General features: G+C 56.9%; 200 protein-coding genes and 3 tRNA genes (2 of these 203 running past the window's edge). 109 read left to right on the top strand and 94 right to left on the bottom strand.

What is annotated here, in order from left to right; genetic code table 11:
• From HMJ29_RS05970 to HMJ29_RS05960, 3 genes are all read right to left on the bottom strand, one after another.
• Positions 1–254, bottom strand: partial view of a glycosyltransferase family protein gene (locus HMJ29_RS05970; protein ID WP_171590614.1) — the 5' end (the start) only. It extends 961 nt beyond the left edge of the window; 254 of the gene's 1215 nt are visible here — the first part of the coding sequence; the start codon lies at positions 252–254; its stop codon lies off the left edge, out of view.
• A gap of 143 nt (positions 255–397) precedes the next feature.
• Positions 398–1357 carry a cation diffusion facilitator family transporter gene (locus tag HMJ29_RS05965; RefSeq protein ID WP_171590613.1) on the bottom strand — a complete coding sequence of 320 codons (960 nt, stop codon included), beginning with the start codon at positions 1355–1357 and terminating at the stop codon, positions 398–400.
• A 59-nt stretch (positions 1358–1416) separates the two neighbouring features.
• Positions 1417–2337 (bottom strand): cation diffusion facilitator family transporter, encoded by a 921-nt coding sequence (locus HMJ29_RS05960; protein WP_171590612.1) that lies wholly within the window; start codon positions 2335–2337, stop codon positions 1417–1419.
• A 159-nt stretch (positions 2338–2496) separates the two neighbouring features.
• Between HMJ29_RS05960 and HMJ29_RS05955 the strand changes: the two genes are divergently transcribed.
• On the top strand, positions 2497–3870 hold the full coding sequence (locus HMJ29_RS05955) for an APC family permease (protein WP_171590611.1): 1374 nt from the start codon (positions 2497–2499) through the stop codon (positions 3868–3870).
• Between the two features lie 39 nt (positions 3871–3909).
• On the top strand, positions 3910–4497 hold the full coding sequence (locus HMJ29_RS05950; protein ID WP_171590610.1) for a hypothetical protein: 588 nt from the start codon (positions 3910–3912) through the stop codon (positions 4495–4497).
• Here the strand turns inward: HMJ29_RS05950 and HMJ29_RS05945 are convergent.
• From HMJ29_RS05945 to rocD, 6 genes are all read right to left on the bottom strand, one after another.
• Positions 4494–5006 carry a GNAT family N-acetyltransferase gene (locus tag HMJ29_RS05945; protein WP_171590609.1) on the bottom strand — a complete coding sequence of 171 codons (513 nt, stop codon included), beginning with the start codon at positions 5004–5006 and terminating at the stop codon, positions 4494–4496. The two genes, HMJ29_RS05950 and HMJ29_RS05945, sit on opposite strands and share 4 nt — an antisense overlap.
• Before the next feature lie 138 nt (positions 5007–5144).
• Positions 5145–6137, bottom strand: a complete 993-nt coding sequence (gene hemB / locus HMJ29_RS05940; protein WP_171590608.1) for a porphobilinogen synthase — start codon at positions 6135–6137, stop codon at positions 5145–5147.
• A gap of 184 nt (positions 6138–6321) precedes the next feature.
• The gene (locus HMJ29_RS05935; protein WP_171590607.1) at positions 6322–6537 is read right to left on the bottom strand and encodes a hypothetical protein; all 216 of its coding nucleotides are present in this window, start codon (positions 6535–6537) and stop codon (positions 6322–6324) included.
• Positions 6538–6707: 170 nt separating this feature from the next.
• A complete protein-coding gene (locus HMJ29_RS05930; RefSeq protein ID WP_171590606.1) occupies positions 6708–7115 on the bottom strand; it encodes a hypothetical protein in 408 nt (135 codons plus the stop codon).
• Between the two features lie 189 nt (positions 7116–7304).
• The gene (locus HMJ29_RS05925; protein WP_171590605.1) at positions 7305–7658 is read right to left on the bottom strand and encodes a hypothetical protein; all 354 of its coding nucleotides are present in this window, start codon (positions 7656–7658) and stop codon (positions 7305–7307) included.
• A gap of 230 nt (positions 7659–7888) precedes the next feature.
• The gene (rocD, locus tag HMJ29_RS05920; RefSeq protein ID WP_171590604.1) at positions 7889–9130 is read right to left on the bottom strand and encodes an ornithine--oxo-acid transaminase; all 1242 of its coding nucleotides are present in this window, start codon (positions 9128–9130) and stop codon (positions 7889–7891) included.
• 208 nt (positions 9131–9338) lie between these two features.
• On the opposite strand from rocD, the gene HMJ29_RS05915 reads away from it, so the two are divergent.
• Entirely contained in the window at positions 9339–10253 is a 915-nt protein-coding gene (locus tag HMJ29_RS05915; protein ID WP_171590603.1) for an LEA/WHy family protein, read from the top strand.
• Between the two features lie 27 nt (positions 10254–10280).
• On the opposite strand, the gene HMJ29_RS05910 is transcribed toward HMJ29_RS05915, so the two are convergent.
• Entirely contained in the window at positions 10281–10754 is a 474-nt protein-coding gene (locus HMJ29_RS05910) for a hypothetical protein (RefSeq protein ID WP_171590602.1), read from the bottom strand.
• Between the two features lie 207 nt (positions 10755–10961).
• On the opposite strand from HMJ29_RS05910, the gene HMJ29_RS05905 reads away from it, so the two are divergent.
• The 11 genes from HMJ29_RS05905 to HMJ29_RS05855 all read left to right on the top strand — a co-directional run bounded on the left by HMJ29_RS05905 (position 10962) and on the right by HMJ29_RS05855 (position 20846).
• A complete protein-coding gene (locus HMJ29_RS05905) occupies positions 10962–11084 on the top strand; it encodes a DUF5522 domain-containing protein (RefSeq protein ID WP_366671504.1) in 123 nt (40 codons plus the stop codon).
• 96 nt (positions 11085–11180) lie between these two features.
• Positions 11181–11420 carry a 50S ribosomal protein L28 gene (gene rpmB, locus HMJ29_RS05900; protein ID WP_045689230.1) on the top strand — a complete coding sequence of 80 codons (240 nt, stop codon included), beginning with the start codon at positions 11181–11183 and terminating at the stop codon, positions 11418–11420.
• A 239-nt stretch (positions 11421–11659) separates the two neighbouring features.
• Positions 11660–13324, top strand: a complete 1665-nt coding sequence (locus tag HMJ29_RS05895) for an aminopeptidase P family protein (RefSeq protein ID WP_171590600.1) — start codon at positions 11660–11662, stop codon at positions 13322–13324.
• Between the two features lie 222 nt (positions 13325–13546).
• On the top strand, positions 13547–14398 hold the full coding sequence (locus HMJ29_RS05890) for a DUF5602 domain-containing protein (protein WP_171590599.1): 852 nt from the start codon (positions 13547–13549) through the stop codon (positions 14396–14398).
• Positions 14399–14612: 214 nt separating this feature from the next.
• The gene (rpmG, locus tag HMJ29_RS05885) at positions 14613–14795 is read left to right on the top strand and encodes a 50S ribosomal protein L33 (RefSeq protein WP_045689232.1); all 183 of its coding nucleotides are present in this window, start codon (positions 14613–14615) and stop codon (positions 14793–14795) included.
• A gap of 7 nt (positions 14796–14802) precedes the next feature.
• Positions 14803–14964 (top strand): DUF4295 domain-containing protein, encoded by a 162-nt coding sequence (locus HMJ29_RS05880; RefSeq protein ID WP_110976337.1) that lies wholly within the window; start codon positions 14803–14805, stop codon positions 14962–14964.
• Positions 14965–15159: 195 nt separating this feature from the next.
• Positions 15160–16137: a signal recognition particle-docking protein FtsY gene (gene ftsY / locus HMJ29_RS05875; protein ID WP_171590598.1), complete on the top strand. Its 978-nt coding sequence runs from the start codon at positions 15160–15162 to the stop codon at positions 16135–16137.
• Between the two features lie 234 nt (positions 16138–16371).
• On the top strand, positions 16372–17685 hold the full coding sequence (rimO, locus tag HMJ29_RS05870; protein WP_171590597.1) for a 30S ribosomal protein S12 methylthiotransferase RimO: 1314 nt from the start codon (positions 16372–16374) through the stop codon (positions 17683–17685).
• 324 nt (positions 17686–18009) lie between these two features.
• Positions 18010–19602: a bacillithiol biosynthesis cysteine-adding enzyme BshC gene (gene bshC / locus HMJ29_RS05865; RefSeq protein WP_171590596.1), complete on the top strand. Its 1593-nt coding sequence runs from the start codon at positions 18010–18012 to the stop codon at positions 19600–19602.
• A gap of 71 nt (positions 19603–19673) precedes the next feature.
• The gene (locus HMJ29_RS05860; protein WP_171590595.1) at positions 19674–20252 is read left to right on the top strand and encodes a 5-formyltetrahydrofolate cyclo-ligase; all 579 of its coding nucleotides are present in this window, start codon (positions 19674–19676) and stop codon (positions 20250–20252) included.
• A 165-nt stretch (positions 20253–20417) separates the two neighbouring features.
• On the top strand, positions 20418–20846 hold the full coding sequence (locus HMJ29_RS05855; protein WP_262922289.1) for an ExbD/TolR family protein: 429 nt from the start codon (positions 20418–20420) through the stop codon (positions 20844–20846).
• A gap of 278 nt (positions 20847–21124) precedes the next feature.
• On the opposite strand, the gene HMJ29_RS05850 is transcribed toward HMJ29_RS05855, so the two are convergent.
• Genes HMJ29_RS05850 through mnmC2 form a run of 5 tightly spaced genes read right to left on the bottom strand, consistent with a single transcriptional unit; the run spans position 21125 to position 24592 of the window.
• Positions 21125–21361 (bottom strand): hypothetical protein, encoded by a 237-nt coding sequence (locus HMJ29_RS05850; RefSeq protein WP_171590593.1) that lies wholly within the window; start codon positions 21359–21361, stop codon positions 21125–21127.
• A gap of 4 nt (positions 21362–21365) precedes the next feature.
• Complete coding sequence (locus HMJ29_RS05845) at positions 21366–21941, bottom strand: GDYXXLXY domain-containing protein (protein WP_171590592.1); 576 nt, start codon at positions 21939–21941, stop codon at positions 21366–21368.
• Positions 21938–23158, bottom strand: a complete 1221-nt coding sequence (locus HMJ29_RS05840) for a DUF2157 domain-containing protein (RefSeq protein WP_171590591.1) — start codon at positions 23156–23158, stop codon at positions 21938–21940. Before HMJ29_RS05840 ends, HMJ29_RS05845 begins: the two co-directional genes overlap by 4 nt.
• A gap of 48 nt (positions 23159–23206) precedes the next feature.
• The gene (locus HMJ29_RS05835) at positions 23207–23878 is read right to left on the bottom strand and encodes a hypothetical protein (RefSeq protein WP_244678810.1); all 672 of its coding nucleotides are present in this window, start codon (positions 23876–23878) and stop codon (positions 23207–23209) included.
• A gap of 9 nt (positions 23879–23887) precedes the next feature.
• The gene (gene mnmC2 / locus HMJ29_RS05830) at positions 23888–24592 is read right to left on the bottom strand and encodes a tRNA (5-methylaminomethyl-2-thiouridine)(34)-methyltransferase MnmC2 (protein WP_171590590.1); all 705 of its coding nucleotides are present in this window, start codon (positions 24590–24592) and stop codon (positions 23888–23890) included.
• 132 nt (positions 24593–24724) lie between these two features.
• Here mnmC2 and HMJ29_RS05825 point away from each other — a divergent pair, with 132 nt between their 5' ends.
• Both HMJ29_RS05825 and rlmN read left to right on the top strand, forming a co-directional pair.
• Entirely contained in the window at positions 24725–25153 is a 429-nt protein-coding gene (locus HMJ29_RS05825; protein WP_171590589.1) for a thioesterase family protein, read from the top strand.
• Positions 25154–25373: 220 nt separating this feature from the next.
• Positions 25374–26441, top strand: a complete 1068-nt coding sequence (gene rlmN, locus HMJ29_RS05820) for a dual-specificity RNA methyltransferase RlmN (protein ID WP_171590588.1) — start codon at positions 25374–25376, stop codon at positions 26439–26441.
• 64 nt (positions 26442–26505) lie between these two features.
• Here rlmN and HMJ29_RS05815 read toward each other — a convergent pair whose 3' ends face one another.
• Positions 26506–27723: a hypothetical protein gene (locus HMJ29_RS05815; RefSeq protein ID WP_171590587.1), complete on the bottom strand. Its 1218-nt coding sequence runs from the start codon at positions 27721–27723 to the stop codon at positions 26506–26508.
• A gap of 232 nt (positions 27724–27955) precedes the next feature.
• A complete protein-coding gene (locus HMJ29_RS05810) occupies positions 27956–28924 on the bottom strand; it encodes a YihY/virulence factor BrkB family protein (RefSeq protein ID WP_171590586.1) in 969 nt (322 codons plus the stop codon).
• 142 nt (positions 28925–29066) lie between these two features.
• On the opposite strand from HMJ29_RS05810, the gene HMJ29_RS05805 reads away from it, so the two are divergent.
• On the top strand, positions 29067–29909 hold the full coding sequence (locus HMJ29_RS05805) for a hypothetical protein (protein ID WP_171590585.1): 843 nt from the start codon (positions 29067–29069) through the stop codon (positions 29907–29909).
• 161 nt (positions 29910–30070) lie between these two features.
• Here HMJ29_RS05805 and HMJ29_RS05800 read toward each other — a convergent pair whose 3' ends face one another.
• Both HMJ29_RS05800 and HMJ29_RS05795 read right to left on the bottom strand, forming a co-directional pair.
• A complete protein-coding gene (locus HMJ29_RS05800; protein ID WP_171590584.1) occupies positions 30071–30799 on the bottom strand; it encodes a DUF3891 family protein in 729 nt (242 codons plus the stop codon).
• 618 nt (positions 30800–31417) lie between these two features.
• The gene (locus HMJ29_RS05795) at positions 31418–32389 is read right to left on the bottom strand and encodes an NAD-dependent epimerase/dehydratase family protein (RefSeq protein WP_171590583.1); all 972 of its coding nucleotides are present in this window, start codon (positions 32387–32389) and stop codon (positions 31418–31420) included.
• Between the two features lie 202 nt (positions 32390–32591).
• On the opposite strand from HMJ29_RS05795, the gene HMJ29_RS05790 reads away from it, so the two are divergent.
• Positions 32592–33674, top strand: coding sequence for a patatin-like phospholipase family protein (locus HMJ29_RS05790; protein WP_171590582.1), 1083 nt, complete (start codon positions 32592–32594; stop codon positions 33672–33674).
• A gap of 55 nt (positions 33675–33729) precedes the next feature.
• Here the strand turns inward: HMJ29_RS05790 and HMJ29_RS05785 are convergent, their stop codons facing one another.
• Positions 33730–34620 carry a hypothetical protein gene (locus HMJ29_RS05785; protein WP_171590581.1) on the bottom strand — a complete coding sequence of 297 codons (891 nt, stop codon included), beginning with the start codon at positions 34618–34620 and terminating at the stop codon, positions 33730–33732.
• Between the two features lie 218 nt (positions 34621–34838).
• Between HMJ29_RS05785 and HMJ29_RS05780 the strand changes: the two genes are divergently transcribed.
• From HMJ29_RS05780 to kbl, 3 genes are all read left to right on the top strand, one after another.
• Positions 34839–35813, top strand: a complete 975-nt coding sequence (locus tag HMJ29_RS05780) for a fasciclin domain-containing protein (protein WP_171590580.1) — start codon at positions 34839–34841, stop codon at positions 35811–35813.
• Between the two features lie 128 nt (positions 35814–35941).
• Complete coding sequence (locus HMJ29_RS05775; RefSeq protein ID WP_171590579.1) at positions 35942–37147, top strand: alpha/beta hydrolase; 1206 nt, start codon at positions 35942–35944, stop codon at positions 37145–37147.
• Positions 37148–37347: 200 nt separating this feature from the next.
• On the top strand, positions 37348–38595 hold the full coding sequence (kbl, locus tag HMJ29_RS05770) for a glycine C-acetyltransferase (protein ID WP_171590578.1): 1248 nt from the start codon (positions 37348–37350) through the stop codon (positions 38593–38595).
• Positions 38596–38702: 107 nt separating this feature from the next.
• Here the strand turns inward: kbl and cdaA are convergent, their stop codons facing one another.
• Positions 38703–39542 carry a diadenylate cyclase CdaA gene (gene cdaA, locus HMJ29_RS05765; RefSeq protein WP_171590577.1) on the bottom strand — a complete coding sequence of 280 codons (840 nt, stop codon included), beginning with the start codon at positions 39540–39542 and terminating at the stop codon, positions 38703–38705.
• Positions 39539–40375, bottom strand: coding sequence for a dihydropteroate synthase (folP, locus tag HMJ29_RS05760; protein WP_317241006.1), 837 nt, complete (start codon positions 40373–40375; stop codon positions 39539–39541). Before folP ends, cdaA begins: the two co-directional genes overlap by 4 nt.
• Before the next feature lie 238 nt (positions 40376–40613).
• Here folP and HMJ29_RS05755 point away from each other — a divergent pair, with 238 nt between their 5' ends.
• The 5 genes from HMJ29_RS05755 (at position 40614) to HMJ29_RS05735 (ending at position 44974) form a co-directional block, all read left to right on the top strand.
• Complete coding sequence (locus HMJ29_RS05755) at positions 40614–41168, top strand: DUF1599 domain-containing protein (protein ID WP_171590575.1); 555 nt, start codon at positions 40614–40616, stop codon at positions 41166–41168.
• 180 nt (positions 41169–41348) lie between these two features.
• Positions 41349–42455 (top strand): BT_3928 family protein, encoded by a 1107-nt coding sequence (locus HMJ29_RS05750; RefSeq protein ID WP_171590574.1) that lies wholly within the window; start codon positions 41349–41351, stop codon positions 42453–42455.
• A complete protein-coding gene (locus HMJ29_RS05745; RefSeq protein WP_317241005.1) occupies positions 42452–43516 on the top strand; it encodes an ABC transporter permease in 1065 nt (354 codons plus the stop codon). The genes HMJ29_RS05750 and HMJ29_RS05745 overlap by 4 nt, the downstream gene beginning before the upstream one ends.
• A 189-nt stretch (positions 43517–43705) precedes the next feature.
• The gene (locus tag HMJ29_RS05740; protein WP_171590573.1) at positions 43706–44227 is read left to right on the top strand and encodes a shikimate kinase; all 522 of its coding nucleotides are present in this window, start codon (positions 43706–43708) and stop codon (positions 44225–44227) included.
• A 72-nt stretch (positions 44228–44299) separates the two neighbouring features.
• Positions 44300–44974 carry a sterol desaturase family protein gene (locus HMJ29_RS05735; RefSeq protein WP_171590572.1) on the top strand — a complete coding sequence of 225 codons (675 nt, stop codon included), beginning with the start codon at positions 44300–44302 and terminating at the stop codon, positions 44972–44974.
• A 69-nt stretch (positions 44975–45043) separates the two neighbouring features.
• Here the strand turns inward: HMJ29_RS05735 and HMJ29_RS05730 are convergent, their stop codons facing one another.
• Complete coding sequence (locus tag HMJ29_RS05730; protein WP_171590571.1) at positions 45044–45220, bottom strand: hypothetical protein; 177 nt, start codon at positions 45218–45220, stop codon at positions 45044–45046.
• Positions 45221–45745: 525 nt separating this feature from the next.
• Between HMJ29_RS05730 and HMJ29_RS05725 the strand changes: the two genes are divergently transcribed.
• Entirely contained in the window at positions 45746–48187 is a 2442-nt protein-coding gene (locus tag HMJ29_RS05725) for a T9SS type A sorting domain-containing protein (protein ID WP_171590570.1), read from the top strand.
• Between the two features lie 182 nt (positions 48188–48369).
• On the opposite strand, the gene HMJ29_RS05720 is transcribed toward HMJ29_RS05725, so the two are convergent.
• The 8 genes from HMJ29_RS05720 to pheS form a co-directional block, all read right to left on the bottom strand.
• Entirely contained in the window at positions 48370–48780 is a 411-nt protein-coding gene (locus HMJ29_RS05720; RefSeq protein ID WP_171590569.1) for a response regulator, read from the bottom strand.
• 53 nt (positions 48781–48833) lie between these two features.
• On the bottom strand, positions 48834–50357 hold the full coding sequence (locus HMJ29_RS05715) for a PAS domain-containing sensor histidine kinase (protein ID WP_171590568.1): 1524 nt from the start codon (positions 50355–50357) through the stop codon (positions 48834–48836).
• Positions 50357–51511, bottom strand: a complete 1155-nt coding sequence (locus tag HMJ29_RS05710; protein ID WP_171590567.1) for an acyl-CoA dehydrogenase family protein — start codon at positions 51509–51511, stop codon at positions 50357–50359. Before HMJ29_RS05710 ends, HMJ29_RS05715 begins: the two co-directional genes overlap by 1 nt.
• A 224-nt stretch (positions 51512–51735) precedes the next feature.
• Positions 51736–51996: a site-specific integrase gene (locus tag HMJ29_RS05705; protein WP_171590566.1), complete on the bottom strand. Its 261-nt coding sequence runs from the start codon at positions 51994–51996 to the stop codon at positions 51736–51738.
• Between the two features lie 350 nt (positions 51997–52346).
• Positions 52347–52499, bottom strand: coding sequence for a hypothetical protein (locus tag HMJ29_RS05700; protein ID WP_171590565.1), 153 nt, complete (start codon positions 52497–52499; stop codon positions 52347–52349).
• Between the two features lie 415 nt (positions 52500–52914).
• Positions 52915–52988, bottom strand: a tRNA-Asn gene (locus tag HMJ29_RS05695).
• A gap of 95 nt (positions 52989–53083) precedes the next feature.
• A complete protein-coding gene (locus HMJ29_RS05690; protein ID WP_253805665.1) occupies positions 53084–53530 on the bottom strand; it encodes a Rieske (2Fe-2S) protein in 447 nt (148 codons plus the stop codon).
• 210 nt (positions 53531–53740) lie between these two features.
• Positions 53741–54778 carry a phenylalanine--tRNA ligase subunit alpha gene (pheS, locus tag HMJ29_RS05685; RefSeq protein ID WP_171590564.1) on the bottom strand — a complete coding sequence of 346 codons (1038 nt, stop codon included), beginning with the start codon at positions 54776–54778 and terminating at the stop codon, positions 53741–53743.
• A 203-nt stretch (positions 54779–54981) separates the two neighbouring features.
• On the opposite strand from pheS, the gene HMJ29_RS05680 reads away from it, so the two are divergent.
• The 4 genes from HMJ29_RS05680 (at position 54982) to HMJ29_RS05665 (ending at position 57237) form a co-directional block, all read left to right on the top strand.
• Positions 54982–55509, top strand: a complete 528-nt coding sequence (locus HMJ29_RS05680; RefSeq protein ID WP_171590563.1) for a hypothetical protein — start codon at positions 54982–54984, stop codon at positions 55507–55509.
• A 117-nt stretch (positions 55510–55626) separates the two neighbouring features.
• Entirely contained in the window at positions 55627–55965 is a 339-nt protein-coding gene (locus HMJ29_RS05675; protein ID WP_171590562.1) for a hypothetical protein, read from the top strand.
• An 80-nt stretch (positions 55966–56045) separates the two neighbouring features.
• Complete coding sequence (locus HMJ29_RS05670; protein ID WP_171590561.1) at positions 56046–56348, top strand: hypothetical protein; 303 nt, start codon at positions 56046–56048, stop codon at positions 56346–56348.
• A gap of 244 nt (positions 56349–56592) precedes the next feature.
• Positions 56593–57237: a hypothetical protein gene (locus tag HMJ29_RS05665; protein ID WP_171590560.1), complete on the top strand. Its 645-nt coding sequence runs from the start codon at positions 56593–56595 to the stop codon at positions 57235–57237.
• Positions 57238–57348: 111 nt separating this feature from the next.
• Here HMJ29_RS05665 and HMJ29_RS05660 read toward each other — a convergent pair whose 3' ends face one another.
• Positions 57349–58638: a M16 family metallopeptidase gene (locus HMJ29_RS05660; RefSeq protein WP_171590559.1), complete on the bottom strand. Its 1290-nt coding sequence runs from the start codon at positions 58636–58638 to the stop codon at positions 57349–57351.
• Positions 58639–59175: 537 nt separating this feature from the next.
• Between HMJ29_RS05660 and HMJ29_RS05655 the strand changes: the two genes are divergently transcribed.
• From HMJ29_RS05655 to ytxJ, 4 genes are all read left to right on the top strand, one after another.
• A complete protein-coding gene (locus HMJ29_RS05655) occupies positions 59176–61227 on the top strand; it encodes an alpha-ketoacid dehydrogenase subunit alpha/beta (protein WP_171590558.1) in 2052 nt (683 codons plus the stop codon).
• Positions 61228–61430: 203 nt separating this feature from the next.
• Positions 61431–61745 carry a hypothetical protein gene (locus HMJ29_RS05650; RefSeq protein WP_171590557.1) on the top strand — a complete coding sequence of 105 codons (315 nt, stop codon included), beginning with the start codon at positions 61431–61433 and terminating at the stop codon, positions 61743–61745.
• Positions 61746–61801: 56 nt separating this feature from the next.
• Positions 61802–62134 (top strand): hypothetical protein, encoded by a 333-nt coding sequence (locus HMJ29_RS05645; RefSeq protein WP_171590556.1) that lies wholly within the window; start codon positions 61802–61804, stop codon positions 62132–62134.
• A gap of 17 nt (positions 62135–62151) precedes the next feature.
• Positions 62152–62499: a bacillithiol system redox-active protein YtxJ gene (gene ytxJ / locus HMJ29_RS05640; RefSeq protein WP_171590555.1), complete on the top strand. Its 348-nt coding sequence runs from the start codon at positions 62152–62154 to the stop codon at positions 62497–62499.
• Between the two features lie 88 nt (positions 62500–62587).
• On the opposite strand, the gene HMJ29_RS05635 is transcribed toward ytxJ, so the two are convergent.
• Positions 62588–62992 carry an OsmC family protein gene (locus HMJ29_RS05635; protein WP_171590554.1) on the bottom strand — a complete coding sequence of 135 codons (405 nt, stop codon included), beginning with the start codon at positions 62990–62992 and terminating at the stop codon, positions 62588–62590.
• 113 nt (positions 62993–63105) lie between these two features.
• On the opposite strand from HMJ29_RS05635, the gene HMJ29_RS05630 reads away from it, so the two are divergent.
• From HMJ29_RS05630 to HMJ29_RS05620, 3 genes are all read left to right on the top strand, one after another.
• Complete coding sequence (locus HMJ29_RS05630; protein ID WP_171590553.1) at positions 63106–63909, top strand: hypothetical protein; 804 nt, start codon at positions 63106–63108, stop codon at positions 63907–63909.
• A gap of 196 nt (positions 63910–64105) precedes the next feature.
• The gene (gene lipA, locus HMJ29_RS05625; protein WP_171593267.1) at positions 64106–65008 is read left to right on the top strand and encodes a lipoyl synthase; all 903 of its coding nucleotides are present in this window, start codon (positions 64106–64108) and stop codon (positions 65006–65008) included.
• Positions 65009–65161: 153 nt separating this feature from the next.
• Entirely contained in the window at positions 65162–65548 is a 387-nt protein-coding gene (locus HMJ29_RS05620; RefSeq protein ID WP_171590552.1) for a DUF805 domain-containing protein, read from the top strand.
• Positions 65549–65605: 57 nt separating this feature from the next.
• On the opposite strand, the gene HMJ29_RS05615 is transcribed toward HMJ29_RS05620, so the two are convergent.
• A complete protein-coding gene (locus HMJ29_RS05615; RefSeq protein WP_171590551.1) occupies positions 65606–66211 on the bottom strand; it encodes a DUF4136 domain-containing protein in 606 nt (201 codons plus the stop codon).
• A 232-nt stretch (positions 66212–66443) separates the two neighbouring features.
• Between HMJ29_RS05615 and HMJ29_RS05610 the strand changes: the two genes are divergently transcribed.
• Positions 66444–66740: a hypothetical protein gene (locus tag HMJ29_RS05610; RefSeq protein ID WP_171590550.1), complete on the top strand. Its 297-nt coding sequence runs from the start codon at positions 66444–66446 to the stop codon at positions 66738–66740.
• 139 nt (positions 66741–66879) lie between these two features.
• On the opposite strand, the gene gcvP is transcribed toward HMJ29_RS05610, so the two are convergent.
• Positions 66880–69807: an aminomethyl-transferring glycine dehydrogenase gene (gene gcvP / locus HMJ29_RS05605; RefSeq protein WP_171590549.1), complete on the bottom strand. Its 2928-nt coding sequence runs from the start codon at positions 69805–69807 to the stop codon at positions 66880–66882.
• 297 nt (positions 69808–70104) lie between these two features.
• On the opposite strand from gcvP, the gene HMJ29_RS05600 reads away from it, so the two are divergent.
• Positions 70105–71322: an NAD(P)-dependent oxidoreductase gene (locus HMJ29_RS05600; protein ID WP_171590548.1), complete on the top strand. Its 1218-nt coding sequence runs from the start codon at positions 70105–70107 to the stop codon at positions 71320–71322.
• Positions 71323–71401: 79 nt separating this feature from the next.
• Here the strand turns inward: HMJ29_RS05600 and HMJ29_RS05595 are convergent, their stop codons facing one another.
• From HMJ29_RS05595 to HMJ29_RS05585, 3 genes are all read right to left on the bottom strand, one after another.
• The gene (locus HMJ29_RS05595; protein ID WP_171590547.1) at positions 71402–72235 is read right to left on the bottom strand and encodes a DUF1206 domain-containing protein; all 834 of its coding nucleotides are present in this window, start codon (positions 72233–72235) and stop codon (positions 71402–71404) included.
• A gap of 65 nt (positions 72236–72300) precedes the next feature.
• Positions 72301–72894: a DNA-binding protein gene (locus HMJ29_RS05590; RefSeq protein WP_171590546.1), complete on the bottom strand. Its 594-nt coding sequence runs from the start codon at positions 72892–72894 to the stop codon at positions 72301–72303.
• A 139-nt stretch (positions 72895–73033) separates the two neighbouring features.
• Complete coding sequence (locus tag HMJ29_RS05585; RefSeq protein ID WP_171590545.1) at positions 73034–73252, bottom strand: CsbD family protein; 219 nt, start codon at positions 73250–73252, stop codon at positions 73034–73036.
• Positions 73253–73926: 674 nt separating this feature from the next.
• On the opposite strand from HMJ29_RS05585, the gene HMJ29_RS05580 reads away from it, so the two are divergent.
• Positions 73927–75462 (top strand): hypothetical protein, encoded by a 1536-nt coding sequence (locus tag HMJ29_RS05580; RefSeq protein WP_171590544.1) that lies wholly within the window; start codon positions 73927–73929, stop codon positions 75460–75462.
• Positions 75463–75534: 72 nt separating this feature from the next.
• Here HMJ29_RS05580 and HMJ29_RS05575 read toward each other — a convergent pair whose 3' ends face one another.
• Positions 75535–75852: a hypothetical protein gene (locus HMJ29_RS05575; protein WP_171590543.1), complete on the bottom strand. Its 318-nt coding sequence runs from the start codon at positions 75850–75852 to the stop codon at positions 75535–75537.
• Between the two features lie 261 nt (positions 75853–76113).
• Between HMJ29_RS05575 and HMJ29_RS05570 the strand changes: the two genes are divergently transcribed.
• Entirely contained in the window at positions 76114–76524 is a 411-nt protein-coding gene (locus HMJ29_RS05570; RefSeq protein WP_171590542.1) for a DUF6799 domain-containing protein, read from the top strand.
• A gap of 74 nt (positions 76525–76598) precedes the next feature.
• Here HMJ29_RS05570 and HMJ29_RS05565 read toward each other — a convergent pair whose 3' ends face one another.
• The gene (locus HMJ29_RS05565) at positions 76599–78548 is read right to left on the bottom strand and encodes a WG repeat-containing protein (protein WP_171590541.1); all 1950 of its coding nucleotides are present in this window, start codon (positions 78546–78548) and stop codon (positions 76599–76601) included.
• Between the two features lie 141 nt (positions 78549–78689).
• On the opposite strand from HMJ29_RS05565, the gene HMJ29_RS05560 reads away from it, so the two are divergent.
• Positions 78690–79091: a hypothetical protein gene (locus HMJ29_RS05560; RefSeq protein WP_171590540.1), complete on the top strand. Its 402-nt coding sequence runs from the start codon at positions 78690–78692 to the stop codon at positions 79089–79091.
• Positions 79092–79256: 165 nt separating this feature from the next.
• On the top strand, positions 79257–80285 hold the full coding sequence (locus HMJ29_RS05555) for a hypothetical protein (protein ID WP_244678800.1): 1029 nt from the start codon (positions 79257–79259) through the stop codon (positions 80283–80285).
• Positions 80286–80300: 15 nt separating this feature from the next.
• Here HMJ29_RS05555 and HMJ29_RS05550 read toward each other — a convergent pair whose 3' ends face one another.
• Positions 80301–80702 (bottom strand): RlpA-like double-psi beta-barrel domain-containing protein, encoded by a 402-nt coding sequence (locus HMJ29_RS05550; protein WP_171590539.1) that lies wholly within the window; start codon positions 80700–80702, stop codon positions 80301–80303.
• 585 nt (positions 80703–81287) lie between these two features.
• Here HMJ29_RS05550 and HMJ29_RS05545 point away from each other — a divergent pair.
• From HMJ29_RS05545 to odhB, 3 genes are all read left to right on the top strand, one after another.
• Positions 81288–82481, top strand: a complete 1194-nt coding sequence (locus HMJ29_RS05545; RefSeq protein WP_171590538.1) for an L-dopachrome tautomerase-related protein — start codon at positions 81288–81290, stop codon at positions 82479–82481.
• Between the two features lie 208 nt (positions 82482–82689).
• A complete protein-coding gene (locus HMJ29_RS05540) occupies positions 82690–85539 on the top strand; it encodes a 2-oxoglutarate dehydrogenase E1 component (RefSeq protein WP_171590537.1) in 2850 nt (949 codons plus the stop codon).
• A gap of 126 nt (positions 85540–85665) precedes the next feature.
• Positions 85666–87366 carry a 2-oxoglutarate dehydrogenase complex dihydrolipoyllysine-residue succinyltransferase gene (odhB, locus tag HMJ29_RS05535; protein WP_171590536.1) on the top strand — a complete coding sequence of 567 codons (1701 nt, stop codon included), beginning with the start codon at positions 85666–85668 and terminating at the stop codon, positions 87364–87366.
• A gap of 665 nt (positions 87367–88031) precedes the next feature.
• Here odhB and HMJ29_RS05530 read toward each other — a convergent pair.
• From HMJ29_RS05530 to yedA, 3 genes are all read right to left on the bottom strand, one after another.
• Entirely contained in the window at positions 88032–88421 is a 390-nt protein-coding gene (locus tag HMJ29_RS05530; protein ID WP_171590535.1) for a group III truncated hemoglobin, read from the bottom strand.
• A gap of 229 nt (positions 88422–88650) precedes the next feature.
• Positions 88651–91386, bottom strand: coding sequence for an alpha-L-rhamnosidase-related protein (locus tag HMJ29_RS05525; RefSeq protein WP_171590534.1), 2736 nt, complete (start codon positions 91384–91386; stop codon positions 88651–88653).
• Positions 91387–91494: 108 nt separating this feature from the next.
• Positions 91495–92421 carry a drug/metabolite exporter YedA gene (yedA, locus tag HMJ29_RS05520; protein ID WP_171590533.1) on the bottom strand — a complete coding sequence of 309 codons (927 nt, stop codon included), beginning with the start codon at positions 92419–92421 and terminating at the stop codon, positions 91495–91497.
• A gap of 302 nt (positions 92422–92723) precedes the next feature.
• Between yedA and HMJ29_RS05515 the strand changes: the two genes are divergently transcribed.
• Positions 92724–94385 carry a M1 family metallopeptidase gene (locus HMJ29_RS05515; RefSeq protein ID WP_244678799.1) on the top strand — a complete coding sequence of 554 codons (1662 nt, stop codon included), beginning with the start codon at positions 92724–92726 and terminating at the stop codon, positions 94383–94385.
• 339 nt (positions 94386–94724) lie between these two features.
• Positions 94725–96131 carry a dihydrolipoyl dehydrogenase gene (gene lpdA / locus HMJ29_RS05510; protein ID WP_171590531.1) on the top strand — a complete coding sequence of 469 codons (1407 nt, stop codon included), beginning with the start codon at positions 94725–94727 and terminating at the stop codon, positions 96129–96131.
• Between the two features lie 78 nt (positions 96132–96209).
• Here the strand turns inward: lpdA and HMJ29_RS05505 are convergent, their stop codons facing one another.
• Positions 96210–96590 (bottom strand): DUF805 domain-containing protein, encoded by a 381-nt coding sequence (locus HMJ29_RS05505; RefSeq protein WP_171590530.1) that lies wholly within the window; start codon positions 96588–96590, stop codon positions 96210–96212.
• A gap of 1014 nt (positions 96591–97604) precedes the next feature.
• Here HMJ29_RS05505 and lepB point away from each other — a divergent pair.
• The 5 genes from lepB (at position 97605) to HMJ29_RS05480 (ending at position 101930) form a co-directional block, all read left to right on the top strand.
• The gene (lepB, locus tag HMJ29_RS05500; RefSeq protein ID WP_171590529.1) at positions 97605–98765 is read left to right on the top strand and encodes a signal peptidase I; all 1161 of its coding nucleotides are present in this window, start codon (positions 97605–97607) and stop codon (positions 98763–98765) included.
• A 328-nt stretch (positions 98766–99093) separates the two neighbouring features.
• A complete protein-coding gene (locus tag HMJ29_RS05495) occupies positions 99094–99993 on the top strand; it encodes a glycoside hydrolase family 53 protein (RefSeq protein ID WP_216634095.1) in 900 nt (299 codons plus the stop codon).
• A 252-nt stretch (positions 99994–100245) separates the two neighbouring features.
• A complete protein-coding gene (locus tag HMJ29_RS05490; RefSeq protein WP_171590527.1) occupies positions 100246–100665 on the top strand; it encodes a hypothetical protein in 420 nt (139 codons plus the stop codon).
• Between the two features lie 262 nt (positions 100666–100927).
• A complete protein-coding gene (locus tag HMJ29_RS05485; protein ID WP_171590526.1) occupies positions 100928–101212 on the top strand; it encodes a hypothetical protein in 285 nt (94 codons plus the stop codon).
• 247 nt (positions 101213–101459) lie between these two features.
• Positions 101460–101930: a hypothetical protein gene (locus HMJ29_RS05480; RefSeq protein ID WP_171590525.1), complete on the top strand. Its 471-nt coding sequence runs from the start codon at positions 101460–101462 to the stop codon at positions 101928–101930.
• Positions 101931–102384: 454 nt separating this feature from the next.
• Here the strand turns inward: HMJ29_RS05480 and HMJ29_RS05475 are convergent, their stop codons facing one another.
• On the bottom strand, positions 102385–102843 hold the full coding sequence (locus HMJ29_RS05475) for a cold-shock protein (RefSeq protein WP_171590524.1): 459 nt from the start codon (positions 102841–102843) through the stop codon (positions 102385–102387).
• Between the two features lie 426 nt (positions 102844–103269).
• On the opposite strand from HMJ29_RS05475, the gene HMJ29_RS05470 reads away from it, so the two are divergent.
• Positions 103270–104403, top strand: a complete 1134-nt coding sequence (locus tag HMJ29_RS05470; RefSeq protein WP_171590523.1) for a putative sensor domain DACNV-containing protein — start codon at positions 103270–103272, stop codon at positions 104401–104403.
• A 44-nt stretch (positions 104404–104447) separates the two neighbouring features.
• Here the strand turns inward: HMJ29_RS05470 and HMJ29_RS05465 are convergent, their stop codons facing one another.
• The 5 genes from HMJ29_RS05465 to HMJ29_RS05445 all read right to left on the bottom strand — a co-directional run bounded on the left by HMJ29_RS05465 (position 104448) and on the right by HMJ29_RS05445 (position 108974).
• Positions 104448–105038: a pseudouridine synthase gene (locus tag HMJ29_RS05465; RefSeq protein ID WP_171590522.1), complete on the bottom strand. Its 591-nt coding sequence runs from the start codon at positions 105036–105038 to the stop codon at positions 104448–104450.
• 140 nt (positions 105039–105178) lie between these two features.
• Positions 105179–105697 carry a DinB family protein gene (locus HMJ29_RS05460; RefSeq protein WP_171590521.1) on the bottom strand — a complete coding sequence of 173 codons (519 nt, stop codon included), beginning with the start codon at positions 105695–105697 and terminating at the stop codon, positions 105179–105181.
• 58 nt (positions 105698–105755) lie between these two features.
• Positions 105756–106730: a helix-turn-helix transcriptional regulator gene (locus HMJ29_RS05455; RefSeq protein WP_171590520.1), complete on the bottom strand. Its 975-nt coding sequence runs from the start codon at positions 106728–106730 to the stop codon at positions 105756–105758.
• 83 nt (positions 106731–106813) lie between these two features.
• Complete coding sequence (locus tag HMJ29_RS05450; RefSeq protein WP_171590519.1) at positions 106814–107659, bottom strand: hypothetical protein; 846 nt, start codon at positions 107657–107659, stop codon at positions 106814–106816.
• A gap of 163 nt (positions 107660–107822) precedes the next feature.
• Positions 107823–108974, bottom strand: a complete 1152-nt coding sequence (locus HMJ29_RS05445) for an MFS transporter (RefSeq protein WP_216634094.1) — start codon at positions 108972–108974, stop codon at positions 107823–107825.
• 298 nt (positions 108975–109272) lie between these two features.
• Between HMJ29_RS05445 and HMJ29_RS05440 the strand changes: the two genes are divergently transcribed.
• Entirely contained in the window at positions 109273–110766 is a 1494-nt protein-coding gene (locus tag HMJ29_RS05440) for a pectate lyase family protein (RefSeq protein WP_171590518.1), read from the top strand.
• 237 nt (positions 110767–111003) lie between these two features.
• On the opposite strand, the gene HMJ29_RS05435 is transcribed toward HMJ29_RS05440, so the two are convergent.
• A complete protein-coding gene (locus tag HMJ29_RS05435; RefSeq protein WP_171590517.1) occupies positions 111004–112356 on the bottom strand; it encodes a dicarboxylate/amino acid:cation symporter in 1353 nt (450 codons plus the stop codon).
• A gap of 163 nt (positions 112357–112519) precedes the next feature.
• Positions 112520–114133 (bottom strand): phosphoenolpyruvate carboxykinase (ATP), encoded by a 1614-nt coding sequence (pckA, locus tag HMJ29_RS05430; protein WP_171590516.1) that lies wholly within the window; start codon positions 114131–114133, stop codon positions 112520–112522.
• A 371-nt stretch (positions 114134–114504) separates the two neighbouring features.
• On the opposite strand from pckA, the gene HMJ29_RS05425 reads away from it, so the two are divergent.
• Positions 114505–115422, top strand: coding sequence for a helix-turn-helix domain-containing protein (locus HMJ29_RS05425; RefSeq protein WP_171590515.1), 918 nt, complete (start codon positions 114505–114507; stop codon positions 115420–115422).
• 31 nt (positions 115423–115453) lie between these two features.
• Here HMJ29_RS05425 and HMJ29_RS05420 read toward each other — a convergent pair whose 3' ends face one another.
• Entirely contained in the window at positions 115454–116131 is a 678-nt protein-coding gene (locus HMJ29_RS05420) for a head GIN domain-containing protein (RefSeq protein WP_171590514.1), read from the bottom strand.
• 263 nt (positions 116132–116394) lie between these two features.
• On the opposite strand from HMJ29_RS05420, the gene HMJ29_RS05415 reads away from it, so the two are divergent.
• Positions 116395–117072 (top strand): T-complex 10 C-terminal domain-containing protein, encoded by a 678-nt coding sequence (locus HMJ29_RS05415; RefSeq protein ID WP_171590513.1) that lies wholly within the window; start codon positions 116395–116397, stop codon positions 117070–117072.
• An 85-nt stretch (positions 117073–117157) separates the two neighbouring features.
• Here HMJ29_RS05415 and HMJ29_RS05410 read toward each other — a convergent pair whose 3' ends face one another.
• Positions 117158–118291, bottom strand: a complete 1134-nt coding sequence (locus tag HMJ29_RS05410) for a hypothetical protein (protein WP_171590512.1) — start codon at positions 118289–118291, stop codon at positions 117158–117160.
• A gap of 123 nt (positions 118292–118414) precedes the next feature.
• Entirely contained in the window at positions 118415–119281 is an 867-nt protein-coding gene (locus HMJ29_RS05405; RefSeq protein WP_171590511.1) for an AraC family transcriptional regulator, read from the bottom strand.
• 486 nt (positions 119282–119767) lie between these two features.
• Between HMJ29_RS05405 and HMJ29_RS05400 the strand changes: the two genes are divergently transcribed.
• Positions 119768–121015: a tetratricopeptide repeat protein gene (locus tag HMJ29_RS05400; protein WP_171590510.1), complete on the top strand. Its 1248-nt coding sequence runs from the start codon at positions 119768–119770 to the stop codon at positions 121013–121015.
• A 102-nt stretch (positions 121016–121117) separates the two neighbouring features.
• Here the strand turns inward: HMJ29_RS05400 and bla are convergent, their stop codons facing one another.
• Positions 121118–121927, bottom strand: coding sequence for a subclass B1 metallo-beta-lactamase (gene bla, locus HMJ29_RS05395; RefSeq protein ID WP_171590509.1), 810 nt, complete (start codon positions 121925–121927; stop codon positions 121118–121120).
• A gap of 100 nt (positions 121928–122027) precedes the next feature.
• Entirely contained in the window at positions 122028–122483 is a 456-nt protein-coding gene (locus HMJ29_RS05390) for a DinB family protein (RefSeq protein ID WP_171590508.1), read from the bottom strand.
• A 166-nt stretch (positions 122484–122649) separates the two neighbouring features.
• Here HMJ29_RS05390 and HMJ29_RS05385 point away from each other — a divergent pair, with 166 nt between their 5' ends.
• The 3 genes from HMJ29_RS05385 to HMJ29_RS05375 all read left to right on the top strand — a co-directional run bounded on the left by HMJ29_RS05385 (position 122650) and on the right by HMJ29_RS05375 (position 126869).
• On the top strand, positions 122650–124095 hold the full coding sequence (locus tag HMJ29_RS05385; protein ID WP_244678797.1) for an aldehyde dehydrogenase family protein: 1446 nt from the start codon (positions 122650–122652) through the stop codon (positions 124093–124095).
• A gap of 232 nt (positions 124096–124327) precedes the next feature.
• Positions 124328–126373, top strand: coding sequence for an FAD-dependent oxidoreductase (locus HMJ29_RS05380; protein ID WP_171590506.1), 2046 nt, complete (start codon positions 124328–124330; stop codon positions 126371–126373).
• A gap of 79 nt (positions 126374–126452) precedes the next feature.
• Positions 126453–126869: a DUF4890 domain-containing protein gene (locus tag HMJ29_RS05375; RefSeq protein WP_171590505.1), complete on the top strand. Its 417-nt coding sequence runs from the start codon at positions 126453–126455 to the stop codon at positions 126867–126869.
• A gap of 15 nt (positions 126870–126884) precedes the next feature.
• Here HMJ29_RS05375 and HMJ29_RS05370 read toward each other — a convergent pair whose 3' ends face one another.
• Positions 126885–127673 carry an SDR family oxidoreductase gene (locus HMJ29_RS05370; protein ID WP_171590504.1) on the bottom strand — a complete coding sequence of 263 codons (789 nt, stop codon included), beginning with the start codon at positions 127671–127673 and terminating at the stop codon, positions 126885–126887.
• Positions 127674–127821: 148 nt separating this feature from the next.
• Between HMJ29_RS05370 and HMJ29_RS05365 the strand changes: the two genes are divergently transcribed.
• The 4 genes from HMJ29_RS05365 (at position 127822) to HMJ29_RS05350 (ending at position 130903) form a co-directional block, all read left to right on the top strand.
• Positions 127822–128328: a hypothetical protein gene (locus HMJ29_RS05365; RefSeq protein ID WP_171590503.1), complete on the top strand. Its 507-nt coding sequence runs from the start codon at positions 127822–127824 to the stop codon at positions 128326–128328.
• Between the two features lie 159 nt (positions 128329–128487).
• Positions 128488–129597 (top strand): DUF3616 domain-containing protein, encoded by a 1110-nt coding sequence (locus HMJ29_RS05360; protein WP_171590502.1) that lies wholly within the window; start codon positions 128488–128490, stop codon positions 129595–129597.
• Between the two features lie 66 nt (positions 129598–129663).
• Entirely contained in the window at positions 129664–130179 is a 516-nt protein-coding gene (locus HMJ29_RS05355) for an acyl-CoA thioesterase (RefSeq protein ID WP_171590501.1), read from the top strand.
• A gap of 157 nt (positions 130180–130336) precedes the next feature.
• Complete coding sequence (locus tag HMJ29_RS05350; RefSeq protein WP_171590500.1) at positions 130337–130903, top strand: type 1 glutamine amidotransferase domain-containing protein; 567 nt, start codon at positions 130337–130339, stop codon at positions 130901–130903.
• A gap of 79 nt (positions 130904–130982) precedes the next feature.
• Here HMJ29_RS05350 and HMJ29_RS05345 read toward each other — a convergent pair whose 3' ends face one another.
• Together HMJ29_RS05345 and HMJ29_RS05340 are read right to left on the bottom strand one after the other, a co-directional pair.
• Entirely contained in the window at positions 130983–131492 is a 510-nt protein-coding gene (locus HMJ29_RS05345) for a DUF6992 family protein (RefSeq protein ID WP_171590499.1), read from the bottom strand.
• Positions 131493–131596: 104 nt separating this feature from the next.
• Positions 131597–132307: a porin family protein gene (locus HMJ29_RS05340; RefSeq protein WP_171590498.1), complete on the bottom strand. Its 711-nt coding sequence runs from the start codon at positions 132305–132307 to the stop codon at positions 131597–131599.
• 212 nt (positions 132308–132519) lie between these two features.
• Here HMJ29_RS05340 and HMJ29_RS05335 point away from each other — a divergent pair.
• The 4 genes from HMJ29_RS05335 (at position 132520) to HMJ29_RS05320 (ending at position 139034) form a co-directional block, all read left to right on the top strand.
• Positions 132520–132594: transfer RNA gene (locus tag HMJ29_RS05335), tRNA-Val, on the top strand.
• 616 nt (positions 132595–133210) lie between these two features.
• Positions 133211–136414, top strand: a complete 3204-nt coding sequence (locus tag HMJ29_RS05330; protein ID WP_171590497.1) for a SusC/RagA family TonB-linked outer membrane protein — start codon at positions 133211–133213, stop codon at positions 136412–136414.
• Between the two features lie 71 nt (positions 136415–136485).
• Entirely contained in the window at positions 136486–137949 is a 1464-nt protein-coding gene (locus HMJ29_RS05325; protein WP_244678796.1) for a RagB/SusD family nutrient uptake outer membrane protein, read from the top strand.
• Positions 137950–138125: 176 nt separating this feature from the next.
• Positions 138126–139034, top strand: coding sequence for a histone deacetylase family protein (locus tag HMJ29_RS05320; protein WP_171590495.1), 909 nt, complete (start codon positions 138126–138128; stop codon positions 139032–139034).
• 90 nt (positions 139035–139124) lie between these two features.
• Here HMJ29_RS05320 and HMJ29_RS05315 read toward each other — a convergent pair whose 3' ends face one another.
• From HMJ29_RS05315 to HMJ29_RS05305, 3 genes are all read right to left on the bottom strand, one after another.
• Positions 139125–139838 carry a methyltransferase domain-containing protein gene (locus HMJ29_RS05315; RefSeq protein ID WP_244678795.1) on the bottom strand — a complete coding sequence of 238 codons (714 nt, stop codon included), beginning with the start codon at positions 139836–139838 and terminating at the stop codon, positions 139125–139127.
• Between the two features lie 33 nt (positions 139839–139871).
• Positions 139872–141062 carry a type III polyketide synthase gene (locus tag HMJ29_RS05310; protein ID WP_171590494.1) on the bottom strand — a complete coding sequence of 397 codons (1191 nt, stop codon included), beginning with the start codon at positions 141060–141062 and terminating at the stop codon, positions 139872–139874.
• A 195-nt stretch (positions 141063–141257) separates the two neighbouring features.
• Positions 141258–142379, bottom strand: coding sequence for an NAD(P)/FAD-dependent oxidoreductase (locus HMJ29_RS05305; protein ID WP_171590493.1), 1122 nt, complete (start codon positions 142377–142379; stop codon positions 141258–141260).
• 224 nt (positions 142380–142603) lie between these two features.
• On the opposite strand from HMJ29_RS05305, the gene HMJ29_RS05300 reads away from it, so the two are divergent.
• Positions 142604–142936 carry a T9SS type A sorting domain-containing protein gene (locus HMJ29_RS05300; protein ID WP_171590492.1) on the top strand — a complete coding sequence of 111 codons (333 nt, stop codon included), beginning with the start codon at positions 142604–142606 and terminating at the stop codon, positions 142934–142936.
• Positions 142937–143317: 381 nt separating this feature from the next.
• On the opposite strand, the gene HMJ29_RS05295 is transcribed toward HMJ29_RS05300, so the two are convergent.
• Genes HMJ29_RS05295 through HMJ29_RS05285 form a run of 3 tightly spaced genes read right to left on the bottom strand, consistent with a single transcriptional unit; the run spans position 143318 to position 149366 of the window.
• Positions 143318–144376 (bottom strand): flavin-containing monooxygenase, encoded by a 1059-nt coding sequence (locus HMJ29_RS05295; RefSeq protein ID WP_171590491.1) that lies wholly within the window; start codon positions 144374–144376, stop codon positions 143318–143320.
• Between the two features lie 16 nt (positions 144377–144392).
• Positions 144393–147974, bottom strand: coding sequence for a PAS domain S-box protein (locus tag HMJ29_RS05290; RefSeq protein ID WP_171590490.1), 3582 nt, complete (start codon positions 147972–147974; stop codon positions 144393–144395).
• Between the two features lie 24 nt (positions 147975–147998).
• Positions 147999–149366: a sigma-54-dependent transcriptional regulator gene (locus HMJ29_RS05285; RefSeq protein ID WP_171590489.1), complete on the bottom strand. Its 1368-nt coding sequence runs from the start codon at positions 149364–149366 to the stop codon at positions 147999–148001.
• A gap of 350 nt (positions 149367–149716) precedes the next feature.
• Here HMJ29_RS05285 and HMJ29_RS05280 point away from each other — a divergent pair, with 350 nt between their 5' ends.
• The 3 genes from HMJ29_RS05280 (at position 149717) to HMJ29_RS05270 (ending at position 155319) form a co-directional block, all read left to right on the top strand.
• Positions 149717–151906 (top strand): T9SS type A sorting domain-containing protein, encoded by a 2190-nt coding sequence (locus HMJ29_RS05280; RefSeq protein WP_171590488.1) that lies wholly within the window; start codon positions 149717–149719, stop codon positions 151904–151906.
• Positions 151907–152286: 380 nt separating this feature from the next.
• Positions 152287–153174, top strand: a complete 888-nt coding sequence (locus HMJ29_RS05275; protein WP_171590487.1) for a DNA/RNA non-specific endonuclease — start codon at positions 152287–152289, stop codon at positions 153172–153174.
• Positions 153175–153573: 399 nt separating this feature from the next.
• Positions 153574–155319 carry a bifunctional lysophospholipid acyltransferase family protein/GNAT family N-acetyltransferase gene (locus HMJ29_RS05270; protein WP_171590486.1) on the top strand — a complete coding sequence of 582 codons (1746 nt, stop codon included), beginning with the start codon at positions 153574–153576 and terminating at the stop codon, positions 155317–155319.
• Between the two features lie 77 nt (positions 155320–155396).
• Here HMJ29_RS05270 and HMJ29_RS05265 read toward each other — a convergent pair whose 3' ends face one another.
• The gene (locus tag HMJ29_RS05265; protein WP_171590485.1) at positions 155397–155963 is read right to left on the bottom strand and encodes a DUF4468 domain-containing protein; all 567 of its coding nucleotides are present in this window, start codon (positions 155961–155963) and stop codon (positions 155397–155399) included.
• Between the two features lie 723 nt (positions 155964–156686).
• On the opposite strand from HMJ29_RS05265, the gene HMJ29_RS05260 reads away from it, so the two are divergent.
• The 15 genes from HMJ29_RS05260 (at position 156687) to HMJ29_RS05190 (ending at position 173607) form a co-directional block, all read left to right on the top strand.
• Positions 156687–156845, top strand: coding sequence for a hypothetical protein (locus HMJ29_RS05260; RefSeq protein WP_171590484.1), 159 nt, complete (start codon positions 156687–156689; stop codon positions 156843–156845).
• 343 nt (positions 156846–157188) lie between these two features.
• Positions 157189–158046: a dihydroorotate dehydrogenase gene (locus HMJ29_RS05255; RefSeq protein WP_171590483.1), complete on the top strand. Its 858-nt coding sequence runs from the start codon at positions 157189–157191 to the stop codon at positions 158044–158046.
• Between the two features lie 66 nt (positions 158047–158112).
• Complete coding sequence (gene pyrF / locus HMJ29_RS05250) at positions 158113–158874, top strand: orotidine-5'-phosphate decarboxylase (RefSeq protein WP_171590482.1); 762 nt, start codon at positions 158113–158115, stop codon at positions 158872–158874.
• 14 nt (positions 158875–158888) lie between these two features.
• The gene (locus HMJ29_RS05245) at positions 158889–159206 is read left to right on the top strand and encodes a hypothetical protein (RefSeq protein WP_171590481.1); all 318 of its coding nucleotides are present in this window, start codon (positions 158889–158891) and stop codon (positions 159204–159206) included.
• A gap of 7 nt (positions 159207–159213) precedes the next feature.
• Entirely contained in the window at positions 159214–159828 is a 615-nt protein-coding gene (pyrE, locus tag HMJ29_RS05240; protein WP_171590480.1) for an orotate phosphoribosyltransferase, read from the top strand.
• A gap of 124 nt (positions 159829–159952) precedes the next feature.
• Positions 159953–162985 carry a phosphoribosylformylglycinamidine synthase subunit PurL gene (locus tag HMJ29_RS05235; protein WP_171590479.1) on the top strand — a complete coding sequence of 1011 codons (3033 nt, stop codon included), beginning with the start codon at positions 159953–159955 and terminating at the stop codon, positions 162983–162985.
• A complete protein-coding gene (locus tag HMJ29_RS05230) occupies positions 162985–164025 on the top strand; it encodes a phosphoribosylformylglycinamidine synthase subunit PurQ (protein ID WP_216634093.1) in 1041 nt (346 codons plus the stop codon). Before HMJ29_RS05235 ends, HMJ29_RS05230 begins: the two co-directional genes overlap by 1 nt.
• A gap of 46 nt (positions 164026–164071) precedes the next feature.
• Positions 164072–165001: a phosphoribosylaminoimidazolesuccinocarboxamide synthase gene (locus tag HMJ29_RS05225; RefSeq protein WP_171590478.1), complete on the top strand. Its 930-nt coding sequence runs from the start codon at positions 164072–164074 to the stop codon at positions 164999–165001.
• 26 nt (positions 165002–165027) lie between these two features.
• Positions 165028–165411 (top strand): nuclear transport factor 2 family protein, encoded by a 384-nt coding sequence (locus HMJ29_RS05220; RefSeq protein ID WP_171590477.1) that lies wholly within the window; start codon positions 165028–165030, stop codon positions 165409–165411.
• Between the two features lie 29 nt (positions 165412–165440).
• Positions 165441–166724 (top strand): phosphoribosylamine--glycine ligase, encoded by a 1284-nt coding sequence (gene purD, locus HMJ29_RS05215; RefSeq protein WP_216634092.1) that lies wholly within the window; start codon positions 165441–165443, stop codon positions 166722–166724.
• Positions 166708–167385, top strand: coding sequence for a phosphoribosylglycinamide formyltransferase (gene purN, locus HMJ29_RS05210; protein ID WP_244678792.1), 678 nt, complete (start codon positions 166708–166710; stop codon positions 167383–167385). The genes purD and purN overlap by 17 nt, the downstream gene beginning before the upstream one ends.
• 105 nt (positions 167386–167490) lie before the next feature.
• Positions 167491–168999, top strand: coding sequence for an amidophosphoribosyltransferase (purF, locus tag HMJ29_RS05205; RefSeq protein ID WP_171590475.1), 1509 nt, complete (start codon positions 167491–167493; stop codon positions 168997–168999).
• A 151-nt stretch (positions 169000–169150) separates the two neighbouring features.
• Positions 169151–170257, top strand: coding sequence for an AIR synthase-related protein (locus HMJ29_RS05200; RefSeq protein WP_171590474.1), 1107 nt, complete (start codon positions 169151–169153; stop codon positions 170255–170257).
• An 808-nt stretch (positions 170258–171065) separates the two neighbouring features.
• Complete coding sequence (locus HMJ29_RS05195) at positions 171066–172118, top strand: porin (RefSeq protein WP_171590473.1); 1053 nt, start codon at positions 171066–171068, stop codon at positions 172116–172118.
• Between the two features lie 112 nt (positions 172119–172230).
• Positions 172231–173607, top strand: coding sequence for an ammonium transporter (locus HMJ29_RS05190; RefSeq protein WP_171590472.1), 1377 nt, complete (start codon positions 172231–172233; stop codon positions 173605–173607).
• A gap of 162 nt (positions 173608–173769) precedes the next feature.
• On the opposite strand, the gene HMJ29_RS05185 is transcribed toward HMJ29_RS05190, so the two are convergent.
• Together HMJ29_RS05185 and HMJ29_RS05180 are read right to left on the bottom strand one after the other, a co-directional pair.
• Positions 173770–174321 (bottom strand): DUF4468 domain-containing protein, encoded by a 552-nt coding sequence (locus HMJ29_RS05185; protein ID WP_171590471.1) that lies wholly within the window; start codon positions 174319–174321, stop codon positions 173770–173772.
• Between the two features lie 237 nt (positions 174322–174558).
• The gene (locus HMJ29_RS05180; protein WP_171590470.1) at positions 174559–174771 is read right to left on the bottom strand and encodes a heavy-metal-associated domain-containing protein; all 213 of its coding nucleotides are present in this window, start codon (positions 174769–174771) and stop codon (positions 174559–174561) included.
• Between the two features lie 174 nt (positions 174772–174945).
• On the opposite strand from HMJ29_RS05180, the gene HMJ29_RS05175 reads away from it, so the two are divergent.
• The gene (locus tag HMJ29_RS05175; protein WP_171590469.1) at positions 174946–175473 is read left to right on the top strand and encodes a DUF4240 domain-containing protein; all 528 of its coding nucleotides are present in this window, start codon (positions 174946–174948) and stop codon (positions 175471–175473) included.
• 152 nt (positions 175474–175625) lie between these two features.
• Here the strand turns inward: HMJ29_RS05175 and HMJ29_RS05170 are convergent, their stop codons facing one another.
• Both HMJ29_RS05170 and HMJ29_RS05165 read right to left on the bottom strand, forming a co-directional pair.
• Positions 175626–175898, bottom strand: a complete 273-nt coding sequence (locus HMJ29_RS05170; RefSeq protein ID WP_171590468.1) for a hypothetical protein — start codon at positions 175896–175898, stop codon at positions 175626–175628.
• A gap of 195 nt (positions 175899–176093) precedes the next feature.
• A complete protein-coding gene (locus HMJ29_RS05165; protein ID WP_171590467.1) occupies positions 176094–177581 on the bottom strand; it encodes a nicotinate phosphoribosyltransferase in 1488 nt (495 codons plus the stop codon).
• A gap of 56 nt (positions 177582–177637) precedes the next feature.
• Here HMJ29_RS05165 and HMJ29_RS05160 point away from each other — a divergent pair, with 56 nt between their 5' ends.
• Positions 177638–178330: a DUF1345 domain-containing protein gene (locus HMJ29_RS05160; RefSeq protein ID WP_171590466.1), complete on the top strand. Its 693-nt coding sequence runs from the start codon at positions 177638–177640 to the stop codon at positions 178328–178330.
• Positions 178331–178343: 13 nt separating this feature from the next.
• Here the strand turns inward: HMJ29_RS05160 and HMJ29_RS05155 are convergent, their stop codons facing one another.
• Complete coding sequence (locus HMJ29_RS05155) at positions 178344–178715, bottom strand: STAS domain-containing protein (protein ID WP_171590465.1); 372 nt, start codon at positions 178713–178715, stop codon at positions 178344–178346.
• 346 nt (positions 178716–179061) lie between these two features.
• On the opposite strand from HMJ29_RS05155, the gene HMJ29_RS05150 reads away from it, so the two are divergent.
• Positions 179062–179715 (top strand): response regulator transcription factor, encoded by a 654-nt coding sequence (locus HMJ29_RS05150; RefSeq protein WP_171590464.1) that lies wholly within the window; start codon positions 179062–179064, stop codon positions 179713–179715.
• Between the two features lie 105 nt (positions 179716–179820).
• Here HMJ29_RS05150 and HMJ29_RS05145 read toward each other — a convergent pair.
• A tRNA-Arg gene (locus tag HMJ29_RS05145) sits at positions 179821–179892 on the bottom strand.
• Positions 179893–180033: 141 nt separating this feature from the next.
• On the opposite strand from HMJ29_RS05145, the gene HMJ29_RS05140 reads away from it, so the two are divergent.
• Positions 180034–181197 (top strand): DUF2652 domain-containing protein, encoded by a 1164-nt coding sequence (locus tag HMJ29_RS05140; RefSeq protein WP_171590463.1) that lies wholly within the window; start codon positions 180034–180036, stop codon positions 181195–181197.
• A 261-nt stretch (positions 181198–181458) separates the two neighbouring features.
• Here HMJ29_RS05140 and HMJ29_RS05135 read toward each other — a convergent pair whose 3' ends face one another.
• Positions 181459–182700 carry a Pycsar system effector family protein gene (locus HMJ29_RS05135; protein WP_171590462.1) on the bottom strand — a complete coding sequence of 414 codons (1242 nt, stop codon included), beginning with the start codon at positions 182698–182700 and terminating at the stop codon, positions 181459–181461.
• Positions 182701–182969: 269 nt separating this feature from the next.
• Between HMJ29_RS05135 and HMJ29_RS05130 the strand changes: the two genes are divergently transcribed.
• Positions 182970–186884 carry a BamA/TamA family outer membrane protein gene (locus HMJ29_RS05130; protein WP_244678791.1) on the top strand — a complete coding sequence of 1305 codons (3915 nt, stop codon included), beginning with the start codon at positions 182970–182972 and terminating at the stop codon, positions 186882–186884.
• A gap of 183 nt (positions 186885–187067) precedes the next feature.
• Positions 187068–188219, top strand: a complete 1152-nt coding sequence (locus HMJ29_RS05125; RefSeq protein ID WP_171590461.1) for a DUF6268 family outer membrane beta-barrel protein — start codon at positions 187068–187070, stop codon at positions 188217–188219.
• Between the two features lie 76 nt (positions 188220–188295).
• Here HMJ29_RS05125 and ppk1 read toward each other — a convergent pair whose 3' ends face one another.
• Positions 188296–190383 (bottom strand): polyphosphate kinase 1, encoded by a 2088-nt coding sequence (ppk1, locus tag HMJ29_RS05120; protein WP_171590460.1) that lies wholly within the window; start codon positions 190381–190383, stop codon positions 188296–188298.
• Positions 190384–190458: 75 nt separating this feature from the next.
• Positions 190459–190953 (bottom strand): SixA phosphatase family protein, encoded by a 495-nt coding sequence (locus HMJ29_RS05115; RefSeq protein WP_171590459.1) that lies wholly within the window; start codon positions 190951–190953, stop codon positions 190459–190461.
• A gap of 321 nt (positions 190954–191274) precedes the next feature.
• Here HMJ29_RS05115 and HMJ29_RS05110 point away from each other — a divergent pair, with 321 nt between their 5' ends.
• Positions 191275–193365: a T9SS type A sorting domain-containing protein gene (locus tag HMJ29_RS05110; RefSeq protein ID WP_171590458.1), complete on the top strand. Its 2091-nt coding sequence runs from the start codon at positions 191275–191277 to the stop codon at positions 193363–193365.
• A gap of 167 nt (positions 193366–193532) precedes the next feature.
• On the opposite strand, the gene HMJ29_RS05105 is transcribed toward HMJ29_RS05110, so the two are convergent.
• From HMJ29_RS05105 to HMJ29_RS05090, 4 genes are all read right to left on the bottom strand, one after another.
• On the bottom strand, positions 193533–195239 hold the full coding sequence (locus tag HMJ29_RS05105; protein WP_171590457.1) for a GEVED domain-containing protein: 1707 nt from the start codon (positions 195237–195239) through the stop codon (positions 193533–193535).
• Between the two features lie 151 nt (positions 195240–195390).
• On the bottom strand, positions 195391–196683 hold the full coding sequence (locus HMJ29_RS20600; protein ID WP_171590456.1) for a M43 family zinc metalloprotease: 1293 nt from the start codon (positions 196681–196683) through the stop codon (positions 195391–195393).
• Positions 196684–196964: 281 nt separating this feature from the next.
• Entirely contained in the window at positions 196965–198311 is a 1347-nt protein-coding gene (gene hflX / locus HMJ29_RS05095; protein WP_171590455.1) for a GTPase HflX, read from the bottom strand.
• Positions 198312–198409: 98 nt separating this feature from the next.
• Entirely contained in the window at positions 198410–199177 is a 768-nt protein-coding gene (locus HMJ29_RS05090; RefSeq protein WP_171590454.1) for a c-type cytochrome, read from the bottom strand.
• Positions 199178–199329: 152 nt separating this feature from the next.
• On the opposite strand from HMJ29_RS05090, the gene HMJ29_RS05085 reads away from it, so the two are divergent.
• Both HMJ29_RS05085 and rfbC read left to right on the top strand, forming a co-directional pair.
• On the top strand, positions 199330–200469 hold the full coding sequence (locus HMJ29_RS05085) for a glycosyltransferase family 4 protein (RefSeq protein WP_171590453.1): 1140 nt from the start codon (positions 199330–199332) through the stop codon (positions 200467–200469).
• Positions 200470–200502: 33 nt separating this feature from the next.
• Positions 200503–201045 carry a dTDP-4-dehydrorhamnose 3,5-epimerase gene (gene rfbC, locus HMJ29_RS05080; RefSeq protein ID WP_171590452.1) on the top strand — a complete coding sequence of 181 codons (543 nt, stop codon included), beginning with the start codon at positions 200503–200505 and terminating at the stop codon, positions 201043–201045.
• 216 nt (positions 201046–201261) lie between these two features.
• On the opposite strand, the gene HMJ29_RS05075 is transcribed toward rfbC, so the two are convergent.
• A complete protein-coding gene (locus HMJ29_RS05075; RefSeq protein WP_171590451.1) occupies positions 201262–202557 on the bottom strand; it encodes a UDP-N-acetylmuramoyl-tripeptide--D-alanyl-D-alanine ligase in 1296 nt (431 codons plus the stop codon).
• A gap of 58 nt (positions 202558–202615) precedes the next feature.
• On the opposite strand from HMJ29_RS05075, the gene HMJ29_RS05070 reads away from it, so the two are divergent.
• Complete coding sequence (locus tag HMJ29_RS05070; RefSeq protein ID WP_171590450.1) at positions 202616–204925, top strand: T9SS type A sorting domain-containing protein; 2310 nt, start codon at positions 202616–202618, stop codon at positions 204923–204925.
• A gap of 92 nt (positions 204926–205017) precedes the next feature.
• Here the strand turns inward: HMJ29_RS05070 and HMJ29_RS05065 are convergent, their stop codons facing one another.
• The 5 genes from HMJ29_RS05065 to msrA form a co-directional block, all read right to left on the bottom strand.
• Positions 205018–205797, bottom strand: coding sequence for an amidohydrolase (locus tag HMJ29_RS05065; protein ID WP_171590449.1), 780 nt, complete (start codon positions 205795–205797; stop codon positions 205018–205020).
• Positions 205798–205952: 155 nt separating this feature from the next.
• Positions 205953–207128, bottom strand: a complete 1176-nt coding sequence (locus tag HMJ29_RS05060; protein ID WP_171590448.1) for a methionine aminotransferase — start codon at positions 207126–207128, stop codon at positions 205953–205955.
• An 82-nt stretch (positions 207129–207210) separates the two neighbouring features.
• Complete coding sequence (locus HMJ29_RS05055; RefSeq protein ID WP_171590447.1) at positions 207211–208020, bottom strand: PAS domain-containing protein; 810 nt, start codon at positions 208018–208020, stop codon at positions 207211–207213.
• 45 nt (positions 208021–208065) lie between these two features.
• A complete protein-coding gene (locus tag HMJ29_RS05050) occupies positions 208066–211155 on the bottom strand; it encodes a PAS domain-containing protein (protein WP_171590446.1) in 3090 nt (1029 codons plus the stop codon).
• Between the two features lie 225 nt (positions 211156–211380).
• Positions 211381–212049, bottom strand: coding sequence for a peptide-methionine (S)-S-oxide reductase MsrA (msrA, locus tag HMJ29_RS05045; protein ID WP_171590445.1), 669 nt, complete (start codon positions 212047–212049; stop codon positions 211381–211383).
• A gap of 253 nt (positions 212050–212302) precedes the next feature.
• On the opposite strand from msrA, the gene HMJ29_RS05040 reads away from it, so the two are divergent.
• Together HMJ29_RS05040 and HMJ29_RS05035 are read left to right on the top strand one after the other, a co-directional pair.
• Positions 212303–212698, top strand: a complete 396-nt coding sequence (locus HMJ29_RS05040; protein WP_171590444.1) for a hypothetical protein — start codon at positions 212303–212305, stop codon at positions 212696–212698.
• A 94-nt stretch (positions 212699–212792) separates the two neighbouring features.
• Positions 212793–215696 carry a TolB-like translocation protein gene (locus HMJ29_RS05035; RefSeq protein ID WP_244678786.1) on the top strand — a complete coding sequence of 968 codons (2904 nt, stop codon included), beginning with the start codon at positions 212793–212795 and terminating at the stop codon, positions 215694–215696.
• An 85-nt stretch (positions 215697–215781) separates the two neighbouring features.
• On the opposite strand, the gene HMJ29_RS05030 is transcribed toward HMJ29_RS05035, so the two are convergent.
• Positions 215782–216213, bottom strand: a complete 432-nt coding sequence (locus tag HMJ29_RS05030; RefSeq protein WP_171590443.1) for an META domain-containing protein — start codon at positions 216211–216213, stop codon at positions 215782–215784.
• A 195-nt stretch (positions 216214–216408) separates the two neighbouring features.
• Between HMJ29_RS05030 and HMJ29_RS05025 the strand changes: the two genes are divergently transcribed.
• The 5 genes from HMJ29_RS05025 to HMJ29_RS05005 all read left to right on the top strand — a co-directional run bounded on the left by HMJ29_RS05025 (position 216409) and on the right by HMJ29_RS05005 (position 221730).
• A complete protein-coding gene (locus tag HMJ29_RS05025) occupies positions 216409–218958 on the top strand; it encodes a TonB-dependent receptor plug domain-containing protein (RefSeq protein ID WP_171590442.1) in 2550 nt (849 codons plus the stop codon).
• Positions 218959–219021: 63 nt separating this feature from the next.
• Complete coding sequence (locus HMJ29_RS05020) at positions 219022–219831, top strand: alpha/beta fold hydrolase (RefSeq protein ID WP_171590441.1); 810 nt, start codon at positions 219022–219024, stop codon at positions 219829–219831.
• A gap of 153 nt (positions 219832–219984) precedes the next feature.
• Positions 219985–220458, top strand: a complete 474-nt coding sequence (locus tag HMJ29_RS05015; RefSeq protein ID WP_171590440.1) for a Clp protease N-terminal domain-containing protein — start codon at positions 219985–219987, stop codon at positions 220456–220458.
• A 223-nt stretch (positions 220459–220681) separates the two neighbouring features.
• Positions 220682–221107 (top strand): hypothetical protein, encoded by a 426-nt coding sequence (locus HMJ29_RS05010; protein ID WP_171590439.1) that lies wholly within the window; start codon positions 220682–220684, stop codon positions 221105–221107.
• A gap of 164 nt (positions 221108–221271) precedes the next feature.
• Complete coding sequence (locus tag HMJ29_RS05005) at positions 221272–221730, top strand: DUF2141 domain-containing protein (protein WP_171590438.1); 459 nt, start codon at positions 221272–221274, stop codon at positions 221728–221730.
• A gap of 22 nt (positions 221731–221752) precedes the next feature.
• Here the strand turns inward: HMJ29_RS05005 and HMJ29_RS05000 are convergent, their stop codons facing one another.
• Positions 221753–222235 carry a YdeI/OmpD-associated family protein gene (locus tag HMJ29_RS05000; protein WP_171590437.1) on the bottom strand — a complete coding sequence of 161 codons (483 nt, stop codon included), beginning with the start codon at positions 222233–222235 and terminating at the stop codon, positions 221753–221755.
• A 212-nt stretch (positions 222236–222447) separates the two neighbouring features.
• Between HMJ29_RS05000 and HMJ29_RS04995 the strand changes: the two genes are divergently transcribed.
• A complete protein-coding gene (locus tag HMJ29_RS04995) occupies positions 222448–223149 on the top strand; it encodes a DsbA family oxidoreductase (RefSeq protein ID WP_171590436.1) in 702 nt (233 codons plus the stop codon).
• Between the two features lie 75 nt (positions 223150–223224).
• On the opposite strand, the gene HMJ29_RS04990 is transcribed toward HMJ29_RS04995, so the two are convergent.
• The 4 genes from HMJ29_RS04990 to HMJ29_RS04975 form a co-directional block, all read right to left on the bottom strand.
• Positions 223225–223671, bottom strand: coding sequence for an META domain-containing protein (locus HMJ29_RS04990; protein ID WP_171590435.1), 447 nt, complete (start codon positions 223669–223671; stop codon positions 223225–223227).
• 93 nt (positions 223672–223764) lie between these two features.
• A complete protein-coding gene (locus tag HMJ29_RS04985) occupies positions 223765–225045 on the bottom strand; it encodes a gliding motility protein GldB-related protein (RefSeq protein ID WP_171590434.1) in 1281 nt (426 codons plus the stop codon).
• A 139-nt stretch (positions 225046–225184) separates the two neighbouring features.
• Positions 225185–226183 carry an aldo/keto reductase gene (locus HMJ29_RS04980; RefSeq protein ID WP_171590433.1) on the bottom strand — a complete coding sequence of 333 codons (999 nt, stop codon included), beginning with the start codon at positions 226181–226183 and terminating at the stop codon, positions 225185–225187.
• A gap of 165 nt (positions 226184–226348) precedes the next feature.
• Positions 226349–226813 carry a hypothetical protein gene (locus HMJ29_RS04975; RefSeq protein ID WP_171590432.1) on the bottom strand — a complete coding sequence of 155 codons (465 nt, stop codon included), beginning with the start codon at positions 226811–226813 and terminating at the stop codon, positions 226349–226351.
• Positions 226814–227368: 555 nt separating this feature from the next.
• On the opposite strand from HMJ29_RS04975, the gene HMJ29_RS04970 reads away from it, so the two are divergent.
• Both HMJ29_RS04970 and HMJ29_RS04965 read left to right on the top strand, forming a co-directional pair.
• Positions 227369–228688, top strand: coding sequence for a family 1 glycosylhydrolase (locus tag HMJ29_RS04970; RefSeq protein WP_171590431.1), 1320 nt, complete (start codon positions 227369–227371; stop codon positions 228686–228688).
• Positions 228689–228718: 30 nt separating this feature from the next.
• Complete coding sequence (locus HMJ29_RS04965) at positions 228719–229456, top strand: SDR family NAD(P)-dependent oxidoreductase (RefSeq protein WP_171590430.1); 738 nt, start codon at positions 228719–228721, stop codon at positions 229454–229456.
• A 128-nt stretch (positions 229457–229584) separates the two neighbouring features.
• On the opposite strand, the gene HMJ29_RS04960 is transcribed toward HMJ29_RS04965, so the two are convergent.
• A protein-coding gene (locus tag HMJ29_RS04960) for an HAD family hydrolase (protein ID WP_171590429.1) crosses the window boundary here: on the bottom strand, positions 229585–229919 show its 3' portion. It continues 286 nt past the right edge of the window; 335 of the gene's 621 nt are visible here — the last part of the coding sequence; its start codon lies beyond the right edge, outside the window — the gene reads right to left on this strand; the stop codon is at positions 229585–229587.

The following is a 229919-nucleotide window of genomic DNA, read 5'->3' as shown; positions in this document are numbered from 1 at the left end:
TCCAGCATTACCTGCACGGTGCTCCAGTCATAATGGTAAGGCGTTTTCTCCACCTGGCTCCACCGGATGCCTTCGCGCACGGTGCCAATGGTAAAATTCTGCAGCAGCGTGTAGTCCTCGTCCAGTAGCGGAAGATGCCCGGTCAGAGGCAGGAAATCTACGCGGTGTCCAAAAGCATTCAGCTGATCTGTGCATTCGAAACCGCCCATCCAGAAGCTCTTAAAAGGCGAAGTTGTGGTAAGGTTCTGTTGCATAGAACGAGGGGTAAAGTGAATTGGGAAGTAATGCGTGTACAACGCCCCTGGTAATCAGAATAACCAGTCCTACCTTCCAGTAAAGTGTGTAAGCCTCTGATTATTAGTGTAAAAGACGAATGGCAGAGCTTGAAGGTTACGCGCTAGATCTGTGGTGACACCGGCAGATCAGATGCAAAGGAGCCCCGCTGCTTACCAGATAACCCTTTGGCTTCAATGAAGATACGCTTAAACTCGGGGTGCTTGGCCCGGATGGCATCCTGCAAGGCATCTACACTGCGCTCTACCTCCACGGCCGAGAGATGGTCGTGAAATTCTACATCGAGAGCCAGTACCACATCGTGGGGGCCCATATACATAGTAAGTGGGCGGCGTACCTGCTCCACACCGCGCTGCTGCCGGGCAATGGCCTCCAGACTGTCAAGAGTTTCGTCGTCGGAGCCCTCGCCTACCAGTAGGCCTTTTGTTTTATAAATCAGGAAAATGGCCACTGACACCAGCAAAATGCCAATGCAAATAGAGGCGCCCCCATCAAAATACGGGTTGTTGAGCAGGTGCCCGAAGTATACGCCCGCCAACGCAATGACCAGGCCCAGCAATGCGGCCATATCCTCCATCAGAATGGCAAAGATGGAGGGGTCCTTGCTGCGGCCCAGCGTAGCCCAGAAGCCCATGTCGCCGCGCTCCTTATTGAATTCGCGCAGCGCCAGAAAGCAGGAAATACCCTCAAACAGCATAGACAGGCCTAGCACCCAGTAATTCCAGGTGGGGTCAGTAATGGGAGAGGGGTGCTTGAGATGTTCTACGCCCTCATAAAACGACATGCCGCCGCCCACTGAAAACACCAGAATGGCCACAATCAGCGACCAGAAGTAGAGTTCTTTACTGCGCCCGAAAGGGTGGCGGGCATCAGCGGGCTTCTCCGCCTGCTTCACCCCAAACAAAATAAGCAACCCATTACCACTGTCTACCAGGGAGTGAATACCCTCTGAAAGCATAGCAGAGCTGCCAGTGAAGAAAGCCGCTACAAACTTGGAAATGGCAATAGCCACGTTGGCCCCAATGGCTCCGTAAATGGCAGTTTTAGAAGAACCCGCAGACATGCAAGAGTAAATTGGGTGATTCCGCCGAAGGCAGCGGGGTGTCCGTCCTACGCAACTCTTTAAAGTGGGGTTGGCGGAGCCGCAGCCTCAATGAAGATGCGCCTGAACAGTGGATGCTTGGCCTGAATGCTGTTTTGCAGCCGGTGAATGGCTTGTTCAACCTCCACGGCCGAGAGGTGGTCGTGGAATTCTATATCGAGGGCCAGCACGGCATCTTGGGGGCCAAGGTACATGGTAAGTGGGTCGCGCATGGAAAGCACGGCGGGGTCTTGGTGCGCCAGAGTTGCCAGATCTTGCAGTACGGCGGCATCGGCTCCTTCCCCAATGAGGAGGCCTTTAGCCTCACGGAGCATGAATACGGCCATGCCTACCAGCAGTGCCCCAATAGCCATGGAGGCGGCCCCATCTAGGTAGAGGTTATTGAGCAAGTGGCCGAAGAAAATGCCGGCCACCGCGATTAACAGGCCTACCAAGGCTGCTAGGTCTTCGAGTAGAATAGCGAATACCGCGGGGTCTTTGCTGAGGCGCAGGGCCTGCCAGAAGCCGTAGTTGCCCTGGGTTTTGCGAAACTCCCGGTAGGCCAGGGAGCAGGCTATGCCCTCAAACAGCATGGCCAGCCCTAGCACCCAGTAGTTCCAGGTGGGGTCGGTGAGGGGCACTGGGTGCTGCAGGTATTGGTAGCCCTTGTAGAGCGACATGCCGCCGCCCACCGCAAAAATCAGGACCGCCACAATTACCGTCCAGAAATAGATTTCTTTGCTGTACCCGAAGGGGTGCTGCGCATCGGCGGGCCGCTCGCTCCGCTTCATGCCAAACAGAATCAGCAGGCCGTTGCCACTGTCAACCAGCGAGTGAATGCCTTCCGACATCATGGCGGCGCTACCGGTGAAAAAAGCCGCTACAAATTTAGAAATGGCAATAGCCACGTTAGCCCCGATGGCTCCGTAGACTACTAGTTTTGAGGAAGAGCTGCCAGCCATAGGTACAGGAACAGGATAAGAGTTGCTTTAGGTACGCTGCCTCCAGAAATGGGTTGGATTAAGCGGGTACTGAGCTTAGTAGGCCACTGCCGTCGCAAAATTGCGGGGTATACAGGCCGGTGTGCTGAACAATCTGCTTTTATCCGACTTTTACGACCCATGACGCAGACTTCTACTACTTCTACCGAAGCAGCGGCGCCCCTCCGCCGCCGCCTCGGGCTGGTGCAGGCCACCGCCCTCAATATGATTGACATGGTCGGTATCGGCCCCTTCGTGACCCTGCCGCTGGTAATGGGGTTTATGGGGCCTTACTTCCTGCTGGCCTGGCTGGTGGGGGCGGGCCTAAGCGTGGTAGATGGCCTGATCTGGAGTGAGCTGGGCGCTGCCTACCCTGAGGCCGGCGGCTCCTACCGCTTCCTGAAACTGGCCTACGGGGAGCACAAGTGGGGCCGACTAATGTCGTTTCTCTACGTGTGGCAGACCCTGATTCAGGCGCCACTGGTGCTGGCGTCGGGTGCCATTGGCTTTGCCCAATATTTCGGTTACCTCGTGCCATTTGATGCCACGGAGCCCTGGCAGCCCAAGCTAGTATCGGGGGCGGTAGTATTATTGCTGATTGCCTTGCTCTACCGCCGCATCGAAGATATTGGCAAGCTGGGCGTAATGCTGTGGGTGGGCGTGCTGGGTCTCATGGCCTGGCTGATTTTTGGGGGCATCACGCACGCTACTCATGAAGTGGCCTGGCTGCCGGCTGGTGGCGTAACGGCCCTGCCCGGCATCCTCATATCGGCGGCTATGGGGCAGGCCGCTGTAAAAACCATCTACAGCTACCTGGGCTACTACAATGTGTGCCATTTGGGCGGGGAGGTGAAGGAGCCGCACAAGCTCATTCCGCGCAGCATTTTTTTGAGCATTCTGGGCATTGCGGCGCTGTACCTGCTGCTCAACTGGAGCGTGGGCACCGTTATACCCTGGCAGGAGGCTAGCAAGTCGGAGTTTATTGTGAGCACGTTTGTAGAGCGCCTCTACGGCGTAGCTGCCGCCAAAGCTGCTACGGCGCTGGTGCTGTGGGTGGCATTTGCCTCCCTGTTTGCCGTGCTGCTGGGGTACTCCCGCATCCCATACGCCGCGGCGGCCGATGGGGAGTTTTTGCCCATTTTCGGGCGCCTGCACCCTACCAAACAGTTTCCGCACGTTTCGCTCCTGATTCTGGGCGGAGTAGGCTTTGTGTTTAGCCTGTTATTCCGGCTGGGAGAGGTAATCAGTGCCATTCTGGCCATGCGCATCCTCATTCAGTTCGTAGGCCAGGCAGTAGGCCTAGTGTTGTTGCGTCGCCGAAGGGGCACCGAAGGGCTGCCGTTTCGGATGCCGTTGTACCCGTTGCCGGTGGTGCTGGCCATTGCCGTGTGGCTCTTCATCCTATACAGCACCGGCCCGACCCTCATTCTATCTGCGTTGGGCGTTACGGCTGCCGGCGTAGTAGCTTTCTTGGTGTGGAGCCGGAGCTTAGGTCGTTGGCCATTTGAGCGGTAAGCGATACTTTTAGGTAATGCTAGTTACCCCACGTCTTTGATGCGTTTACTGTTCTGTATTTCGTTACTACTGCTGTTTACTGGCGTCACTTACGCGCAAAAGTCAAAAGCAATTGACCCTGATTATTTAGACTGTAGTGCTACCCGACGGTTGGTCGCCAGCGATTTTGCATTGCAGCCAAAGCCAAACTCAAATTTGCAGGGAAGCCGAGGCTCTTTCCTGCTAGGGTGCAAAGGTGGTAACGCGGTTGAGTTGCTGAGCAAAAATGCCAACAGTGCTGTCTACAACCGATTCTTTCATCTGACCTCTTGGTTGGACACTAGCAACCCAGATAATGTAGCGCAACAGATCGAGTTTCAGCAGACTCAATTTGATATCCAAGAGATATATGCTCGCCGGCTACGAAAGCAAATACGGGCTTCTGCTACTCGTATGTTTTTAATAGGGAAACCTACTTTAGATGAGCTAGCTAAAGGGTTACTTAAGGAAGCCGAATTGCGGCAAGTGCAGTATGCTGATGAAACGGCTTATGCTAGTTTGCCGGAAAAGCAAGCCGAGTGGAGCCGGCAGATTCAGCAGGAATTACAAGAGCTACAGGCATACCAAGTCCTGGATAATGAGTTCTAGGCCAGTTGCTTCTCATAGCAGAAAAACCGCAGACCCGGGCGGAACCCTAGCGTGATTTCACCAGCGTAACGGTAGCCCAGCTTTGGGAAAAGGCGCTGCGTAGCCAAATTCTCAGAGTTGGTATCAACCCGCAGGGTTTTTAGGCCCAGTTGAGTTGCTAACGTTTCAGCGTGTTGCAGTAGCGCTACGGCTAGGCCACTGCCCTGAGCGGCGGGGTCAACGGCCAGGCGGTGGGTAACCAGGGCTGGCTCAGCGGGGTCCCAGTCGGCTTGCGCGTACTCGGGGTCTTGGTCGTTGTTGGTGAGGGCCGCCACGGCGGCTACTTGGCCATCCAGCTCTGCCAGCCACAGGTGCTGCCGCTCAATATCGCGCTGAAACACCTCTTCATTCGGGTACTCAGCCGACCACTGTTGGTTGCCGCTAGCTTGCATAAGCGGCACTACGCGGCGTACCAAGCCCAGAATAGCAGGAATATCAGTAGAGGTGGCGAGGCGGATGTGAACGGGCATATGGCAAAGTGATTAATGAGGCTGCCACAAAAGTGGCCTACTCGGTTAGCTTCTGCAATAGCGGTGGCGGTGAGTAATAACAGAAAAGCCCACGCAGCTGCGTGGGCTTTTGAGTTAAAGCAAAGTCAATGATGAAAACTAGCCGCGGCGCAGTACCTCGGCAGCTTCTTTGGCGAAGTACGTCAGGATGGCATCGGCGCCGGCGCGCTTAATGCTCATGAGTACTTCCATCATGGTTTTCTCGCCATCGAGCCAGCCTTGCTGAGCAGCGGCTTTTACCATAGCGTATTCCCCCGATACGTTGTAGGCCGTAACCGGCAGGTTGGTGTGGTTACGCACCTCATGAATCACGTCGAGGTAGCTCAGGGCGGGCTTAATCATAACCATGTCGGCGCCTTCCTGCTCATCTAACGCCAACTCCCGCAGCGCTTCGCGGCGGTTGGCATAGTTCATCTGATAGGTTTTCTTGTCGCCACGTTTGGGAGCCGAGTCTAGGGCGTCGCGGAAGGGACCATAGAAGGCCGAGGCGTACTTAGCCGTGTAGCTCATGATGCTCACGTGCGAGAAGCCATTCTGATCGAGCACGTCGCGGATCCAGGCTACGCGGCCGTCCATCATATCTGAAGGGCCTATAATGTCGGCGCCGGCGCGGGCTTGGGCCAGGGCCATCTGGCCTAGCACCTCCAGAGAGGCATCGTTTAAGATTTCTCCTGAGTCAGCGTCTACAATACCGTCGTGGCCGTCGCTGGAGTAGGGGTCCATAGCTACGTCGGTCATCAGTACAACGTCAGGAAATTGGCGCTTAATGTCGGCTACCGTCTTGAGGTAAAGGCCCTCGGGGTTAGTGCTTTCTTTGGCAAGCCGGTCCTTCAGAGCATCATTGATGCTGGGAAAAGGGGCAAAGCTCTTGATGCCAAGCTCCACGCAGCGGCCAATCTCGTCGATGAGACGGTCGGCGGAGAAGCGGTGGATGCCGGGCATGGAATGGATTTCGAGCTGCTGATTCTGCCCTTCAATCAGAAAGACGGGATAAATAAAATCGTGCACCGATAGCGTCGTTTCCTGCACCATGTTGCGGATAACTTCAGACTTGCGGTTGCGCCGCGGACGATGCGTGGGGATAATAGCCATGCGTTGTTTTCAGAAATGAGACGAACTAGAACAACTGCCACAAAGGTAAGGTTGCGCCGGCGCTAAATTGCCCTTACACCAAAACGCCGCGCTGCTCCCAAAAACAGGGGCGGCACGGCGAGCGGCGGTGTGTGAAAATCAGAGCGAAACCAGCGCGGGCAAAACCGGCACCGGAAAAAGAGGCCTACTGCTGGCTGAACTCAGCAGCCTGGGCGGCCGTGAGAGCCACGCGGGTACCTTGGGGCCCTTGTGAATCGTGGAGGATTACCACAGTGCGAGTCGTATCGGAGGGCAAATCTACTATATTCTTAAAAGGACGCGCTACAAACGTCAAACGGCTGGTCTGGCAGCTGGCCAGCATCGATACTCCACAAAGCAAAAGTAGAAGACGAGCGCGCATAACGGTAGAGCTTGAAGTAGTTATGCAGCAAAACTACTGGGGTCTGGGGTGCCATGCCGGGCAACTCGGTCAATGGGAGGCCAGGCGCTGCCAGGTGGGGCGTTTTGTCGGTTAGCGCTGTACTGCCTGGAATGAAGTGTAGCTTTTGCCCGGTAAAGTGGCCTAGAAGCCTACATATTGAAAAACTCCTGAAACACCTCCAGCCACGCATGCTCGCCGCCAAAAGCCATGCCCAGGAAGTAATACCCCAGAATTACTAGTAAGGCTCCCACCCCTAGGCCTAGCCACCCACCCAGCAACAGGCCCGCTACCACGCCCACCGCTACTACTGCTATGCCCAGCAGCAAGTGGCGCGTTTCATGAATGGCCGCGCTTGTAGGCCTGCTGGCCGCGGCTGGCTTAGAGAGCAGATAGCGGGGAGTAACAAGCAAACGGCGGTGCGCCAGCCGGGGCCGGGAGGGAAGAGCGGCCTTTATCTTCGGTTGGCTAGGGGCAGCACTAGGCTGGGCAACCATAACGGGAGCCGCGTAGGCCACCTCTGGTGCCGAGCCAGCTTCGGCAACCTGAGCGTTAGGCAATATGGGCAGTGAGGTAGGTTTAGCAACAGCCAGTGCGGGCCGAAAGTGGAACGCTACTTGCTCGCTACGGCAGCCACTTAGCAGGCTACCAAGGGCAATGCCAAGAACAAGAAAAGTCTGATGGGAGCAGGAAAGGCGTAGGAGTAGCCGAAGCGGCATTGAGAGGGGGGTAAGAGGTGAAGCAGAAGACTATTCGTAGCGCCAATGGAAATAAATAACGCCACCCAATACAATAAGCAGTGCCCCAATCAGAGGAATAAACGACGAGCTGGCCCCCGCCGCAGCTCCAATGAGCAGCAACGTACCAAGGGCAGCTATTATCACGCTTAATGCCAGCGGCAAATAGTTGCGGGTAGGATGAGCCGGCCGGCGGAGCGCTTTACCGTACGACACCGCTTGCTGGCTGGTTGTGGAGCGCCTGACCTGAGCAGGTAAAACGGCCGCCAGCGCCAGCGTTGGGCGAAGGCTTATTGGTTGCCTAGGCCTCTTGCGGCGTTGGCTAGACAGGGGCTGAGTTGGGGTCGGCAGCTGGGCTAAAGCCATTGTGGGTGGCTTGCACGGCACAATACTTAGAACCGCTGGCTCCGGGGGCCTGGGCCCAGTTGGCGGCCGGAAGTAGAAAGCGACTTTCTCGCTTCGGCAGCCGCTAGCCAGCAGCAAAAGCAACAGCAGGTAACAGGGATAATACCAACGCATAGCGTAGCGCTAAATAATAACGGACTGCCTAAAGTAAGACAGTCCGTTATAGGAAGTATAAAAAGCCTTTAAGTGGCCTAGAACTCCAGAATTACCTGCTCAATTATGTCGCAGGCTTCATGGAGCTGCTCCTCATTAATTACCAGCGGGGGCGCAAACCGGATGATGTCGCCGTGGGTGGGCTTGGCCAGCACGCCGCGCTCCATGAGGGTTACGCACACATCCCAGGCCGTACGGCCATCAGCGTGGGGCTTAATCACTACGGCGTTTAGCAGCCCTTTGCCCCGTACCAGCTCCACCACTTCGGGGCGCTTGGCCTGCACGCGGCGCATCCGCTCCCGGAACACTTCGCCCAGCACGCGGGCATTTTCCGTGAGCTTCTCTTCCAGCAGCACATCCAGGGCCGCGCGTAGTACTACGCTGGCCAGTGGGTTGCCGCCAAAGGTGGAGCCGTGCTGACCCGGCTGAATGGTCAGCATGATTTCGTTGCGCGCCAGCACCGCCGATACGGGTAGCACCCCGCCCGAAAGAGCTTTGCCCAGCACCAGAATATCGGCGTGTACGCCCTCATAGCACACGGCCAGCAGCTCGCCGGTGCGGCCTAGGCCAGTCTGAATTTCATCGGCAATGAACAGCACCTTGTGGGCTTTACATAGCGCTGCTGCCTTAGCCAGATAGCCATCTGAGGGCACCATTACGCCGGCTTCTCCCTGAATAGGCTCAACCAGGAAACCACACACGTGGGGGTTGTGCAAGGCTTCTTCCAGGGCCTCCAGGTCGTCGTAGGGCACTACCTGGTAGCCGGGGGTATAAGGGCCAAAGCCGCCCGTAGAGTCGGGGTCGGTGCTGAAGGAGATGATACCGGTAGTGCGGCCGTGAAAGTTGTGCTCAGCTACAATAATGAGGGCCTGGTTGGGGGCAATGCCCTTCTCCTGGTAGCCCCACTTGCGGGCCAGCTTCAGGGCCGTTTCTACGGCCTCGGCCCCGGAGTTCATCAAGAGCGCTTTGTCGTAGTTAAATAGCTCACACAGCTGCTTTTCGGCGGCACCTAGCTGGTCGTTGAAAAAGGCCCGGGAGGTGAGCGTGAGCTTCTGAGCCTGCTCCGTAAGGGCCCCAATAATGCGCGGGTGGCAGTGGCCTTGGTTTACAGCCGAGTACGCCGATAGAAAGTCATAATACTGCTTGCCGTTAACGTCCCACAGGTGCACGCCTTCGCCCCGGCTTAGTACCACGGGCAGGGGGTGGTAGTTGTGGGCGCCGTATTGATCCTCGAGAGCCATTAGCTCCTGGCTGCGGGTGGTGGCAGATGTAGAGTGCATATGCGTGGGTGGGATTGTGATGAACAGGTAGGCGAAGAACTCAAAACTACGCAAAAGAGTGCGTGAGGATTGGGCGCTTCTGTTTCGAAGCCCGACAATAACAACAAACGAGTGACTACTCGTAAGGAAGTATAAGTAAGTGTAACAGAGTGTACTGAATTGTTGGGCTGTGAGTTGATAGTTACGGTTCTGCTTATACGTGAAGAATATGGCTACGCAAGATTTTTTCGGCCGGCACCGGGTGGCCGCTGTCCTGGTGTTGGTGCTACTATTGCTGCTGACGGGCGGAGCTTACGTGTACTTCAAAACCGATAAAGGCGAAGAGTTCCTGCCTACGCTGGAAAACGCGTCTCTCAATATTAATAACGTTACCTCCGAGTTGCTTCAGGCGCAGATGAAGGTAGACTTGCGCAACCAAATGCCGGTTACGCTCCAGATTGACAGCCTCAGCTACGTAACCCGCGTAGATGGGGCACTGCTCACGCAAGGCGCGAAAGATGAGCCTTCCGTGCTCCTCGGTGACTCCGTTTCGCACCTCACCCTGCCGGTATCCGTGCAGATGGATAACCTCAAGCGCAAAGTGCGCACCAGTCAGCAAGACTGCGTGGAGGTAGAAATGGTAATGAAGCTATTCACCCGGCTACCCGTAGCTGGTCCCCAAATTATTCCGGTGCGCGTCACTAAGCGGGTATACATCCCGAAGCTCCCGAAAATTGAGGTTGCCGATGTAGATATTAAAGACTTGGGCCTCAAAAACGGGGAGGCCATTGTGAGCCTGCGTATAACCAACTACAACCCCTTCCCAGTAACGGTGCGCAGCGTGCACTACAAGTTCAGCGTGAGCGATGATATGGAGGTGGAAGGCACAGAAACCAAAGACGTCACCTTCCGGAAAAAAGGGGCGGAGCTTGTGCCCATTCACGTGCGCTTCGAGCCCAAGGCCATGCCAAAGGTGGCCTTTAAGGGCTTGTTTAAAGCCGAAAAAACTCCCTATAAGCTCACGGGCTCGGCCGTAATTGCCACGGGTGAGGGCAACCCCAAGGATATGACCATGAAGTTTAATAGCTCAGGTTCCCTTAAAGATCTTAAGGAACTGGCGAAGCCGGAAAAGAACAAAGACTAGCGCTGGTGGTAGTGGCCTAGGCCAGTATTATTTGCTGGATAAAGCGGCTAAGCGTTCTTCCAGATCGAAGAACTTGCCCAGGTAATTACCCTCCTCACTGCCATCGGGCCGCAGGAGCAGCCAATCGACAACGGCTGCTTCTGCAAAGTCGGTGGGAGCATTGGCCACGGTCTGGCCGTTGGGCCCTACCCGCACAATGCGGCCCGCAACCTGCCCAGCTTGCCAGGAGGATACCAGCACTACCACCGGCTCTGGCGTGGCTCCCTCATTGAGCACTACAGCGGTAAGGTAACACGTGGCACCAGCAGGCAGCCCCCGCTGGTAGCGTTGCCGCAGCTGCGGCAGGGTACGACGGGCCTCTTTGCAGGGCAGCTCTGGCAGCGCGCCATCCTGCTCTTGTAATTGCGTAACCAGCGAAACCAGAGTGGGCGAGGCAGGCTGCTGGCCTAGCGCCGCTCCCGTGAGCAGCAAAGTCAGCAGAAGGGCGAAAGAGGTTCGCATACGCAAGTAGCTAAGGAGGCCAGGCAAGAGAAAGCAGCCACCAAATGGCCACCTGATTAGATACAAAAGTAAGCCCGTTAGAGTTTTACCAAGGCTAGTCCGGCGCAGAGGTTGTATCTTGCGGGCTCAATCGGTTTTTTCGGCGTGCCTTCTTCAGCTCCTCAGCCTCTTCAACCCGGCGACTTCTACTACACTCCCGAAGGCTACATGGTTTTTACGGAGCAGTACCATCTGCGGCGGGGTACCTGCTGCGGAAATGGGTGTCGGCACTGCCCCTGGCAGTTGGCTAAGGAAAAAAAGAAGGCCTCTGGAAGCACCAGGCAGGGCTAACCCGCTATTTTTCAGCCCTCCGGTTTGTTTCTGTCAAAGAAATGCCGATATTTGCGTCCCTTTTTCCAGCATTGAAACCTCTAAGCTCCTGATATCATGGCCCGTGTTTGTGATCTGACCGGCAAGCGTACCCGCGTAGGTAATAACGTTTCGCACGCCAACAACAAAACCAAGCGCAAGTTCTACCCGAACCTGCAGAAAAAGCGTTTCTACATCCCCGAAGAGGATGCTTGGGTAACGCTGAAAGTTGCTGCCAGCACCATCCGCACCATCAACAAGAACGGCATTATGTCGGTCCTGAAGAAGGCCAAAGAGCAGGGCTTCATCGTTTACTAGTCTAAGCAAAGGCTAGAAAAAGTTAAGCGCAACGCTTTTATTCTGAGTTATTGTCGGGTCTCTTTGCGAAGAAACCTACGCGGCTGCTCAGAGTGAAAGCGTTGCGCTGCTTTTTTGCTGGGCCAGTAGTTATTGCGTCCTGCGGTTTTTTCCGGAAGTTAGCGTTGCCTCAGGACCGCTACAGCTCCAGCTGCCCGCTAACACAACGTTAGCGGGAAATACAGGTCATTGCGGTTGCTATGCTCCATACTGTACTGAAGCCCTTGGCCTGGCCGGCGCTACCTGCGTTGATCCTTACTGGCCTACTCGCCTTGGTGGCGCCCCACCAGGGCCAGGCCCAACGTGCCGCCGGCCCCGACCGTCCCGCTGATTTCCTGGACCCCGCGTTTCATAAGCAGCGCCGGGAGCTGGTGCGCCAGGCGCTGCCAGCCGGCTCGGTAGCGGTGCTTTTTGCTGCCCCCGTCCGTAACCGCGCCAACGATGTGGACTACGTGTACCACCAGAACGCTGACTTCTACTACCTCACGGGGTATGAAGAGCCGGAGGCCATGTTGGTGCTATTTAAGGAGCCCCAAACTCTTAATGGGCAGGCGGGCGTAACGGAAGCCATTTTTGTGCAACCCCGCAACCCCGAGCGGGAGCAGTGGACTGGTCACCGCCTTGGCACCGAGGGTACCAAGCAGCAGCTCAAGGTGCAGTACGTAGCCGATAATAAGGACTTTGCCGCGGCCGGTATCAAGTGGGCCAGCTTCCAGCAGGTACACTTCCTGGAGCTCCCCGAGGATGTTCGCAACGACCCCCGTGACCCCGCCGACCTCTACGACCTGGTGGCTACCTTCCGGCAGCAGGCCGCGCTGCCCGCCAACTTCGATGCTTCGGCCTCCGAGGTGCATAAGCTGATTGAGCAGTACGGCCTCAGGGGGGCTGATCGGCTGCGGCCGTACCTGCAAAATCTGGTGCAGGATCAGCCCACGCTAGGCCAGGACGCCTATGTGCAAGGCTACCTGGCGGCCAAGAACGATGTCGAGCGGCAGAAAGCAGTAGCTAACAAACCCAATGGCCGCTTCAGTACCAGTATCCTGAACGAGGCCCTGGACCGACTGCGGGAGGTGAAGACGCCCGAAGAAGTTGCCCTGCTCCGCCGTGCCGTGCGCATCAGCGCCATAGGCCAGCAGGAGGTAATGAAAGCTACCCGCCCCGACCTGGGTGAGCGGGAGCTACAGGGCCTGCACGAATACGTGTACCGGAAATACGGCGCTGAGTTTGAGGGCTACCCCAGCATAGTGGGGGCCGGCAACAACGCCTGCGTGCTGCACTATATTGAAAACAGCAAGCCCCAGGTTAAAAACGACCTGCTGCTGATGGACTGCGGCGCTGAGTACCACGGCTACTCCGCCGACGTAACCCGCACTATCCCGCCCTCCGGCAAGTTCAGCCCGGCTCAGCGCCAGGTGTATGAGCTGGTACTGGCGGCTCAGGATGCGGCTTTCAAGGAGTGCAAGCCCGGCAAAGATTTTCAGGCCCCGCACGCGGCAGCCCAAAAAGTTATTGAGCAGGGCCTCATGAAGCTGGGTATCATAAAAACCGCTGAAGAAACGCGCAAGTATTTTCCGCACGGCACCAGCCACTACCTAGGCCTTGATGTGCACGACCGGGGCAGCAACGGCCCCTTGCAGGCCGGCAATGTAATTACCGTGGAGCCCGGTATCTACATCCCGGAGGGCAGCCCCTGTGACCAGAAGTGGTGGAACATCGGCGTCCGGATTGAGGATGATGTGCTGATAACGGAAAAGGGCTACGACAACTTGTCTAAAGAGGCACCACGCACTATTGCAGACATTGAAGTCATGATGGACAGGCCTAGCGCCTTCGACAATTTCAAATTGCCGGTGTTGGAAAACTAACTGGCAGCAGCCCAATTCATTTCAACTCCTATAAGAATAGCTTGCTATCCTCGTAGGGATTTTTTATATTATACTATATTTATAAATAATTGACTGTTTGCTGGTTGCTTCAAGCAGCCCCTGGTCCCCTTTTGCCCTAGTGTGAGACGTTGAAGAGTTCTTGCCGTGGGCCGATGACTTGCTTCGTCAGTTCACCCGTACTCCACCATTCACATTCTTGCAATGAAAAACACTCCTCTAAAAAGGTGGGTTGCTCTCGTGTGCCTTAGCACAATAGCCCTGTCTACTGCCTGTAACCGCACAGAAGACATACCCCAGCCAACCAGCCAGATAGGCTCCAGTGATGCAATGCAGTCGGGTAATGGCTCGCCAAACGGAAATTCTAATTATACCACCACCTACGGAACCGCAGTAGAGCTAGGTGAGGGAAGCGCCCGCAGCTTCGTGACGCTAAATAAGAAAGGCATTCCAATGGAAATAGGAGTGCGCATAACGGAAACAGCATTACAGGGCTTGCCTATGGAAGAGCCCATGAATCCAACTGATTTATGGTATTTGCTGCCCTTGCCCTCACAGGCTGCCTTAACCCCCTTTAACCATCTTTCACTTGACTGGAACCCTCATGGCCATGAGCCCACCACTATCTACACGCTGCCGCACTTCGACCTGCATTTCTATATGATCAGTCCGGAAGAGCGGCAAACCATTGCGCCCAATGATCCGCGTGGTGAATTTAATCTGCCAGCTCCGCAATATCTACCCGCTAACTATGTGCCCGGCCCCGGAACGGTTCCCAGCATGGGTAAGCACTGGCTCGATCCATCAGGTCCTGAGTTTCAAGGGCAAACCTTCACTCAAACCTTTATTTACGGAACATTTGATGGGCAAGTAAGCTTTCTGGAGCCCATGTTTACCCTGGACTTCCTAAAGCAAACGCAACATGATAAGTATAGGCTGCCGCAACCACAGGCAGTTTCACGTACCGGGCTTTACTATCCTACCCGTTACACGTACCGCCTCGATCATAGCAACCATGAATATGTAATAGTACTCTATGATATGGTGCTGCGCTAAAGCCGAAGAATAACTTAAAACCCATATGGTAGTACGCACCAAAGTGCAGCGCCACATGGGTTTTAAGCAACTTTAGGCCACTATTTGCGATTAAGGCAGCATAGCAAGCAGGCATTGCGATAATATCTTTACAAAGGTTTCTATGCCTGACTGTTTGTCTATTACACAAAGCTTTGTACCTTTGCAGTCCTTAATCCTAAAAACCTAAGTCGAGATGGCTAAAAAAGGAAACCGGGTGCAGGTAATCCTGGAGTGCACCGAGCACAAAAACTCGGGCCAGCCGGGCACCTCGCGCTACATTACCACCAAGAACCGCAAGAATACCCCTGAGCGCATTGAGCTGAAGAAGTTCAACCCCGTGCTCAAGAAGATGACCGTTCACAAGGAAATCAAGTAATTGAGCAATGGCTAAGAAAGTAGTAGCAACCCTGAAAACCGCTACCGGCAAAGACTGGGCTAAGGTTATCCGCGCGGTGAAATCGGAAAAGACTGGTGCTTACACCTTCAAGGAGGAAATGGTACCCGTTGACAAAGTACAGGATTACATCGCCACTGGCGTTAAGTAATTGGGCGCCTTCGTGGCTTTCCAACGTAAGTGAAGAAGTCCCGCCTTTGTGGGACTTTTTTGCGTGTTAGGGTTTTGCAACTCACAGTCTTGGGGCTTTGAGTGTTCCGGCGCGCTAGTATGAGCTGTATTTCCTGATCAGGAAGCACGGCTTCTCTTAACCATGGTCCCAAGACCTTAAGCCCCCGACCCCCTTATGGGCCTCTTCGATTTCTTCAAGAAAGACAAGGAAAGCAAGGAGCAGCAACAGGCCCTCGATGAGGGTCTGCAGAAAACTAAAACCAGCTTCTTCGATCAGCTCAGCAAAGCCGTTGTTGGCAAAAACACGGTTGATGAAGCGGTGCTCGATGACCTGGAAACGCTGCTCGTGCACGCCGACGTGGGCATTGATACCACCGTGAAGGTCATTGACCGGATTGAGAAGCGCGTGGCCCGCGACAAGTACGTCAACACCTCGGAGCTTGACCGCATCCTGCGGGAAGAAATAGCAGATCTGCTGGACCGCAACAGCGGAGCTACCGGTTCCCGGGCCATCCTTGACCGCCCCGACAATACCGGGCAGCCCTTCGTAATTATGGTGGTAGGGGTGAACGGCGTAGGTAAAACCACCACCATTGGTAAGCTCGCGCACCGCTTCCACTCGGCTGGTAAGAAGGTGGTGCTGGGCGCCGCCGATACCTTCCGGGCTGCTGCTGTGGATCAGCTTATTATCTGGGGGCAGCGGGTAGGCGTGCCCGTCATTTCACACGGTATGAATACTGACCCTGCCTCTGTGGCCTACGACGCCGTACAGAAGGGGGTGGAAATGGGTGCTGATGTGGTGATTATTGACACTGCGGGCCGCCTGCACAACAAGGTGAACCTGATGAATGAGCTCAGCAAAATCAAGCGGGTGATGCAGAAGGTTATTCCCGATGCGCCCCACGAGGTGCTGCTGGTCCTCGATGGCAGCACGGGCCAGAATGCCTTCCTGCAAGCCAAGGAGTTCACCAAAGCCACCGAGGTATCGGCCCTGGCCATTACCAAGCTCGATGGCACAGCCAAGGGCGGTGTGGTTATTGGCATTTCTGACCAACTGCAGGTGCCAGTGCGCTACATTGGGGTAGGGGAGAAAATGACTGATCTGCAGCTCTTCGACCGCCATACGTTCGTAAACTCCCTGTTCAAGAAATAGGCCCAGGCCATTGGTTGTAGTTCTAACACAGACGCCCCACCCAGATTTATTCCGGTGGGGCGTCTGTGTTTAGTGTACGACTGCTTTAAGGAATGAACTCCGGAAAGGGAACATTCGCAGTAGGAAAAGGCGTTGCCGAGTTCGTACCTTTGCGGTCCAAAATTCGCCGCGGGCTGTAGCGGGCAACTTTCTCACTCCTAAGAAATTGCCCGGCCGCCCGTTTACCTACCCAGCATGAAAGTTAGAAGCCAGCAGGCCAATAAAGTCAACGTTATTACTCTTGGTTGCTCCAAAAACATCGTCGATTCGGAGGTGCTGATGGGGCAGTTGCGCGCCAACCAGTTTGAGGTGACGCACGAAGCAGAGCAGAGCGACGCCAACATCGTCATTATTAATACCTGCGGTTTTATTGATAACGCCAAGCAGGAAAGCATCGATACCATTCTGCGCTATGCCGATGAGAAGGAAGCCGGCCGCTTGGAGAAGCTTTACGTAACGGGCTGCCTCTCTCAGCGCTATAAGGACGACCTGGAGCAGGAGATTCCGCAGGTAGATGCCTACTTCGGTACGCTGGAGCTGCCCCAGCTGATGAAAAAGCTGGAGGCTGATTATAAGCATGAGCTAATTGGGGAGCGCCTCCTGACTACTCCTTCGCACTACGCTTACTTCAAGATTGCAGAGGGCTGTAACCGTCCTTGCTCGTTCTGCGCCATCCCGCTCATGCGCGGTAAGCACCAAGATCGGCCCATTGAGGATCTGGTAAAGGAAGCAAAGCGCCTAGCCAGTATGGGCACCAAAGAGCTCATCCTGATTGCCCAGGACCTGACCTACTATGGCCTGCAGCACTACGGCGAGCGAAAACTGGCCGACCTGCTGCGCAACCTCTCCGACGTAAACGGCATCGACTGGATCCGGATGCAGTACGCTTATCCCTCGCAGTTCCCACTGGATGCGCTGGACGTGATGAACGAGCGCGACAACATCTGCAAGTACCTGGATATGCCCCTGCAGCATATTTCTGATAACATGCTGAAAACCATGCGCCGCGGCATCAGCAAGCGCCGCACCGTGGAGCTGGTGGATACCATCCGCCAGCGCGTGCCCAGCATTGCGCTTCGCACTACACTCATTGCCGGCCACCCCGGCGAGACCCAGCAGGACTTCGAAGACCTCTACAACTTTGTGGATGAAACCCGCTTCGACCGCCTCGGCATCTTCACTTACTCGCACGAGGACAACACGCACTCTTACACGCTCGAGGATAATGTGCCCGCCGAAGTAAAGCAAGACCGCGCCGACCAGATCATGGAGCTGCAGCAGGGCATTTCTATGGAGCTGAATGAGCAGAAGGTAGGCATGACCTATAAAGTGCTCTTTGACCGTAAGGAAAGCGGTTATTTTGTGGGCCGCACTGAGTTCGACTCACCGGAGGTAGACAACGAAGTGCTGGTGCCCGCTACTAAAGACACGTTTGTGCGCCTCGGCGACTTCGCCCAGGTGCAAATCACGGAGGCTTCGGACTTCGATTTGTATGGCAAGCTGATTTAACTGGCCTAGGCCGTTGCTGGAAACCCTGCTTTGGCTGCGCGCTGAGGCAGGGTTTTCTTTTTTCTTGTCATTCCGAGCGTAGCGAGGAATCGGAGGTAAGGTTTCGCTGGTTGTCCTGGGTTCCTCGCTACGCTCGGAATGACAAGTAAAATTTACGTTAATCACCTTAAGTGGCCTAACACATTGAAAACCGCTTTTGCACGATATCCGGCGGTATCCTGGCTGGAAACGCAGGTGGTCTAGAAGCCTGCGGAAGTGGGTTCTGACAAATACCCAGTTACTTTATGGCGTCTGGCCGGTTATAGCCGAATTACATTTCAATCCATGTCTGTCACGACCCTTCGCTACGCCGATACCGGCTCCTTTTCGCCCCTGATTGCCGATTACCTCGGCCGGCGTCCGGAACTCAGCCAATACTACCACCGCTTTCCTACCCTGGAGGAATTTGCGGCTCAGATAGAAGAAAAGAAGGCTGCCTATACCCCCGAGGCTCGGCAGCGGCTGGTAGCTGCCCTGCGCGAACAATACGCGGCGGTGCCAGAAGTAAATCCGGCGGTGCAGGCCAACCTGGAGCTGCTGGAGAAGGAAACCACCTTCACCATCACTACCGGCCATCAGCTTAATTTGCTCACGGGGCCGCTGTATTTCGTGTACAAGATTGTAACGGCCCTCAAGCTTTGCCGCCAGCTCAAGGAGCAGTATCCCCAGTACGATTTCGTGCCGGTGTATTGGATGGCCACCGAAGACCACGACTTCGCCGAAATCAACCACCTTCACCTCTTCGGGAAGAAATACGAGTGGAACGCCGCCAATACGGGTGGACCCGTAGGCCGGCTGGCGCTTGACGGGCTGGAAGAAGAACTCCTGCAGCAGTTGCCCGCCGATATGCCGGCTGCCTTCCGGGAGGCCTACGCTACCTCGGGCACGCTGGCGGAGGCCATGCGTAAGCTCACGCACTCTCTGTTCGGGCAGTATGGCTTGGTGGCGCTAGATGGCGACTCCGCTATCCTAAAGCAGGCCCTGGTGCCGGTGCTGGAAAAAGAAATTCAACAGCAGGCATCAAACCAAGCGGTACAGGCAACCAACCAACAGCTTGAGGCCGCGGGCTATAAAGCACAAGTATACTCGCGCCCCCTGAACCTGTTCTTCCTCACTGATGGCGGCAAGCGGGAGCGGCTGGAGTACGATGCGGCCGCCGACTGCGTGCAAATCACGGTGCGCAACACCAACCGCTGCCATAGCCAAGAAGAGCTGCTGGAGCTGGCCCGCCAGCACCCCGAGCAGTTCAGCCCGAACGTAGTGCTGCGGCCTTTGTATCAGGAACTGTTGTTGCCTAACCTCTGCTACATTGGCGGCGGGGCGGAAGTGGCCTACTGGTTCCAGCTGAAGCAGATCTTCACCGATAACCAAGTACCCTTCCCCATTCTGCTGCTCCGCAACTCGGGGCTATACATTGGCAAGGCCAACGCCGGTAAGCTGCGCAAGCTGGGCCTTACGGCCACCGATATTTTTCGGCCGCTGCCAGACCTGAAAAAGCAGGTAGGCGCCGCGCTAGGCCAGGAAGAGGTAAGCCTCAGCGCCCAGCAGCAGGCTTTAGCCGCCGTATTCAAAGAAGTGTCTGACTTGGCCCAGCGCCTCGACCCCACGCTGGTGAAGACCGTAGCCGCTGAGCAGCAGAAAGCCGCCGCTAGCCTGGCCGGCCTGGAGAAGCGCCTCAGCAAAGCTGCCGAAGCCAAGCACGAAGTGGCCTACGGCCAGCTCACAGCCCTCAAGGAAAAGCTCTTCCCCGGCGGCTCTCTGCAAGAGCGTGTTGACAACGTGCTGAGCATTCTGATCAACAATCCAGCATTCATCGACCAACTCCTGGAGGCCTTCGATCCGTTGGCTCTGGAGTTTACGGTGCTGGAAGAGGAGTAATAGTTACTTAATGATTCAGCAGAAACGGCTCGTCTCAACCGGAGGCGGGCCGTGCTTGTGTCTAAAAGGGTATGATGAAAGCTTACATTCGGCGAGAGTTTTTGGCTCGGCGTCGCGCCTTATCGGAGAATGAGGTAGCGCAACGCAGTGATAGGTTGCGCAAGCATTTGATCCAGCGTTTTCCTACTGACGATTGGCAATGGCTGCACGTATTTCTACCTATTCTGCAGCAAAAGGAGCCTGACACGTGGGGTATTATAAGGGAGTTTCTACACGCGGGATCAAGCGTTAAGTTGGCGGTGCCGGTAGTGCAGGCTGATGGCCGAACCTTGCGCCATTATCACCTTGCTCCCGATACACAATTGGTTGACAGCCGCTGGGGTATCCCGGAGCCTGTGGGCGCTGCTGAAGTGCAGCCCGTACAGCTGGATGCCGTGTTGGTGCCCCTGCTGGCCTTCGACGAAAACGGCCACCGCGTGGGCTATGGCAAGGGTTTCTATGATGAATTTCTAGGCCAGTGCCGCCCTGATGCTCTGCGCATTGGGCTAAGCTTAGAGCCACCTGTATCGCGCATTACAGACTCTTGGCCTGGCGATATACGCCTGCATGCCTGCATTACACCAGAGAAAGTGTGGCGGTTTGAGGTCTGACGCCACTTGTAAATCAGAATATTATTAGTTCTGCATACTTCGGGCCTGAGAGTCGCCGTTGGCTATAAACTACCTTCTATATCTCTCTATATAGTCTTTGCCCACCCCCTCGATTTATCTACCAAGCGCCCCCACCGGGGCTTGCGCCCGATTGTGGCGCCCGACATGACGCCTATGGTGGGCATAGGATTCTTGTTAGCCTTTTTTTGTACGTTGATTGCTGCACCCCGTGAAATTCCAGTGCTATCTATAGGCATAAGCAGGCCGTTTCAATCCATATTTGGTGCTTCTGAGCACTGGTATACTATGACCATTGTATTGGGCAAGAATAGGCAAGTGTATTATTACGACGGACAGTTAAATGCAGATAGTAAACCCCAAATACATAGTGGTATCCTAGATTTGGCTGAGCTACGGAAGGCAGTACAAAAACACGACCCCACAACAATATTTCTCATTAAACCCAGCGACGAAGCCAAATATCAGGACATGATAGATGTGCTGGATGAGATGGTTATTGCCGACCGCAAGAAGTTCAGCCTAGCTGACATAATCGTAGCAGACTATGAGCTCTTGAAAAGCAATAAGTACTAACTGTTCTGCTACAGCAACGATTAGCGCTGAGAAGAGGCTGAGGAGGTGTCGGAGCTGCTGGAGTTACGGCTCTTTTGCGCGGGTTTTGGGGTGCTATGAGAAAGCATTGAAGTATCACGCCGCTGGGCGGCTAATACTTGGGCTAGCTTGCACAAACCATTTTTCATAGAACAGCAAGTATTAATAAAGTATAGAATAGCCCCTTACTGAGTGGGGAAAGAATTAAAAAGGCAATATATAGTAGATAGATTCATGTAGCAACTGCAATAGCGTGACCGCTATCGTAGCCAGCGAAATACACCCCGTACTAGCTGTACCAACAGCCACTGTGGTAGAGACAGTAGCGCAACTATTTCCCAAGGGCGCACCACGAAATAGGTGTTGTGCATTTGAAGGTCGAGTGGGGCCAGTTGAAAGAAGGCGGTGCCTAGTACGCAGCCTAGGCCTACCGTAGTAGGAACCAGAATGCCCAGTGCTATCAGTACTTCCCGGCGCAACCAAGTCAGAAGCGGCATAGGCCTAGGGGGCTACTTCTACTTTGGTAATGCGGGCCTGGCCCCAGGGAGCAATGCTCACCTGCACCCGCAGCGACTGCCGTTTCTCGATTTCGCGGCCCATGTCTTCGGGTACGTAGTAGCGCTCCAGGCCGTAACGAAGGCGTAAACCGCGTCGCCATACATCCTGCACTGAACCGCGCAGTACGGCTTGATTGGGCTGGGCCTCCGGTTTTTCAGCGTATACGCCAATGGCCTCATAAGAACCATTGCGCGGCTCAAGCAGCACGTACGCGGCCTGCTGCCGGCGCGGGAGTTCAGCACCATGCCACAAGTGGCCCGGCAGTTGACTGATGGAGTAGTTTAGGCGCACGTAGTCGCCGTACAGTAAGTCGCGCGGATCTACGGGAGCCGTACGGAGCCAGACAGATTTGCCCAATGCACTCGTAGCGTAGCCCGCAACGGCAACACCCAGCACAAAGAGCACTTGGGCGGCTACCAGCAACTGCAGCCACCGCCGATGTTGAGCAGGAGCAAGCTCAGGAAGTGGGTTGAGCTGAACGGGTGCCGCTGCTGGAAGGATAGTAGGCTGCTCGCTCATGATTTCGCGGGAGTTTTTTCGGCGAAGGTATGCGTGGCCCGGCGCCGCAGGTACCAGCTCAACCCTAATAGCAGAATACCCCCCAACAGGAAAAACAACGACTTATCCATGAAGCCCCACGTGAGCTTGAAGTAGGCCACCGCCGTGGTAACAATGAACAGCACCGTGCCCAGTGTCACCCGGTCGGGGTTTTGCTCTTGGTGGGCCCGAAACAGCACCGAACCCGAATACGCGTACAGCACCACCAGGGTGGCTACGGCGAGCGGTAGGCCACCCGTGAAGTAAAAACCTGGCAAGAGCAGCAGCCAATCGGTAGCGCTGCTGAGGCGGCCGCGCTGCCGCTTACCAAGCAAGGATACGGCTAGTACCCCGCCCATAGCCCCAAGGTAGGCCAGCAGCGGCGGCCGGAGCTGCCCAGTATACATATCAGACTCGCCGAATAAGGCCAGCCCCAGCGTAAACAGAAATGCGGCTACCAAGGGCGGCCCTTGCATAGCACGGCCCGCGGGGCGGTCGGGCTGCCAGTCGCCGAAGGCGTAAATGAGCATGGCGGGCACAAAAAACCACGTGATTTTGATGTGCAAGTGGTTGATCAGCAACGCCGCCTGCCAGAGTAACCCCGCTGCCAGCACGCCGCCAGCCAGGGCGTCGGGCCGGCGCCACCAGTAGTAGCCGAGGCCTAGGGCCGTGAAGGCAGCCGTGAGGTAGCTGAAGGCACCCAGTTGCCCGGTGTTGTAGCCCTGCACAATGCCCCCAATTACCACCGTCATGATGAACAGCAGGTTGCTGCGGTAGAGCCACGTAAGGCCCATGCCCGCCACGGCCCAGGCTAGTAGGCCCGTGAGGTCGTAGCCAATGAGCTGGTAGAGCTGGCTGGTGAGCACAATGCTGGCCCCGAACAAAATCAGGCCCAGCGCAATCAGGCCCATGCCCAAGTTGGTGTTGCCGCGTCGCCGGAAGTATTCCCCGGCTGCATAGGCGCCACACAACGAGCCCAACAGCAGGGCCAGGCGCACCAGTTCTGGCAAGCCCTGCCAGTTAGCCGCCACCAGACTCAGTGCGCTCAGGCCTACCAAGAGGCTGCCCAAGAGGGGCAACAAGCCTATGGCTGTGGCATCGGTAGGGTAAAGGGCTAATAGTTGTTCCCGCTGCTGCTCCGTGATGATGCCTTTCTGCACCCACTGAGGACCGTCGGTTTCCAGGAATTTTCGACTCATAGCAAGTCCAACTTACGCAGGATGCGGGGAACAGTGAGGTAGAGTGGTTTATAAGCTTCGTGCCGTAAAGCCGTACATGTCGATTATTTTGGCTCGTGGATAATTTGTTGTTGTCTCTAAACCAGATACAAAATCAATTGTAAAAGTTTCTAATGCCAACTTATCAATAGCAAGCTTATTCGATTCATAAAATTCTCTTATGTATTCTAATGAATCTGCGTTTAGCTTTCTAAATGCACATCTTTTTCTGTACATTTTCTTAAAAGTGGCGCAAAAATAGGTGTCGAAGGCTGGGATGAAACCGAACACACCTAATAAGATTTTAGTTACTAGAGTCAAGTCTGCATTGCTGCCAGAGATAATACACTTTTTAACTTCTCTGTATATATGTAATATTTCCTGAATGTTTTTTGTGTCATAATTGATGACATCTATATTCCAAGCACTTTTATCGATACTTGCGATTAGTTGAATAGTAGCTTGATAATGCTTGATACTTTTATTTAAAAGGAAGCTTGAACCTCTGAGCATGCCCCAACTGGCTAAGTAAAAAGCTAATACTAAGCAGCTCTTTTCTATATCCTCGAGAGGGTTTTCAGTATTCAAAAAATAGTTGTAGCAATAGTCAAATGATGCGTAGCGCTGATTAGGAGATAGGTTGATTTTGAATTGTTTGACAATTTTTTCTAAACCAATTATATACATGTCTTCGTGTATCAAGCTAATTTATTAAGCATATACAATTTCCTTCCTCGCCCGCGTCATTTCGCGCTTGCCGGGAGGGCCGGGGATTTTCTCTACCAGCCAGCCGGCGGCTTTCAGGCTGCGGCGGAAGCTGCCTTTGGCGCAGTAGCTCACCAGCACGCCACCGGGCGCAGTTGCGGCGTAGAGTTGGGCAAAAACCTCATCGGTCCACATATCGGGTTGCTTCTCGGGTGCGAAGGCATCAAAGTAGATAACCTGATAGGTGTTTTCGGCCAGTGGGGTTTCCTGAAGCTGGCCGGCTAATTTGAGCAGTACAAACTGCGGAGTGAGGACTACTGGCCGGTTCCAGGCGGCAGCATGAAGTTGCTGCTGGTAATCGAGGAGCTCTTCATCATACGTTTCGGTGCTGAGCTGGCCGATGACGTCGGCGGGCAAGGGAAACTTCTCGATGGTATCGTAAAAAATGACCTGAGAGCTGGGCAGTGCCAGGCTACGCTCCAGGGTAAGCAACGCATTCAGGCCCGTACCAAAGCCAATTTCCAATACCCAAACTGGCGTGGGGGCTTCCGCAGCCGGAGTAAGCGCGGGCTCTAGGCCAGCAGCCAGGTACACGTGGCGGGCTTCTTGCAGCGCGCCGTGGGTGGAGTGGTAGTGCTCATCGAGCGCCGGCACGTAAAGTGTGCTGGAGCCGTCGGCGGTAGTACGTACTTCGAGAAAGGGCGTAGACATGCAGGGTTGTGTGGTGCAAGGATAAGCGGGGCGGGGGAGAAGGGCAGAGCAGAGCGGAAAATACGAATTGAACAGCAACTTTACCGTGAGTACGTAGTCCTAGTATTCCCTTACCGCCTATTCCACTGCTCTATGGCCCGCATTAAAGTACAGCTGCCAGATACGTTTCTCTTTACCACGCAGCTTCCCATCCGGATTACGGACCTCAACTATGGAGCGCATTTAGGCAACGACGCCCTGCTCAGTCTGCTCCACGAGGCTCGCGTACAGTTCCTGCAGTTTGTGGGCCGCCCCGAGGTTGACCGCGCCACGGGCCTAGGCCACATCATGGCCGATGTAGCCATTGAGTACAAGGGCGAAGGGTTTCACGGCGACGTGCTGCACATTCAGATGGCTGCCACCGACCTGCATACCTTTGGCTTCGACATTGTGTATTGGGTGAAAAACCAAGACGGCCGCGAAATTGCCCGCGCCAAAACCGGCATGCTCGGTTTCGACTACAATACGCGCAAGCTGTTGCCATTGGGCGAAGAGGCCACCCGCCGCCTGCGCGGCGAGTAGTGGCCTAGGGCAGATGAACTCACTGAACAAGGTAAAGACGCGATACTTCACGTCTTCTCGTTGCTGATGTTGTTTACCTCGCATCGGCTTCAGGCCAGTCGTTCAACGAGGAGACGCGAAGTGTCGCGACTCTACCTTGTTCAGTACTCCTCCCTGGTTATGGGCTGAAACAACAAATTTCTGGGAACCCAACTGCCTCTGGTGTTGTATCTTTGCAGCTATGATTGACTTGCCCGTACTCACCAAGCGCGACATCCGCAAACTCACTCCCGATGAGCTCAAAGCCTTTATGGTGGAGCACGGCGAAAAGCCGTTCCGGGCTAAGCAGGTGAGCGAGTGGCTATGGAAAAACACTGCCTCGTCGTTTGAGGAGATGAATAATATCTCCCTGGCTACCCGGCAGTTGCTTGATCAGTATTTCACCATCAATGGGGTGAAGGTGCAGAACCAGCAGCTCTCCAACGATGGTACCATCAAGTCGGCGTTTCGGCTCTATGATGGCAACATTGTGGAAGGCGTGCTCATTCCGCACGACACCCGCATGACGGCCTGCATCAGCTCGCAGGTGGGTTGCTCGCTTACGTGTAAGTTCTGCGCCACCGGCTACATGGACCGCAAGCGCAACCTCGATGCCGCCGAAATCTACGACCAGGTAGTGCGCATTCGGGAGCAGTGCGAGGCTCAGTACGGCACGCCGCTCACCAACATTGTGTACATGGGCATGGGCGAGCCGCTGCTCAACTACGCTAACGTAGTGGAAAGCGTGCGCCGCATCACGGCCCCCGATGGCCTGAATATGGCTCCGCGCCGTATCACCATCAGTACTGCCGGTATTGCCAAAATGATCAAGAAGCTGGCCGACGACGATGTGAAGGCCAATCTGGCCCTCTCGCTGCACGCCCCTAATGATGCCAAGCGCAACGAAATCATGCCCATCAACGAAGCCAACTCCCTGGCCTCGCTGAAGGAAGCCCTCAAATACTACCATCAGGCCACCGGCCGCAAGGTAACCTACGAGTACATCGTATTCGAGAGCTTCAACGACACGTTGCAGGATGCCGAGGAACTGTACCAGATTTCAAAGTGGATTCCCTGCAAGGTGAACCTCATCGAGTACAATCCCATCGAAAACGCCTCCTACGTCAATACTGCCGACGATAAGCTCACGGCCTTCCACAAGTACCTCGCCGACCGTGGCGTGCAGACCAACATCCGCCGCTCGCGGGGCAAGGATATTGACGCCGCCTGCGGGCAGCTAGCCGTGAAAGAGAAAGCAGAAGTGGCCTAGCCGTCCGTATTCCACAAAAAAGCCTGATTTAATCAGGCTTTTTTTGTGGAGTTTATAGCAAGGGCTATTTCTGAGCAGTTTTCCCAAACCGGAGAGAAAGGTCGATATAGGCAGGATAGATGTAGCCGAAGACACCATCTCCTTCAAAAGGCGCAACGTAGAAGGAGCCGATGCCTAACGTAGTTCGAGGCCAGTTCAGGCGCATGCCATAGAGGCCAGCCAGGCCACCACTGCCCGAGGTAATAAGGTAGTTTTCCGACATCAGGGATATGCGCTTACTAACTCGGGTGGCGCCGCTTATTACCGCCACCGGCGACTTCCCGAAGCCTTGCTCGCCGCGGCCGCCGGAGAAACCATACCCTAGGCCCACTGTGAAGTTGTTATCGGCGCTGCCAGTAGTTAGTAAGCCATAGGCCACGCCAGCACCGTAACCGGAGCTAGAGCCATAAGAGTCAAACGTGGGAATGCGAGCATACAACACTCCAGCTCCCACACTCAGTTTGTTACTAATGGGGTAGCTAACCTTAGGTGTGAGAGCCACTAGCTGGTTGTCTAGCCCGGCCCCTGGCACAGCAGAAGCCAGTATTCCAACAGAAACATTATCCGTAATGCCGTAGTTGAGGCCCAGCATAAATAAGTCGATGATCTGAAAATAGCCCTCGCCGGCTCGCAAGCCCCGAGCGGTTGGGGCAAAGAATACGCGCGTGCCATTGCCTACATAGCCCCAGGTAGGGTGGCGCATGGCGTCGTCCAGCTCTACCTTTGGTATCAACTCCATCCGGATAATCTGGCTACGTGGTATAATGACGGCCTCAGGCTCCTGCGTGCTGAATTCCAGCTCTTGTGGGCGGGTGGCGCGCAAAACCCCGGCGAAAGTAGAGCCGGAGCGGAGCGTAACGCGGTAGGAGCCGCCTACTGAATCAGGGGAGGCGCCAGCTGCCGGCCGCAACGCCTGTGCCTGCTCCTCAATTTGCCGGCGGGTGTTCAGATACTCGTAGTGCGGTATGGGACGTAGTAAAATGCGCCCATCCACCAGCGTGGTGCGCAGCGTGATGGTGCTGTCTGGCGTGAGGCTCTGCTCGAAGGCCGCTTCCTTGAACTCTTTGCTGGAATAGAAAGGGAAAAGGTTGTATCGAGCCTTTTCAGAGCCATCAATAATCGGCCCCACAACTGGGCTGATAATCAGCGGTCGGGTAGACTGCTGTTGGGCGTGCAACGTGCTGCTAAACAAGAGTGTTAGCAGCAGCAGGAGTAACCGGGACGAGAGTAGTGAAGCAGGCATAGAGTGGGGCGAATAGGAGTGTGGGTCAAACCTATCATTCCGGTGCTTCACTTCAATATGGCTAGCCTTATATAATGTGTGGTGATCTGACTTTAGGCTTCAAAAGCAGGTATGTCAAAAAACCGCTCTATGGGTGTATAGAATGGATTTGTTGAATATATTTCTGACTTTTTAATTGTGTTTATAAAGGGCAGAATGCCGCCTGCACATACCCGCTTTTAGCCCCTGAGTGCTACACACGCCAGCGCCCTTCGGAGCGGGGGCGGCCCGTGCTGATTTCTTCCTTCGATTCGCCCTCCGGCACCTCACGGGTTTCAATGCGAACGGCGTGGGCTTTGGGCTGTACTTTTTGCCCGAAGGTATCGGCAAACTCCTGAGTGAACTCAGCCCCGAAGAATATGATGAGCGAAGAGTAGTTAACCCACAGCAGCAGTACAATGGCCGAGCCAGCAGCACCAAACGCCGAGCCAGGGTCGGATTTAGCAATGTAAAAGGCAATCAGATACTTGCCTACTAAAAAGAGTAAAGCCGTAATCACCGCTCCAACCCCTACATCGCGCCACCGGATGATGGCATCAGGCAGGAAGCGGTAGATGAGAGCAAACAACAGAGAGGTAATGAACAACGACAGTACGAAGTCAACAATATGAATGAAAATCACGGCTATTTCCGGGAACCACTGTTGTAGCTGATCCGTGAATACGCTCAGTAGGGCACTGATTACAAAGGAAATAAGCAGCAGCAAGGCCACGCTCAGAATCAAACCAAAAGAAAGGAGCCGGTCGCGGATGAACAGCCAGATACCATTGCGCGGCTTCACCTTCAGGTTCCAGATATCGTTGATACTCTCCTGCAGCGTTACGAAGAACGTGGTGGCGGCAAATATGAGTGTGCCTATCCCGATGACGGAAGCTAAGCCCGATTTCTGCTGCTTGGTAAACTCGGCAATAGAGTCTTGCAGGAACTTGGAAGAATCGGGACCGAGGAAGCCGCGCATTTGGCCGTAAATCTGGCCAGTCACTGCCTCAGTGCCGTAAATGGCACTGGCCGTGGTGATAACAATAATTAGCAGAGGCGGCAGCGAGAAGATGGTGTAGTAAGACAGGGCCGCCGCGTGGCGAAACGAGTTATTCACCATGAACTCACTGGCCGTCGTTTTCAAAATACCAAGGACGTCGGATAAGCGGTAGTGCGCGGGCATAAGGCAAAAAAACGGAAGGGTATGGTGGTAAGTACGGCGGCTATCAGAACTACGTTGGATAAAGACGGCCAGCATTCGTAGCTTTAGCGTACAAGCTGAACCGAAACCACGTGGTTATCGGGTACAGTTTCTCCCCGTCAACATGCGAGTACGTAGCCTCTCCAAAGTAGCCCTAAGTGTGTGCATCACCGGGCTAACCATTAGTGTTGCCGCCTGTCAGCAAAATTCTCCCTCGGGTAAAAAGAAGGCGGGTAAGGCCACTGCCATGGCCACCGATACGGCCTCTTTCCCCGCCGCTCCCGATTTTGACCGCGCCGGCTCCGACGCCAAAGCCCTGGCCCTGGCCGACAAGGTAATGCGCCAGATGGGTGGCTACCCGGCCTGGCAGCAAACCCGCCTCGTGGGCTGGGACTTTCTGGACGGCTCTTATCAGCTCTGGGACAAGCACACCGGCGACTTTCGGTGGCAAAAGGACAGCACCGTGGCCGTGTATAACATCAACACCAAGCAGGGGCAGGCCTACCGCAGCGGCAAAGACATCTCGGCTACCCCCGACGGGCAAAAGCTACTCAGCCGGATGTATCCTATTTGGGTAAACAACTCGTGGTGGCTGGTAATGCCTTTCAAGCTGAAAGACTCTGGCGTAACGCTCACTTACAAAGGCACCGGCACTATGATGGATGGCAAGCCCGCCGAAGTGCTGAACATGACCTTCAAGAACGTGGGCGTGACACCCGACAACAAGTATGAAGTGCTCATCAACCCCGCTACTAACCTGGTAGAGGAGTGGGCTTACTTCCCGAAAGCCACTGATGCGCAGCCCGCCTTCCGCCGCCGCTGGGCCGACTACCGCCGCTACGGCCGCATTATGCTGGCCACTGACCGCACCGATGGCAAAGATGGCCGCAAACTCGACCACGTATACGCCTCGGATACAGTGCCGGCGGGCGTCATGACCAGCAAAACCCCCATCACCAAACTCTAAGTTGCCCACGTTGTAATAATAAAGCACGCCATGCGGAGCCCATAGCTCCACATGGCGTGCTTTATTACTATGGCATAGTAAGTAGTGGCCTAACACCTCACGCTGATGCGAGCGGCCTTGTTGCCTTAGCACGAAGGGCTACTGAAGCTGTTCTAGGCCACTTATTTTTTAAACTCCCAGGTTAGTAGCTCAATGGGAGCTGCGCGCAAGGAAGCGGCCAGCTCGTTGTCGTCCTTGAATTGCAGCTGGCTTAGCACGGAAGCTTCTACGCTCACAGTGAAGTGGGGCTCCCGGAAGGGCCAGGGCTGTACGGTAGCGGCCCCGCCGGCTTCTGGCACTACCACATCATAGCGCTGCTTGTCTGAGCCGGTGTAAATTTCTAGGCTGCGCCCCATTTCAGGCAGCTCCTGCCGGCACAGAATCAGACTGAGCCGGTCGCACCAGTGCAGTAGGTCGTAGTAGCGCTGGGCTTCCTTGCGCGACAGGTGGAGCTCTTTCAGCCACTGTTTTTGCTTGGCTTGCTGCTCATCCAAGAAAGCATCGGTCTGCTTGTTTTGGCCGCGCAGGCTTTCGTAGAGCGTACTCAGGTGCAGGCTGGTGAGCAAACTGCGCCACCGCCCCTGGAAGCGCGCCGCGTGCATTACGCCGGTGGCCTGCTCCAGCGAGAATTCCTTCATGGTGAAGTTAGCTGGGGCTCCTGCCGGCGTGAGGCCGTAGTGGCCCGTCCACTCGGGCTGCTCATCGTCGTGCTGGGCAATGGCGGCCAGCAGGCCTACCCACTTATCTGACTCACCGAAGGGCTGCCAGTGCCAGGCTAGTTGCGTGGCCAGCAGGCCGTGCGCTTGTTGGTAGATAATCTGCCAGCCGGCGGGGGTATGATTGACGATCATAAGGTGCGCAGTATCGGGTTCCTGCACAGGAACGTAGAGAAAACGCAGATGTTTGCGAGACGAAGCGCAAAAAAGCCTCGCCGGTTTGGGCGAGGCTTTTCATTTAGGCAACGTTTAGGTGGTCTAGGCCACTGGCGCGGCGGCCATGTGCCGTAGCAGTTGGTCGGCCCAGTAAGCGGGAAGTTCTATTCTGACGTCCCCAACCTGAAATATCCCAGGCGTATATTCCGTTTCGCTGAAACTTGAAATCTGGAAGGAAGTCGGCGTTTGTAATGCTGCTATGTCAGCATACGGAATCCGAACTACTAAACCCGATATGTCCATGTTCTGAAGCACCCAATGTTGGGTCTCAAACCTGAACTTAAGCCCGTTGTCATACTTGACTGCCCCTATTGTACCCGACATCCATTCGGTTGGACGAATTATTTGTGCCGTTCCGTATTGCTGGTGTAACTGTGTCCAGCCCGGTTGAAATGGGTTATGCAACTGCAAGCCGCCTCGACGTGCGAGAGTACGGAAGATAAACCGAAACAACAGGAATATCAAGCCGAGCCATACTCCGTCCCAGATAAGTGACAGTAAGGTGCCTACAATGCTTAGCAACAGTAACACACTCTATTAACTCAACACTATAGCCTCTTTCAAGTGCAGCAGCATGTCGTCGGTCATCTTATCCAAGGTGAACTGTGGCTGCCAGCCCCAGTCCTGGCGAGCCTTGGAGTCGTCAATGCTGGCGGGCCAGGAGTTGGCAATCTGCTGGCGCGAGTCAGGCTGATACGTAACCCGGAAATCGGGGTAGTGGCGCTGGATGCTGCGCGTAATTTCTTCCGGCGAGAAGCTCATGGCGCCCAGGTTGTAACTGCTGCGCACCTGAATGTTGTCGGCGGGGGCGTGCATTAGGTCCAGGGTGGCTTTCAGGGCATCGGGCATGTACATCATGGGCAAGTAGGTGTCCTGCTCCAGGAAGCACTCGTAGGCCTGTCCGGCCACGGCCTTGTGATAGATATCTACGGCGTAGTCGGTGGTGCCGCCGCCGGGCAGGCTCTTGTAGCCGATAAGGCCAGGGTAGCGCAGGCTGCGCACATCCAAGCCGTGCTTGCGGAAATACCACTCGCACCACTGCTCACCGGCCAGCTTGCTGATGCCATACACCGTATTCGGGTTCATGACGGTGAGCTGAGGCGTATTCTCGCGGGGCGTATCGGGGCCGAACACGGCAATGCTGCTCGGCCAGTACACCTGCTGCACACCCAGATCCACGGCCGCATCCAGCACATGAAACAGGCCGTCCATGTTCAGCTGCCACCCAAACTTGGGGTTCTTCTCGGCCGTGGCCGAGAGCAGCGCCGCCAGGTGGTACACTTGCTTGGGCTTGTACTGGCGCATCACTTCCTCCAGCCGAGGCTTATCCAGTACGTCCAGCAGCTCAAACGGGCCAGCTTCCTGGGCGTCGGCGTTTTGAGGCGCCCGCACGTCGGCGGCTACTACGTTGGAGGCGCCATAGATCTGGCGAAGCTCATGGGTAAGTTCCAGGCCAAGTTGGCCGCCGGCTCCGATTACCAGAATGGTGTCGCTGGGGGTGGATTGCATGCTGCTGAAGTAGGGGAAGTGGGTGGATGGGGGCTACAAAGATAACGGGGTGAAATGGTTTGGCGCGGAGATTCTCCCGTGGGCCATCATCTCTACCAAACGGAACTGCTATAGGCATACAACCTCTTCCGGCCTGTCGGTATCTAGCCTCTACAGCCATGGGTCACTTTCTGTATCTGCTCACCTGTTTTGCCCGCCTCCTATGCCCGATCTGCCCCCGATCCGTTGCCTGCTAGGCCTGTGGCTGCTCCTGTACCTGCCCGCTGCTGGGTATGGGCAGGCACCCGCGCCCATCTACCGGAACCTGGTGATGGAGGGTGGCGGCATCCGGGGTATAGCCTACGGCGGGGCGCTGGCCGAGCTGGAGAAACAGGGGGTGCTCACTGGCCTACGCCGCGTGGGCGGCACCTCGGCCGGCGCTATTCAGGCGGCGCTGCTGGCGGTAGGATACTCTCCCCAGGAAATAGTGGAGGTAGTTAATCACACCCCTATTCAGCGGCTGAATGATGGGCGCCTGATGTTTTTTTGGGGCGGCACCCGCCTTGTGAAGCAATACGGCTGGTACCGCGGCAACGAGCTGGCCCGCTACCTCAACCAGCTGGCAGCCCGCAAAACGCAGCGCCCCAATCTTACGCTAGGCCAGTTGCATACTCTCGCTCAACAGGAGCCCTCCCGCTACCGTGACCTGTATACCACTGGCACCAACCTCACCACTCAACGCACCCAGATTTTCAGCTACGAAACTCATCCCGACCTGCGCGTAGCCGATGCCGTGCGCATCAGCATGAGCATTCCGCTATACTTTCGGGCCGTTTTGCTCGATAGCCAGGGCCACATTGTGCAGCGCCCCGCGAAAGGGCAGGCCGTAGAGGTGCTGGTTGACGGAGGCCTGTTGGCTAACTACCCCATCTGGCTGTTTGATGAGGCGCGGTACGTACCAGTTGGGAGTGTAGCCACAGAAGCACCCGCCACCGGCCCGCTCTTTAACCCCGAAACACTGGGCCTGCGCCTCGACCGGCCCGCTCAGCTCGCTCTCGATACCTTGCCCAACGGCCGTCAGCAACTCGCGCCTTACCAGGTCCGCGACTTTGGCTCGTATGTGGGAGCTCTCTACACGGTAGCCATTGAGAACCTCAACCCTACCCAACCCCGCGACTGGGAGCGGACCGTCAGTATCAGTACCCGCGGCTTTAATCCCAAGATCAAGCGCTTATCCGATACCCAGAAGCAAGACTTGATGGACAGCGGCCGGGAAGGGGTGCAGGCGTTTTTCAGAAGGGAGTAAACGCAGGCCAGGATGCCGCATGACGGGCTAGGGCCATGTGGCCTAGTCTCAACACCTAGAAATTATACGACAAGCCGCCCGAAACACCCGTTGACTGGCCTACGTTGCGGCCGGCTACATAAGTGCTGACGCCCACGGAGGCACCCAGGCCTTTGGTAAGCGGGCGGAACAGGTTCACCCCCACGCGCACAAAATCTACCCGAGTGGCTGTGAAGTTGCCATCAAAGCCCGGCTGCAGAATATCGGTACCGCTTTTGGCTGATTTCTGGAAGGAGGCCAGGGCTTCGGCGTAGAGCTTAGTACTGGCAACGCCTACCTTGGTCTCGGCTAGAAAAGCGTTGGGCACGAGGCCGCTGCGTAAGCTATAGCCGGCCTGCCCCGTTGCAAACACCCCCGAGGCCGTTTTCACGTGTACCACGCCCAGCGTAGTAACCTTGGTGGCGCGGTTGCCGATGGCAATAATATAGTCTAGGCCAGTATTCGATTTGTAGCCGCTGAACGGAGTGCTCACGGCCACTACTCCCAGCAGGTCAACGAGGTAGTTGCCAATGGTACCAGAGTACGACTTGAACTTCAGCACGCCGGTGATATCCTGAAAATCCTGACGAGTATTCCGGAAGCCCAGGTCCTGCACTACCTGCTCATCGGCCCGGCCTTCTGACTTGATGTAGGGTAAGCTCAGAATGGCATCAATCTTATCCGTCAGGCCATAGCTGGCGTAGAGGTTTACCGAGGTCACGTAGACTTGGCGGTAGAGGGGCACCATATCTACTTTTTCGGGTACCAGATACACCTGCTTGTAGTGCTCGGCGGTGGTAGAAACGGCCACAGAGCCGTGGTGCTTTCCCGACATGAAACCGCTCACCAGACTTTGGGCGGAAGCAGAAGCCCCGGCGGCTACAAGTAAGCCGGCCGTCAGACCAAAAAAGGAGGAAACGTGTTTCATAAAAAAAGGGGCGCAAATGGTGTGTTAGTGCAGTAAATGTTGCCGGAGAAAGGAGCCTGTTTCTAGGCCTCTCTGTGAATCGTCGCATTTACGCGGCCAACGCGACATTCGGATTGGTAGACGATAAATCCAATTCGAAAAGCACTCCGTTAATTGCGTATCAGTTTAAAACGACTGCGCAAGTCTCTTACTACCACACCTTCTGCTTTGCTTTTTTCATGAAACACGCCTTCTCGTTAGTGCTTATTGGTTTGGCCTTAAGCTCCACAGTAGTCACCAGCTGCACTCCTGAGGAAGTAACTCCTTCTATTGCCAATATTGCCGTAGCTGGTCAAGAGTTTAGCGTGCTGGAAGATGCTGCTATTCGTGGGGGCGTGGCCATTACCCTCACCAATAAAGCCAAGAGCGGAGCCGAATACACGGTTTTTGCGCCTACTAACGCCGCCTTCGCCCGCCTGGGCCTGAATAGCGCCTTAGATCTGCTGACGCTACAAAAGTCCTTCCTCACTACTACCCTCCTGTATCACACGGCCGCTGGCCGCCTAGAAGGCAGCACCCTCAAAGTTGGGAGCAGCACTGCTTCGCTGGCCGGGCCTAGCCGCCGCATCATTGGCCGCAACGGCAAGCTGTATGTGAACGGCTCCCTCATTTTGGCTCAAGACGTGAAAGCCGCTAACGGAATGGTACATCCCATTGATAAAGTGCTGTTAGCTACCGGAGTAGATATAGTACAATCGGCGCTGGCGCTCAAGAACGGTCAGGTATTTATAAAACCCGAACTAACTTTTCTGGTAGAAGCCCTAGTGTACTGCAACCTCACTGAGGCCCTTACTGCCAAGCCCGGCAGCCCTGCCTTCACAGTGTTTGCGCCCACCGATGCAGCGTTCAAAGACCTGGGCCGTAAGCTTGGAGTAGCCCTTGAGCAGCCCAGTGATATTCGTAAGCTGCCCCAGGCTACTGTTACGGCAGTGCTGCTAAACCACGTGGCCAGCAACGGCGGCACCTTCACCCCCGAGTTTGAGGACAACACCAGCCTAAAGACATTGGGGGGAGAAGTAAAGCTAGGGGCTTTTGCTGGGGGAGTAGTACCGGTGCAAGGCCAGGGCAACACCACGCCTGCAGCCATGGTTATTCCCGACGTGCAATGCACCAACGGGGTAGTGCACGTTATAGACCAGGTGTTGCTGCCCTAGGTTAATTGTCAGAGACTGGCCTAGTTCTGAGCGCATGAGTAGAAGTTCTTCCCGCAGGGTAGAAATTATACTTTACCTTTGTCTCCGAATTCTGTCTCTGGCTTTTACCCACCTGTTTTCTATAATTTATGTCGTTTTTTCGTTCTGCTTTGCTGGGCGGCTGGCTGATGCTGGCTGCCATGATGCAGGCTCACGCTGGATCTGGGGCCGCGCCAGTAGAACAGAGTGCCCTATATGGCACCGAGGAAGTAACTTTTCCGAATGCAATTGATAAGCTGCAGCTGGCTGGTACGCTAACCGTTCCGCAAGGTACCGGCCCATTCCCCGCAGTTGTACTTATCTCTGATATGGGTGCACAGAACCGCGACGGTAACGTGCGCGGTTTTCAGCCACTGCGGCTACTGGCTGAGCACTTAAGTGAGCAGGGCATTGCGGTGCTGCGGTTTGATGACCGGGGCGTAGGGAAGTCAGAGGGCGACAATAATGCCACTACTACCCTCGACCGCGTGAAGGATGTGCAAGCTGCTATGCTTTACCTTCGTACACGGCCCGAAATCTCCGCCGCGCGCGTTGGCCTGATTGGCCATGGTGAAGGGGGCAACGTGGGCCTGCTGGCCGCGGCCCAGCCAATGTCTCCGGCATACGTAGTAACGCTGGCGGCCTCAGGGCAGCTAGGGCGTGAGCTCCTGACGCAGCAGCAGGCCGCTCAGCGTATGCTTTCCTCCGCTGATACATCTCAAACCCTGGGGAAACGCCGCCTGCTGGCTCAGCAGGCGCTTGAGCAGCAAGTAGCTAGTATGCGGGCCTCGGGTGCCAATGCCGCTCAGGTAGAAACTGCTCTGGCTAAGTACCAGCTAAACCAAAAAACGGAAGCCCAGAATGCCTTGGCTAAAGCCTTAGCGCGCGAGCATGCCATGTTGGAAATTGTGCGCCAGAACCCCGATAACGCCCAGGTGCAGGCTATTTTAGCTAATATGATGCGCCAGGATAATGACCAGCTCGATCCAGGGCAGGCCCGGGCCCTGGCCGCCCGCCGGACCACTGCCTGGTACCGCAACTATCTGAACTTCGATCCGCAGCAGTACCTGAGCAATGTAAAATGCCCCGTGCTCTTGCTGCAGGGTCTCGACGATGAAGAGGTAGCTCCTGCCAACCTCACGCTGCTAGAGAAAGGGCTGAAAGCCAACCACGCAGTTACGGTGCAGAAGTTTGAAGGCGTAAACCACTTGTTTCAGGCGCCCGAAGCACACTGGCCCGTAGTGGAAAACACGCCTCAACCCATTTTTTCCTACATCGCGCTGTCTACTATCCGCGAGTGGGTGCGGCAGCGGTAAGCCGGCTGCGCGGCTGAACCAGGGTGCTACCCGTGCCTGGGAGAGGAGCCTCCGGAAACTCTGCCGCGCCATAAGTAGTTTAACCCGCAAAAAAGAACGGACTTTATCCCAACAGGATAAAGTCCGTTCTTTTTTGCGGGATGCCGTACTTTTACTTTCCCATCCCACTCACGCGTTTACTACTTTACCACCTCACCTCTATGTACGCCACCCTCCAGCCCGATCTTGAGCAGCAGCTCCAGGAAATTAAGGAAGCCGGTCTTTATAAAAAGGAGCGCATCATTACCTCGCCCCAGGGCGCGGAAATTGAAACCACCGAGGCCGGTGAGGTGCTGAACTTCTGCGCCAACAACTACCTAGGCCTCTCCTCGCACCCCGAGGTGGTAAAAGCTGCCAAAGAAGCCATTGATACTCACGGTTATGGCATGTCGTCGGTGCGCTTCATCTGCGGCACCCAGGATATTCACAAAGAGCTGGAAGCTAAGCTGGCCGAGTTCCTAGGCACCGAGGATACTATTCTGTACGCGGCAGCCTTCGACGCCAACGGCGGCGTGTTTGAGCCCTTGTTCAGTGAGCAGGACGCTATTATTAGTGATGCGCTTAACCACGCTTCCATCATTGATGGCGTGCGCCTCTGCAAAGCCCAGCGCTACCGCTACGCCCACAACGACATGGCCGATCTGGAAAAGCAGCTCCAGGATGCCCAGGCCAAAGGCACACGCCACCGCATCATCGTCACCGATGGCTCGTTTTCCATGGACGGCACCATCGCGCAGCTTGACAAAATCTGTGACCTGGCCGATAAGTACCAAGCTTTGGTAATGATTGATGAGTGCCACTCCATGGGCTTCCTGGGCAAGACCGGCCGCGGTACCCACGAGTACCGCAACGTACTGGGCCGGGTGGATATCATCACCGGCACGCTGGGCAAAGCCCTGGGCGGCGCTATGGGTGGTTTCACCTCGGGCCGCAAGGAAATCATTGACATGCTGCGTCAGCGCAGCCGCCCGTATCTGTTCTCCAACACGCTGGCCCCGGCCATTGTGGGCGCCAGCCTGCGGGTGCTGGAGCTGCTCACGGAAAGTACCGAGCTGCGCGACCGGTTGGAGGAAAATACTAAGTACTTCCGCGAGAAAATGACCGCCGCCGGCTTCGACATCAAGCCCGGTGAGCACCCCATTGTGCCGGTAATGCTCTACGATGCCAAGCTGGCCCAGGAGTTTGCCGCCAAAATGCTCGACAAAGGCATCTATGTAGTAGGGTTCTACTACCCCGTGGTGCCCAAAGGCCAGGCCCGCATCCGGGTGCAGCTCTCCGCCGCCCACACCCGCGAGCACCTCGACAAGGCCATCAACGCCTTTATCGAAGTAGGCCGCGAGCTAGGCACGCTCAAAGACCGCAGCGCCCAACAGCCCGAAGCTGGCCAGGTGGTAATAAACACCCCATGAGGCAATAAAAAGTGGCCTAGAACACATAAGCTCCAACTATAAAAAGCGCGTCATCCTTCGTCAGGATGACGCGCTTTTTGCAGTTATAAAATGATAGGTTGTACCTATTACGCTGCTACTTCCGCTGCCGTAGAACCCGTTGAGGCGGTCGGCTTGGGGGCTACGTCGAAGAGGAACTCGTTGAGGCGGGCGCGTAGGTCGGCGGAGGCCAGGTTGCGGAAGACTTCGCCGCCGCGCACCAGCGAAATCTGGCCGGTTTCTTCGCTTACTACCAGTACAATGGCATCCGTTACTTCGGTGAGGCCGATGGCGGCGCGGTGGCGCAGGCCCATGGAAGCGGGCACATCGGGGTTTTCGCTGACGGGCAAAATGCAGCGGGCGGCTTGAATGCGGCCGCGGGTGATGATAACGGCGCCGTCGTGGAGGGGGCTGGTTTTGTTGAAGATGCTCATGAGCAGGCGCTTGCTCACGGTGGCATCAATCAGGTCGCCGGAGTCGGCGAAGAACTTCAGGTCGGAGGCCATGGCGAAGGCGATAAGCGCCCCAGTTTGCTTGCCCGCCAAGCTCTTAGCGGCTTCCACGAATGGGGTGATGTTCATGCGCTCCGAAGCCGCCTCGCGCCGCCACGGAAATACCCGAACTCGGTCCAGAGCCGTGGCCTTACCGATGGTGAGCAGAAACCGCCTGATTTCCTGCTGAAACAGGATAATGCCCGCTAGCACCCCCACGCTCATGAACTGGCCTAGAATGCTGGTCAGCAACTCCATACCGGTGGCTTTCACCACCAGATAGAGCAGGTAAATAGACATGAAGCCCAGGAAAATCTTCAGCGCCACGCTTCCCGTCAGCAGCTTGTAGAGCTGATAAAACAGCACCGTGACCAGCAGCACGTCGATGACGTCTACCCAGCCAATGCGCAGGAAGCCGACGGTGAAGGAGCCAATCACGGGGAGAAGGGGGGGTAAGTGTTGGAGACGAGCTGCACAGTTTGCACAGCCTCCGCTACATCATGTACGCGCAAAATACGCGCCCCGTTGACCAGCGCCAGTGTATTGACGGCAATGGTGCCCGCCAGTGCGGCATCAGCCGAGAGACCTAGCGGCTTGTATACCATGCTTTTTCTTGATAGCCCCGCCAGCACCGGCAGGCCTAATACCTGCAGCTCCTGCAGGCGGCGTAGCAGCTCGTGGCCCTGTTGGGGCGTTTTGGCAAACCCGAAGCCGGGGTCCAGCACCACATCGGTTACGCCATGGCGCCGCAGCTCCGTCAGCTTGTCGCGGAAGTAGCGCACCAGCTCCAGAACCAAGTCATCGTCGTAGTGCGTGAGCTGGGTCATGGTTTGGGGCGTGCCCCGCATGTGCATCAGAATGTAGGGCACCTGCAGGCGGCCCACGGTGGGCAGCAGCTCCGCGTCGAGCTGGCCGCCACTGATATCGTTAAGAATGTCGGCGCCGGCGGCTACGGCTTCTTCGGCTACACTGGCCCGGAAGGTATCCACGGAGATAAACGCCTCAGGGAAGGCACGGCGCACGGCGGCCACGGCGGGCAGCAGGCGGCGCTTCTCCTCGTCAACAGAGATGTCTTCGGCGCCGGGTCGCGAGGAGTAGCCGCCCAAATCAAGGATGGCCGCCCCCTGGCCTAGCATCTGCTCGGCGCGGCGTAGCAGCTCCTCTTCAGCCCCAATCCGGTTGCCGGCAAAGAACGAATCGGGGGTCAGGTTGAGGATGCCCATCACCTGCGGACGGCGCAAATCCAGCACGCGCCCGCCAGGGCAACGCAAGGTTTGCCTGGGGGAAAAACACGTATCTTGCGGGGCCTGGAGCATGGTTTCTATGCAAATTGAAGCTGTTCTCTCTGTCATCCTGAGCCTTCTCTGCCTGAAGCGGCGATGCCGGATCTTCCCATCTAGGAACGGCTACCGTAGCAACGACTCGGGCTGACCAGATTGGATGCGTCCGGTGTCAGGAGGAGGCAGAAAAATAGTAAATGCCGTTTCCCAACAAATTAGGCTGAAAAACTTGGAGAATCAAACCCAGCACGAGTACGACCGGGTAATCGAGCAGTGCCGCCGGCTGTTTCTGGCCAAAACCCACGACTACGGCACGGCGTGGCGCATCCTGCGGCTGCCCTCCGTTACCGACCAGATTTACATTAAGGCTCAGCGCATCCGTAGCATTCAGGAGAAGGGCACCCAGTTGGTGGCCGATGGGGTAGAGGAGGAGTTCGTGGCCATTATCAACTACTGCATCATTGCCCTCATGCAGCTAGGCCTGCCCCCCGACGCTCCCCTTGAGCTGGAGCCCGAAGCGGTAGCGCAAGCATATGACGCGCAGGTAGAGGAAAACCGCCGCTTGCTGTTCGCCAAAAACCACGATTATGGCGAAGCGTGGCGGCAGATGCGCGTGGAGAGCATCACGGATATCATTCTGATGAAGCTGCACCGCACCAAGCAAATTGAGGACCTGCACGGCCTCACGCGCGTGTCGGAAGGCGTGGACGCCAACTACCGCGACATGCTTAACTACGCCGTATTTGTCTTGATTAAGAAGGGATTCGCGGAGGTGAAAGCCTAGTGGCCTAGCGCACGCCGAGGTATAAATATTTGTCTTCCTCAAGGCGGCAACTCACCTTGCCTCGTAACAAGGCGTGTCGTGTGGGTGGGCGGCAGTTCTGCGCTGCACAGAAGCTACCCAGCCGGATGCCGTTACCTTTATGGAATCAAGCCGTTAAGCTCCTCAAGAAGTACGTTCTATATGAAACAGATTACCCGTATTTGCTGGCTACTGCTGGGGGTTGTATTTATCTTCTCGGGGCTGGTAAAGCTGAATGACCCGGTAGGAACCGCCCTCAAGCTGGAAGAATATTTTGAGGTGTTCAGCAAAGACATTGGCTCGTTCTTCCACGTCTTTATTCCGCACTCCCGCACCCTGAGCATTATACTTAGCTCCCTGGAAGTGGTGCTGGGGGTGGCCCTGCTGCTGCGCTGGATGCTGCGCCAGGTGCTCTGGACGCTGCTAGGCCTGTTGGTTTTCTTCGGCTTCCTTACCTTTTACTCCGCCTACTTCAATAAAGTGACGGACTGCGGCTGCTTCGGCGACTTTATCAAGCTCACCCCCTGGACCTCCTTCACCAAGGACTTGTTCCTGCTGATGTTGTGGGCTGTGGTGTTCCTCAATCAGCGCTATTTGCGCCGGGTGTTTGCGAAGGGCACGCTGGGGGTCATGTACATTACCATTGCCTCGGCAGTAGCCATTGGTATTGGCGTGCGGGCCCTAGGTCACCTGCCGTACTTTGATTTCCTGCCTTACAAGGTAGGTAACGACATTGGCAAGCTCATGAAGCCCCAGGAGCCGGCCAAGTACCAGTACGTGATGGAGCGCAACGGCGAAACCAAGACGTTCTCAGAGTACCCCACTGACTCAACCTGGAAGTACAAGAGCATGGAAGTGCTGAACCCCCTCACGTCTAAGCCCGTCATTACAGACTTCTCGGTATTTGATGATGAAGGCACGGACCACACCCAGGAGGTACTGCAGGGTAATAAGCTGGTGCTGATAGTGCAGGATGTGACTTCCGCCGACCGTGACCGGTTCAAAGACATCAACAAGTTGCTGGAGTCGGCGGCCAAGTCGAAGAAGCCTCTTACCCCGCTGGTAATTACCAGCAGCAGCCCCGCCGCCTTCGACTCTTACCGCCACGATGTAAACTTGGCGGCACCCTACTACTTCGCCGATGCCACCGTACTCAAGTCAATGATTCGCTCTAACCCCGGGCTGATCTTGCTGCAAAATGGCGTAGTGAAAGGTAAATACCACTACCACGATATTCCCGCGCTGGGAGATTTGGAAGAGAAGCTGTGAGCCGGATACTAGGGTTTGTGCTGCGCCGCCTTTGGCAGGGGGCATTGGTACTGGTGGGGGTGGCCCTCACGGTCTTCTTCCTGTTCAACGTGCTGCCCGGCGACCCGGTAGCCCTGCTGGCCGGTCAGCGCTCCGACGCCGCCACCCGCGCTGCCATTGCCGCCGACCTCGGTCTCGATCAGCCCCTGCCCGCGCAGTTGGCTGGCTACCTCAACGATGTGTCGCCGCTAGGCCTGCACCCCCGCGACTCGGCAGGTGTGGCTAAGTATGGCGGCGTTACGCTGCTGCCGCTGGGCCAGAAAGCGCTAGTACTCAAAACGCCTTACCTGCGCCGGTCTTTCCAAAGCAATAAAGAGGTGCTCAGCATTTTGCTTGATCACTTTACCGGTACGCTCTGGCTGGCCTTGGCGGCTATGTTTATTGCGGCTGTACTAGGCATTGCGCTAGGTATTGTGGCCGCCCTGAAGCCTCATTCCTGGCTTGATCGGCTGCTGGTATCTACCTCAGTACTGGGTATTTCGGTACCTTCTTTCGTGGCGGGCATCCTCATTGCCATCACCTTCGGGTTCTACTGGAGTTCCTGGACTGGCCTCAATCTCACGGGCCAACTCTACGAAACCGATCCGTTTACCGGGCGCCACTTAGTGCTGCGCAATCTGCTGCTGCCGGCCTTTGCGCTGGGCATTAGGCCGCTGGCGGTTATTGTGCAGCTCACCCGCTCCTCGATGCTTGATGTAATGAGCCAAGACTACATCCGGACGGCGCGGGCCAAGGGCCTATCGGGCTACCGCACAGTGGTAGGCCATGCTTTGAAGAACGCCCTGAATCCGGTAATTACGGCGGTGTCGGGGTGGCTGGCTTCGCTGATGGCGGGCGCGTTCTTTATTGAATATATCTTCAACTGGAAGGGCCTAGGCACCGTTACCCTGCGCGCCGTGGAGAACCTCGATTTCCCCGTGGTGATGGGCGCTACTATCTTTATTGCCGCCCTCTTTGTGCTGGTGAACATTGTGGTAGACGTGCTATACGCCTTTATTGACCCCCGCGTGAAGCTGGGATAAATTAGGGGATGAAGTAATGAGGTGAAGGGTGATGAGGTAACAGGTTAGCAGAAGCAAAAAGACCTGTGAGGCGCCGCCTAGCGGTGCGTGAACCGCTCAGCATGAATACCCCACCCTGCTACGAACCTCTAAGCCTGTCACCTCCTCACCTGTTACCTCATTGCTTATCACCTCCTCACCCTTTCACCAATGCGCCTTTACCTGATTGGCATGCCCGGCGCGGGTAAAACTACTCTGGGCCGGGGCCTGGCAACGGCTTACGAAGTGCCGTTCCGCGACTTGGATCAGGAAATTGTTCGCCGCGAGCAGCGTAGCATTCCGGATATTTTCTTGCAGGATGGAGAGGCCTACTTCCGGGAGCGGGAGGCCGCCGTGCTGCGCGACCTGGTTGCTGAGTTGCCCAACTTGGTGCTAGCAACCGGGGGCGGTACTCCCTGCTTCCATCAGAACCTGGAATTGCTCCTCGAAACTGGCCTGGCCTTATACCTGGCGGTGCCCATTCCGGAGCTGGTGCGGCGGGTGCAACAGCAGGCCGCAAGCCGCCCGTTGTTGGCGGCGCTACCCGATGCAACAGCCCTAGAAACACGATTAACTGAAACCTTGGCCGCCCGCCAACAGTTCTACGACCGCGCGCCGCTTCGTTGCGCGGCCTCAGCCTGCTCGGTAGAGGCTGTGCAGCAGTTAATAGAGCGTTTCAACGCCGCCGTCTAGTTCTTCTAGGGTTCTGGACCGGCGTTTGCGCAAGCATGACTATTTTTGCGTACTCATCATTTCTGCCTTGGTATGAACTCCACTTCCGAAGCTTCTGAACCTGAAGTAAAAGTAACACCGGTTAAAACGCCTGATGCCATCAAGCCCAAGCACAAGGGCTCGGCGCAGCTGTTTAAAAACCCAGTGTTGGAGCGGTTGTCTCACACGCATATTGCGCTGCCGACTTCTATCTTTATAATTACTGCCTTCGTGAGCTTGTATTATGGCATCACGCGAGGTTTTATAACGGGTATTTCGGCGTTTGGCTTGTTTCTGTTGGGCTGGTTTATGTTCACGTTTGTGGAGTATGTAATGCACCGCTACCTGTACCATATTCCGGCTACTTCGCCCGGCCGTATCAAGTTTCAGTACACCATGCACGGCGTGCACCACGAGTTTCCCAAGGACAAGACACGCCTGGCCATGCCACCCATTGTCACGGTATTTGTAGCTTCGCTGCTGTTCTTCATTTTCCGGTTCACATTTGGTAACGCTGTATTCGGTATTCTGGCGGGCTTTGTATTCGGGTACGCGCTGTATCTGTTTGTGCACTATGCCATTCACGTGTACGCGCCACCAAAGAACTTTTTGAAAGTGTGGTGGACGCACCACGCCCAGCACCATTACCGCCAAGATGAAATTGCCTTCGGCGTATCCAGCACCCTCTGGGACCACATCATCGGTACCATGCCTAATAAGGCTAAATAGCGTAGGCCTCTCGGCACAAAAAAGCCCCCTCAACCGAGGGGGCTTTTTTTGTGCCTAAAACAAAGGGAATTACCGGCGCCGGAGCTTGCTCACAATAAACCAAAGGAGCAGCACAATCAGGAATATACCAATGATGCCCGTCCAGGCACCGGCCTTGAAAATGGTGCCGATAGCGTCGCAGCTGCTCAGTGAAAAGGTAAGTAGGACCAGCAGGGTAGCAGTGAAGAAAAACGGGAGCGACTTCATAGTGGAGGAGAGAGAAACGGTGGCTGATTAATACTAAGCACTGGTTGGTGTGTACTGTCTAAACTCCCAAAAAGTTGACTTACTGCTATAAGCCCAGTTGTGCTACACTCACGTGCAGGCTTTGCTGTTCACCAAAAAGAGATAAATCCTCTTGCTAGGCCACCCACAACAAGCACTCCGTGCAGAAAAGAGGGTAATGTATCGCCGAAAAGTAGTCAGATATCAATGTCGGTTCGAGGAGGTACAATTTTGGGATATGTATTATTCTTATTTTGGTTAAATATGTTAATACATGGATTTTTGACTTTTTATTGATTTAGCACTTATATATAGGACTTTTTTATCCAAATAATACTAATTTTAACATGTAAAAATATAAATATTTAAAGTATAATGATATTTTGTATAATGAATATAACTTTATACATAAGATTAAACATATCTTTGTTGCGCCCGTAATTCTCAATCTGACACGATGGGAATATTCGGATTCTCACGCTCTTCCTCCACTATTCACCTATTTGTATGCCCTCACTCTTTACTCGCATCTGTGCTTTAACAATGGGTCTGTTTGGCCTACTCAATGTAGCCCAGGCCCAGTATGTATTTAAAAGCACTCCCGACGCAAGCATCGGCTCTAAAGGATTAGCACCTTATGAGCAGAACTTTGACGCATTAAGTGGCACGAACGCGCAGTTTGTTAACAATCAGACGTTGCGGGGTGTGTATGCCACCTTTACGCTTAACAGCTACCCCAATTACGAAATCCCCAGCAACTATAGCGGCAAAACCATACCAGCCGATAACGGCTCAAAAGGCGCTAGTCTGAATTCTGCAGGCCAGCCTAATGGTGCGGGGTGGTACCATTTTGGTTCTAACACAATTAATCCCACTGACCGGGCACTAGGCGGTATTGCTGCTACTACTACTGATAAAGGGGTTGGCTATCTAGGTATTCGGTTGCGGAACAACTCCGGGGTTCTGATTAAGAACCTGGACATCAGCTATGCCATGGAGCAATGGTACAACTCGGGCAAGCTGGATAAGGCCGAAGTGAAAGTGGCCTTCCGCAAACTTACGGCTAACGACAATGGTAGTCTGATTGCCGGCGAATGGAAAGACATCTCAGAGTTAGCCGTAAAAGCGCCTTCAACGGAGGCTACTATCACAAACAGTGATGGTAATTCTTCTACCAACCGTCGGGTAAAACGGGCCAAGCTATTCGGTGATAAAACGGATAAGTTTGGTGCTGGCCTAGCAGATGGTGAGGATATTATGATTCGTTGGTCGTACATATTTGATACGGACACCAACGGCAATGGCCTGAGCCTAGACGACGTTGTTATTTCGCCGGAGACCAAGATTTTCTATTCCAAAGAAAAAGGTAGCCTCTCTGACCTGGCTACCTGGGGAATTAACGCGGATGGAACGGGCACTGCACCCACCAGCTTCACCTCCGACAATACCACATACTATGTGCGAGGCAATGCGTTGTTAATCGACCGCTTGCCTACCGGTGCTACGCTGCAAATTACAGGCAGCAATTCACGGTTGGTAGTAGGCACCCCAGACAAAGAAGCCGCGCTGTATGTGTCAACCAACGACAATATAAAGGCCATAGTAAACGTAGAGAAGAAGTCTACTCTTCAAATAGAGAATAATAACAGTGCCATTACGCTTGGGTCGTTAGATAACGAAAGCTTGGTGGAATATATAACTCCAAACGGTGGAGCCACGCAGTACATTAAGGGTGGCCACTATGGGAAAATCAAGTTTACTAGAGGCGGAGATAAGGTGCTGGCTGGCTCAGTGATTGTAAGCAATAAAGCCGAGTTTGATGACCATTTCTTTGTGCCACTGCGCCTGCAGGAGTTTGACTTCACACTTCTTAAAGAAGCGGAGTTGCAGATGGACAAAGTAAAGGCGCTGTTTGTGACAGATGGTAAGGGTGGACTGCGGCAGACCGTAGATAGCAAAGGGCATGAGGTGACATTCCAGGTGGCAGCTACGGCCGATCAGAATGACCAAACCCGGGTGATTCTCTCACAAGATGCCCCCAACTCAGAGGATACGTATAAAGTACGCGTCATAAACGGCGCCTACGCTAGCTACGATGCCAATGAGGTTCCCTATAATCCAATTAGTAAAGGGGTGGTAACCAAAACTTGGTTCATCAGCGAAGAAGTTGTCGGCGGGTCTGATATTGCAGTGCAGACCTTCTGGAACAAGAAGGACGAAGCTCCTGGCTTTGATGTAGCAAAGGCCTACGTGGATCACTATTCCAAAAGCAAAAACTCATGGGACAACAAGAAGGATAGCAACGATGAGGATGTTGTTTTAGAGCCAAAAGCCAAGAAGAAAAAAGGGGTAAAAAACTTCTCCCCGTTTGGAGTTACCTCGGCTACTCCCGTTCCTCTGCCTGTACAATTAGTGCGGTTTGATGCTCAGCGCAAAGGCACAGCAGTAGTATGTAATTGGGCCACAGCAGTGGAATTAAACAATGCCTATTTCGAGGTAGAGCGCAAGCTAGAAGGACAGACCAGCTTCCGAAGCATTGGCCGGGTGATTGGGGCTGGTACCAGCAGCCAAGGTCGAACCTATACCTTCTCAGATGAACAGCCATCAGTCGGAGTAGCTTATTATCGCCTACGGCAGGTAGACACCGATGGTACTCTTGCCTTCTCCCCAGTAGTAATGGTGGCCAGCAACAGTAAAGCCGCTGTAGTATCGGTGGTGCCTAACCCGAGTGCTGGGCGTTTTGAGTTGCTGACTAATTTAGCCCAGCCTACTCGTCTTCAGGGAAGCATATTTAATGCAATGGGCCGGCAAATAATAGCACTGGATAAATCAGTAACGGCGGGTCCATCTTCTACTCAACTGGACTTGAGCAACCAGCCAGCCGGAATCTATATTCTTCAACTCCGTACTCCACAGGCCCTCACTACTATCCGCATGGTGAAGCAATAGTAGTACAGCCTTACTTAAACAGCAAGGACCGATCTTACTAAGATCGGTCCTTGCTGTTTAAGTAAGGCTGTAACATACTGTGAAGATCAAGCTCATAAATATTGAGCTGGTCTAGCTAAGCCGGACAGAGTTGGGACTTTGGTTGAAGGTAGGTTTCGAAGTGGCCCGTGACCCCGAGGTGCTCACAGAGTCGGTTGGCCAAAGTGCTGCTCCAATACCTGCTGCATCGCCTCCCGGGTCAGCGGTTTTTGCAAAAAATCGGCCACAGACAAGTTTTCCAGGCGCGTCAGGTCGCGGTCCAGCCGCGATGTAGTCAGCATCACCACTACGGCCGTGTCAGTTGCCTTTGGTCGCAGCGCCAGAGCTTCGAGAAACTCGAAGCCATTCATCACGGGCATGTTCACATCCAGCAAAATCAAGGCCGGACACCGGGTCGGCTCCGCCCCGCATTCTTCTAGCACTGCCAGCGCTTCCAGGCCGTTGCCGGCCACCAGCACTTCCTGGCTGACCTGCATCCGGCGCAGCAGCCGCTGGTTGATAAAGTTGGTCGTAGAGTCGTCATCAACTAATAAAATAGCGGGCAGCAAAGACATAATAACGAACGTAAGTTGGGCAGGTGCCTAGGCAAAAGCAAGGCCCTAAATACCTAATACGGTTCGCGGGGAAAATAGACGCGAAACGTGGACCCTTTGCCTACCCGGCTTGCTACTTCAATGCGCCCGCCGGCGTTTTCCATGATTTTGCGCACCATATACAAGCCCACGCCGGAGCCCTCCACGTGGTCATGCAGTCGCTGAAACAGCCCAAACAGCTTAGCCTGCTGCCCCGCGTCCAGCCCCAGGCCGTTGTCCTGCACTTCCAGCACGTGGTAGGCATCGGCCGGGTAGCTTCGCAGCCACACGTGCGGCGCGCGGTCGGGGTGGCGGTATTTAAGGGCGTTGCTGAGCAGATTGTACACTATCGAGCGCAGGTTTTTGGGCGAGAACAACAGCGTGGGCGCCTGCGCCAAATCCACGTCCAGCCGGGCCGCAGTGGCCTGCAACTGCGCCAGCAAATCCAGCCGCACATCTTCCACCACGGCAGCCAGGTCCACGGCGTCGGCGGGCTGCAGGTGCACTTTCTGCAGCTTGGTTAGGTCCGTCAGGTGGTCGATGGTGCGCTTGAATCGCTCTACCGCGCCCTGCATCAAATCTAACAGGGGCGGCACCTCGGCGGCGGCCGTCGCTGGCGCGGCCAGCTCTTCACGCAGCGCCGTCAGCAGGCCCTCGATGTTGCTGATAGGCGCTTTGAGGTCGTGCGAGGCCGAATAAATAAAGTTGTCCAGGTCCGCGTTAGCGCGTTGCAGGGCTTGCACGTCAGCCTGCGCCTGTTGCTGCGCCAGCACCGTGGCCGTGGTGTCGTTTAGCATCACCAAGTGGTACTCGCCTGCCACGGGCGTGTCAATGGCCGTTACCGACACTTCCAGGTACAACGTGCCCGCCGGCCAGGGCACGGCAAACAGCTGCTTGGGCACCCCTAGGTAGCCGTCGTGCAAAAATGCTTCCAGCGCGGGGCGTACGGCCGCCGGAAACAGCTGGCTGAGGACCGTGCCGAGCACCTGCGTTTCGGGGCGGCCAAATAGCTCCAGCGCATAGCGGTTGATGCTGGCAACCGTGCCGGTCCCGGACACCAGCACCGCCCCCATCGGGGCCTCTTCCAGCACCTTGGTTGAAAAGTCGGCCCGCACCTTGGCCACAACCTGCGGCTCAAACTGCAGACCCGAGAGCGAGATACTTTTGAGCTTGGCAAAGCTACGGCGCTGCATCGTGCGCTGCACGGCGTCTTCCACTATGGGCACCAGCCGCGCGCCCACCGCCACCGATGCGCTCTGCACGGTGGGCCCCACAAACGGCGAAAACAGCAGCGCCTGCTTCAGCTTCTCGTGCAAGCTGGCCTCGGCCAGCAGCAGCACCGACAGGAGCTTGTCCACCGCATACGCTTCCTGTGCCACGCGAATGGGCGTTTCTATTGCCGGGCCAATCAGCAGCAGGTCGTATTGTCGTAGCAGCGGCCCGTCGCCCGCCGACTGCCCGGGCGCCAGCGGCTCCAGCATTGCGTCGGCCAGTTGCTGGTGCAGCAGCGCCAGGGTATCGTCACGCAGGCCCGCGTACAGGATGCGTCCTGCCGGCATTACTCTTCCAGTAGGGGTTGGCCCAGCAGGGCCCGGCCCAGCCACGTGTACAGAATGTCGGTGGTAGGCGCCATCACATGCGCGGCACGCGAGTCGCGCAACAGCACTTCCAGCCGCGAACTTTGCCCATAGGAACTTCCCCCCATCAGGGTCATGGCCTCGTTTACCACCTCCACGCAGCAATGCCCCATTTCCGCCTTGGCCGAGAGGATGGGCAGCACCGCTCCCGGGTCACCGGCATCGCCTAGGCGGGTGGCGTGGTAGAGCAGCTGGCGCGTGCGCTCGATGTTCGACCACATCATGCCCAGCCGGTGCTGCAGCAGCCCATTCTGGCTCAGCGTGGCCCCGCTGTGGCGGTAGGCGCGCTCCACCAGGTACTGCCGCGCCTCGTTGAACGCCGCCTGTGCAATGCCCAGGTAAGTGCCGGCCATCGCTGTCAGAAAATACGGTGCCACCACCTGAAAAATGTACCAGAGCTGGTCGCCGTGCTCCCCCAGCAAGTACTGCGCCGGCACCGGCACGTCCTTGAGCAGCAACGAGCGCGACGAATTGCCGCGCATGCCGATGCCCTTCCACTCCGGGCCCCACTCCAGCCCCGCAGTGTTATTAGGCACTACCAGGCAGGAAAATCCGTCGCGGGCCGCCTCGGGGTCCACGCCTACTGTCGACAGCACGTAGGAATCGGCGCGCCCGCCGTTGGTCACGAAGCTTTTGCTGCCGTTCACCAGGTATTCGTCTTCCGACAACGCCAGCAGCTGCGTCTGCGGAAAATAAAAATGCGCGCCCGTGCCCGGCTCGCTCAAGGCCAGCGTGGTCAGATGCTCGCCGGCCGCAATGGGCCGCAAAAACTCCTGTTGCTGCCGCGGCGTGGCCTTCGAGCCGATAACGGCCGTGCCCACACAGTGCATGCCGTAGCACAGTGCCGCCGAGGCCGACACCTCGCCCAGCAGCTCGCAGGCCCGCGAAAGGGCAAACAAGCCCTGCCCGTGCCCACCGAACTCCGGGGTCACTACCAGCCCGCCCAGCCCGGCGTGTTGCAGCGCCCGAATGCTGTGTTCGGGCCATTGCCCTTGGCCATCAATACTCGGGGCTTCTTCGGTTACGGTAGTGGCCGCAATGTGCCCGACAGTGGCAAGCAGGTGTTCCAGGGGCATTGCAGGGGGAATGGGAGTGTGAGGACTATACGGGCCCGGGAAGGAAAAAGCTAGCGCGGCCCGATGCTTTTGCTGCCAAGAGCTGTTCTCGAACGCAATCCTTGCACTAAAAGTAATTAATTGAAACGGAAAGCAGCAGGCTTCTGGCAAATCAAGGGAATGTGATGCATGGTGGCGCTTGAGCCTTCCGCTGTGCCGTCTTAACGCGGCGACTCAGCATTATATCACTCGCCCAGAATCTTCCGCCACGCATCGAGTACCGGCGCCGCCAGTAGCCGGGCGTTGTCCTTGGCATACCGGTCCGTCACGTCCTCATCGGCGTGCCCCAGCACTAGCTTCGCCAGCGCCTTGGTGCCGTTGCTCACCTGCTTGAGCAGCGCGCCGGCTGTATGCCGCGCCGTGTGGGTGCTGATGACCTGCCAGATGGGTCGCCAGTTGCACACCATCTTGCCACCCATAATCAGCCGGTCGTCACACTCGTGCACTAGGCCCGCACTCTTGGCAATTTCCTTAATCCAGTCGCCGCATCGCTCCCCACTCCAATGGGTGGCAGCGGTACCGCCGCGTTGTTGCCCGTCTTGTCTTACGCGTGCAGCAGCGCCGGCACCTTGCTGTCATCTTCCAACGTCAGGCTGATTCGCTCGCGCTTATCGAACTTCTACAACTCCTCGTGCCGGCGCCCGCTAATGAGTTGAAATAGCCACCGGTCCAGCTCTTCTGCCAAATGCTTCGCCGTCGACCACCAGCTGATGCCATGTCTGCTTTCAGATTCAGCTGCTCTAGGTACTTGCGGATACCCGCGAAATACACCTTGATAGTCGCATCCTAGTAGGTGCTACTGATACTCCTTGGCTATCTTTTGCGTCACCTTGCTCAACTTTTCAAGCAGAGCCGCATCATAAAGCCGGTTGAAAGTATCCGCCACCGACTTCACTACATTAACTAGTTGGGCATTGATGTTGGTAAGCAAATCAGGGTGAGTAGACATCGTTCCTTCTTCCTTCACCGTCAGCATGCGCTCACCCAACACCATCTGCGAATCGCTCTGTCATAGCTTTTCTACCTCCCCGTCACTCCATACCTATTGCGGCAGGATGGTTTCGCCCGTATGTACCTGCAATTCTCCCCCACGCCACCGCGCTGTGAGTCGTATAGGGCACAATCCACTATGGTTGGTGGCCGCCAGCCGCGAGTACAGCCGCACGCTGATTTTCTTCTTGTAGGGTATAGAACGGAGCATTACAATCGACTGGTTTTCATTTATGTCCCGGATTATACCTAAAATAACCGAACATATGACCGAATTTCAAGCGGCCAATCTCTCCCCCAAGTGCCCTGGCGTCACCAAAAAGGCATAAACGCAAAAACACCCGCCAAGTATCGGCGGGTGTTTTCAATTGTAGCGCTCCCTCCTGGGCTCGAACCAGGGACCCTCTGATTAACAGTCAGATGCTCTAACCGGCTGAGCTAAGGAAGCGGTTATGGCGGCGTATTTTGCCGTTGCTGGTGCAATATTAGAGCAAAGTTTTTGAAGCTCCAAACATGCGTTTAGAAAATTTTTAATCGCTTTTTTTAATTAGTGATAGTCAGAAGGTTGCCGGAGAGGGCCGTGTTGTATTGTCGTAAATTTCTGGTAGCTGGCCCCCCCTGCACCTGTCCTTGGAAGCTAAACTGCGAGGTGCAGCACGGGTCGTAGAGCCGGATAAACGGATCAATTTTAACTCGGGCACATGTATCCAGCGGCTGGTAGGGGCAATTACGCTCGAAAGCTAGGTAGCTGGAAGCGTTTTGGCGCACTACAATAATGCCTCTTACACCGCCATTGATGTACACGGCCCCATTATCAAAGCGCAGGTTGCTGTTCTTCTGGTCAGTGAGCACAACCAGCTCATTAACGGTGGCCAGCGGAATTTGGGGCTGAGCATCATTGGAATTGCTGCAGGCGGCCAGCACGACAGAAGTAGCCAGAATAGCCGCAAGAGCAACTGAGCGAAAAGAAGATGAAAGCAAGGAAGGCATACGGATACAGGTAAGGCGTACTAGCTGAAACGAAGTAAAGACCACTTAGGTATGAACACGCCAAGCCACGGAGTAAGTACAATTGGCTGACCAAGTACAGACAGACAAGCCCGAAGGCAGCGGCATAGTTTAGTAAGACAAAAAAGCTCTCCTCCGGTAATGGAAGAGAGCTTCTCAGGAGCCAGGTAAACCACGTAGAGTGGCCTAGGCCTACTGCACGCCTTCAAACTGGCGCAGGAAGCGTAGGTCGTTCTCCGTAAAGAGACGTAAGTCTTTGATCTGGTACTTAAGCATGGTGATGCGCTCAATGCCCATGCCCCAGGCGTAGCCGCTGTAGCGCTCCGGGTCGATGCCGGACTGCTCCAGCACAGCGGGGTCAACCATACCGCAGCCGCCAATTTCTACCCAGCCGGTATGCTTGCAGATGTTGCAGCCCTTGCCTTTGCAGATCAGGCAGGTAATGTCAATCTCGGCACTGGGCTCGGTGAAGGGGAAAAAAGAAGGGCGGAAGCGCACCTCCATATCATCTCCGAACAGCTCCTGCACGAAGTGGTATACGGTCTGCTTCAGGTCGGCGAAGCTCACGTTCTCATCCACGAACAAAGCCTCTACCTGGTGGAACATCATGTGGGCCCGGGCCGAGATGGCTTCGTTGCGGTACACGCGGCCGGGCATAATGCTGCGGATGGGCGGCTTCTGGGTTTGCATCACGCGCACCTGCACGGGGCTGGTGTGCGTACGCAGTACCCACTCCTGCTCGCCGGGCGTGCGGCGCACAAAGAAGGTGTCCTGCATATCACGGGCCGGGTGGTTCTCGGGGAAGTTAAGGGCCGTGAAGTTGTGCCAGTCATCCTCAATCTCGGGGCCTTCAGCTACGTTGAAACCAATGCGGGCCAGGATACGCACAATCTCTTCGCGCACCAGGCTCAGGGGGTGGCGGGTGCCCAGGGCATTAGGGACCGTAGGTAGGGTATAGTCGAAAGTAGGATCGGCGGGAGCATTGGCCGTGGCGGCTTCCAGCTCCTGCTGGCGCTGCTCAAACTTTGCTACTGCCTGCTGCTTGAGTTGGTTAAGCTCCTGGCCTACGGCTCGGCGCTGGTCTTGGGGTACTGTTTTTAGCTGATCAAACAGATCCGCTAACTGGCCTTTGCGGCCCGTGAAAGCAATCCGGAACTGATCCAGCTGTTCCGGGGTGGTTACGTCGTACGCTTCGATTTCGGCCCGCAGCCGCGCGATGTTGTCCTGCATAATGCTGCAAAGGTAGGCGTTGCGAAGATGAATTGCCGGGGCCTTTTCACGGAGTGGCCTAGACTACAAAAAATTGGTACGGTTGCTGCCTAGAAGCTAAGTACAAGCGGCAACTGAGGCTGAACGTGGGGCGCCACCCGTCGGCCGGCCAATTCCAGGCCCGGATGTGCCGGGTGAAGTGTTTCTTTTTCTGCTTCTTCCCAATGAAACGTTTTCTGCTTTCCGCCGTCGTAGTGGCGGCCTTCTTCAGCGCGCCCACTGCCCGGGCACAAACTAGCTCCACCCCACGCAAGCCCGCCAACTCCAGCGTAGCCCCTGCCGCCCGCCCCGCAGCCGAGGCGGAGTGGCCTACGCTTGAAACCTGGAACACGCCTACCACCTCAAGCGGGTGGGAAACCGCCGCTACAGCCCCCGACGCCGACCCTATGATGCATTCCTCGGGGGTACTAGTGGCGCCGGGCATGAGCTCCTCGCCTTACCGTGGCACCAGCACCGACTATAATGGGCGCCCCGTGGCCAAAGCTAAATCTATGCGGCCCCGCTCGGTGGTGGTAGAATCTGATGACCCCATGATGCATTCATCAGGCGTGCAGATTGCGCCCGGCATGAACACAGCTCCTTACCGGGGCGTGAGCACTGATTATAACGGCCGCCCATTGCGCAAAGCCAGCGCTAATAACTCTATGGCCGCCGAAGTAACTACTGCGGGCTCGGTGGCGGCGCAATGGTAGGCTAAGCATCTTTAAGCAAGTGGCCTAGCACGGCCCGGTCATTCATCCGTGGCCGGGCCGTTGCCGTATGTAGAGGCTCCAGCCATAGTGCGCCACTCACACTTCATCTCGCCGCTTATGAAAATGCACGTACTCTCCCTAGTAGGCGCCCTTGCGCTGCTCGCTTTTCTTGGTACTCCCGCTCAGGCGCAACAGACCAAAAAGAAGACTACTTATAACCGAGCCCGGTCGGGGGCTTATGCCCGTTATGACCGCTCAGGGCGCCGTGATGAGGAAAACCTAAAACTGGCCCCGGGTATGCGCCTGAATATGCCCAGCCCACCCACTACCGATTATATGGGCCGCCCCCTGAAAAAGAAGCCAGCCAGGCCAAGCACCAGCACAACTACGTTATCGGCAGGTACTACTCCGGCAACGCCCGTAAAAGCGGCTGCTCCGGCTAAAAAGCGGCGGTAGTGAAATATCATGAGGGTAAGTGGTTTTTGACATCAGAAATAAGTAACTTATTAGATGTCAAACCATTTAAGCTCATGGTTATGAAAAACTCCCTGTTTATGACGGTGCTGGTAGGCGCAGTCAGCACCTGTAGCTGGGCGCAAGCTCAAACGGCTGCTAAAGCCAGCCGCAAACCAGCAGTGGCAGTGGCCAAAGTAAAGCCAGCAGCCACTCCACTAACGCCCTTTCAGCCAGTAGCAGCCGATGCGGCATCTGGTATTGATGAGTTGGAGTTGAGGGCTGCCCCAGCTGCTCAGCCTGCTGCTACTCCCTCTGAAAAGGCAACTCTGCCTAGTGAGGCAGCCCCTGCGAGCCAGCCGGCAACTTCAGGCAAGCCACGCTAAGTATCTTCGGGAGAGCAAAAATAAAGCGTAAATTCTCAGCGCAGAAAAAACATTGCAAAGAAAGCTCAGGGCAGAATACTGAACCGCAGTACGAGTCGTTGAGGCTTTTGGCTCTTCATCATAACGTAACACCCAGGAACTTCTGCTAATTCTCAGCGTTTAGGAGAAAAATCTGGGAGGCATAATTTCCTGACCTGCCTGGGCTACCGTAACTTGCAGCTTCATTTCCTCAACTGGCTATTCGATGACTCGTTTCTTCTTTCCCATACTTCTGGTAGGCGGGGTGCTGGTGGCTTCTTCAGCCCAGGCTCAGTCTAAAAAGTCCTCCGATGGGTGGGGCTCTTCTGATGGCTGGGGCGCACCCGCTCCCGCCAAGAAAACCACTACTACCACGAAGGCCGTAGCGCCGGCAGCACAAGCTGCTCCCGCAACGCCCGCACCCGCATCAGCCGCTCCTGCAGGGGCTGAGGCCGCTGGTGGCTGGGGTGGGGCTTCAGGGGCTGCCGCTGGTGGCGGCGCGGCAATGTCGGGGGCTGATGCTCCGCAGCCAATTGGGGCGAGCATTGCACCTGGTTTTACCGCGGCTCCTTCCCGGCGCCCAACCACTGATTATCGGGGGCGCCCACGGGCACCTTACGTGCGCCGCACTATCCGGACTGAAGATCCTATTCCGCCAGCACCAGCTCCCATTCCTGTGGCAGCACCTGAGCCAGAGCCAGCTCCCGTAGCAACTCAGCCCGCAGCTTCCAAGGCTGCTGCAGCCTCGGCTGGTACCAAAAATGCTGGTAACGCTACTACCACCAAGCAGTCTGTAGCTCCCGCTAAGAAAGCCGCTCCGGCCAAGAAAAAAGCCGATGATGGTTGGGGAAGCGGTGGTAGCGGCTGGTAAGTCACTCGCTACTGGTGCCTACCATACTTAAACAAACAGAGCCCGACTGTTACTGTAACAGTCGGGCTCTGTTTGTTTAAGTATGGTAGGCACCAGTTGTGCTAGGCCACTTTATTCTGCGGCCTCAATTAGCAAGGGCGTAGCTTCAGAAGCAGTAGCCAATTGCGGCTGGGCACGGTAGTAAAGGGTGCTGCAGTTGTCGGGCCGGAGTACTTCCTGGGCTGCGGCGAGTACCCGCTCGGGAGTTACGGCTTGCACTTTGGCGCTTTCCTGATTTACCAGGTCGGCGTCGCCGAGGAGCTTGCTGTAGGCCAAGTTCATGGCCCGGTGCAGAAGTTCAATCTCGCTGAACACAATGCTGGCCTCAGCCTGGTTCTTTACTTTCTCCAGTTCCTGTTCTGCCACTAGCTCCTCACGCAAACGAGCTACTACTTGCTCTACGGCGGCATCTGCTTCTTCCAAGGAAACTCCCGCATTTAGCTTGCCGCTCACCACTAAGAGGCCGGGCTCCAGTGAGCCCATGACGGAGGCTGAAATAGAGTTGAACAACGGCTGCTCTTTCACTAGCTCCTGATACAAACGGCTCGACTTGCCCCGGCCCAGCACGTCGCTGAGTAGGTCCACATCGTAATAATGAGCATCACCGCGGCCGGGCATGTGGTATACTTTATACAGCGCTGAAACCGGTACTTCAGCCCTTACTTCCAAGAAGCGGGCTTCGGTTTGGCGAGGCTCCTGGGGCAGCTGGCGCTCGTAGCGGGTGCCAGCCGGAATAGGCCCGAACCACTTCTCGGCCAGGCGCTCTGCTTCAGCCCGCGTGACAGCGCCAGCTACTACCAGCACGGCGTTTGAGGGAGAATAATGTTTGGCGAAGAAGTCACGCACCTGCTGCATGGTAGCGTCTTCGATGTGGCTGACCTCTTTACCAATGGTAGCCCACTGGTAGGGGTGGTGCTGGTAGGCCAGGGGCCGTAGCTTCAGCCACACGTCGCCGTAGGGCTGGTTCAGGTAATTCTGTTTGAACTCTTCCACCACCACTTTGCGCTGCACCTCTAGGCCATTCTCCGAAAAAGCTAAGCTCAGCATCCGGTCCGACTCCAGCCAGAAGCCGGTTTCCAGGTTCGCGGCGGGCAGGGTGAGGTAATAGTTAGTAATGTCGGGGGAGGTGAAAGCGTTGTTCTCGCCGCCCACCATCTGCAGGGGCTCGTCGTAGCTGGGAATGTTCACGGAGCCCGAGAACATCAGATGCTCAAACAGGTGGGCAAAGCCGGTGTGCGCCGGGTCCTCGTCGCGGGAGCCTACGTTGTACAGGATGTTAAGCACGGCCATGGGCGTGCTGTGGTCTTCGTGCACTAGGCAGCGTAGGCCATTGGAGAGCGTGAATTCTTCGAATTGAATCATAGGTAGAGGCAGGGGAGGGGCCAAGAGGCCAACAATATACCTAACCAGCCGCCAGAAAGAGAAGTTTCGGGCGGCTGGAGCAGGGAAGTTGCCAGATGTACGTACGCGGCTACCGGGTAGGTTTACAACGTTGCGCGCAGGCCTGGCAGTATGGCACGGGCCGCTCGCTCGGTGCTGGCAATGAGATACGAAGCGGCTGATGAACCGGCAAAACCGACAACTGAGTAAAAGCCACAATACTGACTGAAGGTGAAGATGTGCTGATTTCTTTCCGCTGATATGTTACATGAATTGCCCTCCTACACTTTAATGCAGGCCAGGAAAGCTGCATTGTGTGTGCTTGCTGCCTTTGGAGCTTATAAGTTGTTCCGCCAATAGCTCTAAGCTTTGCCGACCTGTACAGATGGTGAAAACAGAGAAACTAGCCCCGGAAGTAGATGCCTAGGCTACTGCTTTTCACAAAGCCAGCTTCATGATTTTCCTTCCAACCCAAACCCGTACTTTTGGCGCCACCCACTACTCAGTTCGCTTTCCGTTATGCACTTCGACCGCAAGGACTACTCCAACGAAACCCTTCTGCATCTGTACCAGGGCCTGCTAAAGCCCCGTCTGATTGAGGAGAAGATGCTTATTCTGCTGCGGCAGGGAAAAGTGAGCAAATGGTTCTCTGGTATTGGGCAGGAGGCCATTTCGGTGGGCAGCACTCTGGCTCTGGAGCCCGACGAGTACATCCTGCCCCTGCACCGCAACTTAGGCGTGTTTACGGGCCGCAATATTCCGCTAGACCGCCTTTTTGCGCAGTGGCAGGGTAAAAATACTGGCTTCACTAAGGGCCGCGACCGGTCGTTTCACTTCGGCACCAACGAGCACCACATTGTGGGCATGATTTCCCACCTGGGCCCCCAACTGGCCGTGGCCGATGGCATTGCCCTGGCCGATAAGCTGGAGGAACGGCCCAAAGTAACGCTCACCTATAGCGGCGACGGCGGCGCCTCCGAGGGGGACTTCCATGAGGCCCTGAATGTGGCTGCCGTGTGGCAGCTGCCCGTCATTTTCATGATTGAAAACAACGGTTACGGCCTGAGTACGCCCTCTAACGAGCAATTCCGCTTCAAGCAGTTCATTGATAAAGGACCGGCCTACGGTATGCAGGCCATTCAGGTTGATGGCAACAATGTGCTGGAGGTGTATGACACAGTGCGCCGCCTCGCCGAGGGGCTGCGCCGTAACCCGCGCCCCGTATTAATAGAAGCCCTCACCTTCCGGATGCGCGGACATGAGGAAGCCAGCGGCACTAAGTACGTGCCTCAGGAGATGTTCACGGAGTGGGCCCAAAGGGACCCCGTAGAGAACTACGAAAAGTGGCTGATGCAGGAAGGGGTTCTGGACGAAGAAGCCCGCCTACGCTTTCGCGAGACTATTAAGCGTGAGATTGAGGAAGGTCTGCGCATTGCTGATGCCACCCCCATGCCCACTGCTGATGTTGCTCTAGAGCTAGCGGATATGTACGCGCCAGTTGGAGAGCTAAGGGGGGAGAGCATAGAGCCGAGAGCCCAGGAAACAGATGCGGTAGCAGTTTCGCCTCTCAACTCTCAGTTCGCAATTCTAAATTCTTCCCTAAGCACAACCACCGACAAACGCTACGTAGATGCCATTTCTGACGGCCTGCGCCAGAGCATGGAGCGCTACCCTGAGCTGGTGCTCATGGGCCAGGATATTGCTGACTATGGTGGCGTGTTTAAAGTGACCGATGGCTTCGTAGGCCAGTTTGGCAAAGGGCGAGTCCGCAATACGCCGCTCTGCGAATCTGCCATTGTGGGGGCGGGCCTGGGCCTGAGCATTAAGGGCAAGAAGAGCATGGTGGAAATGCAGTTTGCTGACTTCGTGACCTGCGGCTTCAATCAAATTGTAAACAACCTGGCCAAGAGCCATTACCGCTGGGGCCAGAACGCCGATGTGGTAGTGCGCATGCCCACCGGGGCTGGCTCGGCTGCGGGCCCTTTTCACTCCCAGAGCAACGAGGCGTGGTTTACCCATACCCCCGGCCTGAAAGTGGTATTCCCCAGCAACCCCGTAGATGCCAAAGGCTTGATCTGCGCGGCCATCGAGGACCCTAACCCCGTGATGTTCTTTGAGCACAAGCTGCTGTATCGCAGCCTCACGGCCCCCGTGCCCGATGCCTACTATACCACGCCCATTGGCAAAGCGGCGCTGGTGCGCGAAGGCGACGAAATGAGCATCATTACTTACGGAGCCGGTGTGCACTGGGCCACCGCCCTGGCCGATGAGCTAGGCCTGTCGGCTGATATTCTGGACCTGCGCACCTTGCTGCCCTGGGATGAGGAGGCCGTGCGCAAAACCGTGGAGAAGAATGGCCGCGTTATCATTCTGCACGAAGACACGCTAGTGGGTGGCCTAGGTGGTGAAATTGCCGCCTGGATTGCCGAGCACTGCTTTGAGCACCTTGATGCGCCTGTGCAGCGCGTGGCCTCCCTGGATACTGCTGTGCCCTTTGCGCCACCGCTGGAAAAAGTATTCCTGCCCCAGCAGCGCCTCCGCCAAACCGTAGAAAAGCTGCGCAATTATTAAGCGCTAGGCCACCTTTACTGTCGTTCCGACGCGCACGGAAGCCGTGTTACTGGCCTAGCGTCTAAGCCAGCTTCCGGATGCGTCGGAATGATAGTTATAGGTTTCGCTAGGCCACTCATGCTGCAAATTTCAAAAGTGTACCTATAGCTATTTGTGTATTTTGCGGAGCTTATGCTCTTGGTAAGGGCCGAATGTATACTAGAATGAACCTCTCCGGAGCTTTCCGCCGTCTGTGCCTGCTTGTTATTGCCGGGCTTTTATTGTTTACTGCGCCCGCCTGCCACAGCTATCGGATTCCGAACCCGAAGGGACCACCCCAGCCCAAGATAAAAAAGGCAGCCAGTGCCGATAACCAGGCCGCTAATGGACAAGCTTTATCGGTAGAGAAAGAAGACGTAAAAACGCAGAAAAACAGCTACGATAAACAGGGGCTGCTGAAAAAGCCCAAGTATGAGCGGCGGCGTGTAAAGCGCAAGGTAGGCCAGCGTAAGTTTCTGGGAATTGTGTTACCCTTTTAGCCGGCTCCTCGTTAAGGAAAAGGTATACCGTCAAGTTATCATCTTACTGCCCTTCTATGCGTTACGTATTGCTCGTCACCACGCTGCTGCTAGGCCTGTGCACCGTGCAGGCCCAGGCCCAGCTAGCCCCCACCAGCCGCGGCAAGCAGCGGACGGAAAGCCGGCGGGCCCTCCGTGATGCGCGCCGCTACCCCGCCGAGTATAAAGACTCGCACCTGGTGGTAACCAAGCCCGAGCTGAAGGAAGGCAACGGTGGCCGATTAGCGGCTCTCGAACCCAAAGACGACCGGAAGAGTTATAAGTTTGACCGTTCCGGCGCGCCTCGCGTTAGTGAACCGTCCCGCGTTTCGCTCCGTCTGCGGAAAAAAGACAAAGAGCCTACCCCCTAAATCACCCGCACTAAGTTATGACGCCCTGGCAGCCCCTTACCCAAGCAGAGCAGCTCACTGATATCGTACGCGAGTCGTATGAGCAGCCCATCATTATCTTCAAGCACAGCACCAGTTGCTCTATTAGCGCGGCCGCCAAAGCCAAAATAGAGCGGCAGTGGTCCGAGGCCAACCTCGACAGCACGAAGCTGTACTACCTCGATCTACTGCGGTTCCGGCCTATTTCCAATGAAATAGCGGAGAAGTTCAGCGTCCGGCACGAGTCGCCCCAGTTGTTGGTAATTCAGAACGGGGAGTGTCGTTTTGATGCCTCGCACATGAGCATCCGCCTCAGTGATGTGAAGGAGGCGGTAGCCGTAAAATAGCAAAAGATGAATAGGGAGCCGAGCCTGCGCAACTAGCGGAGGCGGGCTCCCTATTCATCTTTTCTACACGTTGGTGCGCTAGTTTTCGCTAGGCGTAAATAAACCGAACCTCTTGCTGAATTTCCGGGTTCAGGCTGAGAGCTACCGGGCAGGTGCGGGCTGCATTTTCAAGAATAGTTCGCTCTTTCTCGGGTAATACGGCAGGCATCCGGAACGTTACATCAATCTGACGGATCCGGCGCGGCTCCGCTGCCATATGCTTGGTCACATCATACGTAACGCCCGTCAGGTCTACCTCGTGGCGCTCCGCAACAATGCCCATTATGGTCATCATGCACGAGCCCAGCGCGGCACTCACTAGGTCGGTAGGAGAGAAGGCCTCTCCCCGGCCGTGGTTATCCACGGGCGCGTCGGTGAGGATGGTATTGCCGGAGGCTACATGCGTAGCCTCAGTGCGTAGATGGCCGGCGTAGCGGGCGGTGGCAGTGCTCATAATACAGGATGAAAATTGGCAGACTGATGCTCGTAAATTTACGTACTTTCGGTAGTGTTGGCAGATTTTGCACTAAGTGCGAAGCTGCGCTTGACTTTTTTTCCCTCAAACCCGTGCATACACGTCTAATCTTCGGCGGCAGCTTGCTGCTTACTATCCTGGGGGCGGGCTTGTCTGCGCGGGCCCAGCAGCGCCGCACCACGTTGCTGCCATCCAGCAACGAAGACCCCTCTTACCGGAAGGAATTCGTGTACGGGGTTAACTTTAATACGCGCGGCGGACTGATTGGAGGCGTGTCGGTGCGTTCCATGAAACCGCTTAACCAAGATTGGTCCCGGTTCTGGAGCGTGGAGGGGGTAGAGGTAAAACACCCTAAGGAGTACAAGCTGCCCACTCCATTCGGAGGGCTTTACGTTGATGGCAAGGCCAACTACATGTTTGTGGTGCGCCCTTCGGTTGGCCTCCAACGCGTGATTTTCCGCAAAGCACCCGAATCAGGCGTGCAGGTGAATGCCCTGGTGGGTGCAGGCCCTTCGGTAGCGCTGCTCATGCCCTACTATATCACCTACGACTATACCTTACGCGACAGTCGCAACAACCCTATTGGGGCCACCGACTACCGCAACGAGCAGTACGACCCCCAGATTCATACGCAGCAGCGCATTGTGGATCGGGCCCCCCTCTTCTCCGGAATTGGAGAAACCACGCCTACTATCGGAGCGCACGTGCGTGGAGCACTGAGCTTTGAGTACGGCCGCTACCGCGATGCGGTGGCCGGTGTTGAAACGGGCTTTCTGTTTGAGGCCTACACCAAGCGTCTCACTATCTTGCGGGCACTAGGCATGCCTGATGATAAGCTGAATACGCTGTTTTATCCCTCAGTATATCTGACAATTTACTTAGGGCACCGGAGTTAATAACTACTAGGCTGTTCAGTCATGATGAGAAGGCCTTTCCCAGCGGAAAGGCCTTTTTGTATGCAGGGGCCTGCTGGCTGCTAAGCCAGCCCTACTACCTAGGCCACCACTTCGGGAACATTTTCAGCGCTACCGTGTCTGAGTAATACGCATTCCATACTTCAATACCCACTACCTTTGCTGCATGAATGACCTGTTGCTGACTTTGCCCATCATTCAGCCGGAGGCGGCTGCTCCCGTAGCGCCCGCCAAGCCGCGTAAGCCCGACTGGCTACGCGTGAAGCTGCCCGTGGGACCCGCTTACGCCAATGTCCGCCGCTTGGTGGATGAACATAAACTGCATACCATCTGCGAAAGCGGCAACTGCCCCAATATGGGTGAGTGCTGGGGCGCAGGCACCGCTACGTTCATGATTCTAGGGAACGTGTGCACGCGTTCCTGCTCGTTCTGTGCCGTGGCCACTGGCCGCCCCACTGAGTTTGATACCGACGAGCCCCGCCGCGTAGCCGAAGCCATTCAGCTAATGGGCGTGAAGCATGCCGTAATTACCAGCGTGAACCGCGACGAGCTGAAAGACCGTGGCGCTAGCATCTGGTACGAGACGGTAGTGCGTGTAAAGGAGCTAAGCCCCTCCACTACCATTGAGACCCTGATTCCGGACGTGAAGGCCAACTGGGCCGCCCTCGATACCATGATTGCTGGCGGCCAGGAAGTGGTGTCGCACAACGTGGAAACGGTGGGTAGCCTCTACCGTCTCGTACGCCCACAAGCTAAGTACGACCGTAGCCTGGAGCAAATCCGCCGCACCAAGGAAGCTGGTAAGCGCACCAAGTCGGGGATTATGCTGGGGTTGGGTGAAACCAAGGAAGAGATGTACCGCGCCATGGACGACCTTGTTGCTAATGGCCTCGACATTTTGACCCTAGGCCAGTACCTCCAGCCCACTAAGCGCCACTTAGAGGTAGCCGAGTTTATCCACCCCGACCTCTTTGCTCACTACCGCGAAGAAGGCTTGGCTCGTGGCCTTAAGTATGTAGAAAGCGGCCCGCTGGTACGCTCCAGCTACCACGCTGAGCGCCACGTGAACGTGCCGATCTAATCCTAGAAATCTAGTATCAACAAAAAAGCCGTTTCTATAACAGAAAGCGGCTTTTTTGTTGCCTATAGACTGGTCATGACTATTGTCATTACGAAAGAGAAAGTGAATTAGTACCTTTCTCCTGAACAGGGTTTATTCTGATTAGACAATTTCGTGCAAGAGTTATTTTCTATTCGGGGGCGGCTCCGGCGGCAAACGTACTGGTTTCGTACACTCGCTATTTATGGGTTGGTTATGCTGGCCTACGCTCTGGCTAGTCAGGTGCAATACGCCTCCCCCAAGAGCGAAATGCTGGCCGCGGCAGGAGTAGGTCTGGTAATTTTTCTGGGAATAATAGTGGCTAATATTCAGGTAATCAAACGGCTGCACGATACCAACCTGAGCGGCTGGTGGTGGTTGCTGTTTCTGCTACCCATAGTCAGTTATGGCCTGAGCATCGGGATGAGCTTTGTAGAAGGTACGCGTGGGCAAAACCGTTTCGGCCCCGACCCCAAACGCCCACGAGCGTACGAAGATGAACTTACTGCTGAAACCGCATAAAAAAACAGCCTCGCTACCGTAGCAAGGCTGTTTTCTGGGCCACTATGTGGCAAGTGCTTAACGGCTGGCTTGCTGATCCTGGGGCGGATAAGTGCCCAGAATGCTGCCTACGATGCGGTAAACCTCCTCCTCAGAAATTGTCTGGTTGTCTACCTGCGCCTGGCCTTGGCCGCGCCAAGCAAGCTCCTTACGGTTTGCATCAACAAAGTCGATGATAACGGTGCCAGCTTTATAGTCGGTTACTAAGTTGCGGTTGTAGAAGCCTCCGTAACCATAGCCGTAGTAAGGGTAACCGTACGGACTGTACAGGCCATTGTTAGTAGCGCGCTGCTTCTCCTCTACTTTAGCCGAGTAGGCAACGTACAGGTCAGGCGCTTTGTCGACGCGGGTAAGGCCCTTGGCCGTCATCTCGCGCTCCACGGCAGTACGAATACGCTTGTCTAGAAACGACTGGTAGCCTTGAGCCGGGCCACCCTCTGAGTCGGTGGGCTGCTCGGGGTACCACGCCCAGGTTTTGTAGGTGCGGAAGTTAATGGAATGGTCGAAATCGTTGGTAACCCCAACGCGCGCCGTGCTGGCGCAACTGCTAACGCCCAGTAATAAGGCCAGGCTCATGGCCGCCAGCGACATCCGGCGGGACAGAAAACGGGTGATGAGATTCATGTTCAGACGGAAAAGACAGTGAAATTCAAACGAGTTTCCGAGGCCTTCTAGTATACTCCAAATGAATGAGAGCAGGCTAAGCAAAAACTACAATATTCTAACAACTGAGCCAGGGCGGTCGTTCCCGAATAGTAGGCTTGCCGACTATGTATCAAAAGTTTATTTCGGGAAACTGTTCAGTGGTCTTGAAATATATCTATCTTCCGGAGGCTGAAATAACTTCCTTTACTCTATGAATAAAATTGTACTTCTCTTTGGTAGCTATTTGCTGCTTACATCCTGCAGTGCCTCCCGCGACGACTCACGTGGTAACCGCACCTCCGCAGGCCCGGTTGCTCACAATACTGTAGTAGAATGCGTATTGTACGATGGCATGAACAAGGAGTCTAAGCAGCTGACCACCATCGGCTCAGACACTGAAGTACAAGTAATGGATACTGTAGACGCGTATTTCCTGAAAGTACGGGTAACCGTCAGCGGAAAAACTGAAAATGGGTATATGTATCGCAACTGCTTTAGCAACAAGTAAGTAGCTGGTTTAGCTGGGCAGTAGTCAACTCTTACTGCTAGGCCACCTCTCCAGCAATAACCAATAGCAAACAAAAGCCCCACCTGCCAGCAGGTGGGGCTTTTGTTTAGCCAATACAGGCTGCCTAGGCCACTAAGAACTAGTAAGAAGGACCCTTATCAGTAGCTACCAGCTTCTCTTCCTGATCAGCGTACTCCTCAATGGAAGTGCACGAGCAGATGAGGTTACGGTCGCCGTACGCGGAGTCGATACGGGACACGGCGGGCCAGAACTTAAACATGCGGGCGTACTCAGTGGGGTACACGGCCTGCTCACGGGTGTAGGGGCGGGTCCACTCGTGGGTGAGGGCCGTGGCCGCCGTGTGCGGGGCGTGCTTCAGCAGGTTGTCCTTGGCGTCGGCGCGGCCGGCTTCTACCTCCGCAATTTCCTTGCGGATGCCAATCATAGCCTCAATGAAGCGGTCCAGCTCCTCCTTGCTCTCCGACTCCGTAGGCTCCACCATCAGCGTGCCCGCAACCGGGAACGATACGGTGGGGGCATGGAAGCCGTAGTCCATGAGGCGCTTGGCAATGTCCTCTACCTCAATGCCGGCCTTCTTGAACTGGCGGCAGTCGAGGATCATTTCGTGGGCACAGCGGCCGTTAGAACCAGTGTACAACACGGGGTAGTGCTCCTCCAGGCGGGCCTTAATATAGTTGGCATTCAGGATAGCAATGCGCGTTGCCTGCGTCAGACCCTCGCCGCCCATCATAGAGATGTAAGCGTAACTGATGGGCAGGATGCTGGCCGAACCCCAGGGAGCCGACGAAACAGCCCCTTCCGTACGGCCGTCAGCATCAACCACTACGTGGCCGGGCAGGTAGGGAGCCAGATCAGCAACAACACCGATAGGTCCTACGCCAGGTCCGCCGCCACCGTGGGGGATGCAAAACGTCTTGTGCAGGTTCAGGTGGCACACATCGGCACCGATGGTGGCGGGCGAGGTGAGGCCTACTTGGGCATTCATGTTGGCGCCATCCATGTACACGCGGCCGCCATGCTGGTGAATGGTCTCGCAGATATCGATGATGGTTTCCTCGTACACGCCGTGCGTGCTGGGGTAGGTCACCATCAGGCAGCTCAGCTTATCGGCGTACTGCGCGGCTTTGGCTTTCAGGTCAGCCACATCAATGTTGCCTTCCTCAGTGCTCTTCACCACAACCACCTGCATGCCAGCCATAACAGCCGAAGCGGGGTTAGTACCGTGAGCCGAAGCCGGAATCAGGGCCACATTGCGGTGCTGGTCGCCGCGGGCATCGTGGTAGCCTTTAATGGCCAGCAGGCCGGCGTACTCACCCTGAGCACCGGAGTTAGGCTGCAGGCTCACGGCCGCAAAGCCGGTTACCTCGCACAGCCACGCCTCCAGATCCTTGAAAATCTCGGCGTAGCCCTGCGCCTGCTCGCGCGGGGCGAAGGGGTGTAGGCCACCAATCTCGGGCCAGGTCACCGGAATCATCTCGGCGGTGGCGTTCAGCTTCATGGTGCATGAACCCAGTGCAATCATGGAGTGAGCCAGGCTCAGGTCCTTGTTTTCCAGCTGCTTCATGTAGCGCAGCATCTCGTGCTCACTGTGGTGTGAGTTGAAGATGGGGTGCGTGAGGTAGCTGCTCTTCCGGATCAGGCTATCGGCCCAGTTCACCGAAATTTCCTCGGGCAGGCTCAGGGTTTTGCTCTCACCTTTACCGAGCACCTTACTGAACACAGCCACAATAGCGGCTACGTCCTGAATCTCGGTGTTTTGGTGCAGCGAAATGCCCACGCGGGGCGAGCCGTGCTCCTCAAAGTAGCGGAAGTTAATGCCGGCATTCTCTGCTTCCTGCTTGATAGCGTTCTGCAGCTCTTGGCTTTCCAGCTTAATGTCGAGGGTGTCGAAGTAGAACTGATTGCGCTGATCCAGGCCCAGGGCTTTCAGCTCCGTTTCCAGCACCTGAGTGAGGGCGTGGATGTTGGTAGCGAATTGCTTGAGGCGCTGCGGACCGTGGTACACCGCGTACATACCAGCCAGCACCGACAGCAGCACCTGGGCGGTGCAGATGTTAGAGGTAGCTTTTTCGCGGCGGATGTGCTGCTCGCGGGTCTGCAGGGCCATGCGGTAGGCCTTGTTGCCCGCGGCGTCAATGCTCTGCCCAATGATACGGCCCGGAATTACACGCTTGAACGCGTCTTTGGTAGCCAGGAAGCCAGCGTGGGGTCCGCCATAGCCCATGGGTACACCAAAGCGCTGGGAGTTACCCACAACCGCATCGGCACCCATTTCGCCGGGAGGCGTGAGCAGCGTCAAGGACAGTAAGTCGGCGGCCACGGTCACAAACAGGTTGTTGTCGTGCGCCTTCGAGATGAAGTCGGTGTAATCGTACACGGCACCATCGGCGGCGGGATACTGCAGAATGGCGCCAAACAGGCTCTCATCCGTCAGGTCGGCGGTGCGGTGGTCACCTATTACCAGCTCAATGCCCAGCGGCGTGGCGCGGGTGCGCAGCACGTCAATGGTCTGGGGCAGTACCTGCTCCGAAACGAAGTAGCGCGTGGCGTTCTTCTTCTTTGAGAGGGAGTGGAACATGTGCAGGGTCTCGGCGGCAGCGGTGCCCTCGTCGAGCAAGCTGGCGTTGGCAATTTCAAGGCCCGTCAGTTCCATCACCATTGTCTGGTAATTGATGAGGGCTTCGAGGCGGCCCTGAGCAATTTCAGCCTGGTAGGGCGTGTAGGCCGTGTACCAACCTGGGTTCTCCAGGATGTTGCGCTGAATTACGGGGGGCAGCTGGGTGTCGTGGTAGCCCAGGCCGATGTAGTTTTTGAACAGACGGTTCTTGCCGGCGATGCCTTTGAACTTCGCCAAAAAAGCCCGCTCCGTGAGGGCAGCGGGCAGGTTCAGCGGCTGTTTCAGGCGGATGGCCGCCGGCACGGTTTCGTCGATGAGCTGGTCAAGCGACTCCACACCGATGGTGCGCAGCATCTCAGCCACCGCCGCGTCGTCGGGTCCGTTGTGGCGGTCCACGAATACATCAGCGGGCTTGGGTTGAAGCAACATAAAAGAAGGGTAGAGGTGGCGGGAAAAACCGGCCGCCGAAGCAGCCGAACCTGTAACAAAGGTAAGGCGAAAACTTCTCCCAGTACCACACAGAAAGTAGGAGAAATCAGGGCTTTTAGGTCAGGCCCCATCCCCAGCGCCCCCTCCGGAAGAAGGAGTGTTTTAGGACAGCAAGCGTTTGGTGCCCCGCTCCCGAGAGGAAGAGGCTGGGGCTGGGGTCTGCCCCTATCACTTAAATAATTTAACCAGATTTAAGGCCGCATTCCCTGACTTCCCCTTCCACCCACCTTACCCCCTATGCGTTCTATTTCCCTTGGCCTTATCTGTGAAGGCAAAACGCCGCCCGATAAACGGGTGCCCCTCACTCCCAAGAAATGCGCCGAAGCGCAGAGCCAATACCCCGGCTTAAACATAATAGTGCAGGAAAGCCCCATCCGTTGCTTCTCCGATCAGGAGTACCGTGACATGGGGATTGAGGTCCGCCCTGATGTTTCAGACTGCGACATCCTGCTGGGAGTGAAAGAAGTGCCCGTAGGCCAGCTCATCCCCAACAAAACGTATATGTTCTTTTCGCACACCGTGAAGAAGCAGCCCGCCAACCGGGAACTGCTGCGTCAGGTGCTGGCCAAGAACATTACCCTCATTGATTATGAGTTGCTGACCGACCGGGATGGTGGCGACAGAATTGTGGCCTTCGGACGCTGGGCCGGCATTGTAGGGGCCTATAATGGGCTGCTGACTTACGGCCGTAAGCATAGCCTATATACCCTGAAGCCAGCTTATGAGTGCCTCGATATGGAGGACATGCAGGAAGAGTTCTTCAAGGTGAAGCGCCTACCGCCTATTAAAATGGTTGTGACGGGCTCGGGCAGAGTAGCTCAGGGGGCCGTGGAAGTACTGGACAAAATGCGCATCCGGCGCGTAAGTGTGTACGACTACCTCTATCACGACTTCAACGAGCCAGTGTATACCCAGCTCCGCAGCTCGGACTACAACCGCCGCCGCGACGGGCGGGTATGGGATACGCCCGATTTCCACCGTAACCCGCAGGAGTACGAATCTACGTTTCAGAATTTCGTGCCCGTAACTGACTTGCTGATTGCATGCGCCTACTGGCACCCGGCCGCGCCGCGCCTGTTCGAGGAAAAGGATACCCGACTGCCCAACTTCCGCATTAATACTATTGCTGATGTAACCTGCGACGTGAACGGCTCTATTCCTACAACTAAGCGCGCCACCAGCATTACAGAGCCCGCCTTCGACTACAACCCGCAGACTGGTGAGCTAGAAGCCGCCTACTCACGGCCATCCAACATCACCGTGATGGCCGTGGATAACCTGCCCTGCGAGCTGCCTCGTAACGCCAGCCGCGATTTCGGCCGCCAACTGCTCGATAACGTGTTTCCGCACCTGCTAAGCACTGGCCCAGATGATGACGTTGTGGAGCGTGCTACCATTACACGTGATGGCCAGCTATTGCCGCGCTACGAGTACTTACGTGATTACGTAAGTTAATTGCTGATTTTAACTTTTTGCTTACTTGTTACTTGCTGGTTTGTAGTTAGCAGCCAGCAAGTAACAAGTAAGCAGTGGACTAAATATTCCGAAGCACGGGGTAACGCGCCTGTATCAGCATATAAAGGCCGTAAGCCATCAGGCCTAGCGCTACAATGCCCAGCACAAGCGGCCCCATAGTAGCCAAAAAATCAAAAGCTTCGTCGGTGGTGCCCACGGCTTCGGCCCGCGACTGGCGTCCGGCCTGCACGAAAAAATACCCGATTATACTCAGCACAATACCGCGGGCCGTGTAGCCAATTTGGCCGGTGCGGTACACCAGGTTTTGCTGGTTGGCGGGCAGGTCGCTGGAGCTTACGTGCTTGTGAAAAGAGCCTGAGTACGCCCGGTAAATCTGGTAGAGGCCGCTGCCAATAGTTATCAGGCCAACGGCAATAATAATCCACTCGCCGGCGGGCCAGTTAAGTACTTTGGCGGTGAGAGTTTGTTTGGTGCTGTTACCGCTGCTATCAGCGCTGCCGCTAAAGGCCAACTGAGCCGCGTACCACGCTACCCCGGCATACAGCAGGCCACTACCGGCATAGGCTATGCGCCGCCCAATGCCTTTAGCACCTGAGCCTTTGTTTTCAGTATCGAGCACAGCCTGGGTGAAGCGCCAGATAATGTAGCCGAGCAGGCCTAGCGCCACCAGTCCTAGCAATACTTGGCCGCCGGGCAAATCTTGGAGGGTATGCACAGCCTGTTTTTTAGTGGCCGTTTGGCCACCACGCTGCCCGGTAGCCGCTAGCAGCGCAAGTAGCCCCATTAGTACATACACTACCCCTTTGGCCGCGAAGCCAAAGCGGGCCATGGCCTTGATACCGGCCGATGGAGAATGGGGAACGTTTGAGAGTAGGGTGTTAGAAAGGGTCATAGGGCAAATTCAAAAGGAGGTAGAGAGTCTTTTGTACGGGCCTACGAGAAAAGCGTACCGGCTAGCTAATAGCGAGGCCGGGGAGAAGACCATTGCCGCCCTAAGTGGCCTACCAACTGCTTAGGCCGATAAATGCGGGCACCTCGCTGAATGAGAGCTTTATTAGCCGGCAAATCGAGGGTCAGCACAGACTTGGAGCGCGCCATGGGGCTGGTTAGCAACCGTTCCAGACTACCGCCGGGCCGCACGTAAGGGATAAATAAGTCGTCGGCCATATCTACCATCAGTAGGTTGCGCAGGTACGCCGACTCAGGCGTAACAGTAGTAACCTCTTCGCTGAACCGGCTCAGGAACAGCAAGTGGCCTAGCTCAATTTCGCGGCTATATTCCATGGAAAGACTTGTCTGGATACCTCGGCCCAAGACATATAGAATAGGCTGCTTAGGATCTTGACGCAGGTAGCGGAACACCGACTGCTCTAACTGGGAGTGGAAGCTTGACAGTACGCAACGCCGATGCATGCGCTGCTCTAGGGCCCACAGACAGGTAATGCGCTCAATACTGGCAGGGTATTTCCGCGAACAAAAAAATGCCGTCCGAGGCAATTCTAGCAATGACTTGTTCCCCAACAAACACAGCTCTTCAACAGGAAAGATCATTGAAAGTAGTTAATATACAGAGTGTTATACTGTTAACATCAGAACCGGTAATATGTTCCTCTGCCTGCGCACCCCAGACAAGGTCAGATACAAAAAGCCCTGCGTTTTCAGGGCAGGGCTTTTTGAGAGTTACTAACGTTTAAAAGGTGCGGTGAAACCAGGACTTGATATCGTCAATGGCGTCGCCGGTTTTGTGTTGCAGGCGGCCAAACCACTCGTCTTGCTCACCTTCGTTGTAGGTCAGGTCATCGTCGGTGAGGTTGCCCCACTTCTGCTTAGCCTGGCCTTTAATTTCGTTCCAGTTACCGCGAGCACGTAGCTCGGTTTGGTCGTTGATGTTGTTGTTATTCGCGTCCATGGTTAAAAGGAATGGTGGGAGAGATGGGATGTGAAAGATACTCCTTCTTACGGACGAGCTTATCCCTAAGTTTAACTTGGCCACGAGATTGAATAGAAAGCCCGAATTCTGTTTGGAGTGTTGATTTTCAGTAAACTATAAATATACAGTGTGCGCAATATTGACTGCGCCTACTGCCGTTTGCGCCGGACGGGCATTACCACTTCCTTAGGGTGCTTTGCTCCGTTGCTTGAACCAGGCGCTAGCTTGCGTTGAGCGGCACGTCTGAGCTCTGGTTCTTCTTTAGGCAATGAATGCTCAGCTGATAAGGCTGCCAGCAGTTCTGCAGGGGCTATTGGAGTGCCCACCGAGGCCGTTTGCTCAGTCCAAAACTCGTTAGGGCGGGTTTGAGCATTAGCAGAGGTGCTGGCAACACTCAATAAACCTACAATGATCGGAGCGTATAGGATGTAGCGCATAATAAATTGTATGAATGGGTTATTGTGCTGGTACGGAAGCTGAGGAATTTAGTGCAACCTGCTGTGCTGCTTTTAGACTTCGCCTGGGCACTCCATGAATTGATAAATGGTTGTTTATGAGTGAGTAGTAAATTCTTTACGGGATAAATTAAAATACTCTAAATCTGTCGGATATTGAGCCATTATCTACTATCGCATTATCCGCACATACGCCTAATGGATGATTTAAGAACTACTCTCGCTACGTTCTCGCCCGACGACCGCAAGGACTTCGCACGCTTTATCCAGCGCCAGCGCCGTAAGCAGAAAGGCCGTATGGACTCGCGCCTGTATGAGCTGCTATTGCACCAGAAGGAGTACTCAACGGAGGAGCTGTTAGAGCGCCTCTACCCCGAGGAGCCTAACGCCACGGCCTATTATGCCCTGCGCAAGCGCCTCATGCGCCACCTCACCGATTTCCTGTTGCTGCGCCAGCGCCAGCAAGACCCTACTGCGGCCTCCTCGGTGCGGGGGCTGCTAACTATGGCCCAATACTTATTTGAAGTAGGCGTACCCCGCTTGGCCTGGAGCACCCTGCGCAAGGCCGAAAAGCTGGCTGGTTCCCATGAGCAATATGAGCTGCTGAATACCGTATATAACCACCAGATTGCCCAGGCCGGCAGCAAGCATGCCGATGAGCTGGAGGATATCATCCGGAAACGCCACCTCAACAAGAAATACGCCGATGAAGAGGAGCGCGCCAACATTGCCGACAGCCTGATTCGGCAGCGGCTCCGGGCGGCGCGGGTGAAGGGCCGGGCCGGCGAGTCGTTTGATGCCATTTTGCAGGAGGTACTGCGCGAGTATGATTTGCAGGAAGCCTTTGCCCGGCGGCCCTCGCTGCTGTTCCGGCTGATGTCGATTGCGCGCTCAGCCATGCTCGTGCGCCGCGACTTTCTATCTTTTGCGCCCTTCGTGATGCGCTGCTACCACATCATGGAAAAGCGGCATGGCTTTCAGCCGGCACACCGCGATGCGCAAATGGGCTTGCTCTATATGATTGCGCACGCCCTCTACCGCACGCGGCGCTTTCGGGAATCGGTGGAGTACCTGGAGCGGCTGCGGGAACTGATGGATGGTGGGGCCCGGGGCCGCCCTATGGGACTGGTTCCAAAGTACACCTTCCTGCTGGCCGCCAACTACGCCTTCTTGCGCCGCAATGCCGAGAGCATTAAGCTGATGGAAGAGGTGCTGCGGACGCCGCTGGCCCCTAGGGAGCAGCTTACCGCGCGCCTAGGGTTAGGTTTTCACTACTTCGCCGAAGGCCAATACCATAAAACCAACCAGGTGCTGCAGGCCATTGGCCGCTCTGACCACTGGTGCGAGCAGGAGATGGGGGTGGAGTGGGTAGTGAATCGTAACATGGGCGAGATGCTGGTGCAGCTGGAAATGGGCAACCCCGATCTGGCTCTGAACCGGCTGCGGGCCATTGAGCGGCTCATGCGGGAACGGTTTGGGCCGGATGGTGGCCCTTATGCTACTGTGCTGGTGTACCTGAGCCTGGTGCGCGAAATAATTGATGATCCGGCAGCAGCCCGGCGGCCGGGCTTTGCGGAGCGGGTAACGAACGTGCCCGCCTTTGCACCCCTGGAGCAGGAAGATTTGCAGGCAGTGAGCTTCTACTGCTGGCTGCGCGCCCGCTCTATGGGGCGCCCGTACTACGAGGTGCTTTTAGAAATTGCTAATGCCCCTGATCTGGCAACCATAAGCTAAAACACAACGGCCGCTTCTGCTAGCAGAAGCGGCCGTTGTGGGTCTGTGGTGCTGGCCTAGGCCAGTACGTAACTAGTTATTGCGAACTTCAGCCTTCGTTTCGGCGGCAGCTTCGTTGGCAGCGGCTTCCGTTTTGGCAGCCGCCTCTTTGGTTTCGGCAGCCGCTTTATCGGCGGTGTTTTCTATGGCCTGGCCAGCATTCTCGGCGGCATTCTCAGTGGTAGCGGCGGCATTATTGGCTTCGGCAGCGGCAGCATCGCCGGCGTTTTCGGCGGCAGCCTCGGTGTTGGCAGCAGCGGCGTCAGCATTTTCTTTGCCTTCCTGGGTGCACGAAGCAGCGGCGAAAGCAACAGCAGAAGCGAGGAACAGAGATTTGAAGGAGAATTTCATGGTACTTGCGTATGATAGGTGGTTGTGTAAAGCACAACAGGGAGTGCTTTCTAACCCTTAATCACTTACTCGATAAAAAGTAACCCATGCGCCAGTGAGTAGTAGTTGGCTGGCTTGCCCATAACGCCACGGGGCCTGGCTCCGTAGCCCTGCTAGTGGCCTAGCCCTCTTTATTTCACCAACTCTCCCCCTTCTTTGCTTGACTTTGCCTTTATCCGTTCTGGGCGTGCCCGCCGTTATGGGTTGGTAGCAGCGTGTCTCATGCTTGCCACTGGCCTGGCCAAGGCACAAATCCGCAATGGTTTCCAGCGGCACGACGGAACTACCTATCTCATCCGCAACGGTGAGGCCCGCCCCATGACCCGCGACACGCATCTGCCCAATGGCCGCGTCGTCACGCGCGATGGGTTTGTGGTGCAGCGCGATGGCCAGCGCACGAAGCTACCCGAGGGAGCCGGCTGCACGCTGCTAGGCCAGTTCGCCACCATAGATACTGAGGCTGATGGGCGTTTGGCGTTATTTACCGGCAGTGCAGGCCGGTCTGCGCCTAACGTGGTGGAGCCGGCCGCAATAAGCCAGCTCCAACGGTGGTTTGGCAAACCCAGTCGTGGCAAAGCGAAGGGCCACTATAAAAAGGGAGGCAAGCACAAAGGCCGAGGCAAGGAGGATTAAGCACAAGGTGGCCCAGGGCGCGCAACCAGCTACTCCTGGGCTAGGTGTTTTCTTGCCTAGGCCTGTCGCCTGCGTTATTCTTTTACCTCTTCCGCCTTCCGGTTGATATAAAACGTGCGGCCCCCTTGCTTGACACGGGCCCGGTCTTGCTTATCAAAGTCTGAGGCCAGCGTGTAGCGGCCGAAGGGAGCCGTGCCTTCGGTGGTGTCGGCCAGGAAATCAGAGGTGATAAAGGTGAACCGCCCACGGGTTTTTACGCGGGCCAGGCCTTTACTGAACGGATGGGCCTCCTGAAAAATTACCGGATCGGTGGGGACATCGGGACCCGTAATGTAGAACCACCCGCGGTAGTCGCGCACGGCCGCGTAGCCTTCGGTAAAGTCATGAGCATTGAAGTAAAAAGCCCCGAGCTCTTCCCCCTTCTCATCCAGAAACGTGTATAGCTGGCCTACGCGGGCCCGAGCATAGCCATCGGAATAGGGGTACAGAGCCGTGTAGGCGGGCTTTACCACTTCCTGACCGGCCGCATCAACAAACCCTTTCACGCCATTCTGTGTCACTATGGCGCGGCCATCGGTAAACTCCCCAATTGAAGCGTAGGTAGCAGGCAACAGGGTGTCGCCGCTGGCAGAGAGTAGGCCCCAGCGGTTGCCTTCCCGGAAAGCAGTGGGCGGAGTAGCCGAGGAAGAGTGCAAGCCCCACCACCCCAGTGCCAGCACTGCGGCTCCCACGGCGGCGCTACGACGCGGATAGCGGCGCACATAACTGCCGGCCGTGCGTGCGTATTGCCGCCACCGCGGTAACGCGGCCCGCACCGCTTGGGCTGCCGCCTTGGGTTGGCGGAACTGCAACTGCAGCGTTCTAGGCCAGGTGGGGCGGGCGGCCGGAGCAGCGACTCCCGAAGCTGCCGGAGCCGCTGGCGCAGAAGTAGGAACCGCCGCTGCCTTGCCTGCCATATCTGGTGAGAGCTGCCGAATCAGGGCTTCCAGCTGCTGAATCTTTTGCTCCAGCTCCTGCGTGCGGGCCGCCGACTGCGCCTGGTAGGCTTGCATGGTGGCCTCGCTGGAAACTTTCTCCTCATTTTCAGCCGCCAGGCGTGAGGCTAATGCTGCCGCTTCTGGTGCTGCCGGCGAAGCGGCAGCCAGCTCTTCGCGCAACTTGGCAAGGCTTTGCTCCCGCTCGGCCTCTCGTTTTTCCAGGGCTTGCAGTTGCGCGCTTACCGTGGCCTGCAGGTTGGCTCTGAGTTCTTCCAGCTGAGCCTTCTCCTGATTGCGGATAGCCACCAAATCAATTTCATAGCCGGAGTCGGTGCGGTCCAGCTCGCTTAGCTCTTCGGCGCCCAGCCAACGCCAGAGTTTACCGGCTTGCTGGCGTAGCAGATCGGCTGGGCCGGGCTGGTAAGCCGCCGCGGGCGAGGCAGTTGGCGTAGGCGGCAACTCCAGGCCCAGCTGCCCCATGAGTAGGTGCAGGTCGGTGGGTGAGAGGTCAATTTCTGGTGAGGCCAACTGGGATAAGCGGCGGGTGAAACGGGCCGGGTCGGGGAGGAGGTGGAACGCCGAGGCAGCGGGCACGGAACTCATGCGCTCTTCCACTTCCGGCCCGAAACGTACTGGCTCAGCAAATAGCACTAGGCCACTAATGAAGTTTAAGTTAGCGGCTTCAGTGGGTAGCAGCTGTGCTAGCCAGGCGGCTAGGGCTTCACGCTGGGCCTGAAACTGTTGGAAAGGATTTTCAGTACCACCGGTGCCCAGGAGTGGAGCCTCGTTGAGCAGCCACGGCCCCACCCTGAAATCGGGAATGTTGAGTAGGCCACCCGTGGGCACCAACAGCAGCAGAGTAATACTGCGTGGCCGCACTACTACTGCCTCCAGCACAACGGTCTCTGGACCTGATTCAAGCGGAAAATTACCCAGTAACAGGGTGTCTGGGGCTTGGCTTTCAGCGATTAGCGCCGCCACCAGGGCTTCAAACTGGCCCTGGCGCACGGCGTCAGCAAAAGGTGTAGGTTGGTAGGTGTGCAGCATAGAAGAAGCGGACTTGCCCCAGCAGCTTGGCTAACTCCCAAAGGTGCCGGTAGGCAACCGGGCCAAGAGCGAAGTCAACTTTTCTGCGGCTGGGCAAGTATAGTCCTTTACGCTCTCCCGCTCATTTGTTTTCTACTATCCATGGATTCTACTGCCTCCACTCCGCAATCTACCCCAACGCCTACCATTCCGCTTGAGGTTACCGATCAGCAAAACAGCGCCTTGCTAGAAGACACGCTGAACCTGCTTAATAATGGCGCACCCAAAAAAGCCGACAAGCATGGGCTGGCTGAAATTGACCGCTGGGAAGAAGTGTTGCGCGCCTCAGAGCGCCCTGGCCTAGCCAAAATTATTCAAGAGCTCAGCACCTTACGTGAGCAGCTCAACGCCTCCGATACGGAGCCGCATGAGTTGGCCGAAACGCTGGCCACCCTGGGCGCCGAAACCAACAAAGTAGCCGATGAAACCTCGGACAACTACAGTGCCCCCCTTAACCAGCTAGGCAAGCTGCTGATAAAAGTCAGCAATGTACTGTCGCGCTAACGGCGCTATTTTCCAGAATAAAAAAGCCCCGGCCAATCAAGGTCGGGGCTTTTTTGTTGGGGCATTTAAGTACGGTGGCTTGGCTGGCCCGCCACGATTTTCTGTGGCGGCTAGGCTAGGGCTGGGCCCGTACCGTAGCTTTGCACTTTCGTTTGCCCCGTTGTTATGTCTGACCATCCGCTTCCTGCCGCCGATTTAACGCTTTACGACCCCTTCGACAGCATGCGCTTCAGCGCGCACCAGTGCTTTCTGTGCGGGGCTCCCACCACCCCTCCCACCGACTCAGTACCGGTGTTTGCGGAGTGGCTTATGGAGCGGTATAACCTGGCAGAGCGGCCCATCAAGCTGCTCGACATGAGCATTGTGAACTATCAGGATCTGCGGATTGCCTGCTGCCCACGTTGCCGCACGCAGCACGTAGAGCCGCTAGAGGCCCTGGTTGAGCGGGCAGCCAATGAGGGCATTAGTGGCCTACGCCGCCTCGATGAGCAGACGTTGTTTCTGTGGCTGGGGAAAATGTTCTACGGAATCCTGATTACGGAGCTGCTTAATGAGCTTGACCCATTGGCCAAACCCCAGTACCCGCTGGCTGAAAACGCCCAGATGCTGCGGCGTTTTCAGGCATTCTTTCAGCCCTTGCAGGCTCTGCGCGTACCCATGGAGTACGACGACTTTGTACCAGGCTCCATCTTTATTCTGGAGGTCGACCCTACCGAGGACCACATGGCCTTTGAGTATGATGACGACTTGAGCACCATTGCCTTCAGCATTAAGCTCGACAACACCGTGCTTATGGCGTGTCTGGTAGACAACGGAATTATTTCCCAGGCTATGCGGCGAGTGTACCAGGATGCGCACCGCCCCCTGCACCCCATACAGGTGGCCGAGTTCAAGGCTCGCGTGTACTATGCCGCCTACCTGCTCAATATCATCCCTGATTATTACACGCGCCCCGTACAGCCCGGCGATACCGGGGTGGTAATGGACACGTTCATTGATGACATAACGGCCACGGTGTTTAATCCCTGGGAGAATTCAGGATATGCGCAGTCGTTGCTGGAAATGTGGAAGCGGTGGCAAATACCGCTGGAGGAAATCATGCGTGACCCTGAGCAGCCTCTTTCTTACCTGTATGATGCGCAAGGGCAGCCTCAGGTGATGAAGCAACTAACGAGGGAAAGCGAAAAGGAATGAGGGTAACAGCAGGGCTTAACCCGCCTGCCAGGTTGGGTCAACGGCCGGCAGCTTGCTAAGCTTAATGCTGGGCCAGCGCCCTTCTAGGCCACCTTTTTTACACTCACGCTCGTTCACCAGCACATCCACGCAGTGGCGGTGGCGGCGGTTCATCGTATCGTGAATGATATAAACGCCATCTAAGGCGCCGGAAATACCGCTTACGCGCACCTTATCGCCATAGCTAAAGGGGCCACCCCACTTTTCAAGCAGGTCGCGGGAAACGGCCAGCCAGCGGGTTTTGCTGGAGTGGCGGGTAGGAATGATGGAGCCGTCAGCGGTTTCCATCGGGTTATCATCGGTCTGGCCCCTTTCAGGCCAGTAAGTAGTAGCCGTAACGGTGTACGACAAAGTCTTGGGCGCCTTTTTTAAGGGCATCACCGGTAAAGCAACGGCTACCGGACGGGGGCTCAGGCTGGCCACTGTAGAAGGAAGTGCCAGGGCAGGGACGGAGATAGTTCGGGGAGGGAATAGGAAGGTCAGTAGGAATAACGCAATGGACATGGTGTGTGGGTTCGTGCACTCTCGCTCTGTCCGGAGAGGATGGACGGCCGGCCCGACTCGGCTAATGGGAAAGGCATAACCAACTTTTCAACAAAAAAAGTTGCCTTATGTATGTGCATGTGCGACAAAGGCCGCAAATCATCGTTTTAAGCGGAAAAGAATCTAATAAATAGATAATTATAATAAAATATTGTACTTAGTATACAGCTTCGAATAAGAGGGGCCAAAGGTACGACTATTTTTTTAAGCCGAAAAAAGCCGCTGCTAACCTAGTGAGCAATAGCCTGGGAGCAGGGCAGAAGCGGAATTGTTTGTTAAGGACCCGCGCTTACGTAGGCCATCTTGAAAAGGTTACGGGCAGGTGAGCAGCAGAACCAGCATGGGTCAGCTTCGTAGAGGTTGTGATTGAGCTTAACCCGCCTCGGGTGATTTCATCCTTCTCACCGAAAAACTGTGTCCATGACCTCATCTTCTGCCATTCGCACAAGGCCTACCCTATGGTTAAGTGTAGGGCTAGTAGCCACTGGTTTACTAGCCGCGTGCTCGTCGCCGGGTACTGATAAAACTTCTGTGGCTACCACCGCCGCCTCCGATTCTGCGACTACCGCACCGGTAGCACCAGCCAACTCGCCTTTGCAGGTAGTGGCGCAATTTCGGGAGCCCCAGATTGTGGGAGTAGCCGTGCTGCCGGACGGCCGGGTATTCGGTGACTTCCCGCGCTGGGACAATAACCCCGTGGCCCCTGTAGCAGAAATTGGCACCGATGGCTCCGTAAAGCCGTACCCCGATGCCAGCTGGTGCCAGTGGAACGAAACCGTGCGCAATGAGCCCTCCAAGCACTGGATATGCCCGCAGAGTGTGTATGCCGATAAGGCTGGCATGCTGTGGGTGCTTGACCCTGCCTCGCCGGGCATTAAAGGCACGGTGCCGGGTGGGCCTAAGCTGGTGAAGATTGACCCTAAAACCAACCAGGTGGTGCAGAACATCAGCATCCCCGAGAGTGTGGCCTCGCGCAAGTCGTACCTCAACGATGTACGTATTGATACTCAGAACAACTATGCCTACATCACCGAGTCGGGGGTGGGTAGCCTAGTGGTGGTAGACTTAAAGACGAACAAAGCGCGCAAGCTGCTGGCCATGCACCCTTCTATGATGGGGGATACTACCCTCAATATCAAGGCCGATGGCCACGAGATGATTGACCCAACCGGTAAAAAAGCCCGCTTCAACGCCGATGGTATTGCTCTTAGCCAAGACATGCAGTACCTCTACTGGAAGCCTCTGACCAGCTACAAGCTATTCCGCATCAAAACGGAGGCTTTGCGTAACCCCGCCCTCTCGGATGCCCAACTGGCTGAGCAGATTGAAGACCTTGGCAAGGCTCCGGCTTCTGATGGCATGGAGATAGACGCCAACAACAACCTTTACCTGACGGCATTCGAGGACCATTCCATCAAACGCCGCGCACCCAATGGCAAGATTGAAACCGTAGTGCAGGACCCCCGCCTGGAGTGGCCGGATACGTTTGCATTCACCGCCGATGGAATGGTGTACGTCACCAATTCAGCTATTCATAAAACACCCACCTGGAATAAAGGGGTAGGCAAACAAGACCAGCCTTATCATATCTTTAAAATGAGCTTGCCCAAGTAAGCTAGGCCTGTAGCTAATCATAAAAGCCTTTCCTGCTTACAGGGAAGGCTTTTGTTTAAAATGACTAGATTGGCTTTCAGACCTGACAAGATAACCAGCATGTAAATCATTGCGCTGATTGCTAGGTTTATTTGAGTATGCGAATATCAGTTTTCGCTTTTTAGTCAGAGGTTTTACCTTTACCCCCGACCACACTAGCTCCCACCGCATGGACGCTTACTCTTATATCGCCAACGCCCACGGCGAATACATCGATCAACTGTACCAAGCCTATAAGAACGACCCCGAGTCGGTTGATTTTGGCTGGCGCAAGTTTTTCGAGGGCTTTGATTTCTCGCAGCAGTTTCCTGAAGATGGCGCTGTGCAGGCCGATGGCCAAGGCGTACTGACTACGCCTGCCAGTACCAACCAGGCCGGACAAGTTCGAGCAGTTGATAAAGTGTCGGCCGATAAGGAGACACAGGTGCGTAACCTGATTCATGCCTTCCGTAGCCGCGGGCATTTGGTAGCCAATACCAACCCCGTGCGCCCCCGCAAAGACCGCAAGGCCCGCCTCTCGCTGGCTGACTTTGGCCTGGGCGAAGCCGACCTCGACACCGTGTTCAAGAACGGTGAAGTGATAGGCCTGGGCCCCGATGCTAAGCTGCGCGACATTCTGGCGGCGCTGGAAAAAATATACACTCGCACTATTGGGTTCGAGTATATGTATATCCGCGACCCCCAGGTGCTCGACTGGTTCCGAGAGAAGGTGGAGAAAGACTCGCTGAGCTTTAACCCTGGCCTGGAGTACAAGAAGCGCATTCTCAAAAAGCTGAATGAGGCCGTTGTATTCGAGAACTTCCTGCACACCAAATTCCTGGGCCAGAAGCGCTTTTCCTTGGAAGGTGGTGAAACCACCATTCCGGCCCTCGACGCTATTATCAATAAGTCGTCGGAGCTAGGCGTGAAGGAGGTAATGATCGGGATGGCCCACCGTGGCCGCCTGAACGTGCTGGCCAACATCATGGGCAAGACTTACGAGCAGATTTTCTCGGAATTCGAGGGTACTGCCGTACCGGACCTAACCATGGGCGACGGCGACGTGAAATACCACATGGGCTACAGCTCAGAGGTAGAAACGGAAGGTGGCCAGAAGGTAAACCTGAAGCTGGCGCCCAACCCCTCGCACCTGGAAGCAGTAAACCCCGTGGTAGAAGGCTTTGTGCGGGCTAAGATTGAGCACCAGTACGGCGGCGACTACCACCAGATTCTGCCCATCCTGATCCACGGCGATGCTGCTTTGGCGGGCCAGGGCATTGGCTACGAGGTAACGCAGATGTCGCAGCTGGAAGGCTACAAGACGGGCGGTACCATTCACTTCGTGATCAACAACCAAGTTGGTTTTACTACCGACTTTGAAGACGCCCGCTCATCCATCTACAGCACCGACCTAGCCAAGATTATCGACGCTCCCGTGTTGCACGTGAACGGCGACGACCCCGAGGCTGTAGTATTTGCCGTGCGCCTGGCTACGGAGTACCGTCAGCAGTTCCACGCCGATATCTTCATTGATATGGTATGCTACCGCCGTCACGGTCACAACGAGTCGGATGAGCCCAAATTCACGCAGCCCACGCTCTATAACCTCATCTCGAAGCACCAGAACCCCCGCGAAGTGTACAACGCCATGCTGGTGCAGCGCGGCGACGTAGACGCGGAGCTGGCGAACCAGATGGACCGTGAATTCCGCGACCTGCTCCAGGCCCGCCTGGACATGGTGAAGCAGAAGCCGTTGCCGTATAACTACCAGGCTCTGGAAAACGAGTGGCGCAGCCTGCGCCGCAGCAAGCCCGAGGACTTTGAGCAGTCGCCTGAGACGGGTATCAGCGAAGAGGTAGTGCAGAAGGTAGGCCAGGCCCTGACTACGCTGCCCGAAGGCTTCCGCCCCCTGAAGCAGATTGAGAAGCTGATGGAGGAGCGCAAGAAAATGTTCTTCGAAAGCCGCGTGCTCAACTGGGCCGCCGGTGAGCTACTGGCCTACGGCTCGTTGCTGCACGAAAACCACATTGTGCGCGTAAGCGGCCAGGATGTGCAGCGCGGTACGTTCTCGCACCGCCACGCCGTCCTACATGATGCTGAGACTTCGGCTCCTTATAACTCCCTGAACTACATTGAGGAAGGCCAGGAGAAGCTGAGCATCTACAATTCGCTGCTGAGTGAGTATGCGGTGCTGGGTTTTGAATTTGGCTATGCCATGGCCAACCCCACGGCCCTGGTGGTGTGGGAAGCGCAGTTCGGTGACTTCGCCAACGGTGCCCAGACGATGATCGACCAGTTCATTGTGTCGAGCGAGAGCAAGTGGCAGCGTATGAACGGTGTGGTGATGCTCTTGCCCCACGGCTACGAAGGCCAGGGCCCGGAGCACTCCAACGCCCGCCCCGAGCGCTTCCTGCAGCTGGCCGCCGAGAACAACATCATTGTGGCCAACATGACCACGCCGGCTAACTTCTTCCACGCCCTGCGCCGTCAGCTGACCTGGGAGTTCCGCAAACCGCTGGTGGTAATGTCGCCGAAGTCGATGCTGCGCCACCCGCTGTGCGTGTCGCCGGTGGAGGAGTTCACCTCCGGCTCCTTCCGCGAGGTGCTCGGCGATGTGTACGCCGACGCTAAAAAGGTGAAGCGCGTGCTGCTTTGCTCGGGCAAAGTGTACTTCGACCTGTTGGAAGAGCAGCAGAAGTCGGGCCGCACTGATGTGGCGCTGATACGCTTGGAGCAGTTGCACCCCTTCCCCAAGAAGCAGCTGGACGCTGAGCTGGCGAAGTATCCGAAGGCCAAAGTATACTGGGTTCAGGAAGAGCCCGAGAACATGGGCTACTGGAACTACCTGCTCCGCTTCATGCGCCGCGACTTAGAAGATGTGATTTCGCGCAAGCCATCAGCGTCGCCGGCTACCGGCTACAACAAGGTGCATATCAAAGAGCAGAAAGAACTCGTTGCCCGCGCCTTCGATAAGCCCCGTGAAGAAGTAGCGGACTCTATTATCAAGGAAACCGCCGCGAAAGCGCAGAAAACCGACTAACTCTGTTATTCTAAGGTGAAGCGAGGAAGCTGAATTAGCCTCTAGGCCAGTAACCCAGATTCCTCGCTTTACTCGGAATGACAGCTCAAACGACATTCTCCCGAAAACCCTTCAAAACTCCCACTTATGGGTCTGGAAATTAAAATCCCCGCCGTTGGCGAGTCTATCACCGAGGTAACCATTGCCAAATGGCTCAAAGCCGACGGTGACACCGTAAAACGCGATGAGATTATTGCAGAGTTAGAATCTGATAAAGCTACGTTTGAGCTGCCTGCTGAAGCGGATGGCGTACTGAAAATTCTGGTGGCAGAAGGCGAAACCATTGGTATCGGAACCGCTATTGCCGATATCAGCGGCGACGGTGCGGCTTCCGGTTCTGCTGCTCCGGCGGCAAGTGCTCCGGCTGCGGCCAGCGTTACGGCACCGGCGGCTGACCCCATCAGCCAGGGCGAAGAAAACCCCCAGGCCAGCAACCAGAGTGGTTACGGCGGCTCGCAGGCTGGCTCGGCCGATACGCCTACTGCTGCTTCCCCAGCTGCCGCTCCGGCCGCTGGTGGTGCCGCTTCGGGTGGCGGTGTTACGGTGGAGATGAAGATTCCGGCCGTGGGTGAGTCCATCACGGAAGTAACCGTAGCCAAGTGGCTGAAGGAGGACGGCGCCCAAGTACAGCGTGACGAAATCATTGCTGAGCTGGAGTCGGATAAGGCAACGTTTGAGCTGCCCGCCGAAGGTAGCGGCACCCTGCGCCACGCGGCCAAGGAAGGCGAAACCATCGGCATTGGGGCTACCATTGCCCGCATTGAAGGGGGTAGCGGTGCTTCGGCCCCGGCAGCTACCCCAGCCGCGGCTCCCGCTGCCAGCCAAGCTGCTCCGGCCGCTGCTGCTGCGCCTGCTTCCAGCTCTACGAGCTACGCTACCGGCACGCCTTCGCCGGCGGCTGGTAAGATCCTCGGTGAGAAAGGCATTAACCCCGCCGACGTACAAGGCTCGGGTCGTGATGGTCGTATCACCAAGGAAGACGCCCAGAACGCTCAGGCTCGTCCGGCTGCTCCGGCACCGGCTGCTGCCCCAGCGTCGGCACCTGCTAAAGCGGCGCCTGCCCAGGCTGCACCAGCTGCCAGCGGTAACCGCAACGTGCGCCGTGAGCGCATGAGCAACCTGCGCAAGACGGTAGCCCGCCGCTTGGTGTCAGTGAAGAATGAAACGGCCATGCTCACCACCTTCAACGAGGTGAACATGCAGCCCATCATGGACCTGCGCAACAAGTTCAAAGACAAGTTCAAGGAGAAGCACAGCGTAGGCCTCGGCTTCATGTCGTTCTTCACCAAGGCCGTGTGCGTGGCCCTGAAAGAATGGCCCGCCGTGAATGCCCAAATCGATGGCACCGACATCGTGTACAACGACTTCTGCGACATCAGCATTGCCGTGTCGGCCCCCAAAGGCTTGGTAGTACCGGTAATCCGCAATGCGGAGGAGCTGTCGTTTGATGGTATTGAGAAGGAAATTCAGCGCCTCGCTGGCCTGGCCCGCGACAACAAGCTCACCATTGAGCAGATGACCGGCGGTACGTTCACCATCACCAATGGTGGTGTGTTCGGCTCTATGATGAGCACCCCGATCATCAACGCGCCGCAATCGGCTATCTTGGGTATGCACAACATCGTGCAGCGCCCCATTGCTGAGAACGGCCAAGTAGTGATTCGCCCGATGATGTATCTGGCCCTGAGCTACGACCACCGCATTATCGACGGCCGCGAGTCGGTGTCGTTCCTGGTGCGCGTGAAAGAGCTTCTTGAGGACCCAACGCGCCTGTTGCTGGGTGTTTAAGCTCCGTTTGCCTAAAATGCGCACTCAGTGCTGCCAATGCGCTTCTTTCAAGCCCCTTGAAATGGAGCGGGCAAGCGTGGAGACTCGCATAAAAGCAACGAAAGCATTATTGAAAACGCTCGTCCTCCTTGCTGGGGACGAGCGTTTTGCGCTTAAACTGTTGCGGTGTCCCACTTGCACTCAGTATTGGCAAACAGCCCGCGAGTGGAATTTTGATAACAAGGAATACGCGTATCAGGTCCCTGAGATAACCATTGAGGAGTGGCGACAGGAGCCCTACACTCAGCCTGCAGCCTGGTTTTTATATTCGGCCATGATGTCTAACTACTTTGCTCAAAACACCTTTGAGGAAAGTGAGAATCCCTGTCGGGCAGAAGGCTGCGCTAAGCGAGCCCTTAAGTTTAGCGGTGTATGCCAGCAACACCATATTGAGCAACTGCAACGCGTAGGTTTGCTGCCAAAGAAACCTCTGGGGCGGCTCTTTGCGCCCTACTTATGAAGTAGGCTTCCTCGCGCAGCAGAGAGCCTCCATCTTTTAAAAAGTAAAGCCCACAAAAAAGCCCGCCGGATATGTATCCGGTGGGCTTTTTTTGGGTGGGGATGGGTGGATGAGTGGGTACGGAGTAGAGGTGGGTAGGGCGGGAAGGAAGGGAAAACGGAAAGTATTAGTCGACGGGCAGTTCGCGGGAGCGGGTAGCGCTCAGGCGGGTAGCGAGTTGTTTGGCGAGTTGTTTGGCTTCTTCGGCTTTAGAGCCCGAGAAGTGCTCCTCAATGGTAGAGGAGAAAATATTGAGCCAGTGCTGAATGTGCTGACCGCTACGGGGCAGGGCAACCTGCTCGGGCAGTGGCTCGCCTTCGGTGCTGCCGTGGCCTAGCAGGGTGCTGCTCCAGTAACGGTACTGGGTAGTGAGGTAATGGGGCCAGTGTATGCGGGCCGCCGCACCAAAGCTGGCACCGAGCAGGGTATCATTAGTTGCCTTGTGGCACAGAGTATCTACCAGCGTCTTGATGTCACGCTCGGTTTGGATGTCGGGCAGAGTAGCAGAAGTTTTCATAAGCTGGCGGGGATCAAACTGGGTGGGCTCTCGGATACGTAGCGAATTTACGCAGGTTGCTCAGCTTTCGCTAGTAATCGGAAAAATTTTATTTATTCTTTTTACAGTGCAGTGTCGGAATAATTGGTTTTTGCTATTAAAAGTTCGCAAGTGGCTAAAAAACAAGACAGTCCAGCTTTAAAAGCCGGACTGTCTTGATTAAAAATATTTTTGCTAAGTGGGAAGTTTTTTACTTGATGCGTGTCACCCGGAGGTAATCGAGCATGGCTTGATTGACTTCGCTATTCATATTCCGATCGGCAGTCTCGTAGGCCAGTGTCAGCGGATAAGATCCCTTCTCCAGGCGCACAATTACCGGGTTCGAGAAACCCCAATCCGACCACTCCTCTACTCCCCGTTGAGGAAGCACCACCGTACCCAGCTGTTGCTGACCAAGGCGTAGCGTACGGATGGCACATTTGTTACTGGTGTTGATGGGGCCGTTGCCGTTGGCGTAGCGGAAATCGATGGCGTAGAGTCCGGTTTCCGGAATCTGTACGCGGGTGGTTAGCGCCTGATTATGGGTGGTGCTAATTTCCACGAAACCCCTACCCGTGAATCCGTGGTATGGTTTGCCAGATTTCGCCGCCGCGGTTTCCAGCTCATAAGTGCGGCGGAATTTCTCAGCCCCTATTGGCAACGGTTCACTGGCGAAGCTCTCGAACCCGGAGGCATCAACGGCCAGCACCTGGTACTCAGTGTAGGCCACTGGTGTGGGCACGGCAAACTCTGGTGTGGTAGTGCGGCCCGCAAACTGGCCGTTGCGCAGCACCTGGTAGGCGTTGGCTCCTTCAACAGCAGCCCAGGTGAGGCGGCCGTTGGTGTAGGCTACTGCTGGCGTCATGGGCGCTATGTGGTGCGGCACTTTATTCTGGGATGCCGCGGCAGGGGACTCATTAGCCAGTTCAATACGAATAGCGTGAGAGCCCGTAAGCGTGGCGGGTATGGTCGCATCGTGGAGAGGCTGCCCGTCTAGCGTGATGCTGCGAATAGTGCGGCCGTAGCCTAGCAGCTCCACATCTAGCGTAGATTGGCGGTACTTGAAACCGGTGAGCTTACGGGTGCCTTGCAGCGCCTGCGGTACGAAGGGCCGGAAAGTGAGGCGGTCAGCCTGAAAATCCATACCAAACAAGCCTTTATACACTAGACCCAACGAGCCGGAAAGGCTCCAGAGCATGTTGCTGCTGTTGATCTGGGTGCCGGCGAAGTCGCCGTTGCTGGCCACAAAGTTTTCCTTGTTGGTGAGGAACATGGCGGCGGGGCGAGCCACGGCCATCAGGCTTTCCATAAAGGAAGCTTCGTTGCCCACTTTAGCAGCGGCCAGGCCCCAGTAGCTCTGCACAAAGGGCCACACCGCATTATTGTGGTAGGGTGGAATACCGGAAATCTGCGGGTAGATGCAGGGTACGCCGTAGTCCAGTACGGGCGTGCTGGCCACTACGGTACGGGCCCGCGCCTCATCGGCTACGCCAAACAGCACCGTCAGGGCCTCCCCCAGCGCCTCTGCCTTTGGCGACACGGAGAGAAAGTTGCGGCCATACAGGTACTGTCCGTAGTAGCCATTCTCCTCCAACCAGAGGTGTTGGTTGATGCCTGCTTTGATGCCTTCGGCCAGCTTGTGGTGTTTAGCAGCTACCTCGGGGTGGCCTAGCTGCTCGGCCATTAGGGCCAGCACCTGGTTGCCCTGGAAGTGGGCCGCGTTGGTGCCCAGCGTTTCGCTCTGGTAGATGTCTGCGGGCTGCATCCACTTGGGGTAGGTTTGCTCGCGCCAATCCAGAAACGATGACTCCCCGCGCACCAGCCCCGTAACCGGGTCGTAGGCCACCTGCTGGTCGTCCTCGATGCAGTTCTTGATGATGGGGTACACCTGCCGCAGCCAGGCCTCGTCGCCGGTGGCTTTATAGATTTCCCAGGCGGCCGTGGCCCAGATGATGCGGTCGGTGGAGCAGGGGTAGGCGCCGCCCGTGCCGGTGTCCTGAATGATGCGGCCCTCAGGCGTGACCTTGCGCATGAGGCTGGTTTTGGCAACTTCGGGCTGCAGCAGGGCCTGCGAGAGAATGATGCTGTAGCTGATGTCGCGGGTCCAGACGCCCGCCCACTCTTGGCCGGTCCGGAAAGTACCATCGGGCTCCACGGCGCGTTTGGCTTCCTCCAGGGCCATATTGTATAAGGCATCCAGCAGGGGGTAGTTGGAGGTGAGCTGCGGAAACCCCGAGACATCGAGGTTCTGCTTCCAGCTGCTGGCGGTGGTTTTGGCGTCGGAGTGGGCGTTGAGCGTGAGGGTGGTTTCGTAGATACCGTCACCGTCGGGGTCTTTCAGCTCCAGCTGGGGCTTGTTGATGAGGTTGTCGAAATCCCAGCTCAGCGGCGTGGTGTTGCCGGCCACAAATACATGCTTGAAATCGTCTTTATAGAGCTTCTGGCCGTTGTAGAGCTGGTAATAGCCCTGCTGCTGAAACGCGGCCAGCAAAGGCCGCAGATCCAGCCTGATCTTCAGGGGGGTGTTGGGGGCCAGGTAAGTATTGGCGGGTACCAGCGTTTTGTCTACGTAGTGCTGCCCAAACACAATGAGAGGCGTTTCGAGGCCAGTGCCGTCGGCTTTCGGAATGGCCATGAAGGTGTGGTCCTGGCCCGGCGGCATCTCATTGTCTTTGCCATTGAGGCTGAACTTGAAGCTGACCTGAGGGCTCTGGAACTCGTTGGCGGGGCTCTGGTAATCAGAAGTCAGCTCCGTGCGCGAAAGCGCCCGGGCGGTGTGCATACCCTGCACCAGCGAATCGCGGTAGACGGTATAAGCAGCCGACTGCCACACGGGCGGTGCGGCAGCAGTAGCCGCCGCAGTAAGAGTAGTGGATTTTTGCATCTGGCAGGAGCCCAACAGGCCTAGGGGGAGTAGGAAACCGACGGGAAGGAAAGGATAGCGCATGGGGGAAGGAGCGAGCGGGCGGGGCGTTAACGTACGAGGGGAAACGCGAAAAGAGGAGACGGTAGTGCGTGATAACTACCTGAGTCTGGCCTGGAAAACGTGGGGGAATTACGGCCCCACCTTTTTCTGCCGCCCGCCAAGTACCACCAGTGCCACGGCCACCACAATGAGCGCGGCCCCACCGAGCATGCCCGCATTTAGCTGCTCACCGGCAAATGCCCAGCCCAGCAGTACGGCCACCACGGGATTTACAAAGGCATACGTACCCGCAATAGCTGGCTCTACTACGCGCAGCAGCCAGATGTAGGCGGTGAAAGCCACAATCGACCCAAACGTAACCAGATAGGCGTAAGCCAGCCACGACTTGGTAGTGACCTGCGCCAGCTCAAAGCCGGTGGTCTCACCTTTGATGAGGCCTGCCACCAGCATTACCAACCCGCCACACAGCATCTGCATGCCACCCGAGACAAAGGGTGAGGGGGCCGGCTGGTTTTTCTTGGAATACAGGGAGCCAATGGCCCACACCAGCGCCGCAATCAGCACCAGCGCCATTCCCAGCGTTTCGTGGCCCGGTAGGGCTACGTGGCTGGCGCCGGGCGTGCGGGCCAGCAGGTACACGCCGCCCAGGCCCAGGGCCAGACCCACCGCTACCAGCGGAGCCGGGCGGCTGGCCAGGCCACTCCACCAGCCCAATAGCGCCAGAAACATGGGCACCGTAGCCACCAGCAGTGCCGTCAGGCCCGAGGGGAGGTACTGCTCGCCCAGCGTTACACCGCCGTTGCCGAAGGCCAGCAGGCAGGTGCCAATGATAAGAGCCGTGAACCAGCCTTGCCGTGTGGGGGCGGGCTCACCCTTCCAGCGCATGTAGCCATATAGCAGAGCCCCCGCCGATGCGTAGCGCGTGCCCGCCATCAGCAAGGGCGGTATAGAATCAATGGCGAACCGGATACCCAGGTAGGTAGAACCCCAGATAATGTAGAGGGCCGCAAAGGCCAGCAGAATAGATGCGCGCGAAGGGGAGATGGGAGCAGACATGCCACAAACCTACGTTGGTTTTGCAGAGGTGGCCTAGGCTATTACCTACATAGGTGCAAGAGATGCTTCGTTATGCTGAGCTTGCCGAAGCATCCCTACCTCTGGCTAACTACTGGCCTAGACCTGTCAACACCAAAGCGGCAGAGATGCTTCGGCAAGCTCAGCATGACGGGCTTTTAATAGTCCTGAATGCATGATCGGGCCTACAGACAAGTTAACTAGGCTTTAGGCCAGTTGTGCTGCCACGCAGCGTTTCCTTCCAGATGCCGTTCTTTGCTAAGTACTCACCTCCCGTATTCCCCGTGCGTTTCCTTCTCCTGCTTTTCCTGGTTAGCCTCTTAGGCCTATCCCGCCCCACCTTGGGGCAGCTGCTACAGCCTAAAGCCGCCTTCTCGCGCCCCGACTCGTTGCGCGGAGCCCTCACGCCGCTGCGCACCTGCTACAACATCAACTACTATCACCTCGATGTGAAGCTGGATGTGGCCAAAAAGGCTCTCAGCGGCTCCAACGAATTTCAGTTCACGGCCACTCAGGATTTCACACGCCTGCAGTTTGATCTGTTCGCTAACTTGAAAGTGGAGAAGGTGGCCTACGAGGGCCAGGAGATGCCGTTTACCCGTGAGGCCAATGCCGTGTTCGTGACCTTTCCCCAGCCCATCCGGAAGGGGCAGCGCGCCGCTTTCACGGTGTTCTACTCCGGCCAGCCTACCGTAGCCGAGAATGCGCCCTGGGACGGGGGGCTCATCTTCGCCCAGGATGCCAAGGGTAAGCCGTGGGTGGCTACCGCCTGCCAGGGCGTGGGGGCCAGCATCTGGTGGCCCACCAAAGACCACCAGGCCGATGAAGTGGACAGTATGCTCATCAGCATCTCGGTACCCAAGGGGTTAAAGGATGTTTCCAATGGGCGCCTGCGCAAAACTACGCCCCTGAAGGGCGGCTACACCCGCTACGACTGGTTCGTGAGCAACCCCATCAACAACTACGATGTGGCCATGAACGTGGGCGACTACCAGCACTTTTCCGGTGGCACCTACGCCGGCGAGAAAGGCCCCCTTACCCTCGACTATTGGGTGCTGCCCGAAAACCTCACCAAGGCTAAAAAGCAGTTCGCCGATAACGTGGTCCCCATGCTTAAGTCGATGGAGTACTGGTTTGGGCCCTACCCGTTTTACCAGGATGGCTATAAGCTGGTAGATGCGCCCCACCTGGGCATGGAACACCAAAGCGCGGTGGCCTACGGCAACAAATACCTCAACGGCTACCTCGGCAAAGACCGCTCCGGCACGGGCTGGGGCCTGAAGTGGGACTTTATTATCATCCACGAAAGCGGCCACGAGTGGTTCGGCAACAATATCACCAGCAAGGACATTGCCGACATGTGGATTCACGAGGCCTTCACCACCTACTCCGAAGCGCTGTTTGTGGAAAGCCAGTTTGGCAAGGACGCCGCCCAGGCCTACATTCATGGGCAGCGCCGCAATATCCGCAACGACGAGCCCATCATTGGGCCCTACGGCGTGAACAAGGAAGGCTCCAGTGATATGTATGACAAGGGCAGCAACATGCTCAATACCATCCGCACCAGCCTCAACGATGATGAGAAGTGGCGGCAGATTCTGCGCGGCCTGGGCAGCACGTTCTACCACCAAACCGTAACAACAGAGCAGGTAGTGGCCTACATTAACCAGCAGAGTGGCCACAACCTTACCGCCGTGTTTAACCAGTACCTGCGCCACACTGCCCTGCCCACCCTGGAGCTGCGCTTCGAGCAAGGCCGCACCCTGGCCCGCTGGATTGCCGATGAGCCCGCCTTCGATTTGCCGGTGCGAGTGCGGGTTAAAGGAGGCAGCTATCAGTTTATCAAGTCCACTACCACCTTTCAGGCCATTGAAGTGCCTGGCCTGGCCAAAGAAAACGTGGAGGTAGACACCCTGAACTACTACATCGGGGTGCTGGTGGAGTAGGGATGCCCGAGCATATTAACACAACCCCCAACGTTAATTAGGCCGTCATGCTTGATCTGGCGTCCGCGCAGTCGAAGCATCTCTACCGCTGGCTAACTAACTGGCCTAGGGCATAACCGCTTCATAGCCCAAAGCTTAAACCCGGGGCTAGTGAATGTTCATCAGACTGGCCTAGGCCTCTGCAACGAAGCGGTAGAGATGCTTCGACTGCGCGGACGCCAGATCAAGCATGACGGTCTTTTAGCTTATCTCCCTCTCTACTTCACAAATACACCACTTCACAAATTCACCGTGCGTACCTTCGCGCCCGTTGATTTCCACCGAATTCACTCGTTGAATATGAACCAATACGACGTTACCGTTATCGGCTCCGGCCCAGGCGGTTATGTGGCGGCCATCCGCTGCGCCCAGCTAGGCCTCAAAACTGCCCTGATTGAGAAGTACAGCACCTTGGGCGGCACTTGCCTCAACGTGGGCTGCATCCCCAGCAAAGCCCTCCTCGACTCGACGGAGCACTTCCACAATGCCGGCCACACCTTCAAGGAGCATGGCATTGAGCTGAGCGACCTGCAGATCAACATGAACCAGCTCATCGACCGGAAAAACGGGGTGGTGAAGGCCAATACCGACGGCATCCAGTTCCTGATGAAGAAGAACAAGATCGACGTCATTCAGGGCGTGGGTTCGTTCGTGGATAAGAATCACATCAGCATCACGCCCACCGCGGGCGGCGAAGCGCAGCAGATCGAGACGAAAAACGTCATCATTGCTACTGGCTCTAAGCCCACCGTGCTGCCTTTCATCAAGCAGGACAAGCAGCGCATCATCACCAGCACCGAGGCCCTGAACATCCGGGAGGTGCCTAAGCACATGATCGTGATTGGTGGTGGCGTAATCGGGCTGGAAATGGCTTCGGTGTACGCTCGCCTCGGCGCGAAAGTATCGGTGGTGGAGTTCATGGACTCCCTCATCCCGACCATGGACCGTGCCCTTGGCAAAGAGCTGAAGCGCATCCTGGGCAAAATCGGCATCGAGTTCTTCCTGAGCCACAAAGTAACCGGCGCTACCCGCGAGGGCGACGCCGTGACCGTAACCGCTACCAACCCGAAAGGCGAGGAAGTGAAGTTTGAAGGCGACTACTGCCTGGTAGCCGTGGGCCGCGTGCCTTACACCGCAGGCCTGAACCTAGAAGCTGCCGGCGTAGAAATGGAAGAGCGCGGCCGCATTAAGGTTGATGAGCACCTGCAAACCAACGTACCCGGCATCTACGCCATCGGCGACGTAATTCGGGGAGCTATGCTGGCCCACAAGGCCGAGGAAGAAGGCGTGTTCGTGGCCGAAACCATTGTAGGCCAGAAGCCGCACATCAACTACCTGCTCATCCCCGGCGTGGTGTACACCTGGCCGGAAGTGGCCGGGGTGGGCTACACCGAAGAGCAACTGAAGGAGCAGGGCAAGGCCTACAAAACCGGCAACTTCCCCTTCCGCGCCTCGGGCCGCGCCCGCGCCTCCATGGACCTCGACGGCTTCGTGAAAGTGCTGGCCGACAAGGAAACCGACGAAATCCTGGGGGTACACATGATTGGCCCTCGCATCGCCGACCTCATTGCCGAAGCCGTAACGGCCATGGAGTTCCGCGCCTCCGCTGAGGACGTAGCCCGCATGAGCCACGCCCACCCCACCTACGCCGAAGCCATGAAGGAAGCCTGCCTAGCCGCCACCGAGAACCGCGCTATTCACATGTAATTTCGCATTTGCAGTAGAAACGAAAAGAGGCTGCAGCTCCCCTAGGAGCTGCAGCCTCTTTTCGTTTCAGGTAAGGACTTAATAAGCCAGTACAGGCTCTTGCTTTGGGTCTGCGCCGTACTGGTTGTCGCCGCGAGTGCCTTCTGTGCAGTCAAGCACTAGCAGCCAAATGGCTCCCACCAGCGGAATGAGCACAATGAACATAAACCAGCCGCTCTTATTCACATCATGCAGTCTTCTTACAGATACTGCTAAACCGGGAATGAACATGGCCAAGGCATAGAGCATGTAAACAGGGCCGTAGCCGATGCCATCCATAGCGGTGCCCAGCACTACATCAGCCACCATAGCTACTATAGCGAAAATGATATGGAATAGAGTGAACATCCAGTACTCCTTGCGCCGGGCGCGGCCCTGGAATACGGCGTAGTTTCTTAAAGCGTGTAAATAGTACTGCATGCATAAAAGAGTAAAGCGGGTCCTACTCGTAAGGCTTTTCGGTGTCGCCTCGTTTTTATAGTGGCTTCTGAACTCCACTCAAGCTTAACGAACACCCGCGCACCCAGAAGTAGTCGCGCTGGCAGATGTTCCTAAGCCCATGGCAATATAGCTATTCAGATAGTAGTGTGAAAGCACGAACCTTGCTTTAATCCTAGTATTGAAAAGAGTTGACCTTAATAAATGGGTTGTTCTATGCTGATGATGGCTTGTGTTGTGATAAGCGATATGGAAATAGTTAAAATTTCAACTGTGTAAGCTGTATCTACAGGCTTATGTTTCTAGAGTTAGATTTTTTAAACCTACTGTGGCCTGTGTGCCAGAGGTTAAAATAGCTACGTCTTCTGCACCAGCTTGAACCCATCTTTGGTTACTTGGTACTACTGGCCCTAGATGGTGAGGGTTTCATCTTCCAGCAGCTTGCTTAAGTTCTTAATGTCGCCCGTCGCCTAGTTACGGATGCGGCTGGGGTTGAGCTGGCGCTGATTGAAAGAAAGGTTCAGGCGGAAAGCCGTGTACACCAGGTCAACCCGCACAAGGTAGCGGTCCTGCAGGTGCAGGGCCTCCAGGTCTGGGAAAGGCTGGTATCGGGCGGTAGGCGTTGAGCTCAGCGCCGGAGGGAGTGGTTTGAGCGTAAGCGGCGCTGATGCTCAACCGGAGAGGTAGCCCACGGAGAAAAGCCCGGAAGGATACAGAAAGCATTGGATAGGATAATAAGCACAAAGGGGGGCAAAATGGGGGGGGGCTGGCAGGTGGCCTAGCGTGACTTATTTCACCCCTCCGGCAGACAAACTGCTCAGCTAGATACTTGCAGGCGTACACTAACTGAGGTCGTGGCAACGTTGGGTATAGAGTATGGTGAATAAAACATGTACACGAGCATGCTTACCCTGTGCATAACAAGCGCTGGTGCCACCAAATTGTCGGTCTAGGCTTCTATTCCAGCAAAACCTATTTCACCTCTAGCCAACCCGTATGAACCTCTTTCGCTTCCGGCGCCGCGCTACGGCCACGCCTTCCTCGCCCAAAAGCCCAGCCCGCGAGTGGCGCGACGCCGTAGTTTTCGCCGTAATGGCGGCCACGTTTATCCGGTGGTCGGCGGTAGAGGCCTACACCATCCCTACGCCCAGTATGGAGAACTCCCTGATGGTGGGCGACTATTTGTTTGTGAGCCGCCTGCATTACGGCCCCATCACCCCCCAAACGCCCCTGCAGGTGCCGCTTACGCACCAGAAGCTTTGGGGCACTGAGCTGCAGAGCTACTCCGATGCTATTCAGCTGCCCACGTATCGGTTTCCGGGTTTTAGCTCCGTGCATCGCAACGATGTAGTAGTGTTTCATGTGCCCCACGAGCAGCAGCGCCCCGCCGATATGCGCACTCACCTGATTAAGCGCTGCGTGGCCGTAGCCGGTGACACCCTGGAAATCCGTCGGGGGCAGGTGTTTCTGAATGGCCAGCCGGGCGCGGTAGCCGGCCAGCTCCAGACCACCTACTTCATGCAGGTAGACCACCCCGATGATGCCGTGCGGCAGGCCCTGCATGAGCAAGGCGTGGCTGACTACAACGAGCCCGACGGCATTCCCCAGGCCAGCACTGACCCGGCCACGGGTAAGTCCGGCTTCTTCATCAGCTGTACGCCTGCCGTGGCGGAGTACTTCCGCCGCCAGCCCTACGTGAAGGCGCTAACCGTCCCTGAGTACCGCACCCAGCTGTTCCCCAACGTGGGTGATTTCCACAACCCAACCGCCGCGCTGAGCAGCCAGCCCCACAACTGGCAGCTAGATGGTTACGGCCCCCTGCCTGTGCCCCGCAAAGGCCAGACGATAACCCTCACGCCGGCCAATGCCGCCGCCTATTACGCTATTTTAGCCCAGTATGAAGGCAATGAGGGCATTACCTGGCAGCAGGGCCAGATCTACCAAAACGGCCGGCCACTCACGCGCTACACCCTCAAGCAGAACTACTACTTTATGATGGGCGACAACCGCCACAACTCCGAGGACTCCCGCTTCTGGGGCTTCGTGCCCGAAGATTATATTGTGGGTAAGGCAGTGTTTGTGTGGCTCTCCATTGACCCCTACGCCGACCTGCTCCACAAAATTCGGTGGAACCGGCTGCTGAAACCCGTCAGCTAGGGCAAGTGTAGGCTCGCGGGCGCTATGAATCAGCATGGGCAAACAGGCACCAGGCAAGATGTTATTACCTAGAGTGTTCTGACCATAAGGAGCTAGCAGAATGAGCAGTTGAGGAGCGGACACTATCTTGCCGGACCTACGTGGCGGCACTTGGGTAACACTGCTTACGCATTACAGTATGCACCACACCATGAAATCCTCGTTGCCATTATTGCTGACGCTCCTGTTGAGTATGTGTCTGAGCTGCTCAAAAGATAAGGCTGACACAGCTCCAACGGTCCCGCCAGCTGCCAGCGCTGGGTTTGCTTATGGTGCCGATACCAGTTGGATGACTGAAATGGAAGCGGCGGGGCGCAAGTTTTACAACAACGGCGGTGTGGCGCAAGATCTGTTTACCGTGCTCCAGGGCAAAGGCATCACGGCCATTCGGCTGAGGGTGTGGGTAAATCCTGCTGACGGCTGGTGTAACACGCAGGATCTGGTGGCTAAAGCCAAGCGGGCGCAGGCCGCCGGGCTGCAGACGTTAATTGATTTCCATTACAGTGACTCCTGGGCCGACCCAGGCAAGCAAACCAAACCCGCTGCCTGGACCGGGCAAAGTGCCACTGGCTTGGCGCAAGCCGTATACGACCACACGCTGGCAACGCTCTCAGCACTGAAGGCCGGCGGCGTAACGCCAACCTGGGTGCAAATAGGTAACGAAATAAGTGATGGCATGCTCTGGCCAGAAGGTCGGCCCTCTCTCTCCATCAACAACTTCCAGGCTCTGGCTCTGATGATTAACCGCGGTGGTGGCGCTGCCAAGCAGGTATTTCCGAATGTGAAAGTAATTCTGCACGTAGCCAATGGACAAAAGCTGAACGACGCCCGCTGGTTGCTGGATGGTGTAAAAGCCCAGGGGGCCACTTGGGATGTGTGCGGCTTCTCAGTGTACCCCACTGCTGCTAACTGGGCTACTATCAACCAGCAGGTACTGGCTACCATGCAAGATGCTGCCACGCGGTATGGTAAGGAAGTAATGATATGCGAGGCAGGTATGAGCGTGGCCGATGCCATGCCCTGCCGCGACTTCCTCCGCGACCTGATAAGCAAAACCAAATCAGTGCCGGGTGGCCTGGGCGTATTCTATTGGGAGCCACAGGCGTATGCTAATTGGCAGGGGTACACTATGGGCGCATTTAATACCAGCGGCCAACCCACCGTAGCTATGGATGCCTTTCGGCAGTAATGGCCAGCGCGTTTACTTGTGCCTGGGCCTGGGGCTGACGAAAGTAAAACCTGAGAGCCAGAACCCAGAGCCGAGGTCAACCGGTAGTTTGTGATGTGGTAGCATAAGGTGTTGCATAGCAGACCTATATCTGAGCTTTGCGGCAACCTTTGGGAGTAGCTCTGCGAATACCTAGTTGGGGCGGCCAAGGCGGGGTGGCCCTGCCAGCTAAACCGGAACGCTCGATTTCCGCTGAGCTATACCTGCACTTCCATGAGCAAGCATAAGAAACAGAAAAAGAAGAAAGCCAAGCAGCTTCAGGAGGCCGTGCCGGAAAACATGCTTGACGCAGCCGTGCTATCTATCAGGAAATTTCGGAAGATAACCAACGAAATTGCCAAACTGAGCCTTGGGCAGAAGGTGGTAGGTAGCCTAGTGTTGGCGGCAGCTGGCCTTATCTACCTGGACCAACGCAAGGGCGATGACAGTGGTACTTCGTTTACCTCAAGGTTTAACTGGCCCAGGCTACCCGAAGCAGAGGAAACTGCTGCTTCGGAGGCAACGGAAGAGGAGGGGGCAGCTCCCATCAGAGAAGCGGCTATTTCGCGGAAAAGCCGGAAGAACCCCAAGGCCAGCAAGGGCCAGACTACTCATAAATCTCCCGACGATACAGTGGCGGATATCAGGTCATGAGGCAGCTGTAGTGACCTGCAACTCCGCTCAGAAGGTCATCTGCTCTGTACCCCTGCTTCCTGATTGCTACTCCGCGAAAGCAACTAGGGTGGCGCGCAGCAGTAAGGTGAAACCAGCCTGAACAAGCAATACGCCTTCGGCCGCTTTGCGTTACCTGCGTGGTAGCTAATGCCAAGTAAGGTTACGTACGGAGTGCGAGTAGCCTTTTCAGAAAGAACGCCATTGCCGTAGAAATCAACTCTCTCACTTAGCATCAAGTACTATGAAAAAGAGTAAGAACAAGCAGAAGAAAACCGATAAGGCAGCAAAGTCCGGCAAGAAAACCTCCTTGCTTGGCGGAGCCGGTAAGTCGCTGAAAAAGCTGGGCAAGGGTACTGGCCTGGGCAAGCTAACCACAACGCAGAAGGTGCTAGGCGGGGCGGCCCTGCTGGCCGTGGGCCTGGGCTACTTAGGTAAGCGCCGCAGTAGCACTCCGGCTGCCACCCCAAACCCTGATGCCAAGGCCGCGGAAGATACTTTGGCCTCCATGGAAGGAAGCGGACTGTAGTTCTGCTGGCCTAGCCCGGCAGATTGTAAGCGTACGAGGCTGATGAGTGGGCTACACCCAATCAAACTTCACACCCAAGAAAAGAGGCTGAGGCGCTGTAGCCTTTAGCCTCTTTTTTGTTGGCGGGCCAGGGTAATGCTCGGCCCTTCTAGAGCGTTAGCAAAGTGCCTGAGCAGGCGAGCATCAGGTTGAAAAGGAAGAGAATAAGTGCTTGTATGTGGCCCCTAGCCTTTTTTATCTTTAGATAATGAACAAGCTGACGAGAGGTATGGTGGTGGGCGCCGGGCTACTGTGGCCCGCTCTGGCTTACGCCGGGGAGCGGGAAGAAAAGTACACGTTGCTCCTGGCCGGCGGTATTGGGGGCCTGCTGGTTGGGGCGCTGCTATACACTCTGCTTATGCTGCTGGCGGCGGTGTACCTAAAGCATAAGTTGGCAGTTACGGCGGCTTTTGCGGTGTGCGTGCTCCTGTACCTCGACATGGAGTACCTTTCTTTTCAAACGTTGCGGGTGGCACTGGGCCTCATGCGTACGCCTACCGGCAACCCTGGCCCGGTACCTCTTACATTCTGGCTCCTGCTGCTACCGGTGGGGGCACTGGCAGTAGGCCTGCTCGTATTCCGGATAGCTCTGCGCCTTTGGAGAAAGCGCCAGCGGCCCGTTTACCGACATGACGCCCCCCGGTCGGGAGCGAAGTGGCCTAGCGCCCCGCTGAAGTAAGTTGTGGGCAGATACGCAAAGGCTACCAGCTGCTTAATGCACGTAACACCATATGCGCTAGTGGCAGGTAGGCAACTAGTACGGCCCCAGTTAGGCTCTGGCGCAAAGAAATACTCAGTATCCTCCGAAGGCTTCGCCCATGAAACAACTTTTGTTGGTGCTAGCGGCATCAGCCCCTATCCGTGAGCAGTGCGCAGGCCCAGCTAGGACTATCAGCTAGGTTTGGGATAGGCCTACGGGCCTTGCAGTCTTCAACCGCGAAAATTAGTTCTGCCGCGACGACGTTAAAACCCAAGTGCTACAGGCTTCTTTTGAAGTACACCAGCCGCTAGGCCAGCAGAATTTTCAGCGCCCCGGCATGTCATAGGCAGTGATGAAGGCAGCTAGCTACTAAACGGAAAAAGGCTGGAGCTCCGGGAGCTTCAGCCTCTTCTGGTTTAGGAGTGAGTGGTCCTTATGCTTGGAGCTTCACGCCGAAAGCACTCGGACCTTTAGGGCCCATTTCTACCTCAAAGGTCACTTTGTCGTTCTCCTTGATGGTGATGCCGCCCAGGGCGTTGGCGTGCACAAAAATGCTCTGCTGCGTCTCAGAGTCCTTGATGAAGCCGTAGCCTTTAGAGTCGTTAAAGAACGTAACGCTGCCTTTGCGCACCGGATCTTCCTGCTCCATGTCTTCCTGCTTCATCGCGCCGATGCGGATGTCCTCGGTCTTGATTTCCTTTTTCTTCTTCGGATCGGGAGGAGTAGAAGAAATATTGCCGTTCTCGTCTACGTAGGCCAGCATTTCTTCCAGCGCTTGGCCTTTCTTGGCGTTGGCCTGGCGCTCTTCTTTCTTCTCTTCCTTATCCTGACGCTTTTTCAGGCGCTTCTTTTCGTTTTCCTTCTTGCCGAAAGTGGCTTGCGATTTACCCATATGTGTTGGTGGTCGTTTATAGTTGCTTTGCTATGCGAAGTCAGAGGGTGGTGAAACAGATGATCATATTACGACAAATTTGAACGGGTTAGCGTTCATAAATTCAATAAAACCTATAGACTAATAAATGGGGCGGGCTCTGCCGTACCGGCACTACCGCGGCAGGCTGGCATTACGCGGGCGGGCGCAAGCGCCTCAAACTCATCCGCTTCCAGAGCGCCAAGGGCCCGCTTCGCAATAAGAATAGACTAATAATAGGTAAAGTTACCGCTTATTCTGGCAAGTATGGGGCTGCCTGGCAGAATAAGCTCCACAAAGGAAGGGCCTGACCCCTGATGCCGAACAATAACCAGGGTCTGTGTATTTATGCAGTGAACTGCGGGGCCTGGGCGTACGTACCCGCCTCAGGCCCCGAATGTACTGGCTATGCTCTCTGAACCCACCTATCTGGCGGCCCGCGTAGTGGCCCCCATGATTGAAACTCATTTTGCCCGACACCGCGCCGCGGCCCGTCCGCGTGAAGTTGCCCACCTGGCTCCACCTCCGGATGTGCAGTGGGTAGAAACCATTATTGATGTGGCATTCTGGGCCAGCCTGCGCCGCGAGGAGGGGTACTCACCCAAGATTTCTCTGGCCCTGCTGCCGCCCAATGAGGCCACGCAGCCGGTAGTATTTGCCCATAAGCGCCGCCTAATGCCTTACAACCTGCTCAAGCTGGCCCCAGCTGTGGAGCAGCCTGGTATACACCTAGGGGTGTGGTACGATGCCGACGGCCTCTACGTGTGGGGTACGGCCATTGGAATTCCGCCGCTGTGCTTTGTGCTGGAGGTACTAGAGCCAGGCCTGCTGGTAGTAAAACACCGCCGCGCCGATGGCTTCGGCAAATTTGTGAACGTGGCCATCCTGCGCGGCGACCAGCTCCAGCTGGTTGATGCTGATAACGCTGCCGTGTCTGACTGTCCCGCCCTGCAGGCATTTTTGCCGGAGCAAACGCTGGCCACCGAGATGGGCGAAACCGATAATGTGCTGGTAGAGCTGGCGTCGGCTATGCGGGCCCACGGCCGCGGCGGGCTGGTGCTGATTGTGCCACCTGGCTCGCAGGCGTGGCAGGCCTCTATTGTGCAGCCTATGACCTACCCCGTAACGCCGGCCTACATGGGCATTGCCGAGATGCAGCGTGAAGACCAGACCGAGCGCAAGTGGCAGGATGGCCTCTTGCGCAATATTGGTATCGTGGGCGGCTTCACGGCCGTAGATGGTGCCACCGTAATTACCCGCGACTACCACCTGCTGGCCTTCGGGGTGAAGGTAGCCCGCGCCGAAAACAGCACGCCCGTTGATAAAATGGTGCTCACGGAGCCCGTAGTAGGCAGCGTGGTGCAGCACCTGCACCCGGCCCAAAACGGCGGCACCCGCCACTTGGCCGCCGCCCAGTTCGTGCATGATCAGCGCGATTCCCTAGCCCTGGTAGCTTCTCAGGATGGCTACTTCACCCTCTTTGCCTGGTCTGTAACCCTGGAAATGGTGCACGCCCACCGCATTGATGTGCTGTTGCTGTAGCTAATGGATTGCTGTGATGGCATGCCATGACCAATAACCTGCAACTAACCATCAACTCCCAGCTCAAACTCCGTTACTTCTCGTACCTCACCGGGCGCCAGGCTGCCCAGCCAGGTGCCGCCTACCCGCACGCGCACCAGGCGAAGCGTGGGGAACCCGGCCGCGGCCGTCATCTTGCGGATCTGCCGGAACTTGCCTTCCGTTACAATTATGGAAACCCAACTGGTTGGGCCATGGCGGTCGTCGCGGATTTTGCGGCCCCTGGGGGGCAGCTCGGGTACCTGCTCAAGGCGACGCACCCGCGCGGGCAAGGTTTGATATAGCACGCTACGATGGGCAATTTCAATGCCTTGCTGAAGCAGGGTCACGGCCTCATCGGTCAAGAGGCCGTCTACCTGCGCGTAGTATTCCTTTTCCACATCCTTGCGGCGCACCCGCTCGCTCACGCGGCCATCGGTAGTGAGTAGCAGGAGGCCTTCGCTCTCCTCATCAAGCCGGCCAATGGCCATGGTGCCTTCCGGGAAATTGTGCAGCTCGCCCAAAAACTTCTTTTTTCGAGCTTCCCGCGCATTTTCGCTGACGAACTGACTGAGGTAGCCGTAGGGCTTAAAAAGCAGGAAATGCTGGTGCGACATGCGAAGAAAGAAGGAAATTTAGCCTGAAACCCGAGCAAACACGCTAGGCTAGCAAAACCGAAAGCGGCCAAAGCTACGAAAGCTTCGGCCGCCTTGCCGGGCTGTAGCAGTGGCCTAGGCCACTGCTGCGGTAACCTGCTCTACGCCGTGGCCTCGTCGGCGGACGGGCCGTAGATGTATGGCACGGGCACCTCCAGCAGGCGTAAATACACCGAGAGCTGGCCGCGGTGGTGTATGGTGTGGTTGATAAGGTGGCGCACGATGTCGGCCCGCGACTCCCGCAGAATGATTTGCTCGCCGAACCGGAGCGTCCAGGTTGCTTCGAAGTCTTCGGCGTCGGCCTGAGAAAGGGTTTCGCGGGCGGCGGCACCATTGGCTTCTAGGCGCTGCACCAGCTCCTCGGCGGCGGTGGCTGGCGCGGGAGCATGGTCGGCGGAGTTGGCTAAGTCTAACTCGGTGGTTTCAAAGGTGGTCTTGATACCACCCAGTAGGTCGGCGGTGTGGGAAGCCAGGTGGCCTAGGGTCATGGATCTGGGGTGCGGCTGCCACCCGAAATGCTCGGCGGGAAGGCGCTCCAGCACGCGGCGCGTTAACGCTAGCTCGTGGTTAAGTTCGGGCAGTAGGGCAAGGGCCAGCGGGGTGGTGAGGGCTGTTTCCATGGCAATCAATGGGGTTAGATGAATGATGCCCCAAAGCTCGCGCCACCCACTGACAGCCCTATGTCAGCAGGTTTTCCGGAGGGCCGGAAAAATGTTCGTAGGCTTCCCGGGCTAGGTTATGCAGGCGCCGCTGCAGCTCCGGCGGCGATACTACCGTTACGTTCGCTCCAAACAGCATCAGCCACCGCGCTATGCTCTCCAGATGCATGGGTTGCAAGGTCATTTCTACCAAGCCCTCAGTAGTTTCCTGCTCGCTCAGCCAGCCAAAGTAGTGCTTGTTCTCGTGGGCGTAGGCCAGGGCCTCGGGCCGGAGCCGCACCACCACGGTGGTACCGGGGTGCTGCCGCGCCCGCTCTGCCCAGTACGACTGTAGCGTTTCGGGGCGGGGCGCAAATTGCTCTTCGCGCAGCTGCAGGCTCACTATGCGGTCGAGGCGAAAGTCGCGGTACTCCTGGCGCAAACGGCAGTAGGCCACTACGTGCCAGTACTGCCCAAAATATAGGCCTATGGGCTCCACATCGCGCTGTGTGGCGGCGCCTTGGTAGCCAGCTCGGTAGTCAATAGCCGCTACCCGGTGGGTGGCAATGCCGGTGAGCAGCAACTGGTGGATGTCGTTGGCGGGTGGGGTGGTGCCGCGGTGCATCCAGGGTTGCAGCACCGTCACGTGGGGGCTAAGCTCGGCCAGGTAGTCGCGGTCCGAGTGGCCTAGCACGGCGCGCAGCTTGTCCATGGCCGCCCGGCTAAGCCGGGCCATGTGGGGGTTGGTGAGCTGGGCGGCCAGCTTCTCGGCCGTGAGCAGCGCCGTGGCTTCTTCGCGCGTAAACATCACAGGTGGCAGCCGGTAGCCTTCAACCAGCGAATAGCCCACGCCCGCCTCGCCGTAGAGCGGCACGCCTGCTTCTTCCAGGGTGCGCAAATCGCGGTACACGGTGCGCAGGCTCACCCCAAACCGTTCAGCCAAATCCTGGCCTTTCACCACACGTTTGGCTTGAAGCTGAATGAGGATGGCCGTGATACGGTCGAAGCGGTTCATGCCGGCAAAGTAGCTACTCTAGGCCAGTTAAACAGCCGAGTAACTCACCCCCACTGTGGGCCGGAGGTGGGGTAAGAAGGCAATTACGTCGTCTTAAACAAGTACCAGCCATTGCCCAGGGGCTTGATAACAATAACCCGGTCGGGGCTCATGGGAGGCACCTGTTGGGCATTGGGCTGGTACAGCAGGCCTACAGTGTTATCGGTAACGCCCCCAATTATGAACTGCAGGCAGCTGCCACAGTCTAGGTACTCCTGCGAGATACGGGTAATGTAGAGCGGCCGAAGTATGGCCTGCAGCTCCTTGTCCTCGTTGATGGCCTGCTCCTCAATATTCGCCGAATCGGGGGCGGCAGTGAAATAGCGGTGGGCCTGTATAAACTGCACGGCGCGCTGAAAGGCAGCCTGATTGCGCGTGAAGTGCTGACTGATATTGGCGTCGGAGCCAATCCAGAGCTGGATGTTGCCGAGCATAAAGGCGTGGTCGGCGGAGGGGTGTTTTTGGTTGTACTGCGCTACTTCAGCCGAGGGCATTTCAGAGAGCAGCTTGAGCATGGGCGGGCCCAACTGCGTCATGGCCAGGCTGCGCACGGCGGTGAGTTTCCAGGGAGCGGTGGCGGCAGTAGAATCGCGGCGGAAGTGCAGGTAAATATCGTTGCGACTCACGGAGTCGCGCAGCTCTACGGTAACTACGGCCGTGGCGCGCCCCTGCTGCAAAAGCTGGCAATGCCGCTCCAGAGTGGCCGGAATCTGCTGGCCCAGGCTCTGGCGGCGGGCCTGGCCGGCGGCCTCCCCACTGAGGTAGCTCTTCATCTCGTCCCAGCCCGTTTTAGCCACAAAATGTTCCGCAATCTGGAGGGGCTCCAGCGGCTGAGCGGCTCGCAGCATCAAAGGGAGGCACCAGCCTAGCAGCACAAGAAAATACTTCATCAATCAGCCCTTATTATCCCCTTTTCCCATCTGGGCACGGGGCTTGAACTTCTAAGGTAGCCAGAAAGAAAACGTTACGCAGTAAAAAAGTGGCCTCACTTACTCAACCAGCTCCTGACTTGTGCCAAAGCCTACCTGTGGCTCTCAAGCGGGTTACTAGTTCCTACTCATTTGGGAGCCGCCGCACCAGCCATACCATCACGCCTCCGAGCAGGGCCATCAGGGCAAACGACCACCTCAGGTTGGCGGCCTCGGCAATAAAGCCTACCACCGGCGGTACCACCAAAAACCCAAAGTAGCCCACCGTAGAAACCGCCGCAATGGCCGAGCCCAAGCTGAGCGTAGTGGAGCGGCCTGCCATCCCGAACACCATCGGAATCACGCACGACACGCCCAGGCCTACCAGCACAAACCCCAGCCCGGCGGTAATAGGCGTTGGGACTAGCGCCGCCAGCAACAGGCCTACCAGAATCAGGAGGCCACTGTAGTGCAGCAGCGGCTTCACCCCGAAACGATTGGTCAGGGGGTCGCCGGCGAAACGGCCTGCCGTCATGGCCACCATGTACACGGCAAAGCCAATGGCGGCATCTTCTCTGGGCATGAGCACCGCCTTGTTGAAGTAGATGCTGCTCCAGTCGTACATGGTGCCCTCGCAGGCCATGGAGGCAAAGGCTATAATGCCAAACTTCAGGAGCGCCGCGCTGGGCCAGCTAAAGCCGGGGCGCCGCTCCGCCGGCGCGGGTGGTAGCGGGAGGCTGTGGCGGTAGTTGTAGAGGGCCACCGCCGTGAGCAGCACCGCCACCACCGCAAAGTGCGGACCTGGGGCCACCCGCTCCCGAATGAGGGCCGCTCCCACGGCGGCAGCGGCAAAACCCGCCACACTCCATACCCCATGGAAGGTGGCAATAATGGATCTGTCGTACTGCGCCTGCACGCCCACCGACTGCGCATTCATGGAAATGTTGAGCAGATTACGGGAGGAGCCGAAGCAGAACAGCAGCGCCACCAGCTGCCAGGTATGAGCTGCAAACCCCAGCAGCGCCAGGGCCACATTGTAGAGGATGGCGCCCACCAGCATTACCTGCCGGCTGCTGAAGCGCCGGAGTAGCAGGCCCGTAACGGGCAGCGTAAGCATGAGGCCGGTAGGCAACGCCAGCAGTACGCCCCCCAACTCGGCCTCATTGAGCCCTAGCTGGCGCTGAATGGTAGGAATGCGCGAGGCCCAGGTAGAAAACCCGAACCCCGACACGAAGAAAAACAAGGCAATAGCCACCCGCGCCTGCTTGGGCGTTACCTTTTCCAAAACCTGCGTCATACCAGCAATCAAGGCAGCCTGAGTGCTGCAAACGGGGATACAGACGCGGATTGTGCGCGTTTCGTTGCGGACGAGGTAGGGGAGAAGCAGCCTGAAGCGGAGCAAACCCACTAAGGCATTGCCTCTCATTTCCTGCTACAGCCCCATGGCAACGTTGCCGGCATCGATTGCACAAAGAAATCTGCTTGGCGGAACCTAATGGGCTTGGTATTTGGGTAATATCAATGTTACAACTGCCAGCCGAGCCCGGCTGGGCCAGTCGTTACTCGTCCTGATTTCTTTCTTTTAATTCCCCCATATGTCTGCCCCTTTCTCACTCCGTCGGCTGGGCCGCGCTTCTAGCTGGCCCGTGGCGGCAGTAAGCGTTGCTGCTCTGCTGGCCGCTACGGATGCCCCTGTAGCCGGCCCGATACCAGCCTTTCCGGGGGCCGAGGGTGCTGGCCGCTTTACCACGGGCGGCCGCGGCACGGCCGCAGTACCCACCACCGTGTTTGAGGTAACCAACCTTCTTGATGATGGGCAGCCCGGCAGCTTACGCTATGCCCTTAGCAAAGCGGCTCCGGCCCGCACGGTAGTGTTCCGGGTATCGGGCACTATTCACCTCACGTCACCGCTTACCATCAGCAAGGCTAATACCACCATTGCGGGCCAAACCGCTCCCGGCGACGGTATTTGCCTCGCCGATTATCCCGTGAGCGTAAAGGCCAACAATGTGGTGGTGCGGTTCCTGCGCTTCCGCATGGGCGACAAAAACCAGAACCAGGGTCAGGTTGACGGCGCCGGCGGCGACGATGCTTTCGGGGGCATCCGCAACAACCGCCTCATCATCGACCACTGCTCCATGAGCTGGAGCACCGACGAGGCCCTTTCTGTGTACGAAGGTGACAGCACCACCTTGCAGTGGAACCTCATTAGTGAGCCGCTCAACTACTCGTATCACTTCGAGAAGGGCGACACGGACTTTGAGCAGCACGGGTTCGGGGGTATTTGGGGTGGGCAGCACGCCACTATGCACCACAACCTATTTGCGAGCTGCAAAAACCGCACGCCCCGCTTCAATGGCAGCCGGTACACGCACCCCGCCGGCTTCGAGAATGTGGACTTCCGCAACAACGTGCTGTACAACTGGGGCGAGAACAACGCCTACGCGGGCGAGGGTGGTAACTACAACATCGTCAACAACTACTACAAGTACGGCCCCTCTACTAAGGAGAATGTTCGGGCCCGGGTGCTCAACCCCTATAAGCTGGAGAAAGGCCCCAACCCACTGCCCTACGGTAAGTTCTACCTCGCCGGCAACTACGTAGACGCCAGCGCCGAAGTAACCCGCCACAACTGGCGCGGAGTAACCATGAACGGTGGCACCGCCGCCGATACGGCGCAGGCTAAAGCGGAGAAGCCCTTCGAGCTAGGCCCCGTAACCACGCAAACCGCCCAAGAGGCCTATGCCCTGGTGCTGCAGCAAGTAGGCGCCACCATGCCCCGGCGCGACACCTTAGACCAGCGCATCATCCGCAATGTGGTTACGCGCACCGGCCGCATTATCGATGTGCAGGGCGGCTACCCGCACGGCACACCCTACAGCGTGTCGCAGAAAGCGTGGCCGGAACTGAAGTCAGCCCCAGCCCCCACTGATACCGACCACGACGGCATGCCCGACGCCTGGGAGAAAAGCCACGGCCTCAACCCCAAAGACGCCACCGACCGCAGCAAGCTCGCCGCTAGCGGCTACCCCATGCTAGAGGAGTATCTTAATAGCCTAGCGGTGCCCGCGCTGGCCAAGGGTAAATAGGAGAGTGGCCTACAGAACGAAAGCTCCCCTCCTTAGTTGAGGAGGGGTTGGGGGTGGTTGACTGGCCTAGAACGTCTTACTCTCGCACGTCAATGCGTGCTGACGCTGCAATGGTATGCACTTCCTTTCTCCATGTAGTGGGGCTGGGGAAGCTCCAACGATTCGAGCGAGATGTCTCGACAAGCTTGACATGACGTTGTGTAGATTTCGTTCCAGGAAAACTCTAGGCCACTCTGCCTAACCCCTCTCTTCCACGGGCTTCTCCACCTTAGGTAGTAAAGAAGCTGGCTCGGGCTCCAGCTCTGGGGGCACATCGTGGCCGGCCAGAGCTAGCTGGTGCTTGGCTTCATCGAACTCGTTTTCGCTCTTGGCAATGACCAGCGTGGCCACGCCGTTGCCGATGACGTTGGTAATGGCCCGTGCCTCGCTCATAAAGCGGTCTACGCCCAATAGCAGAGCCACGCCTTCCACGGGAATAATGCGGGTAGCGGCCAGGGTAGAGGCCAGCACAATGAACCCCGAGCCCGTAACGCCTGCCGCGCCCTTGCTTGTTAGCATCAGGATACCGATGAGCGAAAGCTCCTGGCCGAGCGACAAGCTAATGTTGAAGGCCTGGGCCAAAAAAATGACCGCAATGGAAAGGTAAATAGAAGTGCCATCGAGGTTGAAGGAGTAGCCAGTGGGTATCACCAGGCCCGCCACCGAGCGGGAGCAGCCGTAGCGCTCCAGCTTATCAATCATACGCGGCAGCGCCGACTCCGACGACGACGTGCCCAGTACCAGCAGAATCTCCTCCTTAATAAAGCCCAGGTAGCGCCATAGACTTAGTCCGTAATAGCGCATAATGGCGTTGAGCACCCCAAACACAAACAGGAACATGGTTAGGTAAACTACCAGCATGAGCTTGCCCAACGGCAGCAGCGTATGCAGCCCGTACTTGCCAATGGTAAAGGCCATGCCCCCGAAAGCCCCAAGGGGTGCCAGCTTCATTACCAGGGCTAGTACCCCGAACATAGCGTGCGAAAGCCGGTCGAAGGTCTTCATCAGCGGCTGCCCATACTCAGAGGGTATGCGACCCACGGCCACGCCAAACAACACGGCAAACAGCAGCACTTGCAGCACCTCGCCCTCGGCAAAGGCCCCTACCACGCTGTGAGGCACAATGTGCGTCACAAACTCAATCCAGTTCATGCCTTCACCACTGGCAGCCTGGGTGGTGTACTTAGCGGCCTCCGCGGCTTGAGCCGCGCTTTGCGTAGCTACTGAGGTGCGGGCATCAATGCCCACGCCGGGTTTGGCCAAGTTGGCCGCCGTAATGCCGATAACCAGGGCTAGCGTTGTGACTATTTCAAAGTAGAGCAGCGCCTTACCGCCCACGCGGCCTACCTTTTTCATGTCGCCCATGCCCCCAATACCCAATACCACCGTTAGGAAGATGATGGGAGCAATGAGCATTTTGATCAGGTTAATAAACGTGTCGCCGATGGGTTTGAGAGACGCCCCGAACTCCGGAAACAGTGTGCCCACCAGCACCCCTAGCGCAATGGCCGTGAGAACCTGAAAGGTGAGATTAGAAGCAAGTTTTTTCATGAATGGTAATTGCTCAGTAAACGGGCCCGCACTCCCAGCGGGAGCGAAGGGCAGTGTTGTGGTGCAAGTACGAAATTGCTGATAACTGCGCCAGCACCAACACAAAAACGCCCCGCCGGCCAGATGCCAACGGGGCGCCTCAGAAGAGGTAGCGGATTAGCGCTTACACGCTAGCGGCTACGGTTACTTTAGGAGCACCAGCCAGGATGTCTTCGTTGGCGTAGGAAGCGTACTTCTCGAAGTTCTTCACAAACTTCTCGGCCAGCTCGGCGGCAGTATGGTCGTAGGCCTCTTTGTCGGACCAGGTGTCGCGTGGGTCCAGGATTTCGGAAGGCACGTTAGGTACGGCGGCGGGTACCTCTACCCCGAAAATGGGGTGCTTATGGAACTCCACGTCATCGAGCTTGCCTTGCAGCGCAGCGGTAATCATGGCGCGGGTGTAGGCCAGTTTCATGCGTGAGCCCACGCCGTAGCTGCCGCCAGTCCAGCCGGTGTTTACCAGCCACACGTTCACCTCGTTCTCGTCCATTTTCTGGCCCAGCATCTCAGCATACTTGGTGGGGTGCAGGGGTAGGAACACGGCGCCGAAGCAGGCCGAGAACGTAGTTTGCGGCTCCGTAACGCCCATTTCAGTGCCAGCCACCTTAGCAGTGTAGCCGCTCATGAAATGATACATAGCGTGGCACTTGTCCAGCTTGCTGATGGGAGGCAGTACGCCAAACGCATCGGCTGTCAGGAAGAAGATATTCTTGGGTGTACCAGCCACCGAGGGCTCCACCGCGTTCGGGATGAAGTTGATGGGGTAAGCCGTGCGGGTATTTTCTGTTACGCTCTTGTTGGCGTAGTCTACGGTGCGGGTGCCGGGCACGTAGCGAGTATTCTCCACTATGGAGCCGTAACGGATAGCATTCCAGATTTCAGGCTCTTTCTCGGCCGAGAGGTCAATGACCTTGGCGTAGCAGCCGCCTTCAAAGTTGAAGATGCCCGCATCAGGCGTCCAGCCGTGCTCATCGTCGCCGATCAGGCCGCGGTTGGGGTCAGCCGACAAGGTGGTTTTGCCCGTGCCCGAGAGGCCAAAGAAGATGGCGGTGTCGCCGTCTTGGCCTACGTTGGCAGAGCAGTGCATGCTCAGGGTGTTTTTCTCGTGGGGGAGCAGGTAGTTCAGTACGCCAAAAATGCCTTTCTTCATCTCGCCGGCGTAGCCGGTGCCACCAATCAGAATCATCTTCTTAGTGAAGTTAAGAATCGCGAAGTTCTTTTGGCGGGTGCCATCTACGGCCGGGTCGGCCTCGAAGCCGGGGGCACAAATGATGCTGAAGTCGGGCGTCCAGCTGGTGTCAGCGCCTTCTTCAGGGCGCAGGAACATGTTGTAGCAGAACAGGTTGTGCCAGGCCAGCTCGTTCACCACACGCAGCTTTAGCTGGTAATCGGGGTTGGCGCCAGCGTAGGCATCGCGCACAAACACTTCTTTGTCGGCCAGGTACTGGGTCATTTTCTCCTGCAGCTGATCAAATTTATCAGCGGCGAAGGGAATGTTGATGTCGCCCCACCACACCGAGTCCTGGGTGTTTTCATCTTTCACCACGAAGCGGTCTTTGGGCGAGCGGCCGGTGAAGGCACCAGTGTCGGCCATTAGGGCGCCTGTGTCGGTAAGGGTACCTTCACCGCGGCGCAGGGCGTGCTCAATCAGCTCAGAGGGGGTTAGGTTGAGGTGCACCTGGCCGGTTGTGGTGAGGCCAAGCGGGGAGAGGCGGGTGGAAATGGGGGAATTTTCCATGTGGGAAATGGGGGGTTGGGTGGGAAATCGGGGGGAGGTAACGCCAACAAACCTGGGTGGGGGCTCTGGCCTGCTCAGCAGGCAGAGTAATGGTGGCGCTAGCAAAGGAGCAAGGAAAGCAGCGTATACGGGTTTATGTGGTGCCCGGATACTCTGCCAGCAAGCTACTTTGATTGGGTAGGACAAAAATACGACTACCTGAACCGCACGGACTGAAACAATTCGCTATTTTGTCAGGACAAAACAAACATTGGATTCCTGAATTTAGGGATTTTGAGGCAGTAGACCCGAAAATATTGCCCATGAAAATGGGAGAAATAAATACCCGCAGCATTCTGTAGGCCAGTCAGTAAGTAGCCTTTTTTGTCGACATGAAGGAAATAATTGCCCGCTACGATGGTATCTACGGCGACGATAAGGCCCTGGTCTCCCATGACTACCTGTGCAGCCAGATAATCTCGCCCCGTAACCGCACCGCCGACTGGGGCCTGAAGCCACACTTGCATGGCAACCTGTTTCAGATGTTTTTTCTGGAAGCCGGGCGCGCCTCCTTCCATGCCGCCGCCGAGCCCGTAGACCTCACTACACCCTGCCTGGTATTGATTCCGGCCAACACCGTGCACGGCTTCACCTTCAGCCCCCAGGTAAAAGGCCGCACGCTCACGCTCTCGGAGGCTCTCATGGATACTATTCTGCAGGCCACTCCTGCTGTGCTGGTGGAGCTGAACTCGGTATACATCCTCTCCGATTTCGAGGATATCCCATTCTCCGACCTACTGACTCTGGAGCAGCAAATTCACACGGAAATCAACTCTGATTTGCCGGGCAAGCAGCTGGCCCTGAACGCCTATTTCAAGCTGCTCTTCGTGAAAATCTTCCGCCTGCTGCAACTCACCCGCAAGAAAGAGGAAGACAGCCCCAACCGGGCAATGCACTACTTCCGCGAGTTTCAGAAGTGCATTGCCCGCTCTGCTCCCTTTGAAAAGAAGATTTCGGAGTTTGCCCAGGAGCTCAAGATTACTCCCGTGCACCTCAACCGCATCTGCCAGACCGTTAAGGGTAAATCGGCCCTGGAAATTGTGCAGGCCCATACCGTCCGGAAAGCGCACAACCTGCTGGTGTACACATCCCTCTCCGTATCAGAAATTGCCTACGAACTGCAGTTCGCCGACCCCGGCTACTTTGCCCGTTTCTTCCGCAAGCAAACCGGTCTCTCACCCATTGCCTATCGGGCCAAAGCCTACCGCGGCGAAGGCCAACCCCGCGCCCTGCGAGCTATGAATAATTAGCGGTGAGCAATGGGATACTCCGCACTGCTCATTACTTGATAACCCGGGGGCTGCCTTTGTAGTGGATGTCGCTGGCCCCAGAGCTGTGGGAGGAGAGCTCATCGGCCACGGCTACGTAGGCGTCGCTGGCGCCACTGGCCTGCACTTGAGCCCGCTTGCTTTTGAGGTCGTAGGCGCGGTAGTCGCTGCTGCCGCTGATGGAAACTTGCTGACGCTCAGCGTAGCCATTAAGGCGCAGGTCGCTGGCCCCGGAGGCGCTGGCGTTTAGGTTTTTAACGTCGATGTTGAGGGTGATGTCGCTGGCGCCGCTGGCCCGAATGGTAAAGTCGCTGGCCTTAAATGGCGTTTCGCTCTTAATGTCGCAGGCGCCGCTGGCTTCCACGGAGCTCAAGCGCGGGCAGGTGATGTACACCATCACTTTTTCCGTATTTCTCATGCGCTGCAGCAATGAAACATCCCTCTGGTCGCGGTAGATAACCAGCTTGTTGCCCTTTACTTCCGTCTTGATCTGCTCCAGCACCTCGGGCTCAGCCTCTACCCGCACAGAAGTTTGTGCGCCTTGGCGCAACACAACATTTACAGCCCCGGAAGTCTGTAGCATCTCGAAGTTGCCCACCGTACGGGTCTGAGACTTCTGAGCCAGTACGGCTCCTGTGGCAAGCGTAAACAGCGTAGCGGCCAGGGCAGTGCGTAACATGTGCGTGTTCATAAGTAGGAAGGATTAAGGTGACTGGTAACGGGTAGATGGCCAGGCCTGGCCTAGGGTTGCCTAAGCAGCTTATTGCATGCCTGCCGGCCCAACTGTGGAGCTGGCAGAGTCAGAGGTTTGGGGTAATAAATCATTGACTATAAGAAATATATGCATTTATACCCTTGGGTGACAAAAATCTAGGCCAGAAACTATATAGCTGAGCCTACGTATCAGCGCCAACCTCCAGCCGCTGAGCTGGGGTTTCACTAGCTTTTAACGTCATGAATAAGACCCTCCTATTGCTCTCCTGCGCCGCTACTCTGGGCGCCGCTTCCTGTAATCAAAACAAAGAAGCTGCGGTAGATGCCGCTACCACTCCCTCTGCCGATACTGCCGTGGTAGTCCGCGACAACGCTACCGATATAGCCGCCACTGGCTCAGACACGGCTGCTTACCTCACAGAGGCCGACCGCATTGCCGACCGGATTGCCCAGGATCTGCGCCTGACGGATACCGTGGTAGTTACCCGGGTGCAGAAGACCTACTACACCCGCGGCCGCCGCATTCAGCAGGCCAACACCCAGTACGCCACCGATACCACCGGCCGCTACGCTGCCCTGCGCTCCATCAACGACGAAACCGACCGCTCCGTGAAAACCATTGTAACGGACCCGGCGCAGTATAACACCTACACCTCGAACCGCGACGCCTACTACGCCGGTACGCCCTACACACCCTCGACCACTGAAACTACCACTACTACCACGCGCGCCAGCACCCCAGCCCGGCGCCGCGGCCCGGCCATTGTAAAGTATGAGCGCGATGGCGGCGACGTAAAGATTGAATACGCCAATGGCACGAAAGTGAAGATTGACAAAGACGGTGAACGGAAAACCAAGTTCGCCAGCGGCCGCAAAGTGAAAGTAGACGACGATGGCGAGCGTAAAGTGAAAAACTAACCTCAGCCCTTATATAGCAAAAAGCAAGCCCCCACAGCACGTGCTGCGGGGGCTTGCTTTTTGCGTCTGATGCCGGTATAGTGGCCTAGCGCACTCCATACTTCTTCAGGTCGGCATCAATGCGCTGGTTCCAGCGCTCCTGGGCAGGCAGGTCGGTGCCGCCGTGGGTTTCCGTGTCGTACTGGTCCTGCAGGTGGTTCATCTCCGTAAACGACTTCAGATACTGCAGCTGCAAGATGCTGTTATAGTCTTCCACCGTGAGGCTGTCGGGGGTGGCTTTGCGGCGGAATCGCTCTGCTACAATCCGCACCAGGTCAAAGTGGCGCTGCTCGTGGTTGAGGTTGAGGGCCGTTTGCTGACCGAGTGCTACCCAGGAGGAGCTGCGCACCACAAAAATGGAGAGCAGGATATCCAGCTCAACCACCCCATTGCGCACCCGGGGCCGGCCCTGGTAGGCAAAGCCAGGAAACACCGACGCCGCATACTGACCTCTGGGGCGAGGCTGCCCGGTAAAGTCGGCCCAGGTGAGCGGGTGGGCTGGGTCATGGAACACCGTATCAGCCTCGGTGCGGCGGGTAACGTAGCGGAAGGTGGGGTGCACTGCCGTAGCCAAGCGCACATCACTAGCGGCGGCCTGGTTGAGCCAGGTGTTCAGGTAAACCAGAGAGTTGGCCAGAGCTTGCCGCAGGGCGGGTTCTACGGGGGAGCGGTTAGCCGCCGGGCGTACGTATCGGGCCCCGCCGCGGTACTGAGTAAGCGGCACCAGCCGGTCAGGGGTTTGGTAGTCGAAGGCTAAGTCGAGGGAGATTTGCCCTTCTACGGTGCCGTTTGCCGCGGCTTTTTCCTGCACCCGGCACTCCCGCAACCTAATCTGGATAGGGCGCAGCGCCGGATTGCGCGGCAAGCTCTGGCGCACAAACGCCTGGATGGCTGCCAGGCCACCTCCCTGCAAGTCAACGGGCTGAGCCGTGGGCAACGGGGCGCCCGGTTTGGCGGGTGCAGGCACCAGCCACGCCACTGCGGTGCGGTTGGGCCGCTCATCCCGGACCTGCGCCACGTAGAACTGGGTAGGGGTAAAAGGCAGCTTAGCGGGCTGCAGCACCAGAGGAGTCTCACGGAGATTAGCCGGAACAGCAGCGGCAAGAAGCACTACCACGGGCAGCACTAGCCACCAGCCCCAACGACGCATAACCGGCCGCTTGACCGAAAATACAGGCATACAACGGTAAAAGTGGGTGTGCCTGCCTAACACACGGAGTGGCCTGGCGCGTTCACCTGAAAGGCTGGCGCTATGTCCGCCGCCGCGTGCTACCGTATTCTAGAGCCACTCTAGGCACTGGGTTTACACCACCAGGCGCTGTCGGCGGTATTCAGTGGGGCTCTGGCCGGTGTGGCGGCGGAAGGTTTTATTGAAGTGCGATACGTTGCTGAAGCCGCTGGCGTAACACACCTCCGTTACGGGAATATCATCCAGCAGCAGGCGGCAGGCGTGGCCTACGCGGTACTCCTGCAGGAAATCAGTAAGGGTGAGGCGCGTCATTTGCCGGAAGTAGCGGCAGAAGGCCGGCACCGAGAGATTAGCCACCTCCGCTACCTCCTGCACCGACAGTGACGCGCGCTGGTAGTGCTGTTCCAGAAACTGATACACCCGGCTCAGGCGCTGCTGCTCCTTGCCTTGCCGCCCCAGGCCGGCGTGGCCCGCGTGCAGAGAAAGGCAATCAGAAGTAGGAGCCTGGGCCAGGGTTTGCAGCACGCGCAGCAGCGTAAGCAGGCGGGCGAACGGGGGCTCATCCAGGAGGCGGCGCAAGTCGGCTCCTACGGCGGCGCGGGTGTCACCGCCAAACGAGAGGCCCTCGTGGGCGCGGGCCAGTAGCTGACGGATATCGGCCAGCTCCGGGTGCTGCCAAAAGGTGTCGCCCAAGAAGTCAGACCGCAGCTGCACCACAATTTCCTCGAAGGGAATGCCGGCCGGCTGCCCGTAGCTGAACGTCAGGTGAGGCAGGTCGGGCCCGATGAGCACCAGCTCGCCCTCCTCGAAGCGCGAAATATGCTGGCCGATGTGGCGCCGGCCACTGCCCTGGGGCAAGTATACCAGCTCATACTCTGGGTGGTAGTGCCAGAGTAGGTCGCCTTTCTCAACGTTTGTGTAATGCAACAGCGTAAAGGAGCTGTCGGCGGTAGGCTGAATGGGTTCGAATTGGAGCTTCATGACGAGGTTTGGTGCCCGACTGACGGCCAAGTTACTAAATTATAACCGTGTGCATCAATGCAGCACCATAATTTGCCAACCAAGTGGTAGATATGCGCTGATATTGTTAAGACCTTGTGCCTGTATTTGAGCCCGTTGTAAACAGCTGGCTGCAATTGCCTTTCAAACCAGCAGTTGAGGCGGTTTTCACGCCGCACTAAGCTGGTTTTACTAGCGCAAGAATATCAAAAAAATAGGCTGGCTGCACACGCACCACGCCCATAGAATGCAACGGTTGTGGGTGGGATCATGCCGTTGTAGTGTTTCTCCTGCCGTTGGTGGGATCCGGGTGACGGAGAAACGATAGAGAGGCTGAAGCTGTGGGAGCTTCAGCCTCTTTTTTTGTTGGCTCGGCCCAGCAACCCGGCAGCGGCAGCCAGAAGCAGAAAGCACAAACTGGGAGCAACTCCGACCTTTTTTATAACATTAAGGGTTCAAGTGGTCGATATGCGTTTTACACTGTTCTGCTTATTGCTGTTGATTGGGCTGCAGGCCCAAGCGCAGCAGCCCGTCACACCTGCTCCTGCCCAGCCACAGCCCTCGCGCCAAGTGGACCTGGAAAACGTGGAAATTGCCCCCAATGCCCTAGATACTAAAGGCTGGCTACTGCTTGATAAAGACATTCAGACGGAGCTGGAAGGAGCGGTACAGAATATGTACAACTTCAAGTACGACAAGGCGGAAAAGCAATTTCGCTCGCTGCGGCGACGCTATCCTGACCACCCCATGCCCTACTTTTTGCTGGGCCTGAACACGTGGTGGAAGATTATGCCCACCAACATCACCACGGAGCTGTACGACAAAACCTTCTTTGCTTACATGGACACGGCCATAACCAAGGCCGAAACCCAGTATAAGCAGGATAGAAAAAACTACGAAGCCTGCTTTTTCCTGTCGGCGGCGTATGGCTTCGACGCTCGCCTGAATGCTGAGCGTCACAACTGGCGCCAAGCCACCTTGTCAAGCAAGCGCGCCCTGGATTACCTAGATAAGAGCAAGGAAGCGAACGGACTTAGCCCGGAGTTCCTGTTCGGGCAGGCGCTTATTAACTATTACGCCGTCTGGATTTCCAATAACTACAAGCTGCTGAGGCCGGTGCTGCTGTTCTTCCCGAAGGGCAACCAGCAGCTAGGCCTGCAGCAGTTGCGCAGCGTAGCCCAGAATGGCTTCTATACCTCCAATGAGGCCAAGGTATTCCTGATGAAGATTTTGCAGAATCAGGAAAACAAGCCGGAGGAGGCCTTTCCTATTGCTCAGCAAATGGCCAAATCCTTTCCCGATAATGGCTACTTCCAGCGGTTTTACGCCCTCACCTGCTATCAGCAGGGCTATCTGCCCGAGTGCGAGCGGGTAAGCCGGGATATTCTTGAAAAAATTAACCAAGGCCAGCCCGGCTATGAGGCCATCAGTGGCCGCTACGCTACCTTCTTTCTGGGTAGTCTGATGCAAAACCAGTATCAGGATCTGACCAAGGCGCAGGACTACTATAAGCGCTGCGTAGTATTCTCAGAAAGCACCGGCGACACCAAGCAGGGCTTTTATCTCTACTCCCTCCTGAACCTGGCCCGCATTGCTGAAAAACAGAAGAATACCGCCGAGGCCGTACGCTACTACAAAGAGGTAGAGGACAAAGCCGAGCGCAAGTCGGAAGCTTCTAACGAAGCAAAGGCCTATTTGAAGAAGCACCGCAAGTAGGTTAAGACTGAAAAACGACAGCACATCGTAGCAGAGCGCAGTAGTTATCCTAAGGCCAAGCGCCGGTTTTGCTTTTCCAGCGTCAGATAGTAAAGCCAGCCGTTACCGGCCTAATGCGGTTTGGGCCTGGCGGCCAGGGCGGCGTAGCACGTCAAGGGTGTGAGTAAGTAGCTCAGGACCGCCCCAATTGCCGTGGCCGGGCACCACTATACGGGCGCGGGGGTAACGGTCAGCAACCGTTTTAACCGCAACAGGCCACTTCTTAAGGTCGGCATCTTCAATATTGCCGGGGGTGTCGGCGGCCATGTCTCTTACCAGGCAGCCTCCAAAGAGCACGCGTTGCTTGGGCAGCCACGCCACCAAGTTATCGGGGGTGTGGCCAGGGCCGGGGTAAAACAGCTCCAGCCGGGTCTTGCCTGATTCAATAACGGTGAAAGGCTTAATGGCCGGAGTGGGGGCCTCCTGTTTAAGGGCAATGGCCCGGTTGGTAGTCATGGGGCTGCTGACCACTTTAATGTTATTGGCCCGCAGCACCGCCATCCCACCCATGCGGTCTTCGTGGGCGTGGGTGATGACGACCATGCGTACCCGCTGGTGTAGGCTATCGGCCACCCAGCGCAGCAACTGCAGGGTTTGGTCAGAGTCCCAGCCGGTATCCAGTAAAATAGCCCCTTTGGTAGTCTTAACAATCAGCCCATTAGCGGGTATTGGCGCCGCTACGCCGGGCATGTAGCGGTACGAGGTGTGCACGAACACATCGGGCGCTATTTCCTTTACCCGGATGTGCAGTTCAGGCTGGGGAGGGCCAGCAAGTGCTGCCCCGGGCCCCGAGAGCCCGATTAAACTGCCGAGCAGCAACAAAACGAAGAACAAGGTGCGTTGAGCAAAGGCAGCAGCAGGTAATCGGAACATCAGCAAACGAAAGGCAAGCTCGCTAAACGCTTGTGGCCCCCTGAATAGTGCCCCGGCTGGTCATTCTTTTTTCAATGGCCTGGCCTCTCGGGGGCTACCCTTAGGCCGAAGTAAGGTTCAGGATTTGCTGCACATGGTGCTCTAAGTGCATCACGTAGTCCTCGGCCAGCCAGCGTAGCGTTACGCTATACCCGTTATCAAACTCACAGCGGTGGGCGGCGGCGGCGGGTGGCAGCTGGTCTAGCAAGCGAGCAATCTGCTGGTTATACAGGGTCCAGAACTGCAGCAGATCAGTGGTGGGGGTGTACTGGTACTGAAAGAGCGCCACCCACTGATCTTGATCGTATGGAATAATGCGAAGCGGCTCAGGCTTTAGCTGGCTTAGCACAAAGCGCCGGTGGTTATTGGCGGCTGAGTCAATGAGGTGGCCTAGAATCTCCTTCTTCGACCATTGCCCGGGCGCAGGCTTATAGGCCAGTTCATCCTCAGAAAAATTAGGCAGCGAACTGTTTAATAATCCTAATAGCTTCCGTAGTCGGTGACTAATATCTTGCATAATCTTGCATCTCCCAGGCCAATCAAGCGTAACAGGGCGCCGTAGCGTATCCTGAAGTAAGGCAGCCGCCCAACACCAGTACAAAGATGGAATTATCTGAGAACAATCAGGATATATTAGGCTGAAATTCACCGGTTTATCCGAATTTTTCTCTTTTATGTTATATATGGAAACCACTGTCACTCCCGCGCCTTCCCTCACGAAACCTGTGTCCCTGCCGCTACTTTTCCAGCAGCAACGGGCGCGTGCCGAGGCCCTGCGCCGGGAAGGGTGGGAGGCCAGGGCCATGCGGCTACGCAAGCTGAGCCGCTGGATCAACGACAACCGCTCTGCCATTCAGCAGGCCCTGTATGCCGATTTTCGGAAGCCCGCCGCCGAAACCGACGTGTCAGAAATCTGGTCGTCGCAGGTAGAGATTAAGCACACTTTGCGCCACCTGAAGCAGTGGATGGAACCGCGCGTGGTAGGCACGCCCCTCTCCCTAATGGGTACCCGCAGCTGGGTGCAGCATGAGCCCAAAGGAGTCTGCCTGATCATTGCCCCCTGGAACTACCCCTTTTACCTGGCCATCGACCCACTGGCCTCTGCCCTGGCGGCCGGCAATGCCTGCATTATCAAGCCCTCGGAAATAACGCCTACCGTGGCTGCTTTGCTGGCGCGCATGTGCCGCGAAATCTTCGACCCCACGGTAGTAACCGTAGTGGAGGGCGACAAAGACGTGGCTACGGAGCTGCTGAAACTACCCTTCAACCATATTTTCTTCACGGGTAGCCCACAGGTGGGCAAAATTGTGATGCGCGCCGCCGCTGAGCACCTTGCCAGTGTAACGCTGGAGCTGGGCGGCAAAAGCCCCGTGATTGTAGATGACACCGCCGACCTGCGTGATGCCGCCGAGAAAATTGTGTGGGGCAAGGGCATTAACGCCGGCCAGACCTGCGTAGCTCCCGACTATTTGCTGGTGCAGGAGTCGGTGAAGGAGAAGCTGGTAGAAGAAATTAAGGAGGTAGTACAGCGCTTCTACGACCCGGAGGGGGAGGGAGTAGCGGCTTCCAAGTCGTACGCCCGCATTGTGAATGCGCACCACTTCCGGCGGATTGCCGGCCTGCTGGAGGATGCCCAGGCCCAGGGAGCCAATATTCTGCTCGGCGGCACAGTAGATGCCGGCCAGCGGTTTATTGAGCCTACACTGCTGGAGGGCGCCCCTTCCGAGAGCCGCATCATGCAGGAGGAGATATTTGGCCCGCTACTGCCTATAGTTACCTTCCGTACCCTCCTGGAAGCGGCGGCCATTGTAAACTCCCGCCTGCAGCCGCTGGCTTTGTATGTGTTCACGCAGAACAACGAGCACCAGCGCTACCTGCTTCAAAACATTCCCGCTGGCGGCTCCTGCGTCAATGAAACCATCCTGCACCTGGCTCACCCTGATTTACCCTTCGGTGGTTTCGGGAACAGTGGCTTAGGCAAAGCCCACGGCTTCGCGGGGTTTGTGGGGTTCAGTAACGAGAAATCGGTGCTAAAGCAACGCGTGGGCCGCACGGGTATCAAAACCATGTATCCGCCCTACACGCCCAAAGTGAAAAAAATGATAGGCTGGCTGCTGAAGTTCTTTTAGGCTAAGTGAAAAGTGGTGAGTGCATGATGAGGTTATGAAGCGAACTATCCTGACGAGGGCGCTGCTCAGTGGGGTGCCTCGTAACGACAGTTGTGTATTCACAACTTCACCTTTCACCACTTCGCCATTCCGTATGCAAGCCGAGTAGTTTTCGGGAAAATTGTCGAACTTATCCGGGCCCGGCGCCTGCTTGATGGCCGCCGGAGTAGTCCACCATCCCGCCCGCCCGGTTATGTCTTTCACTGAAGCCCAACGCGCCACGCTGCATGCCCTCGCTGATACATTTATTCCTGCGGTGCCAGGGCATGATGCCGAAGACTCTACCTACTGGACGCGGCGCGGTTCTGAAGGCGTAGACCTGGAAAAGATTGCTCAGGTACTGGAGGCGCAACCCACTGGGGCCCGCAAGGAGTTCATGCAGTTGCTGACCCTACTGGAAACGCCCGCCGTAGGCCTCACCTGGTTTGGGCCACTACGGCCATTTAGCCGGCTGGCCCCAGAGCAGCGCGAGAAGCTGCTGCAAAGTTGGGCGGCCAGCAACGTGCCACAGTTCCGGAAGGGCTTTCACGCGCTACGCAAGCTGTTCACCTTCTTATTTTACGGCAGTTCTACGCCGGAGCAGGGCAACTTTGTGTGGGAGCATATTGGCTACCCTGGTCCCCAAACCGAGGATATTGTAGACTCGCCTAGGCCTATCAAAACCTTGCAACCTACCCAGGATGTGGCCTACGAGTGTGATGTGCTGGTGATTGGCAGCGGTGCCGGTGGGGGCGTGGTAGCCGGCGAGCTGGCCGCCGCCGGCCATGATGTGCTGGTGCTCGAAAAAGGGCCTTACTTCCACGGCCCCGACTTTACCCAGCGCGAAGTGGATATGCTAGGCCACCTCTATGATGGCCGCGGTGCCATTAGCACCCAGGATGGTGGTATTGCCCTGCTGGCGGGCTCATGCCTGGGCGGGGGCACCACCGTAAACTGGGCCGGCGCTTTCCGTACCCCCGACTATGTGCTGCAAGAGTGGGCCCGGGAGCACCAAGTGCCGCATTTCACTTCGCTTGATTTCAAAAAGAGCCTCGATGCCGTGAGCAGGGCCCTGAGCGTGAACATTGACTACCAGCGCCACAACGGCCAAAACCAGGCGCTCTGGGATGGCTCTACTAAGCTAGGCCAGGAGGTAAAGCTGATTCCGCGCAATGAGAAGGGCCTCACCGATACCGAGCAACACTTTCAGGGGCTGGGCTACAGCTGCTTCGGCGACCGGCACGGCGTGAAGCAAGGCACCCTCAATACCTATCTGCAACAGGCCTACAACCACGGCGCCCGCCTGCTGACCGACACCCACGTGGAGCGCATTACTATTGCTGGTAACCGAGCCACCGGTGCCGAGGCCGTGCACACCACGGCTGATGGGCGCGCGATGCGCGTAACGGTGCGGGCCCGGCGGGTAGTGGTGGCGGGAGGCTCTATTCAGACGCCCGCCTTGCTGCTGCGCAGTGGCCTGAAGCACCCACACATTGGGGAGCACCTGCACCTGCACCCCACGGTGGCAGTTTCAGCGCACTATGCACACGCCATCAATCCGTGGCACGGGCCCATGATGTCGGTGGTGAATGACTGCTTCACGATGCTGGACGGTACCAACTTTGGCGTGAAGCTGGAAACGCCGCCGGCCCACAGCGGCCTGATGGCCATGGTGCTGCCTTGGCGCTCTGGCGAGCAGCACAAAGACATGATGCGCCAAGCGGCCCACCTGGGCTCGTTCATTGTGCTCACCCGTGACCGGGATGGGGGCTGCGTGAAGGTAGATAAGCACGGCGCTCCACTCATCGACTACGTGCTCAGTGACTTCGACCGCAACCACCTGCTGCAGGGGGTACGTGCTGCCGCCGAAATTCACGTGGCTGCCGGCGCCGATGCTGTGTATTTGCCCCACGGCACACTACCCATTTTGCACGCCCGAAACGGGGTGGCCCAAAATCCGGAGGTGCTGGAGCAGCTGCCGCACCTGGGCTGGAAGCCCAACCAGTTCAGTCTCTATAGCGCCCACCAAATGAGCACCTGCCGCATGGGCGGCGACGCAGGTACCCACCCTACTAGCCCCACCGGCGAGCTATACGAAGTAGGCAACCTGTACGTGGCCGATGCCTCGGCTTTTCCGGCTTGTAGCGGGGTGAACCCTATGCTTACCATCATGGCCCTGGCTCACTACACGGCCCAACACCTGAAAACCAGCAACCCCGCTGTGCGCTCGGGAGCGGCGGCTACGGTGGCGGTGGGGTAGAGGATACCGGTGGCCAAGGGCGGTATAACCGTGCAGTATGGTTTTCGCGTATGCGGAGGCACACGCACCCTGTTGTACTATGTCTGCTGCCCGATTACTCCTCGCCCTGGCCCTCACTACCACCCTTGCCTCTAGCTGCGCCCGGCGTAACCGGAATATTCCGGCGGCAAAGTCGGAGGCCACTCCCGCACCCGCTCCCGTGGTGGCCTCCTCGGCCGCCCGCGACCTAACCGACGTGCTGACGGATGAGCTCAACCTAACCGGAGACCAGCCCAAGCAGGTGCGTGCCATTTTTACGGAAACGGCTGAGAAAGCCAATGCAGCCCAGCGCCAGTACAGCGCCAACCGCCCCGCCATGATGGCCGAGCTAAAGCGCATTAATGCCAACTCCGATAAAGAACTACAACAGGTGCTCACGGCCTCGCAATACCAGAAGCTGAAAGTAAAGCAGCGCCAGGTGCAGGAGCAGATGCGCGCCCGCAAAGCCAACAAGTAAGCCCGCTTACGTGGCCTAGCGCACTTTGGCCCTACTCAGGAACTTGCTGAACAGGCCGGGTGCCAGCCGCTTTAGAAGCACTCCCCATGTTTCGCGGCCCCCGATGTATACCTCATTGCGGCCTTGCGCAATGGCCCGGCTAGCTTGGCGGGCGAGTTCCGCAGGGGCCAGGCCCTTGGCCGTGGCCTCATCCATCGTCCCGAGCGGGGTGCCATCACCCGTGAGGGCATTCACCGAAACCCCGGTTTTCACAAAACCAGGGCAGATGATGGTAACCCCCACGCCGGTGTCCGTTAGCTCTGCCCGCAGAGAATCAAAGAACCCATGTAGCGCGTGCTTGGAGGCCGCATATGCTGAGCGGTAGGGCGTCCCGAACTTGCCCACTAAACTACTTACCACGGCTATGCGCCCGGAGCCCTGCTGCAGCAGATGGGGCAATACGCCTTTGGTCAGGGCTACTGTGCCAAAGTAGTTAACCTCCATAAGTTGCCGATCTACACTAAGACTGGTTTCGAGGACCAAAGAGCGTTGGCTGATACCGCCGTTATTAAGGAGCACATCTAGGCGGCCGTAGTGCGCAAACACCTCCTGAATGGCCCCCGCAAAACTAGCGGGCTGTGCTAAGTCCAGGGGCACTACCAAGGTCTCGGCGGGGGCGCAGGCGGCGGCTACTTTCTCAAGAGCCTCTTGGTTACGGGCTGAGAGAATCAGGCGTGCACCCTGGCGGGCATATTCATGGGCTAAAGCCTCGCCAATGCCGGCAGAGGCCCCCGTAATCCAGACAACTTGCGGTGTGCTATGCATGCGCCCAAGATACAGGAATAGCAAACTTTAGCCGGAGCCCAGGCCCCCCAGGCAACTCTTTATCAGGATGATGCATCTGGCGTGCTGTTGCCGTGGGGGCTTGTGGCCAGCCACGGAAGATTAGCTGTCACGTTAACGGTTCATTCTGATGAAAAAGACCTTCTTAGCTGGTTTACTGCTGGCTGGTGCCAGTGCCCAGGCCCAATCTACACCTGAGGTGCAGGCTCTCACGCGCCGCCTCAATGAACTGGCTCGCAACCCCGATGAGCCGGCCACGGAGGTGCGTGCCCAGCTCAGCAATTGCCACTTTACGGAAGTGATAAGAAAGTACCGCCGCGACGGCAGCGCGTCTGGGGCGTTTCAGGTCAGCCACCAGAAAAACGGCGCCGACTGGGCCGTGAAGTCTGATGATAAAGTAGAGTTTGAGCTGCGCCTGGGAGTAGAGTGGAGTCAGGTAACGGCCCTTACCTACGCTCCTGCCCACGATGAAGAGAAGAACCGCCACTACTACGAAATAAAAATAACCCGCCGCCCGCCCGGCAAAAACGACAGCACCACGCTAGAGATGCCCGTGTATACCACCGATGAAGCCGTGGTGCGTGACTTGGTGCAGCGCCTGGAGAAGATACGCCGCAGCTGCAGCGCCAAAGGCTAGGCCAGTAGAGGTGAGCAGCCAGTAGAGCCGGAGGGGGAACGGCTGCGCTAGGCTACTGCCTGCCCTTCTGGCCCTAGGCTAGCAAGTGGCGGCTCCCGGCTTACAACCCGCTACGGAGCTCAGCCGTTTGTAGGCTACTGCTCTCACTCCCCTCTTCGTATGCCAGCCCGTACCTATATTCTGCACTTTGACCCTAAGCTGAGTCAAAACCCCAACGGCAACGATGTGCGCGACGGGCTTTCGGCGGCCGTGCTCACCGGCGACAACCTCTGGCTCTGCTGCGATGAGCGAACCACTCTGGAGCGCCTGCGTCGTACGGGCCCCCGCAGCTTTGGGCAGCACTGCAGCTACAAGCTCTCGGAGCTGGTTGACTTACCCGAGAAAGCTACGGAGGAGATAGACCTGGAGGGCATGGGTGAAGCCGAAAATTACCTCTGGGTGCTGGGCTCGCACAGCATCAAGCGTAAAAACGCCAAACCCGAGGAGCCTACTGTTGCCAAGCAAATCAAGCGGCTGGCCAAGATTGTAGTGGCGCCTAACCGCTGCTTGCTGGCCCGCATACCGCTGGTGCGCAACCCCAAATCCGGCGACTACGAGCTGTGCAAAACCGCTAAGCACCCCACGGCCAGTGGGCAAACCTTGCGCGCTGCCCAACTGCGCGGCGACAAGAACGGCACCAATGAACTGCTGAAAGTATTGGCCAAGGATGCCCACCTGGGCCCGGCCCTGAAGGTACCCGCTAAAGACAATGGCCTTGATATTGAAGGCCTGGCTGCCTCTCCCGATGGCCGCCTGTTTCTGGGGCTGCGGGGACCGGTGCTGCACGGCTGGGCCATAGTGTTGGAAATCAGGCCTGAGGAATACAAAAAGGGCAGGCTCCGGCTAGGTGAGCTGGAAGGGGGTGAGCATAAGCTCTATAAAAAGCACTTCCTGGATTTGCGCGGTATGGGCATCCGGGAAATCAGGCAGCAGGGCACCGACCTGTTTATTCTGGCTGGCCCCACCATGGACCTCGACGGCACCATTGCCATTTACCGCTGGCGCAATGCACTGTTTCAGGCGCACGACAGCCTCACGCCCGCCGACCAGCTGGAGCGCCTGCTCGACGTGCCCCACCTCCCGCACCTAGACCGGGCCGAGGGTATGGCTCTGCTCAGCGAGCAGGAAATGCTGGTGGTGTTTGATAAGCCTGCCCCCGCCCGCAAGCCCCGCCCACACACTGCCCTGGCTAATACCTACCCGCTACCTACCGGGCCCAGTGTAGCCTAGCGCCCTACCCCAAACTCGCATTCGGCCGCAAATCCACACCTTTGCACCTATCACTTGCTCCCCACCATGGCTGCTAAATCGTTGCTCCGTACGCCGGAAACCACTCATCGCGTTCTGTTTCAGGACTGCGACATGCTAGGCCACCTCAACAACGCCCGCTACCTCGACTACTTCCTGAATGCTCGCGAAGAGCATACTATTCAGCACTACGCCCTCAACCTAGGCCAGTTGGCGCAGGAGCTGGGCGCCGGTTGGGTAATATCTAAACACCACATTGCCTACCTGCGCCCCGCCCAGCATGCTGAGCTGGTTCGCATCAAAACCCAGCTTATTCATTTCGATAACTCCAACCTAGTGGTTGAGATGCAGATGCTAAGCGAAGATGGCTTGCGCCTGAAAGCGGTGCTATGGTCGGAAATGACCTTTGTACGGGTGCCCGGTGGTACACGTACTGAGCACTCCGACGACCTCATGGACATGCTGGAGCAACTTGATGTGGAGGACGTCAGCTATGACCCCGATGGGTTTGATGACCGCGTAAAGCGCCTGCGCAAACAGCTGAAGCACGAGCGCAGTGAGTAGGCCGATGGGCACCAGCCTAAGCCACAATTTTATAAGCAAATTAGCTCAACTGAAGGCACCCATTTTACAACCCCCACGGATACCACCCGTTAAAGAAAAGCCGATGCTACTCCGCGTAGCGTCGGCTTTTTATTTTCTGTACTAAACGTAAAACCATATGAGCCTCTTTGGAAGCGACGCCTTGAAAGGCAAAAAAATAGCCATTATTGCCACCGACGGTTTTGAGCAGTCGGAGTTGGAAAAGCCCAAGAAATACCTGGAAGGCGAAGGGGCTGAAACCCACGTAATCTCCCTTAAGAGTGGCTCTATTAAGGGCTGGGATGAGAAAGACTGGGGTGATAAAGTAGATGTAGATAAAGTAATTGGCGACGTGAAAGTTGCCGACTACGATGCCCTGGTGTTGCCCGGCGGCCAAATGAACCCCGATGTGCTGCGCACCAAGCCTGAAGTGGTACGCTTCATTGGCGAGTTTGTGCGTTCCGGCAAGCCCGTAGCCGCCATCTGCCACGGCCCCTGGACGCTGATTGAGGCCGACGTAGTGCGCGGCAAGAAGCTCACCAGCTGGCCCAGCCTCCAAACCGATATAAAAAATGCCGGCGCCCATTGGGTTGATGAAACGGTAGTGGTAGATGGTAACCTCATCACCAGCCGTAACCCCCAGGATATTCCTAACTTCAACGAGAAGATCAAGGAAGCCTTGGTGAAAGACTCAGTAAACGCCTAGGCGCAAGCCTGTCACTCATAAAAAGCCCCACTGGCCTATGCGGCCGGTGGGGCTTTTTTGTAGCCGGTGGCGCGGTGGCCTACGAAACTCGTAGCAACAGCTCACTTGCCCAGCGGTGGTAAATGACGTAAAAGCTTACATCAAACAAAAACAGGAAACCGCCCTGTATCCATAAGGAGCGCCCGTATCCCAGGAGACGCTCAGGGCGGGTAGCCACCGCCGTGCCTGCCCGGGCTCTGAACCAACTGCCCACGCATACGTAGGCCACATCAAGGCCCGCATTAAAGAGCAAAATCTTCTCGAAGTTAAATTGTGCCGTCAGGCTTTCAGGCAGGGTAAGGTTGGCTACGTGCGCCGGGTTGGCCTGCAAGATTCCCCATACAGCTAACAGCGTGTTTACCATGTTCCAGCCCACATTCATGAGGTGAAAGTGGTACGCCTCTGTGCGGGCATCGTGCTGCTTCACGAGGTAGCCACTAATCAGCAGATTCAGTAGGGCCCAGGTGCCCAGCACTGCCATGCCGCGCTCAGCCAGTAGCTCACGGGCGTGATTTATAGCGGGTAATATTTCGGCGGAAGGAGTAAGCAACGGTATAGCAGCTTGAGAAATGCACAGGACAATTAATGGAACGCAAAAGAGGAAGCCGGATGGGCTTCCTCTTGCAATTATATTTTGAGCAGTAGCGGCTGTGCTTAGTTGGAAATACCGATGCCTACATATACCTGGAACATACCGTTCTTGATAGCATTAACGGTTTTAGTGCCGGTCTTAGACAAGTCTTGGTCTTGGATGATATCGGCAAAGCCAGCCGTATAACGACCACCCACGCGGGCCGGGCCTACGCGAGCTTCCAGGCCAGCAGCAAGGCCATAATCGAGGCTGTTGTAGCTGTAGCCATATACATTGTTGTCGTCCGCAATTTTACGCTCTCTGTCGCCTTCCTTCACTTTGGTCAGCAACGATACCTGTGGGCCCACATGCACGCTCACGTTATCGAGGAAGTTGTACACCAGCAGCACAGGCACCTGTAGGTAGTCGAGGCGGGTGGTGTAAGTGCCGGTTTGAGTGGTATTGGCGGGGTTGCTGCCCTTAAAGCCCTGGCGGCTGTACAGGATTTCAGGCTGCAGTGAGAACTTATCATTAAAGCTAAACTGGGAATATACCCCCGCGTGGAAGGTATTATAAATCCCTTCGTTACCGAAGTTCTTCTTATCGTCGCCCCGGAAGTTAGAGGCTGTAAAGCCGCCTTTTATACCGAAGCCGTTGTTGCGGGAGCCGTTGCCGCCCGAAGAATAGTCAGTGGAAGAAGCTAAGCGGCCCGAGCGGGGGCCGGTAGTTGTGTCTTGGGCAAATGCGGCTACGCTGAGGGCACAGCAGGAGAGGAGGAGAGCTACTTTTTTCATAAGGAGAGAGCAATGAAGCATGGAGGGGCGAATACCGAGCTGGGGTGCAAGAGCGGCTAAAAAGCATCGGTAAAGTGCTATACTAACGCGCCGTCAGAAGGTTACAGCAGTAGACCATCCAAAGCATAAATTTTGCACCCTGAAGCAGTAGAAAATATCAGGTATAATAATACCTTTGGCTCTTTACGGCCGCCGCCAGATTGGCTTTGTTAGGGGTGTTAGCTCAGTTGGTTTAGAGCACTACCTCGACAAGGTAGGGGTCACTGGTTCGAGCCCAGTACGCCCCACAGCAAAGTCACCTGCCTCATAGCTTGCCAGTGAGGCAGAAACGAATCTCCTGAAAAGCCCGACCGCAAGGTCGGGCTTTTGCATTTGCGGGCAGCTGAAACGGCGCAGAACAAAAAATGTCGATAACTGCCTGACTTTTAATTTGTAGCCTGCCGGAAGCCCAGCGCTCAAATGGCCGATAGTACAGTTTCAAGAGGAGTAAGTACACACTAAAGTGGAAGGCCTGGCAGTAACTCCAAGCTCAACAATAGCAGCCACCTTCTTGGTACGCTATACACTCCTGCCTATTAGGCTGGTTTTTGCAAGATAAAGGGGGATTTACAACGTGCAAATGCACATAATATACCTCCAGAGCTGTCTAGCATGCGACCGTGGGCGGTACCGCAATTCATGCCAAAAAACTCCCAACCACAGCTGTGCATACTATGCTTATCTGTACAGTATATTATATTTTTCTAATACGGTAAGTGCTGGCTTACTTATATATGGATATCGTATAATTGAAAAACTAACGCCTTTTAATTAAAATTTAACGACTGTATTTTGTTTAAGTTATGAATCTGTTACTTCTTGGGGTTGATTATTGAAAAAACTTCAAACTCCAAAGAAGAACACATGAGGAAAACATTACTGTTGTTCCCTTTCACGGTTCTCGCAATAGCCAGCCACGACGTGCAGGCTCAAACGCGCACTGTAACTGGTCAGGTAGTTGGAGCCGACGGCGCTGGGTTGCCGGGGGTTACCGTGATTGTAAAAGGAGGCGCTCAGGGCACCTCTACTGACGTAAATGGTCGGTACTCCTTGGCGGTGCCCGCCAATGCTACTACGCTAGTGTACTCCTTCATTGGCTACTCGCCCAAAGAAGTGGCTATTGGCACCCAGTCTAGCATAAACGTAGCGCTAGCCAGTAGCTCTACTGGTCTTGATGAGGTAGTGGTGGTGGGGTACGGTACCCAAACTAAGCGTGAGCTAACCGGCTCTATTGCTACGGTAAGCGGTAAGGAAATTGCTACCGCTCCGGTGCAGAGCTTTGACCAGGCCCTGCAGGGACGGGCTTCGGGCGTGAACATCACTACCCCCAACGGGGTGTTGAACAACCCGCCTGTAATTCGGGTGCGGGGCGTTAACTCTATCTCACTTAGCTCTGAGCCGCTCATCGTAATCGACGGCATTCCGGCCTTCAGCGGTAACAGCTCAGCGGTTGGTAGCGTGGCCAACAACCCGCTCGGTAACCTGAACCCCAGCGACATTGAGAGCATGGAGGTGTTGAAAGATGCCTCTGCCACGGCTATTTATGGCTCCCGGGCCGCTGGTGGAGTTATTCTGGTAACTACCAAGAAGGGCAAGCGCGGCCAGAGCCGCATTTCGCTCGACTCCTGGGCGGGCGTATCGAGGCCGGTGCGCCTTTATGACGTGCTGAATGCCCAGCAGTACATAGATATCAAGAACGAAGCCGTTCGGAACCTGAACGCTAACCGGGCTGCTATTGGCGCTGCTGCCACCAACGTGGAAGGCTTCCGACCTACGCTGGATGCTAACGGCAACGTTATCGACACACGTTGGTACGACTATATCTACCGCACGGGCTTCGCAACTTCCAACACCGTTAATTTCTCAGGCGGTACCGATAAAACTACGTACTACACCTCCATCGGCTACTCTGATCAGAAGGGTATGCTGGAGAAAAACGAGTTCAAGCGCATGTCGGCTCGCCTGAACATCGACCATAAGGTGTATAAGACGTTCTCCATCGGCACCCGAATTGGCTACTCCAACACCAAAAACTCTTCGCCAAATTCCGGTTCCGTGGCCGATGGTGCATTTGGTACAGCAGGCCTGGGTCGTTTGCCGCTGGTGTTGCCGCCTAACCTACCGGCCTTTAATCCCGATGGCAGCTACAACACGTACCAGGCCGGTATTGGCCCCGGGGCTAACCTGAACCCAACCGGCACAAACGGGGCGGCCCTTTACCCTGGCTACTACAACCCCGTAGTAGATCTGGAAAACAACTACTTCCGCTCTGATGGAAATCAGATTGAAGGAAGCGTGTATGCCAACTGGGAAGTGATTCCGGGTCTGAATGCCCGCACTACCTATGGCATTAACAACATTAACTTTGAAGACCGGGCTTTCTATACCGCTATTGCCGGCGACGGCTATTCCTCCGGCGGACAAGCGCTTAACTACTCCCGCACCAACCGGCGCTGGAACTGGCAGAACACGCTGCAGTACGACAAAACCCTGGGCGGCAATCACAACTTCTCGTTCTTGGTTGGTAACGAGCAGCAGCACACCGAGATTCTGCGCTGGGGCGCTAACCGGACGGGCGTAGCCGATAATTTCTTCAACACTTTTGAGGGCAACTTCACCAATATTGCCGCATCCGGCAACTTCCAGGGCGAGAACTACCTGCTCTCGTACTTCAGCCGCCTGAACTACGATTTCGGCAAGAAGTATCTGGCCTCTATCAACTTCCGCCGCGACGGCTACTCAGCCTGGGCCAAGAAGTGGGGTAACTTCTACGGGGCATCATTGGGCTATATCATTTCAGAAGAAGGCTTCTGGAAAAACGCTTCCGTTCTGGCGCCCATCAACTTCCTGAAGTTCACGGGTAGCTACGGTGAAGTGGGCAACAGCCAGGGTATTGGCGACTATGCTTCGCTGCAGACATATGGTTCGGGCCTGTACGGCGGCTCGGCCAGCATCTTCTACAACCTTGCCGGTAACCCTGCTCTCACCTGGGAAACCAGCAAAAAGACCGATGTGGGAGTAACCTTCGGGCTGCTGGAAGACCGGATTCAGGGTGATGTAACCTACTACCGCAACCTGGTAGATGGTCTGATTTTGCCCGTACCCCAGGCCCCATCCAAAGGCGTGCCTAACAACAGTATTGATGCTAACGTGGGCTCCATGCGCAACACTGGCATCGAGGTAAACCTGAAGTTCAACGCTGTCCAGAAGAAGGATTTCAGCTGGACGATGAGCGGCAACTTCACCACCCAGAAAAACCGGGTACTGGCCCTGGCTACTGAAGGCCAGCGCATTGGCACAGCTACCTCGGGCCTCGAAACGGTGAACTACACGCTCGTAGGCCACTCTGTAGGCGAAATTTTGGCGGTGAAGTCATTGGGTGTGAACCCGGCCAATGGCCAGCGCATGATTCAGAAGGCGGATGGTACCGTTGTGCAGTACAACCACCTGGGCACCACCGGCCCCGGCTCTACTGGCTGGACCACGCTGGACGGCAAAAATACCAGCGCCCCCACGCAGCTGACCGACGGACAGTATTTCGGTCCCACGCTGCCAAAGTGGTTTGGCGGTTTCGACAACAGCTTCCGCTACAAGAGCTTTGATCTGGGTGTGTTCATTCAGTACTCAGGCGGCAACTACATCTATAACGGTACCAAGGCTGGCCTCCACGACCAGCGCTTCTGGAACAACAACGTGGATATTCTGGAGCGCTGGACGGAGCAGAATACCGATGCCAAATGGCCCCGCGTGGTGTACGGCGACAACGTGTCGAACGGATCGGCGCTGGTAATGTCTTCGAACGTGGAGAAGGGTGACTTTGCTCGTTTGCGCAACGTTACACTGGGCTACACCTTCAATCCAGAGCTGATTGGACGTCTTAAAATGGCCAGCGCCCGCTTCTACGTGCAAGTACAGAACGCCGCCCTGCTGACGAAGTACTCGGGTATTGATCCTGAAATTTCCACCAACACGGCAGTAGGCCAGACCGGCAACACCGGCGCTGGCGTCGACCGCAACTCTGTGGGCCAGGCCCGCACGTACACGGCCGGCTTCAACATTGGTTTCTAGGTTTTAAAAACAGCATTCTGATGCATAGCTCAATAAAAAGAAACGTTACGGTAGCCGTTATTTCCTCGCTCATGGCGTTCGGAAGTTCCTCCTGCCAAAAAGATTTGCTTGACCCGGTGCCCAAAACGCTGTTTTCAGACCAGGTAGTGTTTGATACGCCCGCTCGCATTGAGCTGCAGATGGATGGCGTATACAGCTACGTGAAAGCGGGTAGCTTCCTGGGCGGGCGTTACCAAGTGTACGGCGACGTGCGGGCCAACGACTTTTTGAACCGTACCTCCAACGCCGTAACGGCGCTAAGCGTGTGGAACCACACCGTTACGGAAACCTCCCAGAACGATGTTATCAACCTCTGGACCTCAGCCTATGCTGCCATCAACCAGGCAAACGTGTTCTTGGCGGGCCTGGAAGCTAACTCGGCAAAGTATGTAGCTCCGGTATTTCCGGCTGATTTTGCCGCTAAAAAGGTGCCTAACTATCAGGGGGAAGCCCGGTTCCTGCGCGCACTCTGCTACTACTCATTGCTGCAGCTGTACGCCCGGCCCTATGCGGATGGCAATGGCAGCAAGCCCGGCTTGCCCCTGCGCCTGCAGGCTGAAACCAACGCCCTAAACAATGATCTGGCGCGCAGCTCAGTGGCTGAGGTGTATGCCCAGATTATCACTGACCTGGACTTTGCTGAGCAGAACCTACCGCTTTCGTACACGGCCGCGGTGCAGGGAATTCCTGCCACTACGCTGAACGTGACCCGGGCCCATCGCAACACGGCTATTGCCCTGAAAACGCGGGTATACCTGAGCATGGGTAAGTACAGCGACGTGATTCGGGAGGCAAATAAAATAGTGCCCGCTACGGCTCCTTTTGTCGCTCCTACTGGGGTGCCTAATGCCCTCAACGCTTCTATTGCGGCCGTATTTGCGCCGCCCCAGGAAACGTCAGAAAGTATTCTGAGCTTTCCCTTCACGGCCCAGAATACGCCCGGCACCCAGAACCAGTTGGCCTATTACTTCTCGCCCGGCCCCATTGGCAATGGCGAGTACGGCTTGAACACGGGAGCGGGAAGTATCTTATCTAACCCCGCCTGGGCCGCTACTGATGCTCGCCGCACGAACTTCGTGACGGTGGTCAACTCGGAGTCGTTCCTGAAGAAGTATGCCACTGGCTCTCCTTACACCGATAAAGCCCCGGTTATTCGGTATGCTGAGGTGATGCTAAGCCTGGCTGAGGCTCGTTTCCGGACTGTAGGAGCCAACGATGCTCAGGCATTGGCCCTGCTGAACGCAGTAAGAACCCGCTCTAACCCAGCTGGCGCGTATGCTGCCTTCGCTACCCCAGCGGCGGCCGTTGATGCCGTACTGCTGGAGCGCCGGATTGAGTTCCTCGGCGAGGGCATCCGCAACATTGATATCATGCGCCTCAACGCTACCATTCCTGGTAAAGGTACCGTGAGTGCAGTAGCCCCTGAGAACCCGCTGTACGTATGGCCCATTCCGGCTACTGAGCTGGCTACCAACCGAGCCATGACCCGTAACTAGGTTTTCTTTACTTAACTGCTTGCAAAGCTTCCTCAATCATGAGGAAGCTTTGTTGCTTTTAGGAAGGTTCTACAGCCTGCAGCTGCCTCGCGTGAGGCTGTGTGCATTGTCCCGGTGCTCCGTATCTTATACCTGGTGCCTGTAACAATGCGCCAGGCCACCGGTTCTCAGCTTCTATGCTTTCTATTGCCTGGGCGCCCTTGTATGCCCATCCGCTACCCGCCAACCACCGCTTCCCGATGCTGAAGTACGAGCTGCTGCCTGAGCAGCTCATACGTGAAGGCACAGTACCAGAAAGTGCGTTCTTTCGGCCCGTACCGCCCCCCGACGATGTTGTTTTGCGCACGCACGATGCCGACTACTACCAGCGGCTGCAACGCGGGGGCTTAACGCGGCAGGAGGAGCGGGCCACGGGCTTCCCATGGAGCCCAGAGCTGATTGAGCGTGAAGTAACCATACTGGGTGGTACCATTGCGTGCGTGCACCGCGCCCTGGAGCACGGCGTGGCCCTGAACATTGCGGGTGGTACCCACCACGCTTTCCGCGACAGGGGCGAGGGGTTTTGTTTGCTCAACGATCAGGCTACCGCGGCCAATTACCTGCTGGGCCACCCTGAGTTGGGCGTGAGCCGCATACTGATCATTGATTTAGATGTGCACCAAGGCAACGGTACGGCTGCAATTTTTGCGCAGGAGCCGCGAGTATTCACCTTCAGTATGCACGGAGCACGCAATTACCCGCACCGCAAAGAGTACTCCGACCTCGACCTGCCCCTACCCGACCATACCGATGATGCTGCCTACCTGACCTTGTTGCGCAACACGCTCCCGCGCCTGCTGCAGGAGCACCAACCCGACTTTGTCTTTTACCTCAGCGGGGTAGATGTACTGGCCACGGATAAGCTAGGCCACCTGGCTCTTACCCGCGAAGGCTGCCGGCAGCGCGACCAGTACGTTCTGCAAACCTGCCGGCAACACCAGCTGCCGGTAGTAGTGTGCATGGGGGGCGGCTACTCCGTGCGCATTGCCGACATAGTAGAGGCCCACGCCAACACCTTCCGCGTTGCCGCAGATATCTGGGGCTAAATTACCGGGGTGTGAAAGGGGGAAACCCTCGTGCGCTTACTCTGCTCATGCTTTAGGTTGAGCAGGCCAGGCGGCAAAACAGTATGGGTATCACTTCGCAACTGTACCCAAAATTACCTGCCAGCGAAAGGCCCAGCGCCAATGTAGGGTATAATCTGCTATGCCGGCGGCTTGCAGGAGCTGTTGCCAGTCGGGGCGGGTGAAGGCTCGGGCCACTGAGAGGGGCGCATCATGTTGCACCAGATAGGAGCCTTTGAACAGGCGGGTGAGCCAGTAAATGCTGTAGTAGGCTAGGGGGTGGCGGTGCAGGTCATTGATAATGACGGCCAGTTGCGCTTGCTGTTGCCAGAGCGGTAGCATAGCAGCCAGCTGCTGCGAGGAAAAATGATGGCAGAACAAGCTGGCCGTTAAAATATCATAGGGCTGGCGCTGAAATTCCGGGGAGAAGATGTCGGCCTGCTGATACGTGATTTCAGCAACCCCCTGGCTTTTGCTGGCGGCATACTCCAGCATAAAAGGGTTGGCATCGAGGCCGGTAAGGGCTACGGCTACTCCGCGTTTGCGGGCCCAGCGGGCTATTTGCCGGAGGGTGTCGCCGCCGCCACTGCCCAGGTCGGCGAGGCGCAGGGGGCGGCCCGCCGGAAAGTGGGGCCGGAGGCGGTCCAGCGCATCCAGGATGGGTGCATACCCGCCCAACCAGGTATTAATGGTTTCCAGCTCATCGAGGTTACGGCGCAGGTCATCGGAAGCCAGCGTAAGGTCATCCATCAACTCCTCTGCCGTGGCACGGTGGCCTAGGTTCATACAGCAGCGGGCAAAGAGTAAGAAATTAACTGCTTATTCACTTGGCGTGGCAACTAGCGGGGCAGTTGGGGTGGCTGCCAGTGCGGCTTTGTGAATTGATGCCGTAGCAGTTTCAGCCGCCACCACTTTTAGAAGCATAGCTTCCAGTGTTAAGCCAGGCCCAAAGGCAAAGCTGAGCACGGGGGCGCCAGCATCAGCAGCAGAAAGGCTTTGCATAAGCTTTTGCAGTACAAACAGCACCGTGGCCGACGACATGTTGCCGTAGTCGCGCAGTACCTCGTAGGCAAACCGGTTATCATGCGTGGAGAGGCCTAGCTCCTGCTCAATGGTCTCCAGAATCTTGCGCCCCCCCGGATGGATGGCAAAGGAATGGATATCGGCCAGCTCTACCGGCAGGTTTTCCAGCAGTTGATCTGTAAGCTGCCGAATACCGCGCTGAATCAGGTGGGGCACGTACGACGACAGCGTCATCTCGAACCCGAAGTTGTTGATGTGCCACGCCATATCCTGGCGCCCATCGGGCTCTAGACCACAATGAAAGGCCTCTAGAGCCAGGCTGAAGCCCTGCGGAGCTGGCTTGCCCAGCACAATGGCGGCAGCGGCCCCATCTCCAAACAACGCATTGGACACCAAGTGGTCGTCTTCGTGGCTTTTCTGGAAGTGTAGGGTGCAAAGCTCGGTGCTAACTATGAGTACTTGGGCCTTGGCATCGGCCTGGCAAAAGGCGTTGGCCAATTTTAGGGCATTCACGGCGGCGTAGCAACCCATAAAGTTTACGCATGTGCGCTGCACGTTGGGGTTCAGCCCCAGGGCCGCTACCAGCTCAATATCTAAACCGGGGGCGTACATGCCGGTGCAGCTTACGGTAACCAGGTGCGTAATGCTGCTCAAACTCAAGCCCGGCTGTTGCCGCAAACAGTCACGCACTGCCTGCACGGAAAGCGGCAACGCGTGCTGCCGATACTGCGCCATGCGCTGACCTACTGATGGGAAAGGCTCCAGATCAGGCGTGTTAGCAAAAAACTCGTACTGGCCATTCTCGCGGCCGTAGTCTGGTAGCACCGTATAGCGTTGAGCAATTCCCGACACCCGATATAGTGCCCGCAGCTTACGCGAATCGGCTTCGTTGAGCTGCAAAGCGCCCGCCATAAAGCTGGCAATTTGGGGCTGCGGAATACGGTGGGGCGGGTTGGCAGTGCCAATGGCACACAAGTAGCTGGTCATTAATCGAAGTTTACGCAAATTCCGTGCGCTACGCTGTCTCCCGTAGCAAAATGCCAAATCCTGTAAGTATAGTGAGAGTGGAAAGTGATGAGGCAAGAGGCCAGAGAGAAACAGTAGGGGAGAGAAATAGGCTGCTATAACCGTGTCGGTAGCGTTGCCCAGGCCTGTTTTATTAGGACTCTAGACGTTGCTGTTCTACCCTTCCCAGGCATGGCCATGAGTCTGTTGCATAAGGGCTCTGATGCCGGCTGGCCAGAAGCGGAGTGCACTTACTACTGCCTCACTAAGCACAGGCTGCCCAAATAGCCGCTGAATGGCCCGGCCCACCCGCAGGCGCTGCCCAAACAGCTGCTGCCACTCTTGCTGGTAGGCCACTTCCAGCGCTGCCCGGCCCAGAGCGCCCTCCAAAAAGGCGGCAGAATGACGGGCGGCTACGCTGGCTCCGTGAATAGCCATGGCCATGCCGTTGCCGCAGAGGGGAGTAATTAAGCCCGCTGCGTCGCCGCACATGAGCACATGGTCTTCAACTGCCTGTTTAGGAGCGAAAGAAATTTCATTGATAACCTCCGGCTGCGGATACAGAAACTCGGCCTCCTGCAGAATGCGCCGCAGCAAGGGGTTGCGGGCCAGCACTACCTTTTCGAGGGCCGGAATGGTGCCATGCTTCTTGAGATTCTGGCGGGTAGTGAGGTAGCAAAAGCAGTATTTATCCTGCTCAATAGCGGAAATGCCCGCGTAACCATCGGCAAAGTTGTGCAAGGCAATAAGGTTGCGGGGCTGATCAAAGCGTAAGTGATACTTCACGCCCAGGTAAGGAGAGCGTTGCTGAAAAAAAGCGCGCTGCAGCTGCCTATCCAGGGTGCTACGCTTGCCATAGGCCCCCAGTACCACGCGCGCCCGCAGCTCCTGGCCACCCTGTAGCTCCACTACCTGCTCATCAGTGGCAGCTTCGAACCTCACGGCAGTGGCGGTAGTGCCCTGCAGTACCTGCACGCCCCTAGCCGCCGCCAGCGCCTGCAAATGCTCATCCAACACATAACGGCTGATGCCAAAGCCCCCCAGGTCTAGCGGCGCAGACAGCACCCGTCCTGCCGGTGAACTGAGCTGGAACTCACTGATGCGGGCCGGGGCCAGCACATCAGGGGAAGCGCCTAGCTTGGCCAGGTAAGGCAGCACCTCATTGGAGATGTACTCCCCGCACACCCGGTGAAAGGGATACTGCCGGCGCTCTAGCACCGTAACCGCATAGCCGCGCCCACGTAAATCGAGGGCAGCACAGAGTCCTGCCAGGCCTCCGCCAATAATGACAACGTCCAACTTTATTTGCGGGGTAAAGGGGTGAAAGAGAAGAGAGAAGCGTTTCTTTTATCGAAGAACCTTTATATTTCAACAAGCCAAACAAAATACCCTGTTACCTTTGTTAACCTAAACCGGTACCTGCCGTTATGGTTAATTAGTGCCCACCAGAATGTACCGCCTCACGAGCCTCTATGATGAAACTCCTACGCTTTTTTTGCCTGCTCACCTTACTTACTTGCGGAATGTTACACTGGTCGGTGTCGCAGGCCGCGGCCCAATCAAGCGCAACTGCGGCCAAAGTGCCCGTGCGGCTCAATGGAGACGACAAGGCCCTGCTGGTATATCCTAATCCGAGCGCCGGAATTGTGCATGTAGCCATCAATGGGTTTGAGGGGCGTAAGCTAGAGTTGCAGGTGCTTAACGTTATTGGTACAGTGCTGTACCGTGAAACGCTGACTGAGCTGAATGACCGCTACGTGAAGGTGCTGGACCTGACAAAATTCACCAGCGGCCTCTATTACGTTAAGCTGGAAACCGCTGGCGGCAATGAGATGCGCAAGCTAGTCATCAGATAAACAGTAGCTTCTAGTGAGCTGATACAGTACTAAAAAGCAGCCCGCAACGGCTGCTTTTTTCATGGTTCGGTGTGCAATAGCCTAGGCCCAAAAAAAGCGCCCCATAAACGGAGCGCTTTGTAGAAATGCAGGGAGCAGTCGATTAACGACCGTTATTGGCCCGAACTGGTACGGGCTTCAGCATGTCCTTCACGTTGTTAACCGTGTCGAGAGCTAGCAGAGCAGTTACCAGCATTATTCCGAAAAAAATGAGCAGCGTCATACAAAAGAAAATTTAAGGCAACATCAATTCCAAGTACTGCTATCGAATCACCGATAATCTGTATCAAGTACAAGGTATGGTATACTAACCTCGAAAGCTACGCCGGAGTTTCAGTATAATTATGTGCTTTTCAATACGTGGTGCACTACGTAACGGGCATCGGCCGCAGCCCCGCCCATAAGTGCCGATCTGCGGCTGGAAAGCCACTCTAGTCCCAGAAAAGCTAGCCCTGCTACCGGAGATATTCCTTTACGGTGGCAGGGCTCCCCCGCGGGCGTCAAGGCCTTGGGTACTTGCAGCCAGGAGTAGTTGGGCCGGAAGCCCGTAGCCCAAACAACGCTACCTAACGGCGGCGTAGTACCCCGGCGGCCCACTAGGCCACCTGCGGCAGTTGTAGCTGTAGCCCGCCCAATAAAGTGCGCGTTGGGCAAGTGCTTCAAACGCTGAAAGTCTCCCTTAACTACCGGTTCGGGCTGGGCCTGCATATAACGGCCTACCCAACTGTGGCTGGATGCTTGCAGCAGGCCCGTAGCTAATAGCATGACCCACATAGCCGTATTATTGGGCATGCGGGGTGTTTTCTCATCGAATGCCACGTACACTGTGCGGCCATCCGTGGCTAGGCCAGCGGCTATCTGCAGGGCCGAGTTGCCGCTGCCAACCACTGCCACTGTAGCGCCAGGGGCCTGGCTAGGCGTAGTATATTCGCTGCTATGCAGCTGCCTAACGGTGGGCAGAAGCTCCTGCCCGAAAGCGGGAATATGGGGCGCAGTGTATGGCCCCGTGCAAACAATAACGCGGGGCGTGTGGTAGCGGTTGCCGGCGGCCGTTTGCACCTCAAACCCACCCGCGGCAGGCTGCACCAGGGTTACGCGCTGGTTGTTTTCAACGGCCAGCTGAAAGTGAGCCGCATACTGGCGCAGATACTCGGCGGCCTCATCTTTAGTAGGATAGCGCAACGGGTTGCCCGGCCAGCTCAGCCCCGGCAGGCCACTGGCCCAGGCCGGCGAAAATAGCCGCAACGACTCATAGCGCGACGACCACACGTGTCCCACCACTGGCCGGTCATCCAGCACGACGTAGGAAGCATGCTGTTGCTGGAGGTAATACGCGGCCGCCAGGCCCGTTTGGCCTCCACCAATAACTACTGCATCAAGAATCACAACCGAAGGTATCATAGGTATAAGAACACCTTTAAGCCGGGAATTCTTCGCGCAACTGCTTAATTACTTCATCTGTAGTTTGGCGAACCTGCGCAACCAAGGAAGCAAGCTGCGCAAAATCAACGGTTTCTGGGCTACTATTGGCCTTTTCCAGTTCGCGCAGTATGGGGTACAGCCGTTGCACACCTAAGCCATCAACGGAGCTTTTTAGGTGGTGCGCGGTGGCGGCAATCTCAGAGCGGTCTTGGTTGGCTAGGCCTATCTCCAGCTGCTCTACCGTGGGTGGTGTGGTCTGGATGAAAATATTTACTAGGCGCCGCACAAATCCTTCGTCGGAGTTGGTGTGGCGGCGCAGGGAGGTGAGGTTGTAGAGCGGCGCAGTCTCATCAGGTGCGGCGGCTGGCGGTTCTGGGGCGGGCACCGGACGCGGCGGAACCGCCCCACTCAGCAAACCGGAAATGGTCCGGAACAGGTCATGCTCCTTGAAGGGCTTCGATAGATAGGCATCTAGGCCAGCTTGCAGGTACCGTTCGGCCTCGCCTTGCATGGCATGAGCGGTAAGCGCTACTACCGGAGTCGCAGCGCGGGCAGCGTCGGGGTGCTCGCGCAGCCGCCGAGTAGTAGCCACCCCATCGAGGCCAGGCATCTGAATGTCCATCAGCACCACATCGTAGGGGCGGCGCCAGAATTTAGCCAGCGCCTCCGGCCCAGAAGAAGCTACATCTACCTCCAGGCCCCAACCCTCCAGCATGGTGCGCACTAACATTTGGTTCACCGCGTTGTCTTCAGCCAATAATATGTGTCGGCGCCCCAGCATCTGGTAGTTCGTAATGGGCTCTTCGGCCTGTATGGGTTCCTGGTCAGTGGCAACCTCAAAGGGCAGGGTAAAGCGGAAGGTGCTGCCTTTGTGCAAGTGGCTTTCGGCCGTCAGCTCACCACCCAGCAGCTCCACCAACCCGCGCGAAATGCTCAGGCCCAGCCCCGAGCCGCCATACTCCCGGGCCGTGCTGGCCGAGGCCTGGGCGAAAGGCTCAAACATGGCCTGCAGCTGACCGGCCGAAATACCAATGCCCGTGTCGAGCACTGAAAACTGCAGCAGCAGTGGGCCATTGGGGTTGCTCACGCGCCGGCAGGTGAGCAGTACGTTGCCGCGCTCCGTAAACTTCACAGCATTATTGAGCAGGTTCAGTAGTACCTGCCGTAGCCGGTAAGGGTCACCAATAACGCGCATTGGCACGTTGGGAGCGGGCAGCTGCAAGTGTAGGTTAATGCCTTTAGTGGTGGCCGTATGTAGCAGAGACTGGCAACTGGCTTTCAGAACTTCATCAAGCTGAAACGGCACGGCCTCTACCCGAATGCGCCCGGCGCCCAACTGGGCCATGTCCAGGATATCGTTAATAACAACCAGCAGGTTTTCGGCAGAGTGCTGAATGTGCTGCAGGTACTGCCGCTGTTGTTCGTTGAGTGGAGTTTTAGTGAGCAGTTCCGTGATACCCATAATGCCGTTCATGGGCGTACGTATTTCGTGGCTCATATTGGTGAGGAAGTTTTGCCGCGACTGGGCGTTCTCCTCCGCAATTTCCTTGGCCTTCTGTAAGGCTAGCTCGGTTTCCTTGAGGTCAGTAATTTCATTATCAACACCTAATACCTGCACGGTGCCATCGGCGAGCAGGAAAGGGCGCTTGATGCTGTTAAACCAGTGTACCTCACCTTCCGCCGAGGTAAAGGTGTCTTCGTGAGCGAGTTCCTGCCGGGTCCGGATTACCTGCTCATCATCGAGCCGGTAGCGAGCCATATCCGGGTAAATTCTTTCCAGCTCCTGCGCAGGCGTCCGTACAAGCTCTTCGGCGGTTAACTTGTAGAGCTGAGCGGTGGCCTGGTTGGCCAGCACATAGTTGCCGGCAATGTCTTTCAGATAGATCAGGTTAGGAGCCGTATCAATTACCTGCCGAAACAAGCGGTTTTGTTCAGCCAGCCGCCGGTTAGCGGAGCGGCGCTGCTCATCGGCCACTTTCCAACGCGTAATATCTTCTGCGGAGCCTACTACCTGGCATACGTTACCCTTGGTGTCGCGCTCAAATGGGGTAGTGCCAATGCGCAGCCAGCGCTCCATGCCGTTACGGTGATACAAATAAAACTCCAGGTGCAGCACGGTGCCATCAGGGGCCTGTGCTACCGCGGCGAAGTGGGTGCGCAGGCGCTCTAGCTGGTCAGGGGGGAGTAAGTTGGGCAGTACCTCTGAGCCCATGTCCTTAAGCTCGGCCTCCGTGTAGCCCAGCATATTTTTGATGTAGCTGTTGCAATACACCGTGCATTGCCGCAGGATATCAAAAATATAGATCAGGTTTGGTGTGGTGTTCGTGATGCGGTCCATCAATAACCGGCTCTGCCGCAGCTGTTCCTCGGTAATGCGCCGCTCGGTAATATCCGCAATGGAGCACACTGCCTGCGACACCCGGCCTTTCGAGTCACGCAGGAAGCACGTACTTTTCAGGCTCATCCAACGCCATGTACCATTGCGGTGAAGCATCCGGTACTCTGAGCTAAGAACCTGGCTGTCGTCTAGTTCAGCCAGCAGCCGTTGTCGGCTGAGCATAGTTCGTAAATCCTCGGGGTGCAGCAACTGTTTAGCTACAGAGGGGCCCATAGCTTTTAATTCGGCCTCAGTATAGCCCAGTATCTGCTCACACTGCCGGTTGCAATAAAGCACCGTGCCCGCTTGGGTGTCATACAGAAATACGATGTTGGGCACCGTATCGTTAATGCGGAGGGTGAACAGCTGGCTGCGTACCAGCTCCGCCTCAGCCTGCCGGCGCAGGGTAATATCAGTGAGGTACACGTTGGCACCGTTCTCTAGACCTAGTGGAGCCACACTCCAGAGGTAGAAGCCGCCATCAAGGCGGAGCTCAAACGTGCGGGGTTTTCCCTCTTTAAGTGCCTGGCTGATTTCATCTGACAGCACCCGTTTAACCAGAGCCTCCCGAGGCATGGCCAGCGCAGTCAGCGCCGCTGCCGCCGCCGGGTTGGCGTACCGCGCTTCGCCGGTGGCATCAAAACGGATGATGGGCTGGGGGCTCTGCTCCGCCAGATCTGAAAGCTCCTGTACCCGCTCGTGCGCCTGCTGGCGTTCCGTCACGTCTTCGTAACTCCAGATGTGCAGCACCGTTTGCCCATTCTGCACTACCGGCAGGTAGTCCTGCTGAATAATGGTGCCATTGTTCAGCTTGAACAGTAAGCCGCCTACGCGCTCCTGGTTACGAGCCGCTGTGCGCTGTGTTTCCTGAAACAGCTGTGGATGTAAAAAGCCAACGGAGCCATTTTCCAGGAGCTGCGCACTTGATTTGCCAATGTAAAAGCCAGGGTCTTCGGGGAGGCCAAACAGGTCACATATCCGCTGATTGAGTAGGGTTACTACCTGCTGGTGGTTTTCAGCCAGAATGGCGGTGCTCATAGTCTGAAGCAGGGCAGCAGCTTGGGCCGCTGCCGCCTGCGAGCGAGCCTTAAACTCCTGGAGCTGTTGCTGCGCGTGCTGACAAGATTGTTGAGCTGCCTGCTGTGCCAGTTGGGTACGGCGTAGCTGGCGAGCTAGGTGTCGGTAGCTGATAGAGGTCATAAAGCATCAGAATAACTGGGAAGGTCAGCGTAAGCGTACCTCGTTATTCTGAACCATACGATAAATAGTTGACTTACCGATCTGTAATTTTGCGGCTACCTGTAAAATATTACCATTATGCGCGTCTAGGTAGCTTTGCACAATGGTGGCCATCTGCGTCCGCAACGACTCATTAGAGATGCCATTCGTTTTTTCATCGTTGGAACCAGCTCCGCCGCGTAACGACAAATCCTGGGGCTGAATAGTATCGCTGTCGGCTAGCACTGCGGCCAGTTCCACCACCGCTTTAAGCTCCCGCACGTTGCCGGGAAAGGCATAGTGCTGCAGCTTATGCTGTGCCGCCGCTGATAGCGTACATGCCACCATGTTGTTCTGCTCGCAAAAGTCCTGTAAAAAGGCTTGCGCCAGTATGAGCACATCCTGACCCCGCTCGCGCAGGGGGGGCAGCAGAATGGGCAAGCCCAGCAAACGGTAATACAGATCCTCCCGGAACCGGCCTTCCTTCACCTCCTGAGCCAGGTCGCGGTGCGTAGCTACCATAAGACGGGCGTCGAACGGAATACGGGTGTTGCCACCCACACGTGTTACCTCACGTTCCTGTAGCACGCGCAGCAGCTTAGCCTGCAGATTAAGCTCAAGGTCGGCAATCTCGTCCAGAAACAGCGTGCCTTTGTGAGCTTCCTCAAAGCGCCCTATCCGGCGGTCTACAGCACCCGTAAAGGCACCTTTCTCGTGGCCAAACAGCTCACTCTCAATTAGCTCGCGTGGAATGGCGGCCACATTTACAGCTACGAAGGCCCCTTCCCGCCGCTCAGAGTGGTAGTGTATAGCCTTGGCTACTAGTTCTTTACCTGTGCCCGTTTCGCCACTCAACGAAACAGTAATATTGGTCCGGGCTGCTTTATCAATCAGGCTATAAAGTTGCTGAATCTGGGGGCTCTTGCCTAAAATAGCCCGCTCCGGAGAGTACTTCTGGCCGATCTGCTCTCTAAGACGATTATTTTCCCGGCTCAAGGCTAACTGCTTTCGGATGTTGCTGACCGTGTTCCACAAACGGTCTACCGTTTCTTCGTCCTTTACCAGGTAATCGTAGGCACCCTGGCGCAGCAGCCCGATGGCCGTGCGAACATCCTCCTGCCCCGAGATGACGATAACGGCCACCTCCGGCAACCGCTCCCGAATTTGGCGCAGCACCTGGTCGCCGCGCCCATCGGGCAACGAGTAATCTAGCGTGATGATATCCGGCTTCTCAACTAGATGATTAAGGCAGGCGTGAGCGGTAGTAAACCGCCGGATAGTGTAGTCTGGGTTTTGGGCGAGCTTATATTCTAATAGCTCGCCATACCAGACGTTATCTTCAACTATGAAAATGGAAACTTGCGAGGTGGTCATGAGGATATAGAGGGTGCGTGAGCTGAAGTAGCAGCGCCATCCTATGTGTAATAGAATGAAATTTGATAAATCCTATTTCAGCTGGAGGGTTTTCAGTAGCTCGGGTAGCATAAACAGTACGTAGTTATGCGAGTATAAGCGGGAAATACGGGCTTACCAAAAATTCCCAATATAAGAAAATGGATCCCTATATGGGATTTTATGTGTGCTTAATAATATAGTTAATGAATTGATATTCAGGGGTAAAAGCCTTGTTGTCAGCTGTGGCAGCGGAATTGAATAATAGCATTGGTGAAGCCCTTTTCATCAAGGTCACTATCAATTTCCTCTACTGTTCTAACTCTTCTGCCATGAGATTAATTCTATTACCTCGTGCCGTTAGCATCACTTGGATGCTGCTTTTATGGTTATGCGCCAGCAGCTTGGTGCAGGCAGCCAGTACCCCTTATTATTCAAGCAAAGCCCAGGACTACCGCACCTGCACAACCGTGGGGGTGGGCCCGTTGGCCACAACTACCTGCTACGGCACCGTAGATAACGTGGGACGCACCTCAGACGTGGACCTCACCAACTATGCTACCATGCACATGCCTTTGCTACTCTTTCCGGTGGCCATTCGCATGGATATGCCCGCCGTGGTACCAAAGAACTACCGGGCCGGCGTGGTACTGGGCAGTAGCACGGGCGTTAGTACCGTGGGGGCAATTGTGATTCGGACCTACTTGAAAGATGCCAGCGGAACCTCGCAGTTTCAGGAGTCATACGTAGTGACTGATGCCGCCAAGGCTATTCTGGCAACTACTACGCCTGGGCGGGTTGAGTTTCTGGCTGGTAAGCCCTTCGACCAGGTAGAAATTGAGGCTGGTGCCGTGCTTAATGTGGCCTACGATATTAATATTTACTACGGCTACGGCATAGATGCGAATGTAGTGACGCAGGCTACGGGTTATGTCTCTCGTTTCAACCAAAATACGTCTGACTACTACAGCACGGCTATTCAACCTAATGGCGTAACGGTATGTGCAAATAGCACTATCAGCAACCCCGGCAACGCCGTTGACAAAGACCTCACGAACTACGCCACGTTTGGTAGCTTCGTTAGCGTAAACTGCCCTACTACTCTGCAAACCCAGTTAGAGGGAAAAGCTCCCGCAGGGTATCAGGCGGGGTTTGTGATTGGTAATGGGGGCCTGCTTGATGCCAAGGCGCTATCTGGGCTTACAGTTACCACTTACCTGAACGGAGTAGCCCAAGAGTCAGGCACTGGAGCCCAACTGCTGGATTTGCAGGTGCTATCGGGAGACCAGTACGCCGTGAGCTTTGAATCAAGTAAGGCCTTTGACCGGGTAGAGATCCGGCAGAACAGCTTGGTTAGCGCCCTCGACGATTTGCGTATTTATTACGGTTTTGGCATTGAGCCGCGAGCATTCCGTGACCAGGAACCTATCCTGTCTAATTTCTCAGCGGGCAACAACCAGTTCCAGACCAGCCAGTACCGGACAAATAGCCTGCTGTGCGTAAACTGCGGCGTTACTAACCCGCAAAATGCTGCAGATAGTGACCTGAAAAATAACTACGCTGAAACTACTACCGGAGTAGGCCTAGGAACCACAACCCGCCTGAAGTTAAAGCTCAATGGCCCTGGCCTGGCTGGTAACACCGCGGGAGTAATTCTGGGAGCCGCTTCCGGCCTGTTAGATGCCAGCCTGTTGTCATCAATCCGGATTAACACTTACTCAGGCGACAACGGCCAAAAGCTGGTAGAAAGCGCCAGTGGCTCAAACCTGCTGAAGCTGGAACTACTGGCAGATGGACGCCAGGATGTATCGTTTGCTACCACCCAGGAATTTGACTGGGTAGAGCTGGAGGTAACCAATACGGTATCGGCGCTGGAGGCCATGAAGATATTCTATGCTTTTGCTGAAGACAGGCCTACGGGTTTCCCTACCTCTATTGTAGCACCTGCCCCCTTGCCCGTAGAGCTAGTGCGGTTTGAGGCCAGAGCTTCAGACACCGCTGTAGAGCTTACTTGGCAAACTGCCTCAGAGCGTAATAGCAGCCACTTTATTGTAGAGCGTGCCGTTGGGGTCAGCAATAAGCAGTTTACATCCATCGGCCGGCTGGCAGCGGCTGGCAGCAGCGCGCAGCAGCAAGAGTATAGTCTCCGCGACGCTGACGCCGGTAAGCAAGGCGCTACGGTTCTGTATTACCGCTTGCGGCAGGTTGATGCCGATGGCACTGAGAATTATTCCCAAGTAGTAGCCGTAAAATGGAAAGCTATAGCCCAGCAGGTATCTGTATTTCCAAACCCCGCCACGGGGGCGGCAGTAGTACAGGTGTCGCTGCCCGAAGCTGGTGCTGAAGGAGGCACGGTGATGCTCTATAACAGCCAGGGGAAGCTGGTTACGCAACACACAGTGGCCCGCCGCGAAATAGTGCTGCCTGTCACTGGCCTAGAGGCCGGAATTTACCAGGTGGTGGTAACAGACAGTGCCCGCCGCCGGGTGGCTACCCAGTCTTTGGTAATTGTCACCCGCTAGATAGGAGCTTGGTTCATTGCTATTCATAGCCGTCTACTTAGCATAGTAGATACTTTATATTATAGAAAAGCCCCACTGTGCAGGTCAGTGGGGCTTTTCTCATTTCAGGAAACCTGGTTTACGATTTTGCTCTTCAGAAAGCTATAGGTTATTACATACTTACCCGCAGCTCCGCTGAAAGCCGCTTGCTGCCAAGGTGCTGGTCAGCAAGAGTAGCCACATAAAGCCGAAGCGGGCATTAGTTCAATTCAGTAGCAATCGGTGTATTTTCTTATGTATAAGCAAAATGATAAAAATTAGGTAATATTCAAGCCAGTTGAATACATCAACTTTGCCGCTCTTTCCATCTTCTCCTTTCCTTCCACCCAAACCGTGTTTACATGAAGCGTACCTTCTCCCGCTTAGCGGGCTTGCTCTTAGTGGGCAGCCTGGCAGTATCCTGCTCTAAAGACAGTATTGCACCTGCAGCCGGCCCGGCGGCCTCTGTGCAGACGGCCGATGCTACGGCCACCCGCGACAACAACCTGGCGATGGGTAACCCTAGCGGTGCCATTGCCGATTCTTACTACTACTGGAATTACCTGGTGACCAAGCCACAGTACACCATGTCGTATCACCGCGACAGGGGTACGCCAAACTGGGTAAGCTGGCACCTGAGCAGCGCCTGGCTGGGCAGCACACCGCGCCAGGATAATTTCGGCCCCGACAATAGCTTGCCCTCCGGCTGGTACCGGGTGTCAAGCACCAGCTATACGGGCTCGGGCTTTGATCGGGGACATCAGTGCCCCTCCGCCGACCGGACTGGCTCCGTGGCTGATAACTCGGCTACTTTCCTGATGAGCAATATGATTCCGCAGGCCCCGCAGAACAATCAGCGCACCTGGGCTGGGCTCGAGAACTACTGTCGCACCCTCGTTAACGCTGGTAATGAGCTGTATATCATTTGTGGTAGCTATGGGAAAGGCGGTACGGGTTCAAATGGATATGCTACCACCCTGGATGCCGGCCGCGTAACTGTGCCCGCCCGCGTATGGAAGGTAGTGGTAGTAATGCCCAACGGTACTGGTGATGCTTCGCGCGTGACCACCGGCACCCGTGTTATTGCCATCAACACGCCTAACGACAATTCACTGGATACCAACTGGGGCGTATACCGCACCACCGTAGATGCCATTGAGCAAGCTACCGGCTATGATCTGTTGTCGGCGGTATCGGCCTCCGTGCAAAGCGTAGTGGAAGCCCGCGTAGACAGCGGCCCTACCAGCTGATAATCAGGCAATCATCTAGTTAGAAGCCCCGGCTGCCACTTGAGTAGCCGGGGCTTTTGGTTGGCCTGGCAGGAATGTTGCTGCCAGTGGGAAAGTACATGCTGTTTGGTCGGATAACCCGTGGTGTTCATCTTTAAATAATTGTTATTAGTCTAAATCATAGGTATAGCCCCGGCTGCATCTCATACTTTTGTATTGAGTGAATGAGTGAGGTGGCTGATAGCTACTTAGAGAATGGAAAGCCGCGCTGCAACGCGGCTTTCTGCTTTTGTTACGGGTTAGTGCTCATCGTTAATAGTTTGATAATTCCGTGATAACGATGGGCTAATAGGCAATTCGGAATTTTGAGGAGCAGACCTGACGCGGCGAGGCGGTGGGCATTCTTTGGTTTTGGCGCGCATGAGCTCTTCTCCTGATTTTCAACTGCCTGTTGCGGGCACTTTTGGTAAGCGCGCCGGGGAGGTGTTACGGCCCCTGTGGTACCGGTGGGCGCAACTGCGGAGCCTGCAACAGTTGTATGGCCGGCATCGGCACCTGCAGGGACGCGAGTTTATTGGGCAGCTGCTGCGCGACCTGAACATTACGCTGGCCTACGACCCAGCTGAGTTGCGCCGAGTACCTGCCCAAGGAGCATTTGTGGCTATTGCCAACCACCCCAGTGGTATGCTCGATGGCCTGATTTTACTCTACCTGTTAGGTGGCACACGGCCTGAGTTTCGGGCGGTAGCCAACCAGGTGCTGGCACCTCTGCTGCCGAACTTAACCGACCAGCTCACGCTGGTAAACCCCGATCGTGGTGCCGCCGGGAGCAATGTACCCACGGTGCGCCGGTTGCTACGCTATTTGCAGAATGATATTCCGCTAGGGCTGTTTCCGGACGGTGAGGTGGCCTACCGGGCTGGCGTGTTTCAGCCCGCTCAAGACCCCGCCTGGAACCCCACTGCCAGCCGGCTTCTTGAAGCCGCCCGCGTTCCGGTTGTACCCATTTGGCTTAGTGGTCAGAACAGCACTGCTTTCAGCTTGCTAGGCCTGTTGCACCCTGTTTTGCGCACGGCCCGTTTGCCGGCTGAATTGCTGAACAAACGCGGGCAAACCATTCAGGTCAGAATTGGGCAACCTATCACACCTGCTACGTTGGCCGCTCTTCCCGCCCCCGACCGCCTCGCCTATCTTCGGGCGCGGGTATATGCGCTCAGGCCTGGTAAGTCACAGGTAGGCCTGTTCCCGGAGTTGCCCGCGCCGACAGTAGTAGCCGAAACCGATCCCACCCTGTTGGAAGCCGATATTCAGCAGCTGCGCCCTGGCCGGTGCCTGCTGCGTTATCAGCAGTGGGAAGTGTACGTGGCCAAGAAATCTGAAATCCCTCACGTGCTGCGGGAAATTGGCTGGTTGCGGGAACTCACCTTTCGTCGGGAAGGAGAGGGTACCCAACAGGCCATTGACCTGGATCGGTACGACGAGTACTACCGGCATCTGTTTCTGTATGACCGCAAAGCTCGTTGTTTGGTAGGCGCTTACCGTGTGGGGCGGGGCCGGAGTATTTTGCAGCAGTACGGCAAGCGCGGGTTTTATCTGCACTCGCTATTCCGGATGAAAAAAGAGCTGCGGCCGCTCCTGCGCGAAGCATTAGAGCTGGGCCGCTCTTTTGTGCGGGAGGAGTACCAGAAGCAGCCGTTGCCCCTGGCACTACTATGGAAAGGAATTGCCGAGTACATTGCCCGCCATCCGGAATACCGCTACCTGATTGGGCCCGTGAGTATTAGCAACCGGTTTGCGCCCGTTTCAAAAGCAGTAATGATGGAGTACCTGCAACGTCATTGTGCAGACCCTGTCTGGGCGGACATGGTTAAGCCCCGCAAACAGTTTAAATACCGCCCTCTTGATGCACCTGGCAGCGCAAGCGTGCTACAGGCTGGCCTAGAAAGCCTGCAAGATCTGCAGCAGTTTATTAGTGGTTTAGAGCCTGGTGGCAGCGGGGTACCAGTTCTGTTGCGCCAATACATAAAGCAAAATGCCCGCATAATAGGCTTCAACCTTGATCCGGGCTTTAGCAATGCCCTGGATGGGTTTATGGTGCTGGACGCACGGGAGCTACCTGCCCGCACGCACCGTTTACTTGAGCGATATACCACCGTGCTTAGTTAAGCAAGCCACCTTACCCACAAAGCCCCGCCAGCGGAAGTGCTGGCGGGGCTTTGTGGGTAATAGCTAGAAAGAACGGCCTAGTTCTCTCCGGCCAGGCCTACGTTTACGTCTGTTGGCTGGCTGTTCATGTATGAGCGGAAAGACATGGCAGCCTCGCTGGCTAACGAGGTGGCCTGTGCCGTTACGCGGCGCTCATTATGGGTACGCTCATTGCTCTTTTCAGCCCGTAGCGCCATCAGGTAAGTATCTAGCGGTTCGGTTTGGCTCGGCTGCTCCGGATCAGCTATAACTCGGAAAGACCCTACGCTATACTCGTAGCCGTTGTCGTTTGCGCGAAAGTTGAAATCAAAGAGCACAGTTATTTCTTTTTCCCGGCCTTTGGTATCAACGGGTTTTACTTTGCCTGTGCCCGTCAGGCGAACTGTACCAGTGGTAGCATCCGTTTTCTGATTGCTTTTTGGCCCGTACGCAAAATGGGTTTCTGTCCAGTTAAGAGCACTCCGATATAAAGCGCTTTTACCAGCGCCATCTGCAGGTACCCGCTCACTGTACTCAACAGGAGCCGGAGTCTCAGATTGGGCTCTGGTAACAAATGAAGCAAGCAGCAGCCCGCAAAAGAGAAAACTGAGTAGCAAGTTTTTCATAAAAGCGCAAGTAATGAGGTGCTGGGTGGTGGTGTGGTACAAAAGTAGCTGCCAACAGCTGAATTGTACAAAATCTAAATAATTATGAATATGTTAAGATAATTAGAAAAGGCTGCTTATCCAAATCAACTAAATAAGTGTGCATAGAGAAATTTAGGAATCTGTTGCTCATCAAAGCCCACAGAAGCAGGTTCCTACTTATAATAGACAAGGTAAAATAATTTAAATTGTATTATTATTATATGAGCTATGCCGCGGTTTAGATAATGTAAGCCAGATTCTAGTAGGCTAAAGAGCAAAGATAAGCAGGAGATTTAAACATGGTGTAATAGATTTAGATAAATAAATTTGCTGAAATACAGATACATATGGTATAAAATTTTGGCTCAACCTCTGCGTAGGGAATTTCAAGGCAGGTAACATTTAGATAACATAAACTTAACATAGTTAAAGTTGATATGCCTAGATGAAGTAGTACTTTTGCGACGTGCTTCACCTCAATAACCAACATTTGATGGAGCGCGGGACCTTTCATAACAGCGTCCTGCGAGATGACCAAAAGGTTGTTGTCTCCGTTGGTTTCGTTGCCTTTACTGATTTTGCCCCATTCACCGCTCCGGTTTTCGAAGCGGTTTTTTTATGTCCTGCTGTTGCGGCAGGAGTACGCAAAGCCAGCACCCACCCACCCACAATCTAACCACTCAACCCATACTGGTAACCACCATGAACGACAATGCCCTCTGGTACCTCAACCTCCATAAGGAGCACGACGTGAAGCTGCGCTTGGGTGCAGGCATGGTCCAGGTAACCCGATTCACCCTTAACCAAAAGACCATTCAAGACAGCGCATTGTTCCTGATCAACCGCGCCAACGTAATCTAGTCCGACAACTTAGCAGGCGCCCGGTTCCGCCAGGGGCTTTCCATTACCCACCCCAGCGGCCTCTCCCGAGGGAAGAGTAGGGGATGGGGATACCAGCAACCGAACTTCCCGGAGCCCACCCAACGGCGGCAACGGGGCGAGGTGGCACATGATGCGGGGTGATAGATATCAGGGGGGATTCTGACGTAAGTCGGTCCGCGAATTGGCCACCTCGTTTTTTCGGGGGCTGCAAAACATATACTTTGCTGCTTGGGCTCCGGCCAGAAGGAGTATCATCTGATTTCGCGGGCTGCACGCCGCTGCTGCGGCGCTTAGCCAGCGAAATCATAGCTTTTTAACACCTATGCAACTCGGCAAACTCACGCTTCAGAACCCTGTGTGCCTCGCGGCCGCACCCTGGCAGCTAGATGGAACGGGCTACGAGCGGCTGGGGGCGATTTTCACCCGCACCGTAACCATGGAGCCTAAGCCCGGGCTCTACGAGGAAGGCATTTGGCAAGTAGCCGACCAGACCCTGCTCAACGCCACCAACATGCGCACCGAAAGCGCCGAAATTCTGGTGCAGGAGCACCTGCCCAATTTGCGCCGCTACGGCGTGCCGGTCTTTGTGAGCATCACGGCCCCTGGCATCCCCGGCTTCCGCAAAATTGCGCGTTTCCTGTCCCGCGAAGCCCGCGACCTGATTGCGGGCGTAGAGGTATACATAGCCCAGCCCGATACGGGAAAAGGCGAGGAGCTTAACGCCAGGTTTGTGCGCGAAGCCACCCAGGCGGTGCGCAATGAGCTAGGCCCTGAAGCCACCGTAATTGTGAAGCTGCCGCCGTGGCCGGAGCACATCCGCGGGCTGGCCCTTGGGGCGCAGGCGGGCGGAGCCGATGCGCTGGCTGCTACCAACCTGCTCAAAGGACTGCACCTCCCCGACGACGCTACCGCTGCACCCGTGGCCGGTGGCCTATCGGGAGAGGCGTTGCGGCCGGTGGCCCTTCGCTGCGTGTGGGAGCTGGCCCACGATGAATACATCAAACTGCCTATCTTCGGTACCGGCGGGATATTTACGGCCAGCCACGTTACAGATTACCTACGGTGCGGCGCCAGCGCCGTGCAGGTAGCCAGCGGCGAGTGGCTGGAGCCTGGCCTAGCCGCCCGGTTATCTGCTGAGTGCGGACACTTGATGCCAGAACCGTCACAAGCCCGAGCTTAAGCTAGGCTTGTTAGGAACCCTGTTTCTCCAACCACGAACTGCAAAGTTTGCGCTACTTCCCACCCTATGGAAAAGCTACTTCAACGCGTTCAGTACGCTAATTCTCTTCTCTGTGTCGGGCTTGACCCTGTGGGCGACGATGGGCAGGTAGCGCGCCGCCTGGCCGAAGTTATCGACCAAACCAGTGAGTACGCCGCCGCCTTCAAGCCCAACCTAGCCTTTTTTCTGAGCCGGGAAGATGGCGTGAAGCTGCTGCGCGAAACCGTGCAGCGCATCCCCGAAAGCATTCCAGTAATTCTGGATGGCAAGTTCGGCGACATTGCCAACACCGCCGACCACTACGCCAAGTTCGCCTATGATGTGATTGGGGCCGATGGCGTGACAGTAAATCCATACATGGGCGACGATGCCATTGTGCCCTTCGCTAGGCCAGGTAAGCTGGTGTTCGTGCTAGCCAAAACCAGTAATAAGCCTACTCACTCTCTACAAGATGTGGCCCTCACCCGTGGTGGTTCATTGTCTGATTGTGCCGCCAGCGTGGCCCGTAAACTCGATGAGCAGCACGGCGGTATAGGCCTAGTAGTAGGTGCCACCAACGCCGAAGCTGTTGCCCGCATGCGCCGTCTCACGCCCCAGCAGTGGTTCCTGGTGCCCGGTGTAGGTGCCCAAGGCGGCGACCTGCAAGCCACATTAAAAGCAGGCCTGCGCGCTGATGGCTCCGGTCTTCTGATTAATACGTCGCGCGCGTTGTGGCAAGCGGCAGATGCTGGCGCCGCAGCGCGGGAACTGGTAGAGCAGATTAACCAGTTCCGGCCGGTAGTGGCTTAGGCTCAGCTTATATAGTGTCGATGTTCATCAATCATGAGTCAGTACAAGGAAAGTTTGAGGTTATTGACAGCTTCGCTATTCCACGACGTAAAGAGTTCTACCTAATAGGATTAATTACGGAGGGTTTGATACAGGAAGGATGGCATGCTCATATTCCACTTAATGGGTCTCTCACATTAGCTGTAAAAATTGAAAGGGTAGAGTACGTTCTAAAAGCCCAGCAAGAATATCCAGTGTTGGTTATTGCTGCCCAGGATGAAGAGCTTGACTTATTACTATCTCTTTCAGTTGGCTCAGAACAAGTAATCATTTCAACAGAAGGCGCAGAATAAAATCTAAATGACTTCCACCCAACCCCCCTTTACCTCCGAAACGCTAGAGCAGCAACTGCTACAAGAAGATGCACTGCTGCGCGGCCACTTCCGTCTTTCTTCTGGCTTGCATTCTGATACCTATGTGCAGTGCGCCCGGTTCCTGCGCCGGCCCGATCTAGCAGCGCCAGCCGCAGCGGAGCTGGCCCGGCAGATTCAAGAGGCGGGCTTACAGCCTGATGTAGTAGTTGGTCCGGCTATGGGTGGCGTGGTGATTGGGTATGAACTGGCCCGCCAGTTGGGTGTCCCTGGCATTTTCACGGAGCGCGACGATACCGGGCAGATGACCCTGCGGCGGGGCTTTACCATTGAGCCAGGCCAAAAAATTGTTATTGCCGAAGACGTGGTAACTACCGGCAAGAGCACCAACGAAGTAGCGCGAGTGCTAGAGGGCTTGGGCGCAAAAGTTTTAGCCGTGGCAAGTTTAATTGACCGCACGGGTGGGAAAGCTGAGCTAACTTTTCCGAACTTTGCACTGCTGCCGGTAACGGCGGCCACCTACGCACCCGATGATTGCCCGCTTTGCCGGGCAGGTATTCCGGTGGTGAAACCCGGCAGTCGGCCGGAAAAAGCGTTTTCTTAAACCTACTTCGCTACAACCGGTAGCCAAGCAAGGCATTTTCGGCGTACCCTGCTTGGGGTATGCTTCCTCACGTGGGCAACTGGCCTAGCGTGGGAAACCCGAAAAATAGATAACCACCTTCCTTTTGGACTCTACCCAAAGAACCATACAGCTTCTGCTCAAGCCCGGCCAACATGATGGCGAGGGCCAACGTGTAGCCGAAGCTGCCCAACGCCACCTAGGCCTCTCTACTGGCCGGGTGCAAAGCACCGCCCTCTACACGGTGCGCTACCCCGTGAGCGACGAGCAACTGCGCGACTTCGCCACCCACTGCCTCCAGGACCCAGTGCTGCACGACGTGGCCCTCGATGAGTTCCGCCACGGCTCCGAATACAAAAGCTACATTTTGGTGGCCAAGCTGCCCGGCGTGACCGACGACGAAGGCATCTCGGCCCAGAACGCCCTCGGCGACTTCCTGAACCAGCCGCTGGACACCCATACCCAGCACATCTTTAGCAAACGGCTCTACTTCCTGGAGCACGAGCTGCCCGAGAGTAGTCTGCGCCGCCTGGCCGAAGACTTGCTCGGCAACAAAATGATCAACCGCTTCGAGGTCGGCCCCATAGCCCAGATTCGCGACTACACGCCGCGGCCGGGCGGTGGGGCCGAATCTATTACGGACACTGTGCCGCTGGTAGGCCTCTCCGATGAGGAACTGGTTAAGCTGTCGAAAGACAACCTCTACGCCCTGAACCTGGAGGAAATGCGCGCCGTGCGCGACCATTACACGGGCATTGCCGAGGAGCGCCAGGCCGCTGGCCTACCTCAGGACCCGACGGACTGCGAGCTGGAAATCATTGCTCAGACCTGGTCAGAGCACTGCAAGCACAAGGAGTTCAGCGCCGTCATTAAGTACAAGGATGCTGACACGGGCGAGGAGTTCGAAGTGGACTCCTTGTTCAAAACCTATATTAAAAACGCCACCTCCGAGGTAGACCGCCAGCTCCGCGCCAACGGCAATGACTGGCTGATTAAGGTGTTCAGCGACAACGCCGGCGCCGTGCGCATTAACCCGGAGTCGTTGTTTGTGTGGAAGGTGGAAACCCACAACTCGCCCTCAGCCATCGACCCTTACGGTGGAGCTATTACTGGCATCTTAGGCAACAACCGCGACCCATTGGCTACAGGCATTGGGGGGGGGCGGCTGCTGTTCAATACCAACGTACTGTGCTTCGGTAACCCCGAGTTTAACGGCACCTTGTTAAGCAACCAACTGCACCCGCGCCGCATTTTCGAGGGCGTACGTAAGGGTATTGAGGATGGCGGCAACAAGTCGGGCGTGCCGACGGTGAACGGGGCCATTGTGTTCGATGACCGGTACGCTGGTAAGCCCTTGGTGTACTGCGGCACTGGTGCCGTAATGCCCATGCAACTGGCTGGCCTCGACTCGTGGGAGAAAACTATTGACGCTCAGGACCGCATCATCATGGCCGGTGGTCGGGTGGGTAAAGATGGTATCCACGGCGCCACGTTCTCCAGCATTGAGCTAGACGAAACTTCGCCCGCCACAGCTGTGCAGATCGGCTCGCCGATTACGCAGAAGCTGGCCATGGACTTCCTGATCCTGGCTACTCGCCGCGGCCTCATCAAGTGCAGCACCGATAATGGTGCCGGCGGCTTGTCCTCCAGCATTGGCGAACTGGCTACTATTAGCGGTGGTGCCGTGGTGGAGCTGGAGAAAGTACCGTTGAAGTATCCTGGCCTACGGCCCTGGGAAATCTTCGTGTCGGAGTCGCAGGAGCGGTTCTCGCTGGCCGTGGAGCCGAGCAAGATGGCTGAACTGATGGCCCTAGGCCAGGAGATGGAAGTGGAGTTGACCGACATTGGCTACTTCACCGCTGATGGCAGCCTGGATGTCCGCTTCGACGGCACCTCAGTAGCTAAGCTGAACATGCACTTCTTGCACGAAGGCGTGCCGCGCAAAGTGCTGGAAGCCGAGTGGACCAAGCCCACCGCCCAGGAGCCCGTACTACCCACTAACCTCGACTATACCGACGTGCTGAGCCGCCTGCTGGGCTCGCTCAACATCTGCTCCCGCGAATCGGTGATTCGGCAGTACGACCACGAGGTGAAGGGCCGCACCATTATCAAGCCGCTCATGGGCGCTACCGGTCAGGCTCCGCAGGATGCCGCCGTGGTGCGCTTCAACTTTGAGAGCTGGGAAGGCGTGGCCGTGAGCAACGGCATTCTGCCCCGCTTTGGTGATTTAGATGCTTACCATATGTCGGCTGGCGCATTTGACGAGGCCGTGCGCCAGATTGTAGCGGTAGGAGGTAAGCTGCCCAACCTGAGCTACGGCGACGGCAACTTCTGGTCCGTGAACGACAACTTCTGCGTGCCCGACTCGGTGTACGACCCCGCCACTAACCCCGATGGCAAGCACAAGCTAGCCAAGCTGGTGCGCATGTGCCAGGCCCTACGCGATGCTACGGCGGCTTACTGCATCCCGCTCACGTCGGGTAAGGACTCGATGAAGAACGACTTCAAGGCCGATGGCGTGAAGATTTCCGTTCCGCCGACGGTCCTGTATTCGATGACCGCCAAAATTGAGGACGTCCGCCGCACCATCACCTCCGACTTCAAGCAAGCCGACGACGTGGTGTATCTGTTGGGCGAAACCTACGACGAGCTGGGCGGCTCGGAGTTCTACCAGCTCTTCGGGGAGATAGGCGCCAACGTGCCTAAGGTTCGGTTCGAAGAAGCCAAAGCCCTGTACGCACTGATGGGCCAAGCTAACGACAACGGCCTCATCCAGTCTTGTCATGACTTGTCGGATGGTGGCCTGGCGGTGGCCTTGGCAGAAGCCACGTTTGGTCATGGCTTTGGCGCCGATGTGGAGTTGCCCGCTACTGGCCTAGGCTTGTCAGCGCAACTGTTCTCGGAGTCGCACTCCCGTTTCGTGGCCACAGTGGCTCCGGAAGATGTGGTGGCGTTCGAGCAGCACTTCGGCGCCCGCGCTACCCGCCTCGGTGTGATAACCCAGGACGGCCAGCTCACGGTGCGCCACGGCGGCCAGACGGTCATTTCGGCCAGCACGGCGGCCCTACGCCATGAGTGGACGAATGGCCCAGTAAACAGAATTATCGGCTTCGGCCAGCACGAAGCGGCGCAATCCTAATGGAAGAACAACCCAAACTGCCGGACCTGAACACGCCCCCGCGCCCGCAGCACGACCATACTGCCCCCATTACCGATGCGGACGGGAGCATGCAGGTGCTCGGGTTCAAGAGCGTAAATGCTGGTCATGAATCTACTGAGCCCCTAGGCCACTCAACTGAGAGAGCTGCTGCCCAGCAGCCAGTGCGCGCCCTCATCCTGACGGGCTTCGGTATCAATTGCGAGGAGGAGTTTGCCGCCGCCTACAAGCTAGCCGGCGCCGAGCCAACCATCGTGCATCTGAACCAGGTGCTGCACGGCCACGTCAGCATCCACAACTACGACATCCTGAACTTCCCCGGTGGCTTTTCGTTTGGCGACGACCTAGGCTCGGGGGTGGTGCTGGCTAACAAGCTGCGCTACCGCAAGAACGCCGAGGGCCGCACCCTGCTCGACGATATCAAGCAGTTCATTGCCAACGGCAAGTTCGTGATGGGCATCTGCAACGGCTTCCAGGTGCTCGTGAAGCTAGGCCTATTGCCCAACCTGAGCGGCAACGTAACCCCCGAAGTAACCCTGACGCACAATGCCTCGGGCCGCTACGAAGACCGGTGGGTGCGCCTGAAAGTCAACCCCAAGTCGAACTCGCCCTTCCTGAAAGGCATTGAATCCATGGAGGTGCCCGTGCGCCACGGAGAAGGCCGCCTCATCATCAAAGGCGAAGAAACCTTAGCTCAAATCGAAGCTCGCGCTTTGAATTGCCTGGCCTACACCGATTTCGACGGCTCACCTACGGACGTATACCCGCACAACCCCAACGGCGCCGACCTGAACTGCGCTGGCTTGACTGATACTACCGGCCAGGTTTTCGGGCTGATGCCGCACCCCGAAGCTTTCCTCTCACTCTATAACCACCCCGACTGGGCCCGGCGCAAGCGTCAGAACCCCGGCCTGAGCGAGGAAGGGGATGGCCTACGCTTGTTCCGCAACATTGTGGAACACGTACAAAGCCAGCACCAAACCGCTGCCACACCCCAAGAAGCCAGCCAGTTTTCATCCTAGACACCTCCGCATTCCGCTGACCTAGTGCCGGCTGCTAACTCGTTGTATGAACACCCTCAACCACTTCGATACTCCTCAGCTCGAACTCCTGCACCGCGGCAAAGTTCGAGACTCGTACCGCGCTCCTTCGGGTGAACGGCTCATCGTGGTAACCGACCGTCTGTCGGCCTTCGACTCGGTGCTGGAAACGCCTGTGGCCCATAAAGGCGCGGTGCTGAATGGGCTGGCCGCATTTTGGTTCGACAAAACTCAGCACATCATCCCAAACCACGTTATCAGCCTGCTCGACCCAAACGTGACGCTGGCCAAGGAAGCCGAGCCGATTCGGGTGGAGATGGTGGTGCGGAACTACCTCACGGGCTCCATGTGGCGCGGCTACCAGCAAGGCCAGCGCACCTTCTCGGGCGTGACGGTGCCGGATGGCCTGACCAAGCACCAGCAGTTCCCCGAGCCCATCGTGACGCCCACCACCAAGGAGGAGTCAGACCGCGAGATTACGCCGGAGAACCTGGTGGCAGAAGGCTGGGTGACGGCGGAGCTGTATGAGCAGATGCGGGTGAAGGCGCTGGAACTCTTCAACTTCGCTTCGCAGTGGATGGCTGAGCGCGGTATTATTCTGGTTGATACCAAGTACGAGTTTGGCTTGCTGGATGGGGAGCTAATTCTGATTGACGAAATCCACACGCCCGATTCGTCGCGGTTCTGGAGCGCCGAGGACTATGCCAAGAACCCCGAGGGCGTGGAGCAGATCGACAAGGAGTACGTGCGCCAGTGGCTGATTGCCAACAAGCAGGACGGCCAGTACCCCCGCGCCCTCACCCCCGAAGTTTCCGCCGAAGCCACCCGCCGCTACCTCGATATATACGAGCGTATCACGGGTGCCCCACTGCGCACTGGTGATGAAACAGCTGGCGGCGACGTACAGACTCGCCTCGTGAATAACCTAGTGCAGGCTGGTATCATGAAAAGTGCCTAAGCTGTAGGCGCTATAAGACAAAGCCCATGGACGTTGCGAAACAGAAGCAGCTAGTGCAAGACTACATCGAAGCATATAACCGCTTCGATGTAGACGGCATGCTGCGCCATCTGCACGAAGAAGTAGTGTTTCGCAACATCTCCAACGTGGAAGTGAACCTGGCCTTAAATGGTAAGGAGGCTTTTCGCCAGCAGGCTCAGCAAGCGTTGCAGTACTTCACTCAACGGGAGCAGCGCGTCACGGATTGGCAAGTAGCCGACAACCGCGTGGAAGTTCTTCTGGACTATACTGCCGTTGCCGCTATCGACTTTCCTAATGGCCTAGAAGCCGGCGACACACTACAGCTGCAGGGCAAGTCCGTTTTTCAGTTCGTCGATGGTCTGATTATTTCCATCGACGACATCAGCTAGACGCATCGCACGCCTAACTACCTATTCCTTTGAGCAACAGCAATAAAAACATAGTACTACTCGGCGGCGGGGCCCGTGAACACGCTATGGCGTGGAAGCTGACCCGCGACGGCGCCACCGTGCATGTGCTGCCTGGCAACGGCGGCATCCCGAACAGCCACCCCGAAATCAGCGCCACCGACTTTCCGGCTATTCAAAGCTTCTGCGAAGCTAACGATGTGAAGCTGATTGTGGTAGGTCCCGAAGCGCCATTGGCAGCGGGCGTGACGGATTACTTCGCTGGGTCTGACATCCGTGTGTTTGGCCCCAGCCGGGCCGGCGCCACGTTGGAAAGCTCCAAGGTGTGGTCAAAAGACTTTATGCGGCGGCATGGGGTAGCAACGGCTATGTCGTGGCAGTACCGCAGCGATAAGCTGGACGAGGCCCGCGCCAAAGCCGTTGAGCTGGATGGGCAGGTGGTGGTGAAGTACGATGGCCTAGCGGCGGGCAAAGGCGTGTACGTGTGCTCTTCCGTAGAAGAAGCCCACGCGGCGCTGGATGAGCTGGCGGCCTTGCACACCGGTTGGTTTAGCTTCCTGCTGGAAGAAAAACTGACTGGCCCCGAAATCAGCATTATTGGTGTAACGGACGGCAACCGGGTGCGGCTGCTGGCTCCCTCCCAGGACCACAAGCAACTGCTGGCCGGCGACCAGGGCCCCAACACCGGCGGCATGGGCGCTTATTGCCCGGTACCCTTTGCCGACGACAACGTGCTGGCGGCCATCCGCACCAGCATTGTGGATCCCACGTTGCTAGGTCTGCAGAACGAGCAATTCGACTTTAAAGGCTTCCTGTACTTCGGCATCATGCTCACGCCCCAGGGCCCGAAGCTGCTGGAATACAACGTGCGCCTAGGTGACCCCGAAGCCGAAGTATTGCTTCCTTCCATGGAAAGCAGCCTTCTGGAGCTGATTGAGGCTACCCTCGACGGCACCCTGGCCCAGACTACCGTATGGCAGCGGCCCGGTTATTACGTGGGCGTGGTGCTGGCCTCGGGTGGCTACCCCGCAGCACAATTCCCGACCGGCTTCCCTATTAGTGGCCTAGACCAACTACACCCCAGCATCCTGGCCTTCCACGGCGCTACCCGTCAGCACGACGGTGAGCTAGTGACCAGCGGTGGACGGGTGATGGTACTGGTAGGCCACGGCAATGAGCTGGAAGAGGCTGTGAACCACGTGTATCGGGAAGCAGAAAGAGTTAAATTTAAGGATGTGTACATCCGTACCGATATCGGCCAGCGGCCGGAACCGACCCTTGCAGGAAACTGGTAACCATAGCATCCGCAAACAGCGCCTGGCTATTTTGCTGTCGGGCCGGGGCTCCAACATGGTAGCCTTGGTACAGGCTGTGCAACGGGGCGTGCTGAGTGGCCTAGCCGAAGTAGCGGTAGTCTTCAGCAATAAGCCCGATGCCCCTGGCCTAGAAACGGCCGCGGCCATGGGCTGCGCTACCGCCAGCCTCAGCAGCCAGGGCCGCAAGCGCGCCGAGTTTGATGCCGAGGTAGTAGAGGTGCTAGGCCAGTACCAGCCCGACTACATCGTGCTGGCGGGTTACATGCGTATTCTGTCGCCCACGTTCATCCGGGCGTTTGCCGGGCGCATTGTCAACATCCACCCCGCCGATACGCACCAACACCAGGGCCTGCACGCCTATGAATGGGCGTTCGAAAATCAGCTGCCGGAAACCAAAATCACGGTGCATTTGGTTGATGAGGGCCTGGACACTGGACCTATCCTTGCGCAGCACCCCGTGGACCTGCGGGGCGCTGACACCCTAGGCGAAGTAGAGCACCGTGGCTTAGCCGTGGAGCACTTTTTATACGCCGACACCTTGGCCCGCCTCATCCGGGGTGAGCTATCTGCCCCCACCCCCGAACCTCTGCTGCCTTCCGCCGCTGGTTCTTCTCCGCACGGAGAAGCAGCCGGCGGCTAGGCTACTTGTCCGCCTCACGCCCACGATGCACCAACGCCCCGTTGGTGTTACACTCACCACCCCGGTAGCGGGTTTCACGCTCACTACCCCTTCTCGATACTTCCCATGTGCGGAATTGTAGGTTTTTACGGCCCCGATGACGTCGCCCACGACATCGTATTTGGTCTGACGGCGCTCCAGCACCGCGGCCAGGACGCGGCCGGCATAGCCACCTTCGACGATAACTTTCACCTCTGTAAAGGCAATGGCCTTATTTCCGACGTGTTCCGCCCCAAGCAGCTCAAGAAGCTGAAGGGTAACATCGGCATTGGGCATGCCCGCTACACCACGCAGGGCTCCAACGATGCAGAGCTGGCGCAGCCCTTTACCACCAGCTACCCCTTCGGGCTGGCCATGGTGCACAACGGCAACGTCATCAACTTCCGCTCGGCCGCCAAGCGTTTGCACGAGAAGTACCACGTGCTGCCCAAAACCAGCAACGACCTGGAGCTGATCATGTATACCTTCGCCTCAGAGCTGCGCCTGAAGAACCTCGACGACCTCTCGGTTATCGACATCTTCGACGCCGTGGAGACGACCCAGGAGCTGGTGAAAGGGGCCTACGCCACCATCACTGTTATTGCCGGCCATGGCCTGCTGGCGTTCAACGACCCGCTGGGCATCCGGCCGCTGGTGCTGGGCCGCCGCGAGACGGAAAAAGGTCCCATTTATGCCTTCGCCTCCGAAAGCACCTGCTTCGACTACCTGGGGTTTGAGTTCATCAAGAACGTAGGTCCCGGTCAGGCCATCTTCATTGATAAGGATTATAAGGTTCACTACAAGAACCCGTACGCGCAACCGAAGAACTTCTGCGTGTTCGAACACATCTACTTCGCCCGCGAAGACTCCACCATTCATGGCCGCCTGGTGGCCCGGGAACGGGTGCGCTTGGGCAAAATGCTGGCGCGTAAGGTTATTGAATCGGGCATTCAGCCAGATATGGTGATTGACGTGCCTTCTTCAGGGTACTTCTCGGCATCTGGCCTGGCCGAAGCTATTGGCGTGCCCTACCGCCGGGCCTTGGTGAAGAACAACCACATGGGCCGTTCCTTCATTGTGAGCAGCCAGGCCGGCCGCGAAGACATCGTGAAGAAGAAGCTCAACCCCATCCGGGAGTTTGTGGAGGGCAAAAAGATTGCCGTGGTAGATGACAGTATTGTGCGCGGCACCACCTCACGGCGTATCGTGCGCATCCTGCGCGAGGCCGGGGCTGCGGAAGTCTACTTCATCAGCAGTGCGCCGCCCATCATTTCGCCGTGCATCTATGGCATTGATATGGCCATGAGCACTGAGCTGATTGCCGCCAACTACACCGAGGAGGAAATCTGCCGCTACATTGAGGCCGACAAGGTCATCTATCAGTCGATTGAAGACCTGCAGGAGCTGTTCTCCGAAGACAAAGGCCACGGCGGCAGCTGCTTTGCCTGCTTCACCGGTAAGTACCCCACCGGCGACGTAACCAAGTACCTGCGCCACATTCAGGAAGAGCGCCAGAGCCACCGCCCCGACAAGAAAGACAACGCCAGCACGCTGCCCTCCGTCAGCGCCAAGGCTCCTGAACCAACGGAACATTAATCAACCTTACTGGCCCCAACTGACCGTCATGCTGAGCGCAGCCGAAGCATCTCGCGTGCTGACGTTGCCAACGTAATTTGCTTACTCACGGCCATTATGCTGAGCGCAGCCGAAGCATAATGGTCTCTTAAAACAACTACTTCTACGACGCATGTCATCTTCTCAGAAACCCGCCGGCTACGACATTGACCTCGGCAACGAATGCTCCCGCAATGCTTATGCCTGGTCGAAGAAGACCTTCGCCAACCGCGCCGGTAAGCCCGGCGAGGCAGCTCAAGACCTTGATGGTGGTTTCGCCAACGAAATCCGTTTTGGCAATGCCCGGCTGGGTATCTCCTCGGATGGTATCGGGACCAAGATTGAGGTAGCAGAGCGGGTAGGGAAGTTCGATACGCTGGGCTATGACCTGGTAGCCATGACCGCCGACGACCTCATCGTAGGCGGCTTCGTACCCACCAACCTCAGCAACATCATCGACGTGAATACCCTCGACTACGAGGTGATTGATGAGATGATGCGCGGCCTGCACGATGCCTGCAACTTCGCAGAGGTAGCCATTACGGGCGGCGAAATTGCCGAGCTGGGCAACCGTATCGGCGGCTGGCCGGGCGCTAAAATGAATTTCAACTGGTGCTCTACGGCCATCGGCAGCCTGCACCCGAGCTTAGAGCGCCCCCTGAGCGGCGCAGGGGTGAAACCCGGCCAAGCCGTAGTAGCCCTCCGCTCGCCTAGTTTCCGCTCTAATGGTTTCTCACTGGCCCGCCGCACCCTGCAAAACCTGTTCGGCGACAACTGGCACTCGGCTCCCTATGATGGCCTGGATGCTACCCCCCACGGCAGCGCCGGGCACACCTGGGGTGAGGTGCTGCTGGCACCTTCCCTCATCTACTCGCCCGGCGTAGCGCGGGTGCTGGATGCGGGCCTGCCCCTGCACGCGGCGGCCCACATCACCGGCGGCGGCATTGCTGATAACTTCAAGCGTGTGCTCAAAAATGGTGTGGGCGCTGAACTAACCAACCTCTTCGAGCCTCTGCCCGCTATGCAGAAGCTTACCGAGCTGGCTGGCATCACGCCCGCCGATGCGTACCTCTATTGGAACATGGGCAACGGTATGCTCCTCGTCACCGACGAGGCTCAGGCTGAAGCTGTGGCCGCCCACCTGCAGGCGCAGGGCTATGAGGCCCAGGTAGCGGGCCGCATCACCGCCGAGCCAGGTATCCGGCTGAAAGTAGGGGCAGGCGAGCTGAGCTACGCATAAAGAAGTACACTAGATAGGTCCATGAAAGCCTCAACCCCGTTGTCTAATCCGAACAGCGGGGGCTGAGGCTTTTGCTTGTATGGCCCTTGGCCAATGAGGTGCCAGCTTAACACTGGCCTAGCTATGATTGAGGGGGCGAGAATGCGGGGTACTTCCTGAGTCGCTCCGGATCCTGTCACTCGGCCTCACACTGGGGTTGATCTGGTCACTTGCATGACTGCCCCCAGTGGAAGAGGCCGGTTAGCTTTGACTCTGAGTACCCGCAAACACGGCGTAAAACGATTATGGTTTCCCAACTAGGTGCAATAGGTACTATACAGCGCGCCGGAGTGTAGTATAGATTATATGTGTATTTTGAAATGCACCCTATTATTAGAGGGGGTATGTGGTTATTTTACATATGATTAGGCTAAGTGCCATAAAAAATAAGGGTGTGTATTTTATTATTAAACCATTTTAATATATTTAGACATAAGAAATAAGGGTGTCATCCTTATGGGCATCTGCCGGGTAGTACCAATAGAGACTAGCTGGTTATTTTACTCGCTCTGAATACCCTCCCCCGGGCTGTCCCACCCTGGTATGCGGAGAGTGGCCATATACCTCTTGGCCTTTACTGGTACTGCAGGACCAGTCAGCGTTTCCAAACAACAGCATACGCTACCCGACAGCGGGGCGAGAAGTGGAGTGCGCCGGCACTTGCTCGTCCAATGGCTTCGGGAAGTGAGAGTAAGCGTATCAGAAACCCCAAGCGTAGCTCGCTGGCTGGGTTCCTGCACCTCAGTGTGTCACTCTTAACCCGGACTGTATGTTGCTTTTTACTACTATGGTGGCTTTGTGCGCCCCATTGTCAGCTGAGCCTGGAGACTCAGTGTCCGCAAAGCCCTTTAAGCTGTCGGGCTACGCAGATGGTTACTACCGCTACAACTTCAGCAACCCCCGCGAGGCCCCCTATAACAATCTGACCAGCTTCACAAACAGCCACAACTCGTTTGAGTTGGGCATGATTTCCGTGAAAGGCGAGCATACCATTGGCAAAGTAGGGTTAGTGGCCGACCTGGGCTTCGGGCGCCGAGCCGAGGAGTTTTCTTACAACGACGCCAATACCCGATTTGCCATTAAGCAGCTCTACCTCACGTATGCCTTCACGGATAAGCTGAAAGTGACGGGCGGCAGCTGGGCCACGCACATTGGCTACGAGTCAGTGGACCCCTATCTGAACCGTACTTACAGCATGAGCTATATGTTCTCCTACGGGCCGTTTTTTCATACGGGCCTGAAGGCGGAATACCAGGTAACTCCCAAAACCTCCCTGATGCTGGGCGTGGCCAACCCCACCGATCTGAAAAGTGCCAGCTCTATGCCGAAAACCATGATTGCGCAGGTGGGCACCAGCTCAGCCGATGACAAGATTAAGGCGTATTTCAACTACCAGGGCGGCCGGCAACAAGACTCCTTACGGCTGCAGCAGGGCGATTTGGTGTTGACCTATGCCCTCTCAAGTGCGCTGAGTTTCTCCTATAACGGCAGTGTGCAGTACCGTCAGGAGCGGGGCGAGGGCGGCTGGCAAACGGGCCATTCCTGGTGGGGCTCGGCACTGTACGTCAACCTCGATCCGGTGCCCTGGTTTGGGCTCACGCTGCGCAGTGAGTACTTCAACGACCGCAAAAACCTGCTGGGCTTTAACAGCGACGTGTACGAAACGACGCTTTCGGCCAACTTCCGGAAAGACAATTTGACCCTGATTCCGGAGGTGCGCCTGGATAGCAGCCAGGGTGGCACCTACCTGTTCACAAATCGGGCCGGTACCGGCAAGCAGTCAACGGTAAGTGCGCTGCTCGCCGCCGTGTATAAGTTCTAGGCCTCTCCTCACCCGATAGTCAGCACTGGGCATACCAGCGGCACTGGCCGTGGTATGCCTGCTAGGCCAGTCCTGCCTCTTTTAGTTGTGTGTTTAACGCTTTCTCCTGCTTATGGAAACCACGTTTTCTCCCAAGTCAAAACTTAACTACGGTACGCTCACACTGCTGGTGCTGTTTGTGCTGAGCGCCATTGCGGCCTTTGTGCCCCTGCCGCACCCTGCGGCTGCCAATGCCACCGACATTAACGGCGCTGATACGGCCTGGATGCTCACGGCCTCGGCCTTCGTACTGCTCATGACGCCGGGCCTGTCGTTTTTCTATGGTGGCATGGTGAGGCCTAAGAACCTTATTTCTACCATGCTGCAGAGCTTTGTGGCCTTGGGCGTGATATCTGTTCTGTGGTACTTCGTAGGCTTTTCACTGGCCTACGGCAACTCCTGGAAGGGCGTCATCGGCAACCCCCTGACCTTCCTGATGCTGCGCAATGTGGGCACCGCGCCCCACCCGGCCCTGTCGCCCACTATTCCGCTGATTCTGTTCTTCGCGTTTCAGCTGAAGTTTGCCATCATCACGCCGGCCCTCATCACCGGGTCGTTTGCTGAGCGGGTGCGCTTTAAGGGCTATCTGGCCTTCATTGTGCTGTTCTGCCTGTTTGTGTATTGCCCCCTGGCCCACTGGACCTGGCACCCGGAGGGGTTCCTGCGCCAGTGGGGAGTACTGGATTTCGCGGGTGGTACCGTGGTGCACATTTCGGCGGGCGTTGCAGCGCTGGCCGGAGCCATGGTGCTCGGGCCCCGCAAGGCCCACCGCGAAACCTCCTTTTCTACGCCCAACGTACCGTTTGTGCTGCTGGGCACTGGCCTACTGTGGTTCGGGTGGTTTGGGTTCAACGCTGGCTCGGCCCTGGGGGCTAATGAAGTGGCAGCCCTCTCGTTCGTGAATACCAACCTGGCCTCGGCGGCAGCGTTGGTGGCCTGGATGCTGCTGGAAGTAGCCCGGGGCGGCAAACCTACCGCCATGGGAGCTTGCATTGGGGCGGTGGTTGGGCTGGTGGCTATTACCCCGGCGGCCGGCTATGTTGATTACGGGCAAAGCATTCTGATCGGGATGATAGCCTCCGGCATCAGCTACCTGGGCGTGCACTGGAAAAACAGCCGCACCCGTATTGATGATACTCTGGATGTATTTCCCTGCCATGGCCTGGGCGGCATTGTGGGTATGCTGCTAACAGGAGTATTCGCCGCAAAAGTGGGCCTGGTAAATGGTACGGCCACCGTATTCAACTATCATTTGCTCGGCCTGGCCATTGTAATCGGCTACACGTTTGCGGTTTCGTGGGTGCTGCTCAAGATTACCGATGCGCTGTTTGGCCTGCGTGTGAAGGGCGCCGACGAGGAGATGGGCCTGGACCTGAGCCAGCATGAGGAATCCATCTACAACGTGGATGAGGAGTTCGAAAAGACTTACCGCAAGGAACTGGTATCGTAACTGCTGCCACGTTGCTGGAGCCGGGAGGGTAGCTAGGCAGCTCAGGCTAGAGCTACTCTCCCCTCGAGGCGTTGAATACACGCTGGCTAGCACCCGTAGGTAGCTTCCGCGGGTAAGCAGTGTACTCTGTAAGGCTTTAGACTAACCGGATTAGTGCACGCCTTAAAGCTGCGTAGCTAAGCCATCGGTGGGTTTATCCAACATGGCTTGCTGCAAGTCATAGATCAGGCGTTTGAGTTGGGTATCTACTTCCGCCAGCTTCTTGTCGCGGTACTTGTTGGGGCGCGTGTACACCAGCTTCTCAATGCGGGTAGTGGTGGGGCCGGTGCTATACTTCCCGGCCCGGGCATAGTCTGATTTGGTGTAAGTAACGTGGTGGAGCTGGTAGTGGTAGAGGCTGTCTTTTACTGATACCGAAACCAGACAGCCGTATGCTTCCTGCCCGGTTTTAAGTGTGATATGGGTACTCACCACCCCCGCCTCCGGGCCGATACGCTGTGGCGCGGCTTTGCGGAAGGTTGCCTTTTGTGCTGCCCATCCCTGGGCCCGTGAAAACAGCTGTGCTTTGGAGGCGTTGGCTACCGGCACTGCCCCGCTGTATACCACTTGCTGGGTTTGGCTATCAAGAGGCAGCAGCGAAAAGGTGTAGGGTGCCTCTTGCGCCGTTGCCGCACTGCATACCAGTGCTAGCAAGTAGGGTAGGAACGCTTTCATAGGATGGGTGGGTAAAACGCTTTGGGTGAAGCGGAAAGCAAAAACTGTATACGGCAAGAGGGCACGCTAAGTCGATAATTCTTTAGCGTTTGCTACGGCGGGCAAGTGCTGGCAAAGATACTCAGAGCACCACCCGCAGCAATGCTATGCCGGTGGCTGAGGAGTAGCCAAAAAAATGGCTGGGCCCTGACGACTCATGCGCCACAACCCAACCACGTAAAGCAAGCAAAAAGAAACCTAGGCTACCGGCTCAATATCAAACCCCGCCTGCGATACTGATTTCATAATCAGCTCAGGAATGGGGTTCTCACCTTCCACGGTAAGAATCTTCTCGGGGCTATTGGTGTCAACATTCCATTTTTCTACGCTGGCTTCCGCGTCGAGGAAAGGCGTAACGGCACGCACGCAGTTGCCGCAATTGATGCTGGTTTTGAATTTTAAAGTTGACATAGTGAGTATCAGTTAGCGCTGCAGTGGCCTAGGAAAGAGACCAGCAGCGGGTGAGTAGCTAGTACAACGAATGCCCTGCAAAAATAGCTGCCGGAAGAGGCCTAGAAGGTATAGGCTTTGGCTGACAGAGTGTAGAGTTTTGCCGTATTTAGCCCTACACTAGTAGTGCACGCAATGGACAAGAGAGAATTCTGGCAGTTAATAAATTCCGCCAAACAGGCTTCGGGTGGCGACCAAGCGCTGCAGGAGAAAGAGCTAATCAGTAGCCTGGAAAAGTATGCGCCCGAAGAGATAATTGATTTTGAGTGCCTTCTATGCGAGTGCCTGATTGAGGCCGATGATTTTGGTATTATGGCTGCGCAGAAGATCCTAGACGGCTACGTGTCCGATGACGGCTACTTGTATTTCCGGTGCTGGCTGGTTGGGCAAGGAGAAAGCGTTTTCAAGGCTGCACTGGAAAAGCCCGATACGCTGGCCGCTGTACTTGACGCTCCATACCAAGACTTTGAAGAGCTGCTATCTGTTGCGACTACAGCTTTTCAAAAACGCACTGGCAAAGACGTGGAGGACGATACCTTCCCCAGGGAAAGAGCGGCTGCTCGCGGATTGGATTACGATTCGGACTCAGTCACGAAGGGCGAAGACTGGACTGAAAGCCAGTTGCCGAAGTTGCTGCCTAAGCTCTGGAAGAAGTTTAACTAATACAACAAGCAAAGAAGGGCCTACTACTAGGTCCTTCTTTGCTTGTACACCGAGCGTAGCGGCCGTTTCTCTAGAATCAGTGTATATAGTCTCAGCTAGCCGCTAGAGTGTCGGGTTTCTCCTTATTCATTGGCGGTATATCTAGTTAGAATCTATAACTGCTTGTAGTGCCAACCGGCTAAGCAGCCACCATACTCGGTACTATCAGGGGCTGATAAGTAGAAATCATGCTTCCATTTGCCTGCGCTATTGTCAGGGATAAATATTTCCCAGGTTTCAGCCTGGCAGTCACGTGAAATCAGTCGCAGATAAGCCCAATAGAACTGGCCTGCCATCAGTTTTGCTTTATAGGTTCCTGGGCTTGAATTGTGTTCACTGACAATTACTTCTGTGTCATGGCCGTTGTCACGGCGAACAAAGACCATATCAAACTCTTGAAGCAATACGGTGGAATCTTGTGGGTGTGGTGGGTATAGCTTACCACTTACTATTACACTCCTTTCAGTGCCTTCGGCACTGAAAGGAGTGCCGCTACTGCTACTAAGATTTCGCTGGCAATTAATGCATAGGCCTGCACACAACGTAGCGTAGAATAATTTCTTAGAATTCAATGTGCTTCCTTATGCCGGCCGCAGCGGGCGTTTCTCCAGAATCAGGTTGGTGCGGAAGGTATTGAGGCTTTCTTCCAGGCCTACAGGGTAGGTGTGGGGGTTTAGGAAGCGGCGAATACTGGGGTCGAGGCTGAGGACCTCCCGCTGGGCGCGTGCCCGGCTTTCCTGTAGGGTAGGCAACTGATGCACCAACTCACCGCCCCGGAAGATGGGCTCCAGCAGTTCCCGGTAGGGGGCATCGGCGCGCACAGGGCGGCGGCGGGTGTAGTCACTGGGGTCGATGATGGTGAGTTGGTCGGGGAGAGGCTCGGCGGTATTGTAGAGCATGTCGGCGCGGGGTTGGCCTTTCTCGTTTTCGTAGCGGCGCACCTGCAGGATGCCGGGGATGCTGGTTTTGGCTAGCTGCTCGGAGAGCTTGATGGTGAAGTCCCAGCCCGAGTCGTCAGGTTTGCGCAGGGCGGCCATCTTGTACACACCTCCCAGGGCCGGCTGGTCGTAGGCCGTTACGAGTTGGGTACCTATACCCCAGGTATCAATTTTAGCGCCTTGCAGCTTGAGGCTGGTAATGAGGTTTTCCTCCAGGTCGTTGCTGGCTACTATGCGCACGTTCGGGAACCCGGCCTCGTTGAGCAGGGCGCGGGCCTCGCGGCTGAGGTAGGCCAGGTCACCAGAGTCAAGGCGGATACCACCTAGCTCGTGGCCGTTGGCGCGCATTTCGCGGGCCACTTTAATGGCGTTGCGCACGCCTTCCAGCGTATCGTAGGTATCCACCAGGAACACGGAGTCGTCGGGGAAGGCTTTGGCGTAGGCCGTGAAGGCTTCGGCCTCATCCTTAAACGCCATTACCCAGCTGTGGGCGTGGGTGCCCTTCACCGGAATGTTGAAGCGCTGCCCGGCCAGCACATTGGAGGTAGCATCAACCCCACCTAAGTAAGCGGCGCGGCTGGCGCTGAGGCCCCCATCAAAGCCCTGGGCGCGACGCAGGCCAAACTCCAGCACTGTATCGTCGCCGGCCGCCTCCCGGATACGGACGGCTTTGGTGGCTACCAGCGTTTGAAAGTTTACCAGCGTGAGCAGCGCCGTTTCTATGAGTTGCGCCTGTAATAGAGGGCCTTGTACCCGAATTAGTGGCTCGTTGGCGAAAACCACAGTGCCCTCGGCAATGGCGTCCACATCGCAGGTAAACTTCAGGTCGCGCAGGTAGTCCAGAAAGTCCTGGGGGAACAGGACTCCTCCTTTTGCGCTTTTGAGGCTGCCCAGGTAGGCCAGGTCGTCTGCGGAAAAGTGCAGGTTCTGTAGCCAATCGGCGGCGTAGGCCAGTCCGGCGCACACAGCATAGCCTCCATCAAAGGGTGGGCGGCGAAAGTAAAGGTGAAACACCGCCTCGCGGTCTTGCATGCCTTGTTGCCAGTAGCCGTAGGCCATGGTAACCTGATAGAGGTCGGTAAGCAGGCTGAGGGAGGGGGCGTAAAGGCCGGAGAGCGGAGCAGAATTCATGTGCGCAACAGTTGAGACGCCGTAGCTTACGCAGAATATTTCATTCCGTCGATGCTATGGCCACATCTGCTCCTGCCCGCAGCTCAAGGGGTTTCCACCGTCTCACGCGGCTGGCCACCTGGAAACGCCTCTCGCTCGGAGCGTTACCGGCGCTGTTGCTCTACTGGCTCTTGCCTGGCGCCTGGCCTCTGATGCTGCGCCTGCTGGCCGCCTGGGATGGATTTGCGGTCAGTACCCTGCTTATCACCTGGGCCATAATTCTTACCGCTAATGTAGGCCACCTGCGCAGCTTTGCCACTCGCGAAGACCCCGGCCGGGTGCTGTCGTTTGCTGTGGTGCTCACGGCGGCTACAGCCAGTTTAATAGCCGTGGTTCTCCTGCTCTCGTCTATGCGCCAAGGGCCTGCACCACTGCTGGTAATGCACATACTAATAGGGAGTCTAAGTGTGCTTATGGCGTGGCTGCTAGTGCACACGCTGTTTACCTTGCGCTACGCTCATCTGTTTTACAATGCCACCAGTAATGGCCGGCAGGAAGGTGGCCTAGAGTTTCCGGGTAGTGAACCGGAGCCAGACTACCTCGATTTCGCCTACTTCGCCTTCGTAATTGGCATGACCGCCCAAACCGCCGACGTGAGTATTTCCGACCGCGGAATCCGGCGGCTGGCGTTGCTGCACGGCCTGCTTTCCTTTGGGTTTAATACGGCTGTTGTGGCCCTCACCATAAGCGGCCTGGCCGGCCTGCTATAGTGGGCCCACTGACTTAGGCAGCGCGGCGCGTCCGGTGAGAAACGGGGTGAGCCGTTTGGCAGTACCGTTCGGCGTCCAGCAAGGAAGGCACTACTGGCGGGCACAGCGTGGTAGGTAGCTTGGCCATTTGCTGATGGGTTGCGTCGCCTACGTGGCACAGCACCAGGGAAATATTGCGCACCCGCAGCCGCCGGTAGTAGCGAACTAGTACCCGCAAAACACTGAATGGCATTTTGGGCAGGTGGCTACAATCTATCCAGATGCTGTTCTTCCCGCTCCGGCTAGCCAACCGCAGTGCATAGGAGAGAGGCGTCAGGTCTTCGGGCTCAGACTCAGTCAGGATCAGCAAATAACTCTGGGGCAGTATTTCACGGTAGACTTCCATGGCTTGAGCGCAAAGGCAGCAGATACTCAAATATAAGCAGGCGTGGTGGTGCGTTAGTCAGGGTAAATACGGTATAACTTAGCGGCTAATACGCATAGCCTCATAACGTTACAAGGCCTGCAATGTTGCAGTGGGGCTCTGTGATGTAATCCGTAGCAACCAGGCCGGACACTGGTGCTTAGCTACTCTGCCACGGTGTAGAGCGGGCCGGTTTGTTCTTTGGCGTGCCACTAGCCAGAATGTGACCTGGGAGCTTATCCTAACCACGGGTTCTACGTAGGTAGCCTAGCTGCCGGAACTTCGGCCACGCCTATTGTTGCTCGCTTACCTCTTTGCCGCTACACCTATGATCCGTGTTCTGCTAGCCGACGACCATACCATCCTGCGCGATGGAATCAGAGCCCTATTGGCTCGGGAACCCGACATAGAAGTGGTAGGCGAAGCTGGCCACGGCCAAGGCGTGTTGGACCTGCTCACGCAAACGCCCGCCGATGTGTTGCTCATGGATTTGAATATGCCGGTGCTGGACGGGTTTGCTACCATGCCGCTGCTGCAGAAACAATACCCAGGAGTGCAAGTGGTGATTCTGTCTATGCTCGATAATGAGGAGTATGTGCATCGGGCTATGCAGGCCGGAGCGCTAGGCTACGTGCTAAAGAGCGCCGAAAGCACCGAAATAGTATTTGCCATCCGGACGGTAGCCACCGGGCAAAGCTTCCTGTGTACGGAGGTGGGCATTTCTACGCTTAACCGACTGCTAAGCTGCCCCACGGCGGCGTATAGCGCGGTAGAGGTTCCTCGAAACAATGATTTATCCAGCCGCGAGATGGAGGTGCTGCGGCTTATTGCTGAGGGCCTGACCAACGCTGAAATTGCCGATAAGCTCTTCACCAGCAAGCGCACCATTGAAACCCACCGCCAGAACATCATCGAGAAAACGCAGGCCAAAAACACGGCAGCCCTTGTTCGGTATGCCATGAGCCAAGGCCTTATCAAATAGCCTAGTTCGCTTTCTTGCTACGCTATAGGCCCGCTACTGCTGCCTGGCAGCGCACTGTATAGGCAAGCAAAAGCCCGCTTTCTGAAGCAGAAAGCGGGCTTTATGTAGCCGCGACGGGAATCGAACCCATATCAAGCGTTTAGGAAACGCCTATTCTATCCGTTGAACTACGCAGCCGGAGTGAATCTTAACAAAGCTACGGCGAAAGGGGCGGTTGCCCAAACTTACGAGCTACGTGCGGGCGTATAGGGTGCAGGATGTACCTTGTGGGAAGTACCACCAGCTATTCTCCTCTGTTTACCTCTCTCTTCCTGCTGCATGGGCTTGTTGGATGATATGCGCGCGGCGCGCCGGGCTGCCGGCGCCGGCCGCGTCTTTACCGCTGAGGCGGACGATGATGGCATGGTACCGGCCCTGCTCTTCATTCCCGATATCAGCGGCTTTACCCGATTTATCGAGGAATCGGGGAGCCCAGAAGCGCCGTTTCTGGTAGCCGATCTGCTGGAGATTCTCATTGAGGCCAACATGCTGAACCTGCAGGTAAATGAGATTCAGGGCGATGCGGTGCTGTTTTACCGGCTGGGGCCGCCCCCGCCCATCCGGGAACTGGTGCAGCAGTGCCGCCGGATTTACCTCGACTTTCAGAACTACCTGCGCTTGGTAGAGCGAGACACGGGTTCTGAGCTAAGTGCCGCCCTGGCCGAGCACGTGCTTACCCTCAAGATTATTGTGCACTATGGCCGGGTGAGCGTGGCGCAAATAAGAGAGTACACCAAGCTCATGGGCCGCGATGTAATTGTGGTGCATCGTCTGCTCAAAAACAACATCATGGGCTCAGAGTACATATTGCTCTCGGAAGGCTACGTGCAAACCCAAACGCCCGCCGAGCTGGCCCGCAGCTTCTCCTGGACGCGCCTGCTCCATGGTTCAGCATTTTATGACCACCTAGGCGAGGTGGCCTACCGCTACGCCCACCTCTCGCCCCTGCGCCTGCTGCTCAATGCACCCGCCTCTGCTCATACTAAGCCCGCGCGCAGCTGCGTGCTGAAGGTGCGCCGTGCCATCGGGGTGCCGGCCCCTTATCTGTTGCGGGTGCTCAGCAACTTCCGGCTGCGCCCCCGCTGGATGGAGGGGGCCACGGCCGTGCACTATGATGTTACCAAAGCAGGGCGTCTGGGCACTAGCTATAAGGTAGATATCTTTCAGGGCCAGATTGACTTCCAGACGGTGCAGCAGTTTGAGGACGATGAAGGCCAGATGGAGTATGTGGAAAAGATTTCGCACTTCCGGATTTTCCCCAATTCCCTGCTGTTCTACTTCATTGAGGCCGTAGACCTGGATACCTGCTTGCTTACCATCGAATTCCGCTACGGCCACATTGCCAGCCACAACCGCCTCATCCGGTTTGGGCAGCTCCACCGCGTGCGCCGGTTTCTGGGCCGCTCCATTCGGGGCTTGGCAGGCGTTTGTGAGAAACGGTGACCCGGTGAGGTAGTGACTTTGACGTTCTCTACCCCTATGAGGACGCATGATGAAGCACCCACAGGGCAGCGCAACCACTCCTGGCTATGCAAGTCGCTGAGCGTATTAAAGCAAAAAGCCCTTACGTCCATCATGGGCGTAAGGGCTTTTTTGTAGATGAAGCTCTCATAAGGCTAAAGAAGGAGTGCTACGTCGGAGAAAGGGCCGACCTAGGCCTCTTTACTGAAACCCGTACTCACTAACTCACCGCCTCACCATGTCTTACGACTTGTACAGTAATACAATGCCGAAAGAGAGGGCAGTTAGGATGAGGCCTACCATGAAGATGGTATAGCTGAGGCGAAGCAGGCGGTATTTGCGGGTAAGCACGTCGCCGAGGTAATAGATGTCGGTTACCATATTGGTATACAGGGCATCTTTCTGGCGCATTATTTCGGTCATGCCGTGCTGGAAGTCGTCGAGGCTGAGCTTACTGAAGTTGCCGAAAAACAGCAGGTTCACCCGGCGGTTAGTAGCAATCTGGGGGCTGCGCTTTAGCCACTTGAAGCTCGTAACATCAGGCTGGGCGCACAGAATAGCCGTTACCACTGAGCCAAGGGCCGTGATGAGCAGAATACCCATTGGGATGGAAATAACGGGATTGCGCAACAAGCCTACGTTGCTGAGTGCCGCCGACTTACTGCCCAGCTTAGCACCGAAATAGGTGATGATCAAGGACATGAGCACCGCGTTGAGGCTGATCATCATGTTCGCCTTTTTATCGGCCATGTCGGAGAGCTTCATGTGGTTGCTGTACATGGTCCGAAACATGGTTTCAATACCCCGTTTCGGCTCAGCGAAGGTGGCTTCGGCCTCTTCCTCCTTCTTCTTCTTCTTTTTCGCGGTCTTTTTCAGCTTACCACGCTGCTCCTTTATGTTGGCCTTAAACTGCTCCTTGTAGCGCTCTTTGGCGGCATCGGTGTAATACTTAGTGCCCAGCAGGAAGTTCAGCTGCGTTTCAGCCCACTCCGTGTTAGAGTAGGTTTTGCCCAGAGTGGTTTCCCACTCTGTGCGGAGCAGCTCAGCGTTGGCAAAGAAGTCCTCGCGGCCCAGGTTGCTCATGTCGGCATCCACCAGAAGCTGTTGCAGCTCAGTTTCGCGGGGCTCATCGCGGTGCGTGGCCTTAATGATGTCCTTTACCAAGGCAATACGGTCAGGGGGGTAGCCGTGCTCCGTGAGCCACTGTTCAGCTATTTCCATGCTGCGGTACTCGTGGCCGTCGTACGTATCCACGTAACCAGCATCATGAAACCAGGCCGCCAGAATGAGCGCTTCCTGATCAGCGTTATCGAGGCCAGCCGCTTCAGCCAGGGCTTTGGCTTCTTTTACTACAACGGCCGTGTGCTTGGGCGAGTGGTATACAAGGCGAGAGGGCAGCTGCTGTTCAAACAGTTGTGAGATGTAAGCCTTTGCCTTCTTGATAATCTCGGCCTTGGCAGGTTTGAGCGTAGGGATGGTTTCCATGTAACGGAAAATAAGAAAAAAGTGCCGGCCAGCAGATCCGTAAGGAATAGAACGTAGCTGCGCGGTTGAGGTTTTCCGGGCCGCAAGCCCAACCGAAGACGATTGATTTGCGTAGGGCAGGCACCCCATACTTTGGTCTCCGCAATATGGCGGTAGGCAGCAAGTTTATCGTATTTACTGCAACCCTGTTTTCCACAGCCTGTTTACTCTCGTATAGTACTAGCACGTAACAGGGGTTTGCTCCTTTTTTGTTTACTCTCTCTCCCTTTATGAGAAGACTTCTTCTATCCTGCAGCCTGCTGATGTTGTTGGCTGGCAGCACTATACCTACTGCACTGGCGCAAAAACCCGACCAGACTCCGCACCCCACCCGGCCTAATTACCGCAACGGGGGCGAGAACTGGGAGGCCAAAACGCCCCCCGATAGCTCCGGCATCCGCTACTCCATATTTCTGATTGGAGATGTGGGCAAGCCTATTCCCAGTGCGGAGGGCGGCGAGCCTTCCCTCAACTACCTGCGCAAGCAGATTCTGGCTGCCGGCAACCGTAGCACCACCGTGTACCTCGGCGACAACGTGTACGAGTACGGCATGCCCGAAGAAGGAGCTTATGACCGGGATGAGTCGGAGAGGCGCATCACCGACCAGCTGGATATTCTGCGCAACTATGCCGGCGAGAAATACATGATTCCGGGCAACCACGACTGGAAGCAGGGCTTGCGCGGGAGCGTAGACCAGGTAAACCGGGAGCAGCGGTTTGTGGAGGACTACATGACCAAAGACTCGGCGGCGTTTGCTTATACCGGCGACTTCTTTATTCCGCGTGATGCCTGCCCCGGCCCGTTTGAAGTGCGCCTGCAGGATGATTTGGTGCTGATTGCAGTAAACTCGCAGTGGTTTCTGCAAACCAACGGTGAGCGGCCGTACGGGGCCAACAGTGGCTGCGGCGTGGCCAATGAAACCGATTTCTTCACCCAACTGGAAGACATCATTGCCCGCAACAAAAACAAGAACATTATGGTGGTAGCCCACCATCCGCTCTTTTCTGATGGCATTCACGGCGGCTACTTCACCCTCGGCGACCATTTCTTCCCGCTGTCTATTGTATACAAGTATGCCTTTCTGCCGCTGCCCGTTATCGGGAGCATCTACCCGTTTGCCCGCAAGTACGGTGGCGTAAGTCAGGATATTGCCCATCCGCTGTACCAGGCCTACAAGAAGGGAATGATGGAGATTTTCCAGAAATACCCTAATGTGGTGTACGCCGCGGGCCACGAGCACAACCTGCAGTTCTTCCGCGAGGGCAACCTCAACCACATTGTAAGCGGCTCAGGCTGCAAAACGCAGCACGTGAAGCCCGGCGACGGCGGCGACGCGCTGTTTTCAGATAAGGAGAAGGGCTTTGCCCGCGTGAACTACTACACCAACGGCGAGGTGTGGGTAGAGTATTTTATTCCGGAGGGCCGGGGTGAAACGGGGCGGCGCGTGTTCCGCACGCCCATGTATGCGTTGCAGGCGGCCACTGCGGCCCAGCAAACCAGCAACCCGCAAACCATCAACCGCCCCGACTTTCGCGACAGCACCGTTACCACCGCCATTCACCCCGAATACGATGAGGCGGGCAAGTTTCATCGGTTTCTGTTCGGTGACCACTACCGCAAGGAGTGGGCTACGCCCATTGCGTTTCCGGTGCTGGATCTGGCCACGGAGAAGGGTGGCCTATCACCCTACAAAATTGGGGGCGGCAAACAAACGGCTTCCCTGAAAGTGCGCAACGAGGAGGGCCGCAACTTCACCATCCGGAGCCTGAACAAAGACCCCTCGGCGGTACTGCCAGAGGCGCTGCGCTCCGGCGCCGCAGCTGATATTCTGCAGGATCAGATTTCGGCGCAGCATCCGCTGGGCTCGTTGCCGCTGCCTCCGCTGGCTACTGCTGCGGGTATCTTGCACACCAACCCCGAGTTGCGCTACATTCCCCAAGACCCCCTGCTGGGCATATACCTGCCCCGCTTTGGTAACACGCCGGGCGCCATTGAGGAAGACGCCAAGGACGACCAGAGCAACGTGGAGTCATTGGGGAATGCCAAGAACCTGGTGGGCACCGACAAGGTATTTGAGCGCATCACCGACGACAACGATAACCGCGTTAATGAAAAAGCTTTTGCCCGCTCGCGCCTCTTTGATATGTGGATTGGCGACTGGGACCGGCACGAGGACCAGTGGCGCTGGGCCGAGCGAAAGGATAAGGACGGCGACCGAAAATTTACGGCCGTGCCTGAAGACCGCGACATTGCTTTCTTTAAGGGTGATGGCTTGTTTCCGTACCTGGCTTCGCGCAAGTGGGCCATCCGCAACTTTCAGAATTTTGGCTATGATTACGCCGACTGGAAGGGCCTCAACCTGACGGCCCTGAGCAACGACCGGGTATACTTGGCTTCCGTAACCAAGGAAGACTGGGTAAAGCAGGCGGAAGAGCTGAAAGCTGCCCTGACCGACGACGTAATTGAACAGGCATTCCGGGAACGGTGGCCTAAGCAGATCTATGACCTGCACGGCCCCGAGATTATCGCCAAGCTGAAAAGCCGCCGTGACCTATTGCCCCAGGTGGCCGCCGATTATTACACCATGGTGAGCCGCGTGACAGAGGTAAAAGGCTCCAAGAAGCGGGAGAAATTTGTGGTAGAGCGCCTGCCCGACAACAAGACGCACGTAACCGTGCAGAAGATCAATAAGGAAGGAGAGCTCACCAAAATGCTCTTCGACCGCACCTTCGACAACAAGGTCACGAAGGAAATTCGTCTGTATGGTTTTGCCGGCGAGGACATTTACGACGTGAAAGGCGAGGTAAAGCGCGGAGCCAAAGTGCGCATCATTGCTGGTACTGATAAGGACAGCATCACGGACCGCTCTAACGTAACGGGCATCAACCACCAGCTGCACATTTATGACGCCGACACCAGCAACGTGATTGTGGCCGGCAAAGACGCTCGCCTGCGCCTGGAGCCGGGCATTGACGTGAGCCGCTATGATGTGCACACTCGCACCGACCGCCGAGACTACACGCTGAATTACCTGGGGCCCACGGCCTACTTCGGGTACAATATTGATGACCGCCTGTTCATAGGAGGTGGGGCAATTTACCGTACCTACGGATTCCGGAAGTCGCCTTACTCTACTGAGCAAAGCCTGGCGGCCAACTTCTCGCCCTCGCAGAACGCCTACAACGTGCGGTATCTGGGGCACTACGTGGATATCTTCGGCAACCTGGACCTGCGCGTAACCGCCCAGCTGTACGGCCCCCAGTTGCTCTACAACTACTTCGGGCTGGGTAACGACACCCGTAACCGATTGGCGGAGGAAAACGACGGTGACCGTATCCGCAACCGCGATATCAACGACACGTACCGCATCCGGTTCTCGCGGCTATATGTGGCGCCCATGCTGGAGAAGAGCCTCTTTAGCTTTCTGCAACTGGGCTTTGGCCCGCAGTACGACCAGTTCCGCGTTGATCGTGGCCAGATTGGCAGTGAAATAGCCGCCGGCCTCGATGAGAACGGCAACGGCCGTGAGGGTACCGCCGCCGTGGGCATCCGCAGCTCCGACTTTGGCCTGAACCGTTACCTGGGGGGCAAGGCGTACCTGAACCTCGATGCCAGCTCCTCGCCCAAAAACCCACGCATAGGCCTACGCCTGTATAACTCAGCCGAGTACAACTATCAGCTGAATGGCGAGAAGCTCAACTACGGCCGCCTTACCACGGAAGCCCGGTTTTATCTCTCGCCCAACTTCCCCTTCCAGCTAACGTGGGCCGGCCGCATTGGCGCCAACCGCAACCTCGGCGACTACCGCTTCTACCAGGCAAACACCTTGGGCGGTACCACCAACCTGCGCGGCTACCGCCGTACTCGCTATGCGGGCCGCAGCTCCGTGTATGCTAATGCCGAGGTGCGCATTCAGCTCTTCACGTTTAATGCCTATGTGGTGCCGGGCAAGTTTGGTATTCTCGGCCTGGCCGATGCCGCTCGGGTATACACGCACTACGATACCAAAACTGGCCTACGGGCTTTCCATACTGCCGTAGGTGGCGGGGTGTGGGCCGATATTCTGAAGCAGGCCGTGATCAATGCCACTTATTCAGTAGGTGAAGAAAACCTGGTGTTTGTGGGATTTGACTTCCTGTTTTAGCCTGGGCCCCCGCGGGGGCGGTAAAGGAGTGGCCTAGCCAGGCTAGTACAGCCATGCGCAACCTGGCGTTAATTCACGTTTGCGGGGTTTAACCCGGCTTCTTGCTCATCCTTTTTCCCGAAAAGACGTTAAGGCTAGCCTAACGTCTTTTCGTCGTTTAGCTCCCCTCCATTCTTCCCGTTTATGACCAACTTCTCGACGCTGTTTGCCCGGTATGCATGTCCGCTGACCATTGCTACCGTTCTGTTAGGAGGGGCTGTAACGGCTCAGGCCCAGATTACGCCCACCACGCCGCCCGTGTACCCGCCTCCCGCCCCCCTGGCCAGCGACACGGCCGCCGCCGACCAGGTAGGCCAGGACCGGGAGTTTGCCGTACCCAGCGTAATCGGGATGGGGCCCAGCAAAGGCGTGGTAGCCCATATTGAGAGCCTCTCTGATTTCAAGATTAACTCCACTATCAACGACCGGGATCCGGCCCAGAAGGCTTCTACCACTGTTACTAAAAACCGCCGGGCCTTTATCAAGGGCTATATCCCCGTCTGGAATCATCCGCACCTGAAAGTGGTGATAGGCCTCAATTATGACCGGGAGGAGTTTCAATTCAAGGAGCCCAACAACTCTACCTACTACCGCAACCTGGAGGACAAAGGGCTGAAAGTAATTGGCACGCAGCTGGCCGTGATCAGGCCCATTGATGAAACGCACTGGTACCTGGCCCGCATTAAGGGCGAGTTGAACGGCGACTATACCTCCTCAGAGCTTGACATTCCGGACTACCTGAAGATGTCGGGGGAGTTTATTTATGGTTGGAAGCGCAGCCCCACCTTTGCCTGGGGTATTGGTGCCCAGTTAGGCTACACCTTTGGGCGCCAGAGCATGTACCCGGTAGTGCTGTATAACCGCACCTTCAACCCGCATTGGGGCGTAGAGGCGCTGTTTCCGGCCCGGGTTACCTTCCGGTATAATGCTTCTCCCAAAACGCTGTTTTTTGGGGGCTACACCGTTGATGGTCTTAACTACAATATTAAGCTGCGCGAGCCGCTGATGAATGGCCTGCAAACTCTGATTGTGCGCGAAACCGAGGTGAAATTCCGGCTGCGCATGGAGCGGGAAATCTATGACTTCCTCTGGTTTGGCCTGGAGGGCGGCTACCGCTACAACTACTCATTTAATGCCTTCGATAAAGACGGCAACAAAGGCACGCTGTTTAGCCTGGGCGGCGGCACCCGCCCCAAGGTGATTGAAAACACTCTTGGCGGAGCACCCTATGCCAGCCTAGAGGTGTTCTTAGTACCCCCGCGCAAGTTCCTGCGCAAAACGGCCGGAGGCCGCTAGGCCAGTAGATTCAGACGCCAAAAAAAGCCCCATCTGAGTAGATGGGGCTTTTGTTTTTTACTACTACCTGAATTGGCTATTTGCGCTTCTTTTGGCTGAGCTTCTTCAGGTACTGGTAAGTCTCTTGCTGGGCCCTGATCTTTCCGGCTTCTGCCTCATCACGGCCAATAAAATTGTTGTGGCAGTCTCTAGATTTCACGTTATCCTGGCGCTGCAGGTCTAGGAGGTGGCGCACCTCTGCTCGCAGGTCATCCTGCAGAATAGGGAAGGCCACTTCCACGCGGCGGTCAAGGTTGCGGGCCATCCAGTCAGAGGAAGCCACGTACACTCTCTCCTGGCCGCCATTGCCAAATACGTACACGCGGGCGTGCTCCAGGTAGCGGTCTACCAGCCCCCGCTGACTGATGTTCTCGCTCTGGCCCGCCAGATCCGGAATTACGCACGAGATACCGCGTACCAGCAACTCAATGCGTACGCCGGCCTGGCTGGCTTCGTAGAGTTTCAAAATCATGCGCTCATCTTGCAGGGCATTGAGCTTCAAGATGATGTAGGCCTCTTTGCCCTTTTTGGCCAGGGAAATTTCATGGTCGATGAGGGCCACCAGCTTTTCGCGCAACTCAAACGGGGCCACCAAGAGGTGCTTGAATACGCCGGTTTTATCCTGGCGGTCATGGAAATAGCGGAAAACCTCGGCTACCTCATGGGTTATCTCGGGGTTGGCCGTAAACAGGCCGTGGTCGGCGTAGATCTGGCTGGTTACCTCGTTGAAGTTGCCTGTGCTGAGATAAGCGTAGAGCTTGTTTTGGTCTTCCTCGCCGCGGGTAATCAGCAGCAGCTTGCTGTGTACTTTCAGCTCCGGAATCCCATAGATGACGTTAGCGCCCGCTTTCTGCAGCTTCTCGGCCCAGAACATGTTTGACTCTTCATCAAACCGGGCTTTTAGCTCCACTACCACCGTTACCTGCTTGCCGTTTTTGGCGGCTTTCAGCAGGGCTTTGGCTACCTCGCTCTTATTGGAAACGCGGTAGAGCGTAATGCTAATGCCGCTAACCTGCGGGTCTTTGGCCGCTTCCGTAATCAGCCGCGTCACGTAATCAAATGACTGGTAGGGCGGGTGCAGCAGGTGGTCGCGCTCGGCAATGGCGGGCAGCAGCTTGCCCGTGCGGGGCAGCGTGGGGTGGGGCAGTGGGGGCTGGGCCTCGTACTTAAGGTGGGAGAGGCCTAGATCAGGAAAACCGAAGAAGTCGCGGAAGTTATGGTAGCGGCTGCCCTCTACCAGCTCTTCCTGCCCGATGCCTGTTTTTTGCATAATGGCCCGCAGCACCTGCTTGGGCATGGCGGGGTCATAAAGCAAGCGAGCAGGGTAGCCCGTTTCGCGCTTCTGCAGGCTGCTCTTGATCTTGGCCAGCATATTGCCCGATACCTCTTCCTGAATGTCCAGCTCGGCGTCGCGGGAGAGTTTTAGGGCGTGCACCTGCACCTTCTGGTACTTGGCATACATCTCAGCCGCACCGCACCGGATTACGTCATCCAGGAACATCACGTACTTCTCCTCGCCCTGGGCCGGGAGCTGCACAAACCGGCTGCCGTGGCGCTTGGTAGGCAGCTCCATTACAACAATGCGCTCATCATCGTGCTTCTTCTTTTTCTCAGTGGGTTGAGCCAGGAAAAAGGTGAGGTACACGCTCTGGTCGCGCAGAAACAAGTGATGCAGGTTATCGTCGAGGATAATGGGCGACAGCAAATCCTGCACGTGCTCCCGGAAGTACTGCAGCACCCACTGGTGCTGCTCCTCCGTCAGGTCGTGCTCGGATATCAGGTGAATGTGCTGGTTGCGCAGCTCCGGTAAAATACCGTTGCGGAACGTATCGCCAAACTCCTGCTGCTGCCTTCCCACTTCGGCCAGCAAATCATGGAGCTGCTCCACGGGGTCTTCGCCCAGCTTGGCGCGGGTTTTCTTTTTCAGCTTCACCAGGCGGCGGAGGGTAGCCACGCGCACTTTGAAGTACTCATCGAGGTTGCTGGAAAAGATGGCCAGAAACTTAATGCGCTCCAGCAGCGGCACCTCCGGCGTCTGGGCTTCCTGCAGTACGCGGCGGTTAAAGGCCAGCCAGCTCAGTTCGCGGTTTAGTAGCTGAGGGCGCCCTTGTTTGGTTTCTTCCATGAGTTAGGTGATAGTAGCAAGCTGTAGCACCTGCAAATAGCGCACCTGCTTTGCAGGGCAGGCGTTACTTTCTTATTAATTCTCGTGGCGGGGGTGGTCGTAGAAGTACAGCTCGGCATTTGTGCGGTTCACATCGGCCCAACGGTCGCAGGTAAACTTGAGGCAAGCAATAGCGGCCGTGGTCATCTCCGGCACCGGGTTAGGAGAGAGTACATTGGCAAACTCCGTGAGCGTGTTGTTGTGGCCTACCAGCAGCACTGAGTCGGCGCCGTCGGGCAGCTGGCGCACCACATCCAGCAGGTCCGTTACTTCAGCCTCGTAAATCCGGTCAATCACCTGAATATTCTCGGGCGGGTACTCTACTTCTTTGGCTACCAGCGCAGCCGTGCTTAGGGCCCGCACGGCAGGGGAAGCCACCACCAGATCCAGCCGGATGTCGCGCTCGGCCAAGGCCTGGCCCATGGCGGGGGCGTCGTCGCGTCCGCGGCTGTTAAGTGGGCGTTCTTTGTCGGTCAGGTCATCAAAGCTCCAGCTTGACTTAGCGTGGCGCATCAGGTATAAGGTCTTCATACAGGGAGGGAGAAAGTAAAGGGTAAGCAGGCTTTTTTACTAGAGACGAGGGAAAAAGTTTGCGGCAGCATCAGGGGGGCAGGCTGTCAGGTGGTTGTGCCTATAGCTGCCTGGCGGCACTGTAATAGTTCAAAAAGGAAGTAAATATAGATTAAGTGTTATGTTTTAATGATCAGTAGATTGTGCCGTTTCTGCAGCCTAAATTTGCCAGTCTACTGTTGTGCTATACTTGAGCTGTAGCACACTAGTAGGCGGTCTTTTCCACTCTATTCATTTGCTATGAAGCTACTTTCTATTTGCACATTATGCCGCAGTCTACGTGTGGGAGCCTTCATTACTGCCCTTAGCGCAGCAAGTTTCACTGCTGCCTGGGCTGAGGGCTCAAAGAACCTAACGCCTGGAATCGGTACCCGGGGTACGGCTACGGGCAAGAACAATTACATTGGCTACCTCCAACATAATGATGGCGGCGTAACCGACCCCAATTCCAACTCTAAGTACTTTCTGAAGGAGGGGGCCCCCGCAGACCAGCGTCTCTACATTCGAGTGAAGGCCGGCGAGACGCTGTACTACGGAGTGCGGCGCGTCCGGACGAACAGCGGCAACCCAGGGCGTTTGCGGCTGCAACTCAAATATTCACCCACAGGCACCACCGAGACGGTAGTGAATACCAACTATCTTGAGCCCCTTGCACCGCAGCCCACAGCGCAGGAGCAGCCTAATCTGGCGGCCGGACCGGGGGTTATTGCCACACCCGAAGAAGCGGCCGCTGGCCCCCGCTATACCGGCGGCCCAACTGCAGGCTACAACCCAATTAGCTATACCAACACCACCAATGCCGACCAGGATTTCTGGATTGAATTTATGGAGGTAGATGGTACGGGGGCAGTGACAGCTACCCAGAATAAGGCTTGGTACGACCTCTGGGATTTTACGGTACGTGATGCTACTAGTGAGAAAACGGGCCGGTTGTATTCAAAGCAATGGTCATTTACGGCGGCGGGCGGCACCAATGAGTTGTCTACCTCCTTTGGCTTGTATCCCCTGATTCCGAACCCTAACTTCGGCAACAACAGCTTCTTTGTAAAGCGGGTGAGCTACGCTGGTATTCAACCGTTTGGTGTAATTCTGGTGGCCAACAGCCAGGGCACTACTGTAGCCGGCAACTTCAAGGCCAAGCGCAAGAGCCAGGTAACCAACGTCGGTTATCCGGAGTACAAGCTCTTCGTCAACAACCCCGATCCGACAATCTATCCAACCTCTCCCCGGCCCGGTAATCCTACTGCTACAACTACTTGCGCCAATGGCGTCACTACGTTCACGCTTAATGTAGATCAGGCGGGTTTTGGGATAGTCTTCATCGATGGCGACTCTAACGGGCAGTATGATCGAACCCAGGATCGGGTGCTGGAAAAGTCTACGGTAGTTGGCAACAATACCTACGAGTGGGACGGCAAGACTGACTCAGGGGTTAACATAACGCAAACCACGCTAACCATAACCTTCTCCAGTGGGGTAGGTCCCGTTAACTTTCCTATATGGGATTGTGAGCAGGCTCCTACAACTGGTATTTCGGTGCAGGATGTGCGCCCCGGCAATCAAGGCGCTCAGGATTATGTCTTCTGGAACGACTCCCTGCTCGGGCCTGATTTTTCGACTCCTTACATCAACCCTATTGGGAGCAACACGGTAGCTGCCAGCCACCGCTGGGGTGCTAACAAGGGCGACCAGCGTTTGGTAAATTCTTATGCTGTAGGCCTGTTAGCACGAGGAAATGCTATCCAGATTGCGTACAACCCAGCCACGGCCTGCGCTAGTTCTCCGCCAGTAGTGCTGCAGACGCCGCTGCCCGTTGAGCTGGTTCGCTTTGTGGCTACGCTGCAAAATGGGCAGGTGCAGGTGCGCTGGGCCACAGCCTCTGAGCGCTACAGTGCGTATTTTGAAGTTGAGCGTAGCGTTGATGGCCGCACTTTTCAGCCAATAGGTCACGTGGTGGCTGCGGGTACCAGCACAACACGCTTGAATTACCTGTTTACCGACGTAGAGCCTGCCGCTGGCACTGCGTATTACCGCTTGCGCCAAGTGGATATAGATGGCAAAGCACAGTACAGCAGTGTGGTAACGGTGGCTAGCCTGTTACCTGGCAAAAGCGCTTCAGCAGGCATGCGGCTATATCCTAATCCTGCGGTTTCGGAAGTGAACGTAAGCTTCTCAGCACCTCTCAGTGGGCCCGTGACTATGCGCATACTGGATGTTACAGGCCGAGTGCTGTGGCAGGAGCAGCGAATGCTGCCACCAGCCGGTACTTCGCTACTGCAGGTGCCTACAGCGCAACTACCTGAGGCCCGGCTATATCTGCTGCAGGTGCAGTCCAGCGCTGGCATTATGCGACAACATTTCTGCAAGCAATAAGCCGTAGTATTTAATAAGCTTGTCACACAAACCGGCCCCTCTTCATTAAGTGAAGAGGGGCCGGTTTGTGTGACAAGCTTATTAAGCGAGCCAAAAGGACCTACAAGTGGCCTGACACGCTATAGGGCTACTACAAGGAGTTAGCCTTAGGCGTTGCCTGAGAGCATTTACTCCTTGATAAAGCGCTGATGTGACACCTGCTGGCCATCATCAATGCGGAGCAGGTACACGCCCTTGGCTAGGCCACCCACGGTTAGCAGGTTGCCATCAAAAGTTACCTGCTTCATCTCGGCACCGCGTACATCATACACCTTCACCGATACGGCGCTGTTCTGCACCGATGCCGGTACTTCAATGTTAAGCACATCGGTCGCCGGGTTCGGGAAGATGCGGTAGCCTGCCGTTTCGGCCGTAGCGCCCGCCTGGCGAGCTGCCCCACCCGAGATGGTAATGCTGTAATCCTCGGTTTCGCCGTAGCTGTAGCTGCCGCAGCTAGTAGTGGCCGAAGCGTCGCTCATGACTATACGCAGGCGGGTTTTGCCGCTCTTAGCCGTAGCAGGTACCGTGAAGGTGCTGGTGAGCGTGCTGGAAGAGGAGCTGCTGCGGCTGGCCACCAACTCGCCGCTATCCGTGAAGTCGCCATCCTGGTTGTAATCGATGTAAACCTTCCAGTACTCAGTGTAGGCGGAAGAGCTGTAGCCTGCCGAGTAGCTGATGGTCTGTGAAGTTCCGGCTGTTACAGTGGTGCCCAGGGCCGTACCATCGTAGTAGCCCGCGTTAGCGCCCGAGGTGCGGCTGATGGAGCCTAGCTGTACCAGGTCAATCCACTCATACGATACGCTGCTGCCCTTTGACGCGCAGTACGTAGGAGTGGTGGGAGTAGTGCCGCCCGGAGCCGTGCCGCCGGCCGAAGTGAGCAATGAAGCTCGCGCCCCGCCGGAAGCAAACAGCGCGTTCATGCGCGACGACTGCCCGTTGGAGAACATGTACATGCAGGCATCATCCACGTAGTCCATGTAGTTCATAAACATGTCGCCGTTGCTGCCGTTGGAGCAGGTTACGTGCGGGAAAGAGGGGCAGCCGTAGTTGCTGGTTTGCTGGGTGGGCGTGTCCGAGACCAGGTCGTTGCCGCAGCTGGCATCACCCCAGATGTGGCGCAGGTTCAGCCAGTGGCCTACCTCGTGCGTCGCCGTCCGGCCCAGGTTAAAGGGAGCCGATGACGAACCGCCCCGCCCGAAAGCCGAGCTGAGAATAACAACGCCATCGGTGCTGGCCGCGCCACCCGGGAACTGGGCGTAGCCCAGCACGCCCCCACTCAGGTTGCACACCCACAGATTAAGGTACTGGCCAGCCGGCCATGCGTTGAGGCCGCCGGTGGTGGTGCTCTTCATCCGGTCGTCGGTGCCCCAGCTGGTGGTGCTGGTTTGCTTGCGCTCAATACCGGTGGTTGCGGTGCCACTGGGGCTACGCTTGGCCAGGGTAAACTGAATGCCCGCATTGGCCGCTAGGCCTGCAAAAGCCGCGGGCGTTTTGCTCACGTCGCTATTGAGCTTGTTGAAATCCTCGTTCAGCACATCAATCTGCGACTGAATTTGGGCGTCAGAAATGTTTTGGGCCGTAGTGTTATACAGCACGTGCACTACCACCGGAATGGTGAGCGTAGCTGTGGTGCCCCGCTGGGCCACGGGGTTGGCCTCGGCCTGCTGCGTCTGGCTCTCAATGGCGGCTAGGCGCTGGGCCAGGCCTGGGTCGGCGGCTAGTTGGGCGGCCAGATTTTCCATGGTGGCGCACTGCCGTACCTTTTGCGCTTCGGCGGTGTAGCCCATGCCCAGGCATAAGCCAGCCAGGGCCATTGAGTAAATGGCTTTTTTCATAAAAAGGGTATTTGGTTGTGGGGAAAAGAATGGAGTGGAGCGGGGGCAATAGGGGGAGTGACGCCATGCGGACCATAGCCGCATAGGTCACCACGCAACAGCCTGGTCTACTTAGGATAGACCAGGCTGTTAGATTAAGGCGTAGGAGCCGTTATTCTTTGCGGAAGCGGCGGTGTACCGTCGTCTGCCCGTCGGTGAGGATAACGTGGTAGAGGCCGGCTGGCAGCGCGGCAACATCCAGAGTAGTGGCATTCTCGGTGCGCACCTGTTTCATTTCCAGACCCTGCAGGTCATAAACTTTGGCGGCCCATTGGGCGCTGGCCTGCTCAGTGCCTGATTTCAGCTGCAGGCGGTTGCTGGCAGGGTTAGGGTACAGCTCTACTTCAGGAGCTTTAGCTACCACTGCCGTAGGAGCCGTGCCGCCAGTTGAGGTGAGCAGAGAGGCGCGGGCTCCGCCGGAAGCAAACAAGGCATTAATGCGCGTCGACTGGCCCTGGGTAAACATATACATGCAGGCGTCGTCGGTGTAGTCCATGTAGTTCATGAACATGTCGCCGTTGCTGCCGTTGGAGCAGGTTACGTGCGGGAAAGAGGGGCAGCCGTAGTTGCTGGTTTGCTGGGTGGGCGTGTCCGAGACCAGGTCGTTGCCACAGCTGGCATCACCCCAGATGTGGCGCAGGTTCAGCCAGTGGCCTACCTCGTGCGTCGCCGTACGGCCTTTGTCGTAGGGCTTCGCGGAGCCGCCGGGCAGTGAGGAGTACAGTACCACTACGCCATCGGTGCTGGCTTGGCCACCCGGGAACTGGGCGTAGCCCAGCAGGCCCTGGCCCAGGTTGCACACCCACAGGTTGAGATATTGGCTGGCCGGCCAGGCATTGGCACCGCCGCGCTTGGCGTTCTTTACGGCATCATTAGAGCTCCAGGACGATACTTTGGTTTGGGTGCGCTCAATGCCAGTGGTAGCGTTGCCGTTTGGGTCGCGCTTGGCGAGTACAAACTGCACATTGGTGTTGGCTGCTACACCCGCAAAAGCCGACGGAATCAGGCTGGCATCGGCGTTGGTCTTGGAGAAGTCCTGGTTCAGCACGTCAATCTGTGCCTGAACCTGTGCTGCCGATACGTTTTGGGCTACCGTGTTGTATACTACATGCACTACCACCGGAATAGTAACGGTGCCAGTAGCACTAGTGGAACCAGGCCGCCGGGCCGTAAAGCCTTCCTCAAACTGACGGGTTTGAGCTTCAATGGCAGCCATGCGCTTGGGCAGGGTGGGGTCGGCGGCTATCTGCGCCTCATACACCTCCATGGTAGCACACTGCCGCTGCAGTGGCTGATTGGGAGTCAGACGGCTCGTTTTGTTGAACTGCAGATCTTGGGCTTGCAGGGGAGCGGCTAGGCCAGTACAAAGAGCCAGCAGAGTGAGAGAGTAAAAGGTTTTCTTCATGCGTAGGTAGTTGTGGAAAAGGAAAAAGGAAAGTGAAGGATGTACTCCAGAGAGTAGAAAAGGTTGCGATACTTTCAATTGATACCAAAATATAATGCAATAATCTCAATAATGGATACTTTTTGTTGGCAAAGTTAAGAGTGGAGGTAGTCTTGTTATGGTCTGGGACCAAGCTGAGAACTGATTGCTGCGGATTGGTAACGGGTAAAAAAATAAGCCCTTGGTGGTGGCCTTGCATGTGCAAGGCCGCCACCAGGGGCTCAAAAGCAATTCAACAGGAGCTAATCTTCCTCAGTCTCCGAGATGGGATGCACATTGGGGTAGCGCTGATGCGCAATAGCCGATACGTGCCGTACCAGCAAAGCCCGCAGCTCATCAATGTTCTCGCGCTCCTGGGCTGAAATGAAGATAACCGGGTCGTGCATTTTAGCCATGTACGTAGCCTTTAGCTGCTCCAGAGTTGGGCGCGCAGCTGGGGCGTCTTCATCTTCGTTCATGCCTTCAAAGCCACCGTGGTGCTCCACCGGGGTCTCGGGGTTGTATAAGTCAATTTTGTTGAAGACCAGCAGCATGGGTTTGTCAGCAGCTTCAATATCCTTCAGGGTCTCGTTCACCACTGCAATCTGCTCCTCAAACGTGGGGTGTGAGATGTCTACTACGTGTACCAGCAGGTCGGCTTCCCGGATCTCGTCAAGCGTGCTCTTGAAGCTCTCAATCAGGCGGGTAGGCAGCTTACGAATAAACCCAACGGTGTCGGAGAGCAGGAATGGCATGTTCTCGAGCACCACCTTGCGCACCGTTGAGTCGACGGTAGCAAACAGCTTATTTTCGGCAAACACCTCAGAGCGGCTTAGCATGTTCATAATGGTGCTTTTGCCCACGTTGGTATAGCCTACCAGTGCTACCCGCACAATGCCCCCCCGCGACTTGCGCTGGGTGTTGCTCTGCTTATCAAAGTCCTTGAGGCGCTCCTTCAGCAGGTCTATCCGGTCGCGCACTACGCGGCGGTCAGTTTCAATTTCTGTTTCACCCGGTCCGCGCTGGCTTACACCCCCACCGCGCTGCTTATCCAAGTGAGTCCAGAGGCCGGTGAGGCGGGGCAGTAGGTATTGGTACTGGGCCAGCTCTACCTGGGTGCGGGCCGTGGCCGACTTTGCCCGGCTGGCAAAAATATCAATGATGAGCAGGGAGCGGTCTACAATTTTAACCTGCAGCTCGGCCTCCAGGTTGCGCAGCTGGGAGGGCGAAAGGTCATCATCAAAAATGACCATGCTAATATCCTGGTGCTGCACATAGGCTTTGATTTCGGCCAGCTTACCCTCCCCCACAAACGTGCGGATGTCGGGTTTTTCGAGGCGCTGCACAAAGCGCTTGATGACTTTGGCGCCGGCCGTTTCGGCCAGGAACGCTAGTTCGTCGAGGTATTCCTGGGTTTGAGTATCGGGCTGGCGTTTATCGGGCACGGCTACCAGCACGGCGGTTTCCTGTTCCAGGGCTGTGTCGTAGGTGCCATCTTGGTTGGCCTTGGCCAAAATGCGACCTGCGCGGCCTTTTACGCCATCGGTGGCGCCGGGGTGGCGGGTGCTGTTGCCACGCTTGCGGCCTTTTGAGGCAGGTTTATTAGCCATAAGAAGTGAGCTACGTGAAGAAAGTGGACGGAGAAAGGGAGGTGTAGCTAGGTAAACGGAAGTAAAGGCCCGGAAGATGCCCGCAGGTACCGGAGCCTTTACTGTAGCGTGAGCGAGTAGGCTACCACCTGCTGAATTTGCTCATCAGTGAGCTTACCGGCAAAGGGGGGCATTTTCTTGCTTAGGCTGCCGTGCGTAACCTGGTACATGCGGCCCTGCATAGTGAGGTTACTCTTGGTAAGGTCACGGGCTCCGTTGAGGCCCAGGCGCCCATCGGGGCCGTGGCATACAGCGCAGTTTTTCAGGAATAGCACCTTCCCCTGCACCAAACCGTCGGTGGGAGCCACCTCATCCTGTGCGGCCGCGGCGGCAGCAAGGGCCGTTTCTGTGTCTTGCGCATTGTCGGGCTCGGCCAGGCGGGAGGGAGCTTCGGCATCGGGGGTGGCAGTGGCTTCGGCTAGGCCAGGGGTGGTAGCATACGTTGCTGGTTGGGAGGGCTTGCGCAGGGTGATGCTGCCGGTTTCGGCGAGACCATATACGTACACAAACCCCAGCAGCGTGAGTACTACCCCCGGTTTAAACTGCCGGCGCATAGAGGCAATGGCCGCCGGTAGGAGCACCAGCACCAAGCCTAGCTTCACCCACAGCCAGCTGGGGGTAGGGCCGGGGTACTGACCTAGCAGAACACCACCAGTAAGCAGAATCAAGAAACCCAGCAGGGAGTCGGCAACGCGGGTGCGGGCCCGTAATGCGCGCAGCTGCTCCTGGCGGTTAAGAAGCAGCAAAGCGGCTTTCAGGGCGTAAAACAGCAAAAACGCCAGAATCACCAGGAGGTGCAGGCGCAACAGAATTGGGGAGGCGGACATAGGCCACAAAGGTACATCTGCTGGCGCTTAGCCCGGGTAAGTGGTCGGAAAATCCAGAAAGTAACAAAACAGAAAACGCCCCCGCGCGTAGGAACGCTACCTTTGTGCCAGCACCATTGCCTAGTGGTGCGCTTTACTACATACCGCTCAGGATGCGCGTTGCCATTGTCATCAATACAAGTTGGAATATCTGGAATTTTCGGCGCAGCCTGGTAAAGGCGTTGCAGGCAGCGGGCCACGAGGTGCTGGCCATTGCGCCGCCTGATGCCTACTCGGCGCGGCTGGAAGCAGAGCTAGGGTGCCGCTACGTGCCCATCCTGATGGAAAACAAAGGCACTAACCCGGTAAAAGATGCCCAACTTACTGGCCGCTTCTACAAAATATACCAGCGCGAGCGGCCCGATGTGGTGCTGCACTATACCATCAAGCCAAACATTTACGGCACCATTGCCGCCCGTTTGGCGGGCATTCCCAGCATAAACAATGTGTCGGGCTTAGGCACGGTATTTATTGTGAAGAACTTCGTGAGCAAAATTGCGCTAGGCCTCTACCGCTTTGCATTTCGGTTTCCGAAGCGCATTTTCTTCCAGAATGCCGACGACCGCCAGCTGTTTGTAGAACACGGCTTGGTAAATCCCGCCATTACCGACCTGCTGCCCGGCTCTGGTATCGACACCGATAAATTCAGGCCGGCCGCTGAGTTTACGCGCCACACGCCTTTCACTTTTCTTATGATTGCGCGCGTGCTGTATGAGAAAGGCGTGGAGGAATACTTTGAAGCCGCCCGCTTAGTGCGCGAGGCGGTGCCCGGCACCCGCGTGCAGCTGCTGGGTGGTATTGATGAATCAGGGGGGGTGGGCGTGAAGCGCGTGGTAGTGGAGCAGTGGCTGCGGGCCGGCCACGTAGAGTACCTCGGTACTTCTGATAGCGTAGCGGAGCACATTGCACAGGCCGATTGCGTAGTGCTGCCCTCGTACCGCGAGGGCACCCCCAAAACCCTGCTGGAAGCCGCCGCCATGGGCAAGCCCATCGTCACGACTGACGTGCCCGGCTGCCGCGAAACTGTGGTGCACGGCCAGAACGGGCTGCTGTGTGAAGTGCGCAACGCCCAAGACCTAGCTGACAAGATGCTGCAGGTTCTGCGCCTGTCAGATAGTGGCCTACAGCAAATGGGCCAGGCTGGGCGCCAGCTCGCGGAGCAAAAATTTGACGAGCGAATTGTGCTTGAGAAGTACTTGCGGGTGGTGGAGGCCGTAAAGCCCGCCCGTAACCCCGTTTCGAAATCTGCCTAACTTACCGCCTAGAAGCTAAAAAAGTACACCTGTATGGAGATTAAGCATCATGCCCTGGCTGGGGTAGTTGAGTTTACGCCCCGCGTATTTGGCGATGCCCGCGGTGCCTTCTTTGAGTCGTTTAGTGAGCGGGTAATGCGGGATGCCGGCGTTGACGTAAACTGGGTGCAAGACAACCAGTCGCGCTCTATGCGGGGCGTGTTGCGCGGGCTGCATTTTCAGCACCCTCCTTACGCCCAGGCCAAGCTGGTGCGCGTAGCCCAGGGGCGCGCCCTAGATGTGGTAGTAGACATCCGCCGCGAGTCGCCCACCTACGGACAGCACGTGGCCGTGGAGTTGGACGCTACCCGCTACAACATGCTGTACGTGCCCGTAGGCTTTGCCCACGGCTTTGCTGCCCTCGAAGACGACACGCTCTTCCTCTACAAATGCAGTAACTACTACCAGCCCAGCTCCGAAGGTGGCCTCCTGTGGAACGACCCGGCACTGAATATTCGCTGGCAGCTCACCGACCCGGTTATTTCTCCCAAAGACCAAATTCAGCCCCTGTTAAAAGACTTGCAAAGCCCCTTCTAATAGTGACTGAGTGATTGAGTGCAGTGGCCTAACCTGTCATTGCGAGGAGGCACGGCAAAGCAATCTTTCCTGCTCAATGCGTGAAGTCCTTAAGACTAGAAAAGCCCTTACCTCCAGTATGGAAGTAAGGGCTTTGTAGTTGCGTCAGAAGGGCTGTAAGCGTCAAGGAAAGATTGCTTTGCCGTGCCTCCTCCAGTCAATAACTCAATCACACCGCTATACCAGCTCCAGCAACGTCTCCAGACCCATGCCGCGGGAGCCTTTGATGAGTAGCTGGCGGTGACGCAGGGGGTTAGCACGGAGCCACTCGGCGGCTTCGGCCTTGGTGGTGAAGTGCAGGAAGCGGCCGTGCTGGGCATGTTGCATGTGGGAGCCTACCAGCAGTACCGTTTCAAGGGGCAACTCCTGCAGCAACTGGCCTAAGGCCCGGTGCTCGGCTTCACTTTCAGGGCCCAGCTCAAACATGTCGCCTAGGATTACCACTTTGTCGGCGGGGCTGCCGGCGCGGGCGGCAAAGCTGCGCAGGGCGGCGCTCATGCTGCTGGGGTTGGCATTATAGGCATCCAGCACTACCTCATTATAGGCAGTGCGCACCAGCTGGGAGCGGTTGTTGGTGGGGGCGTAACCCGCTAGGCCAGTTTTGATGGCGGCAGCGGGCACGTTGAAGTACGCGCCCACGGCGGCGGCGGCGGCTAGGTTCGGGAAGTTGTAATCGCCGGTAATCTGAGCTTCTACTGGCTCCCCGTTAAACAGGCGCAGTGCTACTTGGGGTGTGGCGCCCAGCAGCTCAGCAGGGTACGTATCAGTAGGGCCTGGGTACGTGATGCGGTTTTCCACTACGGCGGCCAGGCCGGGCAAGCGGGCGTCCAGGGTGTTCACGAAGGCGGTGCCGCCTGTGCTGGCCAGATACCGGAATAGCTCGCTCTTGCCCTTGGCAATGCCCTCCACACCCCCAAAGCCTTCGAGGTGGGCTTTACCAATGTTGGTGATCAGGCCGTGGGTAGGTTCCGCCAGAGTGCACAGCAGTGCAATCTCACCCTGGTGGTTGGCGCCCATTTCCACAATAGCCAGCTCATGCTCCTCGGGCCGGATAGTGAGCAACGTTAACGGAACCCCGATGTGATTGTTGAGGTTGCCCTTCGTGTACTGCACCCGGTAGCGCTGGCTTAGTACGGCGTGCACCAGCTCCTTGGTGGTGGTTTTGCCGTTTGAGCCCGTAATAGCAAGCACCGGAATGCTAAGCTGGCGGCGGTGATAACGGGCCAGCTCCTGCAGCAGCACCAATGGGTCAGATGCAAAGGTGTAGCGGGCGGGGTCTTGGGCTACCAGCTCTTCGTCGTCTACCACGGCAAAGCGGGCGCCGCTGGCCAGGGCCTGGGGCGCAAAGTCGCGGCCCCGGAAGCTGGGGCCGTTCAGGGCGAAGAACAGGGTGCCATTCTGGGGCTGGCGCGAGTCGGTGCTGACGCCCGTGGATGCCGTAAACCGGGCGTAGAGCGCCGCGAGATCTGCCATACTGTTTATGCGTAACTTGGGAGTCTAAGTGAGAAGTAGCCGAAAATACTCGTATTAGATGCGTCAATTTATATTTCTATTGCTGACGGCGGCACTGCTGGCCGGGGCTACCCGCCGGGGGGCGGCGCAAACCACTCAGCCCTTCGGGTTTGAGCATAAGGCTGTGGCAAAAGTAGTGCACGGCACCGATACGCTGCGCAACGCCTGGGCCGGGGGGCTAAACTCGCCTCAATTTTCCAACATCGACCTCAACGGCGACCAGCAACCCGACCTCTACCTGTTTGACAGGGCCACTACCCGCTCCATGACATTCCTGAGCGTGGCCAGCGGCGCGGGCCGAGCCTGGCAGTACGCCCCGGAGTACGAGGCCTTATTTCCGAGTGGCCTGCAAGGTTGGGTGCTTCTGCGCGACTACGACTGCGACGGCCGCCCCGACCTGTTCACGTATGGTAACGGCGGCGACATACGGGTATACCGCAACGTGGCCGGCGCCAACGGGCAGCCCAACTTTCAGCTCACTACCAACCAGCTCACGTACTTCGACCCGGCTCCTACGGGCGGCAACGTGAACATTACCACGGGCGGCTACAACCTGCCGGCTATTCAGGACGTGAACGGCGACGGGCGGCTCGATATCCTGACTTATGATTTTGCTTCTACGTCGCCCAGCATCAACTACTACCGCAACTCTACCACCACGGGCTGCGGCGGCCTGGCTATGGTTGAGGAAACCAACTACTGGGGCGGCATCACGGCCTGCTTATCGGGCTGCACGGGGTTTGCTTTTGCCCCCGACCAGTGCCGCGCTGAGCCCCGGCCGAGCCACACGGGTGGTTTCAACCTGGAGGTGGTAGACCTAGATGGCGACGGCGACCTGGACGCGCTGACCGCACGCGACAATTGCGCTGAGCTGATCAGCCTGCGCAATGATGGTACTGCGCAACTGGCCCGCATGACGGCCGCAGGCATGAACCTAAACTTCCCGGCGGGCACTACGCCCGTGCGGTTGCCCAACTTCCCGTCGGCGTACCTGGTTGACGTAACCTTTGATGGCCGCCCCGATATGGTAGTGGCGCCCAACCTCTACGACAATACTGACACCGTTGACACTCGCGCCTCGGTGCAGCTCTACCGCAACACCAGCGCCGCGGGTGTCCCGGCCTATGCTTTCCAGCAAAACAACTTCCTACAGGAAGGCATGCTGGACGTCAGTGAAGCCGCCGCTCCCACCTTTGGTGACCTGACCGGCGACGGCCTAGTGGATATGCTCATTGGGGGCACCAGCCGCAATACGCCCAACCAGCGGTACCGCGCTACCCTGAGCTTCTACCGCAACGTGGGCACGGCCAGCAAGCCGGTGTTTCAGCTGGTTACCAACGACTACCTAGGCCTGTCAAGCCGCCATTTAGTCGCCATCAAACCTGCTTTGGTAGACCTGAACCGCGACGGCAAGCTGGACCTGGCCTTCACCAGCACCCAACGCACAGTAAACAGCGCCGGTACTATTACCGATGCGGCGGTACCGCTATCGGTTATGCTAAACACGGCCCCTGCGGGGCAGGCCGCTGCGTTTGGCGCGGCTACTACGCTGGGTACCATTTCTACCTGGGTTAATGACGCGCCCTGCTTCACAGATGTAGACGGCGACGGGATAGTGGACTTGCTGTTGGGCACCAACCTAAATTCCTCTGATATTCCGGGGGCCTCCCTGCGCTACTACCGCAACTCCGGGGTGGGTAACCTAGGCCAGTCGTTCACGCTTATCAATAGCGACTACGGCCAGATCAGGACAAGTGATGGTTCCCGCCCCGGTAACTTACACCCCGTAGTAGCTGACTTCGATGGCGACACGTTCCCGGATTTGCTGACTGCCGATGGCTCAGGTGAGGTGCGACTCTACTCCAATTTCCGGGCGCAAACGGGTGCCTTCCTGCCCCGCACCGATCTGTTCTTTAACCCGTTGCTGGGCCAGTTCCAAAACTCCCGGTTCGGAACAGTGTCGCGGGCCCGCTTTGCACCGGCCGCAGCCGATGTCAATCAGGATGGCAGCCCGGAGCTGTACCTGGGCATGGAAGCAGGAGGGGTGCTTTCCTTTGGAGTCCGCAGCCGGGTACTGGCGGCCACGCCGGCCACTACTGCGTTACCGCTGCAGCTATATCCCAACCCGGCCGCCACCACCGTTACCATTGAAGCGCCCCGCCCCATACGGTTTACGCTGCTTGATATAACGGGCCGCGTACTGCGCAGGCAGGCCCAGGCGCAACGCACGCACACGCTTTCCCTGACTGGCCTAGCGCCGGGTGTTTACTTAATACGCTGCGAAACCGAAGGGGGCGAGCAGGCCGTGAAGCGGCTGGTAGTACAGTAAGCTAACATCCGCAGCGCTTTGAAACCCCACCGGCCCCTGATAGCCAAGGTTGCTATCAGGGGCCGGTGGCTAAAAGACTATGGTGCCGAGACTTACGTGAGAGTAAAGGCGTCGCCATCCTGCAGGGCCGGGAACCGCTCCCGGAAGGCTTCCAGGTCGGCGCGGCGCAAGGAGCGGGTAATACTGGTTTCCTGGTTGCCCACTTCCACCAGATATTCTCCCCGCATATCTAGCAGGGCTGAGTCGCCGGCATATGAAATGCTGTTGCCATCAATGCCCACGCAGTTTACCCCAATGGTGTAGGCCAGGTTCTCAATGGCTCGGGCCCGCAGCAGCGTAATCCAGGCGGTACGGCGGGTGGCGGGCCAGTTGGCCACGTACAGGAGCAGGTCGTAGGGGTTTTCTGGCTGGTTGCGGCTCCATACCGGAAAGCGGAGGTCGTAGCAAACCAGGGGGCAGATGCGCCAGCCGCGCCATTCCTCCATCAGGCGCTCAGTGCCAGCGGTAAACACCTCGTGCTCCTTGGCCATCGTGAAAAGATGGCGCTTGTTGTAGTAGCTGAAGGTGCCATCGGGCCGCACCCACAGCAGCCGGTTGTAGAAATTGCCGGCTTCTGCTACGATAATACTGCCGGTTACCACGGCGTTGCGTTGGGCGGCCACCTCCTGCATCCAGTGCAAGGTGGGACCTTGCATGGGCTCTGCCAGCGTTTTGGCGCTCATGCTGAAGCCCGTGGTAAACATTTCCGGCAGCACAATCAGGTCGGTGCTGATGGAAATCTTGTCAATATGCCGCCCTAAATCCTGGCGGTTGGTGTGCGGATCGTGCCATTGCAAGGACGCCTGCACGAAGGAGACAGTTAGGTCAGACAAAGCCGTGAGTGTTGCAGGTGATGGAGAGAGAAATAGTAGGTAAAAGATAAAGTAGAATGACCGAAACCGGGCGTACTACTTTTGCGCTTCACTTCTGGCGCCGCGCTCAGCAAACTCCTGTGAAGCGGGCCAGGCCTTGGTTTTGCTGCTGTGGTTTATGAGCCATAAGGCAGGGCTTGCTGTAAACGCTGGGCGGCGGCTTGTAGCGTGCTGTCTTGCTTGGCAAAGCAGAAACGCACCAGGCCGTGGTCTTGCCCATCGTGGTAAAACGCTGAAATTGGCACTACGGCCACTCCGGCTTCCTGGGTTAAGCGGCGGGCAAACGTTACGTCGTCGGTGCCGGGAGCTAGGCCGCGGAAGTCAGCCACCTGAAAGTAGGCACCAGCTACCGGTAGCAGCCGCAAGCCCGTAGGTGCCAGCAGCTCCCGAAACAGGTCGCGCTTTTGTTGGTAAAAGGTAGGCAGCATTTCAAACAGGGCGGTATCTGGCAGCACATCGGCCAGGGCATGTTGGGTGGGGGTGCTTACACTAAAGGTTACAAACTGGTGCACGCGCCGCAACTCCGTGGTGAGTGGCGGCGGCGCAATGCAATACCCCACCTTCCAGCCGGTAGCATGATACGTTTTGCCAAACGATGACAGCACAAAGGCCCGTTCGCGCAGCTCAGGATGTTGCAGCACACTGTGGTGAGCGTGTCCGTCAAATACCATGTGCTCGTATACCTCATCGCTGAGCACCAGGGTGTTGGTGTCGCGCAGTAGCTCGGCCAGGGTGGTTAAGTCGTGGGGGGTAAGCACGGCCCCGGTGGGGTTGTTGGGCGTGTTAAGCATAACGAGGCGGGTGCGCGGTGTGAGGGACGCGCGCACCTGGTCCCAATCGGGCCGGAAATCAGGTAAGGTAAGGGGCACGTACACGGGCACCCCACCCTGCAGCCGAATGGCCGGGCTATACAAATCATAGGCGGGCTCCAGCACCAGCACCTCATCGCCGGGGTGCACCACGGCTGCCAGCACCGCATAGAGCGCCTCGGTGGCGCCACTGGTTACGGTAATTTCGGTGGCCGGGTCGGGGGCGGCAACCCCATACACATGGGCCGTTTTCTGGCTGATAGCCTCGCGCAACCGCGGCAGGCCCGGCATGGGGGCGTACTGCTGGTGGCCGGAAGTGCATACATGGTGGGCCAAGGCCTCCAGCAACGCCTGCGGTGGGTCGTAGTCGGGAAACCCTTGCGCCAGGTTAATGGCCCCGTGCTCCTGGGCCAGCTGGGTCATTACCGAAAAAATGCTCGTGCCTACATCAGGCAGCTTGGAGCGAAGCGAAGGCAGGGCCATGCAAAGTGAATAGCTGAATTAGATATTTCCCAAAGTACGCACGCTGCCCCAGGTGGCCTAGCGCCTTTGCGACAACTGGCAGCTACCTATAAGAAACAGCCGTTACCTCGCTGCTCACGTCGCGCATGGCGCCTACCATGCGCACGGGCAGGCCCGTAGCGTCGTGAATCACGCAGGCGCGGTCCTGAATAGTGAGGTAGCGGCCATCGGCCCGGCGCAGGCGGTACTGAGATTCCAGCAGTTTAGAGGTGGTGGTCAGGTCTGACTGCACCCCACTGGTTACCCGGTCCAGATCATCCGGGTGAATCAGGCTGAGCCAGAAGGCAATGGTTTCGGTGTTGGGGCGGGGCGGGTGGCCTACGAGCTGCCAGAACTCCTCACTATACCACATGCGGCCCGAGTTGATGTCCCAATCCCAGATCAGGTCGTTGGTGGCCCGGGCCATTAGCTCAAACAGCTCCCGGCCGCGGCGCTCCTGCATTTCGGTCCGCTTCTGCTCATCAATATCCGTGGAGGTGCCCAGCCAGCCCAGCATTTCTCCGGTGCCGGAGTACAGCGGCACCACCCGATCAAGGTACCAGCGGTAGCGTCCATCCTGGCCTAGCCAGCGCAAATGCAGCTCCAACGACTGCCCACTGGGCAGGTGGCGCAGCTGCGCGTCGGCGGCGTCGGCGCGGTCATCGGGGTGCAGGTATTCAATGAATCCTCCGTCGGCCAGCACATACTCTGGGGCGCCGGTGTAGCTAAACCAGCGGGCGTTGCAATGAATAACGGTGCCGTCGGGGGTGGCGAGCCAGGCCAGGTGGGGTAGCGCATCAAGCATGGGAACAGGCTGTAGTTCCCGCATTAGTTGGCGACCAGCAACCGTTTCAATGGTATCAGACCAGAGCATAGAGGGGGTAGATAGCTTGAGCGTCAGAAAAATACGAGCTTAAAATCAAGATTCTGCCGGGGGCATCCCCGCTTCGTCTAAAAGAGGCAGATACAACCGGAAGGTAGTGCCCTCGCCTATCCGGCTTTCTACGGAAATACGGCCGCCATGGCTTTGAATGATACGGTTGACGAGGTAAAGTCCCATGCCCGAGCCCGGCACGTGGTCATGAAAGCGCCGGAACATCTGAAACATCTCGCTGCCATACCGGGCCAAGTCTATGCCCAGGCCATTATCCTGCACCAGCAGCACGGGTTGGCCCTCCTCCAGCAGGGTGCTCAGGTGCACCTGGGGGCGCCGGTTGGGTGAGGCGTACTTCAGGGCGTTGCTGAGCAGGTTGTAAAGCACGCTTTGCAGGTTGGGGCGCACAAAAGGCAAGGCCGGCACTGCCGAGAAGTCTGTGGTTACCTCCGCCTGTAGCAGCTCCAGGGGCTCAGCAATGCTGATTAGCACTTCCTGGGTCAGAGAGGAAAGATCTACCAGCTCCAGCGGCACCTCGTGGCGCAGCTTCTGCACCTGCACCAGCTCCGAGAGGTCGTGAATGGTGCCGTAAATCTGGTGGAGTGCCTTCTCAAACATCGATACCAGTTTGGCCGCATCGGGGTCGTGGAAGGAGGCCGTCCGGACCAGCTCCTGGAAGATGCCCGCCATGTTGTTGATGGGCTGCTTCAGGTCATGGGAGGCCGTGTACACAAAGTAGTCCAGGTCCTGGTTGGTGCGGGTAAGCTCGGCATTGCGCTCCTCCAGGCGCTGCTGCACTCGTTTGTAGTCATCAATATCGGTGGTGGTGCCAAACCAGCGCACAATGGTGTTGTCGGGGGTGCGCAGCGCCTGGGCCCGGTGCAGGTACCAGCGGTAGCGGCCGGTGCGCACATCCAGCAAGCGACTTTCCATGTTCAGGTTTTCGCCGGTTTGCATGCTGTACTGGTACTGGGCCAGCGAGTCTTCTACCTCCTCATGGTGGATAAGCGTGGCCCAGCCCTCCTGCAGCGTTTTCTCCACGGGCACACCCGTAAAGTCGGGCCAGCGGGAGTTGAGGTACTCAATCTGGCCGTCGGGGCGGGCCGTCCAGACAATAGCCGGAATGGTTTCGGCCAGGAAGCGGAACTGCTCTTCGCTGCGCCGCAGCTCCTCCGCCAGCAGACGCTGCTCATGAATATCAGTGCTGATGCCGTACCACCGGTGAATGTGGCCTTCGTTATTAAAGGCGGGCACCATGCGGTTGAGGTGCCAGCGGTACTGCCCGTGCCGGCTGCGCAACCTGATTTCCTGAGAGTAGCCTTGCCGGGTAGCCTGAGCCTGCTCAAACAGGGTTGAGCTTGAAGCTACGTCGGCAGGGTGAATGGCGCTTTGCCACGCCTGGGGTAAGTCGTCGAGGGTTTGGCCGGTGTAAGTAAACCACTGCGGGCTGGCGTACTCCATGTTTCCCTGGGGCCCAATGATGCTGGTCATTTGGGGCAGTGACTCCAGCATCTGGCGCAGCAGCTCATCCTGGCGGTGCAGCTCGGCATCCAGGTCGCTTATGCGGTGGCGGGCCCGCACCCGGTCGGTGACATCAACGGCAAATACCAGTATGCCCTGAATCTGGTGGTGGTCGTCGTGCAGGGGGCGGCACACAAAATCAAAGTAATACTCCTGCGCCGGGCCACCTGAGTGAGCAGGTAGTAGCACCAGCTGCTCATGGCCGCTGGCAGGCTGCTCCGAGCGGTACACCTCGTCCAGAATATCCAGCAAACCTTGCTGGGCCAGCACCGGGGCGGCGGCCTGGGCAGTTTGGCCCGGCCGTACCTGGCCACCTAAAAAGCGGTTGAAGTTGTTGTTGATGAAGCCCACCACATGGTGGGGGCCCAGCAGCGTAGCCAGCAAGGCCGGCACTTCCCCCACGATGTACTGCAGCTGCTGGTCTTTTTCGGCCAGTAGCAGTTGGGCGCGTTTTTGCTCGTCAATGTTGGTGCAGGTGCCAAACCACTGCTCAATCTCGCCGGCGGCGTTGCGCACGGGCAGGGCCTGGGCCAGAAACCACTGGTACTGCCTGAGGCGGCTCCGTAAGCGGTACTCGCACTCGTAAAGCTGGCCTGAGCGCAACGCCTCCTGCCACCGCTGCTGGGTGTGCAGGCGGTCGTCGGGGTGCAGTTGGTGCAGCCACAGGTCGTCGGCCGACAGCAACTCTGCTGTTTCATCGGTGTATTCCTGCCACCGTTGGTTGATGTAGATGAGCTGGCCCTGCGCATTCGTACTCCAGATGAGTTGCGGCACAAAGTCGGCGAGCAGCTGAAACTGCGTCAGGCTCTGGTGCAGAGCCCGCTCCGTGTCGCGCGCCTGGGTTACGTCCTGCATGGCCCCCAGCATCCGCAGGGGCTGGCCCTTATCGTCGCGGACAATGTAAAACCGGTCTGCTACTTCGGCCCAGGTGCCGTCGGCGCGGCGCAGGCGGTATTCCGCGTTGCCGGCCACGGCCGCCTCGGCCATCAAGGAATGGATGTACTGCTCCAGTGCGGGCCAGTCGTTGGGGTGCACGCAGCTTTGCCAAAAGGCACGGTTACTCGTTTCGGAGTTAATGGGATGCCCGAACAGGCTGCTGAACAGCTCATTGCGCCACAGATGCCCGGTGCGCAGGTCATGGTCCCAGATAACATCGTGGGTGGCGCGGGCCAGCAGCGTGAAGCTTTCGTAGTTGAACTTGCCCTGCTGCTGTAGGCGCACCTGGTCTGTTACATCAAGGCAGCGGCACAGCAAATACCGTAGGCCACCCGTAGCGGCAACTACCGGCTGCAGGGTCATCTGCCAATAGCGCAGAAACTCGGTGCCATCGGGGGCAGAGTGAATGAACTGCTGCGCCTCCAGTACTTGCGGCACCTGTTGCTCTTTGGCTTGCTCAAGCGCCTCCTGCCAGTCCTGAGGCTGGGCAGGACCTACCACAGCGCCTACGGCAAACACTTCGGCAATAGGGCGCCCAACAACAGCGGGCCGCTCACAGCTGAGCAGGCGGCACATGGCGTCGTTCAGGGCCAGCAGGGTGAGGTCGGGCCGCAGCACCAGGTGGGGAGAGGGCAGCACATCGAACAAAAGCTCGAAGTCAACCGGGTCGGCAGTCATAAGAACAGGGATTGGGGAATTGACCGAGGGAAGACTGCGTGGCAACAAAGGCCATCGTCAAAGATAGACGCCCCCAAGAGTTTACCAGCGCCGGAGTGGTTTATTCTTCCGTAGTGCCTGGGCCGCCTGCTCCTGGCAGAACAGGCGCATTGGCCGGGCGGCAGTAACCAAAAAAAGCCCCGCTCCGGAAAGAAGCAGGGCTTTTAAAAAGAGCACGTAATTGGCCTAGAGTGGGTTCTTCAGCAGCTCCGGAAACTTGTGCCGGAACTTCTCCACTTTGGGCGTTGACACGCTGCGCACGTACGGCTCATTGGGGTGCAGCCGGAAGTATCCCTGGTGATAATCCTCGGCGGGCCAGAACCTGGTGTAGGCCAGCACCTGCGTTACAATGGGGTCAGAGTACTGGTGGGAGGCATTCACGCGCTTAATGGCGGCGTCAATAATCTGCTTTTCCTGGGGCGTACGGTAGAAGGCAATAGAGCGGTACTGGGTACCCGCATCGGGGCCCTGGCGGTTGAGGGTGGTGGGGTCGTGACCGGCCCGCAAAAACACATCAACCAACGTGGCGTAGCTGATCTGCTTGGGGTCGTAGTACACCTGAACAGACTCGGCGTGGCTGGTGCGGCCACTGCCCACCTGCTCGTAGGTGGGGTTGGCTTCTTTGCCGCCGCTGTACCCCGATACTACCTCTTTTACCCCCTTAAGCTCTTCAAAAATCTCCTCGGTGCACCAGAAGCAGCCGCCCGCGAAGGTGGCTTCGGCCAGGCCTTGCAGGTTGGTAGGCGCCTTGCCGGCGGTAGAGCGGCTGAGGGACTGGGCATCGGCGGGGCGGTCTTGGGTGCAGGCCACCAAGGTGAGCAGCAGGCCTAGCAGGTAGGTTTTCAAATGTTGCATGTTGCGTTAAATGTCGTGTAGCTCATATACGGTAAGCTGCGCTCTGTCGGACGTAGGCCCGGGAGCTGCGCAGGTAAGCGTAGTAGCGCCAAAATAATTCCGGGGTACCCGGCCGGTATGGCTCCGATGGGGGTAGGCAGCGTGAAATGGGTTTTTGTGCTGCAGGTAGCGGCCACTCAATAAGCTCCAGCACAACCTTTGCGCAAACCCAACCGTAAGGCGCCCCGGTGGCAGTATGCCCACCATCTTGTTTATGTCATTACGCATCCTGCACGAAGAGCCTTACATCACCATTTCCTATGATTACGTCAATGAATGGCTGTATGTAGACTGGATTGGAAATCAGGACCTGACCTCGGTGCAAACAGGCTGCCTGATGATGCTGCAGTTTCTGAAAAGCGAGCGTTGCCACAAAGTGCTCAACGACAACCGCCGTGTAACCAGCATGTGGGCCGATGCCGCCGAGTGGGGTGGGCAGGAGTGGTTTCCGGCCATGGCTGAAAGTGGCCTGGAGTACTTTGCCTGGGTGTACTCGCCCAACATGTACAGCCGCCTCTCCACCGACCTCACCCTGCAGCACACCACGCGCCCCATTATTCTCACGTTTGACGCCTACGATACGGCGGAAGCGTGGCTGAAACAAATGTAATATGGCGCTGATAAGGTGGCCTGCCCGGCCGCCGGTAGTGCCGCAGCGGCGCCAGAAGCTATATTTACCAATCCACTGGTATAACTAGCAATACGTGTCTCATCATCTGCGTCGCGGCGTACTTGTTGCCGCGCTAGGCCTAGCGCCCCTCTGGCCTGTTCTGGCCCAAACGCTGCTGCCCGTTGAGCAGCAGACGCCCGCCTCCTTGCCTTGGTATGAGGTGCGTACGCCCCACTTCCGGGTGCTGTACCCCACCGGGTTTGAGGCCACGGCCCAGCGCACGGCCCGCCGGCTAGAGCAGGTGTACCAGCCCGTTAGCGCCTCGTTGCAACGGCCCCCGCGCCCTATTTCAGTGGTGCTGCAAAGCCAGAACACCATCGGCAACGGCTTCGTGACGCTGCTGCCCCGCCACTCTGAGTTCTACGGCAGCTTTCCCCAAGCCCCCTTCCTCACCGGCACCCTCGACTGGCTTGATGAGCTGAGCGTGCACGAGTACCGCCACGTGGTGCAGTACGAAAAAGCCCGCCAGCACCTGGGCCGACTGGCCTACGTGGTAGCTGGCTATGGGGGCGTGGGTCTGCTGACGCTGGGCGTACCCGACTGGTTTTTTGAGGGCGACGCCGTAGGCACAGAAACCGCCTTGACCCGTAGCGGCCGGGGGCGCATTCCGAACTTTGATATCGGCCTGCGCGCTAACCTGCTGGCTGGCCGCACCTACTCTTACAGCAAGGCGGTGGCCGGCTCGTTTCGTGATAATGTGCCCAACCATTACGTGCTGGGCTACTTCCTCACTACCCGCCTCAAGCGCACTGCCGGCCCCACCGTGTGGAGCGACGTGCTCAACCGCTACTACCAGTTCCCGATCTATCCGTTTTCGTTTTCCGATAAAACGCGCCGCCAGACCGGCCTGCGGGTAGATGACCTTTACCGCCGCACCATGCAGGAGCTGGATAGCACCTGGCGCCAGGAGCAGGCCCAGCTGGAGCTTACGCCCGCCACCGATTTGCGCCAGGAGGCTTCCCAGCGCGTGTTTACCGAGTACCAGTACCCGCAGTACCTCACCGATGGTACCGTGCTGGCCGTAAAGAGTGGCCTGGGCCACATTCCGCAGCTGGTGCGGCTGAGCCGCCAGGGCTCTGAGCAGCAAGTTCAGCAGCTAGGCCTCTGGAACAACCCCGAGATGCTCTCCGTGGGTGGTGGAAAGGTGGCTTGGGTGGAGTTTCGGTATGACCCTCGCTGGCAGCAGCGCGTGTACTCTGAGCTGCGGGTGCTGAACCTGGCCACCGGAGAGCTTACGCGGCCCGGCCGCCGCACCCGCTACGCCGCCGCCGTACTCTCACCCGATGGCCGTCAGCTGCTCACCGTCAGCTCCGACTCAGCCTACCAGCAGCGGGTGCACGTGGTGGATGCCCAAACGGGCGACGTACGCCGGACTTTCCCTAACCCCGAGAACTACCATTACCTGCAGCCCCGCTGGACCGCCGATGGCCTCTCCATTGCCGCCGTGCGGCTAGAGCCGGCCGGCAAAGCGCTGGTGCTGCTTGATGCCCAAACTGGCCTGGCCCGCACGGTGCTGCCCGCCGCCAACGACAACCTGTCGAACCCGCAGCCCTGGGGCGAGTACGTGCTGTTCAACTCCCCGCGCTCCGGCATCGATAACGTGTACGCGGTGCAAACGAGCACCGGCGAAGTGCGCCAGGTTACGTCTAGGCCTATTGGTGCCTACCATGCGGCGGTGTCGCCGGATGGGCAGCGGCTGGCCTTCCATGAGTTTCGGGCCCAGGGCAGTAGGGTAGTAGAGATGCCCCTGAACCCGGCTCAGTGGCGGCCCGTGCCTGCCCTGGCCGGCACCCCCGACCGCTACGCGGCGGCCCTGGCTCAGCAGGAGCCCGGCAAGACCCTGGTTGGCCCCATTGTGCCCGGCCCCGACTCAAGCGCTGCGGCGCTGCCCGTCTCGCGCTACCGCCGCCTGCCTCACGCCCTCAACGCCTACAGCTGGGGCGTGGTACAAAGCGCCTCGGGCAGTGGCCTGGTGTTGGGCGTGCGCTCCCAGGATATATTAAGCACCACCCAAGCTATAGCGGGCGTGAGCTATGATGGCGTAGAGCGCACGGGCAGCGCCGCCGTAGATGTTAGTTACCAGGGCCTGTGGCCCGTGCTGGATGTGGGCCTGACCGCCGGGCAGCGCCGCACTTCTGTGCTCACCCGCGATGGCGGCCTGCTGGAAGACCAGTGGCAGTACACCCGCCTGCTGGCGGGCGCCCGGCTGCCTCTCATTCTAACCCACTCCCGCATGCAGCAGTCGCTCACGGTGGGCGGCTACTACCAGATGGAAATGGTGCGGGGCTATGATTTACCGGTTCGCTCCGTTACGGAGGTAGGCTTTGGACGCAGCCTGCATGTGCTAACCGGCAGTGTGGCCTACGCCCGCACCCTGCGCCAGAGCCGCCGCGACGTGGGCCCGCGCTGGGGCCAGACGGCTAGCGTGGCGTGGCGCGGTACGCCCTTCGGCACTGGCCTAGATGCCCGGCAGCGGAGTGCGCAGGCCGGGGTATACCTGCCGGGAATTGGGGCGCACCACAGCATCCGGCTCAGGGGGGGCTACCAGTGGCAGCAGCAGAACCAATACCGGTTTGGCACCACCGTGTTTTACCCGCGCGGGCTGAGCTACGTGAGCCTCGACCGTCTGAACGTGCTCAGCGCCGAGTACCGCCTGCCCCTGGCCGATGTGCACTGGGAGCTGGGCCGCTGGCTCTACATCCAGCGCCTCAAAGGAGTAGCTTTCTATGATAGGGCCGCCGGCAGCAGCCGCGTATTGCTGCCCTCCGGCGAAAACCTGCTGGTGCATCGCACTGATTACTCCACGGGCTTCGACCTATCTTTTGTATTTAACCCCTTGCGCCTGCGTACCCCGCTGGAGGCGGGAGTGCGCACCTTCTATAACTCCCAAACCCGCGCCTGGGAGTTGCAGGGATTGGTGCTGAACGTAGGGTTCTAAGTAGGTTTGAGCCAAGTGCCCCCGGAATGACAAAGGCCGCCCTTCTCTCCAGAGGGCGGCCTTTGTCATTCCGGGGTAGAGCCAACTAGTCGGCGGCCCGGAAAACGAGGAGCGGTTGCCCCGACTCGGCCCCGTAGAGCCGAAGGGTGCGGTTGCTGATGACGTAACGGGCCGTTTGGTGCAGGGCGGCGCTGTAGGCAGTTTCTGCCTCAATCTCATTGCAAAGCGCGAATGTAGAGCCACCCGTGGGGAAATGCAGGGCCGGGGTGCCGGCCGCCAACTCATACGTGCCCATAAGCTGGTTGCAGTAGGAGTGGCAGATATACGCATTGCTGGCCGCTTGCAGGAGTAAGTCGGCCGTGGCGTTTTTGGGAGTTTCTTTGCCCTTTATCTCCGTCAGAACCCAGCGCTGATCCAGTAGGTACACCGGCGCGGGCACGGGCTCATCACCTTTGGTGCAGCTGCTGAGCACCAACGACAAGGAAAGTGCCAGGCAAGAGAGTACCGAACGAAACATAGCAAACTATAAAGAGCGGTGGGGAAGGTAACCGGGCACTGGCCTAGGCCAGTGGTAACAGGCAAGAGAGCCGCAGCGGAGGCAAACAGTTGCATGGCCCGGCCGCAAGTACCGCATTAAGCAGTGTAAACCCGTGCGAAGACCAGATTAATCATCAACTTTAAGCCTTATCTATTATTCCCGCTACCCGATCTTATGAAGTTATTCCGCCTGCGGCGGCCAGGGCTGGCCGTGGTAACCTTAGCCCTGCTTGGGGCTGGCAGCGCCGCCTTCCAAGCCCCCGACAACACCCCCGCTACCTATATCCTGACGCGGTTACAAGCTTTCTACAACGAGGCGCCGCCCGAAGTCAGCTACCTGCACACCAACCAAGTGGCCTACGCCGCCGGCGAAACGCTGTGGTTTAAAGCCTACGTGCTCAATGGCCAGTCGCACCAGCTCGACTCCATGAGCCGCGTGCTGTACGTGGATATGGTGGCGCCCAACCGGCAAGTGGCGTTTCGGCGCACGCTCTCCCTGCGCGGCGGCCTGGCCGAGGGCGACATTGTATTGCCCGATACCCTGGCGCAGGGCGTGTACACCCTCCGGGCCTACACCAGCTGGATGCGAAACCAGGGCGAAGAGCTGTTCTTTTCGCGGAGGGTGCCAGTGTGGCAGGCATCGGTTGGAGCCAGTGAAGTAGGCTCAGTAGGCGCCCGCGCCGCTACGGTAGCCGCCACTGCCCGGCGCAACGCCCGGCTGCTGGAAGCCAGCCGCAAGCCCGATGTGCAGTTCTTCCCGGAAGGCGGCGAGTACGTGGCCGGGCTGCAGACGGTGCTGGCCGTAAAGGCTACTACTGCCAGCGGGCAAGGACTTGCCGTGAGTGGCCACATTCTGGATGAGCAAGACCAGCAGGTAGCCGCCTTCAGCACACCTGCGCTGGGTATGAGCTCTCTTGGGTTTACGCCCGCTGCCGGCCGCCGCTACCATGCCCGCGTTACGCTGCCCGATGGTACCACCGCCACGTACCCCTTGCCGGCAGTGCAGCCAGCCGGTTGGCTCCTCAACGTGCGCGAGATTGGGGGCAACTACCAGGTATATATTCGGCATCAGGTGGCAGCTGGGGCAGCTCCCGCGCCAGAAACCCTACGCTTGGTGGCGCACGTGCGGGGCATGCCGGTGTTTGTGGGTGAGGGCAAAATTGCCGGCGCCGAAACCTACCAGGCCTCCATTCCGAAGGCTAAGCTCCCGGCCGGGCTGCTGCATATCACTGTTTTTGATGGGCAGCAAGTAGCCCGTGCCGAGCGCCTGGTGTTTGTGCCCGAGGAGCAGGGTCTGCAAGTAACGCTCACTCCGCACAAACCTACTTACCGGCCCCGGGAGGCGGTAACCATGCAGGTAGAAGTGCGCACCCCCACCGGCGAGCCTGCACCGGCTGAGCTCTCAATGGCGGTGGTCAGCACGGCCGGCTTGCCCGCCACGGGCACTACTGATGCTACCATGCAGTCGCACTTGCTGCTGACTTCAGAGCTGCGCGGCTACGTAGAAAACCCCGGCTACTACTTCCGCAACCCTAACGCCACCACCCGCCGCGCCCTCGATGATCTGCTGCTGACCCAAGGCTGGAGCCGTTTTGTGTGGAAAGAGCTGCTCACCAATACCCCGCCTAACGCCGAGTACGTGTTCCCGGCAGAGCAGGCGCTTAGCTTGGGTGGCCAACTGATACGCCCCAACCAGAAGCCCGTGCCCAATGGCTCCCTGACCCTGCTTCAGAAAGATGCCAAGGCCCTAACGGTGGGCAATGCCAACGCTGAGGGGTACTTTCTGTTTCTGGGCTTGCCAGCCCAAGACACCACCAAAGTGCTGCTGCAGGCCCGTACGGACAAGGGCAAAAGTAACGTCCTGATCAAGCTGAATGAGCTGTGGCCGGCGCCCACCAAACTGCTGCCGGTACCACTACTGCCCACTTCTACCAGCCCGCCGCCCGAAATAGTGGCCTACGGGCAGCGGAGCCGACGGCAGCAGGTGCTGGAGAAACAGTTCCGGCCTGATTCTACGAGCGGCATTGTGCTGCGCAACGTCACCATTCAGGGGCAGCGGCAGCTTCCGGCCCACGACCCTCGCTCCCTGCACGGACAAGCCAGCAACGTCCTCGACCTGAGCAAAATCCCTAATGCCAACACCTATACCAACATTTTCGACCTGTTGCAGGGGCGCGTGCCGGGCGTAACCGTAACGCGCAGTGGCTACTCATACCAGGTATTGATTCGGGGAATATCGTCTCTCTCGGGCTCTTCCCAACCGCTGTTTCTGCTGGATGGTATGCCCATGCTGGATGCCGATGGCCTGCTGGGAATTATGCCGAATGATGTGGAGCGGATTGAGGTGCTCAAAGGAGCGGCGGCAGCTATTTATGGCTCACAGGGCGGCAACGGGGTTATTGCCGTGTTTACCAAACGCGGAGGCTCTGCTGATGCTTCCCGCTCCCCGGCCGCCGGTATACTCGTGCGCACCCTGCCGGCTTTTTACCGGGCCCGGCAGTTCTACGCCCCCCACTATGCGGGCGCCAGCAGTCCCAAGCCTGACCCCCGCACTACCACACTCTACTGGTTGCCCAGGCTGCAAGTGCCGGCTTCCGGCAACGCCCAGGTTACGTTTTACGCTTCTGACCAGGGCGGTACGTTCCGGGCGGCCGTAGAGGGCGTTTCGGGGGGTGGCCAGCCCGTAGTAGCCGAAACCAGCTTGGCGGTGCTCGACCAAAAATAAGCCTGCACTTGTACTGAAATTCGCGGCCCCGGCTCTCCAGTCGGGGCCGTAGTTATGCCGCTTATGTCATCCGCGTCCTTGCTTACCGAACATCACGAAACCCTGCCGTTTCAGGATCATTACCTGCGCGTGCAGCACCTGCGCCACGCAGCTTCCGCCGCCGACAAGAGGCCTACACTAGTATTTCTGCATGATTCGCTGGGCAGCATCAAGCTCTGGCGCGACTTTCCGGCCCGGCTGGCTTTGGCTCTGGGTTGCCATGCGTTCGTGTATGACCGGCGCGGGTACGGGGAGTCGGCACCGTTTGGGCCGGAACCCCGCACGGTGGCCTACTTAGAGCAGGAGGCGCTGGTGGTGCCAGCTGTGCTGCGCGCCGCAGGTATAGAGCAAGCAGTGCTATGGGGACATTCTGATGGGGGCACGCTGGCCTTGCTAACTGCCGCACAGGAGCCGGCCCTGGTGGCGGCCGTGGTAACGGTGGGGGCTCATGTGTTTGTGGAAGACATAACCCTAGCCGGTATCCGTAGGGCTCAGGCCCACTACGCTACCACCGATTTGCCCCAGCGCTTAGCACGGTACCACGGCTCCAACACGGAGCCTCTTTTTAGAGCCTGGACCGATACCTGGCTTCACCCAGCTTTCCGGGCCTGGAATATTGAGGCGTATTTGCCCCACATTCAGTGCCCGGTGCTGGTGCTGCAAGGCTCTGCCGACGAGTATGGCACGGCGGCTCAGGTAGAGGCCATTGCCAAGCAGGTAGGTGGAACCGCGCGGGCGCGGCTGCTACCTGGCCTGGGCCACACCCCGCACCGCCAGAGCCCCAAGCAAGTGCTGGAGCACAGCCGGGCTTTTCTGCAGGAGGTAGTCAAATAACCGCTGCACGGTAACTTCTGGCGGGTTATGGGTTTACTATACCGGGGGGTGCGCTGCGGCCTGTGTGGTTTGGCGCAACTCACATAGTTTAAGTAAGTTGCTCAGGTGCTTAATTGGTAAAGGCAGCGCCGCCGCAGAGCTAGACCGCCCGTGATGTTTTCCTTCTTTCGAAAAAAGCCCCAGGCGCTGCCGTTTTCCGCTGCTCTCACGCAGGTCATCAAGACCAGCCGCATTGAGGCGTTTCAGCTCGACAACGACTTTATTGCCGTGCCGCATATGTTGCTGGCCATGCTGCGCGAGAACGATGCCACCGTGGTGCCCGCTCTAAACCAGCTACTGGTGAGCCTCGTGCTGTTTGAATATCGGCTGGCTACGGAAGTCATGGGGCTCCGCCTGACCAGCAAGCGCCTGTCGGAGAATTTGAGCCTGCCGCTCACCTTGGAGCTGGAAACCATGCTGAAGCAGGCCCAGCAAACGGCCCGGCTACTAGAGGCCCCCGAAGTAGAGGCGGTGCACCTGCTGTTGCCCATGCTGCGCCAGCCAGGCAGCACCGCCGCCGTAGCCGCCGGCGAGTTTGGCCTAACCCATGATGTGCTGGTAGCTCACTTACGTCGGGCAGAGGCCTAGCGCCCCATGAGAATAGCCCAAAGCTACTGTTGAGCTGCTAACGCAGGCGCTTGCGGCTATTGGTATAGAGTTAACCGAGTGGCGCCGTCCATTGGTGGGGTAGAGTGTGAGATTGGTCGCGCGGGCACATCTTGGGGGAGGGGAGAACGTATGTTTGGTCAGGAGCCAGATAGTATTATACCAATTAGGGGCTACTGCTTTTATCTGCTGCCTCCTACCCGTTATGTCCGAAATACTTCTGCATTCTGAGTCGTATGGCGAAATTGCGCTAGACCCTACTATAGCGTGTTTAATTGTACGTTGGCATGGCTTTGCCAATAGCCGTAACTACCGGTTTCTGCTAAACAAGGCGCTGGAGTTGTACCAGCTACACTCGCCGCGCTTCACGCACCTGGGATGGCTGAATGACACGCGCCACTTCGGGGCCATGCTGTCCGTGGATCAGCAGTGGGCAAACACCGACTGGAACCCGCGAGCCTACGCGGCGGGCGTCCGGCAGATGAATTTTCTCTCACCCACCAATGTGTTTGGGCAAATTGCGGTGCAGCAATACACTCTTAATACCGCAAAAAGGCAGGAATACCGGCTAGAGGTGAGAGAGCACCAGTCTTTGGAGGAGGCCTGCCATAGTCTGAGAACCCACCTCTAACTATAAACACAATGGCCCTCGCCTTGTACTCTGGGTCTTTTTTCGGGAGCAGCGTAAACCAGAGCCCAGCAAATGGAGTAGACTAAAGCGGGAAAGATGCACTGCTGCGCAATCTTTTTTGCCAGGGTGCTGTTGCCCCCAATAGATCATTGCTACCTCCTGCCATGCAAGCACTTAAGCAGACTCTTCTCACGGCCACCTGCGCTCTAGCAGGTTTGGTTTCGACGCCCGCCCTGGCTTCCGGCGACCCCGCGGCCACTTCGTCCGTCACGGTAGTGGTGTCGGCCTTGGCCTCTTCGTCTTCGGTAGTCAAATTGTATTTCTATAATGTTCGGGAGAAATTTCTCACCCATGGTGGTTACGCCTTCATGCGGGTAGTGAAGCCCGGTGGGCAGAAACAAATCAGCTTGCCCGTAGAGTTGCCCAATGGGGAGTGGGCCGTGGCCATCACCCAGGACACCAATAACAACGATAAGCTCGATAAGAACTTCATGGGCATTCCTACCGAGCCCTTTGCTTTCTCTAACAACGTGCGCCCCCGCCTCGCCCCACCTGCCTTCGATGACTGCAAGTTCACGGTAGCCGGCGAAGGCAAAGTAGTGAGCATTGCCCTCACCAAATAGCGTAGGCCAGTAAGCTAGGCCATTACTCTTTCCGGAATGGGTGTGCTCTGCGCGCCAAGCGTTCCGTAATTTCCACGGCCCGGCGGGCGCGGGTTTCCGCCTGCCGGGCCGTAGCTATGTGCTGGGCCACGGCCCGCCGCATGCTACCCGAAAGCCGCTCAAATTGCGCCCCCGCCTCGGGCCAGGCCTCAAAAGCTTCGGTAAGCTCCGTGGGCAGGTCCACGCGGTCGGGCTCTGGGTCGGGGATGAGGCTCAACCGCACGTGCTGGCCTACCTGCACGCCCGCCGCTTGGCAGAGGTCTTTGTTGATCATAACGTAGCGGCCCCCGCCTGCCTGGGCCAACAGGCCTAGCCGAACGGGGTAACCATTGAGGGTGCCAACTACCCGCTTTGTTTTGGAGCCAAGGGCCTGCAGCACCAGCGGCGGCACTACCACTATTTGGGTGGGCATAAAGCTGGGACCACCGTGCTCCAGCTGTGCCTCAAAAGAAACCAGATCAGACATGGCCGTGAACATACTGGTCAGGGATTATCGCCGCAACTGCCAGCAAGCCCGGATGGAGGCAGTTGCGGCACGAAACAGGCCTAGCCGGTGTTTATATAGGAATAACCCAGGGGGGTAAGTGCACTGCCGGTGCCGGGTAATACTAGCGCCACCAGTGAAACATTTTATTGCCCCACTGACTTAACCCGCCTGAAATCGTAACTTCTTGTCTTATGAAAATAGAAATCTGGTCTGACATTGTGTGCCCGTTCTGCTACATCGGTAAGCGGCGCCTGGAAAACGCGTTGGCAAATTTCTCACACGCCGATGCAGTAGAAATCCAGTGGCACAGCTTCGAGCTTGACGCCCAGGCCCAGCCAGAGCCGGGCGTGAGCCTCTATAAGCGCCTGGCTGCCAAGTACGGCAACACCGAGGCCTGGGCCCGCCAAATGAGCGCCAACATGGCCCAATCAGCCGCCGAGCTGGGCCTCGCGTTTGACTTCGACCGCGCCGTGCATGCTAACACGCTGCACGCGCACCGCCTAGTGCACCTGGCAGAGCGCCACGGCAAGCAAGATGCGGCCAAGGAGCGCTTCTTTAAAGCGTACCTGGAAGAAGGCGAAGACCTCAACGACTTTGCCACCCTCACCCGCCTAGCTACCGAGATAGGCCTACCCGCCGCTGAGGTGGAGCGGGTGTTAAACTCCGATGAGTTTACCCAAGAGGTGCGCCACGATGAGTACCAGGCCCGCCAGATTGGCGTGCGCGGGGTACCTTACTTCGTGTTCGACGATAAGTATGCCGTATCGGGCGCGCAGCCCAGCGAGCTGTTCCAGGAAGTGCTGGAGAAGGTGTGGGAAGAATCGCGCCCCCGGCCCGTGCAGCTAGCCGGCGCCGATGGTGCCGCCTGCGGCCTAGATGGCAGCAACTGCTAGGCCACCTTCCTAAATCAAAACCCAACGGGGCCGCTTCATCTGAGGCGGCCCCGTTGGGTTTATACGCTGAGACAATTACTCTGTAGACGTCCGATCCTCGAAAATGAGCAATGGGTTGAGCGAGTTGGAGGCATCGTAGAGACGTAACTCTCTGCCGGTAATTTCATAGCGCACCGTTCGGGGCAATGCTTCTAGGTATTTGGTTTCTAGGCTCAGCGCTCCGCAGGAAACTTTGGTAGCAGCTTGCTGGCTGATGGTCAGTACACTAGGCTCCTTGCCCGACGTGAAGCTCCCACCAAAAGAGTTGCACGGGGCTAGGCCAGTGGTACGGTTTATGCCACCCGTAAACTCAATGTAAGAGCGATAGGTGTCGCCGTAGCTGGAAAGAGAAATCGGGAATTCTTCGACTTGCACCAGCATCCAGCGGGTATTGAAAAGGCTGGATTCAGGATGCTCGTCTTTGCAACCAGATACCAAAACCAGCAGGGCAAGGCCCCATAGAAGAGTAAACAGGTGGCGCATATATAGTAAATAAGAGGGTAGGAGAATGATATTAGGGAGCCCAACGGCTTCCTAATAGTTGCACGTGCCCCGCTTGCGCCGTGCCCTGTTAGCTTACCGGCTGGCTAGGCCACTCTCGTAGCCGCTCTGGGCCAGAAAGGCTTTGGCATCTCTAATGGAAAGGATGTCGGCTAGGGCCTGCTTCTTGTCGGTGGTTTTGTTGTAGTAGGCTTGTACAATGCGGTACCCCACGTAATAGCCCAGGTCGCAGGGCTTTTCGGGCGTTTCTTGGGCGCCGTTGGCAATCCAGTTGTCGGAGTTAGTACCCAGCATCTCCTTCTTGAAGTCGGTCCACAGCTCTTGCTCGTGCGCATTGCCGTAGGCCTGCAGGCGGCTGTTAGCCCCGCCCTTTACACCCGTTACTACCTCTGCCACAAAGTCGGCCATGCCTTCACTGAGGGCGTAGCTGAGCAGGGTGCCGTCCTGAGAGCCTTGGTTGCGATGCACTAGCTCGTGCACCATCAGCTCGGGCATAACCGTAACTGGGGCGCACCGGTTACGCTGCAGCAGGCTCAATTCTGAGGTGTTCACACCCGGCCCGTTGGCTACCTGGTCGGCCCCAATGAGCAAGCCCGCATCTGAAACTGTACCACCCGATACCCAGCCGCCCACCACAAAATAGATGTTCTGGAAGCGCACCGCCGGGTACAGCTCCTGAAAACGCTTAAAAGCCGACACAATCTGGGGCTTCTGCTTGGCAATGGAGAGCGTGGTGCTCTGAATAGAATTATAGTACTGCGGCCGCTGCAAAATGCGCTTGGTAAACGTAGCATCGTTCCTGATTTTCAGGCTGTAATAGTCCTGCAGGCCCTGCGAGCCTTTGTCAAAATACTCGCGCCGGAAAATGGCTCGGGCCTGAGCCGTATCGCGTTGCGCAGCAGTGTAGGCCTGCCAGAAATGGTCGATATCCGTCGTGACGAGCTTGACGTCCTCGGGCCGCTTAATACGTTGTTTGTCTTCCAGCTTACGGGCGCGGGCCAGTAGCTTGGGCCATTGCTTATGGCCGTGGAGCAGGTTTAGGTCAGAGTCTTCCGAAATGTGTTCGGCATCAATGTAGCCCGCCTCAATAGCCCGCTCAAGGTTAGCTACAGCATTAGGCGCGTCATTTAGCAGCCCATAATAGCAGGCTATGTTATAGTAGCTGAAGGCTTTATACGTAGGCTTGGCCGTGGGCTCCTGCACCACCAATTGATAAGCCTTAATTGCCTCCGGATAGTTCTTCTGCTTGCTGATTTGCTGGGCACGCATTACCAACGAGTCGGCGCGGGTAGGAGCCTGAGCGAAGGCGGCCGTGCCAGCCGCCAACAGGAAAAACAGGAGCAGATAGCGTTTCATAATTCGTAAGTGAATAGTTGGTAAAGTGGTATTTCAGGGTAGATGGCCTAGTGCCTTAAACCGTTGCTCAACGGATGCAAGTTGCACAAAAAAAGCGCTGCCTACGAGGCAGCGCTTTTGTAAGCGAAGCACTAGTGGCCTAGGCCACTTGCGGCTGCAATTGCGCGAGCTGCTGAGAAATGAAGTCTATTTCCTGGGGTGAGAGCTGCACGTCAAGGGCGTGGGCGTTTTGTACGGCCTGCTCGGCGTTGCGGGCACCTACCAGCGCCACCGAGATGCCGGGCTGCGCCAGCGTCCAGCGGAGTACTAACTGGCCTAGCGTGGCACTTTTACTCTCGGCCATGGGCCTCAACTTGTCCAGGAACGCATTCACGCGGGTTACACTCTCGGGAGTAAATAGGCGGTGGGTGGCCCGCAGGTCGCTGGCATCAAAGTGCTGGCTGGGCTTGATTTTACCCGTAAGCAGGCCGAGCTGCATGGGGCTGTAGGCCAGTATGGCTTTGTTGTGCTCAAGGCAGTACGGCACTACATCCTGCTCAATATCGCGGCGCACCATGCTGTAGGGTACCTGGTTAGAAGCCAGGTTTACCACTTTCTCAGCGGTCTGCATTTGCTCAACCGAGTAGTTGCTGACGCCAATGGCGCGCACTTTCCCCTGTTCAACCAGCCGCTGCACCGCTGCCATGGTGTCTTCAATGGGTGTGGTTTTATCGGGCCAGTGAATCTGGTAGAGGTCAATGTAGTCGGTGCCAAGGCGGCGCAGGCTGTCCTCCACTTCCTTCATAATGCTTTCGGGCGCGGCGTACTTATACACGTCCAGGTCGTGGCCGCTATTGTCTTTGGTCTTCATGGCAAAGTCGCCCTTGGCCAGGTCCCAACGCATGCCAAATTTGGTCAGAATCTGCACTTTGTCGCGGGGGAGGCTCTTGATGGCTTCGCCCACAATTTCTTCGCTCAGGCCCTGCCCGTAAATGGGGGCCGTATCAATACTGGTAACGCCCAGGTCATAAGAGGCATGAATGGCGCCCACGGCGTCGTTCTGTTCCGTGCCGCCCCACATCCAGCCGCCCGCCGCCCAGCTGCCAAAGGCAATGCGCGACACCTGCAGGCCGGAGTTTCCTAATGCTATGTATTCCATGAGTAAATCGGTAAATAAGGCGGGGTTGCGCCCGCATGGTATGAGGTGGATAAACCGGCCCAGGCCTGCATTGTTCTGGTAGCGTAGGCCAGCCGCACACAACAAAACGGCCCCCTCAGAGCGAGGCGGCCGTTTTGTTGTGTGTTTCCTAAATCAGCCGGTGGCCTACATAGAGCCGCTGGTGGTTGAAGAAGTGCGGGTTCTGGTCTTCTTGCCCGAAGAGCGCTTGGTTGATTTCGAGCTGCGGTTCATGGTGCCGGAAGTGCTACCCATGGTGGTACCTGAAGTGGTACCCATAGTGCCCGCCGTAGAGCCTGAAGTGCTGTAGGTAGTTGAACCCACAGTGGTGCCCGAGGTAGTGCCCATAGTACCGGAAGTGGTACCCATAGTGCCCGACGTAGTGCTTATAGTGCCAGATGTAGTGCCCATGGTGCCTGAGGTGGTACGCATAGTGCCGGAGGTAGTGCCCGAGGTCATGGTGCCCGCCGTAGAGCCTGAGGTGCTGTAGGTAGTTGAACCCGCAGTGGTGCCCGAGGTGGTACCAGTGGTAGTGCCCGACGTGGTGGTTTGCGCGAAAGCGGAAGTGACACCTAACGCGAGGGCCGCGGCGAAAGCAAATGCAGTTTTCATAGAAAGAGTTTGATAGGAAAGAGAGAATAGAACGTGGCCCGCTAAGGGGCTGCGGAGTACTTACGGCCACTTGCTATAAGTGTTATAGCCCCGCACTCAATGTTAATCATATATAACTTGTTGAATATCAGGTAAGCTAGTCTGTCTGATCCTCGGCAAGCAGCTGAAATAATACCCATTGGCCCTGGTTTCGCCGTTTTGGGTGGGGCCGGCGGGTCACGAGAGAGCGTAATAGCAGGGCGGTGTAAAATTCTGTGCTACTGCCGCTAGCCGCGCCACAAGCCCTCTCCCAGCAGAAACTACTTGGGGGCCGCCTTGTGCTTTTTCAGCGTCAGGGGCCCGTGGCAGGCTGGTTGCCTGGGTGGCCTAGGCCAGCAGGAAAACGGGGCAGTTCTGCGTAGCAGGTGCCGGAATGAGCACCCCGGAGAGGGCCCTGCGCACAACACCAAGCCAGAATTTAGAGTAAGCCGATACTAATCAGAATGCTTTGGCTCCGGCTGCCGCCGCTGTCAGGGCCGAATCCTCTTTTCTCTCCTCATTTCAGCGCTTCCTTGTATGAAACCCCATTTCATCTTTGCCACCGGTATTGAAAACAGCTATCCAACAATTCAGAACGGGCGCGTACGAATGGATGAAATGGAGAAGTGTGGCCACTACACGTTCTGGAAGAAGGATTTTGACCTGGTAGAGGAGCTAGGCATTGGCTTTCTGCGCTACGGCCCTCCCATTCACACTACCTGGCTCGGGCCGGGGAAGTACGACTGGTCATTTGCCGATGAAACCTTCCGCGACCTGTACCGCCGCAATATTGCTCCCATCGTAGACCTTTGCCATTTTGGGGTGCCCGATTGGGTTGGCAACTTCCAGAACCCCGATTTTCCGGCCCTGTTTGCGGACTATGCCAAGGCGTTTGCTACCCGGTTTCCGTGGGTGCAGCTTTACACGCCCGTAAACGAGATGTACATCTGTGCCGAGTTCTCGGCCCTGTACGGGTGGTGGAATGAGCAACTGCGCTCCGACCAGGCCTTTGTAACGGCGCTCAAGCACATTGTGAAAGCCAATGTGCTGGCCATGAGGTCTATTGCTGACGTGCGCCCCGATGCCCTGTTTATCCAGAGCGAGTCATCTGAATATTTCCATGCTGAGAACCCGGCGGCTATCAGGCCCGCTGAACTCATGAACTCTAAACGGTTTCTGTCGCTGGACCTGAACTACGGCCGGCGCGTAGACTCTGAGATGTACGAGTACCTGCTGGATAATGGCATGACGCGCGAGGAGTATCACTTCTTCATGCACAACCGCCTCAAGCACCAGTGCATCATGGGCAACGACTACTACAAAACCAACGAGCACCGCGTGAAGGCCGATGGCAGCACCAGTGCCTCGGGCGAGGTGTTTGGCTACCACGTTATCACGCGCCAGTACCACGACCGGTACCGCCTGCCCGTAATGCACACCGAGACCAACCTGTGGCAGGGCCCCTGCGGCGACGAGGCCGTAAACTGGCTCTGGAAGGAGTGGGCCAACGTGCTGCGCGTCCGCAACGACGGGGTGCCGATTGTGGGCTTTACCTGGTATTCTCTCACCGACCAGGTAGACTGGGACAGCGCCCTGCGCGAAAACAACGGCATTGTGAACCCCCTGGGCCTCTATGATCTCGACCGCAACATCAGGCCGGTAGGAGAGGCCTACAAGCAGCTTATTCAGGACTGGCGGCAGGTGCTGCCCGCCCAGAGCATTTGCCTGCAGGTGCCCATTGTAATGCCCGCCGATAGCAAAGAGGAGTGGGCCGAAGACAAGAAAACCGAAGCCAAGCAAACCAGCCAGGATTCTTCTACTTCGGCTGCTAATGCTTCGTCGGTAGCCTCTCTGTAATGATTCGTTCTTTTCTATAATCCCCTCAACATGCGTTTTCAAGATAAAGTAGTGCTTATTACGGGCGGTGCCAGCGGCATAGGCCTAGCCACCGCCAAACGAGTAGCCAGCGAAGGTGCCCGCGTGGTGCTGGCTGATGTAAGTCAGGAAAACCTCAACAAGGCCCTGCCCCAGATAAAAGCGGCCGGGGCCCCCGAGGCGTGGGGCACCGTGTGCAACGTAGCGGTAGAGGCGCAGGTTGAAGCATCTGTGAAGGAAGCCCTCGATAAATTTGGCCGCCTAGATGTAATTGTGAATAACGCGGGCCTGATGCAGTTTAAGCCTCTGGAAGAACTTACCGGGGAAGACTGGCTGCGCATCCTGAACGTAGACCTGCTGGGAGCGTTTTATTTCATCAAGCAGGCTTTTCTGCATATGAAGCCGGGCGGCAGCATCGTGAATGTGTCCAGCATTCATGCCATTGAAACCAGCCCGCTGGTAGCTCCCTACGCCGCGGCCAAAGCCGCCGTTAACTCACTTACCCGCTCGGCGGCGCTGGAGGGCAAGCCTAAGGGGCTGCGCGTAAACTCCGTGTTGCCAGGCGCCATTGACACGCCCATGCTCTGGGAAAACCCCAATGTGAAATCGGGGGTAGAAAAGATTGACCGCGCCGATGTGGGCCGCGCCGAAGACGTGGCGGCCCTTATTGCCTATCTGGCTTCCGATGATGCTGCCTTTGTGCAAGGCGCCGAAGTGAGAGTGGATGGCGGCCGTCTCGACCGGCTCTAGGCCACCTTACCTGGCATGAATAATTGTTCCAGTAAGTAACGCTTCACACGCAACCGGAGGACGTTGCGGCGGCCCTGACGGGCTACTGCAGCGTCCTCCGGTTGCGTGTGGAGGGCAGAGTGAAAGGCCTAGGCCAGTACTTGCAGGGCAGCTAGCTCCGTGCGCAGTTGCTCCGGCGACTGGAAGTGCACCGCATGCAAACCTACTGCCTCGGCCGCATGAATATTCCGTTCATTGTCATCAATGAACACGGCCTGGCTGGGCTCAATCTGGTAGCGGGTAAGCAGGGTGTGGTAGAAATCGGGGAAGGGCTTGCGCGACTTCTCCGTGCCCGATACCACAATGCCCTCAAACCAGTGCAGAAATTCAAACTGCTCCAGCGCTATCGGGAACGTCTCGGCCGACCAGTTTGTGAGGGCGTACAGGCGGTAGCGGCCACTGGCTCGCAGCTCGGTCAGGATGT

The organism is Hymenobacter taeanensis, from assembly GCF_013137895.1.
GTDB lineage: Bacteria > Bacteroidota > Bacteroidia > Cytophagales > Hymenobacteraceae > Hymenobacter > Hymenobacter taeanensis.
Note: the sequence above shows the minus strand (reverse complement) of the source record. Positions and strands in the feature narration are given on the sequence as shown.

Bases quoted from the DNA above. Each gene is read 5' to 3' on its own strand.
- HMJ29_RS05965 (WP_171590613.1), bottom strand. From the start codon at position 1,357: ATGTCTGCGGGTTCTTCTAAAACTGCCATTTACGGAGCCATTGGGGCC.
- HMJ29_RS05960 (WP_171590612.1), bottom strand. From the start codon at position 2,337: ATGGCTGGCAGCTCTTCCTCAAAACTAGTAGTCTACGGAGCCATCGGG.
- HMJ29_RS05955 (WP_171590611.1), top strand. From the start codon at position 2,497: ATGACGCAGACTTCTACTACTTCTACCGAAGCAGCGGCGCCCCTCCGC.
- HMJ29_RS05950 (WP_171590610.1), top strand. From the start codon at position 3,910: ATGCGTTTACTGTTCTGTATTTCGTTACTACTGCTGTTTACTGGCGTC.
- HMJ29_RS05945 (WP_171590609.1), bottom strand. From the start codon at position 5,006: ATGCCCGTTCACATCCGCCTCGCCACCTCTACTGATATTCCTGCTATT.
- hemB (WP_171590608.1), bottom strand. From the start codon at position 6,137: ATGGCTATTATCCCCACGCATCGTCCGCGGCGCAACCGCAAGTCTGAA.
- HMJ29_RS05935 (WP_171590607.1), bottom strand. From the start codon at position 6,537: ATGCGCGCTCGTCTTCTACTTTTGCTTTGTGGAGTATCGATGCTGGCC.
- HMJ29_RS05925 (WP_171590605.1), bottom strand. From the start codon at position 7,658: ATGGCTTTAGCCCAGCTGCCGACCCCAACTCAGCCCCTGTCTAGCCAA.
- rocD (WP_171590604.1), bottom strand. From the start codon at position 9,130: ATGCACTCTACATCTGCCACCACCCGCAGCCAGGAGCTAATGGCTCTC.
- HMJ29_RS05915 (WP_171590603.1), top strand. From the start codon at position 9,339: ATGGCTACGCAAGATTTTTTCGGCCGGCACCGGGTGGCCGCTGTCCTG.
- HMJ29_RS05910 (WP_171590602.1), bottom strand. From the start codon at position 10,754: ATGCGAACCTCTTTCGCCCTTCTGCTGACTTTGCTGCTCACGGGAGCG.
- HMJ29_RS05905 (WP_366671504.1), top strand. From the start codon at position 10,962: ATGGTTTTTACGGAGCAGTACCATCTGCGGCGGGGTACCTGCTGCGGA.
- rpmB (WP_045689230.1), top strand. From the start codon at position 11,181: ATGGCCCGTGTTTGTGATCTGACCGGCAAGCGTACCCGCGTAGGTAAT.
- HMJ29_RS05895 (WP_171590600.1), top strand. From the start codon at position 11,660: ATGCTCCATACTGTACTGAAGCCCTTGGCCTGGCCGGCGCTACCTGCG.
- HMJ29_RS05890 (WP_171590599.1), top strand. From the start codon at position 13,547: ATGAAAAACACTCCTCTAAAAAGGTGGGTTGCTCTCGTGTGCCTTAGC.
- rpmG (WP_045689232.1), top strand. From the start codon at position 14,613: ATGGCTAAAAAAGGAAACCGGGTGCAGGTAATCCTGGAGTGCACCGAG.
- HMJ29_RS05880 (WP_110976337.1), top strand. From the start codon at position 14,803: ATGGCTAAGAAAGTAGTAGCAACCCTGAAAACCGCTACCGGCAAAGAC.
- ftsY (WP_171590598.1), top strand. From the start codon at position 15,160: ATGGGCCTCTTCGATTTCTTCAAGAAAGACAAGGAAAGCAAGGAGCAG.
- rimO (WP_171590597.1), top strand. From the start codon at position 16,372: ATGAAAGTTAGAAGCCAGCAGGCCAATAAAGTCAACGTTATTACTCTT.
- bshC (WP_171590596.1), top strand. From the start codon at position 18,010: ATGTCTGTCACGACCCTTCGCTACGCCGATACCGGCTCCTTTTCGCCC.
- HMJ29_RS05860 (WP_171590595.1), top strand. From the start codon at position 19,674: ATGATGAAAGCTTACATTCGGCGAGAGTTTTTGGCTCGGCGTCGCGCC.
- HMJ29_RS05855 (WP_262922289.1), top strand. From the start codon at position 20,418: ATGACGCCTATGGTGGGCATAGGATTCTTGTTAGCCTTTTTTTGTACG.
- HMJ29_RS05850 (WP_171590593.1), bottom strand. From the start codon at position 21,361: ATGCCGCTTCTGACTTGGTTGCGCCGGGAAGTACTGATAGCACTGGGC.
- HMJ29_RS05845 (WP_171590592.1), bottom strand. From the start codon at position 21,941: ATGAGCGAGCAGCCTACTATCCTTCCAGCAGCGGCACCCGTTCAGCTC.
- HMJ29_RS05840 (WP_171590591.1), bottom strand. From the start codon at position 23,158: ATGAGTCGAAAATTCCTGGAAACCGACGGTCCTCAGTGGGTGCAGAAA.
- mnmC2 (WP_171590590.1), bottom strand. From the start codon at position 24,592: ATGTCTACGCCCTTTCTCGAAGTACGTACTACCGCCGACGGCTCCAGC.
- HMJ29_RS05825 (WP_171590589.1), top strand. From the start codon at position 24,725: ATGGCCCGCATTAAAGTACAGCTGCCAGATACGTTTCTCTTTACCACG.
- rlmN (WP_171590588.1), top strand. From the start codon at position 25,374: ATGATTGACTTGCCCGTACTCACCAAGCGCGACATCCGCAAACTCACT.
- HMJ29_RS05815 (WP_171590587.1), bottom strand. From the start codon at position 27,723: ATGCCTGCTTCACTACTCTCGTCCCGGTTACTCCTGCTGCTGCTAACA.
- HMJ29_RS05810 (WP_171590586.1), bottom strand. From the start codon at position 28,924: ATGCCCGCGCACTACCGCTTATCCGACGTCCTTGGTATTTTGAAAACG.
- HMJ29_RS05805 (WP_171590585.1), top strand. From the start codon at position 29,067: ATGCGAGTACGTAGCCTCTCCAAAGTAGCCCTAAGTGTGTGCATCACC.
- HMJ29_RS05800 (WP_171590584.1), bottom strand. From the start codon at position 30,799: ATGATCGTCAATCATACCCCCGCCGGCTGGCAGATTATCTACCAACAA.
- HMJ29_RS05795 (WP_171590583.1), bottom strand. From the start codon at position 32,389: ATGCAATCCACCCCCAGCGACACCATTCTGGTAATCGGAGCCGGCGGC.
- HMJ29_RS05790 (WP_171590582.1), top strand. From the start codon at position 32,592: ATGCCCGATCTGCCCCCGATCCGTTGCCTGCTAGGCCTGTGGCTGCTC.
- HMJ29_RS05785 (WP_171590581.1), bottom strand. From the start codon at position 34,620: ATGAAACACGTTTCCTCCTTTTTTGGTCTGACGGCCGGCTTACTTGTA.
- HMJ29_RS05780 (WP_171590580.1), top strand. From the start codon at position 34,839: ATGAAACACGCCTTCTCGTTAGTGCTTATTGGTTTGGCCTTAAGCTCC.
- HMJ29_RS05775 (WP_171590579.1), top strand. From the start codon at position 35,942: ATGTCGTTTTTTCGTTCTGCTTTGCTGGGCGGCTGGCTGATGCTGGCT.
- kbl (WP_171590578.1), top strand. From the start codon at position 37,348: ATGTACGCCACCCTCCAGCCCGATCTTGAGCAGCAGCTCCAGGAAATT.
- HMJ29_RS05750 (WP_171590574.1), top strand. From the start codon at position 41,349: ATGAAACAGATTACCCGTATTTGCTGGCTACTGCTGGGGGTTGTATTT.
- HMJ29_RS05740 (WP_171590573.1), top strand. From the start codon at position 43,706: ATGCGCCTTTACCTGATTGGCATGCCCGGCGCGGGTAAAACTACTCTG.
- HMJ29_RS05735 (WP_171590572.1), top strand. From the start codon at position 44,300: ATGAACTCCACTTCCGAAGCTTCTGAACCTGAAGTAAAAGTAACACCG.
- HMJ29_RS05730 (WP_171590571.1), bottom strand. From the start codon at position 45,220: ATGAAGTCGCTCCCGTTTTTCTTCACTGCTACCCTGCTGGTCCTACTT.
- HMJ29_RS05725 (WP_171590570.1), top strand. From the start codon at position 45,746: ATGCCCTCACTCTTTACTCGCATCTGTGCTTTAACAATGGGTCTGTTT.
- HMJ29_RS05720 (WP_171590569.1), bottom strand. From the start codon at position 48,780: ATGTCTTTGCTGCCCGCTATTTTATTAGTTGATGACGACTCTACGACC.
- HMJ29_RS05715 (WP_171590568.1), bottom strand. From the start codon at position 50,357: ATGCCGGCAGGACGCATCCTGTACGCGGGCCTGCGTGACGATACCCTG.
- HMJ29_RS05710 (WP_171590567.1), bottom strand. From the start codon at position 51,511: ATGCCCCTGGAACACCTGCTTGCCACTGTCGGGCACATTGCGGCCACT.
- HMJ29_RS05700 (WP_171590565.1), bottom strand. From the start codon at position 52,499: ATGTCTACTCACCCTGATTTGCTTACCAACATCAATGCCCAACTAGTT.
- HMJ29_RS05690 (WP_253805665.1), bottom strand. From the start codon at position 53,530: ATGCCTTCCTTGCTTTCATCTTCTTTTCGCTCAGTTGCTCTTGCGGCT.
- pheS (WP_171590564.1), bottom strand. From the start codon at position 54,778: ATGCAGGACAACATCGCGCGGCTGCGGGCCGAAATCGAAGCGTACGAC.
- HMJ29_RS05680 (WP_171590563.1), top strand. From the start codon at position 54,982: ATGAAACGTTTTCTGCTTTCCGCCGTCGTAGTGGCGGCCTTCTTCAGC.
- HMJ29_RS05675 (WP_171590562.1), top strand. From the start codon at position 55,627: ATGAAAATGCACGTACTCTCCCTAGTAGGCGCCCTTGCGCTGCTCGCT.
- HMJ29_RS05670 (WP_171590561.1), top strand. From the start codon at position 56,046: ATGAAAAACTCCCTGTTTATGACGGTGCTGGTAGGCGCAGTCAGCACC.
- HMJ29_RS05665 (WP_171590560.1), top strand. From the start codon at position 56,593: ATGACTCGTTTCTTCTTTCCCATACTTCTGGTAGGCGGGGTGCTGGTG.
- HMJ29_RS05660 (WP_171590559.1), bottom strand. From the start codon at position 58,638: ATGATTCAATTCGAAGAATTCACGCTCTCCAATGGCCTACGCTGCCTA.
- HMJ29_RS05655 (WP_171590558.1), top strand. From the start codon at position 59,176: ATGCACTTCGACCGCAAGGACTACTCCAACGAAACCCTTCTGCATCTG.
- HMJ29_RS05650 (WP_171590557.1), top strand. From the start codon at position 61,431: ATGAACCTCTCCGGAGCTTTCCGCCGTCTGTGCCTGCTTGTTATTGCC.
- HMJ29_RS05645 (WP_171590556.1), top strand. From the start codon at position 61,802: ATGCGTTACGTATTGCTCGTCACCACGCTGCTGCTAGGCCTGTGCACC.
- ytxJ (WP_171590555.1), top strand. From the start codon at position 62,152: ATGACGCCCTGGCAGCCCCTTACCCAAGCAGAGCAGCTCACTGATATC.
- HMJ29_RS05635 (WP_171590554.1), bottom strand. From the start codon at position 62,992: ATGAGCACTGCCACCGCCCGCTACGCCGGCCATCTACGCACTGAGGCT.
- HMJ29_RS05615 (WP_171590551.1), bottom strand. From the start codon at position 66,211: ATGAATCTCATCACCCGTTTTCTGTCCCGCCGGATGTCGCTGGCGGCC.
- HMJ29_RS05610 (WP_171590550.1), top strand. From the start codon at position 66,444: ATGAATAAAATTGTACTTCTCTTTGGTAGCTATTTGCTGCTTACATCC.
- gcvP (WP_171590549.1), bottom strand. From the start codon at position 69,807: ATGTTGCTTCAACCCAAGCCCGCTGATGTATTCGTGGACCGCCACAAC.
- HMJ29_RS05600 (WP_171590548.1), top strand. From the start codon at position 70,105: ATGCGTTCTATTTCCCTTGGCCTTATCTGTGAAGGCAAAACGCCGCCC.
- HMJ29_RS05595 (WP_171590547.1), bottom strand. From the start codon at position 72,235: ATGACCCTTTCTAACACCCTACTCTCAAACGTTCCCCATTCTCCATCG.
- HMJ29_RS05590 (WP_171590546.1), bottom strand. From the start codon at position 72,894: ATGATCTTTCCTGTTGAAGAGCTGTGTTTGTTGGGGAACAAGTCATTG.
- HMJ29_RS05585 (WP_171590545.1), bottom strand. From the start codon at position 73,252: ATGGACGCGAATAACAACAACATCAACGACCAAACCGAGCTACGTGCT.
- HMJ29_RS05580 (WP_171590544.1), top strand. From the start codon at position 73,927: ATGGATGATTTAAGAACTACTCTCGCTACGTTCTCGCCCGACGACCGC.
- HMJ29_RS05575 (WP_171590543.1), bottom strand. From the start codon at position 75,852: ATGAAATTCTCCTTCAAATCTCTGTTCCTCGCTTCTGCTGTTGCTTTC.
- HMJ29_RS05570 (WP_171590542.1), top strand. From the start codon at position 76,114: ATGCTTGCCACTGGCCTGGCCAAGGCACAAATCCGCAATGGTTTCCAG.
- HMJ29_RS05565 (WP_171590541.1), bottom strand. From the start codon at position 78,548: ATGCTGCACACCTACCAACCTACACCTTTTGCTGACGCCGTGCGCCAG.
- HMJ29_RS05560 (WP_171590540.1), top strand. From the start codon at position 78,690: ATGGATTCTACTGCCTCCACTCCGCAATCTACCCCAACGCCTACCATT.
- HMJ29_RS05555 (WP_244678800.1), top strand. From the start codon at position 79,257: ATGTCTGACCATCCGCTTCCTGCCGCCGATTTAACGCTTTACGACCCC.
- HMJ29_RS05550 (WP_171590539.1), bottom strand. From the start codon at position 80,702: ATGCCCTTAAAAAAGGCGCCCAAGACTTTGTCGTACACCGTTACGGCT.
- HMJ29_RS05545 (WP_171590538.1), top strand. From the start codon at position 81,288: ATGACCTCATCTTCTGCCATTCGCACAAGGCCTACCCTATGGTTAAGT.
- HMJ29_RS05540 (WP_171590537.1), top strand. From the start codon at position 82,690: ATGGACGCTTACTCTTATATCGCCAACGCCCACGGCGAATACATCGAT.
- odhB (WP_171590536.1), top strand. From the start codon at position 85,666: ATGGGTCTGGAAATTAAAATCCCCGCCGTTGGCGAGTCTATCACCGAG.
- HMJ29_RS05530 (WP_171590535.1), bottom strand. From the start codon at position 88,421: ATGAAAACTTCTGCTACTCTGCCCGACATCCAAACCGAGCGTGACATC.
- HMJ29_RS05525 (WP_171590534.1), bottom strand. From the start codon at position 91,386: ATGCGCTATCCTTTCCTTCCCGTCGGTTTCCTACTCCCCCTAGGCCTG.
- yedA (WP_171590533.1), bottom strand. From the start codon at position 92,421: ATGTCTGCTCCCATCTCCCCTTCGCGCGCATCTATTCTGCTGGCCTTT.
- lpdA (WP_171590531.1), top strand. From the start codon at position 94,725: ATGAACCAATACGACGTTACCGTTATCGGCTCCGGCCCAGGCGGTTAT.
- HMJ29_RS05505 (WP_171590530.1), bottom strand. From the start codon at position 96,590: ATGCAGTACTATTTACACGCTTTAAGAAACTACGCCGTATTCCAGGGC.
- lepB (WP_171590529.1), top strand. From the start codon at position 97,605: ATGAACCTCTTTCGCTTCCGGCGCCGCGCTACGGCCACGCCTTCCTCG.
- HMJ29_RS05495 (WP_216634095.1), top strand. From the start codon at position 99,094: ATGACTGAAATGGAAGCGGCGGGGCGCAAGTTTTACAACAACGGCGGT.
- HMJ29_RS05490 (WP_171590527.1), top strand. From the start codon at position 100,246: ATGAGCAAGCATAAGAAACAGAAAAAGAAGAAAGCCAAGCAGCTTCAG.
- HMJ29_RS05485 (WP_171590526.1), top strand. From the start codon at position 100,928: ATGAAAAAGAGTAAGAACAAGCAGAAGAAAACCGATAAGGCAGCAAAG.
- HMJ29_RS05480 (WP_171590525.1), top strand. From the start codon at position 101,460: ATGAACAAGCTGACGAGAGGTATGGTGGTGGGCGCCGGGCTACTGTGG.
- HMJ29_RS05475 (WP_171590524.1), bottom strand. From the start codon at position 102,843: ATGGGTAAATCGCAAGCCACTTTCGGCAAGAAGGAAAACGAAAAGAAG.
- HMJ29_RS05470 (WP_171590523.1), top strand. From the start codon at position 103,270: ATGCTCTCTGAACCCACCTATCTGGCGGCCCGCGTAGTGGCCCCCATG.
- HMJ29_RS05465 (WP_171590522.1), bottom strand. From the start codon at position 105,038: ATGTCGCACCAGCATTTCCTGCTTTTTAAGCCCTACGGCTACCTCAGT.
- HMJ29_RS05460 (WP_171590521.1), bottom strand. From the start codon at position 105,697: ATGGAAACAGCCCTCACCACCCCGCTGGCCCTTGCCCTACTGCCCGAA.
- HMJ29_RS05455 (WP_171590520.1), bottom strand. From the start codon at position 106,730: ATGAACCGCTTCGACCGTATCACGGCCATCCTCATTCAGCTTCAAGCC.
- HMJ29_RS05450 (WP_171590519.1), bottom strand. From the start codon at position 107,659: ATGAAGTATTTTCTTGTGCTGCTAGGCTGGTGCCTCCCTTTGATGCTG.
- HMJ29_RS05445 (WP_216634094.1), bottom strand. From the start codon at position 108,974: ATGACGCAGGTTTTGGAAAAGGTAACGCCCAAGCAGGCGCGGGTGGCT.
- HMJ29_RS05440 (WP_171590518.1), top strand. From the start codon at position 109,273: ATGTCTGCCCCTTTCTCACTCCGTCGGCTGGGCCGCGCTTCTAGCTGG.
- HMJ29_RS05435 (WP_171590517.1), bottom strand. From the start codon at position 112,356: ATGAAAAAACTTGCTTCTAATCTCACCTTTCAGGTTCTCACGGCCATT.
- pckA (WP_171590516.1), bottom strand. From the start codon at position 114,133: ATGGAAAATTCCCCCATTTCCACCCGCCTCTCCCCGCTTGGCCTCACC.
- HMJ29_RS05425 (WP_171590515.1), top strand. From the start codon at position 114,505: ATGAAGGAAATAATTGCCCGCTACGATGGTATCTACGGCGACGATAAG.
- HMJ29_RS05420 (WP_171590514.1), bottom strand. From the start codon at position 116,131: ATGAACACGCACATGTTACGCACTGCCCTGGCCGCTACGCTGTTTACG.
- HMJ29_RS05415 (WP_171590513.1), top strand. From the start codon at position 116,395: ATGAATAAGACCCTCCTATTGCTCTCCTGCGCCGCTACTCTGGGCGCC.
- HMJ29_RS05410 (WP_171590512.1), bottom strand. From the start codon at position 118,291: ATGCCTGTATTTTCGGTCAAGCGGCCGGTTATGCGTCGTTGGGGCTGG.
- HMJ29_RS05405 (WP_171590511.1), bottom strand. From the start codon at position 119,281: ATGAAGCTCCAATTCGAACCCATTCAGCCTACCGCCGACAGCTCCTTT.
- HMJ29_RS05400 (WP_171590510.1), top strand. From the start codon at position 119,768: ATGCGTTTTACACTGTTCTGCTTATTGCTGTTGATTGGGCTGCAGGCC.
- bla (WP_171590509.1), bottom strand. From the start codon at position 121,927: ATGTTCCGATTACCTGCTGCTGCCTTTGCTCAACGCACCTTGTTCTTC.
- HMJ29_RS05390 (WP_171590508.1), bottom strand. From the start codon at position 122,483: ATGCAAGATATTAGTCACCGACTACGGAAGCTATTAGGATTATTAAAC.
- HMJ29_RS05385 (WP_244678797.1), top strand. From the start codon at position 122,650: ATGGAAACCACTGTCACTCCCGCGCCTTCCCTCACGAAACCTGTGTCC.
- HMJ29_RS05380 (WP_171590506.1), top strand. From the start codon at position 124,328: ATGTCTTTCACTGAAGCCCAACGCGCCACGCTGCATGCCCTCGCTGAT.
- HMJ29_RS05375 (WP_171590505.1), top strand. From the start codon at position 126,453: ATGTCTGCTGCCCGATTACTCCTCGCCCTGGCCCTCACTACCACCCTT.
- HMJ29_RS05370 (WP_171590504.1), bottom strand. From the start codon at position 127,673: ATGCATAGCACACCGCAAGTTGTCTGGATTACGGGGGCCTCTGCCGGC.
- HMJ29_RS05365 (WP_171590503.1), top strand. From the start codon at position 127,822: ATGAAAAAGACCTTCTTAGCTGGTTTACTGCTGGCTGGTGCCAGTGCC.
- HMJ29_RS05360 (WP_171590502.1), top strand. From the start codon at position 128,488: ATGCCAGCCCGTACCTATATTCTGCACTTTGACCCTAAGCTGAGTCAA.
- HMJ29_RS05355 (WP_171590501.1), top strand. From the start codon at position 129,664: ATGGCTGCTAAATCGTTGCTCCGTACGCCGGAAACCACTCATCGCGTT.
- HMJ29_RS05350 (WP_171590500.1), top strand. From the start codon at position 130,337: ATGAGCCTCTTTGGAAGCGACGCCTTGAAAGGCAAAAAAATAGCCATT.
- HMJ29_RS05340 (WP_171590498.1), bottom strand. From the start codon at position 132,307: ATGAAAAAAGTAGCTCTCCTCCTCTCCTGCTGTGCCCTCAGCGTAGCC.
- HMJ29_RS05330 (WP_171590497.1), top strand. From the start codon at position 133,211: ATGAGGAAAACATTACTGTTGTTCCCTTTCACGGTTCTCGCAATAGCC.
- HMJ29_RS05325 (WP_244678796.1), top strand. From the start codon at position 136,486: ATGGCGTTCGGAAGTTCCTCCTGCCAAAAAGATTTGCTTGACCCGGTG.
- HMJ29_RS05320 (WP_171590495.1), top strand. From the start codon at position 138,126: ATGCTTTCTATTGCCTGGGCGCCCTTGTATGCCCATCCGCTACCCGCC.
- HMJ29_RS05315 (WP_244678795.1), bottom strand. From the start codon at position 139,838: ATGAACCTAGGCCACCGTGCCACGGCAGAGGAGTTGATGGATGACCTT.
- HMJ29_RS05310 (WP_171590494.1), bottom strand. From the start codon at position 141,062: ATGACCAGCTACTTGTGTGCCATTGGCACTGCCAACCCGCCCCACCGT.
- HMJ29_RS05300 (WP_171590492.1), top strand. From the start codon at position 142,604: ATGTTACACTGGTCGGTGTCGCAGGCCGCGGCCCAATCAAGCGCAACT.
- HMJ29_RS05295 (WP_171590491.1), bottom strand. From the start codon at position 144,376: ATGATACCTTCGGTTGTGATTCTTGATGCAGTAGTTATTGGTGGAGGC.
- HMJ29_RS05290 (WP_171590490.1), bottom strand. From the start codon at position 147,974: ATGACCTCTATCAGCTACCGACACCTAGCTCGCCAGCTACGCCGTACC.
- HMJ29_RS05285 (WP_171590489.1), bottom strand. From the start codon at position 149,366: ATGACCACCTCGCAAGTTTCCATTTTCATAGTTGAAGATAACGTCTGG.
- HMJ29_RS05280 (WP_171590488.1), top strand. From the start codon at position 149,717: ATGAGATTAATTCTATTACCTCGTGCCGTTAGCATCACTTGGATGCTG.
- HMJ29_RS05275 (WP_171590487.1), top strand. From the start codon at position 152,287: ATGAAGCGTACCTTCTCCCGCTTAGCGGGCTTGCTCTTAGTGGGCAGC.
- HMJ29_RS05270 (WP_171590486.1), top strand. From the start codon at position 153,574: ATGAGCTCTTCTCCTGATTTTCAACTGCCTGTTGCGGGCACTTTTGGT.
- HMJ29_RS05265 (WP_171590485.1), bottom strand. From the start codon at position 155,963: ATGAAAAACTTGCTACTCAGTTTTCTCTTTTGCGGGCTGCTGCTTGCT.
- HMJ29_RS05260 (WP_171590484.1), top strand. From the start codon at position 156,687: ATGAACGACAATGCCCTCTGGTACCTCAACCTCCATAAGGAGCACGAC.
- HMJ29_RS05255 (WP_171590483.1), top strand. From the start codon at position 157,189: ATGCAACTCGGCAAACTCACGCTTCAGAACCCTGTGTGCCTCGCGGCC.
- pyrF (WP_171590482.1), top strand. From the start codon at position 158,113: ATGGAAAAGCTACTTCAACGCGTTCAGTACGCTAATTCTCTTCTCTGT.
- pyrE (WP_171590480.1), top strand. From the start codon at position 159,214: ATGACTTCCACCCAACCCCCCTTTACCTCCGAAACGCTAGAGCAGCAA.
- HMJ29_RS05230 (WP_216634093.1), top strand. From the start codon at position 162,985: ATGGAAGAACAACCCAAACTGCCGGACCTGAACACGCCCCCGCGCCCG.
- HMJ29_RS05225 (WP_171590478.1), top strand. From the start codon at position 164,072: ATGAACACCCTCAACCACTTCGATACTCCTCAGCTCGAACTCCTGCAC.
- HMJ29_RS05220 (WP_171590477.1), top strand. From the start codon at position 165,028: ATGGACGTTGCGAAACAGAAGCAGCTAGTGCAAGACTACATCGAAGCA.
- purF (WP_171590475.1), top strand. From the start codon at position 167,491: ATGTGCGGAATTGTAGGTTTTTACGGCCCCGATGACGTCGCCCACGAC.
- HMJ29_RS05200 (WP_171590474.1), top strand. From the start codon at position 169,151: ATGTCATCTTCTCAGAAACCCGCCGGCTACGACATTGACCTCGGCAAC.
- HMJ29_RS05195 (WP_171590473.1), top strand. From the start codon at position 171,066: ATGTTGCTTTTTACTACTATGGTGGCTTTGTGCGCCCCATTGTCAGCT.
- HMJ29_RS05190 (WP_171590472.1), top strand. From the start codon at position 172,231: ATGGAAACCACGTTTTCTCCCAAGTCAAAACTTAACTACGGTACGCTC.
- HMJ29_RS05185 (WP_171590471.1), bottom strand. From the start codon at position 174,321: ATGAAAGCGTTCCTACCCTACTTGCTAGCACTGGTATGCAGTGCGGCA.
- HMJ29_RS05180 (WP_171590470.1), bottom strand. From the start codon at position 174,771: ATGTCAACTTTAAAATTCAAAACCAGCATCAATTGCGGCAACTGCGTG.
- HMJ29_RS05175 (WP_171590469.1), top strand. From the start codon at position 174,946: ATGGACAAGAGAGAATTCTGGCAGTTAATAAATTCCGCCAAACAGGCT.
- HMJ29_RS05170 (WP_171590468.1), bottom strand. From the start codon at position 175,898: ATGGTCTTTGTTCGCCGTGACAACGGCCATGACACAGAAGTAATTGTC.
- HMJ29_RS05165 (WP_171590467.1), bottom strand. From the start codon at position 177,581: ATGAATTCTGCTCCGCTCTCCGGCCTTTACGCCCCCTCCCTCAGCCTG.
- HMJ29_RS05160 (WP_171590466.1), top strand. From the start codon at position 177,638: ATGGCCACATCTGCTCCTGCCCGCAGCTCAAGGGGTTTCCACCGTCTC.
- HMJ29_RS05155 (WP_171590465.1), bottom strand. From the start codon at position 178,715: ATGGAAGTCTACCGTGAAATACTGCCCCAGAGTTATTTGCTGATCCTG.
- HMJ29_RS05150 (WP_171590464.1), top strand. From the start codon at position 179,062: ATGATCCGTGTTCTGCTAGCCGACGACCATACCATCCTGCGCGATGGA.
- HMJ29_RS05140 (WP_171590463.1), top strand. From the start codon at position 180,034: ATGGGCTTGTTGGATGATATGCGCGCGGCGCGCCGGGCTGCCGGCGCC.
- HMJ29_RS05135 (WP_171590462.1), bottom strand. From the start codon at position 182,700: ATGGAAACCATCCCTACGCTCAAACCTGCCAAGGCCGAGATTATCAAG.
- HMJ29_RS05130 (WP_244678791.1), top strand. From the start codon at position 182,970: ATGAGAAGACTTCTTCTATCCTGCAGCCTGCTGATGTTGTTGGCTGGC.
- HMJ29_RS05125 (WP_171590461.1), top strand. From the start codon at position 187,068: ATGACCAACTTCTCGACGCTGTTTGCCCGGTATGCATGTCCGCTGACC.
- ppk1 (WP_171590460.1), bottom strand. From the start codon at position 190,383: ATGGAAGAAACCAAACAAGGGCGCCCTCAGCTACTAAACCGCGAACTG.
- HMJ29_RS05115 (WP_171590459.1), bottom strand. From the start codon at position 190,953: ATGAAGACCTTATACCTGATGCGCCACGCTAAGTCAAGCTGGAGCTTT.
- HMJ29_RS05105 (WP_171590457.1), bottom strand. From the start codon at position 195,239: ATGAAAAAAGCCATTTACTCAATGGCCCTGGCTGGCTTATGCCTGGGC.
- HMJ29_RS20600 (WP_171590456.1), bottom strand. From the start codon at position 196,683: ATGAAGAAAACCTTTTACTCTCTCACTCTGCTGGCTCTTTGTACTGGC.
- hflX (WP_171590455.1), bottom strand. From the start codon at position 198,311: ATGGCTAATAAACCTGCCTCAAAAGGCCGCAAGCGTGGCAACAGCACC.
- HMJ29_RS05090 (WP_171590454.1), bottom strand. From the start codon at position 199,177: ATGTCCGCCTCCCCAATTCTGTTGCGCCTGCACCTCCTGGTGATTCTG.
- HMJ29_RS05085 (WP_171590453.1), top strand. From the start codon at position 199,330: ATGCGCGTTGCCATTGTCATCAATACAAGTTGGAATATCTGGAATTTT.
- rfbC (WP_171590452.1), top strand. From the start codon at position 200,503: ATGGAGATTAAGCATCATGCCCTGGCTGGGGTAGTTGAGTTTACGCCC.
- HMJ29_RS05075 (WP_171590451.1), bottom strand. From the start codon at position 202,557: ATGGCAGATCTCGCGGCGCTCTACGCCCGGTTTACGGCATCCACGGGC.
- HMJ29_RS05070 (WP_171590450.1), top strand. From the start codon at position 202,616: ATGCGTCAATTTATATTTCTATTGCTGACGGCGGCACTGCTGGCCGGG.
- HMJ29_RS05060 (WP_171590448.1), bottom strand. From the start codon at position 207,128: ATGGCCCTGCCTTCGCTTCGCTCCAAGCTGCCTGATGTAGGCACGAGC.
- HMJ29_RS05055 (WP_171590447.1), bottom strand. From the start codon at position 208,020: ATGCTCTGGTCTGATACCATTGAAACGGTTGCTGGTCGCCAACTAATG.
- HMJ29_RS05050 (WP_171590446.1), bottom strand. From the start codon at position 211,155: ATGACTGCCGACCCGGTTGACTTCGAGCTTTTGTTCGATGTGCTGCCC.
- msrA (WP_171590445.1), bottom strand. From the start codon at position 212,049: ATGCAACATTTGAAAACCTACCTGCTAGGCCTGCTGCTCACCTTGGTG.
- HMJ29_RS05040 (WP_171590444.1), top strand. From the start codon at position 212,303: ATGTCATTACGCATCCTGCACGAAGAGCCTTACATCACCATTTCCTAT.
- HMJ29_RS05030 (WP_171590443.1), bottom strand. From the start codon at position 216,213: ATGTTTCGTTCGGTACTCTCTTGCCTGGCACTTTCCTTGTCGTTGGTG.
- HMJ29_RS05025 (WP_171590442.1), top strand. From the start codon at position 216,409: ATGAAGTTATTCCGCCTGCGGCGGCCAGGGCTGGCCGTGGTAACCTTA.
- HMJ29_RS05020 (WP_171590441.1), top strand. From the start codon at position 219,022: ATGTCATCCGCGTCCTTGCTTACCGAACATCACGAAACCCTGCCGTTT.
- HMJ29_RS05015 (WP_171590440.1), top strand. From the start codon at position 219,985: ATGTTTTCCTTCTTTCGAAAAAAGCCCCAGGCGCTGCCGTTTTCCGCT.
- HMJ29_RS05010 (WP_171590439.1), top strand. From the start codon at position 220,682: ATGTCCGAAATACTTCTGCATTCTGAGTCGTATGGCGAAATTGCGCTA.
- HMJ29_RS05005 (WP_171590438.1), top strand. From the start codon at position 221,272: ATGCAAGCACTTAAGCAGACTCTTCTCACGGCCACCTGCGCTCTAGCA.
- HMJ29_RS05000 (WP_171590437.1), bottom strand. From the start codon at position 222,235: ATGTCTGATCTGGTTTCTTTTGAGGCACAGCTGGAGCACGGTGGTCCC.
- HMJ29_RS04995 (WP_171590436.1), top strand. From the start codon at position 222,448: ATGAAAATAGAAATCTGGTCTGACATTGTGTGCCCGTTCTGCTACATC.
- HMJ29_RS04990 (WP_171590435.1), bottom strand. From the start codon at position 223,671: ATGCGCCACCTGTTTACTCTTCTATGGGGCCTTGCCCTGCTGGTTTTG.
- HMJ29_RS04985 (WP_171590434.1), bottom strand. From the start codon at position 225,045: ATGAAACGCTATCTGCTCCTGTTTTTCCTGTTGGCGGCTGGCACGGCC.
- HMJ29_RS04980 (WP_171590433.1), bottom strand. From the start codon at position 226,183: ATGGAATACATAGCATTAGGAAACTCCGGCCTGCAGGTGTCGCGCATT.
- HMJ29_RS04975 (WP_171590432.1), bottom strand. From the start codon at position 226,813: ATGAAAACTGCATTTGCTTTCGCCGCGGCCCTCGCGTTAGGTGTCACT.
- HMJ29_RS04970 (WP_171590431.1), top strand. From the start codon at position 227,369: ATGAAACCCCATTTCATCTTTGCCACCGGTATTGAAAACAGCTATCCA.
- HMJ29_RS04965 (WP_171590430.1), top strand. From the start codon at position 228,719: ATGCGTTTTCAAGATAAAGTAGTGCTTATTACGGGCGGTGCCAGCGGC.